Here is a 230,686-nt window from a genome sequence, read left to right as displayed (position 1 = left end):
GGATTCCCTTAATCACCAATAGCAATATTGAAAACAGTCCTGTTAAAGATGCTTTTTCGATAGCTATACCCATGGCAGAAGAAGACAAAAACGGCCGTATGAGTTGGGATCAGACGGCCGTTTATGTAGCATGTTTGGGCTATGAGAAGTTTTTTACATTAGAAGAAGGTAAAATGTCTTTAGCCGAAAACGGATATAATACATGGGATAAATCCGGGAAAGGCCAGTATAAATTAGTTGAAAAAAGTAACATGATGGACATTGAATCAGAGATAAACTTCCTGATGATGCATCTGCCTGGAAAGTAATCGCTGGATGGCAGCTTACTTTATGTCAGAACTTTCAAAACCCAACTTCTTCAATCCTTCCTGAATTTCCGGTGCTCCCATAAATAATTTCCAGCCTAGCCCAGTTCTGTAATTTTCTATCATCGCCACCATCGGACCTTGATCTATTGCCAAATATCTAGTGGGATAGTAGTCGTGCTCTGGGCTCATCGCATCGTAAAAGCCATATCTTCCGAGTACTTTTTTGCCATAATTGTAATAAAGATTTTTGATCACTTTCATGGATTCCTCAGGAGTGTATGGAATAGATGAAATGGCGGCGGTAGGGGAAATTACGCCAGTATCATTTGCTGGAAAATGAGCGTTGTATCCATTAATGGAATAAGAGGCGGTAAGTCCCCAAAGGTCTTCTCCATATCCAGCAAACCCTTCTGGGTTTTCCAGAACATGTGCCCTGTTGATGAGTGTATGGTTTGTATTTAGTTTCTGGTAATCAGCATATTGATCTTTCAGACCCATTGGGTTAAGCCCGAGATAGGAGTAATGTGCCCAGAAAAGTGGGCCTCCCTTATCTTCTGCACCATTATGCTTTAATATCAAGTCATAACCAAATGCTTTTTTATCAGATCTGATTGCCCCGCTTCTTGCCCAGCCTTTATGATAAACTTCCGGATCAATGCTGTGAGTAGGAGAGGATGCTGCGAGCACATAAGTGATAAGGCACTCATTGTATCCTTCCAGCGGGAAATTCATATCCCAGGCATACTCAGGCGACCAGTGCCAATAGAGCACATCCTGTCCATCCCGGGTATACCAAGTCCAGTCCATTTCCTTCCACAGTTTATCTATTCTTTCAGCAACGGCCTTTTGTCTATCGTCTCCTCCCTTATAATACTCGCGCACTGCAATCAGGCTTTGCATCAGAAAGGCGGATTCCACTAGATCTCCTCCGTTATCTTTTTGACCGAAGGGCTGAACCTTTGCAGTCTGCCCATTAATCCAATGTGGCCAGACTCCTTTGAATTTGTCAGCTTTTTCCAGAAAACTTACAATCTTTTCGAATCGGGCAACGCCTTGTTCTTTAGTAATCCAGCCTCTTTCCATTCCGGCGATCAATCCGAAAATCCCCATTCCTGATCCGCCGGTGGTAACAACGTGTGCATCGTTCTCAGGATAGTCTCCGTCTATGTGGATTCGCTCTGGGCCCATTCCCGAATTTGGTTCAGCGCCTTCCCAAAAGTATCGGAAGGTGTAGAATTCCACCATATCCAAAAGCTCCTCATCTGTCATTTTATGGGTTTTGGTTGCAGCTCTTCCTACGATGATAGAATCCTCTCCAGAGTAGGCCCTGACTTCGTAGTTCAGATCCAGCTCCATCCCAAGATCATTTACAAAATCAAGGTAAATTGTGTCTTCTAAAACTGCCCTTCTCGTATAGTGATCATCGTCCATACTAACCCAAACCCCGTAGGAATCGGCCTCAGGTGATTTATTCCAAGCGAGTTCTACGTGGATGTCATATGGGGTGGCTTTGATGTTATCGGTTTTTTCTTCATTTTTTTGGCAGGCAAAGGAGAAGCTAACCAATACCAATAAGGCGAAGGGGTTTTGAACATTCATCTGTTTATTTTTAATGGTCAGATGGAGTCTCGCAACATTGAAAATCATTTTATGAAGTAGTGCTTGAATAATGCTCGATTTCATAGCTTAAAAATTGGGTGATTCAGTGAAAATGGAAATAAAGTAGACTCCCGCCCCAGCAAGAAGGCAGGAGTCAAGGGGCTTAATACCCCGGGTTTTGGATGATAGACCCCCCGCTAATGTCGATTTCGGACTGAGGAACAGGATAGACTTCATGCTTGCCTGGAGTCCAGGTGATTCCCAGCTCTGAAAAAACTTCCTGCGCTCTTCCTTGTCTTACCAAGTCGAAATATCTGTGCTGCTCCATCGCAAGCTCTACACGTCGCTCATGATATATATCCTCCCTTAATTCAGCCTGAGTTGTCACTGTCAAGTCTGGCAGAATTTCTTCATTACCTTGACGGGCTCTTTCACGCACCATATTGACATATACCAAAGCTTGGCTAGGATTTCCGATTTCGTTAGCAGCTTCTGCTGCAATCAACAACAAATCGGCATATCTGAATAGGCGGATGTTTGCCCCGCTATTTCCAAATCCAGATGGTGGTCTCTCAGGAAGCCATGCTTTTCTGCTAAATCTTGCATTTTCGCCCATGTTAGGATCTGCCTCTACTACCTCTCCAGATGGCAAGGTATCACCGTCATTGATGATGGTTGCTGTCAACCTTGGATCATTCTCCTCGAAAGCTGCCATCAAATCATCAGACGGGCCATTGAATCCCCAGCCGTTGTTAGGATTTCCACGGATTCCCTGTACCTCATTGAACTGCGATCCGCCGCCTCCAGCCTCGAGCGCCACGGTGGACACTTCGAAGATGCTCTCCGAAGAATGTTCTCCTTCTCTTCGGAAAATCCCTTCGTAATCTGGATAAAGTTCATACTCACCGCTTGAAATTACTTCCTGAGCCAAATCATAAGCTTCCTGGAATTCGTTTTGGAAGAGATGGACTTTTGCCAAAAATGACTTAGCAGCACCTGCCGTCGCGCGACCTAGTTCCGATGCTTCGTACTCAGATTTTTCTGGAAGATTAGCTGACGCAAATCTTAGATCCTCTTCGATGAATTCATATATTTCCTCTTTAGAAACCCTGGACTGAGCGTACTCATCAGGGTTAAGGGGACGATCGATAAGCGGAAGGTCTCCATAAGTTCTCACCAAAAAGAAGTAGAAATAGGCTCTGAGGAATCTTGCTTCACCAATCAATCTCGTTTTTAATGCTTCATCCATATCTATTTCAGGTACATTTGCAACCACCTGATTTGCACGGAAAACCCCCTGAAAATATCCTGACCAGATACCATTTACTGCTGTATTATTTGCATCAAAGGTGAAATCATTTATATCCTGAAGGAAACCGGCATCTCCTGGCACTGAACCCTTATCCGCATCATCCGAAGCGATGTCAGTGATTCCTATGTATGAAAACACATGCACGTTGAAATTTCGAAGATGTGAATAAATGGCATTGACAGCCTGTGTTGCCTGCAGTTCGTCCTTGAAGAAGTTTTCTGAAGTAAGCTCACCAAGTGGCGCCTTTTCCAAATAGTCTTCGCAGGAAATTAGACCCACACTTAATAAAATGCTTAGGCCTACTGCTGCTATTTTATAGTTAATCTTATTTTTCATGGTTTGATTGGGTTTAGAAGCTAGCTGAAATACCGACGTTGAAAGTTCTGGCTACTGGATAAAGACCACTGTCATATCCTGTCCCAAGTACATCTCCACCTCCAATTTCAGGAGTATAACCTGAGTATTTGGTCCACGTGAATACATTCGTGCCAGATAGGTAAACCCGGAAGTTTTGAACCTTGATCTTGCTTAATGCGACTTCCTGGAAATTATATCCAACTTGGATATTTCTCAATCGAAGGAAAGAACCATCTTCTACAAATCTGTCTGAGACTTCATAGTTGTGTCCACCATTCGTAACTCTAGGTTCAGAATTGCTTGTTCCCTCGCCAGTCCATCTTTCTAGGTAGCTTGTTTCAAAATTATAAGTGTTGAAACGGGTTTGTTTTTTGGCGTTGTATATCTCGTTGCCATAGGTTCCGTTAAAATCAGCACTCAAATCGAAACCTTTGTAGTCAAATCCAAAATTGAAACCGAAAATCAGGTCTGGAATGGGACTTCCAAGGATTACTCGATCATTGTTGTCTACCGTGCCATTCCCGTCGGTATCTTGGTAGATCAGGTCTCCAGCTACTTCTGGACCACGGGTAGGGATGGATGACAATTCAGATTCGTTCTGAAACACACCTACAGTTTTATAACCATAGTAATGACCGATAGATTGTCCTACTATCGTTCTGGAGCCTAAGTAGCCACTGATTCCTACGGCTCCGCCGAAAATGGCTTCATTGCCATCTCCCAAATCCAAAACCTTATTATTTACTGTAGAGGCTACGATGCCGAAGTTGTACCCAAAGTCTCCTTTCTGGTCTCTCCAATTTAACGTCACGTCTACTCCGGAGTTTTTCACGCTTGCAGCGTTTATTACCGGATTATTGGCAGAGCCTACATAGGATGGGATCGGAACTGAAACCAGTATATCATTGGTCTTCCTCGTGTAATAATCTAATTCACCAGTCAGTCTTTCATTAAAAAACCCGAATTCAAAACCTATGTTTGAGGTAACTGTTTCTTCCCACTTAATGAATGGATTAGCCAATCTGGTCAGTGTAGCTCCATAAATCAACTCTTCATTTTCACCGAATACTGCATTCTGATTTCCTGTCACGACAGGTCGCCCTTCGTAAAATGCGATTTTGTCATTACCTATCTTACCCCAGCTACCACGGATTTTCAAGTTGGAAAGTGCGTTTTGATTCTGAAGAAATCCCTCTTCGATGATGTTATATCCAAGTGCAATAGATGGGAAATTTCCATATCTGTTTTCCTTTCCAAAGCGGCTAGACCCATCTCTTCTGAAAGTACCTGTGAAGAGAAATTTGTTTTTGTAGGTATAATTAGCTCTGAAAAGATAGGAGAGCATAGCCCAGTCACCGGCAGAATTGGAATTGGTTTGAGTAGTAAGTTCACCGGCATTCAGGTACCAAAGTGAAGGGTCTTCGCCTGGAAGATTTCTTCTACCTCCAGATAAAGTTTCGGTATAGAAATCCTGTGTGGTAATACCTGCAAGCAAGTTCAATCTATGATCTTCCCACTCTTTGCTGTAATTCAGTGTGTTTTCCCAAAGGATATTTCTATTTCTTAGGTTTTCTACATTGACCGAGTTCTCAGGGTTTTGCTGAGTAGGAGATACGAAATATACCGGGGTGAATGATTTCGTGTCCTGAAATGCCAGATCCAAACCAACATTACTGCGGAAAGTGAAATTCTTAAGGAATTTTACATCCATAAAGAAATTGCCCACTCCACGGTAGTTATTTGTCTGGTTATTTGAGTTGTATTCAAATTGCGCAGCAGGATTCCCCACCGGAGCTGTGTTGGTATAACTTCCGTCCGGTTGAGTTGGATCAAAAATCGGATATGCTCTATAGGCGTTCCCGATTACTCCTGGCTCATTTTGCTGATTGTAATAAATAAAGGAAAGATTGTGCCCGAAGGTCACTGCATCACTAAGTTTATATTGGTTGTTCAACCGGATAGTCAGCCTTTCATATTCAGATTCTTTGACTACACCCTGTTGGTTGAAATAGTTGGCACTTAGGTTGAAATTCGTTTTTGCCGAACCACCAGAAGCACCCAAACTCACATTGTTAATAGCAGCGTTTCTGAAAATATAATCCTGCCAGTCAGTTCCTTCATTGTAATCGTTGACATTGTATATGGGTTGATTCCCTACATTTTGCTCCAGCTCATTAGCCAATTGAGCAAACTCACGGGCATTGACAAAATCGATCTTGTTAGCTACTTGTTGCACACCTGTATAAGCGTCTACGCTTACTTTGGTATCCGTATCAAATGATCCTTGTTTAGTAGAGACTATGATCACACCATTTGCACCTCTGGAACCATAGATAGCAGTGGCTGAAGCATCTTTTAAAACTTCCATGGATTCCACGTCATTGGGATTCAGGAAATTGATGTCGTCAAGCAACATTCCATCTACAACATAAAGAGGAGAAGAGTTATTTAAAGTACCTACGCCACGAATACGAACAGTAGATCCAGCACCTGGTGCACCAGAGTTTTGGGTGATTTGTACACCACTCACGCGTCCTTGAAGTGATTGTGTAACATCTGATACAGGAAGTCTGCTGATGTCCTCAGACTTCACACTGGAAATGGCACCCGTCAGATCACTCTTTCTCTGGAGACCATATCCGACGACGACAAATTCATCTAAGTCGCCCAAATCTTCCTCCAGTGTAACATCAATCGTAGATCTACCACTGACAGGAGATTCCATGGTTTTGAATCCGACAAAAGTAAATGCCAGGACTGCATCTTCAGGAACTTCTAATGAATACTTACCATCCAGGTCAGTTACAGTTCCGGTAGTGGTTCCTTTGATAACCACATTTACTCCAGGCAGTGGTTGTCCTGAAGAATCGAGGACTGTTCCCTGGACGGAAACATTGGTTTGTCCAAACGAATCATGGACGATAAATAATGAGAATAGGAGGAGGGTAATAATTAAATACTTGCTGTGATGCCAAGCAATTTCCCTCTCAGGTAGCAATTTTTCCATTTGGCTAGTTGGGTTAGGTTATAGTTTTCTAAACAATGCCTGAGGATATTCCCAAGCATTGAATGAAACTAGCACAGTATAGTTCTAGCCTAAAGTATTTGATTCGAAATCGATTGAAAATGCTGATAAAAATCATAGAATACATTTAGTCAATTCCTGCTTTAATTTCATGCAAAAATGGGCTATCTGATTTATTTAAGCACTTTTTATAAACTTGATCACGCTTTGTTATCAGGAATTGAACATCTCTTGAAATTGCCTAAAATCAGTTGAGTTCGTGGGATCTTTCCAACACGATATCCTCCCAATCTGGATGATGAATTCCTTTCATTTCAAGTTGCAATTTCACTTTCACGCGAAAGCTACTGATAGCATTTACACGAAGGTCTAGGAGTTGGGAAAGCTCTTCCAAGGTGAGTTTGTTGTGCTCAGAAATTACCGTGTAGGATAGATAGAACGCTTTCTCAATAGGAATGCGGATTCCATGAAAAATAGTGCCTGCTGTAGCAGACTCAATATGTCCGCATCGGGAGCATCTACGGTGAAAAATCTTCGAACTCTTCGAGAATTTGCCGTAGTCACAAGCTTTACAGCTAAAGCCATTTTCCCATTTAACCTGCTCAAGGTAACGTAGGCATGAGGTTGAATCCGGGAATATCTTTTGGAAATCTGTATAATTCAAACGCTTATTGGTGATTCTAGCCTGAAGGTTTTCTTTGATCTGGGACTTTAACTTCCAGATATCCTTATCGAGCATAGAATTCATACGTTTGATTTCCTCGTCTTTTTCCAAAATCTGCTGATTGTAGGTAAGCAACAGTTGGTTCTTCTTAGCAAGCTCCTCAGTTCGTTCATTCACACGCTGCTCCAGTTCGCGGTTTACCTTGTCTTTGAGCAGGGCATTGGCTTCTGCCTGCCGTAAAGATCTTAATAATGCCCGGTCACGATTGTCTTTCAGGATTTTCACCCTATCTCCCAGCGCTAATGTGAGTAGCAGCATTTCCATCAAAAAAGCGATATGAAGACTGTAATAGAGTATAGTACTGTGCGGAATGATAGCGGTATGAACCATAGCTTTCAGCGCCACTCCCAAAAACAAAATTCCATAGGCTATCACAAAGAGTCTTGCGACACTGTAGCCCTTTACTAACACATAAATACTTGAAAAGAGAATGAGGAAAAAAGGGATGATGTCATAAATCTGTATCTCGAGCAAGGCCGGGAAAAACGCAACTCCAGTAAGAAAAAGAATTGTTTTAGCAAGTAAAATTACTTGAAAATAACGATGCATGCTGGGGAATCTCCTCTTCAAATTGAGGAAGTGAGTGGAGAAAAGCAACGCAAACATCACAATCAAATAACTGGAAAGTCCAGATATAGGCTGGTTCCATTCGGGATGGTTGGGCCATAAATACTGGAAAGCTATTCCATCTACACAAGCGGCAAAAATTCCTACGCTCAATAAGTAAAAGACGTAATACAAGTATTTTACCTCTTTGATGGCCAGATATATCAACCCGTTGTAAAGGGAGATGATCAATATCATCCCATAGAATATCCCATAAAGAAAGTACTCATTTAATGCATAATAAATGAAGCGGTTGTATGATCGAAAGGCGATCCTTACATCTGCTTTTTGAGAGGATTTAATTTTGAAATAATAGGTGTCAATTCCTGAAGTTTGGTTTGCTACAGGAATCTGAAAATTCTTATGCGAGAAAACACGATCTCCGAATGGAGCCTGATCACCTAATTTTAATTCCTTAAATCCACCATCCGTAGGAATATAAGCAGTTATATGATCTATGGTCTGATCATAAAATTCCAACAACCATTGCTTATTACTTTGAGGTGTTTTCTGAATTGCGACCTTCACCCAATAGGTTTTGTCAGTTGAGAATTGATGCTTGGTAAAGTCTGAATTGATCTTAAGCTTTCCCGAAATTGGATTGGAAAGGATATCAGCTATTTCAAGTTCATTGCTTTCATCTTCGTAGAAGGTAAGGCGGTCAATCGCATAGATTCGCTCGTCCAGCTGATCATTAATTTGAAATGTATAGCTGGAAGTTTGACTAAAGACTGTGGAAGAATAGCTAAGGAGAAAAGCAGACAGCCCCAAGACAACTCTTCGGTAAAGCTTAGACATAAAGTATTGGGTTTATCCTGAAAAAGGCACAAAAACAAGACCTGATTTTTTAGATTTTTCCGGTAAGGAATTATCATGACTAAAGTTTCAAAAGGTTCTTTATCAAATTTGAAACTTCATGATTTAATTCAATAAAAGTCAATTTGTTCTTTATCCCTGATCTTTTGGGACTATTTTTACCTCTTCATTAGTGCACAATTGAGGACCTAATTTTCTATCGAATAAATGGATGATCTTATAGCAGCACGTTCACAGATGGCCCTCTCCATGGCCTTTCACATTATTTTTGCCTGTATCGGTATGGTAATGCCATTTTTCATGGCTACTTCCCATTACAGCTATTTAAAAACTAACGATTACCATCAGAAAGAATTAACAAAAGCATGGAGTAGAGGGGTTGCTATTTTCTTTGTGACTGGCGCTGTTTCCGGGACCATGCTATCTTTTGAGTTGGGATTACTTTGGCCGGAGTTTATGCTTCATGCCGGGCCGATTTTCGGAATGCCTTTTTCGCTGGAAGGAACTGCTTTTTTTATTGAAGCCATAGCCTTGGGGTTTTTCCTATATGGCTGGGATAAATTTAACAAATGGTTTCACTGGTTTACGGGAGTGGTAGTAGGTGTGAGTGGTTTAGCATCCGGAATTCTGGTGGTGGCAGCAAATGGCTGGATGAATAGTCCGAGAGGTTTTGATTATGTGGATGGAAAATATATCAATATTGATCCCATCGCCGCACTTTTCAATGATGCATGGTTTACCCAGGCGCTGCACATGACATTGGCATCCTTTGCAGCAACTGGTTTTGCAGTAGCTGGGATTCATGCACTTATGCTGATTAAAGGGAAAAACAAAGTTTTTCATTGGAAAGCTTTTCGCATCGCCATTGTATATGGCGGAATTGCGGCCTTGCTCCAACCCATCTCCGGTGATATTTCTGCCAAGGATATTGCAGTGCGACAACCGGCAAAATTGGCTGCTATGGAGGCTCATTTCGAAACTACAAATAGTGCTTCTCTACTAATTGGTGGCATACCCGATGCAGAAAAAAGGGAGGTGAACTACGGAATAAAAATCCCTGGAGCACTGAGCTTTTTGGCACATGGGGATTTTGAGGCAGAAGTGATGGGATTGGATCAGATTCCGGAAGATGAGCAACCGCCAGTGATGATCACTCATTTTGCTTTTCAGATAATGGTAGGCTTGGGCATGCTAATGATGGGATTAAGTATTTTGTATTTTTTTTCTATCTGGAAAAAGAAACACTGGCAAGAAAAACGCTGGTTTCTTTGGCTCTTTGCATGTGCTACACCCTTGGGGTTTTTAGCCGTGGAGGCAGGTTGGACTGTAACAGAATTGGGTAGACAGCCATGGATTATTTATGGCTTTATGAAAACAAAGGATGCATTGACACCGATTCCGGGCATACAGGTGTCCTTTCTGATTTTTACTGCGGTATATGTTTCTCTATCTATGATTGTAGGCTTTCTATTGTTCAGGCAAATTAGAAGTCTGCCTAATATGGAGGGAAATCAATCCTTAGAAAACCAATCTTCCACTATTCATTAAATCCTGAAGATATGCTCTATGTAGTCATCGTTTTCCTGTGTCTTGCGATCCTGATGTATTTACTTCTAGGAGGGGCTGACTTTGGTGCGGGAATAGTGGAATTGATCACTCCTAATGCGGTTCGGTCGAAAGTTCGTACAATAACCTACAGAACTATAGGTCCGATCTGGGAAGCAAATCATATGTGGCTGATCATTGCGATTGTGATTTTGTTTGTAGGTTTTCCACCTATTTACACCATGCTTTCGGTTCACCTACACATCCCCCTTGTGCTGATGCTGTTGGGGATTATCGGTAGAGGAACAGCTTTTATATTTCGCCACTACGATGCTGTGAAGGACGACATGCAGCGGGTGTATAATTTGATTTTTACATATTCCAGTTTTATCACTCCATTTTTCTTGGGAGTAATAGCGGGAGCAATGGTTTCTGGGCAAATAGATCCAAATGCGCCAGATTTCTATAGCGCTTACATAGGATCATGGTTGCATCTATTCAGTATATCCGTAGGAATTTTCACTGTAGCTATCTGTGGTTTTTTGGCCGCAGTGTATCTAATAGGTGAGGTAGAAGATGAAAGTATCAAAGCGTTGTTTATTCAGCGGGCGAAGGTTTTGACTTTTCTTACATTTATTTCAGGAGGTCTGGTATTTCTGGCTGCGGAGATAGATGGGTTGAGCTTGACCAAAGAAAGATTTACAGATTGGGTGAGTTTAGGTTTCTTGATAGTAGCCACTGTTTGTCTATTGGTTCTATGGAGATACCTGCGAAGAGGTCATAAAAACTTATGCCGTCTCTTGGCGGGTTTTCAGATCAGTCTCATTTTGGTCTCATTTGGCTATCACTATTTCCCTGATTTTATCATCGTAAAATCAGGCGAAAACCTAAGCCTTTTCAATTCAGCTGCAATGGGACTTCCAATGGAGACATTGGGTTGGGCACTTCTTCTCGGAAGTTTACTGATTCTGCCTTCTTTGTTTTATCTTATCTACAGTTTTCAGCAAAGGCCATCATCGCTTTAATGTTATTTCTTTATTGATTGAGGATCTTTTCTGCTGTTATGGGTAGATCGTATATACGTTTGCCACATGCATTATAGACCGCATTCGCTATCGCGGCTCCAGTTGGAGGCATAGATACTTCTCCTCCTCCTTCAGCAGCTAATTCTGGCCGGTCGATCATAGCTACTTCTACCTCAGGAATGTCAGAAAATCTGAAAATAGGGTATTTCATCCAATCTGAACTTGTGATCCTATTTCCTTCAAAAGTCACTTCCTCTTTCAGTGTCCAGCTGGCAGCCTGAATCATGCCTCCTTCTATTTGGTTGATGATTCCATCGAGATTGATGATTTCCCCGACATCTACAGCTGCCCACATTTTAAGTAACTTAACTTCACCGGAAGTTTTATTTACACTTAACCTGACTGCGGTGGCAGAATATGCCGACGTGTTTTTGTAACGCGAGAAAGCATAGCCGATTCCTTCGCCTTCCCTCAAATTCACTGAGCTGCACATTTCCTGAATCTTTTTGATTGTGGCGATTGCTCTTTCATCATCCAAATGTGCCATGCGGAATTCCAATGGATCCATTTCTGCTTTTTCAGCTAGTTCATCCATAAATGACTCTATGGAAAATACATTGGTATATGAACCCAAACTCCTTAGAGACGATACCCGCAATGGCCCATCAAAGAAATGCGCATTCACCTGCATCGTTGGGATGTTGTAATAAGGATCTGCATTTCTATGTCCTCCTCCTAAATATCCCCGTCCTTTTAGCTGAGCCGGAGGATTCAAATATCTCGTATTAAGAAGGGTCGCTGGGTCGCTATCAGGTCGCATGCTATGGGAATCTGTCCAGACATCCGATTTCCAGGTTTTGATGGTGCCAGCTTCATCTAGACTTGCCTCTAACTCCATGATCATTGCTGATCCATAGGGATCCCAGCTATGTTCGTTTTGGCGAGACCACTGAACACGAATATGCTTGCCTGGATATGCCAATGCTAGAATTGAAGCATCGGCGGCGGCATCATCAGCAGTGCTGTGCCCAAAACATCCCGCGCCGGGAACAGCTATTACATGGATTTTATTCTCTTCTATTTTAAGCATTCCCGCGATAGCTCTTCTCATGGGATAAATGCCTTGGCTGTGTGACCAAATATGTAGAATCTCACCATCGTACATCGAAATCGCGCAACCCGGACCAATAGAACCGTGTTTTAGGTAGGGCTTAGTATAAGTGGCTTTAAATGTTTTTGAACTGGCAGGAGTAGTAGTTGCATCGCCTTCATTCTTAATATTTTGTGGGTGTTCGGCGATGGATTTCAGATAGAGATAGATATTTTTCTGATCCGGAAATGATGGACTGGCAGACCATTCGGAATGCTCTTTCAAATACCTTTCTGCTTTTACAGCCTGATATTCTTTTTCGGCAATAACTCCTAAAAAACTGCCATTTACCACCGTTTTTATCGCTCCCGCAACTTCTGAGGAAAGTCCACTATCACCTACTTTTGTCAAAGTAGAACCGTATCCCTCCGGGCGTACAACGCGCGCATGTACCATACCCGGGAATCTCAAATCCTGGATGTAAACTTCTTCACCACGAACCATTTTAGAAATGTCGTTTCTTGGAATAGGCTTGCCTACGTACCTATAGCCTGATTTTAACTTTACAGGAACAGGCTTGGTTATTTCCATATCTATTTGCAAACCATCCAGTATTTCGGAAAAATTTAGTGATTGAGTGCCGTTTTTGGTCTTTACAGTTCCATTGTAAAAAATAAGATTCTCAACTCCTGTTTTCAGCTTGGGGCTGGCCAATTCCAACAATTTTTGTCGTGCAGTGGCAGCAGCATAACGTACCGACATGGCGCTATTTGGAATAGAGCTGCTTCCGGCAGTATATCCTTCATCAGGAGTTACTTCTGTCTCTGCTAAGTGAACTTCAATTTGGTTTAGCTCCATGTCTAGCTCTTCCGCAGCCACTTGCCTGATAGCCGTACGTATTCCCTGACCCAGTTCCACTTTTCCGGAAAAAACCATTACGCGGCCGTCCTGCAAAACTTGAAGCCAGGCATTTACCTTATTGGCATTTCTTAGGCTCCCCGGAAGATTACCATCATAATTTACCCTAGCGGCGATTACAGGATCCTGCCCTGGAAAAACGGTACTGAGTAGAGGGAAACCAACGCTGAGATAGCCTATGTTTTTTAGAAATTTTCTTCTGGAGGTTTTAGGAAGTTCGACCATTTCTTATTGACTTTTTGCGCAGCGTTTTACTGCTTTGATCATTCTGCTATGCGCGCTGCAGCGACAGAGATTTCTTTCCAGAGCTTCTTTGATTTCTTCTTCATTAGGATTGGGGTTTTCATTAAGAAGTCCCACTGAAGCCATGATAATACCATTCAGGCAGTAACCACACTGGGCAGCTTGCTCTTGGACAAAAGCTTCCTGAACCATATGAAGCTTCCCATTTTTATCTGCCAAACCTTCCAAGGTAATAATCTCGGAATCATCCACTGATGATACTGGCCTGATGCAACTTGGCTCCGCCTTTCCATCTATCAATACCATACATGCACCGCACTGGGATAAACCGCATCCGAACTTAGGTCCATTCAGTTCCAAATCATTGCGGAGAACATATAGAAGTGGAGTATCTGGTTCAGAATCAACAGCTATTTGGGAACCGTTGATGGATAGGGTGTATTGAGGCATAGGATATTGCTTTGGATTCTAAGATATAAAATTGAAAAGGCAAATGAATAATTTACAACCTTAAAATAGGTTAGAAATACGCAATGGCCAATACAATACCAGAGCGAAAAGGGGCTAAAGACTTTGAGTGGTAACCGAAAATTCTTCTGAAAAGTAAGATAGGAAACATTTCTTCTCACAACCATAAAGCAATTATTGGTGCTTAAGGAATTGCAAATATTAAGCTTAACCGGATTGGTTTTGTATAAGTCTTCTGGATTACAAAGAGAATATTCAGACTATTTATTCTCTCTTTCTTGAATAAGTTGTAAGAGCAATTCAGGCTCATCGGTCGTGATAAAATCAGGTTCTTGATCCAATAGCCAGTTCAAATCTTCAATGGAATTAACCGTCCATGCATTCACCGTCAGCCCAAGATCTTTTGCTTCTTTGATCCATTGAGGATTCTTTTTCAGGAGGTTAATATTGTAATCAAATCCAAAGAATCCGGCTTCTTTAAGTTCTGCCGGAGTTTTGTCTCCATTCAAATATGCAACATTGGCTTCAGGGTCCATTTCCATAGCTTTTAGGCCACCCTCATAACTGAAAGTAATGTAATCCACCCATTTTTCCGCTTTCATTTTCTTTACTGCTAGTACGGACTTTTCTGCTACTTCCTTGCTTCGCGCTATTGATATTTTTGAAGGTTTTATTTCGAAAATTAGCTTTGTTCCCTTTTGCTTTTTACCAGCTTTCAGGTATTCCTCTACCGTAGAGAGCTTCTCGCCATTTTCATGTTTCTTATTCAGGAGTTGCTCATAAGTGGATGTTTCGATTTCCATTCCTTCAAAATCCGCGTCGTGATTAACTACCAAAACTCCATCTGAAGTCATCCACACATCAAACTCAGAACCTTCGCAACCAAGTTTTACAGCTTCTTTCAGGGAAGCAATTGAATTCTGTGGATTGCCCTGTGCTTTCCATGCCCCCCGATGTGCGATCACTTTGTTTTTGTGAAAAGACTTCTGGGCAAATGAAGCAGTACTGGCCACTAGAAAACTGAGAAGTGTGAAAAAAGCGAATCGCATAGCTATGGGTTTTAAATTTACTTACTCTCCAAAAGTAAATAATGAGGACTAATGAACTATCCCGTTTGAAATAATTCATAATAACTTAATGCTGGAAAATGATTGAACTCAGTATTCGAAATTTCTTCTAAATTCCTTTTGTTATTTGAATTTAGAAATTAGAGGATGAAAAAAGCCGATTGAAATATACCTCAAAGGAGCAAAGGAATATTTCATCAAATCAACAATAATATATAGAGATGAAAATCCTGGTAATAGAAGACGAAAAGGAGCTGGCGAGTGATATAGTGAAATATCTGTCTGAGGAAGAATATCGATGTGAGACCGCCAGCGATTTTGCTACGGCCAAAGAAAAGGTGAGTCTTTATCAATATGATTGTATTTTACTTGATCTGATGCTTCCAGGAGGAGATGGATTTGATATACTGGAACATCTAAGAAGCCAGAATAAACAGGATGGGGTGATTATTATTTCGGCCAAAAATACCTTGGAGGACAAAATCAAAGGATTGAATATTGGTGCGGATGATTACTTGGCAAAGCCATTTCACCATTCAGAGTTGGCTGCGAGGGTTCATTCGGTAATTCGCAGAAAGCAATTTGATCCTTCAAACCTGATAATCCAGAATGAATTGAAAATTGATCTGCTCTCCAAAACGGTTCAAATAGAAGGCAACTCCATTCCCTTGACCAAAAAAGAATATGACTTGTTACTTTTTTTCATAGGTAATAAGAATCGGGTTTTATCAAAGAGTGCTTTGGCCGAGCATCTCTCCGGAGATTTAGCGGATATGTTTGATAGCCATGATTTCGTCTATGCACATGTCAAAAACCTAAAGAAAAAGCTTAATGAAGGAGGTTATGGAAATTATTTGAAAACGATGTATGGCACTGGATACAAATGGGCAATATGATCAAGCTGCTCGATAAACCCTTCAAAGCCTTTACCATCTATGCATTGGTTATTTTGCTAGTTAGCATTCCGATCTATTTTTTGGTGGTGGACTGGATATGGGTGACTGAGATAGATGACAATCATGAGATTATCATGGAGCGGATCGAGAACCGATTCGAGCAAGCTCATGTGTCGGGACATGATTTGGAGACGATTCTCCATACTTGGAATACCTTGCAACCAAGCTCGTCTATTACACCAATTACCGAAATCGGTGTGAGTAGGGATAGTATATATGAAGTGACGAAATACAATGAATATGAGTCTGAGTGGGACCGTTTTCGAGGTTTGCAAACGGTGATTTATATTGATAAGAAACCGTATTTACTTAACATCGAAACCAATGTAGAGGAAGCATATGAAACTATTTTTGCCATCGGTCTGGTGACGGTTTTGCTTTACGGAATTCTTGTTTTTGGCTTTATTCGACTCAATAGAAAGATTTCGCAAAGCGTATGGAAGCCATTTGAGAATACCCTGGCTACGCTGAAATCTTTTGACTTGAGTACAGGTAAAGAGGTGACTTTTGAGCCTACAGACATTGAAGAATTTGAGTCACTTAACCGGACTATTGCAAAGCTAATTTCTGAAAATGTAAGCGTTTATAATCAGCAAAAGGCTTTTGTTGCTAATTCTTCCCATGAATTGCAAACTCCCATTGCTCTGCTGAAGTCGAAATTGGAAATGCTTTTTCAGAATGAAAGACTGAGTGTAGATCAATCGGAATTGGTCAATGCCATTCAGATTCCACTAGCCAGACTTACTCGGGTCAATAAGAATTTACTTTTGCTGGCAAGAATAGATACAAGTAATTTCTCGGATGTCTCAGAAATAGATTTTGAGGAGAAAGTGGAGAAAAGCCAAGAGCTGCTTCAGGACTACATAGCAGAAAAAAAACTGCATTTGCAGAAAAATGCAAGAGGTGAATGCATTTTTCAGTGTAGTAAATTTCTCGCAGAAACACTGGTGAATAATTTACTTTCCAATGCGATTAGACACACTTCCGAAAATGGTAAAGTTAGTATTGAATGGGATGAAAGCGGATTTTCATTCAGAAACTCTGGTAAAGAGGCTTTGAATCGGGATCTACTATTCAAACGATTTTCTATTTCCACGACAGAGACTACCAACAGTGGCTTGGGTTTGGCCATCGTGAAGGAGATTTGCAAGCAAAATCGATGGGAAATCAGATACGATTTTTTGGATCACTTCCATATTTTTTCGGTACGCTTCGATAAATTCTAAATGTCTTCTAAATCTCCTGCGACTTTTGGGTAATGCTTGTTTTCAAACCCAAATTTCAAATGGAAAACTCCCTCACGGTTTCATCTATTGGTGTCTTGAATTCTAGAAAAGTCAGTTATAAATTTTAACGGTTTTGGCTGGATTTTCAGTGGAGAAGATAACTAACGGAATCACCATCGTCATCCCTATTTTCAATGAAGAAGAAGGGATTGCTAGGCTTTTGCCTGCATTTGAGGAGTATATGAACTCTTCCAAATTTGACGTGAACTTACTCTTGGTCAACGATGGCTCTACGGATAATAGCTTGATTGAAATAAAGAAACTAGCAGAACTTCATGAGCATGTTGGCTATCTCTCCTTTGATAAAAACGCAGGTCTGAGCGCTGCAATTCGGGCAGGATTCGAAAGATCTACTACTCAATGGGTAGGTTATATTGATGGTGACTTGCAGACAGATCCTATCGATTTTCTCAAGCTGGAAGAAATGATTCCTAGCTACGATCTGGTGACAGGTAGGAGAGAGGGACGTAAGGATAGTACTGTAAAAAAAATGTCATCTACTTTTGCTAACTGGTTTCGGGACTCCATGCTTCATGACGGCGTCAATGACTCAGGATGTCCGTTGAAAATCATGCGGAGATCGGTGGCTATGGAAATGTCTTTTTTCAATGGTATGCATAGATTCTTTCCTGCGCTGGCATTGATTCAAGGTAAAAAAGTGATAGAAATACCTGTGAAACACTTTCCAAGGATCACGGGAAAATCCAAGTTCAATGTGTGGAATCGGCTGTTATCACCACTTCAAGACACCTTGGCGCTAAGATGGATGATGAAGCGGCAGGCAGCTTATAGAATTTCGGAGAATTCCATCGAAAGACATAATGCTGTAATCCATGAATAGTGCGTTGCTTCTTGGAATTGGGTTTCTCGCTCAAGGGCTCTTCTCCGCCCGATTTCTTATCCAATTGATTAAGTCCGAGAAAGCAGGAAAAGTGCTTTCTCCGGTTATTTTCTGGCAACTCAGCTTAATTGCCTCCTTTCTTTTACTGGTTTACGGAACATTTCGTCAGGATATGGTGATCGTCGGTGGACAACTGGTGGGTTATTTCATTTACATCCGTAATCTGAAAATTCAGAATGCCTGGCAACTTTTTCCAAGGTGGATTCGATTGGGTTTTCTTTTCTTGCCAATTCTATTTCTAGGATACTTGGTTTTCCATGCGCATTACGACTTCCGTAGCTTGGTACATAATCCCGAAATCAGTGGCATGCTGCTTACTTGGGGTACACTTGGTCAGGTTATTTTTACTACTCGGTTTGTAGTGCAATGGTATGAATCCGAGCGAAGTAAAGAATCCCAGTTCCCGTTGAGCTTTTGGTACATCAGTTTGGTAGGAGCTGTATTGATAGCTTCTTATGCTATTCTGCGGAGAGACTCCGTATTGTTTATAGGTCAGGCTTTCGGGATTTTGGTTTATGTGAGAAATATCATGATTCAGGACGGAGCTGTCAATGAAGCAAAGCTCAGTTTCTTAGATCGAATTAAAAGCATAAGAATGATCTTGTTGTTGGCTTTCGTGGCAATGGCATTATTTTTCAATTTGGGGGCTTGGTCTGTCACTGAATCCAGCGAAGCACGCTATGCTGAGATAGCCAAAGAAATGGTGCAAACCGGAGATTGGTTGCATCCTCAATTGATGGGTATTTACCATTATCACAAGCCACCTATGACGTATTGGCTGACAGCTTTGAGCTATAAAGTTATGGGGATTTCTCCCTTTTCTGCGAGGTTCTTACTTCAGATTTCTGTACTTCTCCAGATCTGGCTTGTATATAAGATAGCTTTGATTTTCTTTAAGCGATCCAACCCTGCCTTTCTTTCAGCCATGCTCTATGCGTCATTTCCCTCCTTAATTATTGGAAGTAGGGCGTTGACTACAGATACGTTTTTGGCACTTTTCGTTTTGGCTGCATTGTATTTCTGGTTTAATTTTTTGGAAGATAAAAGGCCATTAAATCTACTTATTTGCTATGTTTTTCTGGGAATTGGTTTTTTGACCAAAGGTCCTGTAGTGTTGATAGTGCCTGTTTTAATATGGATTTATCAAAGGCTTGCAATGAAGCAAAAGATGGGCTCACTGAAGATTCACTTGGCCGGAATAGCATTGATGTTTGGAATTGGACTGAGTTGGTTTGTCTTTTTACAGGCAGAAGATGATCGCTTCCTGAATTACTTTCTTTTCAAACACACCATAGATCGCTTTGCGACAGATACCTTTCATCGCGGTCAACCCATTTGGTTTTATGCAGTTGTTTTGCTGGTAACAGCTTTTCCTTGGGTCATTATATTGCTACAAAAGATACCGTTAAAAAGAGCCGACATTGGCAATAAAGGAGCTCTTCTAGTAATGTGGGTGCTTTTACCCTTGATTTTTTTCTCCCTCAGCCAATCCAAACTGGTACTTTATATTTTACCGCTCTACTCAGGCTTGGCAATAGGATCGATTTATTATTGGGAAAGACTTGTTGACTCCAAGCAAAAAATATGGGAAAGGTTGCAGCTAGGTTTTCATGTATTGGTGATGCTTGCCTTGGTTGCTTTGCCATTGATCGATTCGAAGATCACATTGAATTTCAAGTTCTACTTCATTTGGTTTATAACAGCTTCCTTGCTTTCTGCCATGCAAAAGGTTGATATTTTTAGAGTAGATCGAACAGTGATTTCTGCTTTTATATTCACCATGGGCTTGACAGGAATGTCCACTTATTTCATGAGTCAAAATCCGGGTTTGACAAATGATACCCATCGTGTGACGGAATGGATTTCGGAAAATATACCATCAACCAAAGAAGTATTCATCTACAATAAGAGATTGCCCTCAGTGCTATTCAATTCTAATATGAAAGTAATCTCTGTATATGATGGCGATGAGAGTTTAAATAGGGAGACGCAGTTTCAGCAAAATGAGGAATGGAAATCTAATTTGATCAATCTGCAATTAGATTCTACGTGGATATTTCAGAAAGCTGCAGATAGGTCTATTTGGATTTCAAAGGGAAAAAATGAACTTCCAGATCTAAAAGGGAGTGGTAAATGGATAGAATTGCAAACTGTAGATGGATGGAGAATTACCCAATGCCAAAAAGGATATTGAATTAAACTTAAAAATTAGCTTAGAGATTGGTTCATAAATAATTAGTACGTTTTTAAAAGCTATTTAGTGGGTAAAATGAACTTCCAAAATCAATAGATTAAAGATATGGGAACTGACAAGTTTGATGATTATCTGGCAGTGCATTATGTACAGCGAAGCAATTGGCTGAGAGCTGCAGTATTAGGAGCGAATGATGGGATTTTATCGACCTCAAGTTTGGCTATCGGAGTGGCTGCCGCATCAGACCTCAGAGATCCTATCATTCTGGCCACTATAGCAGGACTTGTGGCGGGAGCATTGTCAATGGCAGCTGGAGAATATGTAAGTGTAAGTTCTCAAACTGATGTAGAAAAAGCCGATATAGAGCGAGAAAAAGAGGAACTGAAAGAGATGCCTGAAATTGAACTTCTGAGACTGGCATCCATCTATGAAGAGCGTGGGCTGAGTAAAGAAACAGCAAAGCTTGTAGCATTAGAACTCACCGAAAATGATGCTTTGGCAGCACATATTAGAGATGAGTTAGGCCTTAATGAAGTGTCTCAAGCTCACCCGATTCAAGCTGCGATAGCCTCTGGAGCATCATTCACAGTAGGAGGAATGCTTCCGCTGTTAGTGGCTTTATTCATGCCTATTGAACAAATGGAAATCTATCTCTACTGTTCTGCAATATTGTTTTTAGCAATTCTGGGAGCCGTCTCCGCTAGAACTGGCGGTTCGCCAGTACTCAGGCCTGTCCTTAGAATTACTTTCTGGGGAACTGTGGCGATGGGCATCACTGCATTGATTGGTTATCTATTCGGAGTAAATCTCGGATAAGATGCGAACCTATTAACATCTGCCTTTCCTAGTAAGTACGTAATCATTGTAATAATCACCTTAATATTAAACTAACCTAATAAAACGTATGTCTGAGAAAATATCAAGAATGGAATTTCTTAAATCCATGGGATTTAAAGGCGCATCGCTTTTAGCAATTTACTGCGGAGCTTCGGCAATTTCCTCCTGTATCAATGAAGCCGGAGATCCTGCGGATGGTCCTGCAGGCATAGATTTCACCCTAGATCTAAATGACCCCGCCAATGCGAATTTACTCAGTGCCGGAGGCTATTTAATTGTGAACAAAATTGTAATTGCCAGAGTGTCTGCAGATGCTTTTGCAGCTGTGACACAAGTATGTTCACACGAAAACAAGTCCAAAGTTGTGTTTAGAGATGATGAATTCTACTGTACGGAACATGGAGCTAGATACACGCTTGATGGCAAAGGACTTAATTCTGAGGGTAAAAAAGGGATCAAATCTTTTAACACGGAATTTTCTGGAACTTCCCTTCATGTTTTTGCTTAATTCTTTAAGAAACTGACATGAACGGACTAATGAAAAAAGCAACCTTGTTCATTCTGCTTTTGTGGACTCATGCTTCTTATGCACAGGATGATTTGCTGAAGATGCTAAATCAGGAGCTGCCAGAGGAAACGATTTACACCCAAGCAACCTTCAAGGCAACCCGCCTGATCAATGGGCAAACGATGGAGACAATTTCCAAAAACCATTTGAACTTTTGGATTTCCCATCGCTTTGGATCTGTGAACTCTGGTTTTATTTCCAATTTCTTTGGATTGGATGAAGCTAGAATTCGATTGGGATTAGAGTATGGAATCACCGATAGATTACTGGTAGGAGTGGGTAGGAGCTCAGAGGAGAAAACTTATGACTTCTATACAAAATACAAGGTCCTAAGACAGTCCAACGATTTTCCTTTCACTCTTTCAGCTTACGGAAGTATGGCTGTAAATACCATGGCTACTGGCTATGTCATGAACTCGGAAAGCCAGATGAAATTTTATTCCAACGCAGAAAGGCTTACCTACACCAGCCAATTATTAATAGGTAGGAAATTCAGCGAGAAAATCTCTATGCAATTGGTTCCGACGTTCATCCACATCAATAAAGTGGAAAATCCATATATGGCCAATAACCTTTTTTCACTGGGTATGGGTGGAAGGTATAAAGTAAGTAATAGAGTGACCTTATCTGCTGAATACTATTATAATTTCCTGGATAGAGATGTCTATCAATTGGAGACAGGGACACCATATCCATATCATAATTCACTTTCTCTGGGAGTGGATATAGATACAGGAGGGCACGTTTTCCAATTACATTTTACCAATGCAAGAGGTATGGTTGAGCGTCATTTCATCGCATTGAATACCGGGACTTGGGAAAATGCAGATATTTTTTACGGATTTAACATCGCCAGAACATTCAGTTTAGGACGGGACAACAAAAGGAATTCAAAATAATATCTCATGAAAAAATTATCATTACTATTCCTACTATCCTGTTTTGGCCAAGGTCTATTTGCGCAGAACTTATTTTCTACGACCACAGGAAAAGTATCATTTTATTCAGATGCACCGCTAGAGGATATACAGGCTGATAATGCAAAATCAGCAGCAATTTTCAATACTGAGACAAATGAAATGGCAGTTCAGATGAAGATCACAGACTTTGAGTTTCCAAATAAATTAATGCAGGAGCATTTCAATGAAAACTATCTGGAGAGTGAAAAGTATCCTACCAGTGTTTTTAAAGGAAAGATCAAAGAGAAAGTTGATCTGACTCAAGCAGGTACATTTAAGGTAACTGCAGATGGCACTTTGTCCATTCATGGCGTTACCCATCAGATTCAAATTCCCGGCACGATCGTGTCCGATGGAAAGCAGCTGAAGCTTGATTTCAAGTTTCCTGTGAAACTGGAAGATTACAAAATTGATATTCCTACAATTGTATTCTCTAAAATCGCCGAAGTAGTGGAGGTGTCAGGAAGTATGTTGCTAGTGAAAAAGTAGACTTGCTCACGTTTTATTGATTGCCGTGGTATGTGTGTACATGCCACGGCAATTTTTTACTAAAGCATGTAATTCTACCCTAACGGAAATCTTATATTAAAAAACACCTTGAGATACTTAAATCCCAAGGTGCTTTGATAATCATATTGACAAGCAAATACTTATTTCTGCTGTTGCAAATAAGTCACCAATGAAGCTAATTCCTCGTAAGAAAGTGCGTTAGCTAAACCGGGTGGCATCATGGAAGTTTCCATCACCTTTCGGGTTTTAATTGTGCTCTTGTCGAGTTTGGTAGCTGTGCCTGTGATATCCTGAATTACTACTTCATCAGCTGTTTCCGCGGTTACGAAGCCCATGTAACTTTTGTCATCGTTGGTGTCAATCAATACCGACGCAAAACCTTGGGAAATGGAAGCATTTGGCTTGAGTATGGATTCTGTGATCTGAGAGCGGTTCATGATCGAGCCTATCTGACCCATAAACGGACCTTTAAGTGGCTGACCTTTCTCAATGCTATGGCATGCCACACAGCCTTGGCTAGTAAATAGAGCTTTCCCTTTTACAGGATCACCTTCGATATCTTTCACCGCGATCATTACATCTTCTATGGAAGAAGCCCCAACCTGTCCTTTTTTACTTTTGATTTTTTCCAAATCAACTTCAGTTTCCTGAATCACCAAGTTTGATTCTTCTACACCTAAATCCTCAATATCCATTCTGTTTCTCTCATTGAGGTCGGCGAAGAACTGTCTTTTCGCAGGGTTTTCCGCTGCACTTCGCTCACCAACCAAGAAATCTTTGATCTTGTCTGATGATTCCCAAGTGATTGCTTTGTAGTAAGGGCCGTGGGTGTCTGGGCGAGTTCCCCACCACCAAGAACCGTCGTAAGGAGCTTCTTTCTTATACAATCTGGATATAGTTCCCAAGATCTCTTCTTTCAACTCCTTATCATCTGTATCGCCATATGCTTTGATAAGGCCATCAACTGCTTTTGGATCATGCATGTAGCGTAAAGTCCAAAGTGCGATTTTGGAATTTTCGGTTCCAATGGCATTTACAGCTGCGTCCACCGCATTAAGTTTTACCAATGATTTCACTGCTACGTGAGGAAGGATGATAGCTGAATTCGGTGTAGCATGTGGACCTTCTGAACCTTTTTCAGGTTGCTTGAACGAATCAGGTACTTTTACTTTCAACAATTCCTCAGCAGCTTCCGGATTTCCAATTCTTCCCAAAGCCACTATAGCTGCAGACTTTACCCGGTCGTTTGGATCACTTACTCCCTCGATGAATGGATCCAATGGAACACCTTGAAGACAGGTTTTGCGATCAGCTAAGGCACGTAAAGCAAATTCCCTGATTTTTTCCTCCTGACTTAGTTTAACCAATTCTCCATTGCCACTTTCACAGGTAGCTTGAGCGTACGTGTAAATACCTGCAACTCTAGCTTCTAGCGGTAAAGTCTTGTCATTTGCAATAGAAAGTGCAGCTGCTCCAGCTTCATTCGGGAAGCGGGCTAGTAGTTCGCGTTGTGCATGAAAACGGGAAACTGAATTACTGGCCTTAAGCAATGCCGTCAATTCTTCCAGAGTAGCGGTATTCAAATCAGGAAATGCTTCAAAAGTCCAGTCTTTCGGCACCACACGCACTACATATCCTTTTTCCTCACTGCCAAAATATCCAGCGCCATCCCAAGCCGCAAGAAACATACGCCCAGATGCATCTACATCGATATCAGTAATCTGGGCAAGCTTAATAAACTCTTCATCCTGTTGCTTAAATCCTGGTCCGTCCATTGTCACACGATGGATATACAATTGACTTCTGCCCCAATCCGCCATCATCGGTACGTGATTGTATTTTGCTGGCCAGCGATCATCATCCATGAAGTAACTACCTGTACCTGATCCTCCTCCTACATCTACAAGAGCTGGAATGATTTCTTCCGTGAAATTTTTGAAAAAGTTAGGATACCCATATTCACCTGATTGTGTATAGTGGATGAAACGAATGTTCCAGCCACCGCCATCATTCGTGTTGCCACGGGTATAGATATTCATAAATGGATCAATAGCCACATCGTAAATGTTTCTAGTGCCATGGATGTATTCTTCCATTTCGGTACCATCCGGACGCACACGTACAATTCCGCCACCAAGCATAGTCATATGTGTTCCATCTCTATCGACAGCATCGGGGAAGCCGAAGTCACCCACAGCGATATAGATCCATCCATCGATCCCCATACGGATGCCATTTGTAGAGTGATCGGTGCCGCGTGAGCGGATTGATTCAGGAGAGGAGATTCCTTCAATCAACATTTTGGCAGGGCCGTCAGCCACGCCATCGTCGTCCTTATCTTCATAGACAACTAAATTCATTCCTTCTGCCACACCTGTTTCTTCAGAGAACTGTGTATGGAGTACAAACACCTGATCTCTCACAGCGATGATGCCACGCGGATTATCCACCTTGACAAACTCAGTATGGGAATCCAGTTCACCGTCATTATTGCTATCGACCAATTTGACGATGGCACCTTTACCTGCTTCCTTTCCTAGGGAACCCATCATATCTACTCCCACGAATACATCTCCGTTAGGAGAAACTGCCAATGCAGCTGGTGAGGGTACGATGTCGGGACCAGCAAAATTAGTCATGATCAGCTCAGTACTGTCTGCACCGTGTTTGGCTGTATCCAAAGGGTATTGTGGGTAATAATTTTTAAGTTCTTCAATATCAGCTTTTCTGGAATCTGGACTGGAACATCCATATGCCATTGCCGCACCAACTAAAGCAAGTATTGGCAGGTAAATTTTAGACATGTTAAAAATATAATTAGAGGGTTATTATATTGGAGATTGCATTTTGCGCTTCCAAATATATCAGGTTCCCTGAGATATGGCCCCCTATAATCAACAGAAGCTCAGTTCTAGTGAATTTTGGCTTATAATAGGGGCTTAGCGGTTTAAAGGATATTCATTTACCCAATTGAATCCACGCTGCATCAGAAAGTAATCTGATTTCATCTTCCTGTTGGTGTTGATATCCATTTCTTTATTACCAAGCGTTACTAGGAATTGATATTGACCGTCATGATTTTCAATGATCTTTAAGAGGTAAGGATCTTCCTGTTTTCCCGTTCGTACAAAATGTATCTCGCCGTCCTCATTAAAATCTTCTATGGTGTAGTAGTGAGAGTTTTTGCCTGAGGTTTTTACACTTAAACTCTTTTGATCGATGATGACATTCGTCCAATACACTCCTGCGCTGTCAGGTAAGTTGTTGTGAGAAAAAGAATAAGCTCCTTCCCATTGATTTGAACTTCTTTTCATCAAGGTCTGAGCCGTAAAATGTCCCACTATCATCATAAGGGGAATCAAAACAGCAAATAGTAATTTTCCCCCGAGCCAGAGTCTATGCTGTGTTTTTGTTTTCCAGTAGGTCCCCGGCGTTTGAAGTTTTGCAGGTTTTTGGAGGATGAAAAAATCCAATAAGACCTTGATTGATGGGGAAAGAATCAAAATGGAAAATAATAGGAGGTGAGATGACATGATTTTCACAGGTACATCAAAACTGAAATTCACCAATACAATATTTGTAGTGACGGCGATTGCCAGTAATGCGCCAAGCACGGCAGTTCTTCGGAAAAGCAATAATATACCTGCGGAAATTTCTGATAGTCCCATAAATATTTTGTAGGTGTCAGAGTAGCCAAAAAATCTCCAGGCTAGACCCATAGGGGAAGATTCCCCAAAGGTCTGCTCAAGGGTGTAGATGCTTGGTCCAGGAAACTGCCCAGCCATAAATTTTGCCACACCATAAGAAATCAGAATCAATCCTACGTGATATCGGGCATAAATCAGAGACCAAGAAAAGAGTTTAGTGATCCAAGGTTTTTTCCTGAAAAGAACTAAAACAAATACAGCTAGAATTAACGCGATAATGGGAAAGCTGATCAGCTCGACATAGTCAAAAGTAGTATCGCCACTGCCGTTATTCTGTGGCTTTATAAAATCTGAATGGCCTAAAACTGATCTTGCAATTAGAAAAGTGAATTCATCTCTTATTGCTACGATATATTTCAAAAGCAAATCACTGAGCAGCGGAATATGAGAAAAAGGATAGGGAAAAGAATAGATTACAATGTAAAAAGCGATCCAGATTTTGATAAAAAGTTTTGGGTTGAATGTCGAATTCATATTAGCCATTTATGGGTTTTATGTGTTTTTAAAAAAAGAAGTAGACTCTACTTCATTTGATTTTCGAAGAGAAAAATACCGTTCTTGTTTGCGATCAGAATATCAGGCTTACCGTCCTTATTCATATCTTCCACTGTTATATTTAAGCCAGCACCCGAGTCGTTATCGATAATGTGTTCGTGAAAATAGGGTTCGGTTCCCGGTGTTATTTTGTAATACAGCAAATATGGAGTATCCGCATCACCGGCATCATTTCCATTATGAGCCAAATAGCGTTTGCCCGTAATCCATTCTTGCTTACCATCATTATCTAGGTCTGCCATTAAAGTAGCGTGGGTCTGGGCCGTAATGTCGCTTATGAGATGTGTAGCAAATGTTTGATCCATCACACTTTCCTGCCACCATATGCCAAGAGCATGCGCAGACGAGCTAAGGATATCATTCTTCGAATCACCGTTAATATCCAAGACCTGCATATGGGAGGCAGCTTCACTGATCTTTATTGGATGAAAGATCCAGTCACCTGATTTCAGATCTGTTTTCCCTTCGAACCAACCTTCTGATATTACAACGTCCTTAATATTGTCGCCATTGATATCGCCAAATCCAAGACCGTGGGAATATCGGTCTGTTCCAGGTACATTTTCTTCTGAAAGTGCAAATCGATTCCATTTTGTTTCCCCTGGCTTTGTGGGAGCCTGAAGCCATATGATTTGTTTCTTTTCGGGATCACCACAAAGGATGTCCAATCTTCCATCTCCATCAATATCAATGAATCCCGGCGATTCATTTGATATTCCCACAGAGTCTGCAATAATATGCTTTTGCCAGTCGCCGCTCTCTGTTTTTGGGTTCTCAAACCAGTAGCCCGGAGTGCCAGGATAATCTATAATTACCACGTCATCCCAACCGTCCAAATTGACATCCATTCCCAGATTTAGAAAGGAATTGCTGTATTCTTTCCTTGGATCAAAAACCTGAGATGGAGATATCTCATGCCTTACCCAATTAGGTGCTTCAAACCAATAATATCCTGCCACAATATCCATCTTCCCATCCTTGTTAAGGTCTGCTGCAGCGACTCCTTCTGAAAGAAAATCCCGTGTTATTACTGTTTTTTTAAAATCAGATTTTTGCTGAGCTTGGCTTTCCACTGGATTTGAAAAAAGGGAAAAAGAAAAAAGGCAAGTGATTGCTATGCCTGGATAGTTAAAAATTTCACACTTCATAATTTTAGATTTATAAGAGATGGTATTAATGTTCAAGAAGAATATTCTCCAACTTCATTTTTAATTCATGACTACCGTGCCCACTGATTTCTTCGAGATATTTCTTGAGTTTCAGGAGCGCTGCGGCAGAAGTTGGATTTTTGAGTTCGCCAAGTTTCTGTACTGTATACTGTAGGATCAGAGGATTGCTGGCTTTTTCAGATAAACTCAGAGCACGATCAGCATTCAGACCAACTAGTGGCTCCATCGCGTACCAAAGCATCAATGGCATATTATGATCATCTAAGTCCTCTGATCTTTGTAATAAATTAGTCATCACTTCCCACCGCTTTTCCGGTTCCAATCGCAGCATTGCTGAAGTCAGATAAAGTCTTACCAAAGCAGAGGTATCATTTTTTGCCATGCTGTAGAAAATTGACAGAGTTTCATCCGAGACTTTTTGATCTTCGACTTCAAGTTGAATAGCCCAGCTTCGAATGTATTCATCGGCATCAGACATTAGCTTGGTTAAGTCACTTTCAGAAAGTGAATGAGTAACATGAAGTGTCCAAAGTGCTCTAAGTCTGTTTGTGGTCTCAGGGTCACTAGTTAAAATTTCCTTGAGCACCTTTTTAGCTTCTGGAGTTGCCCCTAGCTCCTGTAAAATCGTCCTGGCTTGTCTCGCATACCATTCATTTTTGTGAGTTTGATAGTTGGCAAGTTCTGTACTGCTAGATTTGGATAAGTCTACTTTTTCCCAAACATCATCCTTATGTGAAATTTTAAAAATTCTTCCCAAAGACTTGTCATGAACATCAGGATTGGGGCTGTGACATTGGTTTTGATCGTACCAATCAATTGCAAATACAGAGCCGCCGGGGCCATATTTAAAATTGAGCCACTGAGACCAAGAATCATTCATTGCCATGAAATCATTTTGGTGAGTGGCCACGTAACCTGAGCCTTTCCGGTTTAATTGATCTATGTTTAGTCTTGAACCATTGATGTTATTCATGAAAATGTTATTGCGGTATTTCTCGGGCCAGGTATCACCACCCAAATAGATCATTGCACCAGCATGCGCATGTCCACCACCTGCAGACGCTGATCGAAAATTGCCTGCATGTGGTCCACGATCACCCACCCAATGCACATGATCCGCAATGGTTTTGATATCATCATAGGTATATGGGTTAAAATGTTGCCCAGCTTGCCTTTGATATCTGGCACCTTGTATGACATGATACATGTGCGGAATCACACAAACGGTGATGAAAGGATGACCATAGCTGTTGAAATCAATTCCCCAAGGATTGCTGCTTCCTTCGGCAAAAACCTCGAACTCATGACGTGTAGGGTGATAGCGCCAAACTCCCGCGTTTATTTTGGTCCTTTGCGAATCGGGAGCGCCGGGTTTGCCGACATTGGAATGGGTAAAAACTCCATGAGTTCCGTATAGCCAACCATCCGGTCCCCATCGCAAATTGTTCAATACTTCATGTGTATCATCCGTTCCCCAGCCATCCAGAAGTTTCACAGGATCACTAGTAGGTTTGTCTGTTTCAAAATCCGTGGGAATAAATAGGAGGTAAGGTGCTGCTCCTAGCCATACACCGCCCATTCCAACTTCTATTCCGCTAACTAGATTTAGGCCTTCGGCAAAAACCTTTCGGGAGTCCAATGTGCCATCTCCATCTGTGTCTTCGAAAATCAATATGCGATCCTTTCCCTCACCTTCAGGAGCGGGAGTAGGGTAGGTATGACCTTCCACCACCCAGAGTCTTCCTCTATAATCTAAGGTGAAACTTATAGGTCTGATGATATCCGGCTCTGATGCGGCAAGAGTTATCTCAAAACCTTCTGGTGGAGTCATGGCTTTTGCCGCTTCCATCCCTGAAAGACCAGAATTTAGCACTGGATCCAATGGAGGTAAAATGATAATGTCTTCAGGCTTTAATTCATTAGAGAAGGATGGTCGAGTCGGATAGAACCTGAAGTCATCAAAGTTGATATGAGCCCAGGTGTCATGTCCTACGTAAGGAATTTCAGAGATACCGGTTTCATTGTCAATGATTCGGATAAAAATAGGTTGCTCCAAATAGTTAGTTAAATCGACTACCACTGGCTGAAGTGTAGCACGACCTTGACCAGTAGATCTATAAATAACTTCATCGGATTCTGCTAATACCAATTCCACCCGGGTATCTGCCAATGCGCCTCCGGAAACCAAAAAGCTTGCAAATGGCTGAGTTACCGGGAATGATACGGAAGTGAGGGTTCCTGTCTGTTTGTAATTCTTTGTGCCTCCGCTACTCAGGAAGTTTTTTCCTTCAAAATTTATATTATCCTCCTCCCCATGAACAGGAGAGGGATCAGTATTAAATATTGGGTTTATAAAAGCATCACCAGTCGCTTTCCAATCCTGAAGAGTGCCGCTTTCGAAACCTAGATTAAGTGGTTTTCCACCATTATGGGGGATAGTTCCTTTTATTTTGACTACAGGTTCGTCTTCCTTGATGAGTTCAAATTTCCCAACCATTCCCGCTGCTCTATGTCCGGGAATCGAGCAATAATAGGTGTCATCACTGGTAGCGACGAAGGTGATGCTAGTTGAAGAGCCTTCGTCAAGAATAGTTTCGCTCTTGATGCCTAGCTTTTCCATGGCGACATCGTGTGTCATGATTTCACCGTTCGTTATAGTAATGGTTACACGATCACCTTTTTTTGCTTTTAGGGTTGGGTTTCTGGTTCCATCTGGAGCAAAATATCCGAGGATTGTTGCTTGTAATTTAAATTCAATTTCCTCTGCCTGATCCTTTGTGAATGTAGCCTTGGCGGTGGCGGAATAGGAAAGTGCACAGAAAAGCATGCACAATACTGATAGTATCCAGCTTTTGGTCATGTGGTTTGGGTTATTGATAATCGATTGAATTCTAAAATCAATCTATAATCTATTCTTTTTGAGGGAGTTCTTCAATAAAAATATCCTTAAAATATATTTGGGCTTTTCCACCTCCATGAATTTGCAAACCAATCAAGCCGGATTGTGGAATTGAACTGTCTTTTTCTGTATAATCCACAGTTTTATGTCCATTGATAAAAAGTTGGATTCGACCATTCTCGATATGGATTTTATAATCGTTCCATTCATTGACATGAATCCATTCCATCACCTGTGTAGAATCGGGAGCGATTAGCGTAAGGTTTCTTCTCGATTCATCGTACAGACTTGCCCAATATCCTTGGCCCCAGTCAGCCTGATAACCTTCCATTTCATAAGTTGGATCAGAAAGACTTTTGCTGTGAAATTGGACTCCTGAATTAACAAAACCATCGTCTCCGATGAGTTTGATTTTTAAGGTCAAAATGAAATTCTGATAGCTTCGATCGGTTACCAAAAATTCATTGTTTGGAACGGTTTCGGTTAATGAGCCACCTACGATCATTCCATCTTCTACTCGCCAGGTATTTTCTAGATCGCCTTCCCATCTAGTTAGGGTTTTTCCATCAAAAAGAGAAACTGGTTGATTTGCTGAATTATCGCTACAACCTAAAAGTAGTAATGACACCAATATTAAAATCAGCAAAAGGACTTTCATATGCGGATGGTTTAAATTCTATCTATTTCTAAATCACAATGCGTTTTATAATTATGAAATTTCGAATATTTAATGATGAATTCAGAATAGCGCAGATTTATAGAACTGCCATATCCCATTTTTTAATGATCTCCTGAATAAAGTCGGAAACCTTGGTGTTTACTTTTTTGAAATACTCATCAGCCTGTGTTTGATCAAAATTTGGATAACCCTGACCCTCTTCGTATAAACCTATGGAAGAAGGGAAAGGAAATGCTGACCAAGTGCCATTCGCTGGATAGGCTGTGGCCATATCTGCACTGTACCTTTTTCTCTGTACCAGAGTAGAGTCAATTGCTTGGATGTAAGCGGTCTCATTGAGTCCGGCATGTCCTCCGTTTTCGCCAAAAACTTCAAATGTCACATCAGAGGCAAATGACCACCAGTTTATGACTAGTGTCCTCACACCAAGTTCAGATGAGACTTCAGCTGCCACTTGTTGGAGCACGGCAGTTTGTCCTCCTCCATGCCCATTGAGAATGATGATATTCTTAAATCCATTTTTCGCAAGGCCTTTTAAAATCTCCCTTATAAATGGACGATAGGATTCTTCGCTGATTTGAAAAGCTCCAGGAAATGCTGCCATACTTCCTGTCATTCCATAATTGAGCGTAGGGGCAATGAGTGCATTAATATCTCCTGCAATTTCCTTCGCCATGGCTGTTGGGGCAGTGTTATCTGCACCGTTATTTACAACTCCATGAGGTTCCAGAGTGCCGGTGGGCAAAAGCACGGTGTTGATTTTTTCCGGCACATGCTCCGCAAAATCCATCCAGTTAATCCGATCCATCTCTCGCGTAGGCAATTGTTGGGAAAAAAGTGGTAAAGAAGTTAAAAGAACAAGTGTAACCAGAATAAGTGGTTTCATATTTATAAGGAGATATAGACTATTAATTAAGATTCAATTTTCTCTACTGGGACATTAATTTTTTCAAAGCTAAGAATGATCTCAGTTCCTTCATTTGGCGTACTCTGGATGTCGAATTTCCCCTTGTTTTTCTCAGTAAACTGTCTGACGAGTAACAAGCCCAAGCCCGTCCCTTTTTCCTTGTGCGTTCCCTCGGTAGACTTGATCTGCACTAAATTTGAGAAAATTTCTTTCAATTTATTTTTAGGGATACCTATTCCTTCGTCCTTTATATGAAGATTGATCAGCCCATCTTCAGGATTTTCCGAATTCCACAGCTTTATCTGGGAATTTGGATTTGAAAATTTGATGGAATTTTGAAGGCAATTTTGCAGAATAATCCGAAGTTGCTGAGGATCTACCATGACTCGGATATCTTCATTTATCAGTGAAAAATCAATAGAGATTTTTTTGGAAGTCTTCTGGTAGTTTAGATGGTCTACCTCATCTTTTATTATTTCATATAGGTGAGTAGGAATTCTTTTTGTCAGAATTCCATCGAGCTGAGCTTGAGACCATCGAAGGATTTTTCTTAGCATCTCATCGGTATCGGACACTTGCTTGATAAGGAGCCTTCGGGCAGTTTTTTTCTCATCTTCATTGAGCATCCCTTGTTCTTCCAATTCCAAAAGCTCTTTCACTGACTTGATCGGAGCTTTTAGATCATGGGAAAGAATGGAAAATAGTTTGTTCTTCTCATCATTGATAGCTTCAAGCTTTTCATTTTGTATTTGAATTTCGTTTTGCTTTTCAAGAAGCACTTGATTAATTTTTTCTTTTTGCCTGATTACTTTTCCATATAGTATAAACCCAATGATCAGGATTATCAGAACGATTGTAAGAATCAATATGAATTTTTTATTTAACTGAGCATTGCTTTCTGCCAGCTCTTTTTCCTGTAGCAAGTTTTGATTGTCAGCGTCAGCCAAATGGAGCTGGAAGTAGATGATTTCGGCTTTTTTATTTTCATTATACAGGCTGTCCGAATATGCTTTGTAAAGTTTGGAGTGCACTAATGCCAGAGGATATTGATCAAGTTCAGCGTGAATCGTCATCAATGCTTTGGATAATCTTGCTTTGTCCCAGTATCCCCGAGTTTTATTGACGTAATTTTTGGCGAGCTCACCAAGTTGTAATGCATCTGCATAATTTCCTCTGGCGATCTGTATTTCAGCCAATCCAGTATATGCAAATGCTCTTGCCCAATTGCTCAGCTTGCCAGGATAATTTAAAACACGATTATAGTAGTCCTCAGACTCAGTTAGTTTGCCCTCATCAAAATAGATCTTTCCAGCTCTATTTAATGTCATCGTGTAAATCACCCTGTGTTTATGGTCCTTTAGGTATTCCAAAGCTAAATTGATAGAATGATGGGCCTTATCATACTGGCCAAGATCCGACTCTCCTATGCTTCTGTTGAAATAATTTCTACCTACCAAATATGTGTCCCCCAACGCCTTGTTGATTTCAATACAGCGGTTAAAAATTTCAATAGCTCTTTCGAGTTCATTTTGGCTAAGGTATATAAGTCCTCTTCCGTTGAGAGCGTAGCCCAATCCTGATTCATCTTGGGTTTTGTTAAAAATTTCGCTTGCGATAGAGTAATATCTAATGGATTCTACATAGTCGCCTTCTAGGTAATGTAAAGTCCCAAACAGGTTGGAGATTTTTCCAACTTTATTTTCTTGATTAAGAAGCCGTGCAAGAGAGTCGGCTTGAGTTAGATAGGAATAGGCACTATCCCATTCTAAGTATAAATAATATTCACTTTTTTTTATTAGCGAATCTAATATTGCATTCGATTCTACTTTGGTAGAATTGTCTTTAGGAAGCGGGGCGAAAGCCCATAGGAGGGAGATCAATAAAAAAGATTTGGACATTGTGCGACCTCTAGAACTAATTTAGTTAAAACAGGAGGATAATTTACTTGTAATGAATTTATTAAAAAAATAACTGAAAAAACTTTTTGAGAAACCAATCCATAAATGGGTAAAAAACGGATTTTTAAGTCGTCCTATGAAATTTAAGATACCTTATTTTTGTGATGTGAAAAGCTAGAATGTATTTATAAAAAGCAAATAGAATTATTAATAAAGCAGCTAAGTCATTAATTAATAAGTTCTTATATAATTTTATATATTCTCTTATTTATATTAATTCTTCTCTTATTTATAGATTCAAAAACAGGGAAGAATAAGTTTTTAACTGTTTAGAAGGTTTCTTTTTAAGCTTTATCCTCTTCGAATTAGAGAGTTTTTCAACCTGAAAATCGCTCAATATCAGTTATATTTTTGTGGCAAAGACCACATCTTCGGGATATGTAGATTTTTTTTTAACTGTGCTAAATCCAGTTGCTCACCTCACTTCGTAAATCTTTTCAAATCATTAAAACACTTGATCGAATTTCGATTTGTGGTGAAATCTTTTCAAATGAAAACCAAAACCGAATTATTAACCTAAACACTCAGAAGATGAAAAATGAATTAATTAAGCCTCAGGGACTGGTGAAAAATGCTAACCGCAGACAGTTCCTTAAAACAGGCTCACTTTCAGTTGCCGCCGCCGGATTGATTATGGTAGGCTGTAAGGATGTAGAAGATATGGATCCAATGCCGATGCCTGATGGCGTGATGCTAGGATCTGGAGATATTGGAATATTGAATTATGCTTATGCCTTGGAGCAATTGGAAGCAGCATTTTATGCTACTGTTATGCAGGGAAGTTATTTTGCAAATGCAAGTGCTGAAGAGAAAACCATTATGGGGGATTTGGAAAAGCACGAAAGGGCTCACAAAGAATTTTTCAAGGCAGCTTTAGGAGATGCAGCTATTGCTGATCTGGAAGTTGATTTTAGCTCAATTGATTTCAGCAATAGAACTTCTGTCTTGGGTGCTGCAAAGACTTTTGAAGACTTAGGGGTTGCTGCTTATAATGGTGCTGGTCAATTCATTGAAAATGTAGACTATCTAGTAATTGCCGGAAAAATTGTTTCTGTAGAAGCTAGACATGCTGCGGCAATCAGAGATTTGATCAATCCGGGTTCTGCTGATTTTGCAGGAGATGATTTGATCGATGCGAATGGTCTTGAGCGTACGCTGACTTTCTCTCAGGTTTTGACCGCTGCGAGCACGTATGTTACCACACCAATTGATTTCAGTCAATTACCAACATCTTAATAACCACTTTAAACAACACAAGACATGAACTTATTAAAATTGCTAGATAAAATGTGTCCGGATACCAATAGTCCGGAAGAAAAAGATTTGTTTTTCTCCAGAAGAGAGGCTTTCCGCCAGTTTGGAGATATGGGTAAAAAAGTAGCTATGGCTGCTGTGCCACTTGGATTACTTTCTGCACTGCCTAAAGTAGCGAAAGCAGATACTGCAAGCTTAATCGGTGTATTGAATTACGCCTTGACTTTGGAGCATTTGGAATATAGATATTATCAGATGGGTATTGAATCAGGAGTTATTGAAAGTGCTGATTCAGCCATATTTACTAAAATCAGAGACCACGAATTGGCTCACGTTAACTTCTTACAAGAAGTAATTTCCAATGTACTGATGGGTACGCCGGTAGCTGAGCCTGAATTTGATTTTACAGCAGGCGGTAACTTTATGCCATTTGAAGATTATCCTACATTCCTGGCTTTATCCCAAGCTTTTGAGGATACTGGGGTGAGAGCTTACAAAGGCCAAGCTGGTAATGTAATGGAAAGTGACGTGGTATTAACTGCTGCTTTATCAATACATTCTGTAGAAGCTAGACATGCATCTATGGTAAGAAGATTAAGAACGAAAAAAGGACTGGATACAGTGAAAGGTTGGATCACTAACGACTCAAGAGGTTCCCTGCCAGCACCTACACAGGCTATCTACGATGGTGAAGGAAACGTAATGCATGGGGGTGTAAATGTCGTAAACTTAACCGGAATAGATGCTAGTGCAGTGTCCGAAGCATGGGATGAACCACTAAACAAAGATCAGGTGTTAGGAATTGCTTCTCTTTTCCTAGCGTAAGAATTGGTTATTAGTTGGGGTTGAGTGGTTTGATGTCACTTCCATTTGGGAGTGGCATCTTTTTTTTTCTTTAGTTTTAAAATTATTTGTTGGTAATAATATGAGTAAGCTACCAACTGATTTTATATAATGTACATTCTCTTAAGCTCGGATAGTCTTTAAGTTCAGGATGTTCGAAGTCAGCTTCATATTTCATTCCGATTTTTTGCATTACACGGATTGATGCTCCATTCTTTGCAGAGGCTAGAGAATATACTTCATTAATGCCTATTTCTTTAGCAAATTCAAGGCATCTTGCTGCTCCTTCAGTAGTATAACCTTGATTCCAGTATTCTTTTCTGATCCGCCAACCTATATCCACACAAGGGGTGAAGTCTGCTTTGAATGATTTGGTGCCCAAGCCGATCATTCCTAAGAATACCCCACTTTCCAATAAGTCGACAGCGAAATAACAATGCCCGCGATCAGCGTAAAGTCTTTTCATTCTATCCATCAAAGCTTGGGATTCATTCTTCGAAAGTGGGTGCTGGAAAAAAGTCATGGTTTCAGGATCTGCATTCATGGCGGTAAAGGCTGTAAGGTCTGAAGGGTGCCAGGTGCGAAATCCCAGTCTTTCACTAGTGAAAAGATGCAGAGGTTTCTTAGTGCGGGAACTAGCGCTCATCCATTGTGATCAATTAAGAATTGGCGTAATAAAGGTTTGAACCAATTTTATGCAAAATTATTTCTCTAGCTCCACAATAACTTCTATTTCCACTGCCATATTATTTGGTAAGGCGGCTACACTAACTGCTGATCGGGCATGCTTTCCTTTTTCTCCAAAGACTTCTACCATAAGATCAGAAAAGCCATTGATTACAGCAGGCTGCTTATCGAATTTTGGATCGGAGTTAACCATTCCCAATACTTTCACAAACTGTTTCACTTTGCTTAGGTCCCCAGTTGCAGCTTTTAGCATAGCAATAACTTCCAGTCCTGTCTCCCGCGCAGCCTGATATCCTTCTTCTACAGTCAGATCTGCTCCGACTTTCCCAAATACGTCAGGTCCGGTGCCTGATAGATAAAGTATATTATCTACCTGTCGCCATTTTACATAGTTTGCAATCGGCACACCGACCTCAGGCAGTTCTAATCCCAGTTTTTTAAGTTGTTCATCCGGTGATTGTGCCAAGGCAAGTGAACTGCCTAATAGCAGCAAAATAAAAACGGAAAATTGTATAAGGCGCATATTGTTTCTTAAAGTGTTTTTTAATCTTTCTAAGCTAAAAGAAAACTTTTTATTTTTGAGTTTCTCTGAGCCCCTAAAAATCTCATTCCATGGAAAATATTGACATTTTACCTTATTCGCCTGAATTAAGTCCGTTTTTTAAGTCGATTAACAAAGCTTGGGTTGAACAGTTATTCGCTATCGAACCCTTTGATCAGGCCCAATTTGATTCTCCCGAAGAAACGATTATCAAGCCAGGTGGAACGATCATTTATGCAAAGTTAGGAGAAGAGATCGTCGGTACTGTTGGACTTCACAAAGTCTCTGATGGCGTGTATGAAATGATAAAAATGGGAGTTAACGAAGATGCAAAAGGTAAGGGAATAGGAATGATCCTCGCAAAGGCGATTATTGAAAAAGCTAGAGAAATGGGAGGTAAGAAAGTAGTGCTTTACACTCACTCCAAGCTTTCACCTGCTTTGAGAATTTATCAAAAACTGGGATTTAAGCCAGTGGAACTTGAAGAAGGCAAGTATTGCCGCTGTGATATCAAAATGGAGTTAGATATATAATTTCAAATTTGAGATTTAGAATTTGAAATTAAGCTTTACCAGAAGCGGAAAGCTTTTTCATTTACTCTGTTTCTAAAGATGAAGTTGTCCCAAATATCCGGGGCAAGGTATATTTCCACACCAAAATTTACGGTCATGTAACCATCGTAGCGATGATCTAATCCCGAACCGCGACGGATTCTTCCTCCATTTCTCAGGATTTTATCCACATCAGGCAATCCATTGTCATCCATGAAATCCGGATTTCGAACGGCCAGTCTCAATCGATCCGGATTTTTACCTGTTACATAATCTTCCACTAAGTCAAGATAGAATTCACTGATATTATAGGCTGAAATATCATCCATATAATCTGTAAGAGTGAATCTATAGTTTCCTTCCAGAAAAAAATCCATATAAACGTTCATCTTATATTTCAATCCTAATCCCATCGGAAAAGTAATAATATAGCGTTCGTATGGGTTGTTTTCGAGTTGCAGCGGTCGAAGGTCAACCCATTCTCCGTCTAATTGAGTTTGAGGGTTGTTTGTGGACATACCTACTCCTGCAAAAATGTAAGGATTCCACAGGGAGCGATGTATGTTTGGTACCTTTACGGGAAACCAATAATACTCTACCATTGCGGTGGTTTCCCAGTTTTGCGCTTTAAAATCAAGGTTTCTGACGACTCTGTGTGCCCTGGGATCGGATGGAGGATCTTGGCCGGACATTTTAATGTAAGAAAAGTCTGCCCTGGCTCGAAGATGTGTTCCAAAGGTATAGTGGGCAGCGATGTTTGCATTCCAATCAGGCTGTACACCTTCGCTATATTTCCAAAAAGAATATAATTCCCCGAAATATTGAGTAGCTCCAGCACTCGCTGAAAATGACCATGGTTCCTCAAAGCGAAACCTATAGAAACTCTGTGAATAGGCCAGAGAAGAGGAAAGAAAAATAAAAATGAAGAACAATTTTTTCATAGCCGGCTTCCCCCGTTTTTTCCCAAATTAAGAGTCAGTTGAAAATTAGACTAATTTTCTAACTTTTCAAATCCTGACTTAATATGAAGGTCACGTTGAGGGAATGGAATTTCTATTCCTTGCTCGCCAAACTTCTTAAAAATGGCGTAATACAACTGGCTTTTAAGCACTTTGGGTTTATTGATGTACTCAGAAGACCATACCCTTAGTATGAAGTTGATACTATTGTCTCCATAACTATCAAAAAGTACATCAGGCGCTGGAGTATTCAATACTCCATTATTTTCTTTTGCTGCTTCAATGAGTATACTTTTCACCTTCTCAGGGTTTTCTTTATATGCTACTCCTACCGGGAAATTGAATCGGATATTACGATCATTGTGCGACCAGTTGATCACAGGACTGTCAATAAATTGACTGTTAGGAACTATAATCGTGATATTGTCATTGGTTACAATTGTAGTGGATCGGGCAGAAATTCGGATTACATCTCCAGAGACGTCTCCCACCTCAATTCGGTCACCTACTTTGATAGGCCTTTCGAATAGAATAATGAGGCCGGAAATGAAGTTGTTGGTGATGTTTTGCAGGCCAAAACCGATACCTACACCCAGAGCACCAGCAAGAATTCCGAAAGCACTCAGATCAACTCCATTGGTTTGTAAGATGGAAAATACACCTGCCAAAATCAGCACGTATTTCACTATCATGCCGATGGATGAGCGGGTTCCTGAATCTATTTGATAACGGGTTAATACCCTATTAACAAGTAATCTACGTATCCATTCAGTAACTATGAAAAGGACAATGAATGAAATAACAAGAGTTAATATTAAACCTACTGTTAGTTTGGATTCACCTAAATTGACCAGGCTGTAATTGAATATTTCCTGTATCCATTCTATAAATCCCTGTGCTTTTTCTTCAGCCACTTCTTTTATTTCCTGCTGCATATAGTTTATGCTATCTTTTCTCTATTTGTATTCTATAACTATTCAGAATTGCTTTTAATGTACTATAATTCTGGCATAACATGATAATTTGGGATTGATCTGTTTATTTTCTTAAGAAAGAGTGATTAGAAATAATTAATTGAATTTGGCTAATTTTGAACCATGAGCAAGCAAAAAGAAGAGTTAGAGCATAGGCTTAAGCTTAGAAATATAAAACTTTCGGATTACGAAGATATCCGGGAAATAATGGTTTCCATTTATAAAAACCAAGGTGGTGCTTGGACCAAGGAGGAGCTTAAAAACCAGTTGAAGGTATTTCCGGAAGGTCAGATAGGTATTGAGGATAACGGTAAAGTAGTCGCTGCTGCTTTGAGTATAGTAGTTGATTACAATAGATTTGGAGACAATCACACGTATGATCAAATTACCGGTTATGGAAAGTTTGATACCCATGACATGGATGGGGACACACTTTATGGAACTGACGTCTTTGTGCATACTGACTATCGAGGCATGCGTCTCGGGCGTAGATTATATGATGTGAGAAAGGAGATCTGCGAGAACTTAAATCTTCGATCCATCATTGCCGGTGGAAGAATTCCTGGATACACAAATTACGCCGATGAGATGACCCCTAGGAAATACATAGACCTAGTCAAGAATAAAGAGATTTTTGACTCAGTTTTGTCTTTCCAGCTAGCAAATGAATTTCACGTTAGAAAGGTGATTACCAAGTATTTGCCTTCAGATACAGATTCCAGAGCCTATGCTACGCTTCTTGAGTGGATTAATATTTATTACGAAAAAGACGAGAAGCTAATAGGTAATAAGAAGTCAATTGTGCGTCTTGGTTTGGTGCAATGGAAGATGCGTCGCTTCTCCAATGTGGATGACTTGATGCAACAGGTAGAATTCTTTGTGGATACCGTTTCTGGATACAAATCAGATTTCTGTTTACTTCCCGAATTCTTCAACGCACCACTTTTGGCAGAATTCAACGACATGGATGCTTCAGAGGCAATTCGAAATCTGGCAGATTATACCGACGAAATTATCAGCCGAATGAGCGATTTGGCTGTTTCCTATAATGTTAACATAGTTGCGGGGTCAATGCCTGAGTACGACGGCAAAAAGCTTAGAAACGTAAGTTACCTCTGCCGACGAGACGGTACACAGGACAAGCAATATAAGCTTCACATTACTCCGGATGAAGCTTCTTATTGGGGACTTCAAGGAGGAAATGGTATCAATGTTTTCGATACTGATGCAGGAAGAATTGGGATTTTGATTTGCTATGATGTGGAATTCCCCGAGCTTGGAAGAATCCTCGCTGAGCAGGAAATGGACATTTTATTTGTACCATTCTGGACAGATACTAAAAATGCTTTCCTGCGGGTCAATACCTGTGCAAAGTCGCGTGCGATAGAAAACGAGTGTTATGTGGCGATTACGGGTTCTGTGGGTAATCTGCCGAAAGTGGAAAACATGGATATTCAGTACTCGCAGGCTGCTATTTATTCTCCTTCAGATTTCTCTTTTCCCCATGATGCAGTAGTAGCAATGGCCTCGGAAAATGAAGAAACTATCATCGTTGCCGATGTGGATTTGGATCTTTTGACTAAACAGAGAAAGGCAGGAAGTGTACGAAACCTCGAGCAGAGAAGGCTCGATCTTTATTCTATTCAATGGAAACAGAAAAAATAATAGCTGATTACTTTGCTCACGTTTCAGATGAAGTGTGGGAAAGAGCAGCCAAAATAAAATTGCTCATCTCGGATATTGATGGGGTGATGACTGACGGCGGAATTATCTATGATGATAATAAGCTGGAATTCAAAAAATTCAATGTAAAGGATGGTTTGATTGTCTACCATCTTCGCAAAAGCGGGCTTATGGTGGGTGCTATCACGGGAAGAGAATCATATGTGGTTCAAAACCGTTGTGAGGAACTTAAGTTTGATTTCCATTACCATGGAGTCAAAAATAAGGGAAAGAAATTTCAAGAAGTCCTAGAAACGCTTGAGCTACAGGCGGAGGAAGTCGCTTATATCGGTGATGATTTGATTGATCTGCCTATTTTAGCCCGTGTAGGCCTAGCTGTAGTGCCTGAGGATGCCTTAGAATATGTAAAGCCAATAGCTCATTACGTTTCTCGATTCAAAGGTGGCGAAGGGGTTTTTCGAGAAGCAGGAGATTTGCTTCTCCACTCCATCCAGCAATTAGTCCCATTGATAGATACTTTATCCCAAAAGGAAAATGAAAAGAAATAAACAACCTATGCGCATCACTGATTCGGTGATTTTGGGTGAAGAAAAGCCTGTTTTATTCGCTGGTCCTTGTGCTGTTGAGAGCTATGACATATGTCTGGAGATAGGAGCCAAGACCAAAGAATGGGCAGAGAAATATGGTTTTTCCTATGTGTTCAAAGCGTCTTTTGATAAAGCCAATAGAACCTCATCCGGTTCTTTCCGAAGTATAGGAATGGATAAGTCATTAGAAGTGCTGCAGCGTGTGGGAAATGCTTTGAACGTCCCATTGGTGACAGATATCCATGAAAGCTATCAGGTGAAGGATGTCGCAGCTGTTGTAGATGTCTTGCAGATTCCTGCATTTCTGTGTAGGCAGACAGATTTGCTTTTAGCCGCAGGCGAAAGTGGAAAGGCTGTTAAAATCAAGCGCGGACAGTTCATGGCACCTGAGGATATGCAGTACGCTGTGAGTAAAGTGAGATCAACTGGAAACGATAATGTATGTCTTACTGAGCGTGGGTTTTCTTTAGGATATCATAATCTGGTGGTGGATATGCGTGGACTTCCGATCATGCGTCAGTTTGCACCGGTTGTTTTTGATATTACCCATTCAGTGCAGCAGCCAGGTGGTCAAGGTGGAAGCAGTGGAGGACAACGGGAATTTGCGCCGATCTTGGCAAGAGCAGCAGCTGCAACTGGTATTGACGGTTTCTTTATCGAGACTCACCCAGATCCTTCCAAAGCACTTAGCGATGGGCCAAACTTGATACCTCTCCATAAGATGGGAGAATTCTTGGAAATGCTAAAAGAAGTGTGGACGCTGGGAAGAAAATATCAAAATTTTGAGGTGCAATAATTCAAAAGAGATTATGCTTAAGAACTTCATTTTAATTATGCTCCTGAGTTTTGCTCCGGGGCTTTTTTGTATCGCACAGAATACGGACTTGCAGGATAACATCCGGATTCGTCTGGAACAGGATCAGCCGGATATTCCGCTTAACGTCCAGAACCAGGAGCTTTTCGCAAAAGGAGAAATCCATAAATTTTATACTTCAAGATTTTTCGAGCCAGCTTGGATTAAAAATGGAGTTCTCACAGAACTTGCCTATGAACTTCGATTTGAAATCTTGCAAAGCAAATTTGACGGGCTGACTCCTGAAGACTATCACCTGAATCTGATCAATGCTTTTTTTTCCCAGTTTGAAGCAAATAAGAAGTCAGGAAATGCGAATGAACTTGACGATTTGGCTGGGTTGGATTTACTGCTGACAGATTCATTTTTCCATTTGGCAGCACATCTGGAAGTAGGTAAGGTAGATCCGCAATCCCTAACTGGCGATTGGGAAATCACCCATAAAACATCAAAAACGTCTTTTCCTGATTTGCTGGCAACAGCTTTGGAGCGCGAGCAAATCCGGCAGCCCTTGGAGACTCTTTATCCCAACCTTCCCATGTACAAAAAGGGAAGAGAAGTGATCCGCGCCATGGATGAAATCCGCAAGAAAGATACGCTCAATTGGAAGGCAGTGAAAGTAGTGAAATCCATTAAAGTAGGAGAGAGTAACGGGAGCATTGCGAATTTGCGTGAGCGCCTGACTTTTTGGAAATATTTAGAGTCGTATTCGTATGAGGATGAAAATGCCTATGACTCCACGATGTTTGTCGCAGTGCAGAAATTCCAGCAGAGAAATGGTCTGGAACCGGATGGCGCTTTAGGTAAAAATACGGTGAATGCATTGAACCAGTCTCCGGGTGATTTGATAGACAAGGCTTCAGTTAACATGGAGCGTCTTCGCTGGCTTCCAGATACGTTACGTGGTGCTGAAATGATTCTTGTAAACATCGCAAATTATCAATTGGATTATCTAAATAACAGAGACACATTACTTTCTGCAAGGGTAATCGTCGGGAAGAAATTCCATGAATCTCCGATTTTTTCTTCTGCGATGAGTTATATCGTGTTTAGTCCATATTGGAATTTGCCAACTTCTATCGTGCGAAACGAAGTAATGCCGGCTGTGAGAAAAAACCCAAACTACCTTACCCAAAAAAATATGGAAGTGGTAACCTACTCAGGCCAGCATGTAGACCCTTCCTCTGTTAACTGGAGTGGGAAATCTATCCCTTATATGGTGAGGCAAAAGCCAGGTGAAAATAATTCTCTGGGTTTGGTAAAGTTTATGTTTCCAAACGAGCACAGCGTATATATTCATGATACCCCAGCTAGAAGTTTATTTACCAGAGAAGATAGAGCATTAAGCCATGGATGTATTCGAATTCAGGATCCAGCAGCATTTGCAGGGATACTACTAAAAAACGATAGTTCTTGGACTCCGGCAAAGATCAATGCAGCGATGCATCAAAGCCATGAGCAGATAGTGACTCTGGATCGCAAAATTCCGGTAGTATTACTTTACCTCACGTTTTGGGCAGATTCCAAAGGTCAGGGGCATTTCCGCCAGGATATTTATGACCGAGATGCTGAGGTGCTTGCAGCACTTCGCAATTAGATTATAGGTGTTGAGCTATGTTCTGAACCCCAACTTGGGAAATTTCAGTCTCAGTCTAAATTTGTGGAAAATGTTGTCTGCAGATTTTATAAGGTTGTAAACCACTGCACATTAGCTGATTAGGTTAAGGCTGAAGGCTTTTATTATTATAGAATTATATGCGTACGAACTTTGATTTCTAGAAGGTGATACAAAACGCCTTATATGAATAAAAAGATAATTGTCCCATTCGTCGCAGTCTTAATTCTAGCGATAGGATTGATCTGGTTTTTTAATCACCGCAGGTCAGACATTTCAGATGAACTTCAAGCAGCATTAAGCGGAGATAGAAGTGGATCACTGTCTCAGTCCAATTATTCTGAAGAGCTTGAGAAGTTTTATGCAGATAGAGAATACCTAGAGGTGTGGCTTTTTAACGGTTCACTTTCCAAATCAGGTGAAGAATTACTGAAGCAGATAGAAGATTCAAAATTTGATGGTTTGCAACCAGCAGATTATCACTTGGAAGAAATTTATGCATTTTCTTCAGATTCGGATAAAAAGAATAAAAAATTTAAAAGTCTTTCTGCTGAGGAGAAAGTCAATCTGGAGTTGATGCTAAGTGATAGCTTTTTCAATCTAGCTCATGACTTGGAAAAAGGTAAGGTAAATCCTTCAAGCCTAGATCCTAACTGGAAATTCGAAGAGAAGGAATCTGAGATTAATTATACAGAACTGCTTAAGGAAGTGGCAAATGGAAGTTCAGTTGAGAAGACTTTCGCAAGCCTTTATCCTAGCTCAGAAATCTATGCACAGGGTCGTGAAGCCATCGAGGAGCTGTATGAGATTCAAAGAAATGATACTCTAACTTGGGAATTTGCCAAGGTGGATGGCGTTATAAAAGTAGGTGAGAAGCATTCGGCAATTCCAGATCTTCGTAAGCGGTTGGTCTTTTGGGACTTTTTGAAACCTTATGATACGGACGAGCCAACTTTGTTTGATTCTACGATGTTTGAGGGTCTACAGAAATATCAGGAATCCAACGGTATGAATCCAGATGGAGTAATTGGTTCTTTGGTGGCAGAGTCCTTAAATAATTCCCCTCAAAATCTAATCGATATTGCTTCGATAAACATGGAGAGACTTCGCTGGATGCCAAAAATCGACTGGGATCAGGAGATGGTTTTGGTGAATATAGCCAATTACCAATTGGACTACATGAACAAAAAAGATACAGCATTCACAGCAAAAGTAATCGTAGGTAAAGAATACAATGAGTCTCCAACATTCACAGCTCCTATGAGCTATATTGTCTTCAGTCCTTATTGGAACATTCCTGAATCAATCACTAAAGATGAAATAATTCCATCCATGAGTAAAAACCCCAACTACCTATCGCAAAAGAATATGGAAGTGGTGAGTGGCAGTGGTGAGGTGGTAAAAGCATCAAAAGTCAATTTATCCAAAGATCAGGGATACCGGGTGCGGCAAAAACCAGGAGGGGATAATTCTCTAGGCCTAGTAAAATTTATGTTCCCAAATGAATATAACATTTACATTCACGATACTCCGGCTCGTAGTCTATTTGAAAAGGAAACTCGCGCGCTGAGTCATGGATGTATCCGAATTCAGAATCCAGATCAATTCGCAAAAATTTTACTTGACGATAAAGAATGGGATGATGAAAAAATTCTGGAAGCCATGAACCAGGATACCGAAGAAGTGGTAGAATTAGACAGAAAAATACCTGTTGTCTTGCTTTATATGACTTTCTGGGCGGATAAGAATGGCAAAGCCAATTTCAGATCAGATGTTTATGACAGAGATGAAGCTTTACTCAAAGCGTTGAGAAGAGAAAAATCAAGCCTTGATAAGGCTTGATTTTGAAAGATAGTTCTCATCTTTTCCAAAAATGAAAAGCAAAGAACCGTCTTTGATCAGATCGATAGCTTTGGCAGATAGCTCACTTGGAAGAGCTGGGCAACCTAAACTTCTTCCTAGTCTTCCTACTGACTTAGCAAATTCTTCGCGGGCATAATCTGCTCCGTGTATTACGATAGCACGGTTTCTCGCTTGATCATTAAAACCTTTTTCTAAGCCATCTAATCTCAAAGAATAGCCATGTTTGCCTGAATAGGTTTCTGCCGTTTTATAAAACCCTAAGCTACTTTTGAAGGATTCGGGTTGATTTGAAAAAGCTTTTGCCAACAAATCTCCCGAGTTTCTTCCATGAGATACTACAGAATTTAGGAGGATATCTCCATTTTCCGGATCAATGATCCACATACGCTTGGCTGTGGAGGGAAGGCTAAAATCAATGACAGTAAGCACCTTGGATTTAAGATTGTCCTTCATTTTATCCCAACCTTGTATAGCCATCGTGAAAACTTCTCGCGAAGGCAAAACTCCATTATCGCTGTGCAATGCATCATAGGATACTGAAGTTGCGTCAATGGATGAAATATTGGTAGGGTTATTTTCTCTAAAATCTGGATTGTTGAAAATTCCTATGAACAATAGGAAAGTAATAGCGATTGTTTGGTAAAGCATAAGCATTTGGGTGATTGTACAAATTTAGGAGGATATCCCGGTAGATCAAACGAGCTTTAATTCAGTATCTTATGATTTTGGTCATAAAATATGTGAAATTTAGCCGGGAACCTTCTAGTTATAGTTGATGGTTGAAGGCTAGATGAGATTACTTAGGTTTTGGTGCCAATTATTATTCTGTAATTTTGCAGACCCAAAATTATTTCTCTGCTATCAGTGCCATCCTTGTACTGTAACAGTCAAAAATGAAAATAATTCAAACAAATTCAGAAAAGCCGCTGTTTCAGCATTCCATGAAAGTATCAGTATTTAGAAAAGAACATTTCAACGCAGCCCATAGGCTTCATAATCCTGAATGGTCAGATGAGCAAAATCAGTCCGTTTTTGGGAAGTGTAATAATCCTCATTTTCATGGTCACAATTATGAATTGGTAGTAAAACTTAGAGGAGAAATAGATCCTCGTACGGGATACGTATATGATATGAAAGTGCTCAGCGACCTGATCAAAGAGCATATATTAAGAAAATTAGATCACAAAAATTTAAACCTTGATACCGATGAATTCAAAGAACTTAACCCAACCGCTGAGAACATTGCAGTGGTTATTTGGAATATTTTAAGGGAACAAATTGATCGAAAATTCGAGTTAACGATTCGACTTTATGAAACAGAAAGAAACTTTGTTGAATACGATGGGAATTAATATTGCCCGTGCATCTGCTGGTGACATCGGAGATGAACATGTAGGAACTTCCCTCGAAACGCCCCTTAGAGAAGATGCTTTCGAAATGGATGATGAGCTAAAGGTCGAATTGATCGAGAAGCACTTTAAAGAAATCATGCATATCATGGGATTGGACCTGACAGATGACAGTTTAAAAGGCACTCCGCATCGTGTGGCAAAGATGTATGTGAAGGAAGTATTCAGTGGTCTCAATCCAAAGAATAAGCCTGTTGCAAAGCTTTTTGAAAATAAATATAAATATAATGAGATGCTGGTGGAGAAGAATATCACCTTCTTTTCACACTGTGAGCATCATTTCGTGCCGATTCACGGTAAAGCCCATGTAGCTTACATCTCCAATGGATCGGTGATCGGACTATCAAAGATTAACAGGATAGTTCAATATTTTTCCCAGCGTCCCCAAGTACAGGAGAGGCTGACGATGCAGATCGGGAATGAGCTAGTAGAAGCTCTGGGTACAGCGGATGTGGCAGTAATTATGGATGCAGATCACATGTGTGTAAGCTCAAGAGGAGTGAAGGACACAACAAGTAGTACCCTTACCTCGTTCTATTCAGGAAAGTTTGAAAAAGATGAGCAAACTCGTAATGAGTTTATCAAGTATATAAGCTTGGAAAGATAACTTTTGAAATACTAGACCAACATTTAAACCGGGCTGAAAAGTCCGGTTTTTTTTATGCCTGCATTTGTGAATTAAGCCATGGAAAATAATAAAAGAGATGTGTAGAGAAGTTTCTTACATTTTAGATTCTGCCAGGATTAAGTTAAAATATTCTGTGGCGTAGTTGAATTAAACCACATACTGATATTTCTAGTCAAAATAATTTAAGGAATCCGATTTGTTCCCTTTCCTAATTTCTGACTGCCTCATGGGCATTTGATCTATTACTTCGAAAAGTTTTTGGCAGGAAATGAATTCATTTTTACGGAGTTTTATTCCTCCATCCAATCCGATAAGCAATACTTCAAACTCCTCATCAATTTGCTTGATATTGTCTGAGTCTTTGGTAGATTCCCATTGACCATCATTAGAAAAGCCCTTTTTATACTTGTTTTGAATCATTTGATAAACAATTAGATTTCTGTCATCCAATCCAGCCTTATGTTTTTTCAGCTCTATGAGTTGCTTTTCGAGCAATTGATTGGCAGGATCATTAACCTGAAGAATGATTATACGGTCTTGCCATTTATGAGAACTCAGCTTCTGAGCTATTGCAGTTGAATATGTCATAATCAAAAGTAAAATGAGTAAATGCCTGAATTTCTTCATAATAGGTTAACATAATTCAGGCAAGTAGGTTTGAATTTTCTTCCAAGTTTTTCTTATGAATTTCTTAAACGCTTACCTATCTTATTAGGAAATTAAAATCTATGAAGAATTTTTTTCTAGCTCTTCTTTTTCCTGTTCTTGTTTCATGCAGCGAAAAGACTCATGAAAAACAATCTGAGGCTTATATTCCTGAATTGGTGATTACCGATAGTTTGGTGATAGATCACTTGACCGAATTGGGAATGATAGATGTTAAGGAAGATCATTCTGAATTTTTGTTTTATGATTTTAAGACAAATGAGCTGATTCGGGTAGATAAGTCTGGTGAAATTCTTGTCAAAGTAAACCGGAGTGAGGATGGTAAGGATAGTTATAAGACTCAGTATTTTATCACTGCTAATTACAAAGGAGAAAATGAAATCATAATTATTACTCATGCTGGAGCATTTATCTATGATCTTGATTTTAATTTGCTGGAAGAAAAGAAGATTCAATTTGATTTGGTTACCCGCAGGATTGGAGGGAGTCGCGCAGCACTCACACATAAAGATTTCTTCTACACGTTTTCTTTAGAAAAATCTGCTGCACCTGAGGTTCTTAAATCTAAGGATTTTAGTAATTCTTATTCCTTTATGTCGGTAAGGGATCTTAATACTTTGGAAATTTTGAGATCGGATTTGATTCCTGCAGAAAGTCAAATGGCGATCAGTCCTGGGAAATACAATAATTTAGATCCTATTGTAAAAATAGTTAATGACGAGATGTTTGTGCTTTTCCCGAACTCTCCTGAAATGTATGTATATACTTTCCCTGGGTTGATTTTGCAAAGAAGTTGGGCATTGAATCCTGGTGATAGCTACAGACAGATTTTGCCAACTCGGGATGATACATCTTTTGAAGGGTTTTTAAATGCATTGGCAAGTTCAGAATACACCGATTTTGCCTTTTCAAATGATTATTTATTAACCCAGTTTGTTGGTTTCGCACCTCAACAAGAAGTAGATAAGCTTCCGCGGGAATTTATCGGTGGTCCTGAGTTTATGGGATTGGTAAATAAGTATAAATCAAAATATAACTACCAAATTTTCAAAGGTGAAGAAAAACTATGGCAAGGAGCATGGGATGTGAATTTAGGGTCAGTTCGAGATGTGCTTTATTCCAATGCCAAACCTGGCGAAGATCCAGAGGCCATCGAGAAAGAAGTACAGACCATTTATTTTTATGAGTTGAAATAGGACCAAATTCAAACAATCTCCTTCTCATACTGCTTTACTAGAAAAGTATTTAATGTATGAAAGGAAAGAATATTGTTATCATAGGAGGGAATTCAGGAATAGGAAAAGCCGTTGCGGCATTAGCCAAGGAAGGCGGAGCAAATTTGTTTCTCTATTCCCGAACTGGTGAAGGAAATTATCAAATCGATATTACAGAAGACTCTTCAGAATTGCAGGATTTACCAGAAGTAATTGATGGTGTGGTTTATTGCCCTGGTTCCATCAATCTCAAACCATTCCATAGGATTTCCATGGAGGATTTTAAGAATGAGATGGATGTTAATTTTTTCGGTGCTGTCAAAACGCTTCAGGCATGTATAAAAGCTCTTAAAAAATCGGAAGCGGCTTCGGTTGTACTTTACAGCACTGTGGCTGTGCAAACGGGAATGGGATTTCATGCTGGAATAGCATCTGCAAAAGGTGCTGTGGAAGGATTAGTAAGATCCTTGGCAGCAGAATGGGCACCTAATCAGATAAGAATTAATGCCATTGCTCCATCTTTAACGGACACACCGCTGGCGAAGCAATTGGTAAGCACAGACGAAAAGCGCGCAGCCTCAGATAAAAGGCATCCCTTGGGTCGAATAGGCACGCCAGAGGATATCGCTGAAGCAACCTTATTTCTCTTGGATGATAAATCTTCTTGGGTCACAGGTCAAATACTCCACATAGACGGAGGAATGTCTTCTTTAAAATAAGAGTTTAGCGTAAATCAAGCTGTATATCTCTTGGCATTAAGGGTGGTAGTTGCTTAGCTTTATATATGAAGCATTCTATAGTAATTGGACTAAGTGTATTGATCCTTTCTTTTTCCTGCTCCAAGCCTAATTCTAAAACCAGTTACATTAATACTGTTTCTGGATCGATTTCGACAGATTCCATGGAGCTAACATTGATTCATGAGCATATGCTGGTGGATTTTATCGGGGCAGATTCTGTTTCGCCAAATCGCTATTCGCAGGAAGAGGTAATTGCTAAAGTATTGCCTTATTTAATCGAAGTGAAGAAATTTGGAGTAAAGACCATTTTTGACTGCACACCTTCTTACTTGGCAAAAGATCCAGTTTTGCTTAAAAAACTGAGTGAGCAATCCGGAATTCAACTCATCACAAATACTGGACTTTATGGAACTCAAAAGGGAAAGTTTTTGCCTGATTATGCATTCACAGAAACAGCTGAAGAGTTGTCAGAGAGATGGATTGCAGAATACGAGGATGGGATAGAAGGAACTGGTATCAAACCAGGCTTTATCAAAATCTCGGTCAACGAAGATAATCCTTTGGGGGAAATGGACTCGAAATTGGTCAGTGCAGCTGGTCTGACATATGAGAAAACCGGTTTAAAAATCTACTCCCACACTGGAACCTGGAATACTGCCAAACAGGAAGTTGAGATTCTTCAGCAAATGGATGTTGAGCCATCTGCTTTTGTTTGGGTGCATGCGCAGGCGGAGCAGGATTTTCAAAATTACCTTGAGGCAGCTAAACTTGGAGTTTGGATCAGTTTAGATGGGATAGGTTGGAGTTTGGATGAATATGCGGACCGCGTATTTTTCGCTAAGGAAAATGGTTTTTTGGGAAATGTACTGATTTCCCATGATGCAGGTTGGTACGATCCCGCCAAGCCAAATGGAGGTAATTTTGTACCCTTTACTAATATCTTCGAAAAGCTTATGCCAGCATTGAATGTCAAAGGGTTTGAAGAAGCTGATTGGAAATTGCTTTTGGAAGAGAATCCGAAACGTGCCTTTGGAAATGGTCAAATTCAATGATCAATTCTCAAATACAATTTCCAAGAGGAAGCTGATATTATTTCAATTTGAATCCCATGCGATAAGTTGCCATTAGGTACCATGGCCAATAGCCGTCAAATGAAGACATGCTAAGTACAGCTGAATTTCTGCGATTTTCATTTTTACTTTTCCAATCAAAAGCGATCTGTTGGGTGTAACCTAATCTGGCAAATCGCTCTATGCTATACATGTATTCATAGTAATTCCCTGATTCATCATACCGCAGGAAAGCTCCATCGGTACTGTTATCACTTCCGATTTGAAAGGATGGACCAAAAGCCAAGGAGATACGGAAATTATTTTTGGTTAGTAATAGATCGTATTTGAATGTGGCATTCGTAAAAAGTCCAGATGAATTATCCTGTCCAAACTTTGGGTCATCAAAACTATCGAAAGATTTAATCGATTGATAGTAGGTTAATGATGGGTTAAGGGAAATTCTTTTACCTAATCCAAAACTCAGTTCATTACTTACATTAATTCCAAAAAGCCCCAAATTTCCATCAATTGCAGGTCCGATTCCCACGTAATAGATTAAGCTTTTGTTGTCCTGAGCATAAGCATTGGACTGTAGCAAGAAGAGTATAAGTGCAAAAATTGGGAGTAAGAATTTTCTCATAAAAGTGAATTTAAGTTGTACAGAAATATATAGATAAAAATTAGTTTAAACTACAAATTAAAGCTGCGGCACATGAGCCTTGATCGCCTCTTTCGCTAGCAATATTCTCCTCAACGTTTTTTCATCATCAGCAGGAACCAAGTCCTTGATAGAATCCATAGCCTTCGCATAATAATCCGCCCAGGTGTCGAGGATTTTTTGTTCATCTTCTTTGGACCCACCTGCAGCAATAGCATTTTTGCTAAGCTGAACTTCTGTCATTAACCGTATTTGCGCTTTTGCTGCAATCATTAGCATCAGTTGATCTACTGTCGTCTCATCTGCATTCAAAAGCGTATAAGCCGATACTAAAGCTCCTGTGCCGACATTGACCATGGTTTTCTGAGAGACTTTATCCAATCGATCGTTATCGGTGTGGTAAAACTGATCTGTAAAATGCCAAAGTAACAATCCTGGAATATCTGCCTGAAGGAATGGCGTATGATCCGAGCCTCCTTCGAAAGGATTGGTTTTCACTACCCAGTTTGCATATTCACCCTGAGCTTCGAAGTTGGTCAGGATAAAGTCATTAAAGTAGTGTGGCTTCAGTTGATCCACCGTCATCGGTGAACCGCCCCATTCGCTATGTTTGTCTTCTCCACGTGTCCAGATAGCGCTTGGGTCAGGCATTTTTTCGATTAGGAATGTGCCGCCAGTTACATCGGTATTTTCACCCACCATATCCAAGGAAATTCCCCAGTTGATCTCAGCTTCACGTTTATCTTTTTCTTGGATATATCTTCTCGTTGAAATTATCTCATCACCCCAAAGGAAAGTCAACGTACGCTTCAGGTCAAGCTTTCCTTCTTGAATCAAATCTGCAGTGATTTTAGCCATTTCCAGTTGCGTACCCACGCCAGTAGCATTGTCATTTGCGCCAGGCTCTTGGATGTGAGCGGAGAAAACCAAGCTTTCCAACGGCCATTCTGATCCTTTGACATTAGCAACAATAGTAAGTTCAGCTGAATCATAAATCTTCGTTTCTGCCTTTACCAGTACTTCCACCTTTCCTTTTGCCAGCTCAGCTTTCAGTTTTTCTTTTGCTTCGAAAGAAAGCGCAATCGCCCAAGCAGGATTATTGGCATCATGTCTCAAACCTCGAAACTGTATAGAAGTAACGTTTTTCTCAGGTTGCAAATAGCTAGGCATGTCATAAGTCAATACGCCGACAGCGCCATTTTCTTTCACGGCTGACTGCAAAGTTCTATAGCCGACCTGGTCAGAAAAGAGGATTTTCCCCTTTAAATCAACAGAGGAAAGAGCTTCCTTGCTTTCTACATAAATTACTTCACCCGTAATTCCATCAGCAGGAGTGGAGGAGGAATACTGATAAATCATATTCCGATTGGTATCTGAGGAAAGTAGGTTTTCATTCGAACCAACTATTTTCAAGGATGCAGAAACAGGCTCCCAAGTTGGCTGACGCATCTCTCTAGTCTCGATTCTATAGGTGAATCGATCTGAGTCTTTTGCCTTTTCTTCCAAAACATACCCTGCTGCTTCCAGCCTCTCCGCAATCCTAAATACCGTATTATTAAAACCTGTATTTCCAGCAAGTCTCCAATATTGCTCTACAAATGCTACCGTTTCATAGGCCAAATCACCTTTAAATTCTGGTCTTACCAACGCGAAATAAGGATCAGTAACTTTCTGAAGTGGAGTGTTTTGAGCAAAAGAACTTATGCTTAGAACGAAAAGAAGCAGGGAAAAGGAAGTTTTTAAATACATATCAGAAAGTTGAAATCGGTCGATTGAAGGCCGCAAGTTAGCCGTTTAAGATTATTTCTTCCCGAATTTAAATCTCAATTTATAGGTAGCATTTAGGTACCATGGCATGGCATTGTTAGCTCCGAATGCTGAAATACTAAATGCATTTTTTCGATTAGGGTTCTTGGAATTCCACTCAGCTTCCAATTCCATGAACAAGCCGACACGCTGATATTTGTTGGTAATGTAGGCAGTGGATGTTGTTTCCGAAGAAAAAGGATCGGAGCGAATAAAGGTCTCTCCACCTAGCTGTTGTGATGGTCCAGCTGAAAATGCCAACTTAAATCCAGAAGGACGCTGGATAATGTCGTATTTGAAAGAAGGCGTAATGAAAATGCCAGAGGATTGTTCCTTATTCTTTCCGTCAGACAATGGGGGTAATATCCTGTCCTCATAACTGCCTAAAGATTGGTAAAATGAAACACCTGCATTGAATGAAGTTCTTTTACCTAGTCTTAAATTGAGTTCATTGGAGTAATTCAGTCCATACAATAAATTCATTCCATCTATAGATGAACCGAATCCTACGGTGTACTGTAGTTTAGGTTTTTCCTGCGCATTTGTAAAGATCGGAGCAAATGCAAAAAAGAAAAGGATCAGAAGTAGTCGATGTGATTTCATATACAAAACGTTTAGAAGTTGATTTCCCGAAATACTACTAATCTTTTTTAATACTAAACTTTCTTTAGTTTGATTAACTAAAAGATTGTTAAAAAGCTACATAGCAGTACTAGAGTTGTAGATTCTAATCTAAAAAACAATGAATGTCCAACGCTGAATTTTAAATAATGAAGTGGGACCACTTTCCAACTTTTCCACCTTAGAACCTTCAACCCTAAATCCTCCAACCCTTCGACTTCGCTCAGGGTGACCCAAATCTTCCAACTTTTCAATCTTCCAATTTTGAATTCCCTTCCCGCCAAACATTATTCTGTAAATTTTACAAGAACACTTCCTCAATTTAACTGACCTGCTTACCTTTGCGCATGGCAGAACAAATCTTGATCCTCGATTTCGGTTCTCAGTACACACAACTCATCGCCCGAAGAGTTAGAGAACTGAATGTTTATTGCGAAATTCACCCTTATAACAAAGTTCCAGAAATCACCTCCGACATTAAAGGAGTGATACTTTCAGGCTCTCCTTGCTCGGTAAGAGATGAGGGATCTCCTGATTTGGATTTGGATATTTTAAGAGGCAAACTTCCTCTTTTGGGCGTATGTTATGGTTCCCAACTTTTAGCTCAGAAGTATGGCGGAGAAGTAGCACCTTCAGAGATTCGTGAATATGGACGTGCAAATCTCAGCCACTTGGACAATCATTACGATTTGTTGAAAGAGATGAATCATGGTTCACAGGTTTGGATGTCTCATGGAGATACGATCAAGAATTTGCCAGATAACTTTGATGTGATCGCCAGCACAGATTCTGTTCGTGTGGCTGCATTCAAAATTCAAAATGAAGAAACTTACGGAATTCAATTCCACCCAGAGGTAACTCATTCCACTGAAGGCAAGAATCTACTTAGAAATTTCGTGGTTGGAATCTGTGGCTGTTCCCAGGACTGGACTTCAGATGTGTTTATCGATGCAAGTATTGCGGAATTGAAGGCTAAAATCGGTTCTGACAAAGTCGTAATGGGTCTTTCTGGAGGAGTCGATTCTTCTGTGGCGGCAACATTGATTCACCGAGCAATTGGCGATCAGCTGATCTGTGTTTTTGTGGACAATGGATTGCTTCGCAAAAATGAATTCGAAGAAGTATTGGATTCTTATAAGCACATGGGATTGAATGTGATTGGTGTAGATGCCAAGCAGAAATTCTATGATGCGCTTGCTGGTGTTACCGACCCGGAAGCTAAAAGAAAAGCGATTGGAAATGCATTCATCGAGGTTTTCGATGAGGAGTCAAATAAGCTTGAAGGTGTAAAATGGCTTGGCCAAGGAACCATCTATCCAGATGTGATCGAGTCAATCTCTGTTAAAGGTCCTTCGGCTACCATCAAATCTCACCACAATGTGGGTGGTTTACCTGATTTCATGAAGTTGTCAGTTGTTGAGCCATTGAATACACTTTTCAAAGATGAGGTTCGTGAAGTTGGACGTGCGCTGGAGATTGTAGAAACAATCATCGGGCGTCATCCTTTCCCAGGTCCGGGGCTTGGAATCCGTATTTTGGGGGACATTACAGCTGAGAAAGTGAAGACCCTTCAGGAAGTTGACCATATTTTTATCAAAGGATTGAAAGATTCAGGTCTTTATGATCAGGTGTGGCAAGCAGGAGCGATGCTTCTTCCAATACAATCTGTAGGTGTGATGGGAGATGAGCGTACCTATGAGAAAGTTGTTGCGCTTAGAGCTGTAGGTTCTGTGGATGGTATGACTGCTGACTGGATTCATCTTCCTTACGAGTTCCTAGGTAAGATTTCTAACGATATTATCAATAAAGTGAAAGGCGTCAACAGAGTTGTTTACGATATCTCTTCTAAGCCACCGGCAACTATTGAGTGGGAATAGAAAACATTGAGAATAGAAATTTCAAATTTGAAATTGTAAAAACCCGAAGAATTAGCTTCGGGTTTTTACTTTTCAAGGCTTTTCGGCCTGAACTTTGGGTTTGAAAATAATGGGTTAAATTTGCACTCCCTCTACTGATGTTTGATTCACCACTTTAAAATGAAAAAATTTCTTTTAGTAATCCCGGTATTTTTCATCCTGAGCTTAGCAGTTGCTCAAATTCCTACACCGGATGCTTATCGCAAGGCTCAGTCCGAGTTGGCAGCCAAAAACTATTGGGAGGCGATTCCGCTTTTCAAGCAATTTACTGACCCAAAAGAATACGGAAATCTAGCAAATTATGCATCTTTTCACTTGGGCGAAGCTACCCTTGGAGCGAATCAACCTGCCCAAGCAATTGCTGCTTTGGAACCTATACTAAATAGAAATTGGGCAAAGTCTGAAGAAGCGAAATACCTTTTGTCGGTCGCCTATTTTAAAAATCAACAGAACATTGAAGCTCTTAAGCTTATCAAACAAATCAAGAACGACAGGATTATGACGATGGCTGAAAATGCCACTTTTGAAAATCTGAAGCAGGTTAGTGCCAGTTTTATGATTGCCAATCTTTCCGAGTTCAAAGAGAATAAGGGTTATGGAGAAGCTTTGAAGAGAGTTTTAGAAAGCCAAACAATTCTTTCAGCTTCGGAGCGAAATGCCTATTATGAATTGCAAGGTAAGGCAAATGAGAGTACTAATGTGGTGAAAGATCAAGTATTGGACATCGTGGTGATTTTGCCATTTACTAACTCTTCACGAACCAATTTGTCAAGTATTCCACCAAATGACTTTGTTTTCGAATTGTATCAGGGTTTGGAATATGGGGTTGCGGAATTGAAAAAAACTGGAACAAAAGTTAATATGATGACTTTTGATTCTAAAAGAGATGTAGCACATCTTAAGAACTTACTTGCTGACCCTTCGATTGCGTCGGCTGATATAATTATAGGCCCTATTTATCCAGAGGAGTCCGATTTGGTCAGTAGTTTTGCAGAGACATCCAAGATTCCATTTGTGCATCCTCTATCAAATTTGGGTGATAGGTTCGAAGAATTGAACTATAGCTATTTGTTTAGACCATCTGTTAGTTCCATTGCTGATGGGATTGTAGAAGGTTTAAGAAAGCAGAATTGGGGAAAGAGAGTAGCAATAGGTTATAGTGGAAGCTCTCGTGATGAGATGCTGGCCAAAATGCTTCAAGACCAATTAGGACGTGCAGGTTTCCAGATTCTAAAATACGAGCAAGTCAATTCCAGAAATACAAGTGAGTTTTTACAGGGATTGGGAATTCGCGGGGGTCAATCAAGAATGTCCGTAGATCAGGTAATTTTGCTATCAGATGATCCCACTATTGCGCAGCCAGCATTTGCTTTGATGGAGTCAATTACCGCTTCTATCCCGATGGTCGTGATGGATTCCTGGTTGAGTTTTAACTTTGCCAATTTTGAAATGCTGGAATTTCCGAATTTCTATTTTATTGGTAATAATACTTTGAATTTTTATGGTGAGCCAATGGAGAAATTCCGAAATAGATTTTATGATAAATACCTTAATTTACCTAGTATAAATTCCACATTAGGAGCTGAATTGATAGATTGGGTTGCTTCCAACATGTCAGACTCAAAAGGCTTTGATTTGAGAAGGAATCTGGATCAAAAAGCATTTCAGGCAGGTAAGTTAACTTGGGGATTTAATTTCCAAGGAGGTCACAATAATCAATACGTGCCGCTGTTTGAGTTGGAAGCAGGCGAATTGAAACCTTTAGATTAAATAATGAACATTTCTAAGAGCAAAGCGCTTTTTTCAAAAGCCCAAAATTTCATTCCAGGTGGAGTGAACTCTCCAGTTCGTGCCTTTAGAGCTGTGGGTGGTGATCCACTTTTTATCAAAAAAGCTGATGGTGCTTATTTGTATGATGAAGATGGAAATCAATTTATAGAATTAATCAACAGCTGGGGGCCTATGCTCCTGGGCCATAATCACCCGAAGGTGAGGGATGCGGTGATCAAAGCAATGGAGGATGGAACTTCTTTTGGAGCTCCTACGGCTAAAGAAGTGGAAATTGCTGAGCTGATCGTAAGTATGGTTCCTTCCATCGAGAAAGTTCGTATGGTGAACTCGGGTACCGAAGCGACCATGTCTGCGATCCGTGTGGCTAGAGGCTTTACAGGTCGTGATAAGTTTATCAAAATGGAAGGCCATTACCATGGTCACGGTGATTCATTTTTGATCGCAGCAGGTTCTGGTGCCATGACTATGGGTGATCCTGATTCTCCAGGAGTGACCAAGGGAACTGCTAAAGACACCTTGATTGCTCCTTATAATAATCTGGAAGCTATTGAAGAGTTGGTAGTTGCGAATCCAGGTGAAATTGCGGCCTTGATTCTAGAGCCAGTCCCAGGAAATATGGGGCTATGTCTTCCGAAGGAAGGTTATCTGCAAGGATTGAGAGATATCTGTTCGAGAGAAGGGATTATCCTGATCTTCGATGAGGTGATGACAGGATTTAGATTAGCCAAAGGAGGAGCTCAGGAGGTTTTCGGAGTAACTCCGGATATGACCACTTTGGGTAAAATCATCGGTGGAGGAATGCCAGTGGGTGCTTACGGAGGAAAGAGAGAAATCATGGAGTTTGTTTCTCCGGCTGGACCTGTTTACCAAGCGGGGACACTTTCAGGTAACCCAATTGCCATGGCAGCAGGTTTGACCATGCTAAACCATTTGAATACTGATCCAACTGTCTATGATGAGTTAACTCATATTGGAAGTAGATTAGCAGAAGGCATAAAAAGTATCAATCAGGAATTAGGATTGAATTACACGGTGAACAGCTTAGGAAGCATGTATTCCTTGTTTTTCACTGATAAACCAGTATTCGACTTCGAAACTGCAAAGAATTCTAACACTGCTTTATTTGGAAAATATTTCCAAGCAATGTTAAAGCGTGGAGTTTACTTGGCCCCAAGCCAGTTTGAAAGTTTGTTCTTGTCCACAGCCTTGAAAGACGATGTGATCGACCAGATCTTGGTTGCTCATAAGGAAGCTATGGTGGAGATATTGGGGCTATAAATTTTATTTATAGTCCAGTTAATTCTACCTTTGGAAACATATTCATGAAGCTTTTCCGCAACTTCAATCGGAAGTTTCCCGCCATATTTAGATGAGATGATCTGCGAATTGTTTTGAGTAGTTGGATTACTTTTCTTCATAGTAAATTGAGCTTGAAATCTTTTATTAGCCTAGAAGCAGGCTAAGCATATTGTATCTTGCCTTTTGGCTTTGGGATCTTTATCCCATCTTCTTTAGCTACTTTGATCCAAAGTTCAATTGCTTGCTGAGCATTTTCCAATGCCTCTGTTTGGTTGTCACCATGTGCTTTGATAGATGGAAGTTCAGGAACTTCTGATACAAAGCATTCATCTTGATCACTCCAGTAAACGAAGATTCCGTATTTGCTCATTTTTTTGAAAGTTTATAAGCGACAATAATTTCTCTAATTTGCTTTACTTGATAGGGTTTAGCTTTCCCATCTTTGGTCGATTGAATATTAATAATTTCAGGGATGTCTTTTCTTTTGTAAACTGAATGACTTCCAGAGCCTCCTCTTTCTTGAAAATCTAGCTGAATAAGTAACGTTTTCAAATCCGAAATGGATAGATTTTTATCCGATTTGCCAGAAAGAATCTTAAGTAAAAGCTTTTCAAATTTACTCATTAGGAAAGATTTGTCTGAAATGTAATTCGAATTACATTTTTAAAATCAAGATTACTTTATCTAATATAATTTTAAGATTATAATTTTGATTTGCCAAGTTGATACTTTTTTAAGTGTTAAAAGTTGATTTTGGATCTATTTAGAATCAAATTCACTGCCTTAAAAGAATAATTAAGATATGTCTATCAAAGTCTACGGAATTAAGAATTGCAATACGATGAAGAAGACCTTCGATTTCCTAGCGGAAAAGGGAGTTGATTACGACTTCATTGACTATAAAAAGCAACAGCCTAGCGCCACACTTTTAGAAGCGTTTTTAGAAAAAACAGATCTTGCTTCTCTGGTGAATAAGAAAGGTACTACCTATCGAAAAATGTCTGATGATCAGAAATCGGCTTTGGAAAATGAGGAAACAGCTATTCCCATTCTTGAAGAAAACTCAAGTATGATCAAACGTCCAGTGATTATTTACAAAGATGGAAGCCTGAGTTTGGGTTTTGATCCAGAAGTGATTGAGGGGCATTTGAATTAATATTGCCTGCTTCAGCTTTGCGCCTTTGCAGGAGACTGACTTTTCAATAAACTATCGTATCCGTCGGCAAAGGGGGTAGGCTCAAACTTCCAGTTTCCAAGTAAAAACTAAACTGGGAAGGACTTCCATTATCTGCTACCGGTGATTTAAATGCGAATACTTTTTCTAAAGTAGGATGATTGTTTAGAGCTGATAGTTTATCAAGACTTACTTGAGTATCATTGATGTAGAGTAGCTTTAAGTTTTTGTTTTCAACCAGTTTTCCTAAGTCAGATCCTTCGATAGCAGTCTGATTAAGTTTCAATACAGTTAAGTTTGGCAGCGTTGCAAGTTGCTCCAAAATTGTATCGCTAATCGCTGTTCCTGTCAGGTCCAGATACACAATTTGATCTTTAGCAGATTGCAGCATATGCCAGTCTGAATCAGAAAATGCCGGAAAATTAATACAACTGATCTTCAAGAGGGGCGAATCTTTCTTTACTACTTCAGCAAAAAAACCTTCGCTTCTTAACTTTGAAATCGAATCCTGAGGAAGCTTTGCAACCTCAACGACTGGATAAAATGGTATTTCGTTTTTCTTGAAAAATGGCTCTACTAAATTCACGTTTATTGTTGACTCTCCAAGCTTAGTGTTTTCAGGTGATCCAGATTCAATCCAGGCTTTGATCAATTCAATTTCTTCTTTACTAGGCTGTCGCTTATCTTTTGGAGGCATGTGATCATCTTCATCCTCTGGCAAAATTAATCGAGCAAATAAGGCGCTTTCTTCTGCGTTTCCAGTTTCTAAAATTTGCCCGTCTTCACCTCCTTTTTGAATTCCTTCAAACGAGCTCAGGTCCAATTCTCCCTTTAGCTTTTTAGGATTATGGCAGCTTTTGCAATTCTGATCTAAAATTGGCTGGATCGCGCCCGAATAGAATTCAACCTCTTCCCAATTGTCTGCGGGTAGTTCAAGAGGTTCATTTGTACTTACTTCTCCACCTAGGAAGGCTTGAAGTTCTGGAGGTAACACTTCTGTAAAATAATCATCCCCATGGGTGATATTTCCTCCCAAATGACCAGTAATAGTTATGATCAGGATCAGAGTTGCTCCTTTGATTTTCAATTTTGCTGGAGTTGAAACAGCCTTTTTTAGATGATACCAAAGACCAAATGACAGTAGGGTAGTGAGGATTCCTAAGAACAAATGAAACTTAACTGTGTCCCAACCATATCCTTCACTCTGGTATTGTAAAAATCCGCTGATGCTAGCTAAAAAAGCTGAAATTCCACCAAGCAAAAGGGCTAATTGGATGATTGGGGAATAGAGGGAATACTTCTTTCCAAACCCAAAAATGAGGATAACACCAAAAACCAGGAAGCCAATTGGCAAGTGAACCAAAATCGGATGAAAACGTCCGAACAATGGCAAAATAAAATCAATCATTTGCGAAGCGGGCTTTAATGGCTTTCATGATAAATACGTTGGCTTCCCATTGATCTGCGATGGGTACGTTAGAAAAAGGCACAGTAGGCAAGTAGGGTGGAGGACCAAATTCAGTCGTAATGGTGTATAGATCTTGACCGGAATTCCGAATTATATGCTCCCAAATATCCAAGTGAGTAGTTAAGGCAGATTTCCATTCAGGAGCTGCAGGGTTATTAACTTGTGGTCCTTCTGCAAATCCAACTCGTGCGTGAATATGATCCACTCGAGGAATAATTTGCTGAAGCAAAGGATCTTTCAAACCAATCAATCGCTCATGAACTATCATCCAATGGCTGATGTCCAAGTTCAATCTCAAATCTGGCGCTGCATTTACCATTTCAACAGTAAGCGGAACGTTGAAGGAAAATATACTGCGGTGAGTTTCATGAACAATCGGAATCCCTGACTCCCTACTGGCTTTTGTGGTTATATCTATAAAAGCTTTGTTTTCTTCCAAAGACCAATAATCGGAGCCCGTATGTGAGTTGATTTTAACAGGATTCCAGGCAATTATTTTTTGCAGATTTTCCTCATAGACTTTTAGCGCTTCTGCATAAGGCAAACCTTTATTTGTGCCATGAAGGAAAATTACCTTCAAATCGTATTTTTCCAGTCCAGCTTTCAATTCTTTTTGTACATCCTCCGAGTAAGGAAACCAAGTTTCGATGCCATCATAGCCATCGTTTTTGGTCCGTTTTAGAAACTCGTCCAAAGACAATTTATTACCCCAGTCAGTTTGGAAAAATAGGATTTGCTGCTGGGCAAAAATTGGTGAAAGAAAGAAAATGAATAGAAATGCTAGAATGGTAATTCGTGTAAGCATGCAGGATTAAGCTAATATTTTATTGATCAATTCTCCTTCTACATCCGTCAATCGGAAAGGACGACCTTGGAAATCGTAGGTAAACTGCTCATGGTCAAAACCCATCAAATGAAGTATGGTGGCATGAATATCATGAACTGAAACTTTCTCCTCTATGCCAGAAAATCCGAAATCATCTGTTTTGCCATAAGTCACACCTGGTTTGATGCCGCCACCAGCCATCCACATAGTAAAGGCATCTCCGTGATGATCTCTACCTAGGAAACTTTGAGTTTTACCTTCCCTGTTTTCCTGCATTGGGGTACGACCAAATTCTCCTCCCCAAACTACTAAGGTGTCCTCAAGTAATCCCCTTTGTTTCAGATCAAGTAATAAGGCGGAAACGGGTCTGTCCATTTCCCGGCATTTGTTTCTCAATCCCATGTCGATAGATCCGTCATGATCTGTGCCGTGCGTATCCCAACCCCAATCGTATAACTGTACAAATCGAACTCCTTTTTCTACCAGTTTCCGGGCAAGAAGACAGTTGTTGGCAAAGGATTCTGAGCCAGGTTTGGTGCCATAAAGCTCATGAACTGACTCAGGTTCGTCGTTTATATTCATGACTTCTGGCACTTCGATTTGCATACGGTAAGCCATCTCGTACTGGTTGATTCTAGCCAGAATTTCAGGATCACCATAGGAATCAAACTCCTCCTTATTTACCGTATTGATAGCATCAATAACGTTTTTCTTCAAATTTCGAGACATTCCCTCTGGATCATCTAGATACAAAACCGGATCTCCTTTAGATCTGCATTGCACACCTTGATATACTGAAGGTAAAAAACCGGATCCCCAGACACTTTTACCTGCATCAGGAGTTTTTCCTCCAGAAGTAAGAACCACAAAGCCTGGAAGATTTTGGTTTTCTGTGCCCAAACCATAAGTCACCCAGCTTCCCAAACTAGGACGGCCAAGTCTCGCACTTCCTGTCTGCATCAAAAGTTGAGCAGGTCCATGATTGAATTGATCGGTATGAACTGCTTTCAAAAAGGAGACTTCATCGGCCATTTTTTGAAAGTGAGGCATGTAATCTGAGATCCAAGCGCCGGATTCTCCATGTTGGGAAAAATTAGCCTGCGGTCCAAGGAGATTAGGAACACCACGGATGAAAGCAAATTTCTTCCCTTCCAATAAAGATTGCGGACAAGGTTGGTTATGATATTTTGCTAATTCCGGTTTGAAATCAAATAGCTCCAACTGCGAAGGAGCTCCGGCCATGTGCAGGTAAATGATTGACTTCGCCTTAGCTCCAAATGGGGGTGGCAAAGGAGAAAGCGGATTCAAATCACGCTGGCTTAAGTTTAACCCTTTAGAACCTGCTGATGAACCAGTATCGCAACCAAACATCAGTGGAGCCATTGCGAGCCCACCAACTTTCGATACACAATCCATCAGGAAATGTCTTCTTGTTTGCTTCTCCAGCTTTTGCTGTGCAAACTCAACGAGCATTTTATCTAGACTTTTCATATCAAGGTTTGGTTAAGAATTCATCCATATTCAATAAGGCATTTGCCACGACAGACATGGCCGCTTGCTCAGGATTTGTTGATTTTTCTTTCACAGTGAAGAAGGCTTCCAATGAATCAGGTTTGCTTTTATATTCTGCCAACGCTTCTTCGTACAGATTAGAAAGTGTATTTAGCTTTTTTTCTGAGATAGGATTTAGCACTAGCTTCTGATAGCCATAGGCAATTCCTTTCTCGGGTTTTGAAGCATCATGTTTGATCATATCTTCTGCTAAGTAATATGCAGCTTCAAGATACACCGGGTCATTCAGTGTGACCAACGCTTGGAGAGGCGTGTTAGTCACTATCCTGCGACTCAGACAAACTTCCCGACTAGCTGCATCAAAAGATATAAAAGATGGGTAAGGACTAGTTCGCTTTAAGAAGGTATAAATACCACGTCTGTGTGCATCTTCTCCTTCACTTTCTTTCCAGGATTCCCCATTATAAACTGTCTGCCAAATCCCATCAGGCTGGTGAGGCTTGACACCTGGCCCATACATTTTATCACTCAACAATCCAGATACCGCTAAGGCTTGATCCCGTACTTGTTCGGCGCTTAATCTAAACCTTGGGCCACGGGCATACCATTTGTTTTGTGGGTCTTTTTTGTAAAGTTCGGCAGAAACTGCCGAGGACTGCTTGTAGGTAGCCGAAGTGACGATTTCCCTTATTAAGCTTTTCATGCTCCAATCGTACTCGTTCATGGTTTTCCAAGCCAAATAATCAAGCAGTTCAGGATGAGAAGGAGGATCAGATTGCGTGCCCATATCTTCCAGTGAACTTACTATACCACGACCAAATAGCTGATCCCAAACCCGGTTTACAAATGTTCTCGAAGTCAATGGATTCTCCTTATCCGTCAACCAATAAGCAAATCCAAGCCTATTATTAGGCCACTCTGGCTTCCAGTTATTGAATGTCTTTGGAGTTTCAGGGTTTACTTTTTCTCCCAGACTCATCCAATTTCCCCGCTCAAAAACATGACTCTCCCGCGCCATATAGGGAGGATTTTCAATCATAATTGGAAGCTTTGTTCCTCTGAAGTTCAATGCCGTTTCCCATGAATTCTGAATATCCTTGAATCCCGGTTTATCCTTTCCTTCCAAAGTTGGGACAAAAGCAAACCAGACAAATTTGGCGGCATTTTGCTGAGTTTTAACGCTTGGGTTTCTAACCTCCAAATAGAGATCTACCAAGCCATTTGTTGGCTTTATAGGAATGGGGCGAACAATATCGCCACCGGTTTTATTGATCGGAAATTCTGCTAGAACGTCTCCTTCTGGTCCACCATTCCGAATGGTCATTTTGCTACCATCAATGCCAGATCCGTAGTACATTAACATTTGGTCTGAGCCTCGGGTGTCGACTTTTCGAAGATAAGCTGACCCATTTGCCTGAATCCCTAGCCATTTAGTATCAATTAGCTCTGCGTTATTGAAGTCAACGGCATTGTGTGAAGGATACTTTGGTTCAAGATAAGTCAGGAAGTTTTTACGAGCTATTGCAGCTTTTTCACTTTCATTTTCTTTTACCCAAGCTAATACAGATTCAATTTTTGTTTTCTGCTCTACTGAATAAAATCTCAACCTAGGCTCTTCATCGTGGGTGTCTTCGTCTCTTGAATTATTGAAGAATGCCATGGATTGATAAAATTCCTCGTGACGAATTGGATCATACGGATGACTGTGGCATTGAACGCATGCCATTGTGGTGCTTTGCCAAACCTCATAGGTTGTTCCTACTCTGTCTAGAACTGCAGCTACTCTGAACTCCTCATCATTTGTCCCACCTTCATCATTATTCATGGTATTGCGGTGAAATGCCGTAGCTGCTAATTGATCTTCTGTAGGATTTGGAAGTAGATCTCCTGCTAATTGCTCTATAGTGAACTCGTCAAATGGTTTATCGTCATTGAATGCTCGGATCACGTAGTCTCTATATGGCCACATGGTTCGGGAAACATCCCGCTCATATCCTTTGGTATCAGCATATCTAGCCAGGTCTAGCCACCAAGTAGCCCACTTTTCTCCAAAAGAGGAAGATGCTAACATCTTGTCCACGGCTTCCTCGTAGGTGATTTTCTTGGACGAAAATTGCTCAACCAATTCGTTGGTTGGAGGTAAACCAGTAATATCCAGAGCAGCTCTTCGAATTAATTTAAGAGGGGATTCCTCTTTTGAAAATGTCAGTTCTTGCTCTTCGAGTTTTTTACCTACATAAAAATCTATTGCATTTGTAGATGCTTGAGCGTTGTCCCCAGAAAATCCTGCTGTCGTTTTGTTTTCAATTATTGCCGGAGCCTGAACGGGTTCATAAGCCCAGTGCTCACCCCATTTTGCTCCTTGTTTGATCCAAGTTTTTAAAAGATCGATTTCTTCCTTGGATAAAGGTGATCGCTCATAAGGCATTCTCAATTCAGGGTCTGAAGCTGTTAAACGTTTGATCAACTCGCTGCCATTCGGATCTCCTGGAATTATAGCGGGGTGTCCTGATTCTGTGTCTGCGAAAGCTTCTTCCTCAAAAAGCACAGAGAATCCACCGCTCTTTTTTACTCCGCCATGACATGAGATACAGTTTTTGTTTAGGATAGGCTTAATCTGGGTGCTGAAATCAACTTCCTTTTCAGGACCGAAAATCATGAATCCAGCAATTGCTATAATTGCAGCAATGGTAAGGAAACCAGCTATTTTAAGATTATTCATGGGTAATTGAATGAATCTTAAATTAGGGAATTCTGAGCTACTTCGAAAATAAGCTATAGTATAAAGCTAATTTAGAATAAGGATTGGATAATATTCTGTAAGCTAAATAGTTTGCTGTTAGAATATTTCCTTGCCATTGATTTAAAATGAAATTGTACACTAATCGTTGAAGAATCAGAAATGAAGTAGGATAAAAAAATGCCCAGCTAATAAAAGCTGAGCATTGAATTTAGAATTTATAGTTTGGAAGGTTTTCCAAGATGTCCTTAGTCATGGCGTCTAAATCGTAATCGTGCTGCCAGCCCCAATCCTTTCTGGCACAACTATCATCAATGCTATCTGGCCAACTATCAGCGATTGCCTGACGGAAATCCGGGTTATACTCGATTTTGAAATCTGGAATGTATTTTAAAATGCTCTCATAACTTTCTTTTGGTGTAAAGTTCATCGCAGCAAGATTGTAGCTAGAGCGTATTTTCACCGATTCGCGTGGTGCGTTCATCAGGTCCAAAGTTGCTTTAATCGCGTCTGGCATATACATCATCGGAAGGGAACTGTCTTCACGAAGGAAGCAATCAAATTTCTCGCCTGCTAATGCTTTGTGGTAAATATCCACAGCATAATCGGTTGTTCCACCTCCAGGAAGAGACTTGTAGCCAATCAAACCTGGGTAACGTAGACTGCGCACGTCCACATTAAACTTCTGAAAGTAGTATTCACACCATCTCTCCCCCGCCTGTTTCGAAATGCCATAAACCGTATTTGGCTCTTTGACGCAGTATTGAGGCGTATTGATTTTAGGAGTATTTGGTCCAAAGACCGCAATGGAAGAAGGCCAGTAAACCTTGTTCAATTTAAATTCTTTGGCTAGCTCAAGTACATGAAGCAAACTATCCATGTTGAGTTCCCAAGCAAAAAGAGGTTTTTTCTCACCAACTGCTGAGAGCACTGCCGCTAAATGATATATCTGAGTTATTTTTTCATTTTTTACAAGGTTTCTCAAACCTTCTTTGTCCATCACATCGAGGACCTGAAATCTACAAAAGTCAAATTTTGATTTTGCTGATTCGTTAAGATCTGTCGCTATTACTTGTTCTGCACCAAACTGATCTGCCAGAGAACGAGTGAGTTCTGAACCCAATTGCCCTGCGGCGCCTATTACCAGGATTTTTTCCATTAAAATTTCTTTAAAAATCAACCAAAGACGAGGTCTAGGTTTTTGTTTATATTTGGGTTTGCGACTGCAAAAGTAAGAAAAAACTGCTTCGAGAGCAGGTTTTTTGACCAAAGGAATAAGACGTTTTTGAATAACATAAAATCAACTAGCTATCATGTACGATCAGTTCAGACCCAAATTACAAGAAGAACTTAAGGGAATAGAAGAAGCAGGCCTTTTCAAAAAAGAGCGCGTCATCACCTCTCCACAATCAGCAGAAATTACTATTGCCGGCGGGCAGAAAGTTCTGAATTTCTGTGCAAATAATTATTTGGGGCTTTCATCTCATCCAAAAGTGATCGAAGCGGCTAAAGCTGCTATAGATTCTCATGGCTTTGGAATGTCCTCCGTGCGTTTTATTTGCGGTACGCAGGATATTCATAAGGAATTGGAAAAAAAGATTTCAGAGTTTTTGGGTACTGAGGATACGATTCTTTATGCAGCAGCTTTTGATGCAAATGGGGGAGTATTCGAGCCTATTTTGGGTCCGGAGGATGCGATTATCTCTGATGCTTTGAACCATGCTTCAATTATCGACGGCGTTCGCCTTTGCAAAGCAATGCGTTTTCGATACCAGCATAACGATATGGCTGATCTTGAAGCTCAGCTTAAGGATGCTATCGCAAAAGGAGCAAAGCAAAAAATCATCGTTACTGACGGAGTATTCTCCATGGACGGCACAATTGCTCAGTTGGATAAGATCGTAGAATTAGCAGAGAAATATGAGGCACTTGTAATGACAGATGAATGTCACTCTACAGGTTTTATGGGTAAAACTGGCCGTGGTGTCCACGAACATTGTGGTGTCATGGGCAAAATAGATATCATCACTGGTACGCTTGGAAAAGCCTTGGGTGGTGCTTCAGGAGGATTCACTTCAGGAAGAAAAGAGATTGTCGAATTACTTCGTCAGCGCTCTAGACCTTATTTGTTCTCCAATACCTTGGCTCCTTCGATTACAGGAGCCTCTATTGTGGTCTTTGATTTACTTTCTGAGACTACTGAGCTGAGAGATAAACTGGAAGAAAACACGAAGTACTTCCGGGAGAAGATGACTGCTGCTGGATTTGATATCAAGCCAGGTGAGCATGCAATCGTACCGATTATGTTGTATGACGCAGTTCTTTCACAAAAAATGGCTGAGAAAGTTTTGGAAAAAGGGATCTATGTTATTGGTTTCTACTATCCGGTGGTACCAAAAGGTCAGGCAAGGATCCGAGTTCAGATTTCTGCTGGTCATGACAGAGCTCATTTGGATCAGGCAATTGCCGCTTTCACTGAGGTCGGGAAAGAATTGGGAGTGATTGATTAATTCTTTACAGAGTTTTATCTAAAATAATAAAGCCGGGTATCAAATTTTGATTCCCGGCTTTATTGTGACTTTTTTAAAAGAACTTGGTTAAGTTTTTCGTGAAAATTGAAGGTTGCCTTACCTGACAGTCACATGAAAGCAACTCTGTTTCCTTTCTTTGATAAAGAAAATTTTGTTAGCTTCTTGAAATTCAGTTAATATCTTTTCCAGCTTTTTTTGAGTGCTTCTGCTAAAACGTTTCTTGCCATTCAATCTAATGTAAGAGATGTCAAACGATGCTCCATAAGAGTGGGAACTCACACCGCTAGTTGCATTTCTATTTTTCTTTCTTAAGCTTTTCTGCTGTTCAGGGGTTCTAGTTACTGAAGTAAGTGTAAAGAAGCTTTCAGAATCGGTTAGAGTTTGGAAAGCAATTCCTAGTTCTTCCAGAATAATTTTTGAATAGGGGGTCACATAAGGATGACTATGAGTTAATTCCATTACTTCATATCCTGCGCCCTCGTCAATTAGTACTAATTTCTCTTCTTCAATCAGCTTTTTAAATTGAATTTCATTCTCTATCAATCCAAATCCATTATGTTCTGCAGCATAAAGATGCTTGTCGTATTCTTTTGTAATCAGTTCATCAGGAATAGGAGTAATTACTCTTGGAGCAGGTAAGTCAAGTTCAATAGGTTCGGGTTTCTCCGGTTTAATCTTCGGTTTCTCAGTGTTTGTCAGGGAAACATAAGTGTGCTTTAATTGATTTTTTAGCTCTGGCATGTAAGCTTGTGTAGCCCAAGCACCAGCCGAAAAAAGTATAAATATTGAAGCTAGTTGAATATAAAGCGGTTTTCTCATAGGGTAATAAGTACTTAGTTTTTTCAAATTTAATACTGATTATTTCCAGAACAAAGATTAAACTTTGTCCTACCATTAATTTAGTTTTGGGTGATTAATGGACCAGCTTGTTCTGGTTTTGATTGAAATTACAACTTCTGCTTTTTTGGATTCAAATCCGAATATAAATTTTCTAACCAGTAAATTACATTTATTAGAAGTTATTAATCTTGAGAAGGTATAATTATACAGGTGACATAAGAATGACGTATGGATGTCTAAAATATTATTGTTTTCCCAAACTATTTTTTATTTTTTGGAAAATCAGTCCGCAAAAAATGCCATTCTACTTTACGATGCTGACTTAGTGGTCATCGCCAGTTTTCTTCTCTTTTTCAACTCGTATTCCTCAATATCTTCAAATCTAGCATCCACATCTAGATTATTAAGATAATCATTGATGGTTTCCCTGATTTCCTGAAAAGACATATTATGTAAAATCTTTCCATTTTTGGACATGGATAATTGTCCTGTTTCCTCAGAAACTATTAATACTATAGCATCCGTGGTCTCAGACATACCGATAGCAGCTCTGTGACGAAGTCCAAATTGTGCAGGTACTTCTCGCTCCGTAACCGGCAATATACAGCGAGCAGCTTTGATTTTACCGTTGTGGATGATGACAGCACCATCATGTAGTGGACTATATTTATTGAAAATTGAGATGAGTAGTCTTTTTGATAATTCAGCATCTAGAATATCGCCACTTTCTGCATAGAACTTGAGTTCAGTGCTTTTAGAAATTACCATCAAAGCTCCGGTATTGCTGCCTGCCAGTGTCTTGGACGCATCAATGATAGGGCTAATATTGAACAAAGAGTTATCCTTTTTTCTCCAGAAAAAAAGCATGTCTTTCCAGACATTGTCATCGGATAGTAGGGATGAACGACCTATAAGGAGGAGGAATTTTCTGATCTCAGGTGCAAAAATTATAATGGCGGCAATCACACCTACTCCCATGAATTGTCCTAATATGGCTGAGAGCAGTTCCATTCGAAGTGCTCTGACTAATAGGTAAATCAGATAGATGGATAGGAATCCAAGAAAAATCTTAATCGCAACACTTCCCTTTAGCAATTTATAGACTTGATATAATAGAGCTGCAACCAGCGCAATATCAATGATATTGACGATGGAGATGTCTAAAAATCCTATTTTGAAAAGTAAGGTCAAGGGTATAAAGTGTTGTATAATTTTAATGTTTCGTTAGCTTCTCTAACGTCATGAACTCTTAGGATGTTTGCACCATGACATAAAGCAAACATGTTTAAAGCTGTTGTACCATTCATTGCTTGATCAGCTTCCACATCCAGTGCTTTTGATATCATCGATTTCCTCGAAATACCTACCAAAATTGGTAAAGAAAGCGATTGAAACTGACGGAGGTTCCTGAGTAAGAAATAATTTTGATCGAGGGTTTTTGCAAATCCGAAGCCAGGGTCAATTATTACATCTTTGATGCCAAACTTTTTGAATTGTTCCAGTTTTTCAGCGAAATAATACAATATTTCTACCAAAATATCAGAATAATTCGTTTTTTTTTGCATGTTTTGAGGATTTCCTCTCATGTGCATGGCTATATATGGCACATTTAGCTTTGCAACTGTTTGGATCATTTCACTATCAAGGTCTCCTGCCGAAATATCATTGATTATATGCGCTCCAGATCTTATACCTTCTTCAGCTACTCTCGCACGAAAAGTATCTATGGAGATTATTACTTCAGGATAATTTGAGGTGATCCAATTAACAGCTGGTATAACTCGGTCGATTTCTTCCTGAAAACTTACTTCTGCAGCTCCGGGTCTAGAACTGTAACCTCCAAGATCCAGGATACTAGCCCCATTTAAAACGTGGGATTTAACAACTGCAGCAATTTTATCCAAAGATTTCTCAACTCTACTTGCTTTAAAAAAAGAGTCGGGAGTCAAGTTTACTATACCCATCAGTCTTGGTTTGTTGAACCTGATGAGCCGTCCATCGATTTGAAGGGTGTTTTTTTGGGGAAATGATTTATCTTCGATTCTAGAAGACTTGCCCGGAAGAGGAAACATTAAATTAATAAACTTTGGAGACGCAAACGAGTAACGAATATAAGGAAGTTATCAGCCGTTGTAAAGAACTATTTCGTAAGAAGACTATAGATTATGGTACAGCGTGGAGAATTTTTCGACTTCCCTCCATTACAGATCAGATTTTCATCAAAGCTCAACGTATAAGATCAATTCAGGAAAAAGGGAGTCAGAAAGTGAATGACCCCATTGAAGATGATTTTGTAGGAATTATAAATTATTGTCTAATCGCCTTGCTTCAAATTAGCTACCTAAAAGATGAGCGAATGGAGATTCCTTTTGAGGAGCTTGAATCGGCGTACGATCATTGGGTGAGCGAAACTCGTGGTCTTTTAGAGGATAAAAATCACGATTATGGAGAGGCTTGGCGGGATATGCGCGTGAGCTCGATGACAGATATTATTTTAATGAAATTACTTCGGACTAAGCAAATTGAGGATAATCAAGGTCACACGCTTGTGTCGGAAGGTATTGAGGCTAACTATCAGGATATGATCAATTATGCAGTGTTTTGTTTAATTAAATTGAATTATCATGTTTAAGCAAGGGTTTTTATGGGTTATTCGATTTATCGTTGGAGGCCTATTTATTTTTTCAGGATTAATCAAGGTTAATGATCCCGTTGGAACAGCTATAAAATTGGAAGAGTACTTCGATGTATTTTCCAATGATATCGCAGGATTCTTCACTTACCTCAAGCCATTTGCTTTGGAACTTGGGATATTTCTTGTCGTTATTGAAGTAGTCCTAGGTGTCATGCTAATTTTGGGAGTTAAGAGTAGGTTTATAGTCTGGGCACTTGGGCTTATGATTTTATTCTTTACTTTTCTTACCTTCTATTCTGCCTATTTTAATAAAGTAACAGATTGCGGCTGCTTTGGTGACGCAATTAAATTGACACCATGGGAATCTTTTTATAAGGATTTGATCCTTCTTGTGTTGATAGCAATTTTGTTTTTATTTCAAGCTGATTTACCAAAAAGCTCTCCTGCTTGGTCAAAAATGGTAACTGCATCTGTTTTGGTTATTTCCTTTATTTTGGCGATTGTGGCTGTCCGTAATTTGCCTTTTATAGATTTCAGAGCATACAAAGTTGGAGTGAACATTCCAACCAATATGCTTCCGTCTTCTCCTTTACAATATTCTTATGTGATGAAGAAGGGTGGGGAGCTGGTAACTTTTGATCAATACCCTTCGGATGAAAGTCTGGAATTTGTCGAAATGAATCTCAAGAACCCTGATGCTCTACCAAAAATTTCTGATTTCGCCGTATGGAATGATGATGGCGATTACTCAGAAGAAGTTTTTACTGGAAAAAAGGTTCTGATTTTAGTGAGCAGTATGGCCAAAATGAGCGATTCTCATCTGGATGAAATTACAGAGATGGTTAAATCACTTTCTGGATCACCAGTTCAGCCTGTTTTTGTAGCAGCTGCATCCCAGGAAGAAATCCAGAAATTCACCGCTTCACATGGATGGGACGTACTTTCTCTTCAAGCTGATGCAACGGTAGTAAAAACCATTATCCGATCTAATCCGGGAATAATGGTACTAAAAGACGGGACAGTTTTGGCGAAATATCATCATAACAACACTCCAGAGGCAAGTGATGTACTAAATCTATTTCTGAAGTAATGGGGAAGGATCTTAAAATTGTACTGGTAGGGCTTCCCGGTTCTGGAAAAAGTACATTTGGAAAGCAACTGGCATCTGTACTAGATTTCCCTTATTTCGACCTTGATAATTTGATCGAAGGAAGATATCAGATGAAAATTCCAGAAATTTTCACTCAGTATGGGGAAGGGGAATTTCGTAATAGGGAAACCAAAGTTTTACGTGATTTTTTGAATAGAGAAGATTCTTATGTGCTAGCTTCAGGCGGAGGATCCCCCTGCTTTAATGATAACATGGATTTGATAAATGAGAAAGCTGTTTCAGTTTATCTTGATGTGCCACTCGAAGAGATTTCTACTAGATTAGGAATGTCCAAAGCCAATAATAGACCAATGTTCATGGATCTAGATCAGGGAGAAATTACATTGAAACTTAAAAGTTTGCTCGTAGAGCGTGATTATTTTTACAATCAATCAAAAATAAAGCTCAGCGGTGAAGATTTCTCCGCTGAGCTTCTGGTATCTGAATTAATTCGTTTAATTAAAAGCTAAGACCAAGTGTAAGCACTCCATTAAGCAGGTTGTTCTCAATTTCAGTGACAGGACCGATATTACCTCCCTGCTGATCCAAAACCTGATAGCTGCTATAAAGCGTGTTGAATTTTTGGTTTACCAACGCAAAATCAACTGAGAACTTTTTAATCTTCACTCCAAGTCCTCCACTGATTTGTTGAGTGCTTCTGTCGTAATCTGAGTTAGCTATTGGATCTCCATAAAAACCATATCCTCCTCGAAACCTGAAATTGCTTAATTTGAACTCGGCTCCAAATCTAAAGTTAATTGTGCTAGTATATAGGTTTTTTATTTCCAGATTATCTGGTCCTTCATCAAAATCCCTTGTGTTAATTTTTGCAGCGCTGTAATCCACCCAGTCTACATCTGCAGAAATAAATCCATTTTTTCCTAAAAATACAGTTGCTCCACCACCTATTTTAAGTGGCGTGTTCAAATTATAAGAACTTACAAATATGTCTGTGAATTCCTCATACTCACCTAATACTTCTTCTTCGTCTTCTGTTGGATTATATACATAACCATCATAATTAGCATAGCTACTTGCTGAGTATTCATCATTTAGGGAGTACCAAGTTGGAGATTGGAATGTGAAACCTAAATTCAAGTAATCAATTGGCTTGTAGATTAGACCCAAATTCAAATTAAGTCCACCACCATTTATTGCCAAACGCTCGTTTAGAGAAGAATTTATCAAAGGGGCATCAGTTCCAAAAAATTCATTGTATTGTTTCGTTGACGAGAAATTTACAGTTCTGATTCCAAGTGATCCACCAACAAATAACTTATAATTAAAATTTGCGCCATATGAGAAAGTTATTTGGCTGGAACTTCCTTCCTGCTGGATATTCTCATCTTGTTGAGCGGCAAAATCTAAACTGTTTATAGGCACATACTGACCGGATATAACTTGACCGTTTGAATTATATGCAGGGTTTATTTGGTAGGTTTGATACGCCAGATTAGTTAACCCTGATAATTGTTGTACAGATAAGCCATTTGCATCCTGGACATAAAAATCCAAAATAGATGTTTCACCAAACTCATCTGAATAATAACCAAATTCTGTATTGAAGTTGGCAATTCTTTGAATGCTAATGCCAAAGGCACCTCCTTTAAAACTTCCCCTATCAAATTCGCTTCTTGGACTAGCCAATACATAACTTGCATTTGGGAGTGAGAAGTTGGTGGTATTATAACTATTATTCTGACCGAGATAATTTGTCTCAACTCCCCAGTCGGTATAGCCTATTGTGATGCTACCTTCTGATGTTCTAAAAAATCCAAGCCCCGCTGGATTACCTGCAATATTGGAAACATCGCCACCAAGCGACCACTGGGTACCTCCCACACCTATTATCCGGGCTGACCCGGCAGGCTTGACTTGACTAAATCGGTAAGCATCTTCGTAGTAGCCGCTTTGCGCCAATACAACAGAAGATGAAATAAAACAGAGGGATAAAACCAGAATGGATATTCTCATTTAGATTTGATTTGGGTGTTATAAATAAACGTGAAAGTGGGGTAGATTTGTTACTAATTCTTGGTTTTCTTCTCAAAAAGAATCACTCTTGGTGAACGAGATAGCTATGGTTGCAACTCATATCAATAAAGAAGGCAGTGAATTCACTGCCTTCTTTATTGATATTTTATTACTTAAAATTAATTTCCTCTACCACCTCTGGAAACACCAGAGCTGCCACGGCTAGCTCCTCCGGTAGATCCGCTACTACTTCCTGAACTTCTACTTGGTGAGCTGAAAGTCGGAGAGCTACTTCTAGATGGAGCAACTGTTCTGGTATTCATATTAGAACTACCTCTATTGTAAGATGGTGATGAAGTTCTTGAAGGAACATTACTTCTATTATAAGATGGGCTGGATGTTCTGCCATTTGAAGGATATGAAGATCTTATCATACCACCTCTGCCAGCATCAATTGCTCTAGAGTTAGAAGGGTTAACGCTTGGTCTAGCAGAAGGCATCGCGCTTCTAGTTCGTGAAACCGGTCTATCAATAGCTGCAGAACCTACATTTCTTGTACTACCAGTTCTTGATCTTGAATTATAATAATCATTTTGGGATGAACTGAAGTCTCTTGCAGAAACTCTTGAATTTTCAGAATTTGATATAACTCTTCTTGTAGACGATCCATTGTTCAAAACGTCTCTTCTTGCTTGAGCTCTAGCAGTACTTGGTTGAAGTGAGGCTCTAGAAACGTTACTTCTGCCATTAGATGCTGCAAGTGAAGATCCACGTGTTGGTCTTGCACCGGTTACTATTCTTCTGTCTCCGTACTCACCACCTGGCAATACGTAAATTGGGTTTCTGGCAAAATATCCAGGGTATCCATATCCATAGCCAGGGTATCCACCCCAACCATACATCGGCATTCCCCATGGGTCGTAGAATCCTCCATAACCAAATCCTGGTCGATAAAAAGGTCTCCCAAATCCAAAACCTATGTTTAGATTGAAACCAGGTCTGTATCCGAAACCGGGACCCCAGAATGGATCGTAAAAACCACCCATTCCCCAAGGTGACATTCCATACATCATACCCATACCAAATGCCATAGAAGTGTTAAAGCTGGAATTATTTCCTGAACCAGCTACTCTATAATTATTGTATGCATTTATATTAGGTGAAAATTCTTCAGATCCCTCTTCATCGAAATATACAATGTCATCCTGCACAGTATCCTGCTCAGCTTGATATCTAGCGATGTAATCTGGATTTACATTTCTAGAACTGAAACTTTCCTGAGGAAGAGCTTCTTCATTGGTTGTTGCCAGTGTCTGGAACTCCTCACGATTATTATTTTGCACGGCATATTCAGTTGCCACTTTAGCATCTGAAGCCATGAAATACAGATTATCGTCCGCCCCTGTAGTAGCCAGTTTATTAGTACTACATGATGCTAAGACTAATGCTCCAAGTATTAATGATGATGTTTGAATTGGGAAATTCTTCATGGTTGAAGTTTTATTAGTTATTATCTTATACGTGGCTATGGGTGGAGGGTTATACTTTTTGAATATATTTGCCCCGCATAAGTTAAGCAAATTTAACTATAATCTGTATCTCAACCAACCACAATGAGTAAAGGACTACCTAAGAGAAGCGAGGATTATTCGCTTTGGTACAATGAATTAGTGAAAAAAGCTGATTTGGCTGAGAATTCAGCTGTAAGAGGTTGTATGGTAATAAAACCCTATGGCTATTCTATATGGGAAAAAATGCAAGCGGAACTAGACCGGATGTTCAAGGAGACAGGACATTCCAATGCATATTTTCCACTTTTTATACCCAAATCTTTCCTAAGTAAAGAAGCTAGTCACGTTGAAGGTTTTGCTAAAGAATGTGCTGTAGTAACCCACTATAGATTGAAAAATGCAGAAGATGGCAGTGGCGTTATCGTAGATCCTGAGGCAAAACTGGAAGAGGAGTTGATTGTTCGTCCTACTTCAGAAACTGTCATTTGGAGTACGTATAAAAATTGGATTCAATCTTATCGGGATCTGCCTCTCTTGGTTAATCAGTGGGCAAATGTTGTCCGTTGGGAAATGAGGACCAGGTTATTTCTGCGTACAACAGAATTTCTGTGGCAGGAGGGACATACTGCTCATGCAACCAAAAAAGAAGCTGAAGCGGAGACATTGCAAATGATGAATGTTTATGCCCAGTTTGCAGAAGACTTTATGGCGTTGCCAGTAGTAAGAGGCAGAAAAACAGAAACTGAACGATTTGCAGGAGCTGATGATACACTTTGTATTGAAGCTATGATGCAGGATGGCAAAGCTCTTCAGGCTGGAACTTCCCACTTTCTAGGTCAAAATTTCGCCAAAGCTTTTGATGTGAAGTTTGCTACTAAAGAAGGTGGACTTGATTACGTTTGGGGGACTTCTTGGGGAGTAAGTACACGTTTGATGGGAGCGTTGATTATGGCTCACTCAGATGATAATGGATTGGTACTTCCTCCGAAACTTGCGCCAATTCAGGTTGTCATTATACCTATATACAGAAAAGATGAGGAGTTTGACGCCATCTCAGAGAAGGCAAATGAAATTATGGCTGAACTTCGAAAAGTAGGAGTTTCTGTTAAATATGATAATAGAGACACCTATAAGCCGGGTTGGAAATTTGCAGAGCATGAATTGAAAGGTGTTCCGTTAAGAATTGCTATTGGTCCTAGAGATTTGGAAAATGGTACCATTGAAATTGCAAGAAGGGATACGTTGACCAAAGAACAATTTGAATTAGCATCTCAGCCAATAGCCGAGAAAATATCGGGAATGCTTGAAGAAATTCAGGCCAGCATTTATTCTAAAGCTCTTGATTTCAGAAATGAAATGACCACGGAAGTGAATTCATGGGATGAATTTAAAGAAGTACTGGAAAACAAGACTGGATTCCTATCAGCTCACTGGGATGGTACAGCTGAAACCGAAGAAAAAATCAAAGATCTCACCAAAGCAACTATTCGCTGTATTCCATTAGATAGAAAAGAGGAAGCAGGAGTTTGTGTGTATTCAGGAAATCCTTCTAGGGGAAGAGTACTATTTGCCAAAGCTTATTAAGTTATTAATAGCAAAGAATAGTATCTACTCATAGGAAAAAGTAAGAAAAAGGCTGGTCGATTATTCGGCCAGCCTTTGAATTTATAAACTCCAAATAAGAGTTTAAAAAAGAGCTTTCACGACTGTAATTAGGTTTATTAGAATATATATTCTAGTCATGTTTTTGAACAAAAGACTTGAGATCTTCACAAATTATGTGATGCCTTTTAAAAGTTATAAGTCTACTTATCTTCCACCGATTAATCTGAAAAGAATAGCTACTACAGCGAGAACTAGTAAAATATGGATTAGCCCTGTGACGCTATAGATGAACACGCCGACTAACCATCCTATTAATAGAATTGCTGCGATTATGTATAATAATGAACTCATAATGTGTTTTTTTAAATTGTATTTTAATAGTTGGGGCTATTTTCAATACAAATGCCACTTAGGAAAAGTGTCTTAATCGAGTCTAAAGGGTGTTCTAGTCCATTTTAAAATTGTTCCACTAACTTTTACGGGAAAAATTAATCCCAATGCGGGCATCTAAGTACATACTGCTAACACCAAGCTTGAAAAAATTCCAGCATAGTCAAAGCTTCTCCTTAAATCTTAGTCAGTCCTATTATCTTTCCCCAAAAATCGCAGAACCGATCCTTACCATCGTGCTCCCTTCTTCCTGAGCAATAAGGTAATCACCGCTCATTCCTATGGATATGTCCTTGAATTGGACAAACTCTGGAAGTTGACGTCTTTTCAGTTCCTCGAAAAGTGATTTCAATTCTCTAAACTCTTTTCTTACCTGGTCTTTATTTTCTGTAAAGGTGGCCATTCCCATTAGACCTCGAATATTTACATGGCCAAGACTTAGGAAATCTGAGGTGGCAAACATTTCATCCAATTCCGTAGTGTCAAAACCAAATTTCGTTTCTTCCTTCGCGATATGGATTTGTAGTAGCACATTGATTTTACGGTCTATCTTTTTGCCTTGTTTATTTATTTCCTTAAGTAGTTTGAAAGAATCCACGCCGTGAATTAGATGCACAAAAGGAACTATGTATTTCACCTTGTTGCTTTGAAGATGCCCTATCATATGCCAGTTAACATCCACAGGCATTTCAGGTTGTTTGGTCTGCAGTTCTTGTACTTTGTTTTCCCCAAAATCCCTCACTCCAGCGTCATATGCCTCTTTCAAATCAGAAAGGGGCTTGGTTTTGCTCACTGCGATTAAACGACATTCTTGATTTAAGAATGTTTTTTTTACTGCTTCAAGGTTGGCTTTAATGTCCATTTTCTATTTTTATGCTTTACTTATTTTTCCAGAAGGCCTAAAACAAAGATATGGCGATCATTAGTACTTTGCTAAAAAAAGGCATTCGCCTGAGAGAGAGTCTAGAACAAGAGTACTCTCATCCTTTAGAACTCCAACGTCAGGAATTGAAGAAAATGCTGATATATGCAGCGGAAACAGAAATTGGCAAAAAATATGATTTCGCTAAAATACTGAAGGGTTTCCGCTGGGGAGAGAGCGAATTTTACGAGCGCTACAAATCCCAGGTTCCTATTTATGATTACAACCGTATTCATGACGAGTGGTGGTATAAACTGCTTGAAGGGAAATCAAATGTAACTTGGCCTGGACCTGTAAGGCATTTTGCATTAAGCAGCGGTACTTCCGGTGCCACTTCCAAATTTATTCCGATCACAAGGGATATGGTGAAAGCAATACGTAGAACAGGGGTGCGTCAAATTCTGTCTCTTTCTAAATATGATCTGCCCGCGTCATTACTGACAAGAGGTATTCTAATGCTGGGAGGAAGTACTGATTTGGAATTTAACGGAACATATTTTTCAGGAGATCTTAGCGGAATTACTACAGGCCGATTGCCAATATGGTTTCAGCGTTTTTATAAGCCAGGAAAAAAGATATCCCGAAGTAAAAATTGGGGAGATAAATTGGATCAGATTGTAGAGAAAGCCAAGTCTTGGGATATTGGAATTATAGTAGGAGTGCCAGCTTGGCTTCAGATCTTGATTGAAAAAATCATCGAACGATATGAGGTGAATAATATTCATGAGATCTGGCCCAATCTGCAGATTTTCGTTCACGGTGGGGTTTCTTTTGAACCTTATAAAAAAGGCTTTGAAAGACTTTTGGGTAAACCTCTCTTATATCTGGAGACTTATTTGGCATCAGAAGGCTTTTTGGCTTTTCAGGCTTTGCCAAATCGTAAATCAATGCGTCTTGTTTTGAACAATGGTATTTTCCATGAATTTGTGCCTTTCAACGATAGCAACTTTGATGAGGAAGGGAATATCAAACAGGATGCTGAGACCCTGAAAATAGATGAAATTGAGGAAGGAAAAGATTATGCTTTATTGATCAGTACGTGTGCTGGAGCATGGAGATATCTGATTGGAGACGTGATACGCTTTGTTTCAAAGGAAGAATCGGAAATAATTATATCTGGCCGAACAAAACATTTTTTGAGCCTTTGCGGTGAGCACCTTTCGGTTGATAATATGAATAAAGCTATTGAGCTCACTGCAGAAGAGCATGATTTCAATATCCGGGAATTTACAGTTTTGGGTATTCCCCATGGAAGTCTTTTTGCACATCATTGGTTTGTAGGTTCGGACACAAAAATTAAAGAAAGCGTCCTTAAAAAATCCATAGACAAAAATTTGAAGTTACTTAATGATGATTATGCTGTGGAGAGAAATCATGCTTTGAAAAAAGTATTTGTAACAGTTTTACCTCCAGCTTTATTTTATGATTGGCTAAAAGAACAAGGGAAAGAGGGCGGACAAAATAAATTCCCTAGAGTTCTTAAAGGAGAAAAAGCATCAAACTGGCAGGAATTTCTCACCAATAGGGATTTTAAATTGTGATTGAAGCATTATTGGAGGGGATAAGTATGGGATTGCTGCTATCGGCTATGATAGGTCCCGTATTTTTTACCTTAATCCAGAGTAGTCTTGAAAAAGGTTTTCGATACGCCGCAATGGTTGCTATTGGTATTTTAGTGAGTGATTCACTATACGTTGTTCTTACTTATTTTGGAGTTAGATTTTTGGCTGAGGCTACTTACTTTGAATCTTTACTAGGGTATGTAGGAGGGGTAATTTTGATAGGATTCGGCATTAGTTACTTAGTGAAAAAGCAAGCTGTAAGACCTAAAAATGAAATTGGAGAAGAGTCAAAAGGAAAGAAAAGAGGTGCTTTTATCAAAGGTTTTAGCATAAACGGCATCAACCCTTTTGTGCTGCTTTTTTGGATATCAATTGCAAGCTTGGTCCACCTCAAGGAATCATTTGATTCAATGGATGTTTGGGCCTATTATGTTGGTATTCTTTCGACTGTTTTCTCAATTGACTTGACGAAAGCTTATATCGCAAAGAAATTAGCACAGTTTGTAACTCCTGTATTCATGTTTTGGCTAAATAAGATTGTCGGAATTGCTATGATAGGATTCGGAATTCGTCTGGTATGGTTTGCCATGGGTTAGAACATTAAAAAATATTAGTATGACAGGCGGTTCATAATAAGCTTATAAAACAATAAGTAGTATAACTGGGTTGAATTTCCAATTCCCAAACATGTTTCAAACCTTTGATTATGCTCAAAAATTCACCTTCATACTCACTCATACTTTTTATAATTTTGCTTACTGTAGTCTTCATACCTCTTGAATCTATGGCACAAAATATCCCTGAACTTCAAAATTTCAATCAAACCAGGATTTCTTACAACGAAAAGGGAATGTTGATTTTGGGAGGTTGGGCTGTTGGCAATATGATTTGGGGAGGAATAGCTGCTGGACAGCACACTGGGCAAAGCAAAGCATTTCATCAAATGAATCTCTATTGGAACTCGGTTAATTTAGTTATTGCCGGGTTTGGATATTGGCAAGCAACGAAAGAAAATCCTGGTTCCGACTTTTGGGCAACCATGAGTTCTCAACAGAGTATGGAGAAGATATTGCTTTTTAATGCAGGTCTCGATATAGCCTATATTGCAGGTGGTATGTATTTAAAAGAGCGGGGACTTAGAATTGATAAGGATAAGTTTGTAGGATTTGGGAAGTCCATTATTCTCCAAGGTGCTTTCTTGCTAACTTTCGATGCGATCATGTATACTTTTCACCATACACATGCTCAGGAACTTCCCCAGATAGTTAATCAGATTAGTTTAAGTCCTACAGGATTTAATTTTTCTATTCCGCTCGGGTCATTTCAATAAAAAGATCTAATAAGTAATTTATAAAAAAAGGTTACTTATTCTGTAAAAAAATAATCCCTCCAGTTTTCACCAGAGGGATTTATCTTATAGAGTTTATCTTGGATTAATCAGCCAAATACTTTACTACAGGAGTGTAGTCCATATCAAATGCTTCTGCAACTGCCTGATAGACAATGTCACCATTTATCACATTTAAACCTGGAACTAAGTCAGGATTATCTTGGGCAGCTTTTTTCCAGCCTTTCTCTGCCAGTTGAATTGCGTAAGGAAGTGTTGCATTGGTCAAAGCCAGTGTAGAAGTGTAAGGCACAGCTCCAGGCATGTTTGCTACACAGTAGTGAACTACATCATCAATGATAAAAGTAGGATCCTGATGTGTAGTTGGTTTACAAGTTTCTATACATCCGCCCTGGTCAACTGCTACATCCACCAGTACAGTACCAGGAAGCATTTCCTTCAGCATGTCGCGTGTGATCAAGTGAGGAGCTTTGGCACCCGGAATCAATACAGCTCCGATGATCAAGTCATGATTTTTAATCAATTTTCTAATATTATACTCATTAGACATCATGGTATTTACGTTTGCAGGCATCACATCAGCCAAATATCGCAAACGTGGCAAGTTGACATCCATAATAGTCACATCGGCACCGAGTCCAGCAGCCATCCAGGCAGCCTGCGTACCTACTATACCACCACCAAGAATCAAAACCTTCGCAGGAAGTACTCCAGGTACACCACCAAGGAGAATACCTCTTCCACCCAGTGGTTTCTCCAGATAGTTAGCGCCTTTCTGCACAGCCATTCTACCGGCAACTTCAGACATAGGTACCAATAGAGGGAGGCTTTTGTCAGATTTTTCTACAGTTTCATAAGCTAGGCAAACTGATTTACTAGCTACCATCGCCTTAGTCAAAGGTTCGTAAGAAGCGAAGTGAAAATAGGTAAATAATAATTGACCTTCTTTGATCAGCTTATATTCAGGCTCGATTGGTTCCTTCACCTTCATTATCATCTCAGCGATTTCGTAAGTTGCCTCGATGGTTGGAAGGACTTGAGCACCTGCCTGTTCATATTCAGAGTCAGGAAAGCCACTTCCTTCACCTGCAGTATGCTGAATATAAACTGAATGACCTCTTTTTACCAATTCTTTTGCACCGGCAGGGGTAAGGGCTACACGGTTTTCATTGTTTTTGATTTCCTTTGGAACGCCTATGATCATGAATTCTCTGGTTGGATTTAAATAAATTCGTGTGCAAAGATAATAAGCAAAGGAATATCACTAGGTATAAAAAAGAATAGTATTTGGTATGCTTTTGAAAATTAAATGAATTCAAAATAATGTATTGAAATTGATGTTTTTGTTTTAAAAAATTTTAATTTTTGACTTTTAAGCATTGAAAATTTTGAAGTGCTTTTTTGGTTAAAGAATTGGTTTTTATAGGACAATTATTTCAGGTTTATTTGTTTGATTTGTAGCTAATTTAAGTTTTTCAAAATAAAATTCTGTTAAAGATGTTGTATCCTGGTCTTGTCCAAATTTTTGATCGGAAAATAATAATGTTGAAATTTGTATAAAAAATGGATTTGGCTATTTTTGAGTGATCCAAAAGATCATTTAGCCAAAACCCAAATAACTTTAGTAAATTATTCTTATGTCAGAAGTTCAATCAGTACCCAAAAACCTGAATTCTCCGAATCTTTCTAAAGAAGCTATACTTGAAGACTTTCGTGTTGCCATGTTAAGTCGGCATGCTTCTTTGGTAGGCAGAAAGGAAGTGTTCATGGGAAAAGCCAAGTTTGGGATTTTTGGAGACGGGAAGGAACTTGCTCAGATTGCAATGGCTCGCGCTTTTCAGCTGGGTGATTTTCGTTCCGGATATTATAGAGATCAGACATTTATGTTGGCCATTGGTGAACTGACTGTTCAGCAATATTTTTCTCAATTGTACGCTTTTACCGATGTTAACGCCGAGCCTGCAAGCGCTGGAAGGTTGATGAATGGCCACTTCGCTACACGTTCCTTAAATGAGGATGGAAGCTGGAAAGACCTAACTAAGAAATTTAATTCTGCTGCAGATATATCTCCTACAGCAGCCCAAATGCCTAAGCTTCTTGGATTGGCTTATGCTTCAAAACTTTTTAGAGAAAACAAGGGATTGAAGGATATGACTAAGTTTTCTGTGAATGGAAATGAAGTCGCTTGGGGCACAATAGGAAATGCTTCCACATCCGAAGGGATGTTTTTTGAAACCATCAATGCAGCAGGCGTGATGCAGGTACCTATGGTTATCTCAATATGGGATGATGGATATGGGATATCTGTACCAAATGAATTTCATACTACCAAAGGAAGTATTTCCGATGCTTTAGCAGGGTTCGAAAGAACTGATGGGCAAAAGGGCATCGAAATAATAAAAGTGAATGGCTGGGATTATGAAGCTTTGCTAAATGCTTACATGGAAGCGGGAGCTCTTGCCCGAGCATCCCATGTCCCGGTGATGATCCATGTACTAGAAATGACTCAGCCTCAAGGACATTCTACGTCAGGTTCTCATGAGCGATATAAAAATGCCGAACGTCTTAAATGGGAAAAAGACTGGGATTGTATTTCCAAATTCAGGGAATATATTCTGAGCAATAAAATTGCAAATGCTGATACGCTAGATAAAATAGAGAGTGAAGCAAAAGTACAGGTTAAAAAAGAGAAGGAAGCAGCTTGGAATAAGTTTTCAAGTGGAATTAAGCAGGAGCTGAATGAAGCAGTAAGCTTGCTAAGAGCTGCTGCTCAGCATAGCACTAGAAAAGTACTTATTAATCAGCTGGCTGAGGAATTGTCAAAGACAATTAATCCAATAAGAAAGGATGTAATAGTAGCTGTAAGGAAAGCACTTTTGACATTAAGACTTGATTCTCCTCAGGTTAAAAAAGATCTGAAAGCATGGTATGAAAAACAGACTGATCTGAATTTTGATAGGTACAATAGTCATTTATATAGCCATTCAGAATGGAGCGTGTTGAATGTGGAGGAGGTCCCTGTTCAGTTCAATTCCAATTCTCATTTTGTTGACGGTAGAGAAATTCTACAGTCTTTTTTTGATTATACATTAGAAAAAGATCCCCGGTTCTTTACTTTCGGTGAGGATGTAGGTAAGATTGGCGATGTTAATCAGGCTTTTGCTGGTCTGCAAGCTAAACATGGAGAGTTGAGAGTGGCTGATACCGGAATCAGGGAATGCACTATTATTGGTCAGGGGATCGGCACATCCTTGAGAGGATTACGTCCACTTGCAGAGATTCAATACCTTGACTACTTGCTTTACGGTTTGCAGATGTTGGCAGATGATGTTGCTTGCCTTCAGTATCGCACCAAGGGTGGCCAAAAAGCTCCGATGATCGTACGTACAAGAGGCCATAGATTAGAAGGAGTTTGGCATTCAGGATCTCCTATGGGAATGATTCTGTCAACTCTAAGAGGAATGGTAGTATGTGTGCCTAGAGATATGACACAAGCCGCAGGAATGTATAATTCCCTGTTAAAATCCGATGAGCCAGCTATAGTAATAGAATGCCTTAATGGTTATAGGTTAAAAGAAAAGATGCCTTCCAATATCGGCGAATACACTGTGGCGTTAGGAAAGCCAGAAATTCTAAGAGAAGGAATGGATGTGAGTATTGTAACCTATGGATCTATGTGCAGAATTGTGATGGATGCTGCCGCTGAACTTTCAGACATTGGGATTGATGTGGAGGTGTTGGATGTGCAAACACTTTTACCTTTTGACGTACATGGAATCATCGCAGAATCGATCATAAAGACCAATCGCGTTATTTTTGCAGACGAAGATGTGCCTGGAGCAGGATCAGCATATATGCTACAGCAAGTAATAGAAGGGCAGGAGGTATTCAAATATTTGGATTCGGAACCTCAAACTATAGCTGCAAAAGCTCATAGGACACCTTATTCCTCTGATGGGGACTATTTCTCTAAGCCTAGCGTGGAAGATGTAGTAGAAAAAGTATATGCAATGATGAATGAGATAAATCCTAAAAAATTTCCAGCTCTTTAAGATAATATATTTGTAAAATAAATTAGAAAAAGCCCTTCCAAAGGGCTTTTTCTAATTTTGTGGCCTAGTAATTTGGGACAGTGTCACTTCCGGACTAAATACTTCATTGCTCCTGTTCAACGCTCTGTCTTGGATTTCTACAGCGATCTGAATAGTGTCATTTCTAAAAATTGACTCCCATCCAGAAGATAGCATTCCATAGCTTATATTTCCTTCAACAGCTTGTCCTACGTCAGAGGTGAGAATTCGTGGAAAACGTCCATTAAATGTTGTATAGTATGGAGGATCCTGCCATCTGAATTCAGTGAACTGACCATTTCTTTTGATAAAGAATTTTACGAAAATATTAAACTGATTAGGGTTTTGTTTCACCCAAATAGTATCATTCACTCTCACATTTCCCACTAAAGGATCTACAAACCAGTCGATGGGATTGTAGGTAGGAGCTTCTGGAGGTCGCGTACCATAAGTGATTAATTCGCCATTGGCATCCCTCTGAAACTCAACATTGTTAAAGGGAGGATCATCATCAGTACCGGATAGACCTAAATCCCCTTCTGCATCCTGAAAGTCTATACCGACAATCAAAGAATCAGATCCCGAGGTTGGGGCATATTCGATTGATTCAAAGGTGATTTGAGGAACTGAGGGGAAATTATCAGGCGGATTGATACAGGCAATTGCGAGAATCAACAAAAAGAATATTCCTAAATAGCTTTTTAAACGCATAGGGCGAAAGTAAATTTACCACCAAATTAAACCATTACTTTGGTTGGATTAATGCAAAATATAAAACGATGCAGGATTTTAAAAGTTTTTCAAGTAGGCTAAGTAATTTGAAATCGGAAGAATTCGAAAACTTAGCTCTACAACTTTTTGAATTCCAGTCTCAGTCTAATCCAATTTACAGAAAATACCTGGAGGCTCGTAATGTATCTACGCAGTCGGTGAAATCATTAGATCAAATTCCATTTTTACCCATCAGGTTCTTTAAAGATCATCAGGTTATATCAGGAGATAAAGCTAACTATTCTGAGTACTTCTCCAGCAGCGGAACCACTGGAATGATTACAAGCAGGCATTATATATGGTCTGAGGATTGGTATTTGGATCATGCACAGCAGATCTTTGAAAGCAACTATGGGAGTTTGGAAGGTTCTCATGTGCTGGCTCTTTTACCAGCATATTTGGAAAGAAAAGGAAGTAGTCTAGTAAGCATGGCAAATCATTTTATCAAAGAAAGTAAGTCTGCACATTCGGGCTTTTACTTGTACAACCAAGATGAATTGCTGGAAAAAATGGAAATGCTCGCTGCAGATGGAAAGCAAATTTTGCTGCTTGGAGTTACCTTTGCTTTACTTGATCTAGCTGAATCCGGTAAGAGTTTTTCAGCACCGGGAAATCTCGTGGTCATGGAAACTGGTGGTATGAAAGGAAGGAGAAAAGAGATGATTCGTGAGGAAGTGCATGATATTCTAAAACCATTTTTCGGTGTGAAGGAAATTCACTCAGAATATGGAATGACTGAGTTGATGTCCCAAGCGTATTCTAAAGGTCAAGGGAAATATACACTTCCGGATTCCATGCGCGTTATTCTAAGAGATGTAAATGATCCGCTCTCACTTTCCCAGCGCTCTCAAGGAGGTATTAACGTAATTGATCTAGCAAATTTTCATTCCTGTGCATTTCTTGAAACACAGGATTTAGGGAGATTTGATGAAAACGGAATGCTGGAAGTGCTGGGGAGATTTGACAATAGCGAAATTAGAGGTTGTAATCTCTTGGTTCAGTAATTGCTATCTAACTATTAATTGAACATATTTGAAAAGAACAAATTATAAGACATGAAAAAATTAGCCACTGCAGCATTAATGATTGGGATTTTAGCATTGGGAGCTTGTGCTTCCAGTAAGCCATGCCCAGCTTACGCAAAGGCTCCTACATCTCAGGACGCCAATAGCTAAAAAAATACGCTGACTCAATAGTCAGCGTATTTTTTTATATCGGCTAGGCTAATTTCAGGCTCGCCAAGAATAACCAATCTTTCTACTACGTTTCTTAGTTCCCGGATATTTCCTGTCCAAGGAAATTCTTGCAGTTTTGCAAGAGCTGCCTTATTTATAGTTTTTGGTGAATCTCCATTTTCCTGAGAAATGTCCTCCAAAAATTTATTGACAAGCAAGGGAATATCATCTTTCCTGTCCTTGAGAGCAGGTACTTGGATCAGGATTACACTCAACCTGTGGTACAGGTCTTCCCTAAATCTATTTTCCTCGATTTCCTTTTTAAGATCTTTATTAGTAGCTGCCAGTACGCGTACGTCTACTTTGATGTCTTTATCTGAGCCTACACGGTTGATCAAGTTTTCCTGCAGCGCACGAAGTACTTTTGACTGTGCAGAAAGAGACATATCTCCGATTTCATCCAGAAATAATGTTCCTCCCTGAGCTTGTTCGAATTTGCCCTGACGTTGCTTGTGAGCCGAAGTAAATGCTCCCTTTTCATGGCCGAAAAGTTCACTTTCAATTAATTCAGAAGGAATCGCAGCGCAGTTTACTGCTACGAAAGGAGCGGAGGATCTATTGCTTTTTGCATGCACCCAATGAGCAACTAATTCTTTTCCTGTGCCATTAGGCCCTGTGATAAGAACTCTGGCATCGGTTGGAGCTACTTTTTCTATAGTCTCTTTAACCTGATGGATAGCGGCTGATTCTCCGACCATATCCAGTTTTTTGGAAAGCTTCTTTTTCAACACTTTCGTTTCTGTTACCAGTTCTTTTTTCTCCAAAGCATTCCGAACGGTAAGCAGCAATCGGTTTAAGTCGGGAGGCTTAGGGATAAAATCAAAAGCTCCCTTCTTGGTGGCTTCTACGGCAGTTTCTATACTTCCATGAGCCGAGATCATTATAAATTGTGGTGATTTTTCTAGTGCCTTGGCTTTTTCCAAAACTTCTATACCATCCATTTTAGGCATTTTGACATCGCATAAAACTAGATCATAATCTTCTTCCTGCAATTTTGCCAAGCCTTCTTCGCCATCCTGGGCTTCAGTTACACTGTATTTCTCGTATTCTAAAATTTCGCGTAATGTAGCGCGGATGACTTTCTCGTCATCGATGATAAGTATTTTTGACATAGTTTAAATATAAAATAAAAAAGTGCAAGTCTATAAGCCGGGTTCTGTTTCCTCTTCTGTTTCCAGAATCAGTTTCTTGCCATTTATCTAGCCCCGACTTCACAATCGGGGTCCATCGATCTACCCATTCCGCATAAAAGCGAGCAACTTTTCTCGGAACTGAATCCGACGCGGAACCTATTTGATCTTTCAACCCATAAGGTTTGCCATGCACCTGACATCACTGCCAGACCGGTGGGCTCTTACCCCACCTTTTCACCCTTACCCTTCGACAAGTCTAAGGGCGGTATATTCTCTGTTGCACTAGCTGTAAACTGACCGTCACCAGTCAGCCCCCTTCCCGTTAGGAAGTATGGCGCTCTATGTTGCCCGGACTTTCCTCCTTCTCACTATTACCATGAGACGACGACAAGACGACTTGCACGCTACAAAGTACGTCAATTTTTAGCGATCGGTTTAGGAAAAGTATAGAGTGAAATTTGATTTGAGAATTGTGGTTTTATATGTGGTTCTTTTTCTGAGCCTTTTCGCTTATATTCTCTCATGGATAATGGGAATAGCAAAAAGTTCAAAAGACTTATAAGGTTGATCAATTGGTATCCTCCTTATTTATTTTCAGGAATTAAAGTGATTGACTACGCGGATGATTTTTCCAGTTTCCGGACACGGCTCAAACTCACTTGGTACAATAGAAATTTGATAGGAACTGCCTTTGGAGGATCTCTTTATTCCATGTGTGATCCATTTTTTATGTTTATAATACTGATTCAGTTGGGTGAGGAATATATTGTGTGGGATAAATCAGCAACAATAGAATTTGTGAAACCTGGAAAAGGAACTGTTTATGCAGAATTTAAGCTTTCACCGGATCAGATTTCCGAGATAAAAGATGCTGTGGATCGGGATGGAAAAGGAGTGTTCGAATTTCCCTGTGAGGTAAAGGATAAGGCAGGTAATCTCATTGCCAAATTGCAGAAAGGGGTTTATGTGCGAAGAAAAGACTTTGCAAAGCCGAAAGCCTAGCATTCGATTGCTTACCTTTGCGAGCTAACAAATAAGACAATGATTATAGTAGGGGACACAGTGCTTTCGGACGATATTAAGGAGAATTTTTTTGTCTGCGACCTAGAGGCTTGCAAGGGTGCTTGCTGTGTGGAAGGTGACGCAGGCGCTCCGTTGGAAGATGAGGAAACCAAAATCATCGAGGACATTTACCCAATCGTCAAAGATTACATCACTGAGGAAGGTCGTCAGGCGATTGCTAAGCAAGGTACTTGGGTAATTGATAAGGACGGTGACAAAGGAACTCCTACCATTGGTGATAATAGGGAATGTGCCTATGCCTTATACGATGATAGAGGTATTTTAAAATGCGGTATCGAACAAGCATACCTTGATGGCAAAATCTCTTATAAGAAACCGATCAGCTGTCATATGTACCCAATTCGTATTACAAAATACGACCAGTTCGATGCTTTGAATTACGATCGTTGGCATATCTGCGATCCTGCTTGTCAATTAGGATCCTCCTTGAAAGTTCCGATTTATAAATTCCTAAAAGACGCGCTTACCCGCAAATACGGCGAGGCTTGGTATGCGGAGTTGGTGGAAGAGATTGAGGGATAGTGATTTAAGCGGTGAAAATCCGGCTTCAAAGTCTAGAAACTAAAGCCTTTATCCAATTTCTTCAACATGCACCACCTGCTCAATTGGGTAAACAGGGGGTCCGAATTGGTTGAAAATCGCTACATCGGCTGCATCCCTACCAAATCCTAAAACCACATAGCCTCCAGGAGAGCCTACCTGAGTTGCATCAAAAGTATACCACCGGTTGCCTACGTAAGCTTCAAACCAAGCGTGCATATCCATAGGTTTCAGATTGTGTAGATATCCTACTACAATACGAGCGGGAATACTTAAGCTTCGGCACAAAGCAATTCCCAAGTGAGCTAGATCTTTACAAACTCCAAATCTTCTGCTATTTACTTGAATTGCAGACAAGGGTTCATTATTGCTTCCTGGCAAATAGCTGATATTTTCACGAAGCCAGTTTGTAATGGCCCAGACCTGATTATAACCTAATAAGTATCCTTCTGTAATAGCTGTTCCCATTTCGTTAAAGCAGTCTGACTCACAATATCGACTAGGCAATAAATAATTCAGAACCGAATCAGGTAGATTCTGGATTTCGACAAATGGGGCATCGAATGCCTGATCAATTAAATTGGATGTTACTACCACGGAAGAAGTTTCTATGGAAAACATTCCTGAAGGTGCGATCAAGCGTTGGCAAAGATTACCATAGCCATCCGTTAATTCAAACACTGGAATACTTGGTGTAATGGTAAACTCTTCTTTTTCTACCCACTGCTGATTACCACTGCGTGGCCTAAGCATGAGAATAAAAGGAGTTGGCTCAGGAATTTCAAATCTTATCCTGCAAAAGGTGCGTAGGCGCATATCATTTTTTTTAGAACCTTAATGCAGGCTCACTAGTGCAAGACCAATTTTCAAGGAAAAGATAAAGTGTGTTATACAGGTAAATTTTGGGCATGTGTGTCAAGCCGAAGAGACTAAATTGACAATCCGTTTAAATTACAGCTTAATTTTACCATAAACAGAAAATACCCCGAATTAAATGAATTCATATTCATGATTGCTTTTGGAAGGTTGATAGTGCTAGTAGCAACCCCACTGATTTTTTCGAAAACCTGAGAGCCTTTAATCCAGAAAATGCTATACAAAATGTTTGATAAAGCTCTTGATTGAATGGTTAATATCGCTGCAAAAACATATTTAGCCGACTGTCAAAGAAGATAAAAGTTTATTTTGTAAAAGGGTTTTTTCGAATAACTTTCCGACAACTAATTACTCTATAGGATCTTTTGAGAAAATTACTTGGTACAGAGTTGGATAGATGTAGGTGTAAATGTGGTACTTAACTATGTGTAAAAAGCATGACCCATATTTCCAGCCTATTTCAGTTCAGAAAATAAATCATAGCTGTTGCCCATTCTGCTTCAATGCAAAATATCAACTAATTAAAAGCCATTAATTGTGAGTTTAAATATCCTGAAAGGAGACTTAAGGCAATTACTGTAAAGAAGTAGGAGATGTAACTGAATTTTGCTTAGATGGATTCGTAGTTATCATTTAAAATAAGCTGGATTCTTACCTTCTCTAATAAAGGACCTTGGCGAATCAAAAATTTAGCACATGAAAAGAAGGGACGTTTTATCAACCATAGGAGCACTTTCGATAGGTATATCCACTACTGGAATTTCTAAGGGGGAAGTTCTAAAAAGTCCGTATAAAAATATTGACAGGGAACTGGAAACGGATATTCTGGTGATTGGTGGAGGAACTGCAGGATCAATAGCGGCTATCCAAGCTGGCAGAACTGGCCATGATGTGACTTTGATTGAGTGTCAGAGCCAATTGGGTGGAACTATTACCACGGCAGGAGTCGCTTATCCAGGTATATTTTTCGCCTGGGGCAAGCAGGTAATAAGTGGCGTTGGCTGGGAGGTTGTACAAAGTGCTGTTCAGCTAAATGGCGATTCCCTTCCTAATTTTTCTATTCCACATGGTAGGGAGCATTGGAATCATCAGATTAGACTTAATGCATCATTATACGCACTTCTCATTGAGGAAAAATGTCTTGAAGCTGGAGTTAACATCCGTTATTACGAAACGCCAACTTCAATGGAATTTAGAGATAATCACTGGTATGTAGAGACAGTAGGGAAGGGAGTAAAAGCAATGATTAAATGCAAGCAGATCATAGATTGTTCTGGCAATGCTATAGGAGCATCTATGGCAGGCTATAAATTGTTCAAGGAGAAAGTGACACAGCCTGGGACGTTGATGTTTACTATTGGCGGGTATGATTTTGAGAACCTAGATTTAGAGAGACTCAAGGTAGCCTATGAAATGGCCATCGATAGAGGTGAGCTGATAAGAGGCGAGTTTCGTGGGGATATTATTGCACTGCTTAAGGAAAAAGGGGACAATGTCCAGCACATCATCAATGCTGATTCAACTACCTCAGAAACCCACACTTCAGCAAATATTAAAGGGAGGGAGTCTTTATTAAAACACCTTCGTTTTTTAAAAAAGCAACCAGGTTTAGGTAACTTAAAGTTAGTGGAAATGAGGACTGAGGCGGGGATTAGAGAAACCTACAGAATAGATGGTTTATATAGGATTAGTTATGAAGATTATATTTTAGGAAAAGTATTTCCAGATTCCATAGCTTATTCCTATTATCCGGTAGATTTTCATACAGAAGAAGGAGTAATTCCTGAGCAATTGACCGAAGGCGTAGTGCCGACCATTCCATTTCGGGCGATGATACCTAGGGGAAGTAAGAATTTTATTGTTGCGGGAAGGTGTATCTGCAGTGACCAGCTAGCCAATTCAGGGCTCAGAGTTCAGGCTTCCTGCATGGCAATGGGACAGGCAGCCGGGGCAGCAGCAGCACTGGCTATAGAAAGGAACGTCACTCCTTCAGATCTTGTTATAAATGATCTGAAAAAGCTGATAGAAATGCATGGGGGAATAGTACCTACCGGTGGGAAAGCTTCTAAACGTTAAGTTATGTACAAAGTCTTTTCATTTGTCTCTATACTGATATTTCTTTCCGGAGGGTTAGAAGGTTTGTTCGTGGATGCAAGGGAAGAGGAAAAGAACATAAGATATAAGAATGAATTAACCTTAGATTTTCCAGTGGCGAAAATCAACAATAAGGTAATCTATGATGAAGTAGAGAAAAAGAATGTCACCTTGTATCAATACATTTCTGACAAGGGTTTTCCTGTCTATTATTCAAGAAATGTTAGCACTGGTGTATGTTATGACAATCAGTGCAAACAACTGAATATTACACTTTACTGGAATCCTACAGGTAGATATTTGGGTTTTGAATTGCCTGAAAAGGAATTTCTAAGCAAGGATGATCACGTACCCTTTACTGAAGAAGAATACATTAGATTAAATAAATTGCTTTCTGATCCCAAACTTCCGTTGGGTGATTTTACATACAACCAGATCGCAGCAAAGAACAAGGCAGCGCTTTACAGTGTGGATGGTGTCAGTGGTGCTACTTCAAAAGACGTCTTGGAATATGTGATAAAAGGCTCTGCCTACACCACTTATACAATTTATGAATTAGTTTACGGGGCTACTCAGTCCGAAGTAGAATCATGGACTAATCAAGTTTTGACAGATGAGTTTTTGGAGGATATATTGACTGAGTCACCCTACCAGGATAAATTGTGGGTCATAGATTTGATCCAGGGAAGACTTTCTTACTTTTCACAGTCCAGAGATATTGTTTTGGATTTGATGAAGTCAGATGATTTTAGTTTGGCGGAAAAGTCTCTAAATAGTTTGATTGCAGAGGACCTAATGGACGAAGAAGTTCAGATTAAGCTCATGGGTGAATTTCACGATTTTGACTTCGGAATGAAAAGTAGGACTCTAAGCCTACTTAAAAATGCCAATTATATCTCTCCAAAAGTTGTGGAAATACTCAATGATGACATCGAGGATATGGAAGTGCCTATCATTGCGGCGATACTGGATATATATAAAGCTAAAGGAATAAAAGACAGCAAAACTATCGCAGCTGCCAGAAAGATTTCGGATTCTGATAATAGATATTTGGCCAAAAAAGCTGAGGATTACATTCAGATGCTTAATCAATAAATCCTCAGCTTTCTTGGTTTTTCTTTATTCATATCCAAGTTTGTATATTTTATCGTCAAAGCCACAGATGTATAATTCTTGGTTTTCATCAACACCGAATGCAGAAACAGGGAAGTTTACATTCATTAATTCTTTGTTAACAGGATTTGACGGATCACTGACATCCAAACCCCAGATTCGACCTGAAACGTAATCGGCGTAGATATATAATCCCACTAATTCCGGTATTTCTGAACCCCGATAAACAAAACCTCCTGTCACTGATATATCACCTTGGGAATGATCGTATTCCCAAACAGGCAATTCCAGTCCATTCATATCACAGTCAGCAGGCTCGAAGCAATGAACTCCTTCCATGGTATTCCAGCCATAATTTCCACCCTTTTTCACGATGTCTATCTCTTCGTATTTGTTTTGCCCCACATCACCTACCCATAGTTGGCCATTTGCTGAGTCAAAGCTAAATCTCCATGGATTTCTTAGACCATAGGCATAAATTTCCTCACGAAATCCTTCAGTATTATTGGCAAATGGATTATCTGACGGGATGGAATAGTTTTTTGATCCGTCAGTTTGATTTACATCTATTCTCAAAATACTACCCAATAAGGTCTTCCTGTTTTGTCCATTTCCCTGAGGATCTCCACCACTTCCTCCATCACCTACTGCGATATAAAGAAATCCATCAGGTCCAAATGAAATTTGCCCACCATTATGATTAGAGTAGGGTTGGTCGTATTCTAAAAGCACAAGTTCACTTCCAGGATCAGCTGTATTTGGATCAGAGGATGAAGCAGTAAAACGTGAAATCACCGTCCTATTCGGATTTTCTGCTGTATAGTTCACATAGAAATAGCCATTGCTTTTGTAGTCCGGGTGGAAGGCCAGCCCCAATAATCCCTCTTCATTTCCGGAATCATCGACCTTGCTATCAATATCAAGAAATTCCAATTTTTCAGTTGAGCCGGACTCATTTTGAAAAACTGAGATGACTCCTCGCTGTTCCACTACAAATATTCTATTTGAGTTGTCACCTACATGCTGAAAGTCTACCGGTCTGGTGAAACTCAAATTAGGATATGCTTCTATAGCACTTATTTGTGCTTGAGGAGATGGACCGCTGGACGGGGCTTCTTGAGAGCAAGCTGTAGTGTATGATATTGCTAGAAGTAATAATGTTTTTAATTCGGTTTTCATGCTTGATGTGATATAATGATTGCTGATACTTTACTTACTACGCAAAATAATTGGTTTTGAATGGATTAGGATTAATTGATAATCCACGATAATGTGAAGACATTATTTAAATTGTAAAATCAACGACCTTACTTGATCGACAAAAGATATTTTGGTAATGGGGGGAATTTATGTAGAGATTATTGTTATAAGCTGTCCGCACATATAATTTTATACACTATAGAGCTATTTTTTCAATAAATTGATTTCAATAAAACCCTTAAAACCTGATTTAATATGAGTAAAGAATCATCAAGAAGAACCTTTATTAAAAAGACAGCGATCGCAAGTTCGGCAGCGCTGGTGCTTCCTACTATTATTCCTGCTTCTGCTTTTGGGGCAAATGATAGAATTAATGCTGCAGTACTTGGGATTAATGGTAGAGGAAAAAGTCATATTCAGGGATTTATGGCCCAAAAAGATGTGGAAATCACCACTCTTTGTGATCCGGACATGAATCTCTTGACAGCTGGTCAAAAATCTTTTAAAGAGAAATACGGCAAAGATGTAGCGTTGGAGCAAGATCTTAGAAAAGTATTTGACAATAAGGATATAGATGTCGTAAGTCTGGCGACTCCAAATCATTGGCATGCGTTGGCAACTATATGGGCATGTCAGGCTGGAAAGGATGTCTATGTAGAAAAGCCTGGTTCCCATAATATTTCGGAAGGACGTAAGATGATCGAAGCTGCGGATAAGTATGATAGAATCGTCCAGCATGGGGTGCAGCTTAGAAGTTCGCCAGCTGTGCAAGAGGCAATAGAACTCATGAGAGATGGTTACATTGGTCGAGTATATATGGCCAGAGGTCTTGTATTTAGAATGCGGGGCGACATTGGTATCAAGGGAACTTCCCCTGTACCTGAGGGATTGAATTATGATTTATGGACAGGTCCGGCTCCGAAGGTACCATTTACTCATGACCTCGTGCATTACAATTGGCATTGGCACTGGGATTATGGCAATGGAGACGTCGGAAATCAAGGTATTCATGAAACAGATCTATGCATGTGGGGTCTCGATGTAGGCTTTCCTACCAAAATTACCTCTATGGGAGGAAAATATCTTTGGAATGACAGTAAAGAAGTGCCAGAGGTATTGACTTCCATCTATAATTATCCTGAAGAAAATAAAATTATTCAATTTGAAGTCCGGCCATGGTACACTAACTCAGAAGATGGAGCCACAGTTGGGAATATCTTCTATGGTGATAAAGGATACTTGGTGGTAGATGGCTATGATAAGTATAAAACTTTCCTAGGCAATGATAGGACTCCAGGCAAATCTGGTGACGATGGTGGAGAGGCAGCATCCGGAATGGATAGAGGAGCGGGAGGGACTGACGGACATTTTGCCAACTTCATCGAAGCCGTTCGTAAGCATGACAAATCCATCCTTAATGGACCGGTAGAAACTGCTCATCTTTCTTCGGGCTTGGCTCATTTAGGAAATATCGCCTATAGATTAGGACGTGTTTTAGATTTTGACCCAAAGTCAGAAAAATTTGTAAATGATGCAGAAGCAGATGGCATGCTCACACGAGAATATAGACCTGGTTTTGAAGTGCCTGATCAGGTGTAGGGATTTGTGGGTATATTAATTGATAGATAGTAAATATTTGCATTAACTCTGATGAATTCCAAAAAATAGGAAAGCTGTCTTTAACTAGGCAGCTTTTTTTTGTGTTCTTTAAAACATCATTATTTAGCTCTAATTTAACCTCAGACCTCCTGCTTAAAAATTAGAGTTTAAACGGTTTTTATTTTGGAAGTCATAGCATTGTACAAACCTGACTTCTATATAAATTCACAAGGTAAAATCTTTGATAATCAAGTTCATTTCCTTAAATTATTACCATGCTTCTTAGATATATTCAAAAAACAAACTGGCAGAAATTGGGTCAGAAAAGTAATTTTATTTTTGCGTACAGCTACATGGCTTTGTAATGAAAGCTTTTTCGGAATTTATTTAAATAATTGTAAATCAGTTTTATATATTCTTTCTTTCGAAGTAGAGTGTATTTCGTTAGAAATTGATTCAAAATCGGCAAGCAAATATAAATAAAGCCTGTAATATGCCTCTTTATTACAATTGTCTTGTTTACCATTATCATTGTTTAACAAAGGATTAATGATCAACGTTTTCGTGGTTTTTTCTGGTGAGTATCTTCTGATGGACATTAAATCCAAGCAGCTGGAGGGGACTTTGCCAGTGTTTAGAATAGAAGGGGTTTTTAGCGAACAGAAAAAATGTGAGAGCTGGATTGAAGCCCAACAAACTGCAGAGAATGGGAATATGCTATATAGCTTTATCGAAATCCCTTTTGATCCAGTTGCCGGGCAAAAAGAAGAAGGAACCCAGATTTTTTCCATTCGGATGAACGAAAGATTGCAGATCGTAGAAATCACGATGGCGGAAAATGAGGAAATCCCATCAGACAAACTGTTTTCTTTACAGAAACTTGAAAATGGGCATTTCTATGGAAGTTTCTGGGCGAGGGATTTTATTGATGCCTGTAAGCTAGCTTATGTAAGAGTCAAAGAGGCGATTCAAGATGGGGAGGATGACCATAACCTTCTCCAATGATCACTAGCAATAAGTAGAAAGTCAAGCATGGGATTAATGCCCGGCGAAATATTCAAGGCTAATCAAGTCGCTTTTTTTTCCGATGTTCATTTCTGTAACCGGAAGGCGTATTGTGGTAGATTTTTTTGAACAATTCAGTAAAGTAGCTTTGGCTGTTGAAGCCAACTTTGTCCTTAATTTCCTTTAAACTTTCATTGGTATTGATGAGCAAATCTTTCGCGAGATTCAGTCTCAAACCCTGCAAATACTCATTGGCACTCTTGCCGAAAAAATGGCGAAAGCCGTTTTGGAATTTTTTCGAACTAAGACCAACCCGCTGAGCTACAGAATGAAGAGAGCTCAAGGAATCAATCTCAGATTTCATGATTTCAACAGCTTCTCTGATTGCGTTGGCCTCTGATTTTCGCAGGATTTGTTTATCCAAATTCCCCTCTGAGTCATCGTCATATTGAATAAGTTGCTGCACAAGCATGCGATAGGACTGGCTTTCCAGAAATATCTTCTTCATGAAATGATCAAAACTCTGGACTTTTATTTCGTCAAATATTTCTCCCAAGACTAGGCTGTAAAGCCCATTGTAATAAAATGACTGGGCAGCATTTTGGTCTTCAAAAATTTTTCGAAGACTTGGTTTTGTTTTCTTTAGCTCGCAGGACATTCCGGCATTGAAAGTCTTTCTGTCAATTTCAAGGCTATAAATTTCGGTATAGACATTTTCTTTAAAGTTTACTACATGTCCATCTAGACCCTTACTCGCTACTATAATGTTTTGATATTGCGAAAGTGAATGTTGTTCATCGCTTTTCTCGAAATGGTGCATTAGCTGTCCTTCCAGACAAAATAAAAACTTCAACGGATGAGTCTCACCCACCGTAAAACTTATTTCCAAATCAGAATAAAACTTGCATTCATAAATCAACAGCCCTAAGCCACCTTCAAAATTAATTCCTCTAATACTTCCCTGTCCCCATTCTTCGGGAATTTGAACTATATATTCACTACAAGCTTGGATATAGCTTGTTTTCAAACCTATAGCAATATCTTCAATTACATCTTTTAGCGGCAAGGATTGGACTTGAAGTTTGTTCATTTTGATCTAGGAATTAAGATATAATCTTAAGGTAAAGTCTTTTTAGAAGAGTTGTTTTAGTGCTTGGGTGGTGAATATATAAAACATGTTTTTGAGAATCGTTATTCCATCTGACAATTCCTCGTAGTGAACCTTCGAAAGATAAAAGAAATAGAGAAAAGTAAAATTTTCATAATTTCGAACAACCTAATTGCTTTCTTACTTTAACATATAAAGTAATTTCAGACATAGGGACATCATTAAGCTCATAATAACAACCTGTGATATCAGAACATAAAGATTCCAACAGCAGAAAAGTCAGTAAATTAATTGACGAAATAAATTGGATTGATAACCCCTTAGGATCTACTGAAAACTGGGATGCAAACTTGAAAGCCATGCTTTCGATGGTACTTGCCAACCCAATGGCCATGAGTATAGTCTGGGGTAAGGAGTTGATTCTACTTTACAATGATAGCTATGCAGGTATTTGGGGCGATGATTTTCATCCGCGCGCGTATGGAAGTAGTGCTCTTAATTTTTTTGGCAAAAGCAGAGAAAAATGGGTTACAGTATTCAGTTCTGTTTTCAAAGGTGAAGCTATTACCTTTTCCGATTCTGTTCGAAAATCACCAGAAACAGAACAATTTTTTGACTTTACATTCAGCCCCCTGAGGGACTCAAAAGGTGTAATTCAGGGTATCCTAATTACTGCTGTTGAAACCACAGAACGCAAAATTATAGAGGAAAAGTTACAGGAAAATACAGATCAGCTTCACTTTGCCATAGACGCAGTAGATTTGGGAACTTGGGATTATAATCCGCAGACAAATGAATTTATAGCAAATAGTATTCTGAAATCCTGGTTTGGCTTAGCTCCAAAGGACAAGATTGATTTGAGTTTTGCTGTGGATGCTATAGTTCCAGAGGATAGACAGAGAGTAATTGACGCAATTCAATATTCACTACTTTATGAATCCGGAGGAAAATATAATATAGAGTACACGATAGAAAACCCTTTGAACGGTGACAAGAGAATTGTCCGTGCCAAAGGAAAAGCTTGGTTTCGCGATGATCAAATCTGCTATCGGCTTAATGGAACTCTGGAGGATATTACATTAAATACGCTTGCAAGAAGGAAGTCCGCCGAGAAAGAGCAGATCGTCAGAAATATGGTGCTGGAGGCCCCTGTAGGAATATGTGTAATAGGAGCCAAAAGCAAAGTTATTGAAATTGTGAACCAGCGATTTTCTGAAATTATCGGAAAGCCGTCCTCCTTTATGATAGAAAAGCCTTTTTGGGAGGTGCTGTCAGAGATCAAAGTTGATTTTTCCGCTCACTTGGAAAAAGTGACCCAAACGGGAATTCCATATTTTGCAGACGAAGTAGAGCTTGCGCTGGATCATCTTGGTGTAGGTAAGACGGTATATGCTACACTTGTATTTTCTCCTCTGACAAATGAGATTGGTCAGATTTCAAAAATTGCCATCTGGATCGTGGATAACACTATTCAGGTCCGGGCAAGTAAGAAAGTTATAGAAAGTGAATACAATCTAAGCTTGATGATCCTTCAAGCTCCCATTTCAATTACGATCCTGCGAGGGTTGGATTACATGGTGGAAATTGCCAACAAAAATGTCTTAGGACTTTGGGGTAGTAAAGAAGAGGATGTTGTAGGCCGCTCAATATTTGAGATCATGCCTAGTCTCAAAAGCCAAGGGCTAAAAAAGTTATTGGATCACGTCAGGCGGAAAAGGAAGCGATTCTCTATGGCTGAGTACCCGATGCAAGTAGTCAGAAACGGAGAACTGGAGACGGTTTACATTAACTTTTCATTAGAACCTCTGTATGATGAGGAAAGCGAAGGGACAGGTGTAATGGCTATTGGGGTTGATGTGACCCAGCAGGTTTTAAACAGAAAAGTGATAGAGGAAAGTGAGCAGCGTATCCGTTCAATTGTGGAGAATGCACCATTTCCAATAGGTGTGTATGAAGGACAGGATCTGATGATTACGCTTGCTAATCATGCCATCATGGATGTTTGGGGCAAAGGCAATGACGTCGTAGGGAAATCGTATAAGTCTATTTTGCCAGAGCTGGCTAATCAGGAAATCTTTGAGCAAATCTATAATGTTTTTGCTACGGGAATTCCTTTTAGTGCAAAAAATCAGAGAGTGGATCTTGTGATTGATGGGCATTTACAGTCATTCTTTTTCAATTATGATTTCACACCTCTATATAATACCGCGGGGGAAATATATGGAGTAATGAATACTGCCGCTGAGGTAACTGATATTCACATCGCAAAACTTAAAGTAGAAGAGAGTGAAAAGCGATTTAGGGATTCTGTAGAGCAGGCTCCGTTAGGAATTGCTATTTTCCGGGGGAAGGATTATGTGGTTGAGATGGCAAATGAGAAATATTTGCTATTAATTGATAAGACTGAAGAAAGTTTTATATCCAAACCAATTTTTAAAGTATTGCCTGAGGTAAGAGAAACTGTTGAGCCTATTTTTGAGCAGGTAGTTGCCACGGGAATTCCATTTTTCGGAAATGATTTCCCTGTGACCTTGAAAAGGCATGGAAAGTTAGAACTCACATATTTTAATTTTGTATATCATCCGCTAAAGGAAGAGAGCGGAGCAATCAGTGGAATAATGGTGGTGGCGATGGAAGTCACTGAGACTGTGAAAGCCAAGCAATTGTTGCAGGAAAGCGAGAAGCATTTCAGAAATATGGTGATGCAGTCTCCCATCCCTATGACAATATTGAGAGGTAAAGATTTTATTATCGAATCTGCTAACAAGGTGATGTTTGAATCTGTATGGAGGAGAAAGCCAGAGGGAGTAATTGGGAGATCTATTTTGGATATTTTCCCTGAACTAAGAGTTCAAAAATATCCAGAACTACTTAATCAGGTATTTACTACAGGCAAAACGCACAGTGAGAAGGAATCCATGGCTATAGTGGAAGGTGAGGATGGAATAAAAAAATTCTTTCTGGACTTTGAATATGCCGCATTGCATGATGCTGATGGATCTGTTTCAGGAATTATGATTACCGTCAGTGATGTGACTGATAAGGTGGAAGCACGTCAGAAAATAGAAGAAAATGAAGAACGCCTCAACATTGTAGTTACAGCCAGTGAGCTAGGAGTTTGGGAATATGATGTGAAAAATGACCAAAGTATTATTTCTCCTAGGTGTAATGAGATTTTTGGGTTTTTGAATGGAGAAGAGATTTCAACGACTGCCATGATGGAAGTTTTCCATCCGGAAGAAATGGAACAAATCAATAAAGCTTATGAGGAAGCTTATAAGTCTGGAACGCTGTATTATGAGACCCGATTAATTTGGAAGGATAAGTCCATCCATTGGGTAGAAGTAAGAGGTAAAGGGTTTTTTGATGAAGCAGGAAATCCTGAGCGACTTGTAGGGACAATCAGGGATGTGACAGAGGAAAAGAATTTCCATAAGCAGCTGCTGGAGAGAGAGGAGAAATTTAGATTGCTTGCGGACTCTATGCCTCAGATGGTTTGGACCTCGGACAGTGATGGAGTACTTAATTATTATAACAAGGCACTCTATGACTTTACCGGACTAAGTTTTGAAGAGCTGCGAGGAGATGGCTGGATCCAAGTAGTACATCCTGACGATAGAGCCGAAAATATCGAAAAGTGGAATAAATCTATTTCCACAGGAGAGGATTATCATTTTGAGCATCGTTTTAGAAAATTTGACGGTACATACCGCTGGCAGTTGAGCCGTGCCATTCCCCAGAGGGACGAGCAGGGAAATATCAGAATGTGGGTCGGATCCAGTACTGACATCCAAGATCAGAGAGTTTTTACACAAGAGCTTGAAAACAAGGTAATCGATAGAACAAGAGAGCTGAATCTCAAGAACAGTGATTTGGAAAAAATCAATAAGGAGTTACAGTCCTTTGCATATATTTCCAGTCATGACTTACAGGAGCCTCTTCGTAAAATCCAGACTTTCACCAGCATGATACTAGAGGAGGAATATGCGAATATGACGCAGCGAGGGAAGGATATGTTTAATAGGATGCAGGGAGCAGCGGTTCGAATGCAAACATTGATACAAGATTTGCTTGCCTATTCCCGCACCAACAGTCAGGAGCGGAATTTCGTGTTTTCTAACTTACAGACAATTCTGGACGAAGTGAAGAACGATTTAAAGGAAGAAGTAGATAATAAAGGTGCGGAAGTGGAAGTGGTGGCGGATTGCTCGGTAAAAGTCATACCTTTTCAATTTAGACAGCTGCTATTTAATTTATTCAGCAATTCCCTGAAATTTATTGACAGTTCAAAAAAGCCTTTGATTAAAATCACTTGTGAACAAGTATCGGGTAGAAAGACTGGAATAGAGGGATTGGATTCAGATAAAACCTATTCTCATATCACTTTCTCTGACAATGGAATCGGGTTTGATTCTGCGTATAAGGAAAAAATATTCGAGGTGTTCCAGAGACTTCATGGCAAAACAGAATATGCGGGTACAGGCATAGGCTTGGCTATCGTCAAAAAAATTGTGGATAATCATTATGGTGTAATTAAAGCAGAAGGAAAATCTGGAGAAGGTGCAAGGTTTGACATTTACATCCCTGTCTAATTAAAAAGTTATTTAAAAATTGACATTGTCAGTCGCTTGCTTTCAGCTTATATAAAGATTTCAGCATTGAAGATGGAGCAGAAAGCGCGCTGTTTTGTCATTTAGCAAAATCTGTTAATCGAACTGGAAAATCACTAGTTTGTGATTCCATCATTGGATATATTTCTAATAGCAAAAAGCAAGAAACTTCGGTCAGTTGGATACTAACCAGGTTATGCTTCAAAACTTTAATTGATAGCGAATTAATATCTTCATAGCATGAGTTTTCAAATTAAAAAGACTTCCGATGAGTATGATGTAATCATCGTTGGATCTGGAGCCGGCGGAGGAATGGCTTCAAAGATTTTATCAGAGGCAGGCTTATCTGTAGCTGTGATAGAGGCTGGAGGAGATTTTGATCCGGCCAAAGAAGAAGACCGTACGCAGCTCAGGCCACCTTGGGAATCTCCGCGCAGAGGTGCTGGAACTCAAATCAGACCTTTCGGTGACTTTGATGCCGCTATTGGAGGATGGGACATTGAAGGGGAGCCGTATACCCATACCGAAGGAACTTCCTTTGACTGGTTTAGATCCCGGATGGTGGGAGGACGTACGAATCATTGGGGTAGGATTTCTCTGCGATTTGGCCCAAATGATTTTAAAAGAGCAAGTATTGACGGATTGGGCGATGATTGGCCTATTGGATACGATGACCTCAAGCCTTACTACGATAAGGTTGATCAATTGATAGGCGTATTTGGCACTAAGGAAGGTATCTATAATGAGCCGGATGGTTTTTTCCTTCCGCCTCCAAAACCTAGACTTCACGAATTGTATATTAAAAAAGGTGCTGACAAAGCGAATGTTCCGATGATCCCGGGCCGCCTATCTATGCTTACCCGACCAATCAACAATGAAAGGGGAGTATGTTTTTTCTGCCGTCAATGTAATCGTGCTTGTCAGGTATACGCTGATTTTTCTGCTGGGACTTGTCTTGTCCATCCTGCTATGAAAAACGGGAAAGTGGATTTGTACACAAATTCGATGGTTCGCAAAGTCACTACCAACGAGCAGGGAAAAGCTAATGGAGTTTTCTTTGTGAGTAAAGTGGATTTGAAGGAATATAAGTTGAAATCAAGAGTGGTGGTGCTTGGTGCTTCTGCTTGCGAGTCAGCCAGAATAATGATGAATTCAAAATCCAAATCCCATCCTAATGGCATCGGAGGAGATTCAGGTGTCCTAGGCAGGTATTTGCACGATTCTACTGGTGCTAGCAGATCTGGAATTATCCCGTCGCTATTTGGAAGAGAGCGGTATAATGAAGATGGAGTAGGAGGTATGCATATGTATACACCTTGGTGGGGAGACAATAAAAAATTGGATTTTGCCCGGGGCTACCACATCGAATATGGTGGAGGGATGACTCAGCCTGGCTACGGGGAAGGATCTGGGATGGATTCTATGAGAAAATATCTTAAGGATGAATTTGGTAATCCTAAAGAGGGAGGAGGCTATGGAGAAGACCTCAAAAAGGACATAAGAGAAATTTATGGCGCTAGAATAGGAATGGCGGGCAGAGGAGAAAGTGTTCCTCGCTATGAAAACTACTGTGAAATAGATCCCAACACTGTAGATAAGTATGGTATACCTGTTTTACGATTTAATTACAACTGGACTGATCAGGAGATCAAGCAGGCTAAACATATGCAGGACACTTTTGAGGAAATATTAACTAATGCCGGGGCAATTCCATTAGGAGATAAGCAAGGTCCTGAAACCCAATATGGCTTGGCAGCTCCTGGTCGGATCATCCATGAGGTCGGTACGGTGCGGATGGGAAATGATCCGAAATCTTCCGTACTCAACTCCAATTGTCAGGCTCATGACTGCGGTAATTTGTTTGTGGTAGATGCAGGGCCGTTTGTGTCCCAGGCAGATAAGAACCCGACGTGGACTATTCTGGCATTGAGCTGGAGGACATCAGAATATATCGTGGACCAGTTGAATAAGAAAAACATCTGATGATTAGAATTTAAACTCCTATTATAAGATATCCTGAGTACTAGATTGCTTGTAAACTTCTGTAGTTTCGTCAGCTTTCTAAGCTTCTTATTTGGTTTGGCATCACTTAAAACATTTCATTGAATAAAGGAATTACTTTTCGGAAGGTTACCTGATGCAAACCTTATGGGAATGTTGCCTTAATAAACAAAAAAGCTAATCCATTCAAGGATTAGCTTTCACATTCAAATTGTGTTTTAGTCTTATAATAAAGGGTCCCCACCTCTACGAATGTCTGATTGTCTATCTCCGCGATGTCCTCTTTCCAGAAATCCATCGCCAAATTCAGCGTCTCGGATTCTACCGGATTCCGAATCAACTCTGTCTAGGTCATCATCGAAATAGGATCTGTTGATGTGATCATATCTTCCATATAAACTGCGTGGTTCCTCACTGTAATAGGTACGCATGGTGTGAAGAAATTCATCTTGCGGTCCAGTAGGCCATGCGTCATTGTCAAAACCTGGTGCATTTTGTAATGTTTCCTTAGTTTCTTTGACAATTACAACGTCTTCCTGCACTGGATGAAATTCAAATGATTCAAGCGGTAAAGCAAGCAACTTTGACCCAAGATTTAGAAAACCATCGTCTACTTTTAATACAACATAATCAACCTCACGTGTTGAAGTATTGATTATAAAATCTTTGATTGATCCAACAGACTCATCTCTAGCTGTTTTCACATTGCAGGACCTCGCATCTGACGAGCTCAATTGCATTTTGTTTGAGGTATTCATGTTTATTGTGGTTAGTTAGTAAATTATTTGATGGAATTAGTCCCAGATTTATGCCAAGTCAAGAAGCCGCCAATTGACGTGATTAGGCTGTTTTCCTCAAATAATGCCGCGAAATGATTTCCCTTTTAGTGGAATGATTTTCCTGAAAGTGGGTTGATTGATAGGTGAATACTTTAAAAAATCATCATCTAATTTTTAACATTCATTCAAAGCGATAAACTCATTTTCACGGCAGCTTAAATTTTCCATTAATTAATTATTTGCTCCTAATGAGAAAAGGATTCGCATATTTATTATGCGCCTAATTTTAAAGCACTGCCGTAATTTGAGGAAAAATATACCCAGTAGTAAAATTAATTAGTTAGGGAAGTTATAATTACAGGCCCTACATGTGTTTATTCTCCATAGCATGAATTTTGAGTGTACGTGCTTGAAACGAAAATTCTAATTCCATGAAAGACAATCATATTACAATATCAAATAGGTTGACGAAAATCAGTAATTATTCTGAGGGACTCACCTCTTTGCTTGCTGGTTCATATGTGTTATCACTTGCGCTAGCAAACAGGAATTTGGCACTAAGAATTGCATTGGGTGTAGCTGGAGGTTTTCTTATTTTGAGGAGTGGCTCTAAACTAAATGCCGGGAGCTTCGATGAAGAATTGATATAAATAATGTGCATGACTGCACAGTAAATATTTTTAAAAACAAAAGCCAATTCCAGTCCTACTTAATTCTGTAGGTCGGGAATTGGCTTTACTATTCTAGCCATAGGTCAGATTTTTATGATAATGGCAGTTAAAAAGCTCTGAATATTCTCTTGGTCAAATAAGGCTTACTCGAGTTTATAAATCTCATCTTTAGGTTAGGATAGCATCAAATTTTTGTGGGTAATAGAATATTTTTGAGAATCTTGAAATACTAATGGTTAGATTCTATAAAAAAAGTTGTTGAAGATTCTTGTACCTTCATATAAAATTGTGAAAATGATTTCCACAATTACATCGAAAATTTATCAGATTTCAATATCGTAAGGGAGTCATTTAGCCAAATATCACTTGATTTTAAAAAGCCATAAGAATTCTATTTCATGTCATTTACTACATCCGTAAAACACTTTGATGAGCTTTCCAATCACGAGCTTTATGCAATTATTAGGCTTCGCAATGAAGTTTTCGTTGTAGAACAGAACTGCGTATTCCAGGATGCTGATGACAAAGATCAGTTGGCATACCACGTCATGATTTTTTCTTCCTATAGTTTAGTTGCTTATGCAAGGGTATTGCCTGCTGGTGTTTCTTACAATGAAGTATCCATAGGGAGAGTGGTAAGTGATAGAAAAGCCAGAGGAACTGGGGCAGGAAGAAGATTAATGGTTGATTGCCTTTTGTTTATTTCGGAGAAATTTGGCGACTGTGATGTACGGATTAGTGCTCAAACTTACCTTCTAAAATTTTACAACTCACTAGGATTTGAGGAGTCAGGTGAGGTCTATCTTGAAGATGGTATCGAGCACATTGAAATGACATCTACGATATCGAAAAACACTGAAAAACAAGCGACATAAGAAAGCCAACTGAATAAGTTCAATAAGTATTGCTCACAGATTCACACGTTATAAATCTAATCAAGCAATGCTACTACCAGAATATTTGGACAATCTAATATTTCAAGTTTCTGAGCTACTACTTCAGATCCTTCATCCAATCCAACAACACATCTCTCCAGCCGTCAACAGGCCCTTTTCCTAAGCCAAACCCGAAACCGTGACCGCCTTTTGGGTAGATATGAAGCGAGGCAGGTACTTTTTGAGCATGTAGTGCTTTGTAGTACAGAAAACTGTTTTCGATAGGTACTCCACCATCGTCTTGCGCATGAACCAAGAAAGTTGGTGGTGTCTCAGCAGTTACATTCAACTCACCCGAAAAACGATCTATCAATTCTTGGCTGGCATTTTCACCAATTAGATTTTTTCTCGAACCTGAATGGGCGCTTGCGTCACGGAATGAGATTACTGGATACGCTAGGATAGAAAAATCTGGACGAGCAGAAAGTGCATCAATCGCGTCTTTTGGTCTATCGACTTCATGTTCATATTGAGTGCTAACGGTAGAAGCCAAGTGTCCACCAGCGGAAAACCCTAAAACTCCAATTTTTGCTGGATCAATCATCCATTCTTCGGCGTGATGTCTAGCTAAGCGAACTGCCCGCTGCGCATCAAGTAGCGGAACTTCTTTCGCATCTGTGAGAGATTTGGAGTCTGGAAGTCTGTATTTTACTACGATTCCTACAATTCCCTGCGTATTAAGCCACTTGGCAAAGTCTCTTCCTTCCCAATCGTAAGCCAAAATATGATATCCGCCTCCTGGAAAAATTACCACTGCTTGACCCGTACGCATTTGCTTACTTGGCAGGAAAACTTCGATTTGGGGAATCTGTACATTTTCTATTCTTATGATTCCTTCCTCAATGGCCTTTTCCTCAAGTCCCATATCTTTCTGAAGTGGAGGATTGCCTTCCCAAAGAGGAAGGATTATTTCTTGGGCATTCACGATCATACTTATCATGATTAGGCTGAATACTAAAAGAGACTTTTTCATAGGTATTATTTTAGGCTTTGAATTCGAAGATTTTATCCATTAACTGCCATCTCCAATTGTCAGGAGTGCCGGGAAGATTAGTTTGATATTGACCGAGAAAAGCTTCCCAATCCTGAACTTTCTCATTGGCATTGTCAAGAGCAGCTTTCTTTTCGAAGGTAAAGTTTTCATCTCCAACTAGTATCATGCTCAATCTGTGACGCCAGCGATAGATACTCATTTGTAGAATTCCGGAAACACGAATGCTTTGTATAATTTCTGGAGCTACTGCTTTATGACATTCCACGTAAGCTTGAATGGCTTCTTCATCGTCTCTCAGGTCACAGATTAATACAAAGGTTTGGGTTTTCATGTTTAATATAGGTTTACTCAGAATTATTAACCGTTATTTTTTTGTCGACGGACCACAGACAACTGACCAGTGCCGATATTTACAAGACAAGATTCTTATGTACCGATTAAAGAATCTTACAATTTTCCAATCTTAGAATCTTTCAATTACAACACTTTTTCAACCTTCTACCTTTCCCGCCTTTTTAACTCGAACACTAAACAACAACACCATTACAAAGCAGGCCAAAGGAAGAATAAAGGAGAAATTAACCTCTGGAACGCCCAAAATCAAAGTGTCATCGTATGCGACTCCGCCAATGTCCATGATCATTCCTTGCAGTGTAGGCATAATTGCTCCACCCACGATGGCCATCACAAGGTAGGCTGCAGCAAACTTGGAGTCTTCTCCTAAGCCGTCCAAAGCAATTCCATAAATAGTAGGGAACATCAGGGACATGGCAAATGAAATAGCTACCAATGAATAAAGCCCAGTCATGCCGGGAAGGAAAATAGCACCCGCAGTAAATATAATTGCCAACACAGAAAAGATGCTGAGCAACTTAGTAGGAGAGATGTAGCGAAGTAAAAAGGTACAAACCCAACGTCCTACCAAAAAGATCACTAACGCAGCATAACCATAATTTACAGCATCGGCATTCGATATTCCAAGGACTTCTGCGTATTGGTAGATGTAGGTCCAAACCATGATTTGAGCTCCTACATAGAACATTTGAGCGAGTGTACCTTCTACGAAGTTTCTGTTTTTCAGCAAGCGACCCATCGTAGCTTTGAATTCAACTTTGCCTGTCTCTTTGCTTTCTGGCATTTTGACCATCGCAATGATCACTAAAATGGCGATAACCACTAAGCCCAGCATCACATACGGATTTCTAATCACCATTAGGTCGGCGGTTCGAATTACTGCTTTGGATGCTTCATCGAGCGAGGAAAATATGATGTTACCATCCGCATCAGTTGCATTCGATTGAAGTGCATTCAATATAAATTGCTTCGCAACAAACAAACCAGCTAAAGCTCCCATGGGATTAAATGCCTGCGCTAAATTTAATCGCTGAGTTGCAGTTGCCTCAGGTCCCATTGATAAGATATAGGGATTGGCAGTGGTTTCGAGAAAAGCTAAACCAAAGGTCAAAATGTACAGGGAAGCAAGGAAAAAGCCATAACTCTCCCAAGCTGCTGCTGGGTAAAATAGCAATGCTCCAAAGCCGTAAAGGCCTAGACCGAGTAAGATTCCAGTTTTATAAGAATACTTTTTGATAAAGAAGGCAGCTGGCAAAGCCATAGTGAAATAACCTCCATAAAATGCCATTTGCACCCAGGATGCTTGGGTGTTATTCAGTTCGAGTACTCGCTTGAATGCCGCCACCATCGGATTGGTGATGTCATTTGCGAAGCCCCAAAGGGCAAAAAGAGATGTGATTAAGATAAAAGGTAGGATAAGCTCCTTTGGGACTAATGTAGGTTTTTGGGTCATGGGTATATGTTATAAGGCTCGGTCAAGATGGGTATACCCACCATCTACAAAGAGATGCTGACCGGTGATATGTTTGGCTTTGTCGGAGAATAGGAAAATCGACATTGCAGCAATTTCCTCAGGAGTTGTCATGCGTTTTCCTAAAGGGATTTTTGCGGTGATCTCAGCTAGTCTCTCTTTTGGGTTTGGGAATGTATTGATCCAATTTTCATAAAGTGGTGTGAAAACCTCTGCTGGGATGATGGCATTTACTGTGATTTCATACGGAAGAAGTTCCACTGCCCATTCCCGAGTCAAGGATAATTGAGCTCCTTTGGCAGCTGTATAACCAGAAGTTCCTCCTTGGCCAGTTACAGCTGTTTTACTGCTGATGTTCACGATGCTTCCCTTTGCTTTTTTCAAATGAGGCAGTGCAAAATGTGCCAAATGATAGTAATGATTGAGGTTTTTGGCTACTGATTTTTCAAATGCTTCAGGGCTTCCACTTTCTAAACCAACACTGTCATTTGCTCCGGCATTATTCACAAGTCCATCAATTCTACCATATTTCTCTAGCGTAAGGTTGACGGCTTTTTCGGCATCAGCAGCTTCGAAAAGTCGGATTGGAATCTGAAAGGCTTCTCCCAAGGCGAGGATTTCTGCACCTTCTTTTTTGGAAGGATCAATCATCACAGGAATTGCACCTTCGGCAATCAATCCTCTGGATATAGCCCCGCCAATTCCTTTGGCTCCGCCAGAAATCAGGATGACTTTATTAGTTAGGTTTAGGTTCATTTTTGTTTTATTGTCCACGGTCCACTGACAACCGTCCACAGTGGGTGATTTAAAATTTATATTTATTCTTTGATTTCAGTGGTCGGTTGACTGTTGTCTATCGACCTTCAAATCCCATAAAACTCAGCAGCAGTATTTCCCATAATTGCTTCTTTCTCGGTCTTGGAAAGTTTATCGGTGAAACGCTCGATGACTTCCAAAACCTGCTCATATTCTCCTGCAATCTTACAAACTGGCCAATCACTTCCAAACATCAGGCGCTTTGGACCAAATAGTTCGAGGACTACATCCAGATAAACTTGAAGTTCAGAAGCTGTCCACTTCTTCCAGTCCGCCTCCGTGATTATACCGGATACTTTACAGAAAATGTAATCACGTTCAGCCAGTGGAGCCATTTCCTTTTTCCACTCTCTCCAAATACCCAATTTGATATTTGGCTTAGCGATGTGGTCGATAACGAAAGGCTGTTCCGGCGCTTTTTTCACAAACTGCAAAGCAGCTTCCAATTGATTGTGGAAAATCAGGATATCGTAAGTATAACCCCGCTTTCCAATTTTTTCAATACCACGGATAAACTCCTTTCTTAGCATGTAATCCACTGGCTTTGATTGGAGGACTTCCCGGTAGCCCTTTAGCTTTTTTTGCGAAGCAAACTGATCCAAATCCTTATCCACATCATCAGAACCCAAGTCTACCCACCCCACGACAGCTTTGATTTGTTCATGTTCTTCTGCCAAATCACATAGAAAGGCTGTTTCTCTGAAACTTTCATCGGCCTGTACGGCGACGCAACCGTCAATCTTATGCTCTGCTAAAATCGGGAAGAGATCTTCCGGAAGAAAGTCACGCTGGATCACCTTCATGTCGTCGGTGATCCAGGAGTGCTTTTGGGGATTGTATTTCCAGAAATGCTGGTGGGAATCCAGTCTCATGCTTCTGGGTCGTTGATTGCTATTTGCTTGGCTTCACCAAGCCCTTCGATGCCTAGTTCTACTACATCACCTTCTTTCAGGTAAGTAGGAGGGGTCAATCCAAGGCCAACGCCAGCTGGAGTTCCTGTAGAAATCACGTCTCCAGGTAATAATGTCATGTACTGACTCAGGTGCTCGATCAATTCAGGAATATCGAAAACCAAATCTGACGTATTGCTGTCCTGGAGCATTTTCCCGTTCAGTTTCAACCAAAGTCTCAAGTTATGCGGATCTTCAATCTCAGTTTTAGTGACCAAAACTGGCCCAAGAGGAGCGAAGTTATCAGCACTCTTTCCTTTCACCCACTGTCCTCCATGATGTAATTGGAAATCACGCTCTGAGACATCATTGTGCACACAGTACCCTGCCACGTATTCCATTGCATTTTCTTTGCTTACATATTTCGCCCGCTTGCCGATCACCACAGCCAATTCTACTTCCCAGTCAGTTTTTACTGAATTCTTAGGAATCAAAATATTATCAAATGGCCCACAAAGAGAAGAAGTAGCTTTCATAAAAATGATAGGAACTTCAGGAACTGCCATGCCTGATTCAATTGCGTGCTTACGGTAGTTTAGGCCTATGCAAATTATTTTAGAAGGTCTGGCGATTGGCGAGCCTAAGCGGGAACCAGCAGGGATTTCATTTAAATTCTTCTGATTTGCGTCCAACCATTCTTCAAGTCTTGCAATTCCATTGTTCGTGAAAAAATCTTCGTTCCAGTCTTCATTGAACCCTGAGCAGTCCAAATATTTACCATTTTCGTCTTGTATGCCTGGTTGTTCTTTGCCGGCTTCGCCGAATCGTATAAGTTTCATTTTTTAAGTATTAAGTAGTTAGTATCAAGTATTAAGACTCTGGATTCAAGACACAAGATATTAGATTCAAGAGTCCAGAAGGAAGTCAGAGTCAAATGTTTACATAGATGTCTTCGACTTCGCTCAGACTGACTTACAGACGCTCGTATATTCATGAATATTTTGTGATTCTACGGCATCGGTCTTCGGACATCCAACATCCTTTTCCTCACATTTTCAATCCCAAGAACCCTCCATCAATTGGAATATTTGTTCCTGTGATGAAGTTTCCAGTTTCTGAACTCACAAAATAGGCAAGTTCTGCGATTTCTGAAGGTGTAGCCATTCTTCCTATCGGCTGAGTAGCTGCAAGTTTTTCAAACATTTCCTTCTCCTGACCTGGATAGTTTTTTGCCAAAAATCCATCCACAAACGGCGTATGCACACGTCCCGGAGAAAGACAATTGCAGCGAATCCCATCAGCGACGTAGTCTCTTGCCACACTTAATGTCATGGAAAGTGCCGCGCCTTTGGTCATGCTGTATGCAAAACGATCAGGAATACCTATCGTAGCAGCCACTGAAGCCATGTTCAAAATTGATCCACCGCCATTTTCTTTAAGCTTTGGAAGAGCTGCCTTGATACAGTTAAACATACCTTTCACATTTACCTGAAAAACTCTGTCGAAGTCTTCAGGAGATGTGGTTTCAACTTTGCCTATGTGCGATACACCGGCGTTATTAATCAAGGTATCAATCTTACCTGGAATTGATTGAATAAGATTTTCAGTTTCTACAGGATCTGCTACGCTGCCGCACAGAAAGGTGACATCAAGACCCTTTTCTCGCTCATTCTGAGCTACTTTTTCTCCGATCTCCGGATTAATGTCTATAAAGTAAACTTTGGTTTTTTTGGCTGCAAAAAGCTGAACCATGGCGAGTCCGATTCCGGATGCACCGCCTGTAATAAGTACTGTTTTATTTTCCATAATTAAAGCAAAACGGAAATTAGGGTCTTTGACCTAGACTCCCAAAATAATTTCCATGGATTATAATTTAACTGTTTCGCCAGTTTTAACTGACTCATCGCAGGCGAAAGCTATTTTTAGACTGTTGAGTGCATCTTCCAAGTGATCGTCTAAGGAATTGTTTTCCAGAATTGCTTTGAGGAAAAAGCGCTGCTCTCGGTTGCAGAGTTCCTGGTGATCTGGTTCATCTTTCATATCTATCCATTCATCTGGGCTTGTAAATTTATTTTCAGAATCAATTGCCGCATGGTGAACCCGGATAGATTCTGTTTTAGTGTGGGAATCTATATTGTCTGATTGACCACTAGCTCCGGCATCTTTTGCAGTAATGGAGACAGCGCCTTTTGGGCCAAAAACGTCCTTCACAAAGAAGGCTGTCTCGCTCACCATTGGTCCCCATCCAGCTTCATACCAACCTACTGAACCATCTTCGAAGCGAATCTGGAGTTGGCCGTAGTTGTAATTGTCTTTCGAAATGTCGTCTGTGAGTCTTGCGCCGATTGCGGATACAGATACTGGTTTTGATCGAGTCATCTGACACATTACATCGATGTAGTGCACTCCGCAATCCACGATAGGGCTGAGGCTTTTCATTAGATTTCGATGCACATCCCACATGTAGCCTTGACTTTGCTGATTGAGATTCATTCGCATTACAAGCGGCTTGCCAAGCTTTTTAGCTTCGTCAATGAACCGAATCCAAGATGGATGATGTCTCAAAATATAACCCACGACTACTTTTTTGTCCATTTCCTTCGCTTTTGCAATTATCCGCTCGCAGCCTTCGATGGTATCAGCAAGTGGTTTTTCAATGAAAACATGACATCCAGCTTCCAAAGATTTTACAGCAAAGTCTTCATGCGTATCGGGATAAGTAGAAATGCAAACTGCATCAGGTTTGGACTGGGATAGGGCTTCGTCGAAATCTGAAAAAAGTGGGTAATTAGCTTGAAGTTTCTCGTTGAGTTTGTTTTTGGAACTGCCGCGGGAAACGAGACCGCAAATTTCGAATTCAGAAAAATTGTGGTAAGCAGTAGCGTGTGCTATCCCCATATTTCCGCAGCCAACTACTAGTATTCGTAATGGTGTTTTTGTACTCATTTATTTTGGGCCTTACTTTTATTATTGATTTACTTTTTCGTCTATAACCTCTTCCAATTCATCTTCTTTGCTCCTAAGCGCGATTGATATTAAATATTTTTCATTCATCGGATTATCAAAATTGGCGGAAAAGGGATTTGAGGCCATATATTTTCCTGTCATTTCCTCAGCTGCTACCATGATCGAGAAGCTGGGTTTCTTTAGTTGAATTTTGTCATTAAAAATAAAAAGAAGACAAGTAAAAATGCGAATAGGATTCTCACAAAACCTTCATAATACTTTAAGGCTTTCCTTCTGTAGCAAGGATTATTCATTAGGTAAATAATAAAGTGAAAGGTCTTCTGACTAATCTACTTTATCAATTTCGCATTTTATCAACTTGAGCCTTTTCTAATGAGATTATTTTTACAGACAAAGTAATTGGATTTATTGGTTCATCTTTACTGTCTCGCTTTACCCGAACAATTTGTTCAATCACGCTCATTCCCTTAATTACATGACCGAAAACTGTGTAATCTCCATCCAGTCTGGGTATTCCTTCGGGGTTCTGAACGATATAAAATTGGCATCTGGCGGAGAGTTTTCCAGGATTATCATCTCTTCCTGCGCCGACTGCTCCATAAACATGCTTTAGCTCAGGCACAAACTCTGGTTCCAGAAGATACTCAGGGTCATTAAATCCTTCTTCGGTATCAGGGCAGCCACCTTGCGCAACAAAATTTGGAATGACTCGGTTAAAAGTCAGGGAATCCCAATAGCCTGCATTTGCAAGTTCGATAAAGCTTTCCTTATGGTTAGGAGTTCTGTCATCTAGCGCTATGAGTATTTCTCCGTATGATGTAACGATTTGTCCTACAGGAACTTTGATATCGGAATCTTGGGCAAGCAAATTGCTATTAGAAAGTAAAAACAGGCCCAACACCAATAGTAAAATATTAGAAAGATAGAGTTTGGTAATCCAATTAGAGGAATAACGAGTATATAGAAAAGTATTTGTCATTTCGTTTGGAAAGATATTTGAAATAAAGATTTTTTGTATCTGATGAATTAAAATTAGTAAAATGAATCAAGAATCCGTCTTACAAGAGAATGAATTAGATAGGCTTTTGGCACTCAGTAATCTAGGTGTCGATTATTATGAACCAAGACAAGGATTAGACTTTCTGACCGAATTAGCTGCAAAGATTTGCGGAACAGAAGTTTCATTAGTCAATTTAATCGATTCTTTCACCCAGTGGAGTGTCTCGTCTTACGGCATGGACATTACCCAGATGCCAAAAGAGGATTCAGTATGTCAGTTCACTATTCAAACCGAATTGAAAGAAGGATTTGAGGTGGAGGATCTAAGAGCTGATGACCGTTTTAAGGATAAGTTTTATGTAACTGATGCACCAAATCTACGATATTACATGGGCGTGCCTTTGACCTCACCCGAGGGGTATAATCTTGGAGCCTTGTGTGTTTTGGATAGTCAAATTATGCATCTTTCGAATGATGTCAAGGATATTTTAAGGTTGATCGCTAGGCAAGTCGTAGACAGATTACGGGTAAGTAATCTTGTGGCTGACCTAAAAAATAAAATGAAGCAGTCTGAACTGAATCAGAAGAAACTGGCTCATGATGTTCGAGGTCCGATAGGTGGTATCATGGGTTTATCAGAACTGATTCTTGACACAGATACACCTGCAACTCCACAAGAAATACAGGATTATTCAGAGATGATCCAGCAGAGCAGTTTGACCTTATTAGAGCTGACAAAAGATATTTTGACAAAAGAATATGATGGAAACTCTCGTAAAACCCATGAGTTGAAAGATGGTGATACTAATTTGGTTAAACTTAAAGAAACCATCTCACACCTATTAGCTCCTCAGATCAAAATCAAAAACATAGATTTTAATATTAGCATCAGTCCGGAAAATCAATTCGAAGCTTTTTCCAAACACAATATTTTACAGATCTTGGGTAACCTTCTATCCAATTCAATTAAGTTCACGAAAAACGAAGGCAAAATTTCTCTATTCCTCAATTTAAGACGTCAGGGATTGGATTTGATATTAGAGCTAAAAGTAGAAGATAACGGAATTGGCATGACGGATGTCAAGATTAATGAAATTTTAAGAGGCGGTACGTCCACAAATAACGGGACAAAGGGAGAAGTTGGATTTGGATTGGGGCTAAAATTGGTCAGACAACTGGTCTATCAGCAAGGTGGATCTATGAATATTGTTTCAGAGCTGGGTAAAGGCACTCAGTTTATTATTGAGACGAAGGTAAATCCATACTGATAGCAGATTTTTGGTTGTTTACTGGGTTAGCATACATCGCCAAAAAGCTTTTGATTAGGAATTCATTGTTGGTATTTACTTTTTCATTCATTCTCTTTTCAAATGATTTTTTTTCCTCTTCAGTATAAAAGTCTACATATTCCCCATCACCATAAAGTAAGTCGTGTGCAATGTAGTTACTTGGCCAAAGCTTGTAACCTGCCCATATCTTCTGATCGATAGTCTCTGCCAATTTGCTGAGTTTATCGGGCTGGCTGAGTTCCATTTGTGAGATTTCCTGAATTTCCTTATCCAATAATCCATTGACTTGTAGATGGATTCTTTTTTTGTTTCCCATTATCCCACGCAGAAGATTTAGAAAATCTTCATTTTCTCCTTTAATATACTTTTCGTCCCGGGACTTGGCTAGCCACTCAGGCATCTTTAGGATGTCTGTGGGATCGTATTCGTAAGAAATCGAAATGGGGACTACCTTTATTTTTTCAAAATAGCCGAAAGGATTAGGTCCCTCTTCTGCCAGTGTAAGCATTTTCAAAACTCCACGATGTGTAGAGTCATTCCCATCTTTTGTTCGTCCCTCACGCTGTGCCGTCCAAACAGACCGATTTTCGGAAAGCAGAGACTTTTTAATGTATGCAGATGCTATTTGTGAGCTTTCCAGCAAGGCTCTTCCTTGTAATCCACGTTTGATTGCGAAGTTTCTGTTGAGCTTCGAAAGGGTGTGAAGAAAAGGCTTTTGTATTAAATTGTCACCTATAGCAGAAGTGGTAAGTACTAGTCCATTTTCATACAGACACGCATTGAGCAAAGAAGTGTCAAGAATGATATCACGGTGATTTGAAATGAAAAGGTAAGCGGTATTACATTTCAATTGCTCAAAACCACCGGTACTCAATCCTTCGGAGCTTTTTTCCAAAACCTTTTGCACGCCAGGGTAAATAAAGTTCACCTGGAAGTCCCGAAGTGAATGCGTGTGTACCATTAGATCCTTCCAATGTTCCTTACTGTCAGAAGGGAACGTGAAACTCATCATTGCCTCCATCATAGGATCATCTACAATCTTGCGAATTGCAACATTAGCTTCTGCATCATAAAAAGGCCTGATAGAATCAAATTGCGACATAATAATCTGGTGGGTGGTCTGCAAAAAGCAAAATTTAGCTTAGAATTAGAAGCTAATTTACATAGATCAATGTTAATAAATCTTGAATCTATCGAATGAGATACTTATCTACAAAGAGTAAATGAAAAGGTAGAGCCTGGGTCCAGTACTCCCATGTATGTGCTCCCGGTCTCTCGGTGTAATCATGTGGAGTGCCATTTGCCAATAACAGTTGGTGCATTTGTCTGTTGGTTTCCAGCAGGAAATCATCTACCCCACAATCCATTAGCAGGGCAATTCCATTCACTTTCATTTTGTCTACCAAGCCTACTGCAGTATAGGTGCTAAAAGGCGCATCGTATTGCAGATCTTTTCCAAGCATTTCCTGTTGCTGCCCTTTTCGAAGTTTGCTGAATTCTGCCGGAACTTTCCATAAACGGGTGTCGATGTTCATCACTCCACTCATGCTTGTGGCAGCTATAAAGAGTTCTGGATGCTTTGCACTTAACATTATTGCTCCATGACCTCCCATTGACAGGCCAGTGATAGCTCTGGATTCCCTTTTTGCTAATGTCTTGTAGGATTTATCAATGTGAGGTATTAGTTCTTCTATGAGGTAAGTCTCGTATTGCACAGAATCCATCATTGGGCTGTCATAATAATAGCTTGAAGGGCCAACTCCAGGCGTGATGATGATCAAATTATATTCTTCTGCCATGCGGTTTACCAAATCAGGTTCAGTGACTTTTTTAAGCCAATCGCTAAAAATGCCACTTCCTCCATGAAGTAAGTAGAGTGTCGCAAATTGCCTACTACCATCGTAAGTTGATGGAGTGGTGACGGCAGCTTTCAGCGTTTTATTCATGGCTTTACTGAATACTTCTATAGTATCCACTTTTGCCTGTGCAAAACAAAATAAGGGAAGAAGGAACAATACGATAAGTATCTTTTTCACGGGAATAGGTTATTTAGGTAGTAAAGCCAACAAAATAAGAATAATACTAAAGATTTCTGATCAGACAGGTGCTAAAAATAAAAAAGACCTCCCAGTTTCCTGAGAGGCCTTTGTGCGGATAGAGGGACTCGAACCCCCATGCCTCACGGCGCTAGATCCTAAGTCTAGTGCGTCTACCAATTTCGCCACATCCGCAGCTATTTTCTATTGGGATGCAATGTTACCTATTAATATATTAAAATAATATTAATCGGATGAGATATATGCCCCGAAGTATACAAATGAAATAGAAGTGGTTCATTTTCAACAATTTTAATTTTCCAGATATTTAGAATAAAAGCCTCTCCTAAAATTTTCTAAAATTTTTTCTGGAGAGTGGAACTTTCAATAGGAGTTTGTGATTGAACGTTCATTCACTCAATAATGGTAATGCAAAGTCAGCTAGATAAAAAGAAGTGTATCGTGATAAGTGCGCTGGATTTAATCCAAGAGCATGGTTTTCATGGATGCCCTGTCAGCCAAGTGGCAAAAAATGCCGGAGTAGCTGCGGGTACCATTTATACTTATTTTGAAAATAAAGACGATTTGATCCTAGGTGTCTTTGAATATGTAGTCGAAGAAACCAAAAAATATGTTTCAGAGCGTGATGATACTACTTTAAAATTTCGGGAAAGATTTTTTAATTATTGGAAAAATTTAACCGACTTTTATGAGTTAAATCCCTCTGTTCATGGATTTTATGATCAGTTTTTAAATTCTCCTTTCAATTCTGAGGAGATCCAACATAAACCCAATGCATGGCACGATTTCGCTTATGCCTTTTTTGAAGAGGGAATTAAGCTTGGTGAAATAAAAGAATTGAATCCTATTGTGCTTTCAATTCTTGTGAATACCAACGTCAATTCTATAGTCCGGATCAAAACCAATTTTAAAAAGAAGCTTGCCCGAAATAACATGGACCTGAATGAGATATCCAATTTGATATGGGATGGTATCAAAGCTCATTAACCCAAAGACCTTTTTCAAACTAAAACCAAATAATTATTACACACATGTTCAAAAAACGTTTACTGTTGGTCGGACTGAGTATTTTACTCTTGTCAAAATCCGCCTTCAGTCAGGAAGAAAGTGAAGTGCCCCAAGGGACGCTGACTTTGGATCAGGTGGTCGAATATGCGCTGATTAAGAGTCCGATCATCAGACAGGCTCAGATAGATCAGGAAATAGGAGAGCGGGACATCAAGTCAAATCTGGCAGATTGGTATCCTCAGATTACTGCATCTGCGGCAGGAGCCTACAATATTAAGCTGCAGCAGCAGATCATCGGTGACCAGCTTATCACTTTTGGCCAGAAGTATAACTCTAACATTTTGCTTCAAGCGGATCAGACCTTGTTTAATAGAGATCAGTTATTTGCTTCGAAATCATCTAAATATTACCGTCAGCAATTGCAGCAAGTAATAGAAGATGCCAAAATCAATACGGTAGTGGACGTGAGTAAAGCTTTCTATTCCATTCTGTTATCCGAGGAGCAAATAAAAATCCTTGACCAAAACTTAGATCGTTTGGAAAAGCAATACAAAGATGCATTCAGTCGCTTTGAAGCTGGTTTGGTGGATAAGACAGATTATCAGCGGGCATCGATTGCTTTGACTAATGTGAAAAGTGACCGTAACAGAGTTGCCAATTCTTTTGAGTCAAAGTACGACTACCTCAAGCAATTGATGGGATATCCAGACAGTTTGAATTTCACCATCGAATTTGACATTCAAGGCGCCGCGGGCATGATCGGTGAAGATGCTGCTGACCCACTTATTCTGGAAAATAGAGTAGAATATCAACTCTTGCAAACTCAGCAAACACTCAATGAGATTCAGACCACTTACGAAAAGTGGAATTACCTACCTCAACTATCAGCCTACTACAGATATAACTGGAATTACTTCAATGCAAATTTCTCTGATTTATATAGGACCGCCTATCCCATTTCATCTGTAGGACTGAATTTATCCATTCCGATTTTTCAAGGTGGTAAAAGAATCCATCAAGTAAGAGCAGCTGAACTTCAGGTTGACAGGGGTGTGATAGAACTGGAAAATCTCAGCAATCAAATTAAAACTGAATACTCAACAGCATTGGCAGACTACAACAGCAGTGTCTACGAATGGCAGTTGATAAGGGAAAATATGGTGATGGCTGAAGAAGTCTATAACATCATCAAAATGCAATATGATGAAGGAATCAAAGCCTATGTAGAACTAGTCGTAGCTGAGACTGACCTTCAAACCGCCCAGATTAACCATATTAATGCATTTTATCAGGTTTTGGAAGACAAGCTTGACCTGGAAAAAGCTTTAGGTACCATTAACTAATTAGAATCCTCCTAAAAATTTTATAGCAAATGAAATTATCATACAAACTCGTAGCTTTTTCGGCCTTGGTTATTGCAGGGTTTTCTTGCGGGCAAAAGCAACAACAGGCGGGACAGCAAGCTCCTCCTGCGACTGCGGTCACTACTTTTACATTGGTAAAAAAGTCCGTAACAGGACTTGACGAATATCCAGCTACACTTGTTCCATTGAATGAGGTGGAGATCCGTCCTCAAATCGGTGGGTACATCACAAATATTTATGTAAAAGACGGTCAGGAAGTAAAGAAAGGCCAGAAACTTTACGAAATAGACCGAAGCAAATACGCAGCATCAAGACAGCAGGCGCAAGCTTTGGTGGAAAGTGCTGAAGCAAATTTAGCTCGATTGGAAAAAGATTATGATCGCTACAAAAGGTTGGACGAGGAAGATGCAATAGCAAAGCAGACTTTAGATCATGCCCAGACAGAAGTGCTGAATGGTAAGGCCCAACTTAGCTCTGCGAAAGCGCAGCTTGAGTCAGCTTCTACGGACTTCGGCTATTCTGTACTTGTTGCTCCATTTGACGGGACAGTTGGGATTTCCCAAGTGAGATTAGGTACCCAGGTTTCTCCTGGAGCACCTTTGTTGAATACTCTTTCTTCCAATGACCCTATGTCATTGAATTTTGTGATCAATGAGCGTGAGATTCCACGCTTCAATAAAATGTTAAAGGCTGAAGAGAATCCCGATTCATTGTTTAGAATCAAATTCAGTGATGGGTCTGTTTATCCTTACAATGGCAAGTTTACTACCATCGATAGAGCAGTAGGAAGACAGTCTGGTACGATCAATCTACGAGTTCAATTCCCAAATCCGAAGCGGGATCTCATTGCAGGAATGACAGTAAACCTTATGGTGCTGAATCAGGACATTGGAGAACAAATCGTAATTCCTTACAAAGCTGTTACTGAGCAGATGGGCGAGTATTTTGTCTATGTAGTGCAGGAAGATAATACAGTAAAACAGCAAAATGTTCAGCTAGGATCACTCATAGGAGAGGATGTGGTAATCAGAGATGGTGTACAAGAAGGTGCCAAAATCGTAGTGACTGGCATCCAGAAGCTTCGTGAGGGAGCTCAGATCACTGAGCAGACTGCAGCCCAATAAATCGTTTTTTAATAAGACTTGATTAATTACTAATGATATCAGACGTATTTATAAAACGGCCAGTAACGGCAATGGTGATTTCGATCGTCATCGTGCTGGTCGGTGTTTTAGCAATTTTAAATCTCCCCGTCACACAGTATCCAGACATCACACCTCCAGTAGTTTCGGTGTCAGCCAACTACACGGGTGCAGATGCAAAGACGGTTGAGCAGACGGTAGCTACACCCATTGAAACCCAAGTGAACGGTACTCCAGGAATGGCTTACATTTCCTCGAACAATACCAGTACAGGGCAGATGCAGATGAACGTGACCTTTGAAGTAGGGACAGACATCAACATCGCTACGCTGGATGTACAGAACAGGGTTTCTATCGCCGAACCATCCCTTCCAGAGGCAGTTCGTAGATTGGGAGTAACTGTGAGAAAGAGAAATCCATCCATTATGATGGTATTGAGTATCACTTCACCAGAAGGAACCCATGACTCTAAGTTTCTTTCCAATTACGCCAACATCTTTATCAAGGATGCACTTCTCCGTGTAAACGGAGTAGGCGATATCACGGCTATTGGTCAGGATTTCAGTATGCGTGTCTGGTTAAAGCCTGATAAACTCGCACAGTACGGTATAACAGCAAGAGAAGTAACGGCTGCGATTCAGGAGCAAAACCTCCAAGTAGCATCAGGTACGGTGGGAAGTATGCCTCAGTACGATACACAGGCATTTGAATATCCGATTACCGTTAATGGCCGATTGGAAAGAGCAGAAGAATTTGATGATATCGTTTTAAGAACGAATCCTGCAGATGGCTCTCTGGTTTATTTGAAAGATGTGGCTAGAATTGAGTTGGGTCAGTTTGACTATGGCAGATATTCTACACTGGATGGAGAAGATGCTGCGATTTTGTTGGTTTACCAAGCTCCGGGAAGTAATGCCTTGGAAACAGCTGAAGGTGTATATGCCGCTTTGGATGAGTTGCAGAAAAGCTTTCCAACCGATATGAAATACACAGTGCCTTTTGAATCTGTGTCCGTTGTAGAAGTATCTATCAATGAAGTATTGCACACGTTTGTGGAAGCATTGATTCTCGTGATCATTGTAGTATTCTTATTCTTGCAGAGTTGGAGAGCTACTTTGGTTCCAGTTTTGGCGATACCGGTATCCATCATCGGTACTTTTATTTTCTTCCCTTTACTAGGATTTACAATTAATACGCTGACGCTATTTGGTTTCGTATTGGCAATCGGTATCGTGGTGGATGATGCGATTGTAGTTGTGGAAGCGGTACAGCATTACATAGATTCCAGAAAGATTTCTGCAAAAGAAGCTACGCGTCTTGCAATGAAAGATATCACAGCTCCGGTAATAGCAATTGCGTTGATTTTGGCTGCGGTATTTATTCCGGTAGGTTTTATCCCTGGTATTGTAGGTAGAATGTACCAGCAGTTTGCGATCACAATTGCGATTTCTGTATTGCTTTCAGCATTTATCGCCTTGAGTTTAACTCCAGCACTTTGTACGCTTCTTTTGAAGCCTTCAGAAGTAAATGAGCATGGAAAAGGGCTAAATAAGTTTTTCTATAAATTCAATGTGTGGTTTGAGCGTACTACGGGAAGCTATACCAATGGAGTGAGAAATAGTATCAAAAGAGCACCACTCGTATTGATTTTACTGGTATGTATTTTCGCGGGGACTTTTGGCCTTTTCCAAACCAAACCTACAGGTTTCTTGCCTACTGAGGACGAAGGGAGACTTTATGTGACGCTTCAGCTTCCTGAAGGTGCTGCGAGTAACAGAACTCAGGCTGTGATGCAAAAGATGAACGGCATTCTAGAGGAAACTGAAGGAATCAATCACGTGACTGGTATCGGTGGATTGAACGTGATCAACTTCTCATTTAAGCCAAATGCTGCAACTTTCTTCGTACAGATGGATCCTTGGGATGACAGGAAAGATCCTTCGCTCCAACTTGGAGGGATGTTGGCGACCTTGAATCAAAAGTTTGCATCAATTACCGAAGGAAGTATTGTAGTAGTTCCGCCGCCTGCGATTCCAGGTTTGGGAAGTACAGGTGGTTTCAGCTTTATGCTGGAGCAGCGTTCCGCTATTGGAGACATCAAAGAGTTTGAAGCAGCTATGGGGCAATTCCTTGCAGCTGCGAATCAACGCCCTGAAATAGCAATGGCGTATAGCTTCTTTACAGCAAAGACTCCAGGTTACCATGTGACTGTGGATAGAGAGAAAGCCAAGAAATTGGGTGTTCCTCTTACAGAAATCTTCACGACAATGTCTAACTACATGGGGAGTTCATATGTCAATGACTTCACCAGATATGGCAGGAACTTCCGAGTCGTAGCACAGGCTGACACCGCATATCGTGCAGGAATAAACAATCTGGAGCAATATTATGTACAAAGTGCCGGAGGAGAAGCTGTTCCTTTAAGTGCGTTGATTAGTTATGATGTGGTAGAAAATGCTCCGGTAATTTCACATTATAATTTGTTCCGTTCCGCTGAAATCAATGGTAATGCGGCGCCAGGCTATAGCTCCGGTCAGGCGCTGGCAGCTTTGGAAGAAGTGGCAGCCCAAACTTTGCCTGCAGGATATGGTTACGATTTCTCTGGCTTGAGTAGAGAGGAGCTTTCCTCTGGTAATGCAACCATTTTGATATTTGCACTTGCCATAATATTGGTGTCTTTGCTTTTGGCAGCCTTATATGAAAGCTGGTCGGTCCCATTCTCGGTCTTGTTGGCTTTGCCGCTTGGAGCATTCGGAGCGATTATCGCGTTACATTTCTTGCCAAAATTAGATAATAACATTTACGCCCAGATTGGTTTGATTACGCTGATAGGTTTGGCTGCGAAAAATGCCATTCTGATTGTGGAATTCGCCAAAGAACGTGTGGATGTGGGAATGCCACTGCTTCAGGCGACTTTGGAAGCGGTGAAATTGAGACTTCGTCCGATTATCATGACTTCCCTTGCCTTTATTTTGGGTGTGGTTCCTCTGGCTATTTCCAATGGAGCAGGTGCTGTGGCAAGACAGACAATTGGTTTCACTGTAATAGGAGGGATGCTTGCAGCTACTTTCCTGGCGATCTTCTTTGTGCCAGTCTTGTATGTAGTGATTACTAAAATTGCTTACGGTAAAAAGGGTTTGGCAGAATTGGAAGCCAATTATGATCCAAGTAAGCATGAAAATCATTAAGTAAGTATAAAAGTTAGTTATAATGGATATTCTCCCAGTAAGTTTCGGCTTATTGGGAGTTTTTCATTTAAGCTATTGCAGCACAAATCAATTAGGTTTTGGAGAGAATGTTATGCCTTAAAAATTGTTCATGATAGTCTATTAACTTCATAACACAAACTTCAAACCCTTTAATTTTTTTCTAGTTTAAATCAAGGCACTCCCCAGCATAAAGATGACATGTTATTTACATCTATTAAGGGATAATTGATTCCAATGGGTTTTGAAAATTATATCTAGGGAAATTCTATTGTCATATTTTGATACAATAAAAATTTTGCACTATTTAAAAGCTCAAATACCGATTATATGAAAAACACCTTCCCCTTAATTTTACTCCTCTTAGTAATGACTGTAGAGGGTTATGCCAAAACAGATACTATTCAAATTGTAAATAGCAAAACCAGCATCACCTACAAAGCACTTGTAGTCACACCTGAAGCCTACGATCAAGGAGATGACAAGTTCCCAACACTTTATCTTTTGCACGGAGGAATGGGACAATTCTCAGATTGGACTAAACAGATATCTGATAAAACTTTGATACAGAGATTGTCTGATCAATATGGTTTTATTATTGTAATGCCAGAAGGAGAGAAATTTAGTTATTACATTGATAGTCCCGTGGAAGCCACTAGTCAATTTGAAAGCTACATATCAAAAGACGTGATTGGGCAAATAGATTCTAAGTATAGAACGATTGCGAAAAAAGAGGGTAGAGCTATTACAGGATTATCTATGGGTGGATTTGGGTCTTTGTTTATTGCAGCAAATCATCCTGATTTATTTATAGCTGTAGGAAGCATGAGTGGCGCTATAAATCCAGATATGAAGGGATGGAAACTTCCTCAGGAAGCAATGACAAACATTGGGAATGCTTTTGCTGGCATTTTGGGAAGTAAAGAAGAATATCCAGAACGCTATCATGCTGTCAGCATCATAAATAATATCGATACCTATAAAAAGAACAACATTCGCTTAATGATTGATTGTGGTGTAGACGATTTTTTAATTGAGCCAAACAGGGAATTGCATAGGAGATTGGTTTTTGAAGGAATTTCCCATGATTATACCGAAAGGGATGGGGGACATTCCTGGGGATATTGGGAAAATGCTCTCCCTTATCACATGATATTCTTCGCAAGTATTCTTGAGAAATAATAAGTGAATTTTGATCAGGAATGGCCTGAACGTCAAACGAAAAATAAGGACATTTAATAGACCGCAATAAAAAAGCTTGATTAGGTAGCATCCCATTAAGTGTGTAAGTGTATGAAAGTTATTCCGGAATTTTTCGGCCCATTGAAAGGCCGGGAAAAATTACGGAAATAACTTTTCGGGGTAACTTTACACATTTAAAGCTATGAAAAAAGAAGATGTCCTGAGCGATGAATTCCTCAAGCAGTTTAAAACAGGAGAAGAGTTGTACTCTTTCCTTGCACAGATCCAGAAGCGTGGGGTCGAACAGATCCTGGAAGGTGAACTGGATTCCCATCTGGGATACGATAAGCACCAGCCTTCTGCCAGTGATAACACACGAAACGGCCACAGTAAGAAAAAAATCAAAAACCAGTTTGGGGTAGCGGAGATTCAGGTTCCCCGTGACAGGGACGCGTCTTTTACTCCAGCTCTTGTGCCAAAGCGTAAAAACATGGCTCAGGGAGTAGAAAACATCATCATCTCCCTGTACGCCAAGGGCATGAGTGTCAGCGATATCGAAGAACAGATCAGGGAACTCTATAACATCGAACTTTCCACCTCTGCCATATCCAGAATCACTGAGCGAGTTTCGCAGGATATTACCCTGTGGCAGAACAGACCACTCGAATCTGTCTATTGCATCGTTTGGATGGATGGGATTGTTTTCAAAGTCAGGGAGAACTCCAGGGTAATAGACAAAACCATTTACATAGCCATAGGACTGCGCACTGATGGTAAGAAGGAAGTTCTAGGTCTTTGGTTGGGCAAGAACGAATCGGCAGCCTTCTGGCTGGGTGTATTGACCGATTTGCGGTCCAGGGGCGTCCAGGACATCCTGATTACCGCCACTGATAACCTGAAAGGTTTTACAGATGCCATCAGATCAGTTTTTCCCCAATCCACCAAGCAAATCTGTATTGTCCATCAGATCCGCAACGCCTGTCGCTATGTGGTCTGGAAGGACCGAAAAGCCTTCACTGCTGATATGAAAGAAATCTATACGGCTCCAAACCGTGAGGCAGCAGCCCTTGCGCTGGATCTGTTGGAGGCCGCATGGAGTCAGAAATACGGCTATGCGATCAAAAGCTGGAGGGATAACTGGGAGGAGCTGACTGCATTCCTGGCTTTCCCAATGGAAATCAGAAAGATCATCTAAACCACCAATATCATCGAAAACCTGAATGGAAAAATCAGAAAATACACCAAGAATAAACTTTCCTATCCAACTGATGACGCGGTAATGAAATCCGTGTTCCTGGCAGTCAACGAATCCACCAAAAAATGGACTATGCCAATCAGGGACTGGGGTACCATCCTAAACCAATTTATGATTATGTTTGAAAACCGTCTAAAATTCTAACCAAATCCTAAAATTCATTTACACACTTTTCGGGATAGTGTCCTTGATTACAATAAAACCTCGCCTTAAGGTGAGGTTTTATTATTCAGTAGTCTATCTGTTAGTCTTTTTATTCCACTTTCCCTTTGTGTTTTGGATCAAAATCAACCATCCATTCAATGCCGTATTTGTCCCGAAACATCCCGAAATAGGAACCCCAAGGGCTTTCACCCATCGGCACTTCTATACTTCCTCCTACGGAAAGTCCATCAAATAACTTTACAGCTTCTTCCTTGCTTGCTGCACCGATAGATATTTTAGACCTGTGTTCATTTTCATTTACCCTGCCCATTCTTTCCGGTACATCATTTCCCATTAGGATGTTTTGTCCGATTGGCAAAGCAATGTGCATGATCTTGTCTTTTTCATGATCAGCAATTGGGTTTTCAGGAATATCGAGGTCTTTGAAACGGGTAATATTCGCGAATTCTCCGCCAAAGACAGATTTGTAAAAATTGAATGCCTCTTCAGCATTTCCATTGAAGTTAATGTATGGGTTAATAAGTGCCATGGTTATTTTGTTAGTGTATTGCCTTAGATGTAGTTAATGTAATCCAAAGCTATAGCTAGGATAATAAAAGTCTAGGTCCAAAGACGTCAAAGAATAGGTAGTATGCGTCAGACAACCCTTTAGAACATTCTTAAGATTTCTGATATACTGTTAACTAGAATATAAGGATGAAATTTTTATTTGCAATCTTCATCTGTATATCGTAATATTGCAATCAATAAATGAAAGCAAATGGGACTTACCAAAACTGAAATATTTTCGGAGCAACAAAATGAGATCGCGATTTTTGCGAAGGCATTTGCTCATCCAGCCAGAGTAGCGATTTTGCAGCATTTATTTAAAATGAATAGCTGTGTTTGCGGAGAATTGGTTATTGAGATCGGTTTGGCGCAACCAACCATTTCCCAACATTTGAAGGAACTCAAGCAATTAGGTCTTATCAAAGGAAATATAGAAGGTACTAGTGTTTGCTATTGTATCGACAGGGAAAACTGGAATAGAATGAAGAGAGTGCTAAATGAATTCTTTGATCAGGATTTAAAGGCAAAAGGAAATTGCTGCTAGCAAAACTCTTATTTGGATAGTACCAACGCCAATAGTCTCAATTTGCTTTTCATGTCAGAAAATCGACTTCAAATAACCGAAATAGTCCGAAGTAAAGAAATTAGCATGTTTTGGAAAGCTTTTTTGCTTTAAAACAGTTCTGGTAGAAATATAAAAATCACATTTAAACAACTTAGTTATGAAATTGTCAGAAGTAAAATCAGCATTGGGAAAGTTAGATACAATTGCTTTTCAACTTCCAACTGGGGAATTGGTTCCAACTCATTTTCATGTCACTGAAGTGGGAAAAGTTGCCAAGCATTTTATCGATTGTGGAGGAACAGTGAGAAACGAACAGGTGGCTAATTTCCAGCTTTGGAATGCGGACGATTATAATCACAGACTTCATCCAGAGAAGTTGCTTAGCATTATTGAGCTTTCTGAGAAAGTGCTGGAAATGGGAGACCTGCAAGTGGAAGTAGAATATCAGGCCGAAACCATTGGGAAGTTTGGGTTACATTTCGATGGAGTTAATTTCCAGTTGACCAGAAAACAAACTGATTGTTTGGCGAAGGATAATTGCGGGGTTCCGAAGCAAAAGTCAAAAGTAAGATTGTCTACTTTGCAAGCTACTGATACTTCCTGTACTCCCGGCTCAGGCTGCTGCTAATCCAAATTATTACATTTCAGTGAACATGCCTAAAATTGAATTGCTGCCGGTTTTATCCCAAACTATAGATAAAGCTAAAGCGCTCCCGATTTCAGATGAAAGAAAGCAAGTGCTTCAGAAGCTGATAGATTACATTCAACAAAAGGTAGATGCCAAGGAAGAAATTAATCTGACATTTATCTGTACTCATAATTCCAGACGAAGTCAATTTTCCCAGATTTGGGCACAGACAGCGGCGCAATTATATTCTATTCCTGCAGGCTGCTTTTCTGGTGGGGTAGAGGTCACTTCTTTCAATGAAAGAGCAGTTGAATCTGTAAAGAGGAGCGGATTTAGAGTAGCCAAAAAAGGAGATATAAATCCAATTTATCAAGTATTCTACTCGGACGATGCTAATCCAATTATTGCTTTTTCCAAGCTTTATGATGATCCTGTCAATGAGGCAGAACGTTTTGCGGCGGTGATGACCTGTGATCATGCAGACGAAAATTGTCCCTTTATTCCCGGCACCGAAAGTAGAATACCGGTTCGCTATGAGGACCCGAAAGAATTTGATAATACCTCTGAAGAAGCCAGTAAATATGATGAGCGATCTCTGCAAATTGCCTCAGAGATGCTGTATGCATTCTCGAAAATTTCGATCTAATTGATTTTAGCTCAAAGAAGATGATTTTTTTTCAGGGGATATTGGATAAATAGTAAGGTAAGTGAGTGGAATTGGGTTAGTATTCCCAAAGCCCATTTGCTTTTGTTAAAATAACCGGAGCACCATCAGTGATCAAAATGGTTTGTTCATGTTGGGTGACAAATCCTCCTTTGTTTCCTACCAGCGTCCAACCATCGTTTTGTTCCACAGCAATGGTAGAATTGGTCGAAATAAAAGTTTCAATTGCAACAGTAGTGTTTTTTTTGAAACGCTCTCTGTTGCTTTTGACTCTATAGTTTAAAATGTCTTCTGGCTTTTCGTGCAGACTCCTTCCGACTCCGTGTCCGGCTAAGTTTTTAATGACTTTATAGCCTGATTTCCTAGCTTCAGTTTCAATCAGATGCCCAATGTCGGCGATTTTCACTCCACCTTTTATAGCGTTGATTGCTTTGTGAAGGATGTTTTTGGAAGCATCCACCAAAGGCTGATGATTATGAATGTCCTCACCAAGTACAAATGAACCGCCGTTGTCAGACCAAAAACCGTTGAGTTCGGCAGAGACGTCAATATTGATCAGGTCACCTTCTTTTAATATAATTTTCTCGGAAGGAATTCCATGAGCAGCTACCTCATTTACGCTGATACAAGTGTATCCCGGAAATTTATAGGTTTCATAAGGAGCAGATTTTGCACCGTAACTTTTCAGAATTTCCCCACCGTATTCGTCAAGCTCCTTGGTGGAGATTCCGACTTTGGCGAATTCTGTCATAAGTCTGAGTGTGGTTCCTACAACTTCTGAAATTTTTTTCATTCCGATAAGTTCGGATTCCTTTGAGATGGACATGCTGATCTTGGTTAAGTAGATATAACAGGTTTAAGATAAAATGGTGCCTCAATATGATTTTTTAATTCCAATTTTTCCTTCAGACTAGTCTTTTAAGAGTTTTTCTGTATGATTAGTATATTACCTATGTGTTGAGATCAGAATGATAAAAAATTGAAATTCATAAGCTTAGTTCAATAATCGTAAGAGGATTGTTAAATTAGTGCCAGCGCAATTCTGTGTTTTTTAAAGGATCTATATTTTTGAAAAGATCAAAATTTTTGTCTTTATTGATTTGCCACCAGGAAAAATAGGAGTCAGCAACAGTAGCGCGAACATTGTTATTTTGTTCTATCCATTCAAAATTATTTTTGTTTTCCACTATCGGATTTTGAGAAGGAAATGTGCCAATTAAATTTTCGCTTTCCACCGCCCGAGCCCGGATGGATTCTATAGTCCATAGAACATACATACCTAATGTGCATTCCGGAAGCCAATAAGAGGATATCATGTTAACAGGAAAGTCCTTGATCAGTTGACTTTCATTTCTGTAGGCTAGCAGGGCTGGAATATCCTCATAAGAAAAATTAGGCAGTTCTGAAGAATTGTAATCGCCTTTCTTAAGCAATTCCACATAGTTGTCCACGCTTACATTGGATGGATCTGAATCGTCCTCACACCCAAGGAAACTAATTAGACAAAGACAGATAAGTAGGATTTTCAGGTTTTTCATTAGGAGATGGGTTAAGGGTTATATCCAATTAGCTATACTACTACTACTACTAACTAAATCGAAATTTATCTCATTTGAATTAAATTCATCATTCCATTTACTAGATTATGTGAAATTAAGGCTAGTAAAATACTTCTGCTTTTCAAGGTAATCCAACCCCACAATAAACCATAGATCATCGTTACTGTAAATGGTTGAAAATCAAATATAATATTAAAGTCTTTTGTAAGGAAAAAACCGTGTGCCATTCCAAACAATATGGAAGTTATCCAAAGCGCAGGATTCAAAATCAAGTTTTTGCTTTTCAATATTTTCACCAATAGCCCTAGCATAATTCCGCGATATGCAATTTCCTCATTTATGCCTGGCATGGTAAATTGGAAAAAGAGGGTTTCAAAGTTTACCGATTTAGAGGGTGAGAAAAAGGCAACTATACTTTGAATTATTAAAATAATGATGACAAGAGAAATCCCTTGTTTTAAAAATTGTCTATCCTGTTTGAAATTTAAGAAATAGTCAGATACAGGAAATTTTCTATAAACAGCTAAAAATAGCAATGCTCCAATTATAGCGTAGGTTTTTCCGGACCAATTCCAATTGATATTCCAGTTAGAAATTTTTAGGTCAGGATAAATGAATGGTAAATAAAGAAGTACTTGATTTAAAAGATAAAATGCTGTGAAGGCGACTAAAATTTTGACAGTCTCTAATTTTCTGTTTTTTAAGGTGAGCAGAACAATCGGCAATACAAATAATAATTGAAGTGCACTTTCAGCTAGTATTCTAATCATAGTTTTGAAAAAATCTTATCTTAAAATTTATCAGATAATTAATTAATTTATTTGTCTAAGTTTAAAAGAAAAAGCCGACAATCAACTTGTCGGCTCTAGTATTCATTATCCTTTTAAAATAGATTATCTGTTAGTGTTGCTCTTTGTAAACTCTACGGAGAAACAATCTTTACTTCCAGAAATCAGCATTCTCTATATCGGCATCTTTAGCTACAAAGACAGGATCTTTGCCTTCTTTTTTCTGACGCTGATAATCCTTTAAAGCCTTGAAAGCTGGCTTGCGAAGTAGAATAATAGCGATAATATTCAACCAAGCCATCAAGCCGACACCGATGTCACCCATAGTCCAAGCCATCTCTGCGGTTTTGATAGTTCCGTAGAATGTAGCTCCTAAAATAGCAAGTCTCAAAACCCAGATACCCCATTTGTTCTGGGTTTTTCTGGTCAAATAACTCAGGTTGGTTTCTGCGATATAGTAATAAGCCATGATTGTTGTGAAGGCAAAAAATAGCAAAGATACTGCAACAAATCCTGCTCCTAGCGATGGGAACTGAGATGCCACAGCAAACTGCGTGTACTCCGGACCAAATGCTACTCCAGGGAGATTTTCTACTATAAATCCCCCTTCTGGATTTAATACGTTAAACTGGCCGGTGAAGAGTATCATCAAAGCGGTGGCAGTACAAACGAAGAGTGTATCCACATATACCGAAAACGCCTGTACCAGTCCTTGTTTTACAGGATGACTTACTTCGGCTGCAGAAGCAGCGTGCGGAGCAGTTCCCTGACCAGCTTCGTTGGAGTAAATCCCTCTTTTCACCCCCCAAGCGATAGCCATACCAAAAACACCACTAAAAGCAGCTTCCAGATTGAATGCTGATTTGAAGATTAAGGCAAATACTGCGGGCACCTCCGTGATATTGATACAAATAATAATTACAGCCATAAGGATGTAAGCTCCCGCCATAAAAGGAATTACAACCTCGGCTACTTTACTGATTCTCTTCACTCCACCCAAGATGATCAACGCCATCAAAACAGTAATAATAATTCCAGTCCACATTACAGGAATATCAAATGCGTTAGCCATACTTAAGGCGATACTATTGCTTTGAACTCCTGGCATAAAGATCGCCGTTGCTAGAATAGTGGCAAAAGCAAAGAGCATTGCATACCACTTCTTACCAATTCCCTTTTCTATGTAATAAGCAGGTCCACCTCTGTATTCTCCATTATTTACCTCCTTATAAATTTGGCCCAATGTAGACTCTACGAATGCTGAAGATGCACCAAGAAATGCGATCATCCACATCCAAAATATGGCTCCAGGGCCGCCCATAGCAATGGCAGTAGCTACACCCGCAATATTTCCTGTACCCACTCTACCAGATATAGCAATAGCGAATGCCTGAAAGGATGAAACGCCTTCTTTGGACGATTCTCCTTTGAATAGGAGTTGAACCATTTCTTTCAGATAAGTCACCTGTAGAAATTTGGTGGCAAAGGAAAAATATACTCCGGCAGCCAGGCAAAGAAAGATCAATGCATTACTCCAGACAACCGCGTTAATAGCTTCTACTATTTCTTTCATGTGTTTTTAATTGTTTTTCAATCGACATCCCGAGCTATCGGGAGGAATATCGCGTACCTGATACTCAAAATTTTTGAGTGGTTTCGCAGTACGCTTGAATTCATTTTTTGAATTTAAAACTTAGAATTTCTGATGATAAGTGTAATCTGGGTTTATTTTGAACCCGAAGAAAGTGAAAATTCTGCGATAATAGCAGAATAATCATTTTGAATGGCCGTAATAATTGATCAGTTTCATTTGAAAATTGGGTGTTATTGGAAAAAGCTTAATTTTTATTCAGATTGTCAAACTTGCTCATTTACCTGATGTGTAAAACTCACTTCGGATCAAATTCGATGAGCTCAAATCTATTTCCCCAAGGATCTCTGAAAAAACAACGATCACGACCATCGATTACAGAGGAAAAGCTGACTGGTATAGTTATATTTTGAAGGAAGGATTTGGCATCATCTAAGTTTTCAACCACGAATGCCGGATGTCTGGATGAGTTACTTTGATGATTATCTTCCTCCCTTATATGCAACTCTATATTTCCTAACTTCAGCCAGATCGCTCCGTTTGGATGCTGCCCAGGAATTTCTTCCAATAACAGCTTTTTAATATAAAATTCCCTTGCGAGCTCACGGGTATTGGCGGGAATGGTGATTAGGATGTGATCCAAAACTTTGATTGCTAGCATTTTCGTTTTTTCAAAAATTGTCTTCGATATAAAGCCAGCTTCAATATACCCTTGATACTATTAAAACTAAAAAATCACCCCAGCTTATAAAGGGGTGATTTTTTGATATTGTTTTAGTAACATGTTTTTATGGTTCTACAAGCTCTGGAAGTTTGGCGTCAAAGAGAGCTGCAAATTCCTGACTAGTCAAAATATGGCCTTGTTTTTTGGCATTATTAGCTATGCTGTATCCCCACTCTGCAGCCGCCATTCTCTGAAGCGGAGTGCCGTGATGGCCACTATTTGCAAAACCACAATCTCCGATGTTGAAGAAAACCTGAAGGAATTGTTGTACTCTTTTCCATTGCATAGTCGCCCCTCTAGCATGAGATAAGTAATAAGCTGAATAAGCATCAGCCATGAGCTCTGTTCTTCTAGTAGCTTCAGCAGGATCTGATATAGGGCTATCGAATAATCCTAATTGAAATTGGATATGATGGCCAAATTCATGTGCTAATATAGCCTGAGGAGCAACATCACTAAAACCTAGTGCAGTATAAGCATCCATGATCCCATCACCCATAATTATTTTAGAAGGAATCACTCCGTAAGGAGGGAAAGGGAAACTGCTTTGAGCAAAGGCATTAAAGGTAAATATCGGATGGTCTCCATTCCTGTATTGGGGATAATTATTCAGCAAATCTAAAATAAAGTCAGCCCAGAACTCAGCATCCTCTTGAGTATCCGAAGGATAAAGAATTCGATCAATTCTAATCACCTTTTCTCTGTCGAGTAGCATGTCACCATGCATAGCTGCCAAAACAATATTTTTAGAATCGATATTCCAAAAGCGTTGCAAATCTTTAAATGCTTTGGTTAAAGGCTTGGTATACTCTCCATCCTTACCGAAATATTGGCCCTGTGAGCTGTTTTCAAATAGTAAGGCATCGTAGGTAGGGAAATCCAACATACCGGAAACAGAAGCATAATATATTATTTCAGCATTCCAATCCGCAAGTTCCTGGTCGAGCCAAAAATTTAGATCAGTATCACCACAATCCGTAGGGGCCACTGCTTCCAGTGCTCTACGTACCATTTCCCTGTATTGCGGATCTGTTTGTAAATCTAAATTTAATTGCCGTGCGGATTCGGATCCTAAATTAAGTTGCGGATTTGATCTACCCTCAGATCCTTCAGGTAAGGCTTGGATTTTATCTTTTAATTGAGCCGATATTAAATCTGATTCTGTTGGATTAATAGATTCCGTCGGTTCTATTTCACATGCTGTAAGTAGCATGATAGAGGCTGCAAAAAATGCGGCAAGATGCCTGGTAAAGAATTTTGATTGTTTCATAATAAATTAAAATTTTAGTGTTGAAAATAACATGAAATCCAGGATCACATTTAAAAAGCTGGATGATTAAAAATACCTATTCAATGTAATCGTTTACTTGAAAATATAAGGAATATTATTTGGAATAGTAAATTGAACAGCCTGGAAATATAGTTTTTAAGAAGATTTTTTTAAGTCAAAATTTTATGGTTAGTGAAAATACTGAATCTAAAAAGTATGGTTTTAGATGACAAGAATGTTTTCAGATTTTTGTCATAGATCTATCAATCCTTTTTAAGTAATTGCAGTTAGTGCCTCCTAATATTTTAACTGGGCAACTAATTTTATTAAACCCAAAATGCATCGTTATTAATGAATCTGCCCCTTATCGATTTAATAGTTTTCCTTGTTTACATGGCAGCAATTGTACTTTTTGGTGTCTCTTTTTCTTTTAAGAAAAGAACAGCACTAGAGTATACTACAGGGGGAGGAAGGCTTCCAAGCTGGGCAATAGGCATGTCTATTTTTGCTACGTTCGTCAGCAGTATTAGCTTCCTCGCTTTACCGGGCAATGCTTACCTATCCAATTGGAACGGGTTTGTATTTAGTCTTTCTATTCCATTTGCAGCGTGGATAGCTGTAAAATATTTTGTCCCACTGTATAGAAATCTCAGAAGCGAGTCGGCTTACTACTATTTGGAAACTCGCTTTGGTCCTTGGGCAAGTATTTATGCATCAATTTGTTATTTACTTACTCAGCTGGCGAGGATGGGGGCGATCATGTATTTGCTTGCTTTACCCATGAATGCGCTCTTTGGTTGGAGTATCCCTATAATAATTATTTGTACGGGGGTAAGCGTGATGATATATGCCATGTTTGGAGGTATCGAAGCCGTGATCTGGACGGATGCAATCCAAGGAATCGTATTGATAGGAGGCGCATTGCTCTGCTTGTGTGTGATTTTGTTTTCGATGCCAAACGGGCCATTGGAAGCAGTCACAATTGCAGCAGAATCCCGTAAGTTCAGCTTAGGTAGTTTCAGATTCAATTTTGTAGAATCCACCTTCTGGATGATTCTCATCTATGGATTGTTTATAAACCTTCAGAATTTTGGCATTGACCAAAGTTATGTACAGCGATACATTACTGCGAAATCTGAGAAGGAGGCTGTGCAATCAACCTGGCTGGGCAGTCTTCTCTATCTACCCGTATCCTTTTTGTTTTTCTTTATAGGAACATCATTGTACTCATACTATCAGGCTTTTCCGGATTTACTTCCTGCTGAATTGCAACTAGGAGAAAACTCAGATAAGGTTTTCCCTTACTTTATTGTATCGGGATTGCCAGTGGGTGTGACAGGGATATTAATAGCATCGATTTTTGCTGCTGGTATGAGTACAGTATCGACCAGTATCAATAGCTCTGCGACGGTTTTTCTCTCAGATCATTATAGAAAATATATTCGTCAAAGTGCCACCGAGAAGCAATCAATGCAGGTTTTGTGGATTAGTTCCTTCGTAATGGGAATACTGAGCATTGCGGTGGCTTTAGCATTCAATGGAGTCACCAGTGCATTGGATGCATGGTGGGCTCTTTCATCTATTTTCAGCGGAGGTATACTAGGTTTGTTTTTGCTGGCTTTTATTGTAAAAAAGGCTACAGGAAAAGCCGCGGGAATTGGAGTTTTATGCGGAGTAGTTGTGATAGGATGGATGAGTCTTTCTCCAGTGCTGTTAAGTGGAACTGAAATGGAGGGCTTTCAAAACAGACTTCATACTAACTTGACTATTGTGATGGGCACAATCACCATTTTTATCGTTGGTTTTCTTGTCACAGGTTTCTTTTATAAACGAAAATCAAGTAAGTAGAATGATTTTAGTAAACAGCTTCGACATATGGATATTACATTTTTAGCTATTCGGGCTGATCTAAACTTATGGAGGAAAAATATATTCTATGCAATTAATATAATTGTTTTTTGCTACAAAATAATATTTAAAATACAGATAAAGTATAATGAAAGTAATATTATTATATGTGATAATATAATTGCTTGTTTCTCTACACTATAGTTCAGTTTCTTAATTGAGATAAATTTTTCTGATATAATTTTACTCGATATTTTGCCGTTTAAAACTAGTTTTGAGCGCAAAAATTTTTGATAAATTGGTATGAATAAACTACTGGTATGATGAATCACTCTCAATGGTTCGGAGATGGACCAAGATTGGAATCACTTGAAAGCTTGCAACTGCTTAATGCAAATAAAGAGAGGGAATTTGACGGTATGGCCAAACTTGCTCGTATGGTCACCGCATCTTCCGCGGCTTTGATTTATTTTTTTGATGTAGACAAAGTATGGTTAAAATCTTCCAATGGAGATTTTGGCAGTATTGAACCTAATGATTTGGAGTCAAGTTTCTTCGGGCTTCAAAATTCATACTTTTTGGAATTACAGGAAGGCAATGAGGATTTTGGCAAAGAAATTATTGAGAAAGGATTTAATTTTTATTTGGCACTTCCAGTTAAAGATCAGAATGGATATCTCCTTGGTGCGATAGCGGTATTGGATAGAAACAGTAAGAAACTTGATGAAGAGCAAAAAGAAGGATTAGCCATACTTGCTGGAGGTATGATGAGCCTGTTAAGGGATAGGAAAACTAACATTGAACTTAGCCATTATGAAAAACTCTTTCGCTTATCTTCTGATCTGGTCTGTTTAGCGAGTAATGATGGTTTTTTTAAAAGAGTGAGTCCATCATTTAGTAAAATTCTTGGATGGGATACTGAAACCCTATTGACTAAGTCATTTTTTGAATTAATTCATCCTGATGATTTGGACAAAACAGCGGAGGAAGTAGAAAGACTTTCTCAAGGCATTCCTACTATCAATTTTATCCATAGGTTCAGTACAGCTGATGGATCGTATAAAGTACTCCAATGGACGGCATCACCTGAACCTGCAACAGGAAATATTTTCGCAATAGGCAGGGATATATCTGTAGAAAGGGAAAAAGAATTAAAACTAAAAGAAAGCGAGGAAAAACTGAGGGTGTTCTTTGAGAATTCCCAAGGTTTAATGTGTACTCATGATCTTGATGGGAATTTCCTCTCTGTAAATGCCTCTGGTGCTGAGATATTGGGTTATACTGTAGGTGAAATCACTTCAATGAATCTTTTTGATATAGTCCCTAGTAAAGCCCATAATGAGGTCCATGCATATTTAGAGCTTATCAAGGAGAAAGGGAAAGCAAAAGGTCAAATGTTCACCTGCCATAAGAATGGCTCAATTCATACTTGGCTATTTAATAATGTGCTGGAGAAAAGTAATTTGAGCAGCTCCTATTATGTAATTGGAAACGCTATTGACATTACTTCCCGAGCGTTGTTAGAAGAGGATTTGAAAGAAACAAAGCTCTTGCTGGAAGAAACCAGCAATGTAGCCCGAGTAGGTGGATGGAATTTGGATCTTGTTGACCAGCGCTTATCCTGGACACCAGTTACAGGAATTATTCATGAAGTAGAGCCAGATTTTATTCCTTCTGTAGAAACAGGAATTAATTTCTATAAAGAAGGAGAGAGTAGACAAAAAATTAAAGCGGCACTGGATAATGCAATTTTGAATGGTGAACCTTGGAAGTTGGATTTGCAAATAATAACACAGAAGGGAAATGAAATTTGGATCAGATCTATAGGGCATCCAGAATTTAAGGATGGAGTTTGTGTTAGGATATTCGGGACTTTCCAGGATATAGATGAGAGGAAGAAAATTGAGGTTGAGGCTGCAAGGAGTAGAAAAGCATTGGATGATATCTTCAAAGCATCTTCGGAAGTAAGTATCATCACTACTGATGTCGATGGATTGATTACGGTTTTCAATGTTGGAGCAGAAAAAATGCTTGGCTATACAGCTGAAGAACTATTAGGTAAGCATACCACCAACATTATTCATTCCCCAGAAGAAACTGAAAAATTGTCCAATGATCTTTCGCAGGAATTTGGAAGACCCATTACCGGATTTGAAATATTTAAAGCTAGGCCAGAGAGAGATGGCTATGAAAAAAGAGTCTACACTTTTGTTACTAAAGATGGAGAAGAACGCTTGGTATCTTCTGTGGTTACTCCAATAAAAGATGCAAATCAGCAAAGTATAGGTTATCTGAAAATCGCAATAGACATTTCAGACAATCGAAAAATGGAGCTTGATTTAATCAACGAAAAAATAAGATTGTATGCATTTGTTCTGCACAATCCAGAGGCGGTTGCGATGCTGGATAAGGACATGAAATACATTGCTGTAAGTAATAAGTGGATCAGTGATTTTAAACTTGCCGAGGAGGATGTAATAGGGGCATCTCATTACGATATATTTAAGGATAGAATAAAGAAAGAGGATGTAGAAAGACATAAGCGGGTCCTAAATGGTGGAATAGATAGGAGAGAAGAGGCGCTTTACCCTTTCCCTGGATATGATGAGGATCAGTATATCAATTGGGAAATGAGACCCTGGTTTTTGCACGATGGAGAAATAGGTGGTATGATGGTTTATACCCAAAACATTACCACATATGTAAAGCAAAGGGAAGAACTAAAATTGGCTAAAATCATGGCTGAAGAAGCCAATAAAGCCAAATCTGAATTTTTGGCAAATATGAGCCATGAAATCAGAACACCTTTGAATGGAGTTATAGGTTTTACAGATCTGGTATTGAAGACCAAACTGAACGAAACGCAGCATCAATACTTATCAATTGTAAACCAATCTGGAAATGCACTATTAAGTATCATCAATGATATTTTAGATTTCTCAAAAATAGAGGCAGGAAAACTTGAATTGGATATTGAAAAGTATGACCTCTATGAAATGTGCTCTCAAGCTACCGATATAATCAGCTTTCCAATTCAGAATAAAGGGATCGAAATGCTGCTTAATATTAAAAGTGATTTGCCAAGATTTATCTATGCAGATGCTGTAAGATTAAAACAGGTGTTGGTTAATCTACTGGGTAATGCTTCCAAATTTACAGAGAAAGGTGAAATTGAATTAAAGCTTGAAAATCTGGAAACTACTGGAGATCAATGTAAGATTAGGTTTTCTGTCCGGGATACGGGTATAGGGATCAATCCAGTCAAGCAAAAGAAAATCTTTGACGCATTTTCGCAGGAGGACAGTTCAACTACCAAAAAATACGGAGGTACAGGACTTGGCCTAACTATTTCAAATCGTCTTCTTGGACTTATGGGAAGCAAATTGCAATTGGTGTCAGCTCCGGGAAAAGGAAGTACTTTCTACTTTGATGCAATTTTTAAAACTGAGCAGGGCGAGCCAATTGAATGGGCCGGCATACAGAATATTAAAAGAGTACTGGTGGTAGATGATAATGAAAATAATCGTCTAATAGTAAATCAGATGCTCCTGTTACAAAATATCCATACAGTCGAAGCTTCTAACGGATTTGAGGCACTCCACATTTTATCTAAGGGTGAAATGTTTGATGTCATCTTGATGGATTACAGAATGCCATTCATGGATGGCTTAGAGACAATCAGGAAAATCAAAGAAAGCTTTGCCGATAACTTGGATAATATGCCGGTAATGTTGCTTCAAAGTTCTGCTGAAGATCAAAAAGTCATAAATCAATGCAGGGAATTGGGTGTGAGGCATCGATTAATTAAACCACTTAAACTTGATGACTTTTATCACGCACTTTCGAGATTACATACCCAACAGGAAGCTTTACAAAGCGAGGAGGAAATACTCATAGTACAAAAAGAATTACCATTTAAAATCCTTATTGCTGAAGACAATGCCGTGAATATGCTGCTGGCAGAAACCATCATAACAAGAACTTTTCCTAATGCTTTGCTGATAAAAGCTGTGAATGGATTAGAAGCATATGAGCACTGTAAAAAAGAGATGCCAGATATTATTTTGATGGATATACAAATGCCCGAAATGAACGGGTACGAAGCTACAGGAAAAATAAGGAGTTTAGATGAGCACATACATGTACCAATAGTGGCTCTGACTGCAGGCAATGTAAAGGGTGAAAGAGAAAAATGTCTACAGGCTGGGATGGATGACTTTGTAGTAAAACCAGTTGTGGAAAATACACTAATCGAGATCTTTAAAAAGTGGTTGCCAGTCTCAAAATCTAAGAATTTAATTTTGGGTAAAGATCCAGGCGACAAATTGGAAGATCACTACAATAAGCAAAAACTTATTTCATATACCGATAATAATACGAAGGTCTTGAAGAGAATTCTTCAAATAGTAAAGTTGGAATTAAGCGAAACGTTAGATGATTTGCGTTCGAAAATTGAATTGGAAGATTTAAATGGAGTGAAAGAGGCAGGCCATAAAATGTATGGTACAGCAATATCATCAGGGATGCCCATCCTATCTAAAATGTCTCTGGAATTCGAAAAGCTTTCCGTCTTTGATAAGATAGAAGCTATGGAGAAATTCAATTTGATAGAGAAGGAGGTTAACTATATACTAAGCCATATTCAGGCTTAATGATTAATTGGTGATTCTATCGATAGGGTAGAGTCACTAATTAAATCAAGTTGAGTTTTCCCATTAGTTCAGATCTTTTCGTCCTACTGATAGGGATTACTGACTTATGGATTAAAATGGTATTGTCTTGAATATCAATGATCTTTCGAAGATTGATTACATAGGACCGGTGGACTTTAAAAAAAGATTCAGCAGGAAGTTTCTTTAAAATATTCGTGAGTGTACTATGCACTTTGTATTCTTCATTGTCCAACTTAATAATAGCGTAGTCACCTTTCGCCTCAACCAAATTCACATCGCTTGCATTTATTTTAATCAACCGCTTATCGATATTGATAAAAAACTGGTTGATTTCAGCTTTATTGGATAAGATTTTTTCAGGCTCAGCTGATTTAGTTTTAAGGAGGTTTTCTACCTTTTTGATAGCTATTTTTAATCTATTTGGATCAATAGGCTTACTTAAAAAGTCAACTATACTATCATATTCAAATGCATGTACAGCGGAGGTTTTGTCTGATGTGGTAAGAATAATATGAGGTGAGTTTTTTATAGTCTGTAAAAAGTCAAATCCACTGAATCCAGGCATGTGGATATCGAGAAATATTAGATCCACACTCTCCTGATTAAGAAATCGAAAAGCTTCCATGGCGTTGGAAAAACTACCTACAACAACTAAATCAGGTTCTTTCTCACATAGAAAAGTTAAAATCTCTCTTGATACACTTTCATCGTCGATGATGATACATTTCATAGATTACTCTGAACATTCTGGGAGAAAGTTAAGTATTTTAGTTATAATCTCCTGAAAATCTTTGTCATAATTTAAACTTTCTTTTAATAAGGATAATTCATGTTCTTCTGCAACCGAAAAGGCCAAATCCATCTGAAAAAATGCAATTTTGTGTTTCATTTTATGCACGATTTCTGAAGCCCAATAATAGTTTTTAAGTTGAATTGCTTTCTCATAAAATGCATTCTCTTCTACAAGCTCATCAATCATGATTTTTATAATTTTCCTTTCGAAAACTACATTTCCTTTTGATAGCTCTTTTAAATACGTTAATGAAGGAGATTCCATGCGAGATACTTGAAGGGTAGAATTAATACTCATTCCAGATTTGGATTAGGACTTTTTAGAGATGCACAAATTGAACTCACTTATTGTATCGTGTTTATGATTCTGATCTCCATACTGAAAACCTTTGATGAAAAAGGCAAAAATCCATGCGTGCGGGTTTTTAATATGAATTATACTTACTTCCTCAGCTGTACCGTTAAACTGCTCGATTGCTTTATTTATGAAGTCTTTAAAGGATGCCTCAACTTGATCAGGATCTCCTTTTATTAACGGAAGTTGGTTGTCAATCTTAATTTTTAAAGAAGCTTGCCCTTCAAATCCAACAACGATACTTGTTATCAAATCATAGGTGTCTATGATCCGTTCTTCAAGTCCAAATCGGGAGCGCGTTAAGTTTGAGTCATTTTGATTTGGCATGTTGTTTTGAGTTGTATTTAGGGATTTATATAGGGCAAGCTTGTGGGTGACAAACAACTTACTCTCCTTTACCTTTGAAACTAATAACAGTTCTAACTGTTTGTGATTTGACTTACAAAATGATATTAGGTACTAATTATCTGGATTATACTTATACCACTTCCTTTGTTAAATCTTCCGCGATTGTTTTATTTATTTTTGAAACATTTATCTATTTGGATTAATAAAGTCTTACCAACTCACCGGTTTATTTTAACCATAAGCGCTTTATTTTTTTCTTATTTCAAATGTCATAATAATAAAAATGAATTTTTAGAGAGTGAAGGTCAAGTCAACTTGCCTGTCGATGAACTGCATTAATTTATCGGTGAACGGAAAATCCGATGAAGGTAAAAAACGTGATTTATCTACTTAAACCTGATTGATTTGCGCTGTAAACCCTTTTAATTGGCCTAAAATCCTAATTTTTATGTTTTAACAGTTAGATTTAAATGGGTCATACTTTGATCGTGTAGTCATTTCATAGAAGTAGTTAGAAGTCACAGGAGATTTTTTTCCAGCACAGTCTAACTAGTTACATATTGAAAAATTATTCTATACATCAATTTGAACTTATCTTTATTAAATAGAGTATTTATTCATATTCTAAATGCCTATTAAGAATGGATTTCACGCATAAAAACACACAGGATTTCGAGGCATCACATCTTGATTTTAAAAAATTAATAGAAAGATGGGAAATGCTTGCCGATACTATTCATCCGAGCATCTGCCTCTACCATGATTATTTGGATAGGATTAAAAAGTTTCCTCAGCTTCTGGAATCAAATATTGACCCGAAGATATTGAATACCGATCAGAACAAACTTGGCTTTGGTTTGATCCTAAGTTCAATTCTACCTCTTGCCGGTCAGGGAGATAAGAAGATATTGGCCATCTCCAAGCCATTTGACTATAATCCTATCTATTCGACTTCAGCTTTTTCAGAACAATTTTTAGATGAAAACGGTCACATAAAAATACCTGAAAATATTGATTTAGAGCGTATTGCTTTTGATAAAATGGTAAATGTCTATGGCATGATCCTGAATCAATTTTATGGAATAAAGATGAATCAATTCCCACCGATGATTTTCAAATTCAGAGGGAAAAGTGGTGTCAACAAGCACTACCAGATTCAGCTTAACACTGAGTTTGTACGGGTGGTGGCAAAAGGACCTTTACCAGAGATTCGTGATAAGTCCGAATTCTGCACTGCTAATGAACCGTACCATTACGAACTGGAGCGTCTCCAAAATCTGCTGCCTTTAAATCTCTTCGAATTTCATGGCTTTGTGATTATGGAAGCCAATGATTTGACGGTGGCCCAAAGTGTCGCAACGCTTAATGAGGCCGTGCTGAAACAGGATCAGGTGAGCACGGAAGAATTCATGATAATAGTGGAAGATTCTGTTAAGAGTCTGTTGGGAAAGGGCAATTTGAAAGTGGGTTTGGCAGTTCTTCAAAATATTTCGGGAAGGATTATTATGTCTGAAAGCCGTTTAGCTTATAGTTATCTCATTAGTCAACTTTTCGATTCAGGAAGTGAGAATCCATATAAGGCTATTATGGAATTTCTTTCACAGGTAAATAAGCCGGTTTTCTTAAAAGATATTCAGGATAATTCAGAGGAGTCAACTTTGATTACCAAGATGGTGGATATGGGGCTTCAGGAAATCATTCTTTATCCCTTGAGGCATAACAGTAATCTGGTAGGAGTATTGGAAATATGTTCTTTCGAGAAAGGGACTTTTGATCCCTTGATGATTCATACATTGGATCATTTGGCACCATCCCTTTCTCTCGCATTGCATAGGCAGGCAGAGAATATGGATTACAAGATCAAGGCTATAATCAGAAAAAATTTCACAGCGATACATCCTGTGGTAGAATGGAAATTTGATGAAATAGCCTTGGATTATGTCTTGGATGAAGAGGAAGGTAAAAGGCCCGAAATTAAGCCTATTCTTTTTAAGGATGTATTTCCGTTATATGCTGCAATAGATATAAAAAACTCTTCCGTGCAGCGTAATCAGGCGATACACGATGATTTTGTGATTCAGCTAGATAGAGGAAAAGCTATCCTCGAGTTAGCTGGTAAGCTACATTACTTGCCTCTTTTGGACAGTCTAATCGATCAAATCAACGAGTATAAGCGACGTATCAATTTGATTTTGCTCAGTGAGGAAGAAGTGCGTATTACTGAGTTTTTTCATTATGAGCTGGAGCCTACTTTTGTTCATTTAAGTGAAACCTTTAGTGACCTCAGGGAAGAAGTGAAAGCATATTTTGATGAATTAGATCCTCAACTTCAAATTGTTAATTACCATAGAAAAGCTTTTGAATCCAGTCTTCAGCTGATCAATAACACTGTGGGGACATTCATGGATGAACAGGAATTGAAAATCCAGAAGATCTTTCCTCACTATTATGAGAAATTTAAGACAGATGGTATAGAGTACAATATATACATAGGTCAATCTCTGGTGAAAAACCATAAGTTTGATTTGATATACCTAAAGAATCTTAGACTTTGGCAGCTACAGAGCTTAATTGAAGTGTATCATTTAATTCAGGAAAAAAAGCCATTGCTTGAAAAACCGCTGGAAATCACACAACTTATTCTCGCCCATAGTACTCCAATATCCATAAGTTTCCGCCTGGATGAGCGAAAGTTTGATGTGGAGGGAGCGTATAATATCAGATACGAAATCATGAAAAAGCGTATCGACAAAGCTCTGATAGCTGATACACATGAGCGATTGGTACATCCCGGCAAAATTGCCATTGTTTATTCACAGAAGCGGGAGGCAAAAGAGTACTTGGACTTTATTACCTACTTACAAAACAAAGGGCAGTTGCTTGATCAGATTGAGGAGCTTGAATTGGAGGAAATGCAAGGAGTTCACGGGCTGAAAGCTATTAGGGTAGGCGTAGCACCAAGATCAATGGATGAATTATCAACCAATTCAAAACTGATATCCGAAAGAAAAGAAGGGTAAGTATTCTTCCTCACTAAAGCCAACGGAGAACGTAGCTACAACCTGGTTCAAGGGAGCCAGCCAGACACCTGCGCCAAAGGAATTGTGCCAATCGTCTGACTTCTCACCTGTGACCCACACCCTGCCGATATCGTTGTATGCCAGGACACCGACCGTCGCAGGAAGGATATACGTTTTTAGGTTGAACACCCTAATCCGTACTTCGGTATTGTTGTAGGCTACCGCACCGCCGTTGAATCTGTATCTTCTGTACCCACGCAGGTTGTCCAATCCCCCAAGTGTTTGGCCCTGGAAAAATTCATAATCCCCCCAGTTTTTGCCTGCCCCAAAGCGGGTAGCCCACACCAGCCTGGACGGATATCTGAATGACCAATACAGTGCCAGCTCACCCTCAACCCTGGTGAAATTCCCTGAATAGGAATTCAGCCCCCACATTCTCCTGGCCTGACTTTCAAAATACAGCCCCCTGGTGGGAATTGCCTTGTGATCCCTTCTGTCAAAGACAACTTTGGCGGACAACCCACTGTAAAACTTGGCCTTGTCCAGATCAACCTGGTCCAAGCCACTTTCCGGAGAGGTGATGAACTTGTTGCTGTTGTCATCTTGGTCGAAGCGGTATACCTGATAGTGAGGACCGATGGTGAAGCTCCCACTTTCGCCCAGCCTGGACTGCAGTCCACCGGACAACTCATACCAGCTGAACCTTGCCCTGTAATAATCTATTTCATAAGTACTGTTGTTGTATTCCGTTTCATTGCCGGTTCCGAAGAAATTGTAAGCGTAATCGGGGGCCCGCACATCTGCCTTCCATACCAAATCCAAATTCCCCACCGCATCCACAGCATGGCCATTGTATTCTATATTGAATGCGTTTGATTTGATCGCATAATTACCCACAATGGACTGCCGCAGCGAAAAGGGTTCCTTTTTGAACCCATGTTTTTCCCAAAGGACACCGGCTCCCAGAAACACGCCGTCATCTTTGTTGATGGCCACCGAAGCCAAGGGCATGACCTTGTCGTATTTGAATTCCTTCCTGTTGTAATTCAGGTAGGAGATGGAAGGGGCATACTTGATTCTGGCACTTTCCCCCAGCGCTATTGGCACTTTTTCATCTGGATTTTGGTAGATAAGCGTGTTTCTCTTTTTGGTGTTTCCCTTATCCTCAAATGATTTTTCGCCCTTGCCTGGAATCACCCGCACTTTTATCCTGCCGGGTCCTTCCCCTTTGAATTGGAAGGTATCGTCACCTTTCAACCCATAGAGTCGGATCTCCTGCGTTTCCCCGGGCAAAAATGTCCGGCTGTAGAGCTTCTGCTCCAAATCCCCCGATTTGTCGATTTTCCTGACTTCGACTTCCACCCGACCGTCCTTGTGGTAGTTGACTTCAAATTCCTCGTTTTTGTTGGAACCCGCCACATTCACATCCTTGGACAGAAAGGCATAATGTTTCTGCATTTCCTCCTTCAGCCAGGTCTTCCGCTGGCGGAGTTTGGCCTGGATTACCGGGGCGTCTTTTGCCGCCACGGAATCCGGCCAGTCCCTGAAGGCATTCAGGATAGCCTCCTCGGTCATTTTTGGTATTTCCTTGTCCAGTGCTTTTATCCAGTCTTCCCGGTCCAGCCCATTCAGGAAACTCCGGTCGAAATACCTACCGTTGAACATAAAGCCAGAGACAAACCGGGGAGGGCTATAGTCGAACCCCTGAAATCTGGGATCTGCCCATTTACGGCTGGCTATTTTGGGGAAAATTCCCTGGTTTACGAAAAAAGCCTGATCCCTGTCCCTTGGCATGGGCGTGAACTCCCAGCCTTTCTTGCCTTTTTCACCGATCCATCTCCACTGATCGTCGTGGCGGTCCCAGTCACCGATCCACAGGTCGAATATTCTTGCCTTCAGGACTTCCTTTTGCATGACCTGATGGTCATTGTCCCCATGGATTTTTTTGAGCATTTTCTCTGTATTGAAAAACTCAATGTCGTCCGGGGCTCCCTTTCCGGCGACCTCCCGTTCCTCAAACAGATACAGGTCGTCACCAAATCCCTTTCGGTAGATGCCCAGCAAAGGGTCATCAGGTAAATAGACAATTCTGGGGTTGGTGTGCACTATCCCCACCTCATCGGCCAGTCGGGCCACGGCAAGTGCGGCATAGGGATGGGAAGCCGAGATCTGGTCCTGGATGACTTGCCTGGCAATGGTTTGGCGCAACTGTGGGGAAAGAGCACTTTCGGGATATTTATTGACAGACCTCAGGACATATTCCTTCCCGGCACTGTTTGCCAGTCTCAGTGAATGAGTCTGCAGACCACCACCTTTCCTGATTATTGTCAGCCCTGATTTGGCGGTGCTGAGATCGAGTGTCTCGAAGGTGGCAGGTATGGCCCATGTTTCCCGGTAGTTTTTCCCCAGGAAATTGTAATACCCTTTGCCATGGAGGTACTGGGTGGAAACAGGGCGGGTCGCCTCTGCCGGGATATTCCTGTCGAAGAGTTCCAATTCCTGGGCATTACCGGCATAAGGGGTTACCAGCTGGGCCTGATAGAGCGGTTCTTGTTTTAGCGGATCATAGAAAGAAAGCTTCACTGCATGGTTCTCGTAGAAGTCCAATGCGGCGTACCCCTGCCGGGTATAGGTGAAATCAGCCGAGTTGTTCTTTTTTACATAGGTCTCTTTAGCTCCCGCACCACTGATTACATAATGGGTGTTTCCTTCACGGGTATATGCCAGACCATGTTCGTGACCGGCAACCTGGATTACATTGGGGTGCGTGTCAAATATTCTGTCCAGGGCATTGGCCATCGCTTCATACCTGGGATGGGGAAGGTCCTGGATGTCACCGAACCAACTTCTATACAGCGGGTAGACAGATCCGATTACCGGTAAGGGGATATACAGATTCGGGTAGGGAACGGTAAGCGGGAATAAATGGTTTTTCCAGCTGAAGCCGCCGTTGTGCGGTCCGTAGGAACGTGACGGGTGATGCATGGCTACCAGGATGGTTTTATCCTGGTTTTCCTCCAATAGATAGGCTAGTGCCGCCAGAACTTCCTCTTCGGATTTGTAATCACAATCAGACTCCCTGCCCGGTTTGTCCCTGGACTGCAGCCACCATTGACTATCCACAGTCACAAGCAGTGTCCCGGGGTCCAGCGGGAAAACAGTTGGGCCCGGGCACCCACTACCCGGTGTCCACAGTACCTGGTCGGCAGGATAATTTTCCTCCACGTATTCCTCGGCTCTCAGTACAGCGTTCCAGCCGTCGGATTTGCCTTTGTCCCAGTCATGGTTTCCCGGCACCATCCAGATTTTCCCGTTGAGATGACGGTAGAGATCCAGTTGTGTTTTTAGTATTAGTTCGGCACCCTTCCTTTCCTCATTTTCATAGTCAGGCATCCCCAACGGGTAGATGTTGTCCCCCAGATAGATGATATGGGCTTTTTCCCCGGGGGATTCCTGCAGTTGCTGAAGGACATCCTCCACTACTGGATGATGACCGTCCTCCATTTCTCCGGCATCGCCTATCAGATACACACGGAATTTCCTGGGAGATTCCTGGGCCGCCACAGAACATGTCAATAAACAGAAAACAATATATAGGTAATATTTCTTCATGGATTAAATTCAAAAATCAGGATGTTCGGCTCGCCATCTTGAGCTTCATTGGAAATGTACATATTCCCCTTTTGGTCAAAAGTGATTCCTTCGGGTTGTTTAAATATTCTTGAATCAAGATTGTAAACTTCCTTAGCAATGAAATCTGTATCGGCTATCAATAACCATTTACCACTGGAAGAAATAATATAATATTGGTTTTCAATGGGATGTAAGGCAATAGCTGAAGGCTGGATGTCCAACGGTTTATCCATTTGGCTTGTAAGGAGCGGCTGTATGTTTTCTCGTTTCAAAGTCTCAAAAGGAATGGAGTCGTAGCTTTTTGAAATCAGGTCAAAGCGAAACACAGATGCCTTTTCAGGGCCTTTATCCCACTTACATGCTTTACACAAAATAAATAAGTATGGTTCTGTTTTGGAAGCAACAATTGCTTCCAGATCTCTTTTTTCTTTGATTGGGAAATGATATTCCGTGGTTTGTGCATCTTTAGTAAGAGGAGAGGTGACCTCGTACAGCGTGCCATTGCTTTGAAGAACCCATGCAACGTCCTTAAGCACCAGTAAATCCTCAATGTCCTTATTTTTGGCAAACTTCCTCTTTTTAAGAATTTTCCCTGTTTTTGGATCAATTCTATAAATAATGGAGGATTCGTCCTCGATGGCCCAAAGTTGGTTTTCACCTACCCAATGAAGTCCCGACACCTCTTCCAGATCATCTTGAAGCTTGATTTTCTCATAGTTGGCTAGATTATATGCTTTTGGAAAAGGTTGGTTTTCAAGTTCTGAAAGGCGTGGAGTACAATTACTGTTTAACAGAAGAAGAAGTATAGTTAATATATTGAGGTAGTACATCGTTATTTAATTGGAACTAATTACCTTGAAATTAGTATCCTCAAAATAAGTGAATAGCTGTGGATAAGCAACTGGAAAAATTTGAATCCTGGATAAGGGAAATGTTTGAGTATAGGCAAAAATCAGAGATTTGCTATCATAACCTTGACCATACATTACACATAGTCAAGTGGGTACGGATAATAGGGGATTATTACCAACTCGAAAATGAAGAGCAGGAGGATTTGTTTTTTGCAGCGTGGATGCATGATGTCGGATACTGGGAAGGAAAAGGCGAAGGTCATGAAGCCAGGGGAGCCACCATGGCAGAGGAATGCTTAGCGGAGTTGGGAATCCGTAAAGAAAGGATTGACAGGATTAAATCTATTATTCTTTCCACAAGGATTCCTCAGAATCCACAAAATCTGTTGGAACAAATTATTTGTGATTCGGATTTATCCCATTTAAGTTCAGATCAGTTTTTCGATCAGACGATGTTACTGAAGAAAGAAAAAGAGAATTCTGGGTATGGTAATATATCACTTGTCGAGTGGCTGAAGGGAAGTAAACAATTTATGACAGCTCACCACTACCATACAGATTATGCGAAAAAATATTTGCAGCCAGGTAAAGACAAAAATTTGGAATTATTGGATATGAAAATAAAAGAGGCTGAAGAGGAACACGATTCCGATAAAAAAGAAAAGAAAAAGAAGTCAGAGCGGGGAGTAGAAACTATGTTTCGTGTTACATCTACCAATCATTTGGAACTATCTTCCTTGGCTGATAACAAAGCAAACATAATGATCTCTGTAAATTCGATCATTATCTCAATTGTGGTGACAGTCTTAATCCGAAAACTGGAGGAATACCCCAATTATATCGTTCCTACTTTTATGCTGGTGGCTACCTGCCTTACAGCAATGGTTTTTGCGATTTTATCGACCAGACCGAAAGTTACGACAGGTGTGGTGACCAAAGAGGACATTCTTAAGAAGCAGGGCAACCTTCTTTATTTTGGAAATTTTCATGAGATGCCACTTTCCGAGTATAAAGACGGAATGCATGCCTTAATGGAGGATGGTAATTTCCTCTACGACAGCATGATTACAGATATTTATTTTCTAGGTAAAGTGCTGTCGAAAAAGTATCAATTACTCAGGAAAAGCTACAATATTTTTATGTTCGGATTTGTCATATCAGTAATCTCGTTTCTCGTGGCAACACTCTTTTTTGACCCTGTACAGTATTAGACTTGGATTCTAAAGTCTGGTAAGCAAATAAATAATCACAACTCCGTCTGCCTAAAACAAATAGTCATCACTATTCGAATTGGGTTGTGGGGATTATAGTAAATGCAAAGACCTTCGCTTTAATTAAGTAGAGGGATGACCTTTGAAAACCAAATACTGATCACATGAAAAAAATAGGATTTTTATCCTTTGGACATTGGGCAAATCACCCTTCCTACCAAGCTAATACCGCAAGTGATACCTTGCTTCAGTCGATAGATCTGGCAGTTGCTGCTGAAGAAATAGGAATGGACGGAGCATATTTTCGTGTTCACCATTTTGCTCAGCAACTGGCTTCACCTTTTCCGTTGTTGGCTGCCATTGGAGCCAAAACCAAAAAAATTGAAATAGGGACTGGCGTTATCGATATGCGCTATGAAAACCCTTCATACATGGTGGAAAATGCGGGTGCTGCTGATTTGATTTCAGAAGGCCGTCTGCAGTTGGGAGTGAGCAGAGGTTCACCTGAGCAGGTAATTGATGGATGGAAATACTTTGGTTACGATTTGGAAGAAGGTGAGACGGATGCTGAGATGGGTAGAAGGAAAGCGTTGGAGTTTTTCAATAAACTTGATGGTGTAGGCTTTGCGCAGCCAAATCCAAATCCGATGTTTCCCAACCCGCCGGGGTTATTACGGATTGAGCCTTACTCAGAAGGTTTGCGTGACCGCATTTGGTGGGGGTCTGCTTCAGATGCTACTGCCATATGGGCGGCGGAAGTTGGCATGAATCTCCAAAGTTCTACCTTGAAATATGACGAGAGTGGAAAGCCTTTTCATATTCAACAAGCAGAACAAATCAGAGCGTATAAGGAAGCCTGGAAAAAGGCAGGTCATCAGCGGGAACCACGTGTCTCTGTGAGTAGATCCATCTTTGCCTTGGTAAATGATCAGGATAAATACTATTTCGGAGGTGAAGCGAACAGGAGAGATAAGGTGGGAATGATAGAGGCAGATAAGAGTGCTATTTTCGGAAGAAGTTATGCTGCCGAACCGGAAAAACTGATCAAGGAGCTAGCTCAGGATGAAGCAATTCAGGAAGCTGATACCCTTCTATTAACCATCCCCAATACATTGGGAGTGGAGTATAGTGTTCATGTCCTCGAATCCATATTGAAGTACGTAGCGCCGGAATTAGGATGGCGGTAAGGAGAGATTCATGGCAGTCAAAATCCGCTATAAGACCAAAATCGTAATCATCGGAGCTGGACAGGCTGGGCTTTCAGCAGCATACCACCTCAAAAAAATGGGTTTTAAGGTTGGTCCCGATTTTATAGTCTTGGATGAATCACCAAAGGCAGGTGGAGCCTGGCAATCCCGCTGGGATTCCCTTACCTTAAGTACAGTAAACCGTATTCATGATTTGCCTGAGATGTCATTTGAAGAAACAGTGGAAACCAAAGACAACGAAGTGCAGGCGAATTCTGCGGTTCCCCATTACTTCGATTTGTATGAGAAGAAATTTGGACTTCAAGTATACAGGCCAATAAAAGTGGAAAAAGTGTATTTGCAAGAAAACCGGTTTTTCATTGATACTTCTACCCTTGCTTTTTCATCGTTGGGAATCATTAATGCTACAGGAACATGGGAAAGTCCTTATATACCGGAATATCCAGGTGCAGAACTTTTTGAAGGCGAGCAATTACACACCCGTGACTATAAAAATGCAGACTATTTCAAAGGCAAACATATAATTATAGTAGGCGGAGGCATATCTGCAATTCAATTGTTGGATCAGATCTCCAAAGTTACTTCTACTACCTGGGTCACAAGAAGACCACCGGAATTCAGAAAAGTGCCCTTTGACGATATGGCTGGAAGTAGGGCAGTGGCTAGGGTAGAAGAGCGTGTAAGAAATGGATTATTGCCTCAGTCTGTGGTATCTGTCACTGGATTGCCCTTTACTCCTGAAATTGAAGCTATGGAAAAAAGAGGAGTCCTTCGGCGTTTTCCTATGTTTAGCGAAATCACCAAAAACGGAGTGAAATGGGAAGATGGTACTGCAATTAAAGCAGATGTGATTTTTTGGAATACTGGTTTTAGATGGCCAATGTCTCATTTGGATCTGGTGGTTCCCAGAGAAGATGGGGGAGGTATTAAGATGTCCGGAAGATTGGCAACCGAAGTAGAAAAAGAACCTAGAATTCATTTGGTAGGATATGGTCCTTCTGCGTCAACTATCGGGGCAAACAGGGCAGGAGCTGCAGCTGCTAGGGAATTGGTGAATACATTGCAGATATAAGAATCAGAGAATAGAAATCTTTAAACTTGTAGTAGTTGTATCCACCATATTTTAATTAATTCTATGTGGTCTGACCTTAAAAGAGCAGAGCACATAGAATTACTGTAAGCATGAAAATCTATTGATAGGTTAGAAATCAATTATTTAACACCAAAATCTATCAATTTACAATTATAGCAAATTCCTGTTTTGATATTCTTACCTTTTTAAGTTTAGCGAGATAGTCATGTTCCTCATCGCGATATCCTAATGCAAGCAGGACTACACTTTTAAGATTTCTTTCTTTCAACCCAAGGATTTTATCAAATTTCTCACTGTCAAAACCTTCCATTGGGGTGGCATCTATTTTCAATGTTGCTGCCGCAATGATTCCTGTACCTAAAGCTATGTATGCCTGTTTGGCTGACCATATAAAATTATCGTTGTCGGTCTGTGATAAAATATGGCCGGAGATAGAGGTTTTGAAATCAGTTAAATTTTCAACTGGTATATCTCTTTCTTTGGCGACAAGCTCAATATATGAATCAATGTCCTCTTGATTGATCGAGGCGAATGCAGCAAATACCAATAGGTGGGATGATTCGGCAATCTGAGAATTAAATGAGCCTTCTCCCAGCTCCTTTTTTAAAGCTTGGTTATCAATAACCACAAGCCGATAGGTCTGCATACCTATGGAAGATGCAGAGAGGTTAATTGCTTCAATTATTTTTTCTACATCTTCATTTTCAACTTTCTTATTACTGAATTTTTTAGTGGCGTATCGCCATTTTAAATCGTCAATTAGTTTCATTGCTATTTATCGTTAAAATTATAAAGCAAAAATATACTTGAATAGTTACTTTTTGTAACTTAGTGCCTAAAAGTAATAGTTACATTCATGTAACCTGGTAATTCATATGGAAAAAGGAATGGACATAATGAAAGAATGCAGTCATACTATTCTAGCAATTAACGATGTGATGGACTTGCTGAGTGGTAAATGGAAAGTTTCAATAATTGCCTGCCTATGTTTCAAAAAAATGCGTTATTCTGAATTGCTTAGAGAGGTAAAAGGTATTTCAGGAAGAATGTTGAGTCGCGAATTGAAAGAATTAGAAATTCATCAATTGATTAAAAGAGTTGTGCTAGAGACCCAGCCAGTAACTGTAGAGTACGAAATAACAGAATATGGATCTACGCTTAAAAATTTAACCACCACCATTGCCGAATGGGGTTTCAGCCACAGAAAGAAAATCATAGGTAAATAGTCTGATCTTAAGATAAAATTACTGCTGCAGAGACTTTTCAACAAACGTGCCTCAGGCACTATTGTCTCAGAAGTAACTTTTACTGATTTGGTTTGGATCACCTGTTAGCAAAGCAATTCATGAAAGCTCATTGATTTTTAAATAATTTATCCCTTAACTAACGAATGTACTTTTATACCACATGAATCATATAGGTTTAAGGGATTACTAACTATCCAATTTTGTATTTTTTGCAAGTCTTTTAGACGGGTGTTAAAGCATATTTGCCTTAATGCTGGCATAATTGCTGATAAAGTTTTTAAAAATATACGGTAACTGAAAATTTAATCAGATGCATTCCAATCTTGGCGAAATCACAACAAAGCTTAAAGCTCTAGAATCTGAAATGGATAAAATAGGCGGCGAGTTTTCTGAAATTCTATCTCAGATTTATCCAGATAGTAAAATTTCTGCAAATAACTTGCTTAAGTATCTGGTTTTAAGAAAGACAGATATCCAAGAGCTACAGCACGATCTGCATCTGATGGGACTTTCTTCTTTAGCAAGCTGTGAAAGTCACACGCATTTTCAGATTCAGTCTACATTAGAGCGACTCGGATGCCAGTTTGAAAAAAAGGATCCAAGCTCAGCGGAATATGGAGCAGAGCGTATTACCCAGACGAGTGAAGTTTTGTTTGGGCATACTCATAGGGAGTGGCCTTCATCTATCATGGTCACGATGGATCCTTCTTTTTTGACTAAGGAGCACGCTATCTGTAATCTGCTTAGAAATGGGATGGCAGTTGCCAGAATCAACTGCGCGCATGATGATGAGCAGGTGTGGGAAAAGATGATCTTGAAAATCCGACAGCAGAGTGCAAAAGAAAAAATAGAATGTAAAATTCATATTGATCTTGCCGGTCCTAAGCTTCGAGTGGTTCTTCTGAAAAAAGGAGAAAAAAAAGGAAAAGTAAAAATCAATCAGGGAGATACTATTTGGTTGGCCGAATCAGCGGATTTTTTCTCGGATAAAGATGTAGTAATCACCCCGGGCGAGGAAGGTGTAATAAATGCCATGAAGGTAGGTGAGCGTGTGTTTATAGACGATGGATTAATTATGGCAAGGGTGGACGAAGTGTTGTCTCACGGTATTCGCTTGAAAATAGAACGTGATTCTTCCAAAAAATCCAAAATAAAAGCGGAAAAAGGTATCAATTTTCCTGATACAGAACTGCCCATATCTTCATTGACAGCGTATGATATCGCCTGTCTTCCTTTCGTGATGAGCCACGCCGACACTGTTGGTTTTTCCTTTGTTCGTAAGGCTTCGGATCTGGAAGATCTTAGGTCCAAACTTTCAGGTTTTTCCAGTGATATTCCCCCAGTTATCTTGAAAATCGAAACCAAAGAAGCAGTGGATAATTTGCCCCAATTACTTTTGGAAGGAATGAAACAACCTCATTTTGGGATTATGATCGCACGTGGAGATTTGGCGGTGGAAATTGGTTTTGAAAGACTGGTGGAAATTCAAGAGGAAATTTCCTGGCTTTGCGAAGCAGCACATACCCCTGTAATCTGGGCTACTCAAGTTTTGGAAAACCTTCATAAATCCGGAATAGCATCTCGTGCAGAAATCACAGACGCGGGGCGGGCATCAATGGCAGAATGCATAATGATCAATAAAGGTGATCATACTCTTAAAGTACTCAAAACCTTAAGGGACATAGCAAAAAGAAGCCGCGGCTTGAAAATGAAAAACCGGTTGGTATTTAGGGAACTTGGAATTGCGAAGAATTTTTTTCTCCATCCAAATCGCTGATTGGATGCATTAGCTTAGGTAAAATGAATTGAAAGCTGATTCTAAAATTTCTTACTAAAGGACATAATAGGATTCTGGATCTTCCTTCTCCGGAATGCGATTTTCTCCTATCATCTCTTTAATATTGATCTCAATCGTTTGAGCTAGATCAGTCATCGGAGTGTCTAAAGCCTGATTTTCAAAGGGATCCTGCATTAGGACAGAGGTCTTTTCAATAGCTATGAATATAATCGGGATACCCATGGTGAGCACTATCTCTACCATGAGAAACCTATCCGCCAACCCAAATGGAAGCATTGCTGCGAAAACATAGATGATGGTATGGATCAGCATACAGTGGGCCTTTGGAAAGACTGTATTTTTGATCCGCTCACATTTCCCCATGGAATCACACAACCTAGCTATTGTGCTGTCTATCTGTACCTGCTGGTAATCATTTACTAATTTATTCTGATGGCATTTTCTCAGAGTTTCGGAATGTTTTGATAGCAATTCGTTTGGGATATTGGAATTATCGAGTCCCTTTGCATTCGCATAACGAACTACTTTGGCTGAAAAAGGCAAAGTTCTTAAGGATTCTCCAAGCGCATAACACCAGATAATCTGACGAAAAGCCATATCCTTTACCATCAAATCATAATCCTGGTGATCCCTGTCAAAAAGAGAGATGCTCTGACGAATGAGTGTTCGGGAATCATTCACGATAGCTCCCCAGATTATTCTTGCCTCCCACCATCGATCGTAGGCCTGATTGGTTCTGAAGGCCAGCAGCAAGGCCACCGCGGTACCAAAAATAGCAGTTATACTGATGGGTACTGAAATTTTATCAAAAAATCCGTATTGATGAAATATCCCTACGACTATTGAAAATGCTATGATAATAGCAATGTCCACTTTTATAGATTTTAAAAAGTATAGGATAGATATTCTTTGATTCAGCAGCATTGATATTTTTGCTTAAAGTTAAGATTATAATGTCTGGTTTGAATAATAACCCTCAAAGGGTAGTTTGACTAGGATTATTTGGGTTTAGTACACTTGCGCTATACGATCACAAATTATCCTCATTTACATCATTTAGGATATTAATAAAATTTAAAATAATTGGATAACGTTGCTTGTTGTAAATCCATTTATTATTCATTTAACTTGCAAAAGATTTCTTAGTGACTACCATGCGTAAAAAGCAGATTGCATTCTTTCTTGGCCTCATATGGCTTGTAAGCTTCACTGCTTTTATGTCGTTTCCTGTCCAGGCTGAGCACCACAGCGTGCGTGAAGACAGCCTAGCTACACTTCAGGAATCTTTAACTCCTACAATTCATCTTCTCGGATCTAATGAAGTTCCGAAAACTCCACCCTTCTCAGTAGATTGGACTGTATGGTCCAAATTTAATTCCAACTGGGATTCACTGAATATAGTTGTAGGAAAAGGTTTTCACCAACCTTCATTTTTCAAGAAATCTCTGCCACTATTCGATGTGAAAGAGACTTTTATGCATTTCTTCCATACTTGGTAAGATTCGAATAAAATCCATGGTCATCTACTTGACCAGCACTTATTTTATTCACCTTACTATCATCTCATATGTTTACTATAGAACCTGTGACATTGACCATGTCATGTCTATTAATGTTCGCATTTAGCGTACCGTTCATTTATCATGGACAAAAAAACAAAGCAATTAATAAAAAGCTATTAGCCAATCTAAATGATTTGGCAAACCGAAAAGGTGCCAATCCCACGGAGGTCGATACGTGGAGGTGTCGCTATGCACTAGGGTTGGACCAGAAAGAAAATGTGTTGGTTTACCTACGTAACGATACCGATAGTATTAGCTATAGTTTGGATTTGGCTGAGTATAAGAATGTTCAACTTATTAAAAAATTCCAGGTAGAAAATGGTAAAGAACTGACCACTAAGCTCCCGGAATATGTAGGATTGCAACTGATTCCTAAACTACCCTCAGCAGAACCTGTCGCCCTAGAGATTTATGATGCAGAGATGTATTCAGATCTTTTAGGGGAAACTGTAATGGCCGATAAATGGGTAGCAATTTTAAATAAGCAATTAAATTAAACCACTATAAGGGCATCCTGATGGATGCCCTTATTTCCCACTTGTAGTTATGGCGAAGCAAAGCGATTCTTGGGGATCAAGAATAGGTCTAATTCTGGCGATGGCTGGAAATGCAGTTGGATTGGGAAACTTTCTAAGGTTTCCTGTACAAGCTATCCAAAATGGAGGAGGATCTTTTATCATTCCATACTTAGTTTGTTTTATACTGATGGGCATCCCCCTATTATTTACCGAGTGGTCCATAGGTAGATTTGGTGGTAAAAAGGGAAATCATAGTACTCCGTATATTTTGGATTCTATGAGTAAAAGGAACTGGTGGAAGTACATTGGAGTCTTTGGCATTTTCACAAACGTTGCTGTAGTCGCTTACTACACTTACATTGAGTCCTGGACATTTATTTATGTTATTCATACGGTAATCGGGACATTTACCCAAATGACCCAAGCTGAAGTCAGCGAGTTTTTTGTCCAGTATGTGAATCTCAATGGATCAAATTTTGGGATCCCGTACCTTCCAGTACTGGTGTATATTCTAGTGTTAGGAATTAACATTTACATACTTTCCACCGGACTTGGTGGAATAGAAAAAGTAGCGAAGATAGGAATGCCGCTTCTAATCTTGTTTGGAGCTGTACTAGCGTTTAAGGGCTGGACCATGGGCGCAGCGAATGCATCTGCTGCTTTTCCTGATGCAAATGCTTGGGACGGAATCAATTTTCTGTGGACTCCTCAGTACGGTTCTTTGTTTGATCCAAAAGTTTGGCTTGCCGCAGCAGGACAGATATTTTTCACGCTTTCGGTAGGGATGGGTTCTATTCAATGCTATGCTTCTTACCTGAAAGAAAACGAAGATATAGCTCTGAATTCCCTTACTTCGGGCTTCACCAATGAGTTAGTAGAAATTGTGCTGGGAAGTGCTATCGTAATCCCAATTGCGGCAGGATTTCTAGGATTGGACTGGATCATTGAAAACGCCGGATTTGGAATGGCATTTCAGACCATGCCTTATTTGTTTGTGCAGTGGGGGGAAATATTCGGTGCTATAGCAGGGATTTGTTGGTTTGGCCTTCTTTTCTTTGCAGGCATCACTTCGTCTTTGGCTATGGGGACTCCTTGGATGGGATTCATGGAGGATGAATTTGGATGGGGAAAGGTAAAAGGCGCTCTAAGCTTTGGTGTTCTGGCTCTGATAATGGGATTGCCTACTATTCTTTTTTACCAATATGGCTATTTCGACGAATACGATTATTGGGCAGGAACTGTAAGTTTGGTCGTGTTTGCTTTGCTGGAAATGATATTGTTTACCTGGGTTTTTGGGATGGAAAATGGGTGGACGGAGTTAAATCGTGGAGCAGATATCCGTATTCCGATAGGCTACAAGTGGATCATGAAGTACATCACTCCGGTGCTTTTGTTATTGGTGCTGCTAAGTGCTTTGATCACTCCTGAAGGTAACAACTGGAGTGCTGCTTTCGCTAGCATAACCACTGGAGAAGGTTGGACCTTAGATCCAAGCTCATTGATCTCCAAGCTGACTCACGATGACCTGAAGCTTCTCAGGTTTTCCGACCCAGAAAACGGCGAATTTTATGATAAAAAAATCTTATTCTCTACTCTTGCCCGTATACAAATGCTTGTGCTCTTTATGTTTATAGCAGTCCTTGTATGGTATTCAGGCATCAAACGTAAATCCATTTCTCATGAATAATTCAGCATTACTTCTTTGCATTGGAGTTCAACTTTTGGTAATTCTATTTACCGGATATTGCTTCTACCAGGTTATGAAGAAGCCAAATTCGAACTAACTTTCCATCGATTTCATTGAATGCTACTTAATGCGTAAAGGACTCCTTTAATTAGTCGATTACAGTCAAGTGCATTAAGGTCCCAATTAACTTTCCCTTGTGTTTATTGTAATCTCCTTAGCAGCAGAGGTTTGATATTTTTGCCCAGAGTGAAAAATGAATTCTATTCAGATGAGGATAATTTTGCTCCGTAAAAATTAAGGTTGCAGATTCTAACTTAAAAATAAAAAAATTAGGAGCACAGGTTTGCTAAGTGGCTACCAATGGCTTTCAGTGCTGAAAATTCAATAGGCTTGTTAAAATAATCTATACCAGCTTGACTAAACACTAATTTGTCTGCTGGATTTTCTCCTGAAGAAAGCACTACTATGGGAATCGAGCGAAGATAGTTATCTGCTTTGATTTGCTCAAATGTCTGTCTGCCATTGAGATAGGGCATATTCAAATCAAGCACAATCAGACTAGGGAGTGAATGGTTTTCTTTAGCTAGATTTAATGTTTCCAATGCCTGAAGCCCATTAATTGCAAAAGTCATTCTCACGTTTGGATCTACCTTTAACATCACTTCCCGCAAAAGATCCCTGTCTTCAGGATCGTCGTCAACATGGAGAATTACTTTCTCTTTAGCTTTCACTTAATTCGTCTTTCGTTTTTTGCGAAGGTAAATGTATAGAATTTTCTTGTTTCAAAGGTAAAAATAGATTTACACAAGTGCCCTCACCAGGCTGGCTTTTTATAAAAATAGATCCTCCATGGTTTTCAATTATTTTTTTGCAAAGTGAAAGACCAATTCCCTGTCCAACACTAGGATGCAGCTTACGGAAAAACTCAAAAACCTGCTCTTGGTAGTTGTCGTCAAAGCCAATTCCTGAATCCTGTATCTGTAGCTTTAGAAACGAAGCGTTTTTATGATCCCCGGATAATTCCTGTAAATGTTGTATTGGGACAATACTAAAATTCACTTCCAAGCTGGCCAAATTCCCAGGCTTTCTAAATTGGATTGAGTTAGATATAATTTCCAGAATTAATAGTTTCATCTGGGCATAGTCCGCCTCAATAATCGGAATTTCTTTAAAGTCGATACTGATAGTCAAGTCAGGATTTTCTGATCTTAGTTTTTCCTCAGCTAATCTAAATAAATCAGAGAGCCTTACTTCTTGGATAGTCAGTTTACCGTTGGCTAGCCAAACGTATTGCTGCAATCCCTTCAGCTTCTCCTGCATATCCTCGATTGTCTTTCTGATCTGCTGATTCTCCTTTTCGCTTTTGACTTCATTCTCACTGAACTTGCTAGAGAAATACATGAGTTTACGGACAGGTTCCTGCAAAGTATGAGTTACCAAATGGTTGATCTGCATTAGTTCCTGATTTTGGATTTTTGCTAATGCCACTTGCTGATCCAGTTTTTCACTTTGTTCTTGTAGATCTTCCTTTGCTACTTTTAGTTCGTGGTTCTCAGCCAAAGCCTTTTCTGCAGCTTTTCTAGCAGCTACGATTTCATCCTCGTATTTTTTACGCTCACGAATAGGAATTCCTGCATAATGCAACTGATAATTCCCGTCAGCATCAGTTCGTACTGCATTAATCAGAAGTGCCAGATCATCTTTTGACTTGCTTCTAAGGGTAATGTAAATTTCCTCAGCATGGCCTTTTAGCTGAAGTAGGGGATAAAAATGAGTTTGATGGAAAATTCGGGTGGCTAGTGAAAATATTTTTTCAAGTTTTTGCCCAATCAATTCCTCCCGGGAATATCCAAGGAATTGACATAAGGTTTGATTGACTTCGATAATTAATCCATCTGCAGATGAAGAAAAACAAACGCAGGGATTATTCTGATAGAAATCATGCATTGCTTTCTCTTACTAGAAAATTTTTCATTAATCCAATCACTTCCTCTGGATGACTCATGTGGGGGCAATGGCCGGTGGCATCCATGAATTGCAATGTGCTATGCGGTAAATTTGAAGCGAGATATTCACCTATCTCAGTAGGTGCGATCATATCTTCGGAACTTTGTAGTACTAAAGTTTCTATTGTATTTAAAGATAAATCCTGTCGGTTGTCACTTAAGAAGGTTGCCTCAGCAAAATTCCTGGCAATTAACGGGTCAGTTGAGCAAAAGCTCTCGGTAAGCTCTTCCCCCAATTGCGGTCGATCGGCATTTGACATGATATGAGGTCCAAGAAAATTAGCCCAGCCTATGTAATTCTTATCCATCATCTCCAATAGCCCTTCAATGTCTTTACGCTCAAAACCACCAATATAATCACCATTATTGATGTAACATGGGGATGGGCTAATCATGATCATTTTGCTAAAAAACTTCGGCTGCTCTATAGCCGCGAGTAAGCCAACCATCCCACTTACAGAATGTCCTACGAAAATCACATTACTTAAATCTAACTCTTGGCAAATTTCCAAGACATCTTTAGTATAGCCACGCAAGGTGGAATACCGCAATGAATCATATGCTGCTATATCTGATCCACCTGACCCAACATAATCAAAGAGGATGATTCTGTAATCAGCTTCAAATGAAGGTGTCACATATCGCCACATATTCTGATCGCATCCAAAGCCATTGGCAAAAAGTATAGTTTGTGATCCGCTACCCAGAATTTTTACGTTGTTTCTGATTGAAATTGGGAAAGCAGTTTTCTGGGTGAGCATTATCATTCTGTTTGAAGTTGGTAATAATAGTAAATATTTCCATAAAAGAAGATTCCGTAAATCTTAAGTTTAGAGACATATTATTGTAAGCTTTAAAAGCAGCTAGATAGGGGGTTAAATTGTAAAATCTGGCAATCACGAACTCAATGTGGGTAGTGTCACCACACTATTTTTCTTATATACCCCGCGATTTCAGCAAAATAGGCAGGTTTTGGCTTGGCATCCCAATTGGATAGTTACAACTACCAACTAGTATTGACTTAAACTACCAAACCAATGACACCTAATAGCTCACACCAACAAGAAATTGTTTTCAAAGGGTACCAATCAGGAAGAATGGTTCCAGATCTTTTCTCCCTTGCCACTATCTCAAAAAGCTCTCTTACGCAGGCTATGAACGAAGGTATTGCCGTTACCACGGACATTGCCAAAAGGACTTTTGATATTTTGTTTTCGTCTATAGCCATTCTCGCAGGATTACCTGTCTTTATTGCGCTGATGCTGATTACTAAGCTTACATCTAAGGGACCGATATTTTACAAGCAGGAAAGAATCGGTAGGAATGGACAACCATTCAATATCTTGAAATTTAGAAGTATGATCGTGGATTCTGAAGTTAACGGTCCACAATTAACTACTGATAACGACCCAAGAATTACTCCATGGGGAAATTTCATGAGAAAGACTCATTTGGATGAGATTCCACAGTTCTTCAATGTATTAATGGGTGATATGTCTGTAGTAGGACCACGTCCAGAGCGGGCACACTTTATTAAACAGATCGTTGCTAGACAACCAAGATATGCTCAGCTTCTTGCGTTACGTCCTGGTATTACTTCTATAGGTCAGGTGGATTATGGATATGCTGAGACAGTAGAAGAAATGTGTCAGCGAGTGCGTCTAGACCTTCAGTATCTGACTCAGGTTAACTTACTCACTGATTTGAAAATAATCGCAAGCACGTTCATGACAATGATTCATAAAAAAGGAAAATAAGTTTGATATGTAAGGATCAAGTTGCTACCCTAAGCTCAGATCAATCGGCAGTCAGTAATGGCTGCCGATTTCTTTTTCCATACTTTTTAACTATTTCAAATCCTATATTTAATAAAGGAATACGGTGAGCGTTCTACCAAGATTTAGCAAGCTCATAAAAACTATCTTTTCTGTATGTGTACGGTCAATTTTGATGGTTTTGGACAGGGATTTTTAGTTACAAATTGAGAATATTTATACCGATTAAAAATTGATTTGATATATGAATATTTCTAGATTTTTTTAGAAAATCTGCTGTTTTAGCAAATCAAACGCGCTAAAGAAAAATTGGCCAAATAGTTGGCTTTAGTTATGAAAATCGAGACTACCATGACTAATTTAATTTCATTAAAGAGCGATTGTATCAAAGCAATGGAGAATTGCATTAGGAATTGCCATGAGCTGTTACAAAAATATAAAGGAATTGAGGAGATGAGTTCGTGTATAAAACTATGCGAACTGTGTATTAACGCATGTCAGGATTGTATCGCAGCATGTGAATCAGTCCAGGCTAACCGAGGTCAGTTTATGCAAATCTGCGTCGGCATCTGTAATGCCTGCATTGCAAATTTTGAAAATTACGTGCAAGTAGAATTCAAAAAATCAGCGCTTGCTTGCAAGGATTGTATAGAGGAATTTGAACAAGTAATGGCTTGATTTCAAAAGTTTTATGGTTTGAAATTAGGCTAAAATGTAATTTTTAGTTTTAACACTTGCCTAACTTATTAAAAAAAAACTTATTTTTTTTTCTTTGTCCCTTTTCCAACCGATTGGCTTGCAGAGCTAAATATTTTTTCGATGAACTTCATTGAAATTTCAGGCCCACTACTTATGTCGACTGGATTTCTGATGAGTTATGTAAAGGTCATTTAAATAATTCAATTGTTTTTTAATCAAATATTAAATCCTCGATTTGCGATTAACTAATATCATTTAAGAGTCCCTCAATCGAAGAAGCAGATAAACTCTACTATTCTTTATTATCGAATCCAGTATTACCCGCCAATCAATAAAAATTTGTCTTAAATAATACAAGTTTTTCCTCGCTAAGTTTAAATTAATTTGTGATTAACATTTCATTACTGTTTGAATAACTGCTTTGAATAGGTCTTTCAAAGAATTTACTTTGGATTGCCCTAATATCCTACAGCTTCATAATTCACACTCTAATTTTTCAAACAAGAGAGGGAAGATTTTCAAAGCGATATTCCTTGGAATCAATACTGATCCATCTTTTGGATTTCAAGTTGACCAAAATATAGACCCCAGTTCTTTAGGATATTCTATTGATAAAAGGAAATTTTAAGTAGTGCCTATGTAACAGATTAAGATTAAAGCAAAAAAACAGGAACGTACTGCAATACGCTCCTGCGAAATCAAAACAAATTATTTACCCTCAATCCCACAGTTTCGCAGGCTGAAAATCGAGGGAAACTATGTTTCATCTTTCAATTTAAAATTATGCAAAAAACATTACCGTTAATAGTAAAGTCTATCAAACTATTGACAAAGGGAATTGCGACTCTATGCATGGGTATAGTGCCGCTTTTCGCCTACTCCTCAGATATCGACATCAAAGGGACGGATGATTTTACAGAAGGGCATGCAGAAGCTATGGGCTTTCTCAGTAAAAAAATGGAGAAAATTTCCGGTGTAGTAAAGGACGAATTCGGCGATCCTATGCCAGGGGTTTCAATATTGGTAAAGGGAACTACGGTAGGTACTGTCACCGATTTAGATGGTAGATATACTTTGGATGCTGCGCCCGGACAGGTATTACAATATTCTTTTATCGGGTATAAAACAGAGGAGCTAACAGTAGGCTCATCCTTGGAGATGAATGTGTCCTTGGCTCAAACCGAAAATAACCTAGATGAAGTAGTGGTAGTAGGATATGGACAGCAAAAGAGAGCAAACCTTACTGGGGCTGTGGATCAAGTTGAATCTGAGGTGTTTAAAAATAGACCCATTTCCAATATCGCCCAAGGACTGGTGGGAGCTATCCCAAACCTTAACATTAGAATGCTCGATGGTAAACCTACACAGTCTCCTTCATTCAATGTCCGTGGTACTACATCTATTGGTCAGCAGGGGAGTGCTTTGATTTTGATAGATGGGGTAGAAGGTGATCCCAAAATGCTAAATCCTAATGATATCGCCAGTGTGACTGTGCTGAAAGATGCTGCATCTGCTTCTATTTATGGCGCAAGAGCAGCATTTGGGGTGGTTTTGATTACTACTAAATCTGCTACTGAAGGAAAAATTTCCGTGACCTATTCATCCAATTTTTCTTCTAAATCCCCAACAGCAGTTCCTGACAATATCACTGAGTCATATCCTTGGGCAAAAGGCTTTAGCGATGCGTGGTCTAACTGGAACGACAATGGAAATACGCCAACGGCTATTAATAAAACATTACCTTTTTCTCCAGCCTATCTGGCAGAAATAAAAAGAAGGTGGGAAGACCCATCCCTTCCAAGGGTAGAAGTCAATCCATCTACCGGGGAGTACCAATATTACTACAGTACTGACTGGTACAAGGAATTATACAAGGATAACTTTTTTGCTCAAGATCATAACCTAGCTGTAACTGGCGGGGATAACAAGACCTCATATTATGTAAGTGGAAGATATAACGGGCAGGACGGATTGTTCCGCTACAATTCAGATAAGTATGCCATGTATAACCTCCGGGCCAAAGGGACTATTCAGGTAACTCCTTGGCTGCAGATAGAGAATAACACGGATTATTCCAGAATGACTTACCATCAGCCATTGAACGTGGGTGAAGGTAGTGGTATTTGGAGAAATCTGGCAGATGAAGGCCATCCTCTAGCTCCTTTGACCAATCCTGATGGTTCTTTATCGTTTCCGGCAGCTTATACTGTTGGAGATTATTACATAGGAAGAAATGCAGTAGATCAGGTGCAGCGATTTCTAAAAAACCGTTTTGCTGCTAAGGCTGAGTTATTTGATAAGGAGTTGACGCTAAATGGGAACTTTACCTTCCAGTCAAATGACAATAGCTATTTCCAGAAAAGGGTTCAGATGCCTTACAGCAGATATGAAGGCGTTACAGGGTATACCGGTACCAATACAAATGACCTTCAGGATCGTAGAAATACCACGCAATATTATGCTACAAACCTTTATGCGAATTACCAGAAAACATTTAATAATTCGCATAACCTAGGCCTTTTGGTTGGCTTTAATTATGAATCCTCAGTTTATGAAAACCTAACTGCCAGACGAAATGGTATTGTATTTCCAGATGCCGAGGATATCAACTTAGCACTCGGTCAGAGCATTGTTACCAATGGAGGTTATCAAAAGTGGGCTATTGCTGGTTCATTTTTTCGAGTGAATTACGATTATATGGGGCGCTACCTTTTGGAAGTTAACGGACGCTATGATGGCTCTTCTAAATTTCCTACAGACCAGCAATGGGCATTCTTTCCTTCTGCTTCGGTAGGTTGGGCAGTATCAGAGGAGCAATTCTGGGAAGTTAAACCTAGTCTATTGACCAGCCTGAAGCTACGTGCATCCTACGGGTCCTTAGGTAATGGAAATATTGACCCTTATTCCTTCACAGAGAATTTCTCAATTTCCCAGATGGGCAGAATCATCAACGGACAGCGACCACAGGCAACTAGTATGCCTGGCGTAGTTCCTCAGGGACTCACTTGGGAAACTTCTACTACAGGGGATATTGGGTTGGATTTTGCAAGCGTAAACAATAAACTTCAATTCACTGCAGATTTATACCGTCGCTGGACTTCAGACATGTTTACGGTGGGACCTTCTTTGCCGGCAATCTATGGTACGACTGTGCCAAAAGGCAATTATGCGGACCTCGAGACCACAGGTTGGGAAGCCACAGTTACCTGGAATGATGAATTTATTATGGGTGAGAAGCCTTTTAATTTTAGTGCCAGACTTACCATGTCTGATTATAAAGCCTATATCACAAAATACAACAATCCAGATAAAAATCTGACAGATTATTATGAAGGTCAACGAGTAGGGGAAATTTGGGGATATCAGGTGGAAGGTTTATTCCGTTCCGAAGAAGAAATACTTAATTCTCCTTCCCAATCAAATATTCCGAATACCAATACACGGAAAAACTATGTGGGTGATTTGAAATTCAAAAACCTGGATGGTGACGATGTGATTTATCATGGATCCAATCGGGTAGGTGACTCAGGGGATAAATCCATTATTGGTAACTCAGAACCACGTTACACCTACGGTATTAATTTAAATGCAGATTGGAACGGATTTTTTATAGGAGTCTTTTTCCAAGGTGTATTAAAGCAGGATTGGTATCCATCCGGTGAATCCCGTTTCTGGGGGCAGTATAACCGACCATACAATCAATATCCTAGCTGGCATGAAGATAATATGTTTCGGGAGGAGCTTGGCAATTTCGACGCCTATCTACCTAGATTGGTTGGATACATAGCCCAGGGAACAGGTCGCGCGCTAAATATGCCAAATGACCGATATATGCAGAATGTTGCCTATATCCGTCTGCGAAACATACAGTTGGGATACACGCTACCACAGCACTTGACATCAAAAATCAAGGCGAATGATGTGAAAATTTACGTTTCAGCTGAGAATCTATGGACTTGGTCTTCTCTATATAAGTGGACCAAAGACACAGACGTAACCAGTATTTATGGATCTGACCGTGATCTGAGTGGAGGTAGCAGCGGAGACGGCTACAATTATCCTATGCTCAAAGCTATTTCTGCAGGACTTACAGTAAACTTCTAATTCGAACAATCATGAAGATTCTTCATTATATATTATCATTTCTATTAATAGCTGCAGTCACATCCTGCAATCTGGATGAATACCCAGTGGATACTGCGACCAACCAAGCAATATTCGGTTCTGCCAATGGGCTGGAACTTTATAGCAATTCATTTTATAATATTCTGCCAGGCACAGATGTAGGAGTTTTTCAAGGTGATGATGTATCTGATCTGGTGGCAAGAAATGGAGTGGATACTTATTTGTCAGTAAATGCATTAAGTCCAGTTACCAGTTCAGGATGGTCTTGGAGTAATTTACGGAACATCAATTATTTTATAGAAAATGCCGAAACCAGTACGGTAGCAGAAAAGAATCATTACATAGGGATGGCTAGATTCTTTAGAGCCTTGTTTTATTTTGACAAAGTTACCCGGTTCGGAGATGTTCCGTGGATAGACCGGACTATTGAGATTACGGACAGTGTTACTCTATATGGTCCCAGGGATGACAGGTTTATGGTAATGGACAAAGTCTTGGAAGACTTAGACTTCGCTATCGAAAATATCACCTTGACATCAGATGCATCTTCCACCAGAATCACCAAAAATGTAGCACGGGCCTATAAAACTAGGATTGCTTTGTTTGAGGCTTCTTTCAGAAAATACCATGTCGAATATGGCATGCAAGGAACAGCCGATACCTGGTATCAGGAAGTCGTAACTACCGCTGAAGAAATCGACGGATTTTCCCTTCACAGGGCAGCTCAGAATGATCGTTCTTACCGAGAGATTTTCATTACAAAGTCTCCGTTTGCAGATGAGACTATTTTGTCAGTGGCATTGGATGCAAGTCTTCAGGTTTTTAGTTCAGCTAATCGACGTTTCATTAGTCCTACTTACGGTAACAGACCGAGTCTGACGCGTAACTTCGTCAATACTTATCTAAATCTAGATGGTACTCCATTTACCGGAAATCCGGATTATAAAACCACGCCATTTGTAGACGAGGTTAAAAACAGGGATCTTAGGCTGAAGCAAACCATTCGTCTTGGAGATTATCATCGTACCGAAAACGGAGTTTCGGTAGTTGCTCCGCCAAACTTCAATCAGACTTTCACAGGATACCAGCCAATTAAGTGGTGCTATGATGAACGTTTTCCTTACGATGACGAAAGCAGGAATGACAACGCACATATAATTATGAGATATGCGGAAGTATTGTTGAATAAGGCAGAAGCACTTGCAGAGTTGGGCGCTATGACTAACGTTCAATGGGCAGAAACCATTGGAGCCCTCCGCAGCCGTGCCGGCATCACTGGAAACACTTTGAATTCACTTCCCACTGAAGCAGACCAATACCTTGTGGATTATTATAAAGGCAAGTTTACAGATCCAATCCTTTTGGAAGTAATCAGAGAAAGAGCGGTTGAGTTGGTGTTTGAGGGGCTTCGTCCTGATGATTTGCGAAGATGGCATTTGGGAGAGCTATTTGCAGATTCCCCTATGAATGGGATGTATGTGCCGGGTTTGGGAGAATATGATCTTAATGGCGACGGCGTAATGGATGTGTTATTTTATCAAGGCAATAAACCTGATTCCTCGACTCCTGCAATTGCCTATGTGGACGTAAGCCCATCATCTGCGGCAGGCAGACTTCAGCTATCCAATGGTACTTATGGTGAAGTCATCTTCAACCCTGGAGTCAGAGAATGGATGGATAAAAAATATTTATATCCAATTCCGGAGTCAGACCTAATCCGAAATCCGGCCTTAAAACAAAATCCGGGGTGGTAACAGATTAAACCAATTATCTCTATTAATATCTTCTTAATAGTAGAATATTTGATAAATTTTAGATCAATTCACAGTATTCAGTAAGCCTTTACTATAAAGACTTGCTGAGTATTTTAACTAATAATAAAATGAAAATTTATTTAGCAACTCTTCTTGCATTACTATTTTCTGTTTCGGCTTTTTGTCAACAGGATGCTGAAATAAAGGTGGCAAGTTATAACCTTCGAATGGATACACCGAGGGATAGTATGAATGCATGGCCGCTCCGGAAAGAAAATGTAAAAGCTTTGATACAATTCCATGAATTTGACATCATGGGTACACAGGAGGGATTTATCCACCAACTCGAAGATCTTCTGGAAATGCCAGGTTTTGCTTTTGTAGGTGCAGGTCGGGATGATGGAAAGACAGCAGGGGAACATTCAGCGATATTTTATAAAACAGACAGGTTTGATCTACTTGATTCAGGGAATTTCTGGTTAAGTGAAACTCCGGAAAAACCGGGTTTGGGCTGGGATGCGACTTGCTGTAATAGAATTGCTTCTTGGGCCTTGTTTAGAGACAAGAAATCCAAAAAGGAATTTTACCTATTTAATGCACATTTCGATCATCAAGGAGTAGTAGCCAGAAAAGAGTCTGGGAAACTTATGGTTCAAAAAATCAAGGAAATCGCAAAAAACAAACCCGTGATATGTACGGGTGATTTTAATTCTACCCCAGATACAGAGCAAATCATAGCTCTGTCTGCCCTGCTTAACGATTCCTACACGGCTACTAAAATGCCTCCTTATGGACCAATTGGAACTACTAATGCCTTTCAGTTTACAGCTCCGATGAAGAATAGGATAGATTATGTATTTGTAAGTGATGATTTCATTGTTTCAAAATATGGTGTTTTAACTGATGCAAGGGACCAACGCTATCCCTCAGATCATCTACCTGTGGTAGCCACTGTTCATTTTGCTAAATAGCCGATTTAAGTTTTGGAAATGGAAATCCATCAAGGAGTGACTTGATGGATTTTTTTTGTTTTTAATGCTTTCTACAGTGAAGAAGTCGACAACAAATCAACTATATGCAGGACGTTTTAAACTTTTTTAGGTGATCGATTTTATTATCAAATCAATCAAGTCTAAAGCAGTGGAATGAAACTTGAAAAGTATTTAGGAGAGGTTCACATAATTGAAAAAGATAAATCCATGGATACAAGTATAAATAAGCAATATAATAAAGCAGCAAAATTCCCGAGAAGCTGGAAAGTAGTTCTTACCAGCATATTTCTTTTAACTGTTTTTCAGCTAGCCTCAGCCCAGCAGGCAGAACAGGAGTGGCTAGACATCGAACTTTCAAATTATAGATATCCTTACCAAGTTGAGTTTTTGAAATTAGAGGTTCAAAATCAGGAATTGAATATGGGATATATGGACGTTAAGCCTGATATGCCCAATGGTAAAAATGTCCTGTTGCTTCACGGGAAAAATTTCAACGGTGCTTACTGGAGGGAAACGATTCAGCACCTTACTGAAAATGGCTACAGGGTGATAGTGCCTGACCAAATAGGTTTTGGTAAATCCACCAAGCCTGAACATTTTCACTATACGTTCCAGCAACTGGCAATGAATACCAAAGTGCTGCTTGATTCTCTCAAAATTGATCAAATATCTGTTCTGGGACATTCCATGGGAGGGATGTTAGCCACACGTTTTGCATTGATGTATCCAAGTGTTACAGAAAAATTGATTTTGGAGAATCCTATAGGATTGGAAGACTGGAAGTTAAAGGTTCCTTACCAGCCCGTGGAATGGTGGTATGAGAACGAACTGGAAAAGGATTATGAACAGATCAAAGCTTATCAAATGGAGAGCTACTATCATGGTGATTGGAAGGAGGAATATGACGAATGGGTAAGGCTTCTTGCAGGATGGACACTCAATTCTGATTATGATCGTATCGCATGGAACGCTGCATTGACTTATGATATGATTTTTACGCAGCCAGTTTTATATGAATTTGGTGAGCTCCAGATGCCCACACTTTTGATCATTGGTACAGATGATAGAACTGCACTTGGAAAGCCATTGGTCGATGAGGAGATAAGAAAGTCAATGGGGCTTTACGATGAGCTGGGTAAGAAGACTCGTGACGCCATACCTAATGCGGAATTAACCGAGATTCCCGGTGTGGGTCACCTTCCCCACATTCAACGGTTCGATGAGTTTATTAAGCCACTTTTGGATTTTTTAGCACGATAAATATTTGCACTACGCTCTGAAAATCAATGGCAAGGCAATGGGGTTCATTTTCTTGAGATCGTATAATCTTTTCCCCATAGGTATCAGTTTGATTTGATCCACTATTGGAGAATGTAAATTCTGTTTTTTTATTGGCAGTCTAGAATTCCTTTGCAGAATGCAGCATAATGGCTGAAGGGTTGGGAATGTGTATTTCTATTAATTCTCTTCTCAATCGCATTCTATTAGACGGATGCTAGGATATTTAAAATCTGGGAAAAATATCTTTCAATTATTATTTAAAAATCTGTTGAGCAGGGAATGACAGAATTTCGTTTTCAATTCCTAATACCCTCTGCCTAATATTCCTTACAGGTTTCCAAGGCTTGGTGTTTGATGTATTCTACTTTAGAAATTCAATTTGGGAGTAGTTTTCATAAGATGGACTAGTTTCTCCCTTATGTTTAACTTCTCACAAGATGAAGCAGATTGATCAAAATTTAAGCGAGCGGAAGCTTAGCCCCGACGAGGAAAAGATACTAAGTGACCTAGGTTTATTCGGGGATTCCCGACGTAAATTTTTAAAAAAGCTATCCGCCGCAAGTGTAAGCGTTGTAGGGGTCCCATTTTTTACTTCTGAAGTTTTTGCACAGTTACCTACCAAGAAAATGGATTCAAAATCAATACTAAATGAAGTGAAGGTCAATCTTCATATCAATGGTTCTGTAAATCCACTTTCATTGGATTCCAGAATGACTTTGTTGGATGCTTTGAGAGAGCGCTTAGAGCTGACCGGTTCCAAGAAAGGATGTGACCATGGGCAATGCGGTGCATGCACAGTTTTGATTGATGGGAAACGTAAACTTTCCTGTCTTACATTGGCAGCCACCTGTAAAGAAAAAGAAATTAAGACTGTTGAAGGTTTGTCTACAGAGGAAGGTTTGCACCCTATGCAGGATGCATTTTTAAAAAGAGATGGTTTCCAGTGTGGCTATTGCACTTCGGGGCAAATATGCTCTTCAGTTGCTTTATTAAAAGAAGCTGAAAACGGAGATGCAAGCTTCGTAACAGAAAAACTTACTTCGGTAGAAAAAGGTATGAAACTTTCCGAAGAGGAAATCCGGGAGAGGATGTCAGGAAATATCTGTCGTTGTGGTGCCTATAACAATATAGTCGAAGCTATTCAGGAAGTGCATACAGGTAAAGAAGTACCACATAAATGGGAGTTTGCTACCATGGAACAAATGCAAAACGCAAAATCCTAAACTAAGAACCAGATGAGACCATTTATATTTTCTACAGCCCAAACAGCAGATCAGGCTTTGTCCACAGCCATTGAAGCGAAGGATGCCAAATATCTAGGAGGAGGTACTAACCTGATTGACCTGATGAAGGAAGATGTGGAGCGTCCTTCACAATTGATCGAAGTAGCAGATCTTTCCTGGAATGAAATAAGAAAAAATGCAGATGGGGGATATTCCTTGGGTGCAATGTGTAGTAATGCTGACACTGCAAATCATACTGCTATTCGCCAAAACTATCCCTTGCTATCAATGGCCATGCTTTCCGCGGCTACAGCTCAGATTAGGAATATGGCCACCAACGGGGGGAATCTACTTCAACGCACACGTTGTCCTTATTTTTTCGAAACTTCTATGCCCTGTAATAAGCGTGAACCTGGCTCTGGTTGTGGAGCTTTGGAAGGCGATAACCACAATCATGCGATTTTCGGATGGAGTGAAAGTTGCGTAGCTACTCATCCTTCAGATATGTGTATTGCTTTGGCAGCTCTTGGAGCAAAGATTCAGGTCCAGTCGGTTGACGGATCGACCAGAATGATTGATTTCAGCGAATTTCACAGACTTCCCGGTGACCAGCCTGAAAGCGATAATAACTTGAAATCAAATGAATTAATACTTTCAATAGAATTACCTAAGCCGCAATTCGCCAATCATTTTCATTATCTAAAAATTAGGGAGAGAAGCAGCTATGCTTTTGCAATGATATCCGTAGCTGCCGGACTGGAAATTAAAAACGGGGAAATTTTAAATGTAGCATTGGCAATGGGCGGGGTAGCGCATAAGCCGTGGAAACTGAAAGCTTCGGAGGATTTTTTGAAGGGTAAAGCTCCCAGTCAGGAAAATTTCAAGGAAGCTGCAGAATTGGCAATGCGTGACGCAAAGCCCCTTTCACGCAATCAATATAAAGTGGAAATGGGTAAGAAAGCAATCGTAAGAGCATTGAGTGAGGCTACTGATAGAAAATCAAATTAATAAAATCTGAAATTACAGACGATGGAAAAGGTGAAAATATCAGGAACCGGAGAGGCTATCAACCGGGTGGAAGGAAAATTAAAAGTAACTGGTAAAGCCAAATATACCACTGAATTTAAAGTTGAAAATAAAGTATATGCTCAGGCTATCACAAGCACTATAGCAAAGGGAAAAATTGTTTCCGTAGATACTTCTCAGGCTCTGGCTGAAGAAGGAGTTATTGATGTCCTTACTTTCCAGAATGCTCCCAAGGTGAAAACCTATGAAGAAAAAATGAATCCGATCAGTACTACTTCCATAGCTCCTGTTCTTCAAAGCCCAGAAGTTAAATATTATGGCGAATATGTGGGGCTAGTAGTTGCTGAGACGTTTGAGCAGGCACAGCACGCTGCACGCTTGGTCAAATTCGAATACGAAGAAGAAGAAGAAGAAGCTGATTTTATCTTCGAAAAATCTAGGAGTGCGGCCTATAAGCCAACCGAGGAATCCGACTATTCCCGTGGAAACATAGAAAAAGGGATGGCAGACGCTGATGAGACTCTGGAGGAAACTTATAATACTCCCATAGAGCATCAGCATCCAATGGAACTGCATGCTGTAATAGGATCTTATATCGATGGAAAAATCTTGGCTTATGCAAGCCAGCAGATGATAGATAACTGTGTAATATCCATTGCTAAAACATTTGAAATTCCAGAAGAAGATATTCGTGTTGTAGCACCATTTGTGGGTGGAGGATTTGGGTCAAAGTTAAATACCCAGCGACACGTAATTCTGGCATTGATGGCTTCACGCAAAATAGGTAAACCTGTACAATTGACTGTGACCAGAAATCAGATGTTTACTAACACAGGATTTCGTCAGCGAAATGAGCAAAAAATTCGACTTGGGGCGAAAAGAGATGGAGAATTAACTGCTCTTTCGCATGAAATTCTATCCCACACTGCTATCAATGAAGAGTATCAGGAACCATGTGGCACCGTTTCAAAGATGTTTTACAAAGTGCCAAATAATCTGGTTACCCACAGACTGATGCCTTTGAACCTACAGGCTCCATTTGCTATGAGAGCTCCGGGAGAAGCCACTGGAAGTTTTGCATTGGAATCCGCTATGGATGAAATGGCTTGGAAGCTAAAAATGGATCCCATTGATTTTAGGATCAAAAACGATACACAGGTTGACTTAAGCAATGATAAACCATTCTCTTCCAGACTAATGATCGAATGCCTGCGTATAGGGGCAGAGAAATTTGGCTGGCAAAACCGAAAGATGGAACCAAGAAGCAATAGGGAGGGCAACTGGCTGAAAGGATATGGAGTAAGCGCCGCATCAAGGAATGCTCCCTATCAGAAGACCTCTTCCAAAGTAATTCTTGAGTTAAAGGAAGGTTTGGTCTCTGCTACCATACAAATGGATGCTACTGATATAGGAACAGGAAGTTATACGGTGATTGCCCAGACAGCTTCAGAATTTCTTGATCTTCCTTTGGATAGAATCAATGTAGAATTGGGAGATTCGAGATTTCCGGTAACTCCGGGGTCAGGAGGATCATGGGGTGCAGCATCTTACACCAACGGAGCAAGAATGGCTTGTCTCAATGCTATCAAGAAATTGAAAGCTCAAATCAATCCGGAAGATCAGAATGAGAGTTTGGAAAAACTGCTACAGGCAGCTAATTTGACCAAATTCGAGTCCGAGGGTACAGCAGAGCCCTCTGAAGAATTTAAGAAGCATTCTGTATATTCTTTTGGGGCCAATTTTTCTGAAGTATGGGTAGATCCGGATACAGGAATGTTTAAAATAAAGCGGATGGTGAATGTTGGTGCTGCAGGAAGAATATTAAATCCAAAAACAGCATTCGGACAGATCATTGGTGGACTTACTATGGGAGCAGGAATGGTGATTGCTGAGCAAACGAAAGTTGAGCCTAACTTTGGAAATTTTATTACCCGTTCATTTGCTGATTATCATGTTCCGGTGAACTTAGATATGGCAAATATAGAGGTGGTATTTCTTCCTGAAGAAGATCCCATCGCCAATGAAATGGGAGTGAAAGGTATTGGAGAATTAGGTATTACCAGTGTGGCGGCGTCCATTACCAATGCGATATTCAATGCTACCGGCCAACGATTCAGGGATTTGCCCATCACCCCGGATAAAATAATTTCTACACCTGTAGTAGAAGGGATTGTCTGATTACTTAGGTAGATATTATGGTAAAAAGTAATTTATCTGACAACGAAATATTTGTATTCGCAATGATGCCAATCGCGTTAGAATCTCTGCTTATCTGCTTGGAAGACCGATGACCGAAGACCGAAGCGGCCTCAATTATAAATTTTAATATATCCTAGATTGCTTTTGTATTTTTATTGGTAGAAAAATGTTTGTACTGTTTTTCGATTATTAAGTAGTTGCCTTTAAATATGCTGAAAAAACTATTCCCATTAGCTGTTTTTATACTTGGCTCATATCAGACTTTTTGCCAAACTTCCGAAAGGCCAAATATCGTATTTATCCTAGTAGACGATTTGGGCTACCATGATTTGAGTGTTACCGGTAGCAATTATTATGAAACTCCTAATATCGATCAGCTGGCAAGTCAAGCTTATCAATTTTCTCAGGGATATTCTGCTTCACCTGTCTGCAGCCCTGCCCGGGCAAGCATCATGACTGGAAATACACCAGCTACTCACGGTATAACGGATTGGATAGGAGCTCCCGAAGGTGAAGCCTGGAGAGAATATGGAAGGCATACTAAACTTTTGCCACCTAACTATCTACATGATTTACCGGCAACTTTTATCACACTTCCTGAGGCTTTAAGAGATTCAGGTTATGAGACTTTTTTTGCGGGTAAATGGCATTTGGGAGGAGAAGGTTCATATCCTGAAGATCATGGATTTGATACCAACATCGGAGGATATTCTGCGGGTAGTCCAATGGGTGGGTATTTTGCTCCATATGAAAATCCAAAAATGGAGCAGGGACCTGACGGTGAAAATTTGAGTAGGAGACTTGCTAATGAAACCGCCAAGTTTATTGAGGGGGTTCACGATAAACCATTCTTTGCCATGCTATCTTTTTATGCTGTGCATGGCCCTATACAGACCACTCAGCAGAAATGGGCAAAATACCGTGCAAAAGCTGCGTCACTGGGCATAGCTGATCATGGTTTTGAAATGGAAAGGAGATTGCCGATACGCCAGCAACAGGATAATCCAGTTTATGCGGGACTTGTGGAGGCGATGGATGATGCAGTAGGAGTGGTTATTCAGGCTTTGGCACAAAGTGGATTGGATAAGAATACCATTATCATATTTACGTCAGATCACGGAGGAGTAGCTTCAGGAGATGCATTTTCTACTTCAAATTTGCCACTTAGAGGTGGAAAAGGATATCAATGGGAAGGTGGGTTGAGAGTCCCGTATTTTATAAAAGTCCCATCGCAAACCGAAATGATCGAGGTGAGTACACCTGCAAGTGGCATAGATTTTTATCCTACCCTTTTGGAGTTGGCGGGTGTGGAAATGCCTTCTGGGATCAGAATTGAGGGAATAAGCTTAGTTCCTGCTATGCAAGGCGAGAGCATGCTTTCCCGCTCTATGTTTTGGCACTATCCCCATTATGGTAATCAGGGTGGTGATCCAAGTTCTATTGTTAGGGCGGCAAATTGGAAACTGATTTATTATTGGGAGGATAAAAGTGTTGAGTTATATGACCTTGCAAAGGATCCAAGTGAGCACAGTGACATCGCTAAAGAAAACCCTAAAATAGCTGAAAAGCTTACTGCTGAACTTCTTGAATATTTGGATAAAGCTGAAGCAAACATACCATCTGAGGATCCGCAGTACGATGAGAAATTACATCAGGAAGTTTTGGATAGAAACAAAAACGTACGTAAGCCAGATTTGGAAGCGGAGCGACTGAAGATGCTTAGCCCCGGTTGGAGTCCTAATGATGACTGGTGGGGATCTATGGTGACGAAGGATTAGGTGTTGAAAGAGTCGTTTCTTGAGTAGCAAAAAGAAGTTGGAGAAGAGACAGTCCCCAACTTCAATTGTTATTGAATTTCCCATAATTCAGCCTGCAAATCTCTTTTGGCGTAAAATCATTTTTTTTGGCTGTAAAGCAATGCTGCTTCTACTCCTCTGATTTCCGCAAGACCTTTCAATCTACCAATAGCAGAGTAGCCAGGATTAGTTTTTTTGTTTAGGTCGTCCAGCATCAAATGGCCATGGTCAGGTCGCATTGGAAGACTTTTGCCACGCTTTTGCTGGACCTGGATGATTTCATCAATCACTGCTACCATAGGGACGTTTCCTTCCAAGTGATTGTCTTCGAAGAAATTTCCCATTTCATCTCTTTTGGTACTTCGCAAATGAATGAAATGAATATTGTCTCCAAATTCTCTCACCATCGCAGGCAAGTCATTATCTGCCCTCACTCCGAACGAGCCTGTGCAGAATGTCAAACCATTATAGGGGCTTGGCTGATCTCTCAAAATTCTTCTGGCATCTTCCGCCGTACTCATAATTCTAGGTAAACCGAATAATGGAAAAGGGGGGTCATCCGGGTGAATCGCTACGCATACGCCGTTTTCTTCTGCGACGGGAACTATGGCATCCAAAAATAAACGTAAATGATCCGCCAGCTTTTCAGCATCTATGCCATCATATGTAGCAAGCATGGTTTTGAATTCTTCGAGGGTATATCCTATCTCGGAACCTGGAAGGCCTTTCAGAATATTGTCAAATATCATTTGGTGCTTGGCAGGTGTAAGAGCTTCGTAGTAAGCTTTTACTTCAGCATATTCTTCATTAGTGTATTCATCTTTTGCACCTTCTCTTTCCAGAATAAAAAGGTCAAATGCCTGTACAGCCTTTTTTTCATACAGCAAGGCCTTGGCACCGTTTGGAAGTTCAAATTCTAAGTTTGTTCGAGTCCAATCAAGAATTGGCATGAAATTGTAACAAACCGTGAAAATGCCTTCAGCAGCAAGATTTCGAATGGTTTCTTTATAATTTTCAATTACCTCAAGGTAGTTTCCTGAACGGGTTTTGATCACTTCATGCACGGGAACAGATTCCACAACGGACCAGGTCAGGCCAGCAGCTTCGATTATGTTTTTACGTTTTTTTATTTCTTCTCTGGACCACGTTTCGCCATTTGGAATATGATGAAGTGCCGTCACAATTCCCGTTGCTCCGGATTGAAGAATATCTCTTAAACTAACAGGGTCATTTGGGCCATACCATCGCATGGTTTGCTCCATTTTGTAGGTCATAGTATTTTGAGTTTGTGATTGAATAATCTGAAATTAGAAATTTCAAATAAGTATTTTAAACACCTGAGTAGGCTCCGAATCCACCGTCTACAGCTACTATAGTTCCCGTCACAAACTCTGATGCATCAGCACAAAGCCAATGAAGCGCACCATTAAGATCTTCCGGCTTGCCAAATCTACTCATGGGTGTATGGCTGATAATTTGGTTTCCCCTGCCCGTAAGACTTCCGTCCTTTTCGGTAAGAAGAGTTCTATTTTGCTCGGTGAGGAAGAATCCAGGTGCTATAGCGTTTACCCTATATTCCGGACCATGCTTAGCACAAAGTTCTACAGATAGGAACTTGGTGAGGTTGTCAATTGCAGCTTTGGCAGAAGCGTAACCCATCACCCGTGTCATCGGTCTCGAAGCAGCCATGGAGCTGATGTTGATGATGTTGCCTTTTCCGTTTTTCAACATCAAAGGAAAAAAAATCTTTGATGGAATGGCTGTACCCAAATAATTCAGATCCATCACCTTTCTTAAGCCATCCAGTTCCAAATCCTGCAGAGTTTTCTCAGGGGTAATCACAGCCCCCGGCATATTTCCCCCTGCGGCATTGATGAGAATATCCAGATAACCATGCTCATTTTCTATTTGTGAGAAAGCACTCTGAACACTTTTTTCGTCAATTACATCGCAGATATAACCATACGCTTTGCCTCCTGCTGCCTGGATATCTTTTACCAACTCATCAACTTTCGCAGGTGTGCGTCCTAAAATCAGAATTTCTGCTCCTTCTGCAGCCAGATACAAACTCATGGATTTGCCTAAGACTCCTGTGGCTCCGGAAAATGCTATTTTTTTTCCCTTCAAGGAAAATAGTGAAGTGCTCATAATTATACTTGAATGTTTTTTGGACTAAAATCGAAATAGTTTTTGGCGTTGTGGTAGCAAATATCTGAGATGATTCCGCCCAGCCATTTCTCATCCCAAGGAAGCTCACCATTTGCTACATCCTGTCCGAAAAGATTGCAAAGTATTCTTCGAAAATACTCATGACGAGGAAAAGACAGGAAACTGCGCGAATCTGTAAGCATCCCTATGAAGCAACTAATTAAGCCCATATTTGAGAGGGTGTTGATCTGCTTTTCCATCCCATCTTTCTGATCCAAATACCACCAGCCAGATCCAAATTGGATTTTGCCTTTCACGGACCCATCGTTATAATTACCGATCATGGTAGCAAAGATTTCGTTGTCACGGGGATTTAGATTGTAAATTACAGTTTTGGTGAGCTGGTCTTCCAAGTTTAGTTCGTTGAAAAAGCCGGACATAGCCTTGGCCTGATCAAAATCCCCAATTGAATCGTAACCAGTATCCGGTCCAAGAATCCGCAAGGAGCGCTCGTTTGTGTTTCGTAGAGCTCCCAAGTGGAATTGCTGCACCCAGCCTTTGGCATGGTACATTTTACATAGAGCCAATAGCGTGGTGTATTTGAAGAAATTGACCTCCTCCGAGGTGAGTGGTTTTCCCGAGAGTACTTGGGAGAAAATGGACTCTATGGAAAAGCTATTTTCCTTAAAAAAATATAATTGCTCCAGTCCATGATCTGAAAGCCTGCAGCCTCTCTCATGGAAATAGTCTATCCTTTTACTCATTGCTTCCAGCAATTTCTCAAATGATGTGATTTCAAATCCTGCAGCTTCACCCAGACTCGAGAGGTAGGATTGATACGCAGATGGGTTTTCCACAGCATAGGATTTGTCTGGCCGGAATGCAGGATACATTCCAAGGTCTTTCCCTTTTTTATGAAATGAAATATGCTGGTCCAAAGAGTCAATCGGGTCGTCGGTGGAGCATACCACTTCTACTTTCATTTTTGCTAAAAGCCCCTGAGTAGAGTAGGAGTCTTGTTCCAAAATTCCATTACAATGTTTGTAAACTTCCTTTGCATTTGCCTCAGAAAGCAAATCCTCAAAACCAAAATATCTTTTCAATTCAAGATGTGACCAGTGATATAGAGGGTTTCGTAAAGTGTATGGAAGTGTCTTTGCCCAACTTTTGAATTTGTCCTCATCAGATGCATCACCGGTGATAAAGCTTTCCGTAATGCCAAATGCCCGCATTGCCCTCCATTTGTAATGATCACCTGCAAGCCAGATTTTAGAAATATTCTCAAACTTTTTGTCTGCATTGATTTCGGCAGGGGGAAGGTGATTATGGTAATCGATTATCGGAAGGTCTTTGGCATATTGATGATAAAGTATCGAGGCATATTCATTTTGCAGTAGGAAATTTTCGGATATGAAAGATACTTTTGTGCTTGAATAGGGCATAGGTTAGACTGGATAATATTTATAGGTCCTTTAATTTTGATTTTAAAAATACCCCGAAACAACTGTTTTTTTATTAGAAAATGCGGAAACGATTTCGATTTTTTATAAGCGGAGTAGGCCTAATTTAGGCAATGATTTGTACTTTAACACAAATTACAAAAACCCAATAAACATGGCCGGAGGAATTAACTTAAAAGAATTGGCCGCTGAACTAAAGCTTGCACCTTCCACAGTTTCGAGAGCACTAAACGATAGCTACGAAATAAGTGAAGCCACCAAGAAGAAGGTGATTAGTATGGCCGAAAAGTTAAACTATCATGCAAATCCGTTTGCAAGGAGTTTAAGAGAAAATAAGAGTAAAACAATCGCAGTAATCATTCCAGAGCGCATTAATAATTTTTTTGCGCAAGTAATGGATGGTATTGAAGAAATTGCTCAGGAACATGGGTACCATTTACTTGTTTACAACACGCACGAAGATGTAGAGAAGGAAAAAAAAATCGTGAATCTGCTGCTCAACGGAAGGGCTGATGCTATAGTGATGTCAGTTTCCAGTCAGACAAGTGACGTTTCTCATCTAAGAAAACTATATGATCGGGGACTTCCCATTATATTTTTTGATAGAATATGCAACGAGATTCCTACCACGAAATTTATTACAAACGATTATGAAATCGCCTATGAAGGTACCAAGCACTTAATTCAGCAGGGGTGCAAACAGATCGCTTTTTTAATGCTTAGCATTGATTTATCCATTACCAAAGAAAGGCAGAGGGGATATCTGGAAGCGCTGAAAAGCGAAGGTTTGGAGATGAATCCTGCCTATGATTTCTATTGCACTCACTCAGAGGAGACGAATGTTAAATTGATTCAGGATATGCTTATGCTACCTAACAGACCCGACGGAATTTTGGCATCTGCAGAGAAACTTGCGTTTGCTACTTATCATGCGGTGGGGAAAACAAAACTTAGCATTCCGTCAGATCTGAAAATAATCAGTTTTGGCAATTCTTCCATTGCCGGGCTTCTCTATCCTTCACTGACTACTATCACGCAGCCAGCGATAAGTATAGGAAAAGAATGCGCCAGACTCCTTATCAAAAAACTGACTAAACCAAAGCATTACGATCTAGTGGACCAGGTGATCACCATACCATCAAAAATTACGATTCGTTCGTCGACGATTAATAATCTCAACCAAAAATAATGAAATGACAAGGTGTCTTTTAGACCTACTTATTATTCATTCTTTAATAAAAAACAGAGATCGATATTTTATCGATCTCTGTTTGCTTTTATATACTAGTCTTCTGATTCGTCTATTGTAGTAAGAGGAGGAATATTGGTTTCAAAACCATAATAACCTTCATTTTGGTTGATGTGACCTTTGGTGTTTGAATTAATAGCATTCTGGGGAATCGGCCATAACACGTGATATGGACTCATCGTGTATGTATCTCCGTGTCTGGTAAATACTCCTTTATTATAGAAATCAGTCTTTTCCATGATTCTATCGTAATAAAAGTTGTTTTTAGAAAAGTCTGCTTCATTATAACTTTTACCATTGTAAGCAGTAATACCAGTCATGGCAAAGATTCTAGCTATTCTTGTCAATTCAGTTTTTCTTGGCTCCTCATAATATAATTCTCTTGCTCTTTCGTCCAGTACAGTTCCTATATTTATATCTTCCACAGTGTAAGGCGCAGCGCCTGCCCTTGTTCTAACGGCATTAATATCTGCAGCTGCACCCGCTAGATCACCCATCCAAACTTTAGTTTCAGCTCTTAGTAAGTAAGATTCTGCCAATCTGAAAATGTACCAGTCAGTTTGCCCTCCCTGAGGCTGTACACGAAGGGGATCCGGTACATATAGCTTATAATGAGGCCATGAGAACCAGCTTCTAATTGTATCAACCACAATTACAACTCCGTCATCGTTTCTGAACTGCATGTTCTGTCCATAGTAAGGGTCAGAATCTTTGATTCCAGGATTATTATAAACCATGTCTGTCATATTCATCCAATTACCTGGGGCATGTCTTAGGTCATTTTCATCATCCCAAATCATACTTTGATGGTACCATGTAGCTCTCAGTCTTCCAATGCCTCTACCGAATTCGGTAACTTGATCTATTGCCAAATTAGCTACATCTGAAGTTCCTTTATTACCTGCCGGAGTATTAATATTGTTTCCCCAAAAAGGTATGGCATTTCTCATTGTAATAATTCCACCGGAACTCCCATCGACATTAACCCTATCCATTACGAGCAAAATTGTCTCAGTATTCGAAACAGGAGATTTGTTTTCAGGTCTATGAAGATCCCAAACCACGTTTTTCGTAGGATCACCCGCATCCACTCCAAATCTTCCAGTCATGAGAGAATATGGGCCGTTGTCAATTAGTCGGTTGGCTACGTCCAATGCGTCTTGAAATTCACCAAGAGCAAGATTGATTTTGATCAAAAGATGCTGAAGAGCTCCTTTTGGCACCCTACCTCTATCTATTGTTTCAGGCATCCATTCCTCACCCCAATCTAAATCCTCCTTCATTTTTCTAAGTATAACCTTACGATCAGTAGAATAGAAGTCAAGTTTGGGTGTAGTTATTTCTTCCAGAATTAATGGAACATCCCCAAATTGCTGGGTTAATCTGTAGTATCGTAGAGATCTGTGGAAATATGCAGTGGCGAGTATATGGTTTCTTTCTGCCTCAGATTCATAATCCTGTGGCTGATCTATCCGGGATACCACCGTATTTGCATACTTGATTCCTTTGAATCCTTCATACCAGTACCATCCGATTCTATTATAATCCGTACTATTCAAATTGGCATCTGGTGTAATTAGCAAATTCAAATCCTGTGCAGGGCCGGATTTATCTGTTGTACCTTCTACGGCTACTTCAGAGAAGATATGTTCGGTTAGTATTGGAGAACCATCGCCGGTGTATTCGTGACGCATATTTCGCTCACATGCTACTAGAGCAGCCCATAATCCACTTGCTTCATTGTAGGTATTGTCAGGTGAGAAGAAAGATAATGGCTGAGGTTCTAACCAATCTTCATTACATGCAGTGGTGACTGCTAGTATTAATCCCGTTAATAGGATTTTTATCGCGTTAGTTTTACTTCTAATATTCATTTTAGTGTTTTTTAGACTTTACAGTGTGACGTCAATTCCAAGTGTGAAATATCTAGGTATAGGCCCCGAATTTTCCGGATCCCAGAAATCCCACTGTGGAGCATAAAATCCAACATTTCTAATGTTACCGTAAACCCGTAGGTTGGTGATATTGGCTTTTTCAGTCAATTGTTTAGGAAGGTTGTACCCCATTGAGATATTTTCCAAGCGGACAAATGACTTTTTACGGTAGACATTAAATCCACCAGCTCCACCTTCACTTGAATTAAGTCTTGCCCACTCATTGTTAGGATTATCTTCTGTCCAATATGGTGTTACATATGAGCTAGTTCTATCTAGGAAGCCATCCCTGTTTTTCATTTGGTTAAAAGAGCCATAGTGTCCCAAATAGGAATACAACATGAATGAAATATCGAAGTTGTTGAAAAGAGTAAATTCGTTTCTAAGGCTCCAGCGGAATCTAGGTGCAGTATAACCCTGAAATTGTCTGTCTGCATTGGTGAATTTGCCATCTCCATCCACATCTTCTATTTTATAATCTCCTGGCTTTACACCATATAAAGCAGCTTCATCTGCTTCATCGGACTGCCATATCCCCTGAGTCTTGTAATTCCAAATTTGGTCGATGGCATGACCTATAAACCATCCATTACCTGGGTCATCAAGCTCTTGACCATTTTCATCTAAATCACCATAAAGGCTCACAATCTCATTTCTATTCAATTGGAAATTGGCTGTGGATCTCCAAGTAAAATTATTTCTTTCGAAATTTGTAGAATTTAAAGTAAGCTCAAAGCCTTTGTTGTCGACTTGTCCTAAATTATCCCAAACAAAGCTGAATCCTAGAAAGTCCGGCAAACTTCTCTGGACAAGCAAATCCCGGGTTGACATTTTATATAATTCTATAGTTCCGGATAATCTGGTCTTGAGCAGTGAAAAATCAATACCTAGGTTAAATGATTCGGTCCTTTCCCATTGAAGATTTTTGTTTTCCATTCTATTTACATAGAGCTGATTGACCAAATAAAGCTCTCCACTCGGTCTTTCGTAGAAGTACTTTCCTGTGCTCAAGTCTGATATAGCGACATATCTACCTATATCTCTATTACCATTACTTCCCCAGGAGAATCGCATTTTGCCAAAATCCAACCAATCAAAATTGATGAAGTTTTCATCTGAAAAGACCCATCCGACTGCAGCGGAGTAAAATAAAGCTCTTGGATTACTCTGTCCAAAGGCAGAATATCCATCTCTTCTCACAGATAAAGTGGTCGAATATTTCCCATCATAAGAATAAATCAAGCGACCCATCATTGCATCACCTGTACTATACTCATCATTGCTGGAAATAATAGGGTTGATCCCACCACCAATATTGTGATAACCCAAACGATCATGCGGCTCAAAACCGTTATTTGTCATGGTGTTGTCCCAAGACTGGAATTTTTCTGCATTGATCAAGAATGTGCCATTGAAGTCATGTTTTTCCGCAAAGGTCTTCTGCCAAGTGAGGATATTATCTAACTGCCAATAATATTGCTTGTATTCTTTTCTTGATGCTATACCTCCCTCAGCTGACCATTCTGCGTGTTCTGCAGACTTGTGATAAAATCGGTCATTATATTCAAATCGAGGGCTAAAATTTGTTCTGAAATTAAAACCGAAAGGTAATTTTATAGATGCGAAAAGCGTAGAGTTGATGGAGAATCCTTTTTGGTTTCTATCTGTAAAGCTGCGATCGTAAGCTGGGTGTTTACCACCACTAGGTTCATCGTTTGGTCTCCATTTATAGGTGCCATCTTCATTGTATTCTGAGCCCCAAGGCGAAAGAGTACGGTATAATCCCCAATCTGAATACATAGGGGCTGGATCATCATCAATGGGCACACGACTGTCATCGCTTAGCGCAAATTGGGTGTTCATTCCAACTGTGAGCCACTTATTTACTTTTCCTTCCATATTTACTCTACTGCGGATGGTAGAGTATTCATCACCTATGATAATGCCCTCATTGTTCAAGTAGCCAAGAGACCAGTAATAGTTAAAATTTTCTGTTCTTCCTGAAAGACTCACGGTGTAATCTTGTCTAAATCCAGTCTGAAATATTTTATCCCTCCAGTCCACAGACCTCCCCGCTTTGTAATTTTCAATTTCTGCAGGTTGCATGTTGAGTCTTTGAAGCCATACAGTCACTGGGTCACCTGATGATCCATCATAAGCCATCCAATCTTCCAGGGAAATATCACTCGGTAAAGTTCTGGGATCGGAGAATTCATAAGGATCATACCCACCTGCATTTATACTTTTGAATACATCTTCTCTCCAGCTAATAAATCCATCAGGTCCATAAACATCAGGAAAAGTAGCCATTGTGGCTAAGCCTGAGTTTATATTGAATTTGATAACAGGCTTACCCAAAGAGCCTTTTTTAGTTGTTATTAAGATTACCCCGTTTGCGGCTTTAGCTCCAAATACTGCAGCAGCACTGGCGTCTTTAAGTACTTCCAGATTATCAATGTCATTTGGATTTATATCGGATAGTTCTCCGTAATAGATTGCTCCATCCAAAACTAGTAAAGGAGAATTTCCGGCGTTCAGTGAGGTTTGACCTCTTATTTGAAGTGATCCACCACCTTTGGCAGATGTAGCCATCCCTACATTCAATCCTGCTGCATTTCCCCTAAGGATGTCTTGGACAGAATTTGGATTTTCATTTTCCAACTTATTTGCATTTACTGAGGATACAGCTCCAGTAATGTCACGCTTCTTTGCAGAACCATATCCAATGACCACTACTTCCTCGAGATCAGAAGTATTAGGATTCATCCGAATATCAATTACGGACTGATTTCCTATTTCCATTTCTATAGGATCGTAGCCTATAAATGAAAATACCAATACACCATCTTGAGGTGCATTAATTGAATATTTTCCGTCAAGATCGGTAGTGACTCCCGTAGTTGTTCCTTTTAGAATAATGGTCACTCCCGGTAAAGGCATATCTGTTTCGTCTAAAACAGTGCCTGTGATCTGTACTTCCTGAGCATGCGTATAGGTGACGCTTACACTCAGAAGAAATACAATCAACCAGAGGTTTTTGTAAAATTTGTACCGCATAAGAAGAGGGTTAATCGTTAATGATTTATTTATTAAAATATTAACTACATGATTTATTAGTAATTAACATTCTAAGGTAAAATAAATATATATGCACGTCCTATTTCTATTAGTAATAATCAACGCAATCGTTTTCGGACGCGTTTAAGGCGGTTTTTTTAATTATTAGTGTTTAAATGTCCAATCATTTTATATGATAAAATCCAATCTATTTAACACATCTAGTTATATGTTTAGTGGTGGAATTTATATATAGATGGTCTTTTTACATATAATTTTGGTATATATATTAGGTAAAAAAAAGAGCTGCTTCGAATTTCGAAGCAGCTCTTAAATAACATAATTTGTATCTTAATACCCTGGGTTTTGCGGGAATGCGCTGGCATTTCCTTCGGCCCGGTCAATTTGGTTCTGAGGAATAGGTCTCAGTACATGGTAATCCTGGATATTGGTTTTAGCATCGGAAGGATTGTAAGCCTTTACTCGCTCCACCAAGATATTCCATCTAACAAGATCCAACCATCTGGTCTGTTCACCTATGAGTTCCCTTGCTCTCTCCTCAGTAATGAATTCGAATGTTAATTCAGATTCTGAAATTTCCATCTCCGCCTCTTTTCCGGGGAAAGCAGCTCTTCTTCTTACCACGTTAATATTTTCTGTAGCCAAGCCAATTTTTCCTTGTTTGAATTGCGATTCTGCAAGAAGTAAGTAAGTATCAGCAAGACGCATAGCAATGTAGTCTCTACCACCTTCAAATTGCGTACGGTCCACACGCCCAGGATCTTTATGCTTTTTCATTGGAGGAAATAATCTCTCTGTATAAAGCTCTGGCGTCAATACTTGATAGGGGTATTTTGCCCTTTCTGCCTCAGACATATTATAGCCCGGAAGCCAAATTGTGGTATCACCTGCAGCAAAAGTTACCGAAGCTTTTGATTTATCAAATGTAGTATTGAATGTACCTGGGTTATTGGAGAGGAAATGGTCTACATACGTGTTTTTATACCTAGAATCATTTACACGGTCTGCAAAGATGGTATTCAACGTGTAGTCAGTGGATTTATACCGCTTGAATGGTCTTCCATTTTCAGTATCCCTGATCATTCCAGGCTGCACATCGTATTCCATCAGGAAGAAAACGTGAGCGTTATTTCCACCTCCGTTTGTCAATGGATCATACGTATACTGAGTGGACCATATCACTTCACTGTTGATCTCGTTGCCAAACGCGTGGATATCTCCAAAATTATCTAGCAATTCAAAACCATAGTTATCAATTACGCTTTGGAACAATGGTTCAGCATTGGCAAAGTCTGATGATTCAGCAGCCTCTGAAGTACCTTTTGTCAGATATACTCTTCCCAATAAATGCTCTGCGGCAGGGCGGGTAGCACGTCCATAATCCGATGATTGAGCTTCGGCTTCCAGATTAGGAATAGCTTCCTGCAAGTCTTTTATTATAGCAGAATAAATTTCGGGTACTGTCGCCCTTGTGACTTCTTTGGTAGGTAGAATGGTTTCTGAGAGCTGTAGATCAATTCCTCCAAATAACTGAACCAAGATGAAATAGTGGTGAGCTCGAATGAATTTGGCTTCTGCCACACGTTGTGCGACAATTTCCTGTGAAATTCCTGTAAGATTGACAGATCGGTCTATCACAGCATTACAGGTGTTGATTCCTCTGTAAAATTCATCCCAAAGTTCTTGTAAATGGTTAACCCTGGAATCAAACTGGTTGGTATACGTATTCATAAATTTATACGATCCATCAGCTCCATTTGTGAATATGTCTGTTCCGAAAATTGTCAAGTTATTTCCGCGCTCGGTACCGTACCAAGCTCTCATCGAGCTGTAAGCGGCATTAATTCCGTCATTCATACCTTTTGGTGTGTTGAGGTAATCATTGCCAATATTGGAAATTACATCTTCCTCCAGAAATCCATCACAGGATACAGCTGCCGAAAGGCCTAGAATTAGGGCAGTCGACTTTGCCCAGTATTTTATATTTATGGCTAATTTTTTCATAATTAATTAGAATTTAGCATTAATACCAAATGTGAAAGAAGTGATGGCAGGTGTTACGTTAGAGTTAACCGCACCGGCACCTACACCTTGCTCTCCGTCCAAATAAACTTCAGGATCTATGCCTTTGTGTTCTTTACGGTAGTTGGCAAAAATGAATGGCTGCTGAATACTACTATAAAGTCTCAGGCTTGTCAATCCGATTTTCTTTGCAGCTTCAGGAGTGAAAGTATATCCGAAGTTGATGTTTCTTACTTTAATAAAAGTACCATCAAAATACTCCATAGAGCTTGCGTATTTCGCACTTTCCTGGTTCACATTTGGTCTAGGATAAGCATTTGTAGGATTGGTTGGAGTCCAATAGTCAATATCCAGGTTGTTGTATCGCCCTGCTAGAGAATTATTTTGGGTGTGGAATTGAGATCTGATCATGTATCCAAACCTACCGTAAAGGAAAAATGATAGATCAAATCCTTTGAAATTGAATCGGTTAGTTAAACCCAACGCAAAATCAGGAACTGCAGAACCTAGAAATTGTCTGTCTTCGGAATTGATGACACCATCGTTGTTGAAGTCTTCAATTTTGATCTCACCTGGTACGCTACCATAAGATGTAGCTTCATCCAATTCGGATGTCTGCCAGATTCCGATTTTCTTTAAATCGTAGAATATGGTTAAAGGCTGACCAATAAATCTGCCTGCAGCTATATCATCCCCATTAGGTAAAGATTTGATCTCTTCAGTATTCTTCGTGAAAACGATATCAGAGGACCAAACAAAACTTCCCTTTTCAATATTTAGGGTTGATATGGTAAGTTCTACACCTCTGTTTTGGGTTTCTCCGATATTAGTTATAAATCCTCCAAAACCAATTGATGTTGGAAGAGGCTGAGGAGCTAGCAAATCACTGGTATTCGTAACATAGTATTCCAAAGAACCAAAGATTCTACTGTTCCACAGAGCAAAGTCTAGACCTACGTTCAATGTGGTAGAGGTTTCCCATCTCAAATCAGGGTTCCCGATTGAGCTTGGTCTATAACCAAAAGCAGCAGTATTATTATATGCATAACTAGTTCTGCCTAATAGTGCTTGGGTCTGATAAGGGTCGATTGCCTGGCTTCCTATAGAACCATAAGATGCTCTCAGTTTCAACTGATCTACAGTTGAGGAATTTTGCATGAATGCTTCTGAGTGAATATTCCAACCAAGGGCCACAGAAGGGAAATATGCGAAGCGGTTGTTAGAACCAAATCTGGAACTACCATCAGCTCTCAACGTGGCTGTTACCAAGTACTTGTTTTTGTAGTCATAATTGACTCTTCCCATGAAGGACATAAGTGACCATTGTTCCAAGTAAGTGTTTGCTCCTGTAATTTGAGAAGCATCACCGAGCCTGTGGAATAGCTGCGATTCTGCAGGTATTCCAAGGACGCTGATCGAAGAGTTCTCTTGATTATCCTCTTGAATGGATTGAAGAGCTGTAATATTTAGATTATGAACTTCATTGAAGGTCTTGGTATAGTTTACAATATTTTCTAGCGTGTAATTGAATCGGAATTCTTCATTTACACTCCCTGTAGCTGCCCCACCACGTCTTGCATTAGTCTGAGAACCTGTAAACCTACCGTTTCTACTAATTGTAAAATCTGGACCGAATACCAATCTGTAACTTAGGCCTGGAAGTATATCCCACTGGGCAAAAATACTATTGAAAATCCTGTAGTTTTTAGTCAAATCCATTTGAGCTCCAGGTACTATTTCTGCAAAAGGATTGGTTCTTAAACCATCTTGAGTAGGAAGGAAGATTAGATTTCCTTCATCATCATAGGGCTTTCCAAGAGGATTTTCTGCGAGGGCTCCTCCAAGAGGATTAAAATTTTCTCCATTACGCTCACTATATGAAACTAAGGTAGAAGTTCCGAATTTGATATTTTTTGAGATTTTGTGATCGATATTCGCCCTGAAAGTATATCGCGTATAATCCTGATTGATAATTACACCTTCGTCTTTAAAGTAGTTGCCGGATACAAAGAAGGTGGTTTTATCACTTCCCCCACTTACACCTAACTGATAGCTTTGTATGGAACCCGTTCTCATTAGTCCGGCAGGATAATCTGTTGTTCTTCCCTGTGCGATTCCATCCAGTTCTACAGGCTCAAAAATTGAAGCATCCGCTTCCGGGGTTGCAGGACCTTCAGGGTACCCTTCTCCCGCTCTTCTGGATTCTCTTTTATATTCTGCGAACTCCGGTCCATTGAATACATCAATTCTTCCCAATTCTTTATTTATTCCATAATAGGCATCCAGAGAGACCACTGTTTTACCCACAGTTCCTCTCTTTGTAGTGATCAGAACCACCCCATTGGAACCTCGGGAACCATAGATGGCGGTAGCTGATGCATCTTTCAATACCTCCATGGAGGTAATATCCTGAGGATTAATATCATCAATACCTCCAGATAGCGGAATTCCATCTACCACGTACAATGGCTCATTCGATGCAGTGATAGATCTTCTCCCCCTAATTCTTACCTGAGGAGATGCACCTGGCTTAGAACCTGGCTGTGTCACGTCTACACCAGCTGCACGTCCCTGTAGTGCTTGTCTAGCATCTTTGATCGGAAGTTCGGCGATTTCTTTTGATCCAACGGAAGATATTGCTCCCGTCAGTTGGCTTTTCTTAGCTGTACCGTATCCCACGACTACCACTTCCTCCAGATCTGCTAGATCTGGAGATAGATTTACATCAATCACGGTTTGGTTGCCAACCTCTTTTTCTATAGGAGTATAGCCTATGAAAGAGAAAATGAGTGTGCCGTTTGCAGGGCTTGAAATAGAGTACTTTCCATCAAGGTCTGATGTAGTTCCGGTTGTTGTACCTTTTACGAGGATAGTTGCGCCCGGTAGAGGTTGTCCAGTTTCATCATAGACTGTTCCTCGGATTTGAGCTTCTTGTGCCCAGCTGTAAGAGGAGCTGAGCAACAAAAACAGCACTACCCGCAAGTGCGAGTAAATTTTTGCTTTCATAGTAAATTGGGTTTGTTGATAATAAATAAATACTCATAATTCTTCCTCTGACATGAATTCTAGTAAAAAGCATACAGGCGGAAACTATGATGAAGTCAAGATACCTTATATAAAACCTTTTTTCAAGAGGATGAATGGTGGAGTTACGCAATCGATTGCGTTAATAAAATCAAAATCACGAAATTCAATTAGCACTTCACTATGGCTTAGCAATTTAAACAGTCTCGAGGCTATTAATCCTGATACATGTAGCATAATATGTACATCTGCAATTGCACCAGTAAAAGGTAAAAAGCGACTTAAAGTAAGGTAAATACTAGCATTACTGGTACTTCGGTCACCTGTCATCCCCGCCTGCTGTCGGGCAGGGGTCCTCCAGCCTGATAAGCAAAGCAAAGGAGGTCGCTGGCATCATTGCGGTTAATCAGATAGCCTAATAGTTGAATATAATTCTTCCTAAACCCATCATGTACAGTGCGCCCCTTAAATCAACTTTGCCTATAAGGAAATTACTAAAAATGGGCAATGGATATTTCCGGAACTTGAAATTCTAAACCGTAAAAACACTGATGTTCTTATCACATAATCCAAAGGCGACCCTTGTCAGGATCCTTTCATTCTTTAGAACTTCAAAATGAATTGGGGACATATAAAATAAAATTTCTATGAACTTCCAGAGCATTTGGAGAAGCAGTTTTGTGCACGTGCAGGCGAGAAGGAAGACCGGTATTATCAGTTTCAATTATACCCGATCTTCGGAACCAGCACCTACTGCCTGGTTCATCCCATCTAAGCTACACTGATACTATTGCAATTTGACGAATTCAACATCCAGTGTTTGGTAAAAGTCTGGTTTATCGTTATCTGGTACCCATTATTCATGGGAGTAATTACCAGGGCATGTAGAGGGATGTTATTTTCATAAAAGTATTGAGGAATATATTTAAAAAGATAGGCGCTTACTACCTCAGATGTTATCAGCTCATTTGACTTAATACAGATTATATCATATATCTCATGAAGAACATTGTTAAGCATTAGCGATAACTCTTGTCTAGAATCTTTCATAAAAAACTTAGTTGCAATTATTGAGTCAATTTTAGTTTCTAATTCCGAAATTGATCATTCAGGTCAAAACTGACTGGCTAAAAGCTAAATATAATCAGCAATGAGGTGCTCCAGCAAGTTTTTTTCTGAACGGGAGATTTGCTGTATGAACTTTTTAAAATAGAGTTATGCGAAACCCAACTCTCATTTTGGGCAAAAACTGAGGAATCGTTAAACACTAGGATATACCTAGTTACCTGAGCAGAATTGTAGAGTTATAGTCCTTCTTACTTCCATTTTTTATGCATTAGGACAGACCCAACGTTAGGCTAATTCCACTAATTCTCGATTGGATTTGACCACACCCAGCAGACCAAAGCAGTATAGGTATATTTCTCGATGATAAAGAAAGCCTATTCATATTTACTACCTCAGTTAGCTATTTAAATTATAGTCTGATCAAAAGCATCATAGTAGCTTTTCTACAACCTTTACTTTTTATACAGAAACTCCTATATTAAAAAACACTTAAACTTTTAGCTATGAGAGAATTTAAAATTAAAAGTTACATTTTCACTGAATACACAGATATTAAGCAAGTAACCACAACCACACCGAGCATTTTCATAATCGCAACTATGGAGACGATGGAGACAGTGCCTATCAGCAATATCTCATTGGATATAGGTTTTCTTACTAGCAATCCCTATGAGGCGGTAAGCTTTGATACTGGCTACCCAATACTTAAGGGAAATGAGGTAATCCTACTTTTACAGCATGAGTATAAAACTACTGAGGCACTGCTTCCAATTGTCCTGGATCTAATGGAGTACCATCCCTTTAGATTTGTCAACTTAGACAACACAAAATCTATAGAGCTAGACGAATTAAGGGAGCTGCTACAGCACCAGTAAAGAACCATTTCAGCCTCTAATACCTGCCAAAATCTATTCCAATACCATCACAAAACTAATCAAGGAATAGTATGCCTAAATAGCTTTATCAATGCTACTCAGCTTTTAAGTATGTTGAGGGTAAAAGGTTACTCAACTTCAGGATCTCCCTGCTCTTTAATTTTTTTTAAATCCCTATCCAGAGCAAGCAGAAAATTAATTAATGCATCCTTTAAAACATCATCACCATGGCAAAAACCCATCAGTATTCCTTCCATAGTTCGAGGATAATGTTTGACAGTAGTATCACCACTAGCTTCATTAAGCTGACTTTCAATCTCTATAGCCCTACTATAAATCTCCAGAATTGATTTTTCAGGATACTCAGCCTGTAATTCCTCAGTAATACTTACATAATGTTTTCGTTTCATAACTAAAAACTAAACATTATTAATATAAAAATCAATCCATAGTTTTAAAATAGTAGAATCTGCAAACCTCAAAGATGAAGATCTTATGTAGGATGCACCTTGCGATCCATGTTTTTTTGCGGGCATATTGGATAGTCTCTAACTTTATTCCATCGCTGGAATGCGTAAATTACTTAGTCCGATTTATCAATTGATAGTACTTGCTAGATAAAGAAGAGAAGTCACGCCAAACGCCGAGCTCACAGGTTTTTGAATAGGATCATATGTCCCCTTTCTGTTTTCGACAGAAAAAGTGAACAGAGTTATACAGGTAATTCTTTGGAAAGAAGGGGGTAGGTACAAAAAATACCATAAACAGGAGGGGCGAGCGTAAAAAAATGATCCCTTTGGCTCATTTTAGCGAAGCAGCCAGGCTGCGCGCTGGGAATCTTCCGATTTTTCCCTTTTCTTGCCTCAGCCTTTTAATTTTTGAGAACAACCTACTTCATAGCCTTGATCTCCTTCTTGAGCAGAGCCGATCGCCCTTTCTTTGAGGAGAGGGGTGAGGTAGAACAACCAACTTTTATAGCATCCTTCCGGGCTTAATTCAGGAAATCCACCTGAACCCAATCTAACCCAGATGTACAAATTTTTGTACTGCTTCCTTTTCACCGCCTTATTTCTACTTGCAGCCCAGCTTCAGGTTCAGACTGTCTCTATCAGTAAGACAGGAGCGAGGTTAAACAAGGAATCCTGCCGCTACTCCATAACAGGCTGGGCTTCAGATCTTGCTGCAGCCAAAAAGATAGGCTTAACTGCCTGTCTGGTATGCGAGTCTTCCAGCACAGAAACGAGAGAAGCCAAACCAATCCCGCTAACATCAGAACCAAAAAAGTTAGAATCAAGCAAAGAAACCATACCGACTCAGCCAGCTTCCACTCAATGCAGAGCCACCACCACCAAATTTGTATCGAGATGTTCACGGAAATCTGCTGCTGGAAGTAGTTATTGCTGGCATCATGATGGATAGAAAGCTATATAACCAAGTGCAAATTAGAAAGGATAGAGGGATGAGTTTGTAACTTCACCCAGTGCCACGAGCAAAATGACTACGCAGAGTGGGGGAGTCGCTTGCAGGCTTTGCGTCACCAATTCCTGAGAATGGGATTTATAAAAAAATTGCTTTTGGAAGCATTTGTTTAAGTGGAGAAATAGTATGGTCAGGCAGTTTCAGAAGTATAAAGAACAGCAATATGAAGCTCAGCTGGATTTTGCCCAACAACTGATTGTTTCTTTCGCTTCCATCATCCATTTGCTTCAAAGGAAGATCAAACCAGAATAGTTCATCAAAATTAAAGTAACAATGGATCAAATTATTTATGAAAACTGGGAAAGTACATTTAGAACGGTTGTGTTAACTGTATTAGGATATCTGGCGATGGTATTTTTGCTTAGGATATCGGGTAAGAGAACCTTGTCCAAAATGAATGCTTTCGACTTTGTAGTTACCATAGCGTTAGGTTCATGTCTAGCGTCGATTTCACTCAACAAGAATATTACCCTGGTTGATGGTGTTTTAGCTATTTCACTTTTTATAGTGATGCAATACATTTTTACATTTCTGTCTGTACGATTTAAAGGTTTCAAATCATTAGTGACTAGTCAGCCAGCCATTGTATTCTATCAGGGAGAATTTTTGGATGACGAAATGAAAAAGCAACGACTCACTCGGGAAGAGTTATATAGTGCATGTAGACTGAAAGGTTATGCCAACTTGGACCAGGTTCATCTGATCGTTTTGGAAAGTACGGGTGATCTCTCCGTCATCGAAGAAGTCAGCAGTGGTAAGATCAGTTCGGTAGGCAACCTTCTAAAAAGTAAGTTTGGTTATTGAAATATCTATTAAGGGAAAAATTGAGAATGATCCAAAATGAGACTAAAGTTGAATTATTTGAGTCGGGTAATTTAGTTTAACAGAAAAAGTATGAATAGCTTATTAAAGGTTTGTTGCTACTCAGCCTTCTTTTCGGCTGTAGGTTGCGGAATCCCAAAGGATTCCCGAGACTCATTGGAGATTGCCCGAAGGCTTAGTTTGAAAGTAGGTGTGACGGATAATCCACCATATTCTTATTTCGACGGGGAAAAGGCTCGGGGAATAGAAGTGGATATTGTTGAAGCTTTTGCTGAGAAGGAAAATCTGGAGGTAGAATATGTGAAAGGATCAGAGACATATCTGGTTAGTAAGCTGGAGAAGGCCGAAATAGCAATATTGGTAGGTGGCTTCAAAAAAAATACTATCTGGAAAGAAAAGGCAGGGCTCACTTCTCCTTATGACGAGGACAACCATGTGATTCTTATTCCCAAAGGGGAGAATAGCCTGGTTTTTACCCTTGAATCATTTCTAAATAACTTATGAGAACTACGGCTGATTTTAGGTTACCTTTTAGGTTAAGATCTACCCTAAGGCAAGCGGTTAAACTTGAATGGATTACTATCGGATATTTGATTTCCGTAATCATTGTAATGAATCTTGTCATGGGCTCAAGCCAGGCAATGAAAACAGCATGGCTTGAAGATGCGCTGAGTACTTTGCCGGCTATTGCTTTCCTTATTGCCAGCCGATATTTTGAAAAACCAGCGAATAAGCGCTTTCCATATGGATTCCATAGAGTATTTAGTATTGCCTTTTTGACAGGTTCGGTAGCCCTGTTTTCCATGGGGTGTTATTTGGCGGTGGATTCTTCGATTTCCCTGATAAATATGGAAAGACCGACAATCGGAAGTGTTTTCATCTTTGACGAGCAGATCTGGATGGGATGGGTAATGATAGTAGCCCTTTGTTACAGCGCTTTTCCTGCGATGTGGCTTGGTTATAAAAAAATGCCTTTGGCTAAAAAAATGCATAACAAAATCCTATTTACTGATGCCAATACTCAAAAGGCGGATTATCAAACAGCCTTTGCAGCTGTAGCGGGCATAATAGGAGTGGGACTCGGGTTTTGGTGGATGGACTCTTTAGCTGCTCTTTTGATATCAGTATCTGTGATAAAAGATGGGTTGGAAAATCTGAAAAATGCCGTGTCGGACCTGATGGACAGAAGTCCCTCAGATGTGACAGGTTCAACCCCAGATGGACTCATAGATGAGATTAGGGAACTTGCAAGCGAATGGCCCTGGGCAGAGAAAATCATGGTTAGGTTCCGGGAGCAAGGTCAGGTGTATTTTGGGGAAGTTTACGTGGTTGCCAAACAAGTTGCAAACCTCGAAGAATTACTGACCGAATCGCAGAAACAGCTGCTTGATTATCATTGGAAAATCCATGATGTGACCATAATGATCGTGAAAGATTTTGAGCAGGAAGACAGATAAGGTATTTTAACAGTGGAATATTGCAGCCTTAGTGAATGACCAGCGAGAAGGTGCATTTTAATTTTTGATGGTGGAATTGAGGGTAAATGCCAATATTTCCTGAGGGAATATGATGGCCACTCTTCTACAAGGTGAGGATTCTTTTTCAACAATTAACTTTAATTAAATTATTATACCTGCGCATAAACTACCCTATTTCTGAATTGGCCCATGGTAGATAGTGTTAGTTCAAAGTGGCTGAATTTTTGGTTTTTAGTTATTGGAATAGACCCAGAAACCAATGAATCGATTGACGCAACTTAAAAACAATTGCACAAGAGCAATTGAGCGATGTATTCAAAATTGTGAAGCAGTTGTCCAGAATCATAAATACTCACCGTGTTTGGATGCCTGCGAATCTGCAAGGTTAGACAGAGGAGTGATGATGTATTCCTGCGCCGAAGCATGCAAAATGTGCATAGCTGAATGTTCTAAACATGACCTTGTCGAATGCCGGAATTGCGTTGAAGCCTGTAAAGATTGCCTGGAAGAATTGAGCCATCGCATGGCCTAATGTCTAGATCCTAGGGTTATTAGGTCCATTTCTTTTTTTATAGGAAGTTTATTGATGACTTCATAGCTGAATGCCAAAGTCTTACCTGAATATTTTCTTAGAATCCCCTGAAGGATTTTATCATACTCATCAAAATAGCGTTTTGAGGAACCCAGTAGCATAAAGTAAACGGATTTGCAAGGTCCATCCTGCAATTTAGCTCCATACAAATTCGCCTTTATTACCGGATGATCCTGCTCCAGATGGGCATTGACTTCTTTCTCATGAAGGAGGTAAGTATATTCATTTAAGAGTTTCATAAGTCAAGTGGGAAGGGTAAAAAATTCAAAAGATTAATATAAGAATAAAATCACAAAATTGCAACGTCTTATATATCAGAGATATACTTAGGATAAAGTTTTGACTGGATCTACTGCGACTATATGTAGGGCTAAATTTTTCTCCCATCTCATCGGCATAGGGCAAAATCCCCCTGTCCATCTCCTGTCAAATTCCAGCAAAGTCAACTCTTTTCGGCACAGGTAGGTGGTCTTCCAGCCTGATAAGCAAAGTGGAAGTCACTGGCTTCATTGTGGATAATCTGATAAATATTTGGATACTGGCTTCAGGGTCCAGATCTACCAAGTATTCACGGATTTTCTTCCCTGGTGATTCAAATAAGCCCAGCCAGAACATGCCATCAACCTTCCCATAGAGGTAGGTGAGCCCAACCACTCCATGCGAATACACTTCAAGATATGCCGGATCCTTGATATCCATCTGATCTCCATAGATGGCTAGTAGACTATCCCGTGCCGTAATACCTGGATCATCTGGAAGACTGGGGATTTGCTCTTCAGAACAAGCTCCCAAAGCAACAGAAACTATCAGAAAAACAGGACTGACTCCTTAAAAAAAACTTCATAGTACAAGATAATCAGAAGATTATATGCAAAAATACCCTGTACAGGGTATTTTTTTATATCCATATATTCCCGTTCTTACAATTGCTCAAAACATCAGAAAACGCACCAACTTTTAGTATCCTCTCTAGGCTTAAATCCTAAAGTTCTTTTTTATTATTTTCTTTCACATACATAATCATTAAATCATGTCAAAATATGTAGTTAAAAAGGCAACAAATGGTCAATTTTTCTGGGTTTTAAAGGCCGGAAATGGAGAAACTCTTCTAACTAGTGAAACTTATACGACAAAGCAAGGATGCTTACAAGGCATATCCAGTAGCAAAAATTGCGTTTCGGACACAAATTTTAGAAGATTAAGCTCAGCCCGCATGGAGCCATATTTTACACAAGTAGCCAATAACTACCAAGTGTTGGGTACAAGTGAGATGTATAGCTCTTCTTATGCAAGAGATCAGGGTATAGAAAGCGTCAAAAGAAATGCGCCAAATGCACAAGTCGAAGATTGACTTAAGCAAATTCATTAATTCTGACAGTGACTTCGCCAACAATTGGTATACCTTCAAGGACTTTAATACAGACCCCATTCACCACCTTTTGATTCTGATATCTTGATGATAGTACTAAACAAGCGCCCTCTCTCTTCAGGAGAGAGCCTGTCCCGATAGCGCAGCGTATCGGGAGAGGGGTGAGGTGACAAACTGCTGTACGGCTTCTTTTCCACGCTCTTCTTCTTGCTTGCTTCCCAGCTTCAGGCGCAGACGGTCTTTATCACAAAGACAGGAGTGAAGTATCACAAAGAGTCCAGTCGCTACGCCAAAACAGGCTGGGCAGCTACACTTACCGATGCAAAAAAGATGGGATTGACCGCCTGTTTGGTATGCAAGCCTTCCAGCACGGAAACGGGAGAAGCCAAACCTCTTCCTCTATCGGCTGGGTCAAGTAAAACAGAGCCAAGTAAAGAAAATAAGCCAGCACAAGCAACTTCCTCCCAATGCAAGGCAACCACAAAAGCTGGTTCCAGATGCTCAAGGAAATCTGCGGCTGGAGGTAGTTACTGTTGGCAGCATGATGGGTAAGCGGGGATACGGTTGCAAATAAATAATAGTAAAAAACGTAAAGTCAGGTCACCAGAAATTGATGTTTAGTCTTTACGAAGAAGTCTAATAAATGCCTTAACAATATCTTTATGAGTTACGATTATTCAAGTCTTCACGAAATTGACGAGTCTACAGAGTTTACAAGAAGCTATGATACTAGATACATAGCAGAGATTAAGCATTTAGGCTTGGGGACATACAGGGTTTTAAAGGATCTTGATAGTTACATCTTGGACAAAAAGATTAAAGCTCAATTTTTTAAGTGGGATGAACAGTGGAATAAAATAGAGCTCAGAAGTAAAGCAAATTCCGAAAAGGAAAATAATTTAAGTACAGCTGAGGAAAAAAGTTTAGAGGCTAAAACGCTGCAAGATGCTGTCTCAAACCTTCTTCATCATACACTGGATATTGATGATACGGTCGACTGGGAGAGTTTGAAGGATTTCAGAAAATTCAAAATACCAAATCCCATAAATGGATTAACCAGTGAATTGAAAAAGCATAAGGAACCAACCCCTCCTGTTTTTAGAGAAAAAAGTGCTCAGCCTCAAAGTTACTATTTTAGTCCAAAGTTATCCTTCATTGATAAAGTCATTCCCTCATTTAGAAAAAAGAAAGAAGATAAAGCGAATCAGGAATTTGAAATGGTGTTGGAATCATGGAAGAAAAGCGTAATGGAGACGGAAGCTTATAATGTCTCCTTGCAATCCGAATTCGAAAGAAAACTATTAGCTGTTGAAGATGAAAAGGAGAAGGTAAGATCTCATTTCAGAGAATTGGAAAAAGAATGGCTATTGCATCAAGAGGAGCATTATGTCAATCAAAAAGAGCATAATGAAAATATAGATATTTTAAAAGAGAGGTATTTCTCCTGTGATCCAAGGTCAGTTATTGAGTATTGTGAGATGGTACTGAATAACTCAGAATACCCTGATAGTTTTCCGAAGGATTTTGACATTGATTACAACCCCGAAACAAGAATCCTGTTGGTAGAATATGTTTTACCATCCCCATCTCAAATCCCCACTTTACTAGATGTCAAATATATAGCTACCAGAAAGGAGTTAAAGGAATCTCATTTGTCAGAGGCACAAGTTGCACGAATTTATGACGAGTCGATTTACAAAATTACCTTGAGGACAATACATGAACTTTTTGAAGCGGATCAGGCCGATGCTTTGGATGCGATAATATTTAATGGTTGGGTTGAAGCAATAAATAAAGCCACAGGGAAATTAGTGAATAACTGTATAGTTTCCATTCAAGCTGGGAAACCAGAGTTTATGGAGATAAATCTTGCACATGTAGATCCCAAAACTTGCTTTAAAAATCTAAAAGGAATAGGAAGCAGTAAATTAAGTGGAATAGTGGCAGTTCAACCAATCGCTCAAATCAATAAGGAAGATAAGAGATTTGTTTCTTCCTATGATGTTGCAGACCGGATTAATGAAGGAGATAATTTAGCTTCCATGGATTGGGAAGATTTTGAACATTTACTGAGGGAGATATTTGGGAAAGAATTCAATTCAAATGGGGGAGAGGTAAAGGTAACTCAGGCAAGTCGAGATGGTGGAGTTGATGCTATTGCTTTTGATCCTGATCCAATAAGAGGTGGTAAAATTGTGATCCAAGCTAAAAGGTATACAAATACAGTGGGGGTCTCAGCGGTAAGGGACTTGTATGGAACTGTATTAAATGAAGGGGCTACTAAAGGTATTTTGGTTACCACAGCCGATTATGGGCCGGACGCTTATGAATTTGCTTCTAATAAACCGATTACTTTAATGAATGGATCAAACTTACTTTACTTACTTGAAAAACATGGGCACAAAGTAAGGATTGATTTAGCTGAGGCAAAAAGGATTCAGAAAGCGATCAATTAGAATTTTGAATCAGATCATAAAATCACAAGCAAATGCTAATTTGAAATAATAATTGGGGTGAAGATATTGGACTACATAGTTAATAACTAGCAGCGCCAAGCGCCCTCTCCTAAAGGAGAGAGATGGGGTGAGGTAGACTAAGTCAATTACAAATTGGTAAGGATAGAGGGGTGTAATTGCAAATCCCACCCAGTCATCACAAACCATTTAGCCACGCCCATACGGGGAGTTAAAGAATAAAATCCCTTACTGAATATGACATGAAATACGAATTAAAAAATGGTAAAAAAAATTCAAACACTTACAAGCAAATCTGGAATTGATAACGGTGTATGGGAGAAGTTTTTCTCATACTTTATACCATACATACTTGGGATTATCTTTGCTGGTTTTAAGGATAGAATATCAGGGAGTATACGTTTGTTTTTTCAAACAGTGTTTTCAGATAAAAAAATTTCTGAGAGCTATGTAGATTGGTTAACTTCTATTTACATACTAATTACTTTTTCATTTCTTTTTTGGTTAGTTTTTTATTATGGTAAAAGGAATAAGACGGGCAATGAGAAAATGGATTCAGCTATTTCAGATATCAAAAACTCAATATATAAGGCACCAAATATTAAGATTTTTGATCAGTATGGGCCAATCTATAAAAGTATAATGAAGAGCATCTGGTTAGCAAAAAATGCTAAAATACCAATTTCAAAAGAAGCCTACGAAATGATATTTATTAACGTGTTAGATGGTTTGAGAGATCTGATTTCTAGATTTTCAAACATAGAAAAGAGTAAATATTCAGCAGATTTAATGATCTTTATTAAAACTGAAAATGACGTCCTTATAAAAGAACTTGAAAAAAATAAAACTTGTATAAGGAATTATATTAAAATTGAGTATTTAAAAGGGGTCTTGACCAATCTGCCCGAAATTTATTCATTTGATGGCTTAGACAATAAGAATAGGCAAATTACTATTCCTATAATAAACGAAAGAAAGATTAATCTTTCTCAGGTTCCTGGTTCGGGGTTAGCTTTCCTGAAGGGAGAGTATTATTGCAAAAACACTCTTGATAGTAGTAAGGAGTATGATTCTCTGCCGGAAAAATTAAAGGATGATGTTGTTAAATATTACGAAAAAAACCGTAATTTTTTCAATAGTTTTGCTTCGTTCTCGTTAATTTGTGAAGGAGAGCAGGGGGTTGATGTGGTTGGGACTTTGAATATTTACTTTAAAGATGAGAATATTTTGGGAAGTGATGCCACATTCCATAGTACTTTCGAAGCATTTGCTCTGCCAATTTTGAATTCTTTGGCATATGAGTTGAGAGATTATGTTCAATTGTATTATAATAGCAAATTAAATTAACAGAGGGAGGAACTTATGACTGAAAATCTTAATATTAATAATGCTGATTTTTTGAGAGAACAGTTAAGAAAAATTCGCGAAGAAAAAGAACGCCTATTGAAAAAAATAGATGATGGAATTAGCGCTAATGGAGGCTCTTCGGTAGTTAAATATTATGGTGGGTTTAGTTCAATTAATGGTAATGAATACACTTTTGATGAATTATTTCCGCCAGAAGTTGATAAAGAAGAAGATTCGGTTTTAACCGTTTAAATATTTCGTTTAATCGTACTATTAATTTCGCTTTGTTAACACCGTTGTAAAAATGATTGTGAGTTTTAACACGGCACAAAAAACTCGTCATTTATCTATTAAAATTCTGAGCTTTACAGGAATTTGGAATTTGTAAAGAAATTATACATGAGGGGCTAATGCCCCTCTTGTTTTTTTAATCCACTGAACGGTTAAAGTTTTAAAGACTCCATAAACCAATCCCAAAGACTTTTCTTCTTATTCTCTTCAATCAGTAATTTTTTTTCAGGCTTAGGGGTATAGTACTTCTCTTTGGCTACAATATCGGCTTGCCTCCCGTTTGAAATTTGATCATCTGACCAAGATCCGGACCATTCCACATTTCCCTTTTTGATCCAGTAGTGAGACTGACAGTCAAAATTCCAATTGCCGATGGAAGGATAGAGCGAAATGCTTTTTCCGTCAAATGTCATTTTCCAGTCAGTAGGAGAGAATGGTGTCACCACTTTATTGCGGCAGCCACACACACAAAGGTGTATGGCTGTGCAATAATCTATAGAAATGTATAGTATTCCTTCATGTAATTGATCAGGAATAAATTCTACAAAACTATGTTGCATGATCATCATTTAGGATTTTTGAAACCTCAATTGAATAAGTTGAATGATGCTCATTTTCCAAATCAGCATATATACCAGAACACTTTTTCCATCTGATCACTGCCATGGCTCCATTAAGGACATTTAAATCCGCTATCTGAATGTTTGTAGCATATTCATTATCCCCTGCTTCTTCGGGAAATATCCTTGAGTTTAAATGGTCTGTTTTTTCGGTAGAACCAGAAGTCACCCTAACTGCCCCAGTAAGTTTTCCATCTACTTCAATTATGCCAAGACCAACATCCGAAAAGGGAATTCCCTTTTCAGCTAAATAGTCGGTGATCATTTTTCTAGCTGCATTATTATCCACACAGACAAAGACATAGGACATCTCATCCAACTCAGACAAATTACCTTTTTTAACATAGTATGCATGCTCCACAATTCCTTTATGCATTTTGGAATATGTCTCATTATAGTAAGAGACTTTTGAAGGACTCTGGTTGAGAATATCGACAGAAGCAGCACCTGGAGATCGAAATGCATTGTGCTGGTCAAAGCTGTCTCCATCATAGATATGAATTTCTCCCACAGGAGTTTTGGCCACCAGATCCAGTATATAAGCACCTGTTCCGCCAAGACCCACTATTGCAATCTTATGTCCCTTTACTTTATCATTGATGTTCTCAATTTGAGCCCTGCTCGAATTGGTGTCGATGTACTGGAATACCGTTTCACATGCTGAATCAGCAATAACTTTAAAAGTCTTCTCAGTCACTCTGCTATCTAGAAATTTAGCCGATGCAGAAATGATATCCGCATATCGCTTGACCTTCTCGTATTGATTCGGATATCCTCCGGGTGGTTTGTTAGAAAATGATCTATCAATATGAATTCTGTCATTCAGTTTTTTTGGATTGTTTGAATGCTGTATTTCAGAAATCACAGTGCCATCTAGATTGCATGGATTTTCTCCGGCAAACTCTATTACATGATTGTTTGGCTTCTCGATTTTCCCATTCCCAATCAAAGTAAGTGGGCTTACCAATGTTCCGTATTTGATTTCTTTTTTTGAATTCAGATAGGGGATATGGTGGACAAGTAAATGTCCACCTATAATTTCCATTTCATAGCCCTCATCCCGAAGGCGTTTTAAGTCCGGATTACGATTTATCAGTTGCTGTGACATTGAATACCATTTTGTTTTTAACACGTACAACTGAATTTTTCACCATAGTCCCTTCGGGTTTTGGTTCATGTCCTCTGAAATAGTTAACCGTATACCCTTTATTTGGATTAGGGTCATAAGCTCCAAAGGCCAACTTTATAACTTGCTCGAAGGAAATCGTTGGTTTGTCCCAGCCCTTCTCTTGCGCGTTTACGATGACCGTAAATTTGACTGGAACAGGTTTGGTGATAAATTTCTCCTTTCCTGGTCTAGCAAGATCTACTATCTCATCCTCAGTGATCAAATCGTCCTCCCATCCTTCCTTGATATCCAGGAAAATGTCTACCTCTGGAGGAATGTTTCCAAGCTCCCGAATTTGAATTCCTCGGATATACTGTTTGTACCAGACAAATGGCTTTCCATCGATAGAGAAGTGAAGCTTCTTTTTTACAAAGAAGTACTCTGTCTCTGGTCTGGCAAGATTGACTGACTTGTCGTTTTCTATTAGCTCGTCCTTGTAAGGTCGAGCTATTGAAAGAAAAAGCTCGGTGGTTAATGGGATCCCAGCAAGTTCTTTAAGCTGTGCTCCAGTCAAGTATTGTTCGAAGGTTTCATACTGCTTACCTTCAATCACGAGCTTTAGGCCCGGATTTTTTTGGGGTATCACCCCTTCTTCGAAATTGTTCATTTTAATAATCTTTTTGGTGTTAAACACTTTTCACTTTCACTTTCACATTCCTATCATTTCAGCAGTGAAAGATTTTGTGGGCAATGCCCTGAAAATTAGCCTTCTGGTTGCAGTTAAAATTGTTTAGTTAGTACTGCCGGCATATGAATTTTCATATGTTAAAAATTCCTATAGGCTTGCATTTATCACTTAAAGGAGGTACGTTCGAAGTCTGAAAACAATCGTACCGAAAGCCTTGCAAGGGCCTAGGTTTCCTTAAAGGAAAATGAAACCGGGAATTTTTTCCGGTTTTTCTATTTTTAGTAGATTTTCATTTTAGTGCTTCTTGTCTTTTATTGATCTAGGATCGTTTCCAGGCTTCACGGTATCGCTGTCTCTGATAGGTCCTGCATTCGGGCGATGGATCCTAACTTCACCTCCTCCATTATTTGATGCAAACTTTTTTGCGGTTTGCTCTGCTTGCTTCTGGGTTGGAACAACTGCTGAAGCCTTTTTACTACCTTCTTTTTGGACGTTCCATCCCTTCTGCCCTGCTTTTTGTGTTACATGATAATTTGCCATAAATCCTTTGTTTTTATTTTATAATGCCTCAAAATTATAAAATCTAAATTTATCAAGCAAGTAATTATTGTAAATTTAGATTTCATTTAGATTTTTGCTTGATATTTAAACGGGTTTTGTATCTTTGTAAAAAAAAATGATGAGTTCACTTGGCATAACCTTAAAAGATGCAAGAAGAAACGTTGGGCTTACTTTGAGGCAGGTCGAAGATTTGACAGACATTTCTAACGCTTATTTAAGCCAATTAGAAAATGATAAAATAAAAAATCCATCCGTTAATATTTTGTCAAAACTTTCTTCTTTATACAAAGTATCTTTAAAAACCTTACTATCAAATGCAAATTTGATAGATAGAAAACAAGCTCAGCAGGAATCAATTAATTTGAACTTTGCTCAAAAAATAGCATTTCGAGCGGAGAATTTAACTGAAGAGGAGCGCAATGATGTTCTGAAGTATCTAGAATTCATTAAATCACGAAAAAAGGAATAATGATAGATGACTTTACTAGAAAGGAAATTGAAAAAATTTCTTATAATATTTTAAAAGAGAGTAAATCCTTCGATGTTTTTCCTACTCCAGTCGATAATATAATAGCTTATTCGAATTTCGCCATTGATACCCAAGTAGATTTAAACAATATTGACACGTCATTCTTTGATTTGTTAAGGGATAAATTAATAAATCCTTCAAAGAGTGCTTTACAAAGTGCCCTGTCAAAAATTAAAGGCATTTTCGACAGGCAGGAAAAAATCATTTATGTAGATTCAAATTTAGATAAAAATTTAGGTAAGAAGAATTTCGTCAAATTACATGAAATTGGACATGGTGTTTTGCCATGGCAGAACGAAATTATGCTAGCCTTAGATAATGACGAGACCTTATGCGAAGATTATGGGGAACAGTTTGAGGCAGAAGCAAATTATTTTGCTTCCATCACCTTATTTCAACATGAACGCTTTTTGGAAGAATGCCAAAAATTGAAACTAGGACTTGGTGCTGTAATGGAATTGAGAAAGAAATTTGGTTCGTCTGTTCATTCAGCCTTTAGGAATTATGTTCTTCAATCAAAAAACAGGTGCGCGTTACTTGTTCTAAATCACCCTGTTAATCAAAATGGTCATGTTAATATATTAACTACAAGGGATTTATTCTACTCAAAAACATTTATTAAAGAGTTTGGTGAATTATTGCTTCCCGAACAGTTTGGTTTTAAATGGGCATTTGTACAAGACTTTAAATTTGGAAAGAAGTTTCACGAAAAAGGAGCGATTTCATTAACTACACAAGAAGGAGAGGAAATAAAAGCGGCATATCATTTTTTTAATAATACATTTAATAGTTTCGTTTTTATTTTTCCAAAAGGAGAAAAAAATAAGGCGAAGACTAAAGTCATTCTTCAATGACTTTATATTTAAGGATTAAACTTTCTGGTAAGTTTAGAAACAAATTTTAAACCATCCTCTTCCCGTTCTCAATAATCACATACCTCTGCCTAGAATTTTGGAATCTCATGATAAAAAATGACTTTGAAAACGGCTCTTATTCCCAATCAAAATCCAGAAACGTTTTTGGATGAACGTTTAAGATTTTAGCAAATCTTTCTAATTCGCTAATCCCGAAGTTTGTCTCACCTCTTAATACCCTTCCAATTTGCCTATTATCGTCAGCTTGGAATAATTCTGCAATTACTTCCTGTTTTAACTCTTGTTCTTCAGCAAGTTCCAAGATTTTAGCGCTCACCTTGTCAATGAATGCTTGGTTTTTGTAATTTGGCTTTCTTCCCACATAACAATAGTCATGAAATAAGTAAATTAATATTAGGACATATTTGTCCTTTTGTATGTTTTTACTAACTTAGATGCGGTTAGGATATTTACTAACCTGCAAACTTTCTTTTTGAATGCATTTGCACTTGTGAGTCTCGTCTTAGGAAACTGGTAATTTCAATTGAGGAACGGGATAAATGAGTGAGAATGCTCACGCCATTGGCGTGGGCTACTTACTTGCTTGTTCCTCTGGTATACCAGTACCTCTAAGACGGCTAGTTTGAGTTCACGCCTCTTTTTTTGAGACGGACTTGACTTGGACATATTTATAACCCAAGTATCATGGAACAGATTGTGATTTTTTCTGGATTAAGTAGCTTCCCGGGATCAGTATTCTGGAAGAAGGATCTGTCTGCGCTTTTTTACATTGGGTCACATTGCTCATTACCTATTACCTATTATTCATTACCAGAGGTACACGGCATCGCCGCGGTAGATCGTCTGTATCCCCTGAAGCCCAAGAATCCGATTTAAGGATCAGGGCACTTTTTCTCTCTGATTGCTTCCGATTGGGCTTTGTATGTTCGTCGGGCCTGCCCGCCGTGGCGGGACTATCCACACAAATCAGGGAAGGACGCCACACGATGATGGAGATCATCTGCTGCAGCAGGTCAACAGCTCCATTACTTCAGTTTATTTCTTATTCATATTGCTGGTTGTCTGAGAAAGGCAGAGTGGCAGAGGTATGTCTTGGTTTGAGTATAAAGTACCAAGTACAATGAAGCTAGAGATAGGAGATTAGGGAAAAGAGGCTTCGACTCCAGTCACACTGAGCGACGTCGAAGTGTCAGCCTGACACACATTGATCTTCTCACTTCTGAATACTGCGACTGCTCACTGCTCTCTGCTCACTGCCCACTGACTGCTGTGGATTATGGACTTGTACGCTTCGACTTCAGTCACACTGAGCGACGTCGAAGTGTCAGCGTGACAAACACCGGTCATCGGTCATCCGACACCGGACACCTTTCTTCCGTCTTCCAGCTTAAAAATTTAAAGCATGAAAAAAACACTACTCACATGCTTCCTGGCATCGCTATGCCTATACGGAAGCACACTCACAGCACAGGTTGCTGATTCACCCGGGGCGGATTTTCTTCATAGGTCTAGCCCCAGTGTCCCGTTTGGATTGCGGGACACCCATCGGGGCGGGGAGACCCGCTCCGATACCTTGCCGGAGCAAAATGGTTTGGTTGATCACTCCGTTGCAACAGGGCAGGAGGGCGAAAGCTCTTCTGCCTCAGTGGGGCCAGATCCAGGCTTGGGTAATAACGCGGTAATATGGGGCCGCGTATCGGAATACAGTGAGCGTTCCCAGATCCAGTTGATAGTTTATCCAGATTACTTTTTTACCGGAGCGAAAGCCCCCCGATCCAATCACCTGTTTTTGCAGTTGCAGCCCGGGAACCTGATGGAAGGCGGATATCCAAAGGATAAGAGCTTCCAATATAATCTGGCTGCGCATGGGACGCAGTGGTTTTCCCTGTCCCTGAATGATGGTAATCCTTTTATGGAGCTTTATCGGATTGATCCCAATGATAGCATTCAGTTGTTTCTGGATCTGGAAAGTAGTTACCTAGTGTTTGGTGGGAAAAGCAGGGAGCAGTTTAAGCTTCAGCAAGGGCTGTTTGAATTGCAAAGGGAACAGATAGCCAATACTGTTCCTACGCTATGGACCCCAAATCCTAGGAAGGTATTGGAAAACCCGGACTTTGCCAAACAGCGGGAATCAGCGCTATCCAGTGCAGGACCGGTACTGGAGATCCGAAGCCGTGACCTTGAGTTGTTGCAGGAGTTGGAAAAATTGGATCTGTATTCACCCTCCGGTAGCCTAAAGGCCTATTGGGAATATATAGATTCCTACACCGGCAAAGTTTCGGAATCTTATCTGGATTTCTTTAGGAAGGAGGTAGAGCTGCGGGAATGGAAAAACTATCTTAACCAGTTAAGCGGCCATCTTCGCTTTGCCAGACGGTCAGGAGAACAGGGTGATTTTTTGGATGGATTGCTTGCATTGTCCAGGGAAAAACTGGATCAGGCAGAAGGTTCTTTGGAGCTAGACTTGGATAAGAGATCCGCAGCAGCTATGGATTACTTTGCCGCCAAGATGAAACTCTGGTCAGCAGTGAATGATGAGGAGCCATTGGAAGGGATTTCCTCAATCAATTTGGCGTACTGGAGGGAAAAATTTCTGGTGCGGTATTTCTACGAATCCTTTGGGAACATACCCTTGGCAGAGGGCAGGCTGAAAGATTTTATAGCTGACATGAAGTATTCTCATTTTGCCCAGGAGCTGCGCACGCTGGAAAGTCTGAAAGGAAAAGGTGTTGTTATCGAAGGCTTTGAATTTTTGGATGAATCGGGCAATACATTGCAATGGGATGAAGTGGCGAAAGGGGAGGTGATCCTGATTGAATTCTGGATTTCGGGCTGCAAAGCCTGTGTGGCATTCAATGAGCAGACCCTCAGTGTACTGGAAGAAAAATATGAGGGCGATCCCCGCGTTCAGGTGATTACCGTTTCTGCTGATTTCGATACGGAACTCTGGCAAAGAAGCCTCCAATCCGGCCGCTACACCCAGTCCGGGTTTACCAATTTATATACCGGAAAGGAAAACAGAAACCATCCATTTCTAATTCGTTATGGGATCAGTTCCTTTCCCAATCGCATTCTGATTAACCGTGAAGGCAGGTTTATTCAGACCTCCCAAGTGCCTTTTCTTGCTCCTGATTTGATTGCCTTGATTGAACATGAATTGAATCAGAATCCACCCAAACCTTGAAACCATGAAAAGAACACTACTATTACTTGCGATGTGGGGGAGCTTTCTGTTTCCCCTGCATGCACAAAAATCAAAGATACTGCAAGGAACGGTGAGCTCCTCCGAGGACGGGCTGCCCCTACCTGGTGCAAGTATTCAGGTGCAGGCCCTTTCGCTTCTTGTGATTTCCGATGAAAACGGGGAGTTTGAGATGGAACTGGATGAAGGTACCTACGAATTATCGGTAAGTTTTATTGGGTTTGAAACCTGGAAATCAACTGTTAAAGTGCCCACCCGGGAACCGTTGTCTATCCTTTTGATTTCTAAAGGCCTGGAACTTGAAGGTGTGGAAGTTTTATCCACAGGGTACCAAGAGCTTCCCAAGGAACGCATTACAGGTTCATTCGTGGGAATAGGGAATGAATTGGTCAATAGGAGTAACAGCCCGGATATCATTTCCCGCTTAGCCAATGTTACATCGGGGTTGATAGTCAATCCTATGGCAGGAGAGGGTGAACAGCTTTCCATCCGTGGACGTGGTACCTTGTACGCCAGCACCCAGCCACTGATTGTGGTGGATAATTTTCCTTACGATGGCCCTATCGAAAACATCAATCCCAATGATGTGGAATCGGTGACCGTGTTGCGGGATGCAGCGGCCGCTTCTATCTGGGGAGCCCGAGCAGGAAACGGAGTGATTGTGATCACTACCAAAAATGGGGCTTACAACCAGCCCATACAGGTTTCACTTAATGCCAACACAACGGTATTCCAAAAGCCGGATGCCTTCTATGCCCCTCAGATGGATTCAGGGGATTTTCTGGATGTGGAGGAATTGCTGTTTTCCAGAGGTTACTACAATTCGATCATCGAATCTTACGATCATCAGCCTATCACCCCAGGTGTGTCAGTGATGGAATCTTTGCGCAAAGGGGAGATTTCCGGGGAGGAAGCAGACAGACAGCTTTCAATATTGCGCGGTCAGGATATTAGGTCGGATATCAACCGATACTTTTACCAGCCCCAGATCGATCAGCAATATGCCCTTCAGTTGACCGGAGGAGGAAACAATCAGCGGTTTGGTATATCCTTAGGCTATGATTCCAGCAGGGGAAACCTACAGGGTAACTCGAATGAAAGGATCACCTTTAAAGGAAATCAGGAAATAAAATTCTGGAAAGGGAGAATCATATTTTCCAACCAGCTGGCATGGATCCAGCAGGGGGGAAGCCAGGCCAATCAAGGGGTGGGAAGTCTGGATTTCTCTCCAGGTACCCGGGTATATCCCTATGGGCAATTGGCAGATGAAGCAGGAAATCCTTTGCCGCTGATCAGGGACTATAGAAGGGAGTTTGTGCTGGAAGCCGAACAACAGGGGTTGCTGAACTGGGAATATATCCCTCTTCTGGACAGGGGGAACAGTATGGATAACTTTACTTCCACAGAAATTCGCTGGACCACAGGGGTGGCCTATGAAATACTGGATGGGTTGAAGGCAGAACTAAGTTATCAGTATTGGGACAATCAGTCGGTTGTCCAAACCGAGCACGGACCGGAGAGCTACTTTGCCCAGGATCTGATTAATACCTTTACCCAAGTGGATGGGGCTGGGACACTGAGCTATCCTGTACCAAAAGGAGGGATTTTGGATAGGAATAATTCATCAGGCAGAAGCCATCAGTTTCGTTCCTTGCTACGCTATGGAATAACGAAGAGAAAACACCGGCTGAATGTTCTGGGTGGATTTGAGGCAAAGGACAACCAGTTCAATTCCTATGGCACCCGCTATTATGGTTATAATCGAACATTAGCTTCATCTATACCGGTGGATCTGGTCAACACCTATCCCTATTATTATAATCCATTCCTGTCACGGCAAATTCCCAACAGTGCAGGACTCAGTGACAGGTCAGACCGGTTTCTGTCCTATTACGGGAATGTAGGCTATACCTATGACCAAAAAGTAGACGTGACGCTGAGCACCAGAAAGGATCAATCGAATTTGTTTGGGGTGAGGAGCAACCAGCGGGGAATTCCGTTGTATTCCCTGGGTTTGGGATGGACACTCAGTGAGATGGGCTTTTACGATTGGGAAAAGCTTCCTTACCTCAAGCTGCGGGGATCTTATGGGTATAACGGGAATATTGATAAGTCCCTCACAGGTGAGACTACCGCCCTGTTTTTGACGAGCTCGTTTTTTGGCTATAACCCTGGGGTGCCGTATGCCCGAATCATGAACCCTCCTTATCCTGATTTAAGGTGGGAAAGAATCCGAATAGTGAATGTAGGAGTTGATTTTGAATCCCAAAACGGAAGAATTTCAGGGTCTGTGGAGTATTACTGGAAGAAAGGAATGGACCTGATTTCCAATACACAGCTTCCACCCTCCAGCGGCTTGGGTTCCTTTAGGGGAAATGCTGCCAACAGTTCCGGACATGGTTTAGATCTTATCCTAAACACCCGGAATATCCAGGGAAAGGTGAAGTGGAATACCCAGTGGCTATTTAGTACCAACAGTGAAATTGTATCAAGGTATTTATTGGAAGAACCCATTAACAATGTTCTGATGGATGGAGCTACAGGTTTTGGGGTGATTTCCCCGGTAGAGGACTATCCGCTCTATCCTGTCTTCAGCTATAGATGGGCAGGATTGGATCCTGATACTGGAGATCCGAGGGGCTATCTGGACGGAAATCCTTCCAGCGATTACTCCGGGATAATTCAGGCCTCAGATTTGGAAAGTCTGGTTTACCATGGATCTGCAAGACCTACCGTATTTGGATCTATCAGAAATACCCTGCAGTGGAAAGGGCTTTCTGTTTCTTTTAACATCACTTACAAGCTTGGCTATTATTACAGAAGGAATTCTGTGTTGTATGAAAATCTTTTGACAGGAGAGCCGGATCACTCGGACTTTGCACTGCGTTGGCGGAGCCCTGGTGATGAGCTGAGGACTAATGTTCCTTCCATTCCCGAAGCACGAAGTTCCAACAGGGATCAGTTGTACCGCTATTCCGAAGTGTTGGTAGAACGGGGAGACCACATCCGATTTCAGGACATAAATATCAGTTACAGCTTTCCGGCTGATGGATCGTCCAAAAGTTTCCTTTCCGGTTTAGAGGTTTACTCCTATCTGAACAATCTTGGGATGATCTGGAAAGCTTCTTCTGATCGGTTGGATCCTGAATACAGATATCTCAATCCCATGAGGTCCTACGCTGTAGGGGTACGCGCCAGTTTTTAACCGTTAATTAAAGATTAAGACTATGAAAATCAACTATGTATATATGCTGAGCTTGTTTATGATTTGGGGTTGTGAGGGCTTTTTGGACGAACGCCCTGATAAATCCATTTTAATACCTACCACAGTGGAGGATATCAGGGCATTATTGGACAATGATAGCGACCTGAATGTTGTCCCGGGTTTTGGTCTGCTGTCTTCGGATGATCTGTGGATCACAGATGATGGTTGGACAGCCTTATCCACGCCGGCAGAGCAAAATGCCTATATCTGGGAAAAAGACATTTGGGCTGGGGCTGAATCTGCAGATTGGTCCAGAATGTATCATCAGATATTTATCGCCAATGTAGCATTGGATCAATTGGGCCTCTTACCTCAATCACAGGAAGTAGATTACCTAATGGGGGAAGCTCTGTTCCATCGGGCTCATGCCCATTTTATGTTGGCGCAGGTGTTTTCCCCTGTTTACCATGCTGAAAATGCAGCCAGTACGTTTGGGATTCCTCTAAGATTGAACAGTGAGATTCTGGAACGTTCACCCAGGGTGGAGCTTAACGTTTTTTATAAGGCAATTTTGCAGGATTTGGAAGTAGCTTATTCAGTATTACCGGAGACCCAGTCACTTAAAACAAGACCTTCACGGTTGTCAGCTAAAGCACTTGAAGCAAGAGTTCATTTGGTGATGGGTGATTATAAATCTGCAGGGAATGCTGCAAACTTGGTGATGGAAAATTCTGCCTATTCTTTAATGGATTACAATAGCCAGGATAGCACGGCACGCTACCCCTTTGCAAAATACAATTCAGAAGTGGTGTTTCACTCAGTGATATTGTCCTATAGTTTTTCAGGGGTGGGGAATGTAAATGTCTGGATTCATCCAGATATTTATGAGAGTTACGGTATGTGGGATTTGAGAAGAGTACTTTATGGGCAGGGCAGATCCAATGCTGGATTTTCTTTTAAGGGTCAATATACAGGAAATTTCGGAAGGTTTGGAGGGATTGCATTGGATGAGCTTTACTTTATCAAAATGGAGTGTCTTGCGAGAACAGGGCAGAGTGCTGCAGCTTTGGATCTACTGAATGATTTCTTGGAGACGAGGTTTGTTACCGGAAAATTTATTCCTTTTAATATTAACGGAATTCAGGAACTTCTCGAAGTCATTTTGGAGGAGAAGCGAAAAAGTTTGGTGTATCGCGGAGTCAATTGGATAGACCTTCGGCGATTGAATCAAGAGGAGGAATTTAAGAGGGTAATAGCCAGAGAATGGATGGGAGAAGAGGTGAAATTAAATTACGGATCCAAAAAATATGTGTTACCTATACCCCAAGGAGAATTGAATTTAAACCCGATACCCCAGACTGACAGGGAAGATTAATGATAGCGGGGAGTTTTTGCTCCCCGCCTCCTTTACAATTCTGTAAAGGTTCCAGATTGAATGACATTCCCGTTGGGAGCATCATACAGGCAATCCCCTGTGGCATTGCAGTTGTAATCCACTCCAGGTTCCCATTCTGTCACATCGATAAACTGGGAAGGGTTGGAAGGATCTCTTGCATATACCTGATCAGGCATTGGATCTGCGAAATTCATGGCCATCGCCATGGTTGCTCCGAGCACTAATCCCAGTGCCGGGAGCATTTTGGTTATTGATTTCATAATCGTGTCGTTTTTGGGAGTTGCCTCCCAGTTGAACAATAATTATATTAGATACCCTGGTCCAGAGTCCCTTCCGAGGACTTCATCCTTCGTGAGGAATCCACCCAAGGACTCTGGTTCAGGGGCTGAACCGTCCGGGTAGCCCCGATCCGGGAGCCGGTTCCACTCCCTGCACCGCCGAGTGTTGACAGGCATCTCAACTCCCCGTCATTTGAGATGGACGGTGCAAATTTTACTGATAGGTCACATTATAGTGTCCGCATTGTCATTTTTCGGGTGGGGATCTGACCAATGTCCCTGCCCGTTTTTTTATATTTATTATTTCACTTGGATCATTTTTTTCTATGGTAGTATAGTTTACTTGTAATTATAGTTTATCTTTACGGCGTAGAATTGATAGGTCTTTATAGTAATTAAAGCTTAACGACCGACGTAGCCTGGGGCATTAGCCCTGGGCTTTTTTAGTGGGGTTTGGTACAATCCATGAAAGCAATTGCGAGGAATACTGAGTTGGTAACAAAGTGGTCTGCCCCCGTTCGTGTCTCCAAGAACGGCTCATCGCCACAGCTTATACTATGTCTCCATAGACCATTTTCATATTAGAATACATTTCCATCTTGCTGGCATCACGCTTTCGTTGCAAATGAAGATTGTGGGCCAGCGCTGTGGAATGAATATAATTCTTGATCCCAGGGTTGAAACCCTGGGCTACCCACATGGCATACCTACGGCATGCTGTCCAGGCCACCTACTAACCTTCAAATAGTCCTTCGTCTACAGTCACACTGAGCGAAGTCGAAGTGTCAGCCACACAAAGCCAACCAATAACCAACAACCTCCAACCTCTAACTTTCAACTTCCCAATGGATTCGTTTCCATCCTCCTGCACTACTTCTTGTATCCAATAGATGATCTTGGGCAGGAGGCAATGGCCTTTTGATCTTATTTTACACCGGGTTAAAACCCGGCGCTACCTATATTGCATACCTACGGCATGCCCACCTCTTATTTCCTCTCCATTCTCCCAATCCCTAATCTCTTTCTATTTTAAATTCCCAATTCCCTCATTTCAAATTCCTTTTTAGACTTTTACTCCTGTCACACTGAGCGAAGTCGAAGTGTCAGCCTCACAAAGCCAACCAACAACCCCCAACTTCCAACCTCCGAACCTCCTGACTTCCCAACTTCCCACCTCCAGCTTCCGCCCATTTTAAATTCTCAATTCCTTCATTTTAAATTCCAGATAACTAACAACCAACAACCAACAACTAACAACTAACAAACCTCCCAACCTCTACCTTCTAACTTCTAACTTCCCACTTCCCAACCTCCAACTTCCAAACCTCCTAACCTCCAACTTCCCTCCATTTTAAACTATACAGCCCCCACACCCCAACTACAATAAATCCCAGGTTCAGGAAGAAATGCTCAGCCCAACCCAATGACTCTAAAATCCCAGCACAGTTACAGGGAACCCGTGGGAAAGCTCCTACCCAGATCAATCCTACATAAGTGGTGAAGACGGTAAGGAGGAGTATACTTGAGAGGTATCCCCACCATTGTGTGACCGAAAAGAGCAGGAGCAGGGCAATCAGCAACTCTGAGATAGGAACTAAATAAGTCAGAACTTCCGCTAGGTCTGCAGGGAAAGTCTGGTTATGGAAAGCCTTTCTACTTGCTTCCAAGCGGATCAGTTTATCCAGCCCCGTATAGGTCCATAGCAGAATTAAAGTAGCACTCACAATTTTATTCATAGTTGATATATTATTCGACTCATTCATTCTCTTAAAGAAAGCCCGTCCTGAGAATAAATCATGTCTGGAAGGCTCTGAATCGGGATAAGAACCCTCCCTTATTTTCTTCAATAGAAAAGTTAGCTACTCTTTGTGAATAGTTACATGGTCATTTGACACCAATTGGATTTCCATTATGAATTCGTGTCAAATGACACAAATTCAACATGTTATTTAATAATTAGGAGGAGTGGATTTGGATAAACGAAAAAGTTAACATTATCTTAATACTACAATTTTAGTCTGAGATAGATGATCCGTCTGCTTTTTTCGCCCTAATGAATTGATTGTTTTTATAAAAAGTAAGGCTATGGATAAACAGTATCAAAAACAGTTAGTTGATTTCTTTAATCAACTGATGATTGTATCGGAGGAGGAACTTTCGCCAGTCTTTCCTCTGATACACCAAAAATCGGTTAAAAGGGGAATTCTCATTAAGAACCCTGGGGAGGTGGATACAAATTCGCGCTTTTTATGCAGTGGATTTATAGGCCTTTATAAGGAAGAGAAAGGTAAACCAACTCTCGAACATATTTTTGGCAAAGGTGATGTGGTGAGAGAATACCATTCCTACTATTCTGGTAATAGAATGGATTATTACCTAAAATCAATCACAGAAGTAGTGTTTCTGGAGATGAGTGTGTCGGATCAAAAAACAATGCTCGATACACATCCGATCCTAGTGGAGTTAAATGGAAAAATGATGCATTTCATAATCCAAAGGCGGGCGAAAGTCTCAGGAGTAAGAATTCTGGGTTTAAAAAATGGATATCCTGAACTTTTGAAAGTCCTGCCTGGTATAGGTTCATTTTTGGATAGGAAGGAATTGGCTGCTTTTTTCAACTGTAGCACGAGTAAGGTGGCCCGCTGGAAAAAAGAACTAGGCAAATCATGAACCTGTCATCATTGCCCATATCCTTAAATCTCCATACCCGGGAGGCCGAAGCTAATGTTCTAGCTTGGGGGAGAAATTTTGGGATTGTGAGAAATGGATCTCTCATTATCCAATATAAAGTCTTATGGTTTGCAGGCTATACACTACCATACTTGGATAAACCATCGCTTGAAAGAGCGATGAAACTGTTTCTATGTCTACATCACCTGGATGAACTGTTGGAGAATTGTGTTTTTGAAGAAGCACAGGCATTCTTCCACATGTGGTGTGAATTTTCATATGTAGAGAACTATGATTCGCCTTTTAGCCCGCTTTCCTGTGCACTGGCAGATGTCCTTATGGATATGGAGCATAGCGGAAATGCAGAGTGGAGTGAATTTCTTTGGTTTAATATGGATGATTACCTCGGCTCAAAGCGCTGGGAATTCGACTATAAAAACCGGGGAATATTGCCGGATCTGGATTCCAGTGTGAAGCAGGCAGGCTTTGGATCAGGTGTTTTTCCGGCGCTTCACTTTTTGAAGATGGATTGGCGGGCAGAAAGGTATCCAATTGAATGGGTAGAGTTTGAACTATGCCGAATATGTTGCCTTTCCAATGATCTTGTATTATTTAAAAAGTTTAAGAAGTCTCAGTTGGGAGCAAATGAGCTTGTTCTGAGGCAAATTGATTTAGGACTGAGTGATGTGGAGATACTCAGGCATGGCGGAAATTTTCTGATGGAACTTCTAAAGAGTTTTTCAGAAGTAGTAGAATGTGTGAGAATGGAAGGTGGTTCAAGAGCTGATTGGGCCGATGAACTCCGATTATTTCTTGGAGGGTGCCTGTATTGGTCCGAAGAAAATGCACTTCGGTATGGAACCAAGATAAATGGAATAAATAAAACCTAATTCGGAAAGGAGAAGTCAGATGCTAATCAAACGATGTGTAATCTATGCCAAGGATGTCCAGCGGATCACCGGTAGGAGTGAGCGGTACAGCCACGATGTGCTACGTAAAATCCGGGAACATTTTGATAAAGGGGAAAAGCAGTTTGTGACTGTGGCGGAGTTTTCCGCATTCTCCGGGATACCGGAAGAAAAGCTTAGGGAATATTTATTCTAGAGCTCCATTTGTCAAATCAGGGTTGCTATCCCCACCATAGCCAGGAATGATAGGAGTTTACAGGCAGCCAAAGTCATACTTCCGCCCTTGATTCTCCCTTAATCCTCCCTTGCTGTTCCCTTGACTCTCCCAGTACGTAAGGGAGCAGCAAGGGCGCAGAGTGGGAGCAACAAGGGAGGTGCTATAGGACTGGCATAAGTCATATTATACTTTAAACCTAACGAGTTACTTACTACCATGGGAAAAATAACAGATTCTCTGCTTAGCGGAGTCAACGGAAAAGTCGGAAACCTGGTAATCTACAAGCAAAAGGGGAAGACGTTCATCAAGCAGATCGCCGTAAGATCCGGTGAATACAAACCCTCCAAAAAGCAAATCTACTCAAACATGGCTTTTGTGGAGGTCCAGAAGTTCCTCCTTCCCATAGAACCGGTACTGGCCGTAGGTTTCGGGCGCTTTGTATCAGGTGGGAAAAGAGGGATCCACGTGGCCATGTCATGGGCATTGAAGCATGCAGTGGAGAATGAGGATGGAGTTCCCCGGCTCTATCCAGAAAAGGTCAAAGTTTGCGGTGGGGATCTGGATCTTGCACCAGGCCTGAAGCTGGTGAAGGACGGTGACGGATCCTATTCCATCTCCTGGATTGTGGAGGAAGTGGGCAGGGCCAGGCACTCGGATCTTTGTTGGGTGTTGATCTATCATCCACTCCACAAAAGCTACCAGGTCATAGACGGGGGAGTGTACAGAAAGAGGGGCCTGCTGCAATTTACCCCGCATCCAAATCTGGATCTGGTAGGTGGATATGTGTATGTATCTTTTTATCGTTCAAAAAAGAACGAAAGCAGACTGTTTTCGGATTCCATCTGCTTGGGTAGGTTGGAATAAGGTTCCATTCACCTTCACCAAAGTATCAGTCGCCTTATAACTTCCAGCAGTAGCTTAATCCCGGTTTTCCGGGATTTTTTTATGTCCGGATACCTTCCAGAATACTGCAAAAACCTGAAGGTATAGCAGATTCTGTAGTAGACTGCACATTCAATTGATAGCCAGTGTTATAAACCTGAATTTTCCTGCATGTTACACTTAAAACCCATATACATATGGCAAAACAAGC

At 40.0% G+C, this 230,686-nt stretch carries 190 protein-coding genes, 1 tRNA gene, 1 other RNA gene and 1 pseudogene (1 of these 193 cut by a window edge); 99 read left to right on the top strand and 94 right to left on the bottom strand.

What is annotated here, in order from left to right; translation table 11 throughout:
- Positions 1-308 carry the 3' end of a nucleoside hydrolase gene (locus tag AACZ73_RS12350; protein ID WP_339878209.1) on the top strand. 679 nt of this gene lie to the left of the window's left edge, so the window shows 308 of its 987 coding nt (coding positions 680-987); the start codon falls outside the window, past its left edge; the stop codon is at positions 306-308.
- Between the two features lie 15 nt (positions 309-323).
- Here AACZ73_RS12350 and AACZ73_RS12345 read toward each other — a convergent pair whose 3' ends face one another.
- From AACZ73_RS12345 to AACZ73_RS12330, 4 genes are all read right to left on the bottom strand, one after another.
- Positions 324-1,991, bottom strand: coding sequence for a glucoamylase family protein (locus AACZ73_RS12345; protein ID WP_339878207.1), 1,668 nt, complete (start codon positions 1,989-1,991; stop codon positions 324-326).
- A gap of 79 nt (positions 1,992-2,070) precedes the next feature.
- A complete protein-coding gene (locus tag AACZ73_RS12340; protein ID WP_339878206.1) occupies positions 2,071-3,555 on the bottom strand; it encodes a RagB/SusD family nutrient uptake outer membrane protein in 1,485 nt (494 codons plus the stop codon).
- Positions 3,556-3,568: 13 nt separating this feature from the next.
- Positions 3,569-6,583, bottom strand: coding sequence for a TonB-dependent receptor (locus AACZ73_RS12335; protein ID WP_339878204.1), 3,015 nt, complete (start codon positions 6,581-6,583; stop codon positions 3,569-3,571).
- 265 nt (positions 6,584-6,848) lie between these two features.
- Positions 6,849-8,729 (bottom strand): 7TM diverse intracellular signaling domain-containing protein, encoded by a 1,881-nt coding sequence (locus AACZ73_RS12330; protein WP_339878202.1) that lies wholly within the window; start codon positions 8,727-8,729, stop codon positions 6,849-6,851.
- Between the two features lie 225 nt (positions 8,730-8,954).
- Here AACZ73_RS12330 and AACZ73_RS12325 point away from each other — a divergent pair, with 225 nt between their 5' ends.
- Both AACZ73_RS12325 and AACZ73_RS12320 read left to right on the top strand, forming a co-directional pair.
- On the top strand, positions 8,955-10,295 hold the full coding sequence (locus AACZ73_RS12325) for a cytochrome ubiquinol oxidase subunit I (protein ID WP_339878201.1): 1,341 nt from the start codon (positions 8,955-8,957) through the stop codon (positions 10,293-10,295).
- A gap of 11 nt (positions 10,296-10,306) precedes the next feature.
- The gene (locus AACZ73_RS12320; RefSeq protein WP_339878199.1) at positions 10,307-11,317 is read left to right on the top strand and encodes a cytochrome d ubiquinol oxidase subunit II; all 1,011 of its coding nucleotides are present in this window, start codon (positions 10,307-10,309) and stop codon (positions 11,315-11,317) included.
- Positions 11,318-11,327: 10 nt separating this feature from the next.
- Here the strand turns inward: AACZ73_RS12320 and AACZ73_RS12315 are convergent, their stop codons facing one another.
- The 3 genes from AACZ73_RS12315 to AACZ73_RS12305 form a co-directional block, all read right to left on the bottom strand.
- Positions 11,328-13,550 (bottom strand): molybdopterin cofactor-binding domain-containing protein, encoded by a 2,223-nt coding sequence (locus AACZ73_RS12315; RefSeq protein ID WP_339878197.1) that lies wholly within the window; start codon positions 13,548-13,550, stop codon positions 11,328-11,330.
- Between the two features lie 3 nt (positions 13,551-13,553).
- Positions 13,554-14,018: a (2Fe-2S)-binding protein gene (locus AACZ73_RS12310; protein ID WP_339878196.1), complete on the bottom strand. Its 465-nt coding sequence runs from the start codon at positions 14,016-14,018 to the stop codon at positions 13,554-13,556.
- A gap of 278 nt (positions 14,019-14,296) precedes the next feature.
- Positions 14,297-15,085 carry a glycerophosphodiester phosphodiesterase family protein gene (locus AACZ73_RS12305; RefSeq protein WP_339878194.1) on the bottom strand — a complete coding sequence of 263 codons (789 nt, stop codon included), beginning with the start codon at positions 15,083-15,085 and terminating at the stop codon, positions 14,297-14,299.
- Positions 15,086-15,324: 239 nt separating this feature from the next.
- Between AACZ73_RS12305 and AACZ73_RS12300 the strand changes: the two genes are divergently transcribed.
- The 8 genes from AACZ73_RS12300 to AACZ73_RS12265 all read left to right on the top strand — a co-directional run bounded on the left by AACZ73_RS12300 (position 15,325) and on the right by AACZ73_RS12265 (position 23,293).
- On the top strand, positions 15,325-15,999 hold the full coding sequence (locus tag AACZ73_RS12300; protein WP_339878192.1) for a response regulator transcription factor: 675 nt from the start codon (positions 15,325-15,327) through the stop codon (positions 15,997-15,999).
- The gene (locus AACZ73_RS12295) at positions 15,996-17,285 is read left to right on the top strand and encodes a HAMP domain-containing sensor histidine kinase (protein WP_339878191.1); all 1,290 of its coding nucleotides are present in this window, start codon (positions 15,996-15,998) and stop codon (positions 17,283-17,285) included. Before AACZ73_RS12300 ends, AACZ73_RS12295 begins: the two co-directional genes overlap by 4 nt.
- Before the next feature lie 133 nt (positions 17,286-17,418).
- Positions 17,419-18,186: a glycosyltransferase family 2 protein gene (locus AACZ73_RS12290; protein ID WP_339878189.1), complete on the top strand. Its 768-nt coding sequence runs from the start codon at positions 17,419-17,421 to the stop codon at positions 18,184-18,186.
- Positions 18,179-20,440: a lipid-A-disaccharide synthase N-terminal domain-containing protein gene (locus AACZ73_RS12285; protein WP_339878187.1), complete on the top strand. Its 2,262-nt coding sequence runs from the start codon at positions 18,179-18,181 to the stop codon at positions 20,438-20,440. Before AACZ73_RS12290 ends, AACZ73_RS12285 begins: the two co-directional genes overlap by 8 nt.
- 105 nt (positions 20,441-20,545) lie before the next feature.
- A complete protein-coding gene (locus AACZ73_RS12280; protein ID WP_339878185.1) occupies positions 20,546-21,256 on the top strand; it encodes a VIT family protein in 711 nt (236 codons plus the stop codon).
- Between the two features lie 88 nt (positions 21,257-21,344).
- Entirely contained in the window at positions 21,345-21,785 is a 441-nt protein-coding gene (locus tag AACZ73_RS12275) for a Rieske 2Fe-2S domain-containing protein (RefSeq protein WP_339878184.1), read from the top strand.
- Positions 21,786-21,814: 29 nt separating this feature from the next.
- Positions 21,815-22,744, top strand: coding sequence for a DUF5777 family beta-barrel protein (locus tag AACZ73_RS12270; RefSeq protein ID WP_339878182.1), 930 nt, complete (start codon positions 21,815-21,817; stop codon positions 22,742-22,744).
- Positions 22,745-22,750: 6 nt separating this feature from the next.
- Complete coding sequence (locus tag AACZ73_RS12265; protein ID WP_339878181.1) at positions 22,751-23,293, top strand: YceI family protein; 543 nt, start codon at positions 22,751-22,753, stop codon at positions 23,291-23,293.
- A 161-nt stretch (positions 23,294-23,454) separates the two neighbouring features.
- Here the strand turns inward: AACZ73_RS12265 and AACZ73_RS12260 are convergent, their stop codons facing one another.
- The 7 genes from AACZ73_RS12260 to AACZ73_RS12230 form a co-directional block, all read right to left on the bottom strand.
- The gene (locus AACZ73_RS12260; protein WP_339878180.1) at positions 23,455-26,118 is read right to left on the bottom strand and encodes a HEAT repeat domain-containing protein; all 2,664 of its coding nucleotides are present in this window, start codon (positions 26,116-26,118) and stop codon (positions 23,455-23,457) included.
- 135 nt (positions 26,119-26,253) lie between these two features.
- On the bottom strand, positions 26,254-27,495 hold the full coding sequence (locus AACZ73_RS12255; protein WP_339878179.1) for a hypothetical protein: 1,242 nt from the start codon (positions 27,493-27,495) through the stop codon (positions 26,254-26,256).
- A gap of 47 nt (positions 27,496-27,542) precedes the next feature.
- A complete protein-coding gene (locus AACZ73_RS12250) occupies positions 27,543-28,724 on the bottom strand; it encodes a VCBS repeat-containing protein (RefSeq protein WP_339878177.1) in 1,182 nt (393 codons plus the stop codon).
- Between the two features lie 25 nt (positions 28,725-28,749).
- Positions 28,750-31,605: a PVC-type heme-binding CxxCH protein gene (locus tag AACZ73_RS12245; protein ID WP_339878176.1), complete on the bottom strand. Its 2,856-nt coding sequence runs from the start codon at positions 31,603-31,605 to the stop codon at positions 28,750-28,752.
- A 49-nt stretch (positions 31,606-31,654) separates the two neighbouring features.
- Positions 31,655-32,302 (bottom strand): DUF1080 domain-containing protein, encoded by a 648-nt coding sequence (locus AACZ73_RS12240; RefSeq protein WP_339878174.1) that lies wholly within the window; start codon positions 32,300-32,302, stop codon positions 31,655-31,657.
- A gap of 97 nt (positions 32,303-32,399) precedes the next feature.
- A complete protein-coding gene (locus AACZ73_RS12235; protein WP_339878172.1) occupies positions 32,400-33,209 on the bottom strand; it encodes a creatininase family protein in 810 nt (269 codons plus the stop codon).
- 26 nt (positions 33,210-33,235) lie between these two features.
- Positions 33,236-35,128 (bottom strand): tetratricopeptide repeat-containing sensor histidine kinase, encoded by a 1,893-nt coding sequence (locus AACZ73_RS12230; protein ID WP_339878171.1) that lies wholly within the window; start codon positions 35,126-35,128, stop codon positions 33,236-33,238.
- A 591-nt stretch (positions 35,129-35,719) separates the two neighbouring features.
- Here AACZ73_RS12230 and AACZ73_RS12225 point away from each other — a divergent pair.
- Both AACZ73_RS12225 and AACZ73_RS12220 read left to right on the top strand, forming a co-directional pair.
- Entirely contained in the window at positions 35,720-36,424 is a 705-nt protein-coding gene (locus tag AACZ73_RS12225; RefSeq protein WP_339878169.1) for a ferritin-like domain-containing protein, read from the top strand.
- A gap of 24 nt (positions 36,425-36,448) precedes the next feature.
- Complete coding sequence (locus AACZ73_RS12220; RefSeq protein WP_339878167.1) at positions 36,449-37,267, top strand: ferritin-like domain-containing protein; 819 nt, start codon at positions 36,449-36,451, stop codon at positions 37,265-37,267.
- A 109-nt stretch (positions 37,268-37,376) separates the two neighbouring features.
- Here AACZ73_RS12220 and AACZ73_RS12215 read toward each other — a convergent pair whose 3' ends face one another.
- Together AACZ73_RS12215 and AACZ73_RS12210 are read right to left on the bottom strand one after the other, a co-directional pair.
- A complete protein-coding gene (locus AACZ73_RS12215; RefSeq protein WP_339878166.1) occupies positions 37,377-37,931 on the bottom strand; it encodes a GNAT family N-acetyltransferase in 555 nt (184 codons plus the stop codon).
- Positions 37,932-37,988: 57 nt separating this feature from the next.
- Positions 37,989-38,495, bottom strand: a complete 507-nt coding sequence (locus AACZ73_RS12210; protein WP_339878164.1) for a RidA family protein — start codon at positions 38,493-38,495, stop codon at positions 37,989-37,991.
- An 89-nt stretch (positions 38,496-38,584) separates the two neighbouring features.
- Here AACZ73_RS12210 and AACZ73_RS12205 point away from each other — a divergent pair, with 89 nt between their 5' ends.
- Positions 38,585-39,046: a GNAT family N-acetyltransferase gene (locus AACZ73_RS12205; protein ID WP_339878162.1), complete on the top strand. Its 462-nt coding sequence runs from the start codon at positions 38,585-38,587 to the stop codon at positions 39,044-39,046.
- A 35-nt stretch (positions 39,047-39,081) separates the two neighbouring features.
- On the opposite strand, the gene AACZ73_RS12200 is transcribed toward AACZ73_RS12205, so the two are convergent.
- Both AACZ73_RS12200 and AACZ73_RS12195 read right to left on the bottom strand, forming a co-directional pair.
- Positions 39,082-40,005 (bottom strand): DUF6089 family protein, encoded by a 924-nt coding sequence (locus AACZ73_RS12200; protein ID WP_339878161.1) that lies wholly within the window; start codon positions 40,003-40,005, stop codon positions 39,082-39,084.
- Positions 40,006-40,055: 50 nt separating this feature from the next.
- The gene (locus tag AACZ73_RS12195) at positions 40,056-40,958 is read right to left on the bottom strand and encodes a mechanosensitive ion channel domain-containing protein (protein WP_339878160.1); all 903 of its coding nucleotides are present in this window, start codon (positions 40,956-40,958) and stop codon (positions 40,056-40,058) included.
- Positions 40,959-41,120: 162 nt separating this feature from the next.
- On the opposite strand from AACZ73_RS12195, the gene AACZ73_RS12190 reads away from it, so the two are divergent.
- From AACZ73_RS12190 to AACZ73_RS12170, 5 genes are all read left to right on the top strand, one after another.
- Positions 41,121-42,662, top strand: a complete 1,542-nt coding sequence (locus AACZ73_RS12190) for a bifunctional GNAT family N-acetyltransferase/carbon-nitrogen hydrolase family protein (RefSeq protein WP_339878159.1) — start codon at positions 41,121-41,123, stop codon at positions 42,660-42,662.
- Positions 42,644-43,228, top strand: a complete 585-nt coding sequence (locus AACZ73_RS12185; RefSeq protein ID WP_339878158.1) for an HAD-IIIA family hydrolase — start codon at positions 42,644-42,646, stop codon at positions 43,226-43,228. The genes AACZ73_RS12190 and AACZ73_RS12185 overlap by 19 nt, the downstream gene beginning before the upstream one ends.
- Positions 43,215-44,063, top strand: coding sequence for a 3-deoxy-8-phosphooctulonate synthase (gene kdsA / locus AACZ73_RS12180; protein ID WP_339878156.1), 849 nt, complete (start codon positions 43,215-43,217; stop codon positions 44,061-44,063). The genes AACZ73_RS12185 and kdsA overlap by 14 nt, the downstream gene beginning before the upstream one ends.
- Before the next feature lie 13 nt (positions 44,064-44,076).
- Complete coding sequence (locus AACZ73_RS12175) at positions 44,077-45,717, top strand: L,D-transpeptidase family protein (RefSeq protein ID WP_339878155.1); 1,641 nt, start codon at positions 44,077-44,079, stop codon at positions 45,715-45,717.
- Between the two features lie 204 nt (positions 45,718-45,921).
- On the top strand, positions 45,922-47,577 hold the full coding sequence (locus AACZ73_RS12170) for a L,D-transpeptidase family protein (protein WP_339878154.1): 1,656 nt from the start codon (positions 45,922-45,924) through the stop codon (positions 47,575-47,577).
- Here AACZ73_RS12170 and AACZ73_RS12165 read toward each other — a convergent pair.
- A complete protein-coding gene (locus AACZ73_RS12165) occupies positions 47,557-48,246 on the bottom strand; it encodes a murein L,D-transpeptidase catalytic domain family protein (RefSeq protein WP_339878152.1) in 690 nt (229 codons plus the stop codon). The genes AACZ73_RS12170 and AACZ73_RS12165 overlap by 21 nt on opposite strands.
- A 293-nt stretch (positions 48,247-48,539) precedes the next feature.
- Between AACZ73_RS12165 and AACZ73_RS12160 the strand changes: the two genes are divergently transcribed.
- Both AACZ73_RS12160 and folE read left to right on the top strand, forming a co-directional pair.
- Entirely contained in the window at positions 48,540-48,950 is a 411-nt protein-coding gene (locus AACZ73_RS12160; protein WP_339878331.1) for a 6-carboxytetrahydropterin synthase, read from the top strand.
- The gene (gene folE / locus AACZ73_RS12155; protein WP_339878151.1) at positions 48,910-49,614 is read left to right on the top strand and encodes a GTP cyclohydrolase I FolE; all 705 of its coding nucleotides are present in this window, start codon (positions 48,910-48,912) and stop codon (positions 49,612-49,614) included. The genes AACZ73_RS12160 and folE overlap by 41 nt, the downstream gene beginning before the upstream one ends.
- Positions 49,615-49,803: 189 nt before the next feature.
- Here folE and AACZ73_RS12150 read toward each other — a convergent pair whose 3' ends face one another.
- On the bottom strand, positions 49,804-50,223 hold the full coding sequence (locus tag AACZ73_RS12150) for a DUF4174 domain-containing protein (protein ID WP_339878149.1): 420 nt from the start codon (positions 50,221-50,223) through the stop codon (positions 49,804-49,806).
- Between the two features lie 140 nt (positions 50,224-50,363).
- Here AACZ73_RS12150 and AACZ73_RS12145 point away from each other — a divergent pair, with 140 nt between their 5' ends.
- From AACZ73_RS12145 to AACZ73_RS12135, 3 genes are all read left to right on the top strand, one after another.
- Complete coding sequence (locus tag AACZ73_RS12145) at positions 50,364-51,497, top strand: hypothetical protein (RefSeq protein ID WP_339878147.1); 1,134 nt, start codon at positions 50,364-50,366, stop codon at positions 51,495-51,497.
- A gap of 56 nt (positions 51,498-51,553) precedes the next feature.
- Positions 51,554-52,234: an SDR family oxidoreductase gene (locus AACZ73_RS12140; protein WP_339878145.1), complete on the top strand. Its 681-nt coding sequence runs from the start codon at positions 51,554-51,556 to the stop codon at positions 52,232-52,234.
- Positions 52,235-52,299: 65 nt separating this feature from the next.
- The gene (locus tag AACZ73_RS12135) at positions 52,300-53,307 is read left to right on the top strand and encodes a phosphotriesterase (protein ID WP_339878144.1); all 1,008 of its coding nucleotides are present in this window, start codon (positions 52,300-52,302) and stop codon (positions 53,305-53,307) included.
- 37 nt (positions 53,308-53,344) lie between these two features.
- Here AACZ73_RS12135 and AACZ73_RS12130 read toward each other — a convergent pair whose 3' ends face one another.
- The 3 genes from AACZ73_RS12130 to AACZ73_RS12120 are packed head-to-tail and all read right to left on the bottom strand — an operon-like array spanning position 53,345 to position 56,374.
- Positions 53,345-53,947, bottom strand: coding sequence for a hypothetical protein (locus AACZ73_RS12130; protein WP_339878143.1), 603 nt, complete (start codon positions 53,945-53,947; stop codon positions 53,345-53,347).
- A gap of 57 nt (positions 53,948-54,004) precedes the next feature.
- Positions 54,005-55,714: a M28 family peptidase gene (locus AACZ73_RS12125; RefSeq protein WP_339878142.1), complete on the bottom strand. Its 1,710-nt coding sequence runs from the start codon at positions 55,712-55,714 to the stop codon at positions 54,005-54,007.
- A gap of 51 nt (positions 55,715-55,765) precedes the next feature.
- On the bottom strand, positions 55,766-56,374 hold the full coding sequence (locus tag AACZ73_RS12120; RefSeq protein ID WP_339878141.1) for a hypothetical protein: 609 nt from the start codon (positions 56,372-56,374) through the stop codon (positions 55,766-55,768).
- Positions 56,375-56,739: 365 nt separating this feature from the next.
- On the opposite strand from AACZ73_RS12120, the gene guaA reads away from it, so the two are divergent.
- From guaA to hemL, 3 genes are all read left to right on the top strand, one after another.
- The gene (gene guaA, locus AACZ73_RS12115; RefSeq protein WP_339878140.1) at positions 56,740-58,269 is read left to right on the top strand and encodes a glutamine-hydrolyzing GMP synthase; all 1,530 of its coding nucleotides are present in this window, start codon (positions 56,740-56,742) and stop codon (positions 58,267-58,269) included.
- A 159-nt stretch (positions 58,270-58,428) separates the two neighbouring features.
- On the top strand, positions 58,429-60,078 hold the full coding sequence (locus tag AACZ73_RS12110; protein WP_339878138.1) for an amino acid ABC transporter substrate-binding protein: 1,650 nt from the start codon (positions 58,429-58,431) through the stop codon (positions 60,076-60,078).
- 3 nt (positions 60,079-60,081) lie between these two features.
- Entirely contained in the window at positions 60,082-61,377 is a 1,296-nt protein-coding gene (hemL, locus tag AACZ73_RS12105; RefSeq protein ID WP_339878136.1) for a glutamate-1-semialdehyde 2,1-aminomutase, read from the top strand.
- Here the strand turns inward: hemL and AACZ73_RS12100 are convergent.
- Genes AACZ73_RS12100 through AACZ73_RS12090 form a run of 3 tightly spaced genes read right to left on the bottom strand, consistent with a single transcriptional unit; the run spans position 61,341 to position 62,022 of the window.
- Positions 61,341-61,517 (bottom strand): hypothetical protein, encoded by a 177-nt coding sequence (locus AACZ73_RS12100; protein WP_339878135.1) that lies wholly within the window; start codon positions 61,515-61,517, stop codon positions 61,341-61,343. The two genes, hemL and AACZ73_RS12100, sit on opposite strands and share 37 nt — an antisense overlap.
- A gap of 41 nt (positions 61,518-61,558) precedes the next feature.
- A complete protein-coding gene (locus AACZ73_RS12095; RefSeq protein ID WP_339878133.1) occupies positions 61,559-61,768 on the bottom strand; it encodes a type II toxin-antitoxin system HicB family antitoxin in 210 nt (69 codons plus the stop codon).
- Positions 61,765-62,022, bottom strand: a complete 258-nt coding sequence (locus tag AACZ73_RS12090) for a hypothetical protein (RefSeq protein ID WP_339878132.1) — start codon at positions 62,020-62,022, stop codon at positions 61,765-61,767. Before AACZ73_RS12090 ends, AACZ73_RS12095 begins: the two co-directional genes overlap by 4 nt.
- A 178-nt stretch (positions 62,023-62,200) precedes the next feature.
- Between AACZ73_RS12090 and AACZ73_RS12085 the strand changes: the two genes are divergently transcribed.
- The gene (locus tag AACZ73_RS12085) at positions 62,201-62,554 is read left to right on the top strand and encodes a Spx/MgsR family RNA polymerase-binding regulatory protein (RefSeq protein WP_339878130.1); all 354 of its coding nucleotides are present in this window, start codon (positions 62,201-62,203) and stop codon (positions 62,552-62,554) included.
- A 43-nt stretch (positions 62,555-62,597) separates the two neighbouring features.
- On the opposite strand, the gene AACZ73_RS12080 is transcribed toward AACZ73_RS12085, so the two are convergent.
- From AACZ73_RS12080 to AACZ73_RS12060, 5 genes are all read right to left on the bottom strand, one after another.
- A complete protein-coding gene (locus AACZ73_RS12080; protein ID WP_339878128.1) occupies positions 62,598-63,980 on the bottom strand; it encodes a c-type cytochrome domain-containing protein in 1,383 nt (460 codons plus the stop codon).
- Positions 63,973-64,845 (bottom strand): TIM barrel protein, encoded by an 873-nt coding sequence (locus AACZ73_RS12075; protein ID WP_339878127.1) that lies wholly within the window; start codon positions 64,843-64,845, stop codon positions 63,973-63,975. Before AACZ73_RS12075 ends, AACZ73_RS12080 begins: the two co-directional genes overlap by 8 nt.
- Positions 64,846-64,851: 6 nt before the next feature.
- On the bottom strand, positions 64,852-66,357 hold the full coding sequence (locus AACZ73_RS12070; RefSeq protein ID WP_339878125.1) for a DUF1501 domain-containing protein: 1,506 nt from the start codon (positions 66,355-66,357) through the stop codon (positions 64,852-64,854).
- Position 66,358: 1 nt separating this feature from the next.
- Positions 66,359-69,100 (bottom strand): DUF1553 domain-containing protein, encoded by a 2,742-nt coding sequence (locus AACZ73_RS12065; protein ID WP_339878123.1) that lies wholly within the window; start codon positions 69,098-69,100, stop codon positions 66,359-66,361.
- A gap of 229 nt (positions 69,101-69,329) precedes the next feature.
- Positions 69,330-70,277, bottom strand: coding sequence for an NAD-dependent epimerase/dehydratase family protein (locus tag AACZ73_RS12060; protein ID WP_339878121.1), 948 nt, complete (start codon positions 70,275-70,277; stop codon positions 69,330-69,332).
- A gap of 154 nt (positions 70,278-70,431) precedes the next feature.
- Between AACZ73_RS12060 and kbl the strand changes: the two genes are divergently transcribed.
- Complete coding sequence (gene kbl, locus AACZ73_RS12055) at positions 70,432-71,628, top strand: glycine C-acetyltransferase (protein WP_339878119.1); 1,197 nt, start codon at positions 70,432-70,434, stop codon at positions 71,626-71,628.
- A 117-nt stretch (positions 71,629-71,745) separates the two neighbouring features.
- On the opposite strand, the gene AACZ73_RS12050 is transcribed toward kbl, so the two are convergent.
- From AACZ73_RS12050 to folP, 3 genes are all read right to left on the bottom strand, one after another.
- A complete protein-coding gene (locus AACZ73_RS12050; protein WP_339878117.1) occupies positions 71,746-72,468 on the bottom strand; it encodes a DUF5715 family protein in 723 nt (240 codons plus the stop codon).
- 330 nt (positions 72,469-72,798) lie between these two features.
- Complete coding sequence (gene cdaA / locus AACZ73_RS12045) at positions 72,799-73,680, bottom strand: diadenylate cyclase CdaA (protein ID WP_339878115.1); 882 nt, start codon at positions 73,678-73,680, stop codon at positions 72,799-72,801.
- Positions 73,677-74,561 carry a dihydropteroate synthase gene (gene folP, locus AACZ73_RS12040; protein ID WP_339878114.1) on the bottom strand — a complete coding sequence of 295 codons (885 nt, stop codon included), beginning with the start codon at positions 74,559-74,561 and terminating at the stop codon, positions 73,677-73,679. The genes cdaA and folP overlap by 4 nt, the downstream gene beginning before the upstream one ends.
- A 14-nt stretch (positions 74,562-74,575) precedes the next feature.
- Here folP and AACZ73_RS12035 point away from each other — a divergent pair, with 14 nt between their 5' ends.
- The 3 genes from AACZ73_RS12035 to AACZ73_RS12025 are packed head-to-tail and all read left to right on the top strand — an operon-like array spanning position 74,576 to position 76,744.
- Positions 74,576-75,121 carry a DUF1599 domain-containing protein gene (locus AACZ73_RS12035; protein ID WP_339878113.1) on the top strand — a complete coding sequence of 182 codons (546 nt, stop codon included), beginning with the start codon at positions 74,576-74,578 and terminating at the stop codon, positions 75,119-75,121.
- The gene (locus AACZ73_RS12030) at positions 75,114-76,214 is read left to right on the top strand and encodes a BT_3928 family protein (protein ID WP_339878112.1); all 1,101 of its coding nucleotides are present in this window, start codon (positions 75,114-75,116) and stop codon (positions 76,212-76,214) included. Before AACZ73_RS12035 ends, AACZ73_RS12030 begins: the two co-directional genes overlap by 8 nt.
- On the top strand, positions 76,214-76,744 hold the full coding sequence (locus AACZ73_RS12025) for a shikimate kinase (protein WP_339878111.1): 531 nt from the start codon (positions 76,214-76,216) through the stop codon (positions 76,742-76,744). Before AACZ73_RS12030 ends, AACZ73_RS12025 begins: the two co-directional genes overlap by 1 nt.
- Here the strand turns inward: AACZ73_RS12025 and AACZ73_RS12020 are convergent.
- Together AACZ73_RS12020 and AACZ73_RS12015 are read right to left on the bottom strand one after the other, a co-directional pair.
- Positions 76,734-78,248: a long-chain fatty acid transporter gene (locus AACZ73_RS12020; RefSeq protein ID WP_339878110.1), complete on the bottom strand. Its 1,515-nt coding sequence runs from the start codon at positions 78,246-78,248 to the stop codon at positions 76,734-76,736. The genes AACZ73_RS12025 and AACZ73_RS12020 overlap by 11 nt on opposite strands.
- A gap of 179 nt (positions 78,249-78,427) precedes the next feature.
- Positions 78,428-79,738: a DUF5320 domain-containing protein gene (locus AACZ73_RS12015; protein ID WP_339878108.1), complete on the bottom strand. Its 1,311-nt coding sequence runs from the start codon at positions 79,736-79,738 to the stop codon at positions 78,428-78,430.
- A 123-nt stretch (positions 79,739-79,861) separates the two neighbouring features.
- Here AACZ73_RS12015 and proS point away from each other — a divergent pair, with 123 nt between their 5' ends.
- Entirely contained in the window at positions 79,862-81,343 is a 1,482-nt protein-coding gene (gene proS / locus AACZ73_RS12010; RefSeq protein WP_339878106.1) for a proline--tRNA ligase, read from the top strand.
- Between the two features lie 225 nt (positions 81,344-81,568).
- Here the strand turns inward: proS and AACZ73_RS12005 are convergent, their stop codons facing one another.
- Entirely contained in the window at positions 81,569-81,715 is a 147-nt protein-coding gene (locus tag AACZ73_RS12005) for a lmo0937 family membrane protein (RefSeq protein WP_339878104.1), read from the bottom strand.
- A gap of 235 nt (positions 81,716-81,950) precedes the next feature.
- A complete protein-coding gene (locus tag AACZ73_RS12000; RefSeq protein WP_339878102.1) occupies positions 81,951-82,616 on the bottom strand; it encodes a YggS family pyridoxal phosphate-dependent enzyme in 666 nt (221 codons plus the stop codon).
- 50 nt (positions 82,617-82,666) lie between these two features.
- On the opposite strand from AACZ73_RS12000, the gene AACZ73_RS11995 reads away from it, so the two are divergent.
- The 3 genes from AACZ73_RS11995 to AACZ73_RS11985 all read left to right on the top strand — a co-directional run bounded on the left by AACZ73_RS11995 (position 82,667) and on the right by AACZ73_RS11985 (position 85,568).
- Positions 82,667-84,217 (top strand): GH3 auxin-responsive promoter family protein, encoded by a 1,551-nt coding sequence (locus AACZ73_RS11995; protein ID WP_339878100.1) that lies wholly within the window; start codon positions 82,667-82,669, stop codon positions 84,215-84,217.
- Positions 84,214-84,834: a LysE family transporter gene (locus AACZ73_RS11990; RefSeq protein ID WP_339878098.1), complete on the top strand. Its 621-nt coding sequence runs from the start codon at positions 84,214-84,216 to the stop codon at positions 84,832-84,834. The genes AACZ73_RS11995 and AACZ73_RS11990 overlap by 4 nt, the downstream gene beginning before the upstream one ends.
- A 110-nt stretch (positions 84,835-84,944) precedes the next feature.
- Positions 84,945-85,568 (top strand): hypothetical protein, encoded by a 624-nt coding sequence (locus AACZ73_RS11985; protein ID WP_339878096.1) that lies wholly within the window; start codon positions 84,945-84,947, stop codon positions 85,566-85,568.
- Positions 85,569-85,671: 103 nt separating this feature from the next.
- Here the strand turns inward: AACZ73_RS11985 and ald are convergent, their stop codons facing one another.
- Positions 85,672-86,790: an alanine dehydrogenase gene (gene ald, locus AACZ73_RS11980; protein WP_339878094.1), complete on the bottom strand. Its 1,119-nt coding sequence runs from the start codon at positions 86,788-86,790 to the stop codon at positions 85,672-85,674.
- A gap of 433 nt (positions 86,791-87,223) precedes the next feature.
- Between ald and AACZ73_RS11975 the strand changes: the two genes are divergently transcribed.
- Entirely contained in the window at positions 87,224-89,638 is a 2,415-nt protein-coding gene (locus tag AACZ73_RS11975) for a thiamine pyrophosphate-dependent enzyme (protein WP_339878092.1), read from the top strand.
- A 51-nt stretch (positions 89,639-89,689) separates the two neighbouring features.
- On the opposite strand, the gene AACZ73_RS11970 is transcribed toward AACZ73_RS11975, so the two are convergent.
- Positions 89,690-90,367 carry a hypothetical protein gene (locus AACZ73_RS11970; protein WP_339878090.1) on the bottom strand — a complete coding sequence of 226 codons (678 nt, stop codon included), beginning with the start codon at positions 90,365-90,367 and terminating at the stop codon, positions 89,690-89,692.
- 68 nt (positions 90,368-90,435) lie between these two features.
- On the opposite strand from AACZ73_RS11970, the gene AACZ73_RS11965 reads away from it, so the two are divergent.
- Positions 90,436-91,431, top strand: coding sequence for an acyl transferase (locus AACZ73_RS11965; RefSeq protein ID WP_339878088.1), 996 nt, complete (start codon positions 90,436-90,438; stop codon positions 91,429-91,431).
- 185 nt (positions 91,432-91,616) lie between these two features.
- On the opposite strand, the gene AACZ73_RS11960 is transcribed toward AACZ73_RS11965, so the two are convergent.
- Together AACZ73_RS11960 and rnpB are read right to left on the bottom strand one after the other, a co-directional pair.
- Positions 91,617-92,774, bottom strand: a complete 1,158-nt coding sequence (locus AACZ73_RS11960; RefSeq protein WP_339878087.1) for a sigma-54 dependent transcriptional regulator — start codon at positions 92,772-92,774, stop codon at positions 91,617-91,619.
- A 17-nt stretch (positions 92,775-92,791) separates the two neighbouring features.
- An RNA gene (rnpB, locus tag AACZ73_RS11955) (RNase P RNA component class A) lies at positions 92,792-93,199 on the bottom strand.
- Between the two features lie 160 nt (positions 93,200-93,359).
- On the opposite strand from rnpB, the gene AACZ73_RS11950 reads away from it, so the two are divergent.
- Together AACZ73_RS11950 and AACZ73_RS11945 are read left to right on the top strand one after the other, a co-directional pair.
- Positions 93,360-93,797, top strand: a complete 438-nt coding sequence (locus tag AACZ73_RS11950) for a DUF4442 domain-containing protein (protein WP_339878085.1) — start codon at positions 93,360-93,362, stop codon at positions 93,795-93,797.
- Positions 93,798-93,836: 39 nt separating this feature from the next.
- Positions 93,837-94,400: a DUF3109 family protein gene (locus AACZ73_RS11945; protein ID WP_339878084.1), complete on the top strand. Its 564-nt coding sequence runs from the start codon at positions 93,837-93,839 to the stop codon at positions 94,398-94,400.
- Positions 94,401-94,448: 48 nt separating this feature from the next.
- On the opposite strand, the gene AACZ73_RS11940 is transcribed toward AACZ73_RS11945, so the two are convergent.
- A complete protein-coding gene (locus AACZ73_RS11940; RefSeq protein ID WP_339878082.1) occupies positions 94,449-95,234 on the bottom strand; it encodes a transglutaminase family protein in 786 nt (261 codons plus the stop codon).
- Between the two features lie 756 nt (positions 95,235-95,990).
- Here AACZ73_RS11940 and AACZ73_RS11935 point away from each other — a divergent pair.
- Positions 95,991-97,370 (top strand): FAD-dependent oxidoreductase, encoded by a 1,380-nt coding sequence (locus AACZ73_RS11935; protein WP_339878081.1) that lies wholly within the window; start codon positions 95,991-95,993, stop codon positions 97,368-97,370.
- A gap of 3 nt (positions 97,371-97,373) precedes the next feature.
- Positions 97,374-98,483, top strand: coding sequence for a hypothetical protein (locus tag AACZ73_RS11930; RefSeq protein ID WP_339878079.1), 1,110 nt, complete (start codon positions 97,374-97,376; stop codon positions 98,481-98,483).
- Positions 98,484-98,507: 24 nt separating this feature from the next.
- Here the strand turns inward: AACZ73_RS11930 and AACZ73_RS11925 are convergent, their stop codons facing one another.
- A complete protein-coding gene (locus AACZ73_RS11925) occupies positions 98,508-99,680 on the bottom strand; it encodes a PQQ-dependent sugar dehydrogenase (protein WP_339878077.1) in 1,173 nt (390 codons plus the stop codon).
- Positions 99,681-99,956: 276 nt separating this feature from the next.
- Between AACZ73_RS11925 and AACZ73_RS11920 the strand changes: the two genes are divergently transcribed.
- Entirely contained in the window at positions 99,957-101,300 is a 1,344-nt protein-coding gene (locus AACZ73_RS11920; protein WP_339878076.1) for a Gfo/Idh/MocA family oxidoreductase, read from the top strand.
- A gap of 549 nt (positions 101,301-101,849) precedes the next feature.
- The gene (locus AACZ73_RS11915) at positions 101,850-102,305 is read left to right on the top strand and encodes a hypothetical protein (RefSeq protein WP_339878074.1); all 456 of its coding nucleotides are present in this window, start codon (positions 101,850-101,852) and stop codon (positions 102,303-102,305) included.
- 58 nt (positions 102,306-102,363) lie between these two features.
- On the opposite strand, the gene AACZ73_RS11910 is transcribed toward AACZ73_RS11915, so the two are convergent.
- Positions 102,364-103,395, bottom strand: a complete 1,032-nt coding sequence (locus AACZ73_RS11910) for an AraC family transcriptional regulator (protein ID WP_339878073.1) — start codon at positions 103,393-103,395, stop codon at positions 102,364-102,366.
- Between the two features lie 260 nt (positions 103,396-103,655).
- Between AACZ73_RS11910 and AACZ73_RS11905 the strand changes: the two genes are divergently transcribed.
- The gene (locus AACZ73_RS11905; protein WP_339878071.1) at positions 103,656-108,005 is read left to right on the top strand and encodes a PAS domain-containing protein; all 4,350 of its coding nucleotides are present in this window, start codon (positions 103,656-103,658) and stop codon (positions 108,003-108,005) included.
- Positions 108,006-108,263: 258 nt separating this feature from the next.
- Positions 108,264-110,006 carry a GMC family oxidoreductase gene (locus tag AACZ73_RS11900; protein ID WP_339878070.1) on the top strand — a complete coding sequence of 581 codons (1,743 nt, stop codon included), beginning with the start codon at positions 108,264-108,266 and terminating at the stop codon, positions 110,004-110,006.
- A 242-nt stretch (positions 110,007-110,248) separates the two neighbouring features.
- On the opposite strand, the gene AACZ73_RS11895 is transcribed toward AACZ73_RS11900, so the two are convergent.
- Entirely contained in the window at positions 110,249-110,782 is a 534-nt protein-coding gene (locus AACZ73_RS11895; protein WP_339878069.1) for a PRC-barrel domain-containing protein, read from the bottom strand.
- A gap of 452 nt (positions 110,783-111,234) precedes the next feature.
- Here AACZ73_RS11895 and AACZ73_RS11890 point away from each other — a divergent pair, with 452 nt between their 5' ends.
- Both AACZ73_RS11890 and AACZ73_RS11885 read left to right on the top strand, forming a co-directional pair.
- A complete protein-coding gene (locus AACZ73_RS11890) occupies positions 111,235-111,453 on the top strand; it encodes a hypothetical protein (protein WP_339878068.1) in 219 nt (72 codons plus the stop codon).
- 419 nt (positions 111,454-111,872) lie between these two features.
- Entirely contained in the window at positions 111,873-112,349 is a 477-nt protein-coding gene (locus AACZ73_RS11885; RefSeq protein ID WP_339878066.1) for a GNAT family N-acetyltransferase, read from the top strand.
- 118 nt (positions 112,350-112,467) lie between these two features.
- On the opposite strand, the gene AACZ73_RS11880 is transcribed toward AACZ73_RS11885, so the two are convergent.
- The 10 genes from AACZ73_RS11880 to AACZ73_RS11835 form a co-directional block, all read right to left on the bottom strand.
- A complete protein-coding gene (locus AACZ73_RS11880) occupies positions 112,468-113,382 on the bottom strand; it encodes an alpha/beta hydrolase (RefSeq protein WP_339878065.1) in 915 nt (304 codons plus the stop codon).
- A gap of 10 nt (positions 113,383-113,392) precedes the next feature.
- Positions 113,393-113,734: an L-rhamnose mutarotase gene (locus AACZ73_RS11875; protein WP_339878063.1), complete on the bottom strand. Its 342-nt coding sequence runs from the start codon at positions 113,732-113,734 to the stop codon at positions 113,393-113,395.
- A gap of 159 nt (positions 113,735-113,893) precedes the next feature.
- Positions 113,894-115,210 carry an L-fucose:H+ symporter permease gene (gene fucP / locus AACZ73_RS11870; protein ID WP_339878062.1) on the bottom strand — a complete coding sequence of 439 codons (1,317 nt, stop codon included), beginning with the start codon at positions 115,208-115,210 and terminating at the stop codon, positions 113,894-113,896.
- Between the two features lie 9 nt (positions 115,211-115,219).
- Positions 115,220-115,984 carry an SDR family oxidoreductase gene (locus AACZ73_RS11865; RefSeq protein WP_339878061.1) on the bottom strand — a complete coding sequence of 255 codons (765 nt, stop codon included), beginning with the start codon at positions 115,982-115,984 and terminating at the stop codon, positions 115,220-115,222.
- A gap of 107 nt (positions 115,985-116,091) precedes the next feature.
- Complete coding sequence (locus AACZ73_RS11860; protein ID WP_339878059.1) at positions 116,092-116,916, bottom strand: amidohydrolase family protein; 825 nt, start codon at positions 116,914-116,916, stop codon at positions 116,092-116,094.
- On the bottom strand, positions 116,913-117,773 hold the full coding sequence (locus tag AACZ73_RS11855) for a fumarylacetoacetate hydrolase family protein (protein WP_339864139.1): 861 nt from the start codon (positions 117,771-117,773) through the stop codon (positions 116,913-116,915). Before AACZ73_RS11855 ends, AACZ73_RS11860 begins: the two co-directional genes overlap by 4 nt.
- 208 nt (positions 117,774-117,981) lie before the next feature.
- The gene (locus AACZ73_RS11850) at positions 117,982-118,740 is read right to left on the bottom strand and encodes an SDR family oxidoreductase (protein ID WP_339878058.1); all 759 of its coding nucleotides are present in this window, start codon (positions 118,738-118,740) and stop codon (positions 117,982-117,984) included.
- Positions 118,741-118,800: 60 nt separating this feature from the next.
- Positions 118,801-119,880 carry a Gfo/Idh/MocA family oxidoreductase gene (locus AACZ73_RS11845; RefSeq protein ID WP_339878056.1) on the bottom strand — a complete coding sequence of 360 codons (1,080 nt, stop codon included), beginning with the start codon at positions 119,878-119,880 and terminating at the stop codon, positions 118,801-118,803.
- A gap of 21 nt (positions 119,881-119,901) precedes the next feature.
- Positions 119,902-120,060 carry a hypothetical protein gene (locus AACZ73_RS11840; RefSeq protein ID WP_339878054.1) on the bottom strand — a complete coding sequence of 53 codons (159 nt, stop codon included), beginning with the start codon at positions 120,058-120,060 and terminating at the stop codon, positions 119,902-119,904.
- 178 nt (positions 120,061-120,238) lie between these two features.
- A complete protein-coding gene (locus AACZ73_RS11835) occupies positions 120,239-120,880 on the bottom strand; it encodes a peptidylprolyl isomerase (RefSeq protein WP_339878052.1) in 642 nt (213 codons plus the stop codon).
- A gap of 61 nt (positions 120,881-120,941) precedes the next feature.
- On the opposite strand from AACZ73_RS11835, the gene AACZ73_RS11830 reads away from it, so the two are divergent.
- Positions 120,942-122,168 (top strand): GAF domain-containing sensor histidine kinase, encoded by a 1,227-nt coding sequence (locus AACZ73_RS11830; RefSeq protein WP_339878051.1) that lies wholly within the window; start codon positions 120,942-120,944, stop codon positions 122,166-122,168.
- Here AACZ73_RS11830 and AACZ73_RS11825 read toward each other — a convergent pair.
- The 3 genes from AACZ73_RS11825 to AACZ73_RS11815 all read right to left on the bottom strand — a co-directional run bounded on the left by AACZ73_RS11825 (position 122,140) and on the right by AACZ73_RS11815 (position 124,420).
- On the bottom strand, positions 122,140-123,291 hold the full coding sequence (locus AACZ73_RS11825) for a 1-acyl-sn-glycerol-3-phosphate acyltransferase (RefSeq protein WP_339878329.1): 1,152 nt from the start codon (positions 123,289-123,291) through the stop codon (positions 122,140-122,142). The two genes, AACZ73_RS11830 and AACZ73_RS11825, sit on opposite strands and share 29 nt — an antisense overlap.
- An 88-nt stretch (positions 123,292-123,379) precedes the next feature.
- Complete coding sequence (locus tag AACZ73_RS11820; protein WP_339878050.1) at positions 123,380-124,225, bottom strand: alpha/beta hydrolase family protein; 846 nt, start codon at positions 124,223-124,225, stop codon at positions 123,380-123,382.
- 113 nt (positions 124,226-124,338) lie between these two features.
- Positions 124,339-124,420, bottom strand: a tRNA-Leu gene (locus AACZ73_RS11815).
- A 234-nt stretch (positions 124,421-124,654) separates the two neighbouring features.
- On the opposite strand from AACZ73_RS11815, the gene AACZ73_RS11810 reads away from it, so the two are divergent.
- The 6 genes and pseudogenes from AACZ73_RS11810 to AACZ73_RS11785 all read left to right on the top strand — a co-directional run bounded on the left by AACZ73_RS11810 (position 124,655) and on the right by AACZ73_RS11785 (position 133,547).
- Positions 124,655-125,233 (top strand): TetR/AcrR family transcriptional regulator, encoded by a 579-nt coding sequence (locus tag AACZ73_RS11810; RefSeq protein WP_339878049.1) that lies wholly within the window; start codon positions 124,655-124,657, stop codon positions 125,231-125,233.
- A gap of 44 nt (positions 125,234-125,277) precedes the next feature.
- Entirely contained in the window at positions 125,278-126,597 is a 1,320-nt protein-coding gene (locus AACZ73_RS11805) for a TolC family protein (RefSeq protein WP_339878047.1), read from the top strand.
- 29 nt (positions 126,598-126,626) lie between these two features.
- The gene (locus tag AACZ73_RS11800; protein ID WP_339878046.1) at positions 126,627-127,742 is read left to right on the top strand and encodes an efflux RND transporter periplasmic adaptor subunit; all 1,116 of its coding nucleotides are present in this window, start codon (positions 126,627-126,629) and stop codon (positions 127,740-127,742) included.
- Positions 127,743-127,774: 32 nt separating this feature from the next.
- The gene (locus AACZ73_RS11795; RefSeq protein WP_339878045.1) at positions 127,775-130,948 is read left to right on the top strand and encodes a multidrug efflux RND transporter permease subunit; all 3,174 of its coding nucleotides are present in this window, start codon (positions 127,775-127,777) and stop codon (positions 130,946-130,948) included.
- A 348-nt stretch (positions 130,949-131,296) separates the two neighbouring features.
- Complete coding sequence (locus AACZ73_RS11790) at positions 131,297-132,148, top strand: alpha/beta hydrolase family protein (RefSeq protein WP_339878044.1); 852 nt, start codon at positions 131,297-131,299, stop codon at positions 132,146-132,148.
- 202 nt (positions 132,149-132,350) lie between these two features.
- A pseudogene (locus AACZ73_RS11785) lies at positions 132,351-133,547 on the top strand (IS256 family transposase).
- Positions 133,548-133,656: 109 nt separating this feature from the next.
- On the opposite strand, the gene AACZ73_RS11780 reads toward AACZ73_RS11785, so the two are convergent.
- Positions 133,657-134,097 (bottom strand): VOC family protein, encoded by a 441-nt coding sequence (locus AACZ73_RS11780; RefSeq protein ID WP_339878043.1) that lies wholly within the window; start codon positions 134,095-134,097, stop codon positions 133,657-133,659.
- Between the two features lie 231 nt (positions 134,098-134,328).
- Here AACZ73_RS11780 and AACZ73_RS11775 point away from each other — a divergent pair, with 231 nt between their 5' ends.
- The 3 genes from AACZ73_RS11775 (at position 134,329) to AACZ73_RS11765 (ending at position 135,956) form a co-directional block, all read left to right on the top strand.
- On the top strand, positions 134,329-134,661 hold the full coding sequence (locus tag AACZ73_RS11775) for a metalloregulator ArsR/SmtB family transcription factor (protein ID WP_339878042.1): 333 nt from the start codon (positions 134,329-134,331) through the stop codon (positions 134,659-134,661).
- Between the two features lie 178 nt (positions 134,662-134,839).
- On the top strand, positions 134,840-135,310 hold the full coding sequence (locus tag AACZ73_RS11770) for a DUF6428 family protein (protein WP_339878040.1): 471 nt from the start codon (positions 134,840-134,842) through the stop codon (positions 135,308-135,310).
- A 25-nt stretch (positions 135,311-135,335) separates the two neighbouring features.
- Complete coding sequence (locus AACZ73_RS11765; RefSeq protein WP_339878039.1) at positions 135,336-135,956, top strand: protein-tyrosine-phosphatase; 621 nt, start codon at positions 135,336-135,338, stop codon at positions 135,954-135,956.
- Between the two features lie 76 nt (positions 135,957-136,032).
- On the opposite strand, the gene map is transcribed toward AACZ73_RS11765, so the two are convergent.
- The 6 genes from map to AACZ73_RS11735 all read right to left on the bottom strand — a co-directional run bounded on the left by map (position 136,033) and on the right by AACZ73_RS11735 (position 141,906).
- Positions 136,033-136,800 carry a type I methionyl aminopeptidase gene (gene map, locus AACZ73_RS11760; protein ID WP_339878037.1) on the bottom strand — a complete coding sequence of 256 codons (768 nt, stop codon included), beginning with the start codon at positions 136,798-136,800 and terminating at the stop codon, positions 136,033-136,035.
- Between the two features lie 199 nt (positions 136,801-136,999).
- Complete coding sequence (locus AACZ73_RS11755) at positions 137,000-137,512, bottom strand: DUF4943 family protein (RefSeq protein ID WP_339878035.1); 513 nt, start codon at positions 137,510-137,512, stop codon at positions 137,000-137,002.
- A 65-nt stretch (positions 137,513-137,577) separates the two neighbouring features.
- A complete protein-coding gene (locus tag AACZ73_RS11750) occupies positions 137,578-138,303 on the bottom strand; it encodes a CPBP family intramembrane glutamic endopeptidase (RefSeq protein WP_339878034.1) in 726 nt (241 codons plus the stop codon).
- A gap of 169 nt (positions 138,304-138,472) precedes the next feature.
- Entirely contained in the window at positions 138,473-139,894 is a 1,422-nt protein-coding gene (locus AACZ73_RS11745; protein WP_339878032.1) for an alanine/glycine:cation symporter family protein, read from the bottom strand.
- Positions 139,895-140,210: 316 nt separating this feature from the next.
- On the bottom strand, positions 140,211-140,573 hold the full coding sequence (locus tag AACZ73_RS11740) for a phage portal protein (protein WP_339878031.1): 363 nt from the start codon (positions 140,571-140,573) through the stop codon (positions 140,211-140,213).
- 127 nt (positions 140,574-140,700) lie between these two features.
- A complete protein-coding gene (locus AACZ73_RS11735) occupies positions 140,701-141,906 on the bottom strand; it encodes a hypothetical protein (RefSeq protein WP_339878029.1) in 1,206 nt (401 codons plus the stop codon).
- A gap of 351 nt (positions 141,907-142,257) precedes the next feature.
- On the opposite strand from AACZ73_RS11735, the gene AACZ73_RS11730 reads away from it, so the two are divergent.
- On the top strand, positions 142,258-143,754 hold the full coding sequence (locus AACZ73_RS11730) for a sodium:solute symporter (protein WP_339878028.1): 1,497 nt from the start codon (positions 142,258-142,260) through the stop codon (positions 143,752-143,754).
- Positions 143,755-144,077: 323 nt separating this feature from the next.
- Positions 144,078-148,406, top strand: a complete 4,329-nt coding sequence (locus tag AACZ73_RS11725; protein ID WP_339878026.1) for a PAS domain S-box protein — start codon at positions 144,078-144,080, stop codon at positions 148,404-148,406.
- Positions 148,407-148,446: 40 nt separating this feature from the next.
- Here AACZ73_RS11725 and AACZ73_RS11720 read toward each other — a convergent pair whose 3' ends face one another.
- Genes AACZ73_RS11720 through AACZ73_RS11710 form a run of 3 tightly spaced genes read right to left on the bottom strand, consistent with a single transcriptional unit; the run spans position 148,447 to position 149,901 of the window.
- Positions 148,447-149,157: a LytTR family DNA-binding domain-containing protein gene (locus AACZ73_RS11720; protein ID WP_339878024.1), complete on the bottom strand. Its 711-nt coding sequence runs from the start codon at positions 149,155-149,157 to the stop codon at positions 148,447-148,449.
- 3 nt (positions 149,158-149,160) lie between these two features.
- Positions 149,161-149,517: a hypothetical protein gene (locus AACZ73_RS11715; RefSeq protein ID WP_339878022.1), complete on the bottom strand. Its 357-nt coding sequence runs from the start codon at positions 149,515-149,517 to the stop codon at positions 149,161-149,163.
- Between the two features lie 12 nt (positions 149,518-149,529).
- Positions 149,530-149,901, bottom strand: coding sequence for a hypothetical protein (locus AACZ73_RS11710; protein WP_339878021.1), 372 nt, complete (start codon positions 149,899-149,901; stop codon positions 149,530-149,532).
- Between the two features lie 662 nt (positions 149,902-150,563).
- Here AACZ73_RS11710 and AACZ73_RS11705 point away from each other — a divergent pair.
- Positions 150,564-152,942 (top strand): GAF domain-containing protein, encoded by a 2,379-nt coding sequence (locus AACZ73_RS11705; protein ID WP_339878020.1) that lies wholly within the window; start codon positions 150,564-150,566, stop codon positions 152,940-152,942.
- On the opposite strand, the gene AACZ73_RS11700 is transcribed toward AACZ73_RS11705, so the two are convergent.
- Both AACZ73_RS11700 and AACZ73_RS11695 read right to left on the bottom strand, forming a co-directional pair.
- Positions 152,910-156,554 (bottom strand): BamA/TamA family outer membrane protein, encoded by a 3,645-nt coding sequence (locus AACZ73_RS11700; protein WP_339878019.1) that lies wholly within the window; start codon positions 156,552-156,554, stop codon positions 152,910-152,912. The genes AACZ73_RS11705 and AACZ73_RS11700 overlap by 33 nt on opposite strands.
- The gene (locus tag AACZ73_RS11695) at positions 156,551-157,405 is read right to left on the bottom strand and encodes an SdiA-regulated domain-containing protein (RefSeq protein WP_339878018.1); all 855 of its coding nucleotides are present in this window, start codon (positions 157,403-157,405) and stop codon (positions 156,551-156,553) included. The genes AACZ73_RS11700 and AACZ73_RS11695 overlap by 4 nt, the downstream gene beginning before the upstream one ends.
- Positions 157,406-157,464: 59 nt before the next feature.
- Between AACZ73_RS11695 and AACZ73_RS11690 the strand changes: the two genes are divergently transcribed.
- The 3 genes from AACZ73_RS11690 (at position 157,465) to AACZ73_RS11680 (ending at position 160,917) form a co-directional block, all read left to right on the top strand.
- Positions 157,465-158,637 (top strand): Pycsar system effector family protein, encoded by a 1,173-nt coding sequence (locus AACZ73_RS11690; RefSeq protein ID WP_339878017.1) that lies wholly within the window; start codon positions 157,465-157,467, stop codon positions 158,635-158,637.
- Positions 158,638-158,801: 164 nt separating this feature from the next.
- Positions 158,802-159,824: an LLM class flavin-dependent oxidoreductase gene (locus AACZ73_RS11685; RefSeq protein ID WP_339878015.1), complete on the top strand. Its 1,023-nt coding sequence runs from the start codon at positions 158,802-158,804 to the stop codon at positions 159,822-159,824.
- A 10-nt stretch (positions 159,825-159,834) separates the two neighbouring features.
- A complete protein-coding gene (locus AACZ73_RS11680) occupies positions 159,835-160,917 on the top strand; it encodes an NAD(P)-binding domain-containing protein (RefSeq protein ID WP_339878013.1) in 1,083 nt (360 codons plus the stop codon).
- Between the two features lie 160 nt (positions 160,918-161,077).
- Here AACZ73_RS11680 and AACZ73_RS11675 read toward each other — a convergent pair whose 3' ends face one another.
- Positions 161,078-161,707, bottom strand: a complete 630-nt coding sequence (locus AACZ73_RS11675) for an NAD(P)H-dependent oxidoreductase (protein ID WP_339878011.1) — start codon at positions 161,705-161,707, stop codon at positions 161,078-161,080.
- 106 nt (positions 161,708-161,813) lie between these two features.
- On the opposite strand from AACZ73_RS11675, the gene AACZ73_RS11670 reads away from it, so the two are divergent.
- Together AACZ73_RS11670 and AACZ73_RS11665 are read left to right on the top strand one after the other, a co-directional pair.
- The gene (locus AACZ73_RS11670) at positions 161,814-162,164 is read left to right on the top strand and encodes a helix-turn-helix domain-containing protein (protein ID WP_339878010.1); all 351 of its coding nucleotides are present in this window, start codon (positions 161,814-161,816) and stop codon (positions 162,162-162,164) included.
- A gap of 331 nt (positions 162,165-162,495) precedes the next feature.
- Positions 162,496-163,962 carry a pyruvate kinase gene (locus AACZ73_RS11665; RefSeq protein ID WP_339878009.1) on the top strand — a complete coding sequence of 489 codons (1,467 nt, stop codon included), beginning with the start codon at positions 162,496-162,498 and terminating at the stop codon, positions 163,960-163,962.
- Positions 163,963-164,016: 54 nt separating this feature from the next.
- Here AACZ73_RS11665 and AACZ73_RS11660 read toward each other — a convergent pair whose 3' ends face one another.
- The gene (locus tag AACZ73_RS11660) at positions 164,017-164,907 is read right to left on the bottom strand and encodes a bestrophin family ion channel (RefSeq protein WP_339878008.1); all 891 of its coding nucleotides are present in this window, start codon (positions 164,905-164,907) and stop codon (positions 164,017-164,019) included.
- A 230-nt stretch (positions 164,908-165,137) separates the two neighbouring features.
- On the opposite strand from AACZ73_RS11660, the gene AACZ73_RS11655 reads away from it, so the two are divergent.
- The 3 genes from AACZ73_RS11655 (at position 165,138) to AACZ73_RS11645 (ending at position 167,750) form a co-directional block, all read left to right on the top strand.
- Positions 165,138-165,482, top strand: coding sequence for a hypothetical protein (locus tag AACZ73_RS11655; protein WP_339878007.1), 345 nt, complete (start codon positions 165,138-165,140; stop codon positions 165,480-165,482).
- 68 nt (positions 165,483-165,550) lie between these two features.
- Complete coding sequence (locus AACZ73_RS11650) at positions 165,551-166,042, top strand: hypothetical protein (protein ID WP_339878006.1); 492 nt, start codon at positions 165,551-165,553, stop codon at positions 166,040-166,042.
- A gap of 49 nt (positions 166,043-166,091) precedes the next feature.
- Positions 166,092-167,750: a sodium:calcium symporter gene (locus tag AACZ73_RS11645; RefSeq protein WP_339878005.1), complete on the top strand. Its 1,659-nt coding sequence runs from the start codon at positions 166,092-166,094 to the stop codon at positions 167,748-167,750.
- Between the two features lie 329 nt (positions 167,751-168,079).
- Here the strand turns inward: AACZ73_RS11645 and AACZ73_RS11640 are convergent, their stop codons facing one another.
- Genes AACZ73_RS11640 through AACZ73_RS11630 form a run of 3 tightly spaced genes read right to left on the bottom strand, consistent with a single transcriptional unit; the run spans position 168,080 to position 170,517 of the window.
- The gene (locus AACZ73_RS11640; RefSeq protein ID WP_339878004.1) at positions 168,080-168,481 is read right to left on the bottom strand and encodes a response regulator; all 402 of its coding nucleotides are present in this window, start codon (positions 168,479-168,481) and stop codon (positions 168,080-168,082) included.
- Positions 168,471-169,697, bottom strand: a complete 1,227-nt coding sequence (locus tag AACZ73_RS11635; protein WP_339878002.1) for an ATP-binding protein — start codon at positions 169,695-169,697, stop codon at positions 168,471-168,473. The genes AACZ73_RS11640 and AACZ73_RS11635 overlap by 11 nt, the downstream gene beginning before the upstream one ends.
- Positions 169,690-170,517 carry an alpha/beta hydrolase gene (locus tag AACZ73_RS11630; RefSeq protein ID WP_339878000.1) on the bottom strand — a complete coding sequence of 276 codons (828 nt, stop codon included), beginning with the start codon at positions 170,515-170,517 and terminating at the stop codon, positions 169,690-169,692. Before AACZ73_RS11630 ends, AACZ73_RS11635 begins: the two co-directional genes overlap by 8 nt.
- 276 nt (positions 170,518-170,793) lie before the next feature.
- On the opposite strand from AACZ73_RS11630, the gene AACZ73_RS11625 reads away from it, so the two are divergent.
- The 9 genes from AACZ73_RS11625 to AACZ73_RS11585 all read left to right on the top strand — a co-directional run bounded on the left by AACZ73_RS11625 (position 170,794) and on the right by AACZ73_RS11585 (position 186,608).
- Positions 170,794-171,513 (top strand): sugar transferase, encoded by a 720-nt coding sequence (locus tag AACZ73_RS11625; RefSeq protein ID WP_339877998.1) that lies wholly within the window; start codon positions 170,794-170,796, stop codon positions 171,511-171,513.
- Between the two features lie 1,500 nt (positions 171,514-173,013).
- Complete coding sequence (locus AACZ73_RS11620) at positions 173,014-176,334, top strand: TonB-dependent receptor (protein WP_339877996.1); 3,321 nt, start codon at positions 173,014-173,016, stop codon at positions 176,332-176,334.
- An 11-nt stretch (positions 176,335-176,345) separates the two neighbouring features.
- Positions 176,346-178,109: a RagB/SusD family nutrient uptake outer membrane protein gene (locus AACZ73_RS11615; protein ID WP_339877995.1), complete on the top strand. Its 1,764-nt coding sequence runs from the start codon at positions 176,346-176,348 to the stop codon at positions 178,107-178,109.
- 128 nt (positions 178,110-178,237) lie between these two features.
- Complete coding sequence (locus AACZ73_RS11610) at positions 178,238-179,080, top strand: endonuclease/exonuclease/phosphatase family protein (protein ID WP_339877993.1); 843 nt, start codon at positions 178,238-178,240, stop codon at positions 179,078-179,080.
- Positions 179,081-179,254: 174 nt separating this feature from the next.
- Positions 179,255-180,361, top strand: coding sequence for an alpha/beta hydrolase (locus AACZ73_RS11605; protein WP_339877991.1), 1,107 nt, complete (start codon positions 179,255-179,257; stop codon positions 180,359-180,361).
- A 458-nt stretch (positions 180,362-180,819) separates the two neighbouring features.
- Complete coding sequence (locus AACZ73_RS11600) at positions 180,820-181,605, top strand: 2Fe-2S iron-sulfur cluster-binding protein (protein WP_339877989.1); 786 nt, start codon at positions 180,820-180,822, stop codon at positions 181,603-181,605.
- Positions 181,606-181,617: 12 nt separating this feature from the next.
- Positions 181,618-182,613, top strand: coding sequence for a xanthine dehydrogenase family protein subunit M (locus tag AACZ73_RS11595; RefSeq protein ID WP_339877987.1), 996 nt, complete (start codon positions 181,618-181,620; stop codon positions 182,611-182,613).
- Positions 182,614-182,634: 21 nt separating this feature from the next.
- Positions 182,635-184,809 carry a xanthine dehydrogenase family protein molybdopterin-binding subunit gene (locus tag AACZ73_RS11590; protein ID WP_339877986.1) on the top strand — a complete coding sequence of 725 codons (2,175 nt, stop codon included), beginning with the start codon at positions 182,635-182,637 and terminating at the stop codon, positions 184,807-184,809.
- Between the two features lie 230 nt (positions 184,810-185,039).
- Positions 185,040-186,608 (top strand): sulfatase, encoded by a 1,569-nt coding sequence (locus AACZ73_RS11585; protein WP_339877984.1) that lies wholly within the window; start codon positions 185,040-185,042, stop codon positions 186,606-186,608.
- 116 nt (positions 186,609-186,724) lie between these two features.
- On the opposite strand, the gene uxuA is transcribed toward AACZ73_RS11585, so the two are convergent.
- The 3 genes from uxuA to uxaC are packed head-to-tail and all read right to left on the bottom strand — an operon-like array spanning position 186,725 to position 190,216.
- Positions 186,725-187,900 carry a mannonate dehydratase gene (gene uxuA / locus AACZ73_RS11580; protein ID WP_339877983.1) on the bottom strand — a complete coding sequence of 392 codons (1,176 nt, stop codon included), beginning with the start codon at positions 187,898-187,900 and terminating at the stop codon, positions 186,725-186,727.
- A gap of 55 nt (positions 187,901-187,955) precedes the next feature.
- Positions 187,956-188,774 carry an SDR family oxidoreductase gene (locus AACZ73_RS11575; protein WP_339877981.1) on the bottom strand — a complete coding sequence of 273 codons (819 nt, stop codon included), beginning with the start codon at positions 188,772-188,774 and terminating at the stop codon, positions 187,956-187,958.
- Between the two features lie 2 nt (positions 188,775-188,776).
- Positions 188,777-190,216, bottom strand: a complete 1,440-nt coding sequence (uxaC, locus tag AACZ73_RS11570; protein WP_339877980.1) for a glucuronate isomerase — start codon at positions 190,214-190,216, stop codon at positions 188,777-188,779.
- Between the two features lie 172 nt (positions 190,217-190,388).
- Between uxaC and AACZ73_RS11565 the strand changes: the two genes are divergently transcribed.
- The gene (locus AACZ73_RS11565; protein ID WP_339877978.1) at positions 190,389-191,423 is read left to right on the top strand and encodes a LacI family DNA-binding transcriptional regulator; all 1,035 of its coding nucleotides are present in this window, start codon (positions 190,389-190,391) and stop codon (positions 191,421-191,423) included.
- Positions 191,424-191,518: 95 nt separating this feature from the next.
- Here the strand turns inward: AACZ73_RS11565 and AACZ73_RS11560 are convergent, their stop codons facing one another.
- From AACZ73_RS11560 to AACZ73_RS11545, 4 genes are all read right to left on the bottom strand, one after another.
- Positions 191,519-193,357, bottom strand: coding sequence for a RagB/SusD family nutrient uptake outer membrane protein (locus AACZ73_RS11560; protein WP_339877977.1), 1,839 nt, complete (start codon positions 193,355-193,357; stop codon positions 191,519-191,521).
- Between the two features lie 18 nt (positions 193,358-193,375).
- Positions 193,376-196,474 carry a SusC/RagA family TonB-linked outer membrane protein gene (locus tag AACZ73_RS11555; protein ID WP_339877976.1) on the bottom strand — a complete coding sequence of 1,033 codons (3,099 nt, stop codon included), beginning with the start codon at positions 196,472-196,474 and terminating at the stop codon, positions 193,376-193,378.
- Between the two features lie 351 nt (positions 196,475-196,825).
- Positions 196,826-198,499, bottom strand: a complete 1,674-nt coding sequence (locus AACZ73_RS11550; protein ID WP_339877975.1) for a RagB/SusD family nutrient uptake outer membrane protein — start codon at positions 198,497-198,499, stop codon at positions 196,826-196,828.
- A gap of 6 nt (positions 198,500-198,505) precedes the next feature.
- On the bottom strand, positions 198,506-201,523 hold the full coding sequence (locus AACZ73_RS11545; protein ID WP_339877974.1) for a TonB-dependent receptor: 3,018 nt from the start codon (positions 201,521-201,523) through the stop codon (positions 198,506-198,508).
- A gap of 1,589 nt (positions 201,524-203,112) precedes the next feature.
- Between AACZ73_RS11545 and AACZ73_RS11540 the strand changes: the two genes are divergently transcribed.
- Positions 203,113-203,484: a hypothetical protein gene (locus AACZ73_RS11540; protein ID WP_339877972.1), complete on the top strand. Its 372-nt coding sequence runs from the start codon at positions 203,113-203,115 to the stop codon at positions 203,482-203,484.
- A gap of 128 nt (positions 203,485-203,612) precedes the next feature.
- On the opposite strand, the gene AACZ73_RS11535 is transcribed toward AACZ73_RS11540, so the two are convergent.
- Positions 203,613-203,894, bottom strand: coding sequence for a hypothetical protein (locus tag AACZ73_RS11535; RefSeq protein ID WP_339877970.1), 282 nt, complete (start codon positions 203,892-203,894; stop codon positions 203,613-203,615).
- Positions 203,895-204,513: 619 nt separating this feature from the next.
- Here AACZ73_RS11535 and AACZ73_RS11530 point away from each other — a divergent pair.
- The 4 genes from AACZ73_RS11530 (at position 204,514) to AACZ73_RS11515 (ending at position 207,242) form a co-directional block, all read left to right on the top strand.
- The gene (locus tag AACZ73_RS11530) at positions 204,514-204,903 is read left to right on the top strand and encodes a hypothetical protein (RefSeq protein ID WP_339877968.1); all 390 of its coding nucleotides are present in this window, start codon (positions 204,514-204,516) and stop codon (positions 204,901-204,903) included.
- 333 nt (positions 204,904-205,236) lie between these two features.
- Positions 205,237-205,767, top strand: coding sequence for a YetF domain-containing protein (locus AACZ73_RS11525; protein ID WP_339877967.1), 531 nt, complete (start codon positions 205,237-205,239; stop codon positions 205,765-205,767).
- A gap of 90 nt (positions 205,768-205,857) precedes the next feature.
- On the top strand, positions 205,858-206,289 hold the full coding sequence (locus tag AACZ73_RS11520) for a transporter substrate-binding domain-containing protein (protein WP_339877965.1): 432 nt from the start codon (positions 205,858-205,860) through the stop codon (positions 206,287-206,289).
- Positions 206,286-207,242 carry a cation diffusion facilitator family transporter gene (locus AACZ73_RS11515; protein ID WP_339877964.1) on the top strand — a complete coding sequence of 319 codons (957 nt, stop codon included), beginning with the start codon at positions 206,286-206,288 and terminating at the stop codon, positions 207,240-207,242. Before AACZ73_RS11520 ends, AACZ73_RS11515 begins: the two co-directional genes overlap by 4 nt.
- Positions 207,243-207,648: 406 nt before the next feature.
- On the opposite strand, the gene AACZ73_RS11510 is transcribed toward AACZ73_RS11515, so the two are convergent.
- The 3 genes from AACZ73_RS11510 to AACZ73_RS11500 all read right to left on the bottom strand — a co-directional run bounded on the left by AACZ73_RS11510 (position 207,649) and on the right by AACZ73_RS11500 (position 208,647).
- Positions 207,649-207,783, bottom strand: coding sequence for a hypothetical protein (locus tag AACZ73_RS11510; protein WP_339877962.1), 135 nt, complete (start codon positions 207,781-207,783; stop codon positions 207,649-207,651).
- An 8-nt stretch (positions 207,784-207,791) separates the two neighbouring features.
- The gene (locus tag AACZ73_RS11505; RefSeq protein ID WP_339877961.1) at positions 207,792-208,094 is read right to left on the bottom strand and encodes a hypothetical protein; all 303 of its coding nucleotides are present in this window, start codon (positions 208,092-208,094) and stop codon (positions 207,792-207,794) included.
- Positions 208,095-208,281: 187 nt separating this feature from the next.
- On the bottom strand, positions 208,282-208,647 hold the full coding sequence (locus AACZ73_RS11500) for a hypothetical protein (protein ID WP_339877960.1): 366 nt from the start codon (positions 208,645-208,647) through the stop codon (positions 208,282-208,284).
- 238 nt (positions 208,648-208,885) lie between these two features.
- Here AACZ73_RS11500 and AACZ73_RS11495 point away from each other — a divergent pair, with 238 nt between their 5' ends.
- The 5 genes from AACZ73_RS11495 (at position 208,886) to AACZ73_RS11475 (ending at position 213,297) form a co-directional block, all read left to right on the top strand.
- Positions 208,886-209,206 carry a YegP family protein gene (locus tag AACZ73_RS11495; protein ID WP_339877958.1) on the top strand — a complete coding sequence of 107 codons (321 nt, stop codon included), beginning with the start codon at positions 208,886-208,888 and terminating at the stop codon, positions 209,204-209,206.
- Positions 209,207-209,431: 225 nt separating this feature from the next.
- A complete protein-coding gene (locus AACZ73_RS11490) occupies positions 209,432-209,776 on the top strand; it encodes a DUF5763 domain-containing protein (protein ID WP_339877956.1) in 345 nt (114 codons plus the stop codon).
- 110 nt (positions 209,777-209,886) lie between these two features.
- A complete protein-coding gene (locus AACZ73_RS11485; protein ID WP_339877954.1) occupies positions 209,887-211,680 on the top strand; it encodes a restriction endonuclease in 1,794 nt (597 codons plus the stop codon).
- 279 nt (positions 211,681-211,959) lie between these two features.
- Complete coding sequence (locus AACZ73_RS11480) at positions 211,960-213,045, top strand: hypothetical protein (RefSeq protein ID WP_339877952.1); 1,086 nt, start codon at positions 211,960-211,962, stop codon at positions 213,043-213,045.
- Between the two features lie 15 nt (positions 213,046-213,060).
- Positions 213,061-213,297: a hypothetical protein gene (locus tag AACZ73_RS11475; protein WP_339877951.1), complete on the top strand. Its 237-nt coding sequence runs from the start codon at positions 213,061-213,063 to the stop codon at positions 213,295-213,297.
- Positions 213,298-213,488: 191 nt separating this feature from the next.
- Here AACZ73_RS11475 and AACZ73_RS11470 read toward each other — a convergent pair whose 3' ends face one another.
- The 4 genes from AACZ73_RS11470 to AACZ73_RS11455 all read right to left on the bottom strand — a co-directional run bounded on the left by AACZ73_RS11470 (position 213,489) and on the right by AACZ73_RS11455 (position 216,292).
- A complete protein-coding gene (locus AACZ73_RS11470) occupies positions 213,489-213,896 on the bottom strand; it encodes a DUF6527 family protein (RefSeq protein WP_339877949.1) in 408 nt (135 codons plus the stop codon).
- Positions 213,886-215,064 carry a ThiF family adenylyltransferase gene (locus AACZ73_RS11465; RefSeq protein WP_339877947.1) on the bottom strand — a complete coding sequence of 393 codons (1,179 nt, stop codon included), beginning with the start codon at positions 215,062-215,064 and terminating at the stop codon, positions 213,886-213,888. Before AACZ73_RS11465 ends, AACZ73_RS11470 begins: the two co-directional genes overlap by 11 nt.
- On the bottom strand, positions 215,039-215,731 hold the full coding sequence (locus AACZ73_RS11460; RefSeq protein ID WP_339877945.1) for a multiubiquitin domain-containing protein: 693 nt from the start codon (positions 215,729-215,731) through the stop codon (positions 215,039-215,041). Before AACZ73_RS11460 ends, AACZ73_RS11465 begins: the two co-directional genes overlap by 26 nt.
- 315 nt (positions 215,732-216,046) lie before the next feature.
- On the bottom strand, positions 216,047-216,292 hold the full coding sequence (locus tag AACZ73_RS11455) for a DUF2188 domain-containing protein (RefSeq protein WP_339877944.1): 246 nt from the start codon (positions 216,290-216,292) through the stop codon (positions 216,047-216,049).
- A 136-nt stretch (positions 216,293-216,428) separates the two neighbouring features.
- Between AACZ73_RS11455 and AACZ73_RS11450 the strand changes: the two genes are divergently transcribed.
- Complete coding sequence (locus AACZ73_RS11450; RefSeq protein WP_339877943.1) at positions 216,429-216,782, top strand: helix-turn-helix transcriptional regulator; 354 nt, start codon at positions 216,429-216,431, stop codon at positions 216,780-216,782.
- The gene (locus AACZ73_RS11445) at positions 216,782-217,696 is read left to right on the top strand and encodes an ImmA/IrrE family metallo-endopeptidase (RefSeq protein WP_339877941.1); all 915 of its coding nucleotides are present in this window, start codon (positions 216,782-216,784) and stop codon (positions 217,694-217,696) included. The genes AACZ73_RS11450 and AACZ73_RS11445 overlap by 1 nt, the downstream gene beginning before the upstream one ends.
- Before the next feature lie 136 nt (positions 217,697-217,832).
- On the opposite strand, the gene AACZ73_RS11440 is transcribed toward AACZ73_RS11445, so the two are convergent.
- Positions 217,833-218,018: a hypothetical protein gene (locus AACZ73_RS11440; protein ID WP_339877939.1), complete on the bottom strand. Its 186-nt coding sequence runs from the start codon at positions 218,016-218,018 to the stop codon at positions 217,833-217,835.
- 621 nt (positions 218,019-218,639) lie between these two features.
- On the opposite strand from AACZ73_RS11440, the gene AACZ73_RS11435 reads away from it, so the two are divergent.
- The 4 genes from AACZ73_RS11435 (at position 218,640) to AACZ73_RS11420 (ending at position 225,499) form a co-directional block, all read left to right on the top strand.
- Complete coding sequence (locus AACZ73_RS11435) at positions 218,640-218,783, top strand: hypothetical protein (protein ID WP_339877937.1); 144 nt, start codon at positions 218,640-218,642, stop codon at positions 218,781-218,783.
- A 336-nt stretch (positions 218,784-219,119) separates the two neighbouring features.
- Positions 219,120-220,901, top strand: coding sequence for a thioredoxin-like domain-containing protein (locus tag AACZ73_RS11430; RefSeq protein WP_339877935.1), 1,782 nt, complete (start codon positions 219,120-219,122; stop codon positions 220,899-220,901).
- Between the two features lie 4 nt (positions 220,902-220,905).
- Positions 220,906-224,124 (top strand): SusC/RagA family TonB-linked outer membrane protein, encoded by a 3,219-nt coding sequence (locus tag AACZ73_RS11425; protein ID WP_339877933.1) that lies wholly within the window; start codon positions 220,906-220,908, stop codon positions 224,122-224,124.
- Positions 224,125-224,146: 22 nt separating this feature from the next.
- Positions 224,147-225,499 (top strand): RagB/SusD family nutrient uptake outer membrane protein, encoded by a 1,353-nt coding sequence (locus AACZ73_RS11420; protein ID WP_339877932.1) that lies wholly within the window; start codon positions 224,147-224,149, stop codon positions 225,497-225,499.
- Between the two features lie 32 nt (positions 225,500-225,531).
- Here the strand turns inward: AACZ73_RS11420 and AACZ73_RS11415 are convergent, their stop codons facing one another.
- Together AACZ73_RS11415 and AACZ73_RS11410 are read right to left on the bottom strand one after the other, a co-directional pair.
- Complete coding sequence (locus AACZ73_RS11415) at positions 225,532-225,780, bottom strand: hypothetical protein (RefSeq protein WP_339877931.1); 249 nt, start codon at positions 225,778-225,780, stop codon at positions 225,532-225,534.
- A gap of 1,346 nt (positions 225,781-227,126) precedes the next feature.
- On the bottom strand, positions 227,127-227,534 hold the full coding sequence (locus AACZ73_RS11410) for a MauE/DoxX family redox-associated membrane protein (protein ID WP_339877929.1): 408 nt from the start codon (positions 227,532-227,534) through the stop codon (positions 227,127-227,129).
- Positions 227,535-227,883: 349 nt separating this feature from the next.
- Between AACZ73_RS11410 and AACZ73_RS11405 the strand changes: the two genes are divergently transcribed.
- From AACZ73_RS11405 to AACZ73_RS11390, 4 genes are all read left to right on the top strand, one after another.
- Positions 227,884-228,468, top strand: a complete 585-nt coding sequence (locus tag AACZ73_RS11405) for a hypothetical protein (protein WP_339877928.1) — start codon at positions 227,884-227,886, stop codon at positions 228,466-228,468.
- The gene (locus AACZ73_RS11400) at positions 228,465-229,358 is read left to right on the top strand and encodes a terpene synthase family protein (protein ID WP_339877926.1); all 894 of its coding nucleotides are present in this window, start codon (positions 228,465-228,467) and stop codon (positions 229,356-229,358) included. The genes AACZ73_RS11405 and AACZ73_RS11400 overlap by 4 nt, the downstream gene beginning before the upstream one ends.
- Before the next feature lie 19 nt (positions 229,359-229,377).
- Positions 229,378-229,572, top strand: coding sequence for a hypothetical protein (locus AACZ73_RS11395; protein WP_339877925.1), 195 nt, complete (start codon positions 229,378-229,380; stop codon positions 229,570-229,572).
- Positions 229,573-229,809: 237 nt separating this feature from the next.
- A complete protein-coding gene (locus AACZ73_RS11390) occupies positions 229,810-230,457 on the top strand; it encodes a hypothetical protein (RefSeq protein WP_339877923.1) in 648 nt (215 codons plus the stop codon).
- Positions 230,458-230,686 lie beyond the last annotated feature (229 nt).

It is taken from the genome of uncultured Algoriphagus sp., from assembly GCF_963974835.1.
Taxonomy (GTDB): domain Bacteria; phylum Bacteroidota; class Bacteroidia; order Cytophagales; family Cyclobacteriaceae; genus Algoriphagus.
Note: the sequence above shows the minus strand (reverse complement) of the source record. Positions and strands in the feature narration are given on the sequence as shown.

Coding starts and splice junctions, on each gene's coding strand:
- AACZ73_RS11685 (WP_339878015.1), top strand. CDS start 158,802: ATGAAAAAAATAGGATTTTTATCCTTTGGACATTGGGCAAATCACCCT.
- kdsA (WP_339878156.1), top strand. CDS start 43,215: ATGAAAAGAAATAAACAACCTATGCGCATCACTGATTCGGTGATTTTG.
- AACZ73_RS11920 (WP_339878076.1), top strand. CDS start 99,957: ATGAGTAAAGAATCATCAAGAAGAACCTTTATTAAAAAGACAGCGATC.
- proS (WP_339878106.1), top strand. CDS start 79,862: ATGAGTAAAGGACTACCTAAGAGAAGCGAGGATTATTCGCTTTGGTAC.
- AACZ73_RS12100 (WP_339878135.1), bottom strand. CDS start 61,517: ATGAAGAAAAGTAATCCAACTACTCAAAACAATTCGCAGATCATCTCA.
- AACZ73_RS11810 (WP_339878049.1), top strand. CDS start 124,655: ATGCAAAGTCAGCTAGATAAAAAGAAGTGTATCGTGATAAGTGCGCTG.
- AACZ73_RS12215 (WP_339878166.1), bottom strand. CDS start 37,931: ATGAGCGCTAGTTCCCGCACTAAGAAACCTCTGCATCTTTTCACTAGT.
- AACZ73_RS11940 (WP_339878082.1), bottom strand. CDS start 95,234: ATGCGCCTACGCACCTTTTGCAGGATAAGATTTGAAATTCCTGAGCCA.
- AACZ73_RS11425 (WP_339877933.1), top strand. CDS start 220,906: ATGAAAAGAACACTACTATTACTTGCGATGTGGGGGAGCTTTCTGTTT.
- AACZ73_RS11545 (WP_339877974.1), bottom strand. CDS start 201,523: ATGAAAGCAAAAATTTACTCGCACTTGCGGGTAGTGCTGTTTTTGTTG.
- AACZ73_RS12270 (WP_339878182.1), top strand. CDS start 21,815: ATGAAAAAAGCAACCTTGTTCATTCTGCTTTTGTGGACTCATGCTTCT.
- AACZ73_RS11930 (WP_339878079.1), top strand. CDS start 97,374: ATGTACAAAGTCTTTTCATTTGTCTCTATACTGATATTTCTTTCCGGA.
- AACZ73_RS12175 (WP_339878155.1), top strand. CDS start 44,077: ATGCTTAAGAACTTCATTTTAATTATGCTCCTGAGTTTTGCTCCGGGG.
- AACZ73_RS12235 (WP_339878172.1), bottom strand. CDS start 33,209: ATGAAACCACTTATTCTGGTTACACTTGTTCTTTTAACTTCTTTACCA.
- AACZ73_RS11765 (WP_339878039.1), top strand. CDS start 135,336: ATGCCTAAAATTGAATTGCTGCCGGTTTTATCCCAAACTATAGATAAA.
- AACZ73_RS11885 (WP_339878066.1), top strand. CDS start 111,873: ATGTCATTTACTACATCCGTAAAACACTTTGATGAGCTTTCCAATCAC.
- folE (WP_339878151.1), top strand. CDS start 48,910: ATGAAACAGAAAGAAACTTTGTTGAATACGATGGGAATTAATATTGCC.
- AACZ73_RS11875 (WP_339878063.1), bottom strand. CDS start 113,734: ATGAAAACCCAAACCTTTGTATTAATCTGTGACCTGAGAGACGATGAA.
- AACZ73_RS12185 (WP_339878158.1), top strand. CDS start 42,644: ATGGAAACAGAAAAAATAATAGCTGATTACTTTGCTCACGTTTCAGAT.
- AACZ73_RS11705 (WP_339878020.1), top strand. CDS start 150,564: ATGGATTTCACGCATAAAAACACACAGGATTTCGAGGCATCACATCTT.
- AACZ73_RS11855 (WP_339864139.1), bottom strand. CDS start 117,773: ATGAAACTTATACGATTCGGCGAAGCCGGCAAAGAACAACCAGGCATA.
- AACZ73_RS11550 (WP_339877975.1), bottom strand. CDS start 198,499: ATGAAAAAATTAGCCATAAATATAAAATACTGGGCAAAGTCGACTGCC.
- AACZ73_RS12125 (WP_339878142.1), bottom strand. CDS start 55,714: ATGTATTTAAAAACTTCCTTTTCCCTGCTTCTTTTCGTTCTAAGCATA.
- AACZ73_RS11605 (WP_339877991.1), top strand. CDS start 179,255: ATGAAACTTGAAAAGTATTTAGGAGAGGTTCACATAATTGAAAAAGAT.
- AACZ73_RS12020 (WP_339878110.1), bottom strand. CDS start 78,248: ATGAGAATATCCATTCTGGTTTTATCCCTCTGTTTTATTTCATCTTCT.
- AACZ73_RS12310 (WP_339878196.1), bottom strand. CDS start 14,018: ATGCCTCAATACACCCTATCCATCAACGGTTCCCAAATAGCTGTTGAT.
- AACZ73_RS11455 (WP_339877944.1), bottom strand. CDS start 216,292: ATGGCAAATTATCATGTAACACAAAAAGCAGGGCAGAAGGGATGGAAC.
- AACZ73_RS12210 (WP_339878164.1), bottom strand. CDS start 38,495: ATGCGCCTTATACAATTTTCCGTTTTTATTTTGCTGCTATTAGGCAGT.
- AACZ73_RS11895 (WP_339878069.1), bottom strand. CDS start 110,782: ATGAATACCTCAAACAAAATGCAATTGAGCTCGTCAGATGCGAGGTCC.
- AACZ73_RS11850 (WP_339878058.1), bottom strand. CDS start 118,740: ATGGAAAATAAAACAGTACTTATTACAGGCGGTGCATCCGGAATCGGA.
- AACZ73_RS11635 (WP_339878002.1), bottom strand. CDS start 169,697: ATGCATGATTTCTATCAGAATAATCCCTGCGTTTGTTTTTCTTCATCT.
- AACZ73_RS11620 (WP_339877996.1), top strand. CDS start 173,014: ATGCAAAAAACATTACCGTTAATAGTAAAGTCTATCAAACTATTGACA.
- AACZ73_RS12200 (WP_339878161.1), bottom strand. CDS start 40,005: ATGAAAAAATTGTTCTTCATTTTTATTTTTCTTTCCTCTTCTCTGGCC.
- AACZ73_RS12145 (WP_339878147.1), top strand. CDS start 50,364: ATGAAGAATTTTTTTCTAGCTCTTCTTTTTCCTGTTCTTGTTTCATGC.
- AACZ73_RS12300 (WP_339878192.1), top strand. CDS start 15,325: ATGAAAATCCTGGTAATAGAAGACGAAAAGGAGCTGGCGAGTGATATA.
- AACZ73_RS12295 (WP_339878191.1), top strand. CDS start 15,996: ATGATCAAGCTGCTCGATAAACCCTTCAAAGCCTTTACCATCTATGCA.
- AACZ73_RS11790 (WP_339878044.1), top strand. CDS start 131,297: ATGAAAAACACCTTCCCCTTAATTTTACTCCTCTTAGTAATGACTGTA.
- AACZ73_RS11745 (WP_339878032.1), bottom strand. CDS start 139,894: ATGAAAGAAATAGTAGAAGCTATTAACGCGGTTGTCTGGAGTAATGCA.
- AACZ73_RS11800 (WP_339878046.1), top strand. CDS start 126,627: ATGAAATTATCATACAAACTCGTAGCTTTTTCGGCCTTGGTTATTGCA.
- AACZ73_RS11845 (WP_339878056.1), bottom strand. CDS start 119,880: ATGAGTACAAAAACACCATTACGAATACTAGTAGTTGGCTGCGGAAAT.
- AACZ73_RS11445 (WP_339877941.1), top strand. CDS start 216,782: ATGATAGATGACTTTACTAGAAAGGAAATTGAAAAAATTTCTTATAAT.
- AACZ73_RS12345 (WP_339878207.1), bottom strand. CDS start 1,991: ATGAAATCGAGCATTATTCAAGCACTACTTCATAAAATGATTTTCAAT.
- AACZ73_RS11700 (WP_339878019.1), bottom strand. CDS start 156,554: ATGAAGAAATATTACCTATATATTGTTTTCTGTTTATTGACATGTTCT.
- AACZ73_RS11430 (WP_339877935.1), top strand. CDS start 219,120: ATGAAAAAAACACTACTCACATGCTTCCTGGCATCGCTATGCCTATAC.
- AACZ73_RS11540 (WP_339877972.1), top strand. CDS start 203,113: ATGAGAGAATTTAAAATTAAAAGTTACATTTTCACTGAATACACAGAT.
- AACZ73_RS11560 (WP_339877977.1), bottom strand. CDS start 193,357: ATGAATATTAGAAGTAAAACTAACGCGATAAAAATCCTATTAACGGGA.
- AACZ73_RS11655 (WP_339878007.1), top strand. CDS start 165,138: ATGCGTAAAAAGCAGATTGCATTCTTTCTTGGCCTCATATGGCTTGTA.
- AACZ73_RS11515 (WP_339877964.1), top strand. CDS start 206,286: ATGAGAACTACGGCTGATTTTAGGTTACCTTTTAGGTTAAGATCTACC.
- AACZ73_RS11880 (WP_339878065.1), bottom strand. CDS start 113,382: ATGAAAAAGTCTCTTTTAGTATTCAGCCTAATCATGATAAGTATGATC.
- AACZ73_RS11645 (WP_339878005.1), top strand. CDS start 166,092: ATGGCGAAGCAAAGCGATTCTTGGGGATCAAGAATAGGTCTAATTCTG.
- AACZ73_RS11840 (WP_339878054.1), bottom strand. CDS start 120,060: ATGGTAGCAGCTGAGGAAATGACAGGAAAATATATGGCCTCAAATCCC.
- AACZ73_RS12050 (WP_339878117.1), bottom strand. CDS start 72,468: ATGAGAAAACCGCTTTATATTCAACTAGCTTCAATATTTATACTTTTT.
- AACZ73_RS12280 (WP_339878185.1), top strand. CDS start 20,546: ATGGGAACTGACAAGTTTGATGATTATCTGGCAGTGCATTATGTACAG.
- fucP (WP_339878062.1), bottom strand. CDS start 115,210: ATGACCCAAAAACCTACATTAGTCCCAAAGGAGCTTATCCTACCTTTT.
- AACZ73_RS11935 (WP_339878081.1), top strand. CDS start 95,991: ATGAAAAGAAGGGACGTTTTATCAACCATAGGAGCACTTTCGATAGGT.
- AACZ73_RS11630 (WP_339878000.1), bottom strand. CDS start 170,517: ATGCTCACCCAGAAAACTGCTTTCCCAATTTCAATCAGAAACAACGTA.
- AACZ73_RS12225 (WP_339878169.1), top strand. CDS start 35,720: ATGAAAAATGAATTAATTAAGCCTCAGGGACTGGTGAAAAATGCTAAC.
- AACZ73_RS11805 (WP_339878047.1), top strand. CDS start 125,278: ATGTTCAAAAAACGTTTACTGTTGGTCGGACTGAGTATTTTACTCTTG.
- AACZ73_RS12070 (WP_339878125.1), bottom strand. CDS start 66,357: ATGAAAAGTCTAGATAAAATGCTCGTTGAGTTTGCACAGCAAAAGCTG.
- AACZ73_RS12015 (WP_339878108.1), bottom strand. CDS start 79,738: ATGAAGAATTTCCCAATTCAAACATCATCATTAATACTTGGAGCATTA.
- AACZ73_RS11680 (WP_339878013.1), top strand. CDS start 159,835: ATGGCAGTCAAAATCCGCTATAAGACCAAAATCGTAATCATCGGAGCT.
- AACZ73_RS12195 (WP_339878160.1), bottom strand. CDS start 40,958: ATGCAGCAGGAAATAAAAGAAGTGGCTGAAGAAAAAGCACAGGGATTT.
- AACZ73_RS11535 (WP_339877970.1), bottom strand. CDS start 203,894: ATGAAACGAAAACATTATGTAAGTATTACTGAGGAATTACAGGCTGAG.
- AACZ73_RS11715 (WP_339878022.1), bottom strand. CDS start 149,517: ATGAGTATTAATTCTACCCTTCAAGTATCTCGCATGGAATCTCCTTCA.
- AACZ73_RS12170 (WP_339878154.1), top strand. CDS start 45,922: ATGAATAAAAAGATAATTGTCCCATTCGTCGCAGTCTTAATTCTAGCG.
- map (WP_339878037.1), bottom strand. CDS start 136,800: ATGTCCATCTCAAAGGAATCCGAACTTATCGGAATGAAAAAAATTTCA.
- AACZ73_RS12240 (WP_339878174.1), bottom strand. CDS start 32,302: ATGAAAGTCCTTTTGCTGATTTTAATATTGGTGTCATTACTACTTTTA.
- AACZ73_RS12320 (WP_339878199.1), top strand. CDS start 10,307: ATGCTCTATGTAGTCATCGTTTTCCTGTGTCTTGCGATCCTGATGTAT.
- AACZ73_RS11485 (WP_339877954.1), top strand. CDS start 209,887: ATGAGTTACGATTATTCAAGTCTTCACGAAATTGACGAGTCTACAGAG.
- AACZ73_RS12315 (WP_339878197.1), bottom strand. CDS start 13,550: ATGGTCGAACTTCCTAAAACCTCCAGAAGAAAATTTCTAAAAAACATA.
- AACZ73_RS11890 (WP_339878068.1), top strand. CDS start 111,235: ATGAAAGACAATCATATTACAATATCAAATAGGTTGACGAAAATCAGT.
- AACZ73_RS12060 (WP_339878121.1), bottom strand. CDS start 70,277: ATGGAAAAAATCCTGGTAATAGGCGCCGCAGGGCAATTGGGTTCAGAA.
- AACZ73_RS11650 (WP_339878006.1), top strand. CDS start 165,551: ATGTTTACTATAGAACCTGTGACATTGACCATGTCATGTCTATTAATG.
- AACZ73_RS11395 (WP_339877925.1), top strand. CDS start 229,378: ATGCTAATCAAACGATGTGTAATCTATGCCAAGGATGTCCAGCGGATC.
- AACZ73_RS11595 (WP_339877987.1), top strand. CDS start 181,618: ATGAGACCATTTATATTTTCTACAGCCCAAACAGCAGATCAGGCTTTG.
- AACZ73_RS12305 (WP_339878194.1), bottom strand. CDS start 15,085: ATGCGATTCGCTTTTTTCACACTTCTCAGTTTTCTAGTGGCCAGTACT.
- AACZ73_RS11970 (WP_339878090.1), bottom strand. CDS start 90,367: ATGCGTTTAAAAAGCTATTTAGGAATATTCTTTTTGTTGATTCTCGCA.
- AACZ73_RS11615 (WP_339877995.1), top strand. CDS start 176,346: ATGAAGATTCTTCATTATATATTATCATTTCTATTAATAGCTGCAGTC.
- AACZ73_RS12325 (WP_339878201.1), top strand. CDS start 8,955: ATGGATGATCTTATAGCAGCACGTTCACAGATGGCCCTCTCCATGGCC.
- AACZ73_RS12030 (WP_339878112.1), top strand. CDS start 75,114: ATGTTTAAGCAAGGGTTTTTATGGGTTATTCGATTTATCGTTGGAGGC.
- AACZ73_RS12090 (WP_339878132.1), bottom strand. CDS start 62,022: ATGAGTAAATTTGAAAAGCTTTTACTTAAGATTCTTTCTGGCAAATCG.
- AACZ73_RS11695 (WP_339878018.1), bottom strand. CDS start 157,405: ATGTACTACCTCAATATATTAACTATACTTCTTCTTCTGTTAAACAGT.
- AACZ73_RS11995 (WP_339878100.1), top strand. CDS start 82,667: ATGGCGATCATTAGTACTTTGCTAAAAAAAGGCATTCGCCTGAGAGAG.
- AACZ73_RS11420 (WP_339877932.1), top strand. CDS start 224,147: ATGAAAATCAACTATGTATATATGCTGAGCTTGTTTATGATTTGGGGT.
- AACZ73_RS11520 (WP_339877965.1), top strand. CDS start 205,858: ATGAATAGCTTATTAAAGGTTTGTTGCTACTCAGCCTTCTTTTCGGCT.
- AACZ73_RS11825 (WP_339878329.1), bottom strand. CDS start 123,291: ATGTCGCAATTTGATTCTATCAGGCCTTTTTATGATGCAGAAGCTAAT.
- AACZ73_RS11960 (WP_339878087.1), bottom strand. CDS start 92,774: ATGTCAAAAATACTTATCATCGATGACGAGAAAGTCATCCGCGCTACA.
- AACZ73_RS11710 (WP_339878021.1), bottom strand. CDS start 149,901: ATGCCAAATCAAAATGACTCAAACTTAACGCGCTCCCGATTTGGACTT.
- AACZ73_RS11675 (WP_339878011.1), bottom strand. CDS start 161,707: ATGAAACTAATTGACGATTTAAAATGGCGATACGCCACTAAAAAATTC.
- AACZ73_RS11730 (WP_339878028.1), top strand. CDS start 142,258: ATGAATCTGCCCCTTATCGATTTAATAGTTTTCCTTGTTTACATGGCA.
- AACZ73_RS12135 (WP_339878144.1), top strand. CDS start 52,300: ATGAAGCATTCTATAGTAATTGGACTAAGTGTATTGATCCTTTCTTTT.
- AACZ73_RS11460 (WP_339877945.1), bottom strand. CDS start 215,731: ATGAACAATTTCGAAGAAGGGGTGATACCCCAAAAAAATCCGGGCCTA.
- AACZ73_RS11525 (WP_339877967.1), top strand. CDS start 205,237: ATGGATCAAATTATTTATGAAAACTGGGAAAGTACATTTAGAACGGTT.
- AACZ73_RS11865 (WP_339878061.1), bottom strand. CDS start 115,984: ATGAACCTAAACCTAACTAATAAAGTCATCCTGATTTCTGGCGGAGCC.
- AACZ73_RS12080 (WP_339878128.1), bottom strand. CDS start 63,980: ATGATTGATTTTATTTTGCCATTGTTCGGACGTTTTCATCCGATTTTG.
- AACZ73_RS11495 (WP_339877958.1), top strand. CDS start 208,886: ATGTCAAAATATGTAGTTAAAAAGGCAACAAATGGTCAATTTTTCTGG.
- AACZ73_RS12265 (WP_339878181.1), top strand. CDS start 22,751: ATGAAAAAATTATCATTACTATTCCTACTATCCTGTTTTGGCCAAGGT.
- AACZ73_RS11510 (WP_339877962.1), bottom strand. CDS start 207,783: ATGGCTCAATTCTTCCAGGCAATCTTTACAGGCTTCAACGCAATTCCG.
- AACZ73_RS11530 (WP_339877968.1), top strand. CDS start 204,514: ATGTACAAATTTTTGTACTGCTTCCTTTTCACCGCCTTATTTCTACTT.
- AACZ73_RS12140 (WP_339878145.1), top strand. CDS start 51,554: ATGAAAGGAAAGAATATTGTTATCATAGGAGGGAATTCAGGAATAGGA.
- AACZ73_RS11915 (WP_339878074.1), top strand. CDS start 101,850: ATGATCAACGTTTTCGTGGTTTTTTCTGGTGAGTATCTTCTGATGGAC.
- AACZ73_RS11780 (WP_339878043.1), bottom strand. CDS start 134,097: ATGGCACTTATTAACCCATACATTAACTTCAATGGAAATGCTGAAGAG.
- AACZ73_RS11565 (WP_339877978.1), top strand. CDS start 190,389: ATGGCCGGAGGAATTAACTTAAAAGAATTGGCCGCTGAACTAAAGCTT.
- AACZ73_RS11965 (WP_339878088.1), top strand. CDS start 90,436: ATGCAGGATTTTAAAAGTTTTTCAAGTAGGCTAAGTAATTTGAAATCG.
- AACZ73_RS11720 (WP_339878024.1), bottom strand. CDS start 149,157: ATGAAATGTATCATCATCGACGATGAAAGTGTATCAAGAGAGATTTTA.
- AACZ73_RS11660 (WP_339878008.1), bottom strand. CDS start 164,907: ATGCTGCTGAATCAAAGAATATCTATCCTATACTTTTTAAAATCTATA.
- AACZ73_RS11775 (WP_339878042.1), top strand. CDS start 134,329: ATGGGACTTACCAAAACTGAAATATTTTCGGAGCAACAAAATGAGATC.
- ald (WP_339878094.1), bottom strand. CDS start 86,790: ATGATCATAGGCGTTCCAAAGGAAATCAAAAACAATGAAAACCGTGTA.
- AACZ73_RS11910 (WP_339878073.1), bottom strand. CDS start 103,395: ATGAACAAACTTCAAGTCCAATCCTTGCCGCTAAAAGATGTAATTGAA.
- AACZ73_RS11405 (WP_339877928.1), top strand. CDS start 227,884: ATGGATAAACAGTATCAAAAACAGTTAGTTGATTTCTTTAATCAACTG.
- AACZ73_RS12230 (WP_339878171.1), bottom strand. CDS start 35,128: ATGTCCAAATCTTTTTTATTGATCTCCCTCCTATGGGCTTTCGCCCCG.
- AACZ73_RS11860 (WP_339878059.1), bottom strand. CDS start 116,916: ATGAGACTGGATTCCCACCAGCATTTCTGGAAATACAATCCCCAAAAG.
- AACZ73_RS12250 (WP_339878177.1), bottom strand. CDS start 28,724: ATGAAGTGTGAAATTTTTAACTATCCAGGCATAGCAATCACTTGCCTT.
- AACZ73_RS11665 (WP_339878009.1), top strand. CDS start 162,496: ATGCATTCCAATCTTGGCGAAATCACAACAAAGCTTAAAGCTCTAGAA.
- AACZ73_RS11415 (WP_339877931.1), bottom strand. CDS start 225,780: ATGAAATCAATAACCAAAATGCTCCCGGCACTGGGATTAGTGCTCGGA.
- hemL (WP_339878136.1), top strand. CDS start 60,082: ATGAACATTTCTAAGAGCAAAGCGCTTTTTTCAAAAGCCCAAAATTTC.
- AACZ73_RS12285 (WP_339878187.1), top strand. CDS start 18,179: ATGAATAGTGCGTTGCTTCTTGGAATTGGGTTTCTCGCTCAAGGGCTC.
- kbl (WP_339878119.1), top strand. CDS start 70,432: ATGTACGATCAGTTCAGACCCAAATTACAAGAAGAACTTAAGGGAATA.
- AACZ73_RS11555 (WP_339877976.1), bottom strand. CDS start 196,474: ATGCGGTACAAATTTTACAAAAACCTCTGGTTGATTGTATTTCTTCTG.
- AACZ73_RS11590 (WP_339877986.1), top strand. CDS start 182,635: ATGGAAAAGGTGAAAATATCAGGAACCGGAGAGGCTATCAACCGGGTG.
- AACZ73_RS12330 (WP_339878202.1), bottom strand. CDS start 8,729: ATGTCTAAGCTTTACCGAAGAGTTGTCTTGGGGCTGTCTGCTTTTCTC.
- AACZ73_RS11795 (WP_339878045.1), top strand. CDS start 127,775: ATGATATCAGACGTATTTATAAAACGGCCAGTAACGGCAATGGTGATT.
- AACZ73_RS11770 (WP_339878040.1), top strand. CDS start 134,840: ATGAAATTGTCAGAAGTAAAATCAGCATTGGGAAAGTTAGATACAATT.
- guaA (WP_339878140.1), top strand. CDS start 56,740: ATGGCAGAACAAATCTTGATCCTCGATTTCGGTTCTCAGTACACACAA.
- AACZ73_RS12220 (WP_339878167.1), top strand. CDS start 36,449: ATGAACTTATTAAAATTGCTAGATAAAATGTGTCCGGATACCAATAGT.
- AACZ73_RS12260 (WP_339878180.1), bottom strand. CDS start 26,118: ATGTCTAAAATTTACCTGCCAATACTTGCTTTAGTTGGTGCGGCAATG.
- AACZ73_RS11435 (WP_339877937.1), top strand. CDS start 218,640: ATGTTCGTCGGGCCTGCCCGCCGTGGCGGGACTATCCACACAAATCAG.
- AACZ73_RS11400 (WP_339877926.1), top strand. CDS start 228,465: ATGAACCTGTCATCATTGCCCATATCCTTAAATCTCCATACCCGGGAG.
- AACZ73_RS12255 (WP_339878179.1), bottom strand. CDS start 27,495: ATGAATTCGACATTCAACCCAAAACTTTTTATCAAAATCTGGATCGCT.
- AACZ73_RS11410 (WP_339877929.1), bottom strand. CDS start 227,534: ATGAATAAAATTGTGAGTGCTACTTTAATTCTGCTATGGACCTATACG.
- AACZ73_RS12095 (WP_339878133.1), bottom strand. CDS start 61,768: ATGAGCAAATACGGAATCTTCGTTTACTGGAGTGATCAAGATGAATGC.
- AACZ73_RS12205 (WP_339878162.1), top strand. CDS start 38,585: ATGGAAAATATTGACATTTTACCTTATTCGCCTGAATTAAGTCCGTTT.
- AACZ73_RS12005 (WP_339878104.1), bottom strand. CDS start 81,715: ATGAGTTCATTATTATACATAATCGCAGCAATTCTATTAATAGGATGG.
- AACZ73_RS11835 (WP_339878052.1), bottom strand. CDS start 120,880: ATGACAAATACTTTTCTATATACTCGTTATTCCTCTAATTGGATTACC.
- AACZ73_RS12275 (WP_339878184.1), top strand. CDS start 21,345: ATGTCTGAGAAAATATCAAGAATGGAATTTCTTAAATCCATGGGATTT.
- AACZ73_RS12110 (WP_339878138.1), top strand. CDS start 58,429: ATGAAAAAATTTCTTTTAGTAATCCCGGTATTTTTCATCCTGAGCTTA.
- uxuA (WP_339877983.1), bottom strand. CDS start 187,900: ATGACCTACAAAATGGAGCAAACCATGCGATGGTATGGCCCAAATGAC.
- AACZ73_RS11945 (WP_339878084.1), top strand. CDS start 93,837: ATGATTATAGTAGGGGACACAGTGCTTTCGGACGATATTAAGGAGAAT.
- AACZ73_RS11625 (WP_339877998.1), top strand. CDS start 170,794: ATGACACCTAATAGCTCACACCAACAAGAAATTGTTTTCAAAGGGTAC.
- AACZ73_RS11925 (WP_339878077.1), bottom strand. CDS start 99,680: ATGAAAACCGAATTAAAAACATTATTACTTCTAGCAATATCATACACT.
- AACZ73_RS12075 (WP_339878127.1), bottom strand. CDS start 64,845: ATGCTTACACGAATTACCATTCTAGCATTTCTATTCATTTTCTTTCTT.
- AACZ73_RS11725 (WP_339878026.1), top strand. CDS start 144,078: ATGAATCACTCTCAATGGTTCGGAGATGGACCAAGATTGGAATCACTT.
- AACZ73_RS12000 (WP_339878102.1), bottom strand. CDS start 82,616: ATGGACATTAAAGCCAACCTTGAAGCAGTAAAAAAAACATTCTTAAAT.
- AACZ73_RS12190 (WP_339878159.1), top strand. CDS start 41,121: ATGAGCAAGCAAAAAGAAGAGTTAGAGCATAGGCTTAAGCTTAGAAAT.
- AACZ73_RS11740 (WP_339878031.1), bottom strand. CDS start 140,573: ATGCTAGCAATCAAAGTTTTGGATCACATCCTAATCACCATTCCCGCC.
- AACZ73_RS11750 (WP_339878034.1), bottom strand. CDS start 138,303: ATGATTAGAATACTAGCTGAAAGTGCACTTCAATTATTATTTGTATTG.
- AACZ73_RS12025 (WP_339878111.1), top strand. CDS start 76,214: ATGGGGAAGGATCTTAAAATTGTACTGGTAGGGCTTCCCGGTTCTGGA.
- AACZ73_RS12150 (WP_339878149.1), bottom strand. CDS start 50,223: ATGACATATTCAACTGCAATAGCTCAGAAGCTGAGTTCTCATAAATGG.
- AACZ73_RS11470 (WP_339877949.1), bottom strand. CDS start 213,896: ATGCAACATAGTTTTGTAGAATTTATTCCTGATCAATTACATGAAGGA.
- AACZ73_RS12130 (WP_339878143.1), bottom strand. CDS start 53,947: ATGAGAAAATTCTTACTCCCAATTTTTGCACTTATACTCTTCTTGCTA.
- AACZ73_RS11975 (WP_339878092.1), top strand. CDS start 87,224: ATGTCAGAAGTTCAATCAGTACCCAAAAACCTGAATTCTCCGAATCTT.
- AACZ73_RS11600 (WP_339877989.1), top strand. CDS start 180,820: ATGAAGCAGATTGATCAAAATTTAAGCGAGCGGAAGCTTAGCCCCGAC.
- AACZ73_RS12165 (WP_339878152.1), bottom strand. CDS start 48,246: ATGCTTTACCAAACAATCGCTATTACTTTCCTATTGTTCATAGGAATT.
- AACZ73_RS11670 (WP_339878010.1), top strand. CDS start 161,814: ATGGAAAAAGGAATGGACATAATGAAAGAATGCAGTCATACTATTCTA.
- AACZ73_RS11830 (WP_339878051.1), top strand. CDS start 120,942: ATGAATCAAGAATCCGTCTTACAAGAGAATGAATTAGATAGGCTTTTG.
- AACZ73_RS11900 (WP_339878070.1), top strand. CDS start 108,264: ATGAGTTTTCAAATTAAAAAGACTTCCGATGAGTATGATGTAATCATC.
- AACZ73_RS12160 (WP_339878331.1), top strand. CDS start 48,540: ATGAAAGTATCAGTATTTAGAAAAGAACATTTCAACGCAGCCCATAGG.
- AACZ73_RS11480 (WP_339877952.1), top strand. CDS start 211,960: ATGGTAAAAAAAATTCAAACACTTACAAGCAAATCTGGAATTGATAAC.
- AACZ73_RS12245 (WP_339878176.1), bottom strand. CDS start 31,605: ATGACCAAAAGCTGGATACTATCAGTATTGTGCATGCTTTTCTGTGCA.
- folP (WP_339878114.1), bottom strand. CDS start 74,561: ATGTTTCCTCTTCCGGGCAAGTCTTCTAGAATCGAAGATAAATCATTT.
- AACZ73_RS12085 (WP_339878130.1), top strand. CDS start 62,201: ATGTCTATCAAAGTCTACGGAATTAAGAATTGCAATACGATGAAGAAG.
- AACZ73_RS12120 (WP_339878141.1), bottom strand. CDS start 56,374: ATGAAATCACATCGACTACTTCTGATCCTTTTCTTTTTTGCATTTGCT.
- AACZ73_RS11475 (WP_339877951.1), top strand. CDS start 213,061: ATGACTGAAAATCTTAATATTAATAATGCTGATTTTTTGAGAGAACAG.
- AACZ73_RS11465 (WP_339877947.1), bottom strand. CDS start 215,064: ATGTCACAGCAACTGATAAATCGTAATCCGGACTTAAAACGCCTTCGG.
- AACZ73_RS11735 (WP_339878029.1), bottom strand. CDS start 141,906: ATGAAACAATCAAAATTCTTTACCAGGCATCTTGCCGCATTTTTTGCA.
- AACZ73_RS11390 (WP_339877923.1), top strand. CDS start 229,810: ATGGGAAAAATAACAGATTCTCTGCTTAGCGGAGTCAACGGAAAAGTC.
- AACZ73_RS11575 (WP_339877981.1), bottom strand. CDS start 188,774: ATGAGCACTTCACTATTTTCCTTGAAGGGAAAAAAAATAGCATTTTCC.
- AACZ73_RS11585 (WP_339877984.1), top strand. CDS start 185,040: ATGCTGAAAAAACTATTCCCATTAGCTGTTTTTATACTTGGCTCATAT.
- AACZ73_RS11450 (WP_339877943.1), top strand. CDS start 216,429: ATGATGAGTTCACTTGGCATAACCTTAAAAGATGCAAGAAGAAACGTT.
- AACZ73_RS11985 (WP_339878096.1), top strand. CDS start 84,945: ATGCTCAAAAATTCACCTTCATACTCACTCATACTTTTTATAATTTTG.
- AACZ73_RS11755 (WP_339878035.1), bottom strand. CDS start 137,512: ATGAAAAACCTGAAAATCCTACTTATCTGTCTTTGTCTAATTAGTTTC.
- AACZ73_RS11610 (WP_339877993.1), top strand. CDS start 178,238: ATGAAAATTTATTTAGCAACTCTTCTTGCATTACTATTTTCTGTTTCG.
- AACZ73_RS12335 (WP_339878204.1), bottom strand. CDS start 6,583: ATGGAAAAATTGCTACCTGAGAGGGAAATTGCTTGGCATCACAGCAAG.
- uxaC (WP_339877980.1), bottom strand. CDS start 190,216: ATGCCCTATTCAAGCACAAAAGTATCTTTCATATCCGAAAATTTCCTA.
- AACZ73_RS12340 (WP_339878206.1), bottom strand. CDS start 3,555: ATGAAAAATAAGATTAACTATAAAATAGCAGCAGTAGGCCTAAGCATT.
- AACZ73_RS11505 (WP_339877961.1), bottom strand. CDS start 208,094: ATGAAACTCTTAAATGAATATACTTACCTCCTTCATGAGAAAGAAGTC.
- AACZ73_RS12065 (WP_339878123.1), bottom strand. CDS start 69,100: ATGAATAATCTTAAAATAGCTGGTTTCCTTACCATTGCTGCAATTATA.